The organism is Streptomyces clavifer (assembly GCF_036345975.1).
Lineage (GTDB): Bacteria > Actinomycetota > Actinomycetes > Streptomycetales > Streptomycetaceae > Streptomyces > Streptomyces clavifer.
Genome location: NZ_CP107793.1, coordinates 2,575,820 through 2,806,505 on the forward strand (window position 1 = coordinate 2,575,820; position 230,686 = coordinate 2,806,505).

The 230,686-nt window shown below is 71.9% G+C and carries 184 protein-coding genes, 5 tRNA genes and 3 pseudogenes (2 of these 192 cut by a window edge); 116 read left to right on the forward strand and 76 right to left on the reverse strand.

All coding sequences use genetic code 11. The features are described 5' to 3' along the window. The 15 genes from OG927_RS11095 to OG927_RS11165 form a co-directional block, all read left to right on the forward strand. Positions 1-837: the 3' portion of a mechanosensitive ion channel family protein gene (locus OG927_RS11095; protein ID WP_056785682.1), read on the forward strand. It extends 222 nt beyond the left edge of the window; only the last 837 of its 1,059 coding nucleotides appear in the window; its start codon lies beyond the left edge, outside the window; its stop codon occupies positions 835-837. A gap of 186 nt (positions 838-1,023) precedes the next feature. Next, positions 1,024-2,238: an ROK family transcriptional regulator gene (locus tag OG927_RS11100; protein ID WP_330320076.1), complete on the forward strand. Its 1,215-nt coding sequence runs from the start codon at positions 1,024-1,026 to the stop codon at positions 2,236-2,238. 62 nt (positions 2,239-2,300) lie between these two features. Continuing rightward, the gene (locus tag OG927_RS11105) at positions 2,301-3,635 is read left to right on the forward strand and encodes an ABC transporter substrate-binding protein (RefSeq protein WP_056785686.1); all 1,335 of its coding nucleotides are present in this window, start codon (positions 2,301-2,303) and stop codon (positions 3,633-3,635) included. A gap of 6 nt (positions 3,636-3,641) precedes the next feature. Further along, positions 3,642-4,583: a carbohydrate ABC transporter permease gene (locus tag OG927_RS11110; RefSeq protein WP_056785688.1), complete on the forward strand. Its 942-nt coding sequence runs from the start codon at positions 3,642-3,644 to the stop codon at positions 4,581-4,583. 3 nt (positions 4,584-4,586) lie between these two features. Beyond that, the gene (locus OG927_RS11115; protein ID WP_056785690.1) at positions 4,587-5,486 is read left to right on the forward strand and encodes a carbohydrate ABC transporter permease; all 900 of its coding nucleotides are present in this window, start codon (positions 4,587-4,589) and stop codon (positions 5,484-5,486) included. A gap of 1 nt (position 5,487) precedes the next feature. Continuing rightward, positions 5,488-6,753 (forward strand): 6-phospho-beta-glucosidase, encoded by a 1,266-nt coding sequence (locus OG927_RS11120; protein ID WP_330320077.1) that lies wholly within the window; start codon positions 5,488-5,490, stop codon positions 6,751-6,753. Further along, positions 6,744-7,718: an N-acetylglucosamine kinase gene (locus OG927_RS11125; RefSeq protein WP_330320078.1), complete on the forward strand. Its 975-nt coding sequence runs from the start codon at positions 6,744-6,746 to the stop codon at positions 7,716-7,718. Before OG927_RS11120 ends, OG927_RS11125 begins: the two co-directional genes overlap by 10 nt. A 307-nt stretch (positions 7,719-8,025) precedes the next feature. Then, positions 8,026-9,411 carry a hypothetical protein gene (locus OG927_RS11130; protein ID WP_124282369.1) on the forward strand — a complete coding sequence of 462 codons (1,386 nt, stop codon included), beginning with the start codon at positions 8,026-8,028 and terminating at the stop codon, positions 9,409-9,411. An 11-nt stretch (positions 9,412-9,422) separates the two neighbouring features. Further along, a complete protein-coding gene (locus OG927_RS11135) occupies positions 9,423-10,457 on the forward strand; it encodes a glutamate ABC transporter substrate-binding protein (RefSeq protein ID WP_056785698.1) in 1,035 nt (344 codons plus the stop codon). A gap of 47 nt (positions 10,458-10,504) precedes the next feature. Next, entirely contained in the window at positions 10,505-11,839 is a 1,335-nt protein-coding gene (locus tag OG927_RS11140; RefSeq protein WP_056785701.1) for a coiled-coil domain-containing protein, read from the forward strand. Beyond that, entirely contained in the window at positions 11,836-14,595 is a 2,760-nt protein-coding gene (locus OG927_RS11145; protein WP_330320079.1) for a serine/threonine-protein kinase, read from the forward strand. The genes OG927_RS11140 and OG927_RS11145 overlap by 4 nt, the downstream gene beginning before the upstream one ends. 2 nt (positions 14,596-14,597) lie before the next feature. Continuing rightward, positions 14,598-15,992: a PP2C family protein-serine/threonine phosphatase gene (locus OG927_RS11150; protein ID WP_330320080.1), complete on the forward strand. Its 1,395-nt coding sequence runs from the start codon at positions 14,598-14,600 to the stop codon at positions 15,990-15,992. Positions 15,993-16,115: 123 nt separating this feature from the next. Next, positions 16,116-17,480 carry a vWA domain-containing protein gene (locus OG927_RS11155; protein ID WP_209470519.1) on the forward strand — a complete coding sequence of 455 codons (1,365 nt, stop codon included), beginning with the start codon at positions 16,116-16,118 and terminating at the stop codon, positions 17,478-17,480. A 127-nt stretch (positions 17,481-17,607) separates the two neighbouring features. Then, positions 17,608-19,002, forward strand: a complete 1,395-nt coding sequence (locus OG927_RS11160) for an FHA domain-containing protein (protein WP_330320081.1) — start codon at positions 17,608-17,610, stop codon at positions 19,000-19,002. 74 nt (positions 19,003-19,076) lie between these two features. Next, positions 19,077-19,481, forward strand: coding sequence for a globin (locus OG927_RS11165; RefSeq protein WP_056785711.1), 405 nt, complete (start codon positions 19,077-19,079; stop codon positions 19,479-19,481). A 97-nt stretch (positions 19,482-19,578) separates the two neighbouring features. Here the strand turns inward: OG927_RS11165 and OG927_RS11170 are convergent, their stop codons facing one another. The 7 genes from OG927_RS11170 to OG927_RS11200 form a co-directional block, all read right to left on the reverse strand. After that, the gene (locus OG927_RS11170; protein WP_056785713.1) at positions 19,579-20,265 is read right to left on the reverse strand and encodes a hypothetical protein; all 687 of its coding nucleotides are present in this window, start codon (positions 20,263-20,265) and stop codon (positions 19,579-19,581) included. Continuing rightward, the gene (locus tag OG927_RS11175; protein ID WP_157862951.1) at positions 20,262-20,684 is read right to left on the reverse strand and encodes an acyl-CoA thioesterase; all 423 of its coding nucleotides are present in this window, start codon (positions 20,682-20,684) and stop codon (positions 20,262-20,264) included. Before OG927_RS11175 ends, OG927_RS11170 begins: the two co-directional genes overlap by 4 nt. A gap of 2 nt (positions 20,685-20,686) precedes the next feature. After that, positions 20,687-22,351 (reverse strand): energy-dependent translational throttle protein EttA, encoded by a 1,665-nt coding sequence (gene ettA / locus OG927_RS11180; protein ID WP_079099519.1) that lies wholly within the window; start codon positions 22,349-22,351, stop codon positions 20,687-20,689. A 196-nt stretch (positions 22,352-22,547) separates the two neighbouring features. Continuing rightward, a complete protein-coding gene (locus OG927_RS11185; RefSeq protein WP_056786030.1) occupies positions 22,548-24,020 on the reverse strand; it encodes a Cys-Gln thioester bond-forming surface protein in 1,473 nt (490 codons plus the stop codon). A 243-nt stretch (positions 24,021-24,263) separates the two neighbouring features. Continuing rightward, positions 24,264-24,689: a single-stranded DNA-binding protein gene (locus OG927_RS11190; RefSeq protein WP_056785716.1), complete on the reverse strand. Its 426-nt coding sequence runs from the start codon at positions 24,687-24,689 to the stop codon at positions 24,264-24,266. 224 nt (positions 24,690-24,913) lie between these two features. Next, a complete protein-coding gene (locus OG927_RS11195) occupies positions 24,914-26,818 on the reverse strand; it encodes a YfjP family GTPase (protein ID WP_330320082.1) in 1,905 nt (634 codons plus the stop codon). Next, entirely contained in the window at positions 26,815-28,458 is a 1,644-nt protein-coding gene (locus OG927_RS11200; RefSeq protein ID WP_124282361.1) for a dynamin family protein, read from the reverse strand. Before OG927_RS11200 ends, OG927_RS11195 begins: the two co-directional genes overlap by 4 nt. Before the next feature lie 318 nt (positions 28,459-28,776). Here OG927_RS11200 and OG927_RS11205 point away from each other — a divergent pair. Continuing rightward, positions 28,777-28,849, forward strand: a tRNA-Arg gene (locus OG927_RS11205). A gap of 308 nt (positions 28,850-29,157) precedes the next feature. On the opposite strand, the gene OG927_RS11210 is transcribed toward OG927_RS11205, so the two are convergent. Continuing rightward, complete coding sequence (locus tag OG927_RS11210) at positions 29,158-29,832, reverse strand: DUF4232 domain-containing protein (RefSeq protein ID WP_330320083.1); 675 nt, start codon at positions 29,830-29,832, stop codon at positions 29,158-29,160. A 303-nt stretch (positions 29,833-30,135) separates the two neighbouring features. On the opposite strand from OG927_RS11210, the gene OG927_RS11215 reads away from it, so the two are divergent. Then, on the forward strand, positions 30,136-32,088 hold the full coding sequence (locus OG927_RS11215) for a TerD family protein (RefSeq protein ID WP_330320084.1): 1,953 nt from the start codon (positions 30,136-30,138) through the stop codon (positions 32,086-32,088). Between the two features lie 456 nt (positions 32,089-32,544). Here the strand turns inward: OG927_RS11215 and OG927_RS11220 are convergent, their stop codons facing one another. Continuing rightward, positions 32,545-33,345: an HAD-IIA family hydrolase gene (locus OG927_RS11220; protein ID WP_124282297.1), complete on the reverse strand. Its 801-nt coding sequence runs from the start codon at positions 33,343-33,345 to the stop codon at positions 32,545-32,547. Positions 33,346-33,480: 135 nt separating this feature from the next. Between OG927_RS11220 and OG927_RS11225 the strand changes: the two genes are divergently transcribed. From OG927_RS11225 to OG927_RS11255, 7 genes are all read left to right on the forward strand, one after another. Next, the gene (locus OG927_RS11225; RefSeq protein WP_056785730.1) at positions 33,481-34,779 is read left to right on the forward strand and encodes a phosphoribosyltransferase; all 1,299 of its coding nucleotides are present in this window, start codon (positions 33,481-33,483) and stop codon (positions 34,777-34,779) included. 291 nt (positions 34,780-35,070) lie between these two features. After that, positions 35,071-35,634: a GNAT family N-acetyltransferase gene (locus OG927_RS11230; protein ID WP_330320085.1), complete on the forward strand. Its 564-nt coding sequence runs from the start codon at positions 35,071-35,073 to the stop codon at positions 35,632-35,634. Positions 35,635-35,989: 355 nt separating this feature from the next. Then, positions 35,990-37,513 (forward strand): sugar ABC transporter ATP-binding protein, encoded by a 1,524-nt coding sequence (locus OG927_RS11235; RefSeq protein WP_330320086.1) that lies wholly within the window; start codon positions 35,990-35,992, stop codon positions 37,511-37,513. Beyond that, positions 37,510-38,562 carry an ABC transporter permease gene (locus tag OG927_RS11240; protein WP_124282294.1) on the forward strand — a complete coding sequence of 351 codons (1,053 nt, stop codon included), beginning with the start codon at positions 37,510-37,512 and terminating at the stop codon, positions 38,560-38,562. The genes OG927_RS11235 and OG927_RS11240 overlap by 4 nt, the downstream gene beginning before the upstream one ends. After that, entirely contained in the window at positions 38,546-39,589 is a 1,044-nt protein-coding gene (locus OG927_RS11245) for an ABC transporter permease (RefSeq protein ID WP_124282293.1), read from the forward strand. The genes OG927_RS11240 and OG927_RS11245 overlap by 17 nt, the downstream gene beginning before the upstream one ends. Positions 39,590-39,632: 43 nt before the next feature. After that, positions 39,633-40,721 carry a rhamnose ABC transporter substrate-binding protein gene (gene rhaS / locus OG927_RS11250; RefSeq protein ID WP_330320087.1) on the forward strand — a complete coding sequence of 363 codons (1,089 nt, stop codon included), beginning with the start codon at positions 39,633-39,635 and terminating at the stop codon, positions 40,719-40,721. A 20-nt stretch (positions 40,722-40,741) separates the two neighbouring features. Beyond that, the gene (locus OG927_RS11255; RefSeq protein WP_056785748.1) at positions 40,742-41,056 is read left to right on the forward strand and encodes an L-rhamnose mutarotase; all 315 of its coding nucleotides are present in this window, start codon (positions 40,742-40,744) and stop codon (positions 41,054-41,056) included. Positions 41,057-41,203: 147 nt separating this feature from the next. On the opposite strand, the gene OG927_RS11260 is transcribed toward OG927_RS11255, so the two are convergent. The 10 genes from OG927_RS11260 to iolC all read right to left on the reverse strand — a co-directional run bounded on the left by OG927_RS11260 (position 41,204) and on the right by iolC (position 54,688). Beyond that, a complete protein-coding gene (locus tag OG927_RS11260) occupies positions 41,204-41,647 on the reverse strand; it encodes an anthrone oxygenase family protein (protein ID WP_056785751.1) in 444 nt (147 codons plus the stop codon). 217 nt (positions 41,648-41,864) lie between these two features. Further along, on the reverse strand, positions 41,865-43,457 hold the full coding sequence (locus tag OG927_RS11265) for a vWA domain-containing protein (RefSeq protein ID WP_330321312.1): 1,593 nt from the start codon (positions 43,455-43,457) through the stop codon (positions 41,865-41,867). Positions 43,458-43,583: 126 nt separating this feature from the next. Next, positions 43,584-44,468, reverse strand: a complete 885-nt coding sequence (locus OG927_RS11270; RefSeq protein ID WP_124282291.1) for an ABC transporter permease — start codon at positions 44,466-44,468, stop codon at positions 43,584-43,586. Next, positions 44,465-47,119 carry an alpha/beta fold hydrolase gene (locus OG927_RS11275; RefSeq protein ID WP_330320088.1) on the reverse strand — a complete coding sequence of 885 codons (2,655 nt, stop codon included), beginning with the start codon at positions 47,117-47,119 and terminating at the stop codon, positions 44,465-44,467. The genes OG927_RS11270 and OG927_RS11275 overlap by 4 nt, the downstream gene beginning before the upstream one ends. A 180-nt stretch (positions 47,120-47,299) precedes the next feature. Then, on the reverse strand, positions 47,300-47,989 hold the full coding sequence (locus OG927_RS11280; protein WP_330320089.1) for a DUF4291 domain-containing protein: 690 nt from the start codon (positions 47,987-47,989) through the stop codon (positions 47,300-47,302). A 123-nt stretch (positions 47,990-48,112) separates the two neighbouring features. Continuing rightward, positions 48,113-49,612, reverse strand: coding sequence for a CoA-acylating methylmalonate-semialdehyde dehydrogenase (locus tag OG927_RS11285; RefSeq protein ID WP_056785765.1), 1,500 nt, complete (start codon positions 49,610-49,612; stop codon positions 48,113-48,115). Positions 49,613-49,625: 13 nt separating this feature from the next. After that, a complete protein-coding gene (gene iolD, locus OG927_RS11290) occupies positions 49,626-51,530 on the reverse strand; it encodes a 3D-(3,5/4)-trihydroxycyclohexane-1,2-dione acylhydrolase (decyclizing) (protein ID WP_319102211.1) in 1,905 nt (634 codons plus the stop codon). A gap of 53 nt (positions 51,531-51,583) precedes the next feature. After that, positions 51,584-52,468 (reverse strand): 5-deoxy-glucuronate isomerase, encoded by an 885-nt coding sequence (gene iolB / locus OG927_RS11295; RefSeq protein WP_124282287.1) that lies wholly within the window; start codon positions 52,466-52,468, stop codon positions 51,584-51,586. A 37-nt stretch (positions 52,469-52,505) separates the two neighbouring features. Further along, positions 52,506-53,396, reverse strand: a complete 891-nt coding sequence (locus OG927_RS11300; protein ID WP_330320090.1) for a Cgl0159 family (beta/alpha)8-fold protein — start codon at positions 53,394-53,396, stop codon at positions 52,506-52,508. Next, entirely contained in the window at positions 53,393-54,688 is a 1,296-nt protein-coding gene (gene iolC / locus OG927_RS11305; protein ID WP_330320091.1) for a 5-dehydro-2-deoxygluconokinase, read from the reverse strand. Before iolC ends, OG927_RS11300 begins: the two co-directional genes overlap by 4 nt. 116 nt (positions 54,689-54,804) lie before the next feature. On the opposite strand from iolC, the gene OG927_RS11310 reads away from it, so the two are divergent. Both OG927_RS11310 and OG927_RS11315 read left to right on the forward strand, forming a co-directional pair. Further along, positions 54,805-55,731 (forward strand): sugar phosphate isomerase/epimerase family protein, encoded by a 927-nt coding sequence (locus tag OG927_RS11310; protein WP_056785784.1) that lies wholly within the window; start codon positions 54,805-54,807, stop codon positions 55,729-55,731. Positions 55,732-55,929: 198 nt separating this feature from the next. Further along, positions 55,930-56,151 (forward strand): helix-turn-helix transcriptional regulator, encoded by a 222-nt coding sequence (locus OG927_RS11315; protein WP_330320092.1) that lies wholly within the window; start codon positions 55,930-55,932, stop codon positions 56,149-56,151. On the opposite strand, the gene OG927_RS11320 is transcribed toward OG927_RS11315, so the two are convergent. Then, positions 56,126-57,178, reverse strand: a complete 1,053-nt coding sequence (locus OG927_RS11320) for a zinc-dependent alcohol dehydrogenase family protein (RefSeq protein WP_330320093.1) — start codon at positions 57,176-57,178, stop codon at positions 56,126-56,128. The genes OG927_RS11315 and OG927_RS11320 overlap by 26 nt on opposite strands. Before the next feature lie 40 nt (positions 57,179-57,218). Further along, the gene (locus tag OG927_RS11325) at positions 57,219-59,468 is read right to left on the reverse strand and encodes an MMPL family transporter (RefSeq protein WP_330320094.1); all 2,250 of its coding nucleotides are present in this window, start codon (positions 59,466-59,468) and stop codon (positions 57,219-57,221) included. 413 nt (positions 59,469-59,881) lie between these two features. On the opposite strand from OG927_RS11325, the pseudogene OG927_RS11330 reads away from it, so the two are divergent. The 3 genes and pseudogenes from OG927_RS11330 to OG927_RS11340 form a co-directional block, all read left to right on the forward strand. Continuing rightward, a pseudogene (locus OG927_RS11330) lies at positions 59,882-60,574 on the forward strand (TetR family transcriptional regulator); the annotation flags it as partial. A 90-nt stretch (positions 60,575-60,664) separates the two neighbouring features. Continuing rightward, entirely contained in the window at positions 60,665-60,970 is a 306-nt protein-coding gene (locus OG927_RS11335) for a heavy-metal-associated domain-containing protein (RefSeq protein ID WP_056785800.1), read from the forward strand. Between the two features lie 136 nt (positions 60,971-61,106). Beyond that, positions 61,107-63,671 carry a heavy metal translocating P-type ATPase gene (locus tag OG927_RS11340; RefSeq protein WP_330320095.1) on the forward strand — a complete coding sequence of 855 codons (2,565 nt, stop codon included), beginning with the start codon at positions 61,107-61,109 and terminating at the stop codon, positions 63,669-63,671. Positions 63,672-64,335: 664 nt separating this feature from the next. Here OG927_RS11340 and OG927_RS11345 read toward each other — a convergent pair. Then, entirely contained in the window at positions 64,336-65,625 is a 1,290-nt protein-coding gene (locus OG927_RS11345) for a citrate synthase (protein WP_124282282.1), read from the reverse strand. Positions 65,626-65,823: 198 nt separating this feature from the next. Beyond that, a complete protein-coding gene (gene recD2, locus OG927_RS11350; RefSeq protein ID WP_124282281.1) occupies positions 65,824-68,055 on the reverse strand; it encodes an SF1B family DNA helicase RecD2 in 2,232 nt (743 codons plus the stop codon). Positions 68,056-68,237: 182 nt separating this feature from the next. On the opposite strand from recD2, the gene OG927_RS11355 reads away from it, so the two are divergent. Both OG927_RS11355 and OG927_RS11360 read left to right on the forward strand, forming a co-directional pair. Further along, positions 68,238-68,738: a DUF6584 family protein gene (locus OG927_RS11355; protein ID WP_330320096.1), complete on the forward strand. Its 501-nt coding sequence runs from the start codon at positions 68,238-68,240 to the stop codon at positions 68,736-68,738. Between the two features lie 408 nt (positions 68,739-69,146). Then, the gene (locus OG927_RS11360) at positions 69,147-70,133 is read left to right on the forward strand and encodes a MarR family transcriptional regulator (protein ID WP_330320097.1); all 987 of its coding nucleotides are present in this window, start codon (positions 69,147-69,149) and stop codon (positions 70,131-70,133) included. A gap of 34 nt (positions 70,134-70,167) precedes the next feature. Here the strand turns inward: OG927_RS11360 and OG927_RS11365 are convergent, their stop codons facing one another. Next, entirely contained in the window at positions 70,168-70,521 is a 354-nt protein-coding gene (locus OG927_RS11365; RefSeq protein WP_330320098.1) for a hypothetical protein, read from the reverse strand. Further along, positions 70,518-70,859, reverse strand: coding sequence for a hypothetical protein (locus OG927_RS11370; protein ID WP_063887970.1), 342 nt, complete (start codon positions 70,857-70,859; stop codon positions 70,518-70,520). Before OG927_RS11370 ends, OG927_RS11365 begins: the two co-directional genes overlap by 4 nt. 184 nt (positions 70,860-71,043) lie before the next feature. Here OG927_RS11370 and OG927_RS11375 point away from each other — a divergent pair, with 184 nt between their 5' ends. The 3 genes from OG927_RS11375 (at position 71,044) to OG927_RS11385 (ending at position 72,997) form a co-directional block, all read left to right on the forward strand. Further along, positions 71,044-71,868, forward strand: coding sequence for a helix-turn-helix domain-containing protein (locus OG927_RS11375; RefSeq protein WP_319106216.1), 825 nt, complete (start codon positions 71,044-71,046; stop codon positions 71,866-71,868). Further along, positions 71,855-72,076 (forward strand): DUF397 domain-containing protein, encoded by a 222-nt coding sequence (locus OG927_RS11380; protein WP_056797914.1) that lies wholly within the window; start codon positions 71,855-71,857, stop codon positions 72,074-72,076. The genes OG927_RS11375 and OG927_RS11380 overlap by 14 nt, the downstream gene beginning before the upstream one ends. Before the next feature lie 285 nt (positions 72,077-72,361). After that, positions 72,362-72,997, forward strand: a complete 636-nt coding sequence (locus OG927_RS11385) for an SMI1/KNR4 family protein (protein WP_330320099.1) — start codon at positions 72,362-72,364, stop codon at positions 72,995-72,997. A 313-nt stretch (positions 72,998-73,310) separates the two neighbouring features. Here OG927_RS11385 and OG927_RS11390 read toward each other — a convergent pair whose 3' ends face one another. Together OG927_RS11390 and OG927_RS11395 are read right to left on the reverse strand one after the other, a co-directional pair. Continuing rightward, positions 73,311-74,633: a hydrogenase expression protein HypA gene (locus OG927_RS11390; RefSeq protein ID WP_330320100.1), complete on the reverse strand. Its 1,323-nt coding sequence runs from the start codon at positions 74,631-74,633 to the stop codon at positions 73,311-73,313. A 504-nt stretch (positions 74,634-75,137) separates the two neighbouring features. After that, positions 75,138-75,545, reverse strand: coding sequence for a RidA family protein (locus tag OG927_RS11395; RefSeq protein ID WP_056797922.1), 408 nt, complete (start codon positions 75,543-75,545; stop codon positions 75,138-75,140). A 126-nt stretch (positions 75,546-75,671) separates the two neighbouring features. Here OG927_RS11395 and OG927_RS11400 point away from each other — a divergent pair, with 126 nt between their 5' ends. Continuing rightward, a complete protein-coding gene (locus tag OG927_RS11400; protein WP_056797925.1) occupies positions 75,672-76,055 on the forward strand; it encodes a winged helix-turn-helix transcriptional regulator in 384 nt (127 codons plus the stop codon). Between the two features lie 65 nt (positions 76,056-76,120). Here OG927_RS11400 and OG927_RS11405 read toward each other — a convergent pair whose 3' ends face one another. The 4 genes from OG927_RS11405 to OG927_RS11420 all read right to left on the reverse strand — a co-directional run bounded on the left by OG927_RS11405 (position 76,121) and on the right by OG927_RS11420 (position 80,094). Then, on the reverse strand, positions 76,121-76,687 hold the full coding sequence (locus OG927_RS11405; RefSeq protein WP_209470500.1) for a hypothetical protein: 567 nt from the start codon (positions 76,685-76,687) through the stop codon (positions 76,121-76,123). Between the two features lie 286 nt (positions 76,688-76,973). After that, positions 76,974-77,807 (reverse strand): sugar phosphate isomerase/epimerase family protein, encoded by an 834-nt coding sequence (locus OG927_RS11410; protein WP_209470499.1) that lies wholly within the window; start codon positions 77,805-77,807, stop codon positions 76,974-76,976. Then, positions 77,804-78,946: a dihydrodipicolinate synthase family protein gene (locus OG927_RS11415; protein ID WP_124282272.1), complete on the reverse strand. Its 1,143-nt coding sequence runs from the start codon at positions 78,944-78,946 to the stop codon at positions 77,804-77,806. Before OG927_RS11415 ends, OG927_RS11410 begins: the two co-directional genes overlap by 4 nt. Beyond that, complete coding sequence (locus OG927_RS11420) at positions 78,943-80,094, reverse strand: Gfo/Idh/MocA family protein (protein WP_056797935.1); 1,152 nt, start codon at positions 80,092-80,094, stop codon at positions 78,943-78,945. The genes OG927_RS11415 and OG927_RS11420 overlap by 4 nt, the downstream gene beginning before the upstream one ends. Positions 80,095-80,205: 111 nt before the next feature. Here OG927_RS11420 and OG927_RS11425 point away from each other — a divergent pair, with 111 nt between their 5' ends. From OG927_RS11425 to OG927_RS11445, 5 genes are all read left to right on the forward strand, one after another. Beyond that, complete coding sequence (locus OG927_RS11425) at positions 80,206-81,270, forward strand: LacI family DNA-binding transcriptional regulator (protein WP_056797937.1); 1,065 nt, start codon at positions 80,206-80,208, stop codon at positions 81,268-81,270. A gap of 210 nt (positions 81,271-81,480) precedes the next feature. Next, the gene (locus OG927_RS11430; protein WP_330320101.1) at positions 81,481-84,717 is read left to right on the forward strand and encodes a type 2 lanthipeptide synthetase LanM family protein; all 3,237 of its coding nucleotides are present in this window, start codon (positions 81,481-81,483) and stop codon (positions 84,715-84,717) included. Then, the gene (locus OG927_RS11435) at positions 84,717-84,914 is read left to right on the forward strand and encodes a hypothetical protein (RefSeq protein WP_056798749.1); all 198 of its coding nucleotides are present in this window, start codon (positions 84,717-84,719) and stop codon (positions 84,912-84,914) included. Before OG927_RS11430 ends, OG927_RS11435 begins: the two co-directional genes overlap by 1 nt. Before the next feature lie 80 nt (positions 84,915-84,994). Then, entirely contained in the window at positions 84,995-87,922 is a 2,928-nt protein-coding gene (locus tag OG927_RS11440) for a helix-turn-helix transcriptional regulator (RefSeq protein ID WP_330320102.1), read from the forward strand. 224 nt (positions 87,923-88,146) lie between these two features. Next, positions 88,147-89,970 (forward strand): AfsR/SARP family transcriptional regulator, encoded by a 1,824-nt coding sequence (locus tag OG927_RS11445; RefSeq protein WP_330320103.1) that lies wholly within the window; start codon positions 88,147-88,149, stop codon positions 89,968-89,970. 69 nt (positions 89,971-90,039) lie between these two features. Here the strand turns inward: OG927_RS11445 and lanKC are convergent, their stop codons facing one another. From lanKC to OG927_RS11460, 3 genes are all read right to left on the reverse strand, one after another. Further along, a complete protein-coding gene (lanKC, locus tag OG927_RS11450) occupies positions 90,040-92,631 on the reverse strand; it encodes a class III lanthionine synthetase LanKC (RefSeq protein WP_209470494.1) in 2,592 nt (863 codons plus the stop codon). 73 nt (positions 92,632-92,704) lie between these two features. Then, positions 92,705-93,985: an MFS transporter gene (locus tag OG927_RS11455; RefSeq protein ID WP_408058059.1), complete on the reverse strand. Its 1,281-nt coding sequence runs from the start codon at positions 93,983-93,985 to the stop codon at positions 92,705-92,707. A gap of 181 nt (positions 93,986-94,166) precedes the next feature. Beyond that, the gene (locus tag OG927_RS11460) at positions 94,167-94,313 is read right to left on the reverse strand and encodes a hypothetical protein (protein WP_164494178.1); all 147 of its coding nucleotides are present in this window, start codon (positions 94,311-94,313) and stop codon (positions 94,167-94,169) included. Positions 94,314-94,623: 310 nt separating this feature from the next. Between OG927_RS11460 and OG927_RS11465 the strand changes: the two genes are divergently transcribed. From OG927_RS11465 to OG927_RS11505, 9 genes are all read left to right on the forward strand, one after another. After that, positions 94,624-95,697: a radical SAM protein gene (locus tag OG927_RS11465; RefSeq protein WP_330320104.1), complete on the forward strand. Its 1,074-nt coding sequence runs from the start codon at positions 94,624-94,626 to the stop codon at positions 95,695-95,697. Beyond that, on the forward strand, positions 95,694-96,428 hold the full coding sequence (locus OG927_RS11470) for an iron-containing redox enzyme family protein (RefSeq protein ID WP_056797960.1): 735 nt from the start codon (positions 95,694-95,696) through the stop codon (positions 96,426-96,428). The genes OG927_RS11465 and OG927_RS11470 overlap by 4 nt, the downstream gene beginning before the upstream one ends. Further along, complete coding sequence (locus OG927_RS11475; protein ID WP_124282267.1) at positions 96,425-96,667, forward strand: aroma-sacti cluster domain-containing protein; 243 nt, start codon at positions 96,425-96,427, stop codon at positions 96,665-96,667. Before OG927_RS11470 ends, OG927_RS11475 begins: the two co-directional genes overlap by 4 nt. 107 nt (positions 96,668-96,774) lie before the next feature. Next, a complete protein-coding gene (locus OG927_RS11480; protein ID WP_330320105.1) occupies positions 96,775-99,975 on the forward strand; it encodes an adenylate/guanylate cyclase domain-containing protein in 3,201 nt (1,066 codons plus the stop codon). A gap of 3 nt (positions 99,976-99,978) precedes the next feature. Continuing rightward, positions 99,979-100,857: a S8 family peptidase gene (locus OG927_RS11485; RefSeq protein WP_056797966.1), complete on the forward strand. Its 879-nt coding sequence runs from the start codon at positions 99,979-99,981 to the stop codon at positions 100,855-100,857. Next, the gene (locus tag OG927_RS11490; protein WP_056797970.1) at positions 100,838-101,443 is read left to right on the forward strand and encodes a GAF domain-containing protein; all 606 of its coding nucleotides are present in this window, start codon (positions 100,838-100,840) and stop codon (positions 101,441-101,443) included. Before OG927_RS11485 ends, OG927_RS11490 begins: the two co-directional genes overlap by 20 nt. A gap of 108 nt (positions 101,444-101,551) precedes the next feature. Next, positions 101,552-102,340 carry a sugar phosphate isomerase/epimerase family protein gene (locus tag OG927_RS11495; protein ID WP_124282266.1) on the forward strand — a complete coding sequence of 263 codons (789 nt, stop codon included), beginning with the start codon at positions 101,552-101,554 and terminating at the stop codon, positions 102,338-102,340. A gap of 200 nt (positions 102,341-102,540) precedes the next feature. Then, positions 102,541-104,379, forward strand: coding sequence for a glycoside hydrolase family 3 protein (locus OG927_RS11500; protein WP_056797978.1), 1,839 nt, complete (start codon positions 102,541-102,543; stop codon positions 104,377-104,379). Between the two features lie 111 nt (positions 104,380-104,490). Further along, positions 104,491-105,105, forward strand: coding sequence for a hypothetical protein (locus tag OG927_RS11505; protein WP_330320106.1), 615 nt, complete (start codon positions 104,491-104,493; stop codon positions 105,103-105,105). 110 nt (positions 105,106-105,215) lie between these two features. On the opposite strand, the gene OG927_RS11510 is transcribed toward OG927_RS11505, so the two are convergent. The 6 genes from OG927_RS11510 to OG927_RS11535 all read right to left on the reverse strand — a co-directional run bounded on the left by OG927_RS11510 (position 105,216) and on the right by OG927_RS11535 (position 115,814). Then, a complete protein-coding gene (locus OG927_RS11510) occupies positions 105,216-106,700 on the reverse strand; it encodes a S28 family serine protease (protein ID WP_330320107.1) in 1,485 nt (494 codons plus the stop codon). 77 nt (positions 106,701-106,777) lie between these two features. Beyond that, the gene (locus OG927_RS11515) at positions 106,778-107,203 is read right to left on the reverse strand and encodes a hypothetical protein (RefSeq protein WP_245376797.1); all 426 of its coding nucleotides are present in this window, start codon (positions 107,201-107,203) and stop codon (positions 106,778-106,780) included. Positions 107,204-107,318: 115 nt separating this feature from the next. Continuing rightward, entirely contained in the window at positions 107,319-111,101 is a 3,783-nt protein-coding gene (locus OG927_RS11520) for an ABC transporter ATP-binding protein (protein WP_319100344.1), read from the reverse strand. A gap of 447 nt (positions 111,102-111,548) precedes the next feature. After that, on the reverse strand, positions 111,549-113,231 hold the full coding sequence (locus OG927_RS11525; protein WP_330320108.1) for a thiamine pyrophosphate-binding protein: 1,683 nt from the start codon (positions 113,229-113,231) through the stop codon (positions 111,549-111,551). Then, positions 113,228-114,208 carry an agmatinase gene (gene speB, locus OG927_RS11530; RefSeq protein WP_124282261.1) on the reverse strand — a complete coding sequence of 327 codons (981 nt, stop codon included), beginning with the start codon at positions 114,206-114,208 and terminating at the stop codon, positions 113,228-113,230. Before speB ends, OG927_RS11525 begins: the two co-directional genes overlap by 4 nt. A 115-nt stretch (positions 114,209-114,323) precedes the next feature. After that, positions 114,324-115,814: a sodium:solute symporter gene (locus OG927_RS11535; protein WP_330320109.1), complete on the reverse strand. Its 1,491-nt coding sequence runs from the start codon at positions 115,812-115,814 to the stop codon at positions 114,324-114,326. A 120-nt stretch (positions 115,815-115,934) separates the two neighbouring features. Here OG927_RS11535 and OG927_RS11540 point away from each other — a divergent pair, with 120 nt between their 5' ends. From OG927_RS11540 to OG927_RS11625, 18 genes and pseudogenes are all read left to right on the forward strand, one after another. Then, positions 115,935-117,386 (forward strand): PucR family transcriptional regulator, encoded by a 1,452-nt coding sequence (locus OG927_RS11540; RefSeq protein ID WP_330320110.1) that lies wholly within the window; start codon positions 115,935-115,937, stop codon positions 117,384-117,386. 119 nt (positions 117,387-117,505) lie between these two features. Next, entirely contained in the window at positions 117,506-117,784 is a 279-nt protein-coding gene (locus OG927_RS11545; protein WP_056798000.1) for a hypothetical protein, read from the forward strand. A 196-nt stretch (positions 117,785-117,980) separates the two neighbouring features. After that, positions 117,981-119,321: a type VII secretion integral membrane protein EccD gene (gene eccD, locus OG927_RS11550; RefSeq protein ID WP_330321313.1), complete on the forward strand. Its 1,341-nt coding sequence runs from the start codon at positions 117,981-117,983 to the stop codon at positions 119,319-119,321. 111 nt (positions 119,322-119,432) lie between these two features. After that, positions 119,433-120,608 (forward strand): MinD/ParA family ATP-binding protein, encoded by a 1,176-nt coding sequence (locus OG927_RS11555; RefSeq protein ID WP_330320111.1) that lies wholly within the window; start codon positions 119,433-119,435, stop codon positions 120,606-120,608. A gap of 36 nt (positions 120,609-120,644) precedes the next feature. Beyond that, positions 120,645-124,619, forward strand: coding sequence for a type VII secretion protein EccCa (eccCa, locus tag OG927_RS11560; RefSeq protein ID WP_330320112.1), 3,975 nt, complete (start codon positions 120,645-120,647; stop codon positions 124,617-124,619). A 39-nt stretch (positions 124,620-124,658) separates the two neighbouring features. Continuing rightward, complete coding sequence (locus tag OG927_RS11565; RefSeq protein WP_330320113.1) at positions 124,659-126,077, forward strand: DUF6177 family protein; 1,419 nt, start codon at positions 124,659-124,661, stop codon at positions 126,075-126,077. 120 nt (positions 126,078-126,197) lie between these two features. Further along, a complete protein-coding gene (locus tag OG927_RS11570; protein ID WP_056798011.1) occupies positions 126,198-126,533 on the forward strand; it encodes a hypothetical protein in 336 nt (111 codons plus the stop codon). A gap of 75 nt (positions 126,534-126,608) precedes the next feature. Further along, complete coding sequence (locus tag OG927_RS11575; protein ID WP_330320114.1) at positions 126,609-126,920, forward strand: pore-forming ESAT-6 family protein; 312 nt, start codon at positions 126,609-126,611, stop codon at positions 126,918-126,920. Between the two features lie 106 nt (positions 126,921-127,026). Continuing rightward, positions 127,027-127,458 carry a DUF6507 family protein gene (locus OG927_RS11580; protein WP_124282256.1) on the forward strand — a complete coding sequence of 144 codons (432 nt, stop codon included), beginning with the start codon at positions 127,027-127,029 and terminating at the stop codon, positions 127,456-127,458. Further along, positions 127,455-129,677 carry a hypothetical protein gene (locus OG927_RS11585; protein WP_274922854.1) on the forward strand — a complete coding sequence of 741 codons (2,223 nt, stop codon included), beginning with the start codon at positions 127,455-127,457 and terminating at the stop codon, positions 129,675-129,677. The genes OG927_RS11580 and OG927_RS11585 overlap by 4 nt, the downstream gene beginning before the upstream one ends. A 15-nt stretch (positions 129,678-129,692) precedes the next feature. Beyond that, positions 129,693-130,076, forward strand: coding sequence for a hypothetical protein (locus OG927_RS11590; RefSeq protein WP_330320115.1), 384 nt, complete (start codon positions 129,693-129,695; stop codon positions 130,074-130,076). A 424-nt stretch (positions 130,077-130,500) separates the two neighbouring features. Beyond that, on the forward strand, positions 130,501-131,121 hold the full coding sequence (locus OG927_RS11595) for a pentapeptide repeat-containing protein (RefSeq protein WP_330320116.1): 621 nt from the start codon (positions 130,501-130,503) through the stop codon (positions 131,119-131,121). 70 nt (positions 131,122-131,191) lie between these two features. Then, positions 131,192-131,530, forward strand: a complete 339-nt coding sequence (locus OG927_RS11600; protein ID WP_330321314.1) for an Imm49 family immunity protein — start codon at positions 131,192-131,194, stop codon at positions 131,528-131,530. A 313-nt stretch (positions 131,531-131,843) separates the two neighbouring features. Beyond that, positions 131,844-132,023 carry a hypothetical protein gene (locus OG927_RS11605; RefSeq protein WP_330321377.1) on the forward strand — a complete coding sequence of 60 codons (180 nt, stop codon included), beginning with the start codon at positions 131,844-131,846 and terminating at the stop codon, positions 132,021-132,023. Between the two features lie 480 nt (positions 132,024-132,503). Beyond that, positions 132,504-132,911 (forward strand): annotated as a pseudogene (locus OG927_RS35990) (type VII secretion integral membrane protein EccD); the annotation flags it as partial. Positions 132,912-133,261: 350 nt separating this feature from the next. Next, positions 133,262-133,399 carry a hypothetical protein gene (locus OG927_RS11615; RefSeq protein ID WP_330320117.1) on the forward strand — a complete coding sequence of 46 codons (138 nt, stop codon included), beginning with the start codon at positions 133,262-133,264 and terminating at the stop codon, positions 133,397-133,399. 36 nt (positions 133,400-133,435) lie between these two features. Then, positions 133,436-137,413, forward strand: a complete 3,978-nt coding sequence (eccCb, locus tag OG927_RS11620) for a type VII secretion protein EccCb (protein WP_330320118.1) — start codon at positions 133,436-133,438, stop codon at positions 137,411-137,413. Positions 137,414-137,760: 347 nt separating this feature from the next. Beyond that, positions 137,761-137,910: pseudogene (locus OG927_RS11625) on the forward strand (RidA family protein); the annotation flags it as partial. Positions 137,911-137,959: 49 nt separating this feature from the next. Here the strand turns inward: OG927_RS11625 and OG927_RS11630 are convergent. After that, the gene (locus OG927_RS11630) at positions 137,960-138,301 is read right to left on the reverse strand and encodes a DUF5713 family protein (RefSeq protein WP_056798029.1); all 342 of its coding nucleotides are present in this window, start codon (positions 138,299-138,301) and stop codon (positions 137,960-137,962) included. Between the two features lie 286 nt (positions 138,302-138,587). On the opposite strand from OG927_RS11630, the gene OG927_RS11635 reads away from it, so the two are divergent. Further along, on the forward strand, positions 138,588-138,953 hold the full coding sequence (locus OG927_RS11635) for a peptidase inhibitor family I36 protein (protein WP_056798766.1): 366 nt from the start codon (positions 138,588-138,590) through the stop codon (positions 138,951-138,953). A gap of 161 nt (positions 138,954-139,114) precedes the next feature. Here OG927_RS11635 and OG927_RS11640 read toward each other — a convergent pair whose 3' ends face one another. Further along, positions 139,115-139,579, reverse strand: coding sequence for an Asp23/Gls24 family envelope stress response protein (locus OG927_RS11640; protein ID WP_056798032.1), 465 nt, complete (start codon positions 139,577-139,579; stop codon positions 139,115-139,117). Between the two features lie 470 nt (positions 139,580-140,049). On the opposite strand from OG927_RS11640, the gene OG927_RS11645 reads away from it, so the two are divergent. From OG927_RS11645 to OG927_RS11655, 3 genes are read left to right on the forward strand one after another with little or no spacing between them, the layout of a single operon-like run. Beyond that, positions 140,050-141,207, forward strand: coding sequence for an acyl-CoA dehydrogenase family protein (locus OG927_RS11645; protein ID WP_056798035.1), 1,158 nt, complete (start codon positions 140,050-140,052; stop codon positions 141,205-141,207). Between the two features lie 20 nt (positions 141,208-141,227). Further along, positions 141,228-142,133, forward strand: coding sequence for an acyl-CoA thioesterase (locus OG927_RS11650; protein WP_124282252.1), 906 nt, complete (start codon positions 141,228-141,230; stop codon positions 142,131-142,133). 28 nt (positions 142,134-142,161) lie between these two features. Next, positions 142,162-143,118 carry a cation diffusion facilitator family transporter gene (locus OG927_RS11655; protein WP_330320119.1) on the forward strand — a complete coding sequence of 319 codons (957 nt, stop codon included), beginning with the start codon at positions 142,162-142,164 and terminating at the stop codon, positions 143,116-143,118. Here OG927_RS11655 and OG927_RS11660 read toward each other — a convergent pair. Continuing rightward, positions 143,115-144,263, reverse strand: coding sequence for an epoxide hydrolase family protein (locus OG927_RS11660; protein ID WP_330320120.1), 1,149 nt, complete (start codon positions 144,261-144,263; stop codon positions 143,115-143,117). The two genes, OG927_RS11655 and OG927_RS11660, sit on opposite strands and share 4 nt — an antisense overlap. 63 nt (positions 144,264-144,326) lie before the next feature. Between OG927_RS11660 and OG927_RS11665 the strand changes: the two genes are divergently transcribed. After that, positions 144,327-145,313 (forward strand): helix-turn-helix transcriptional regulator, encoded by a 987-nt coding sequence (locus OG927_RS11665; protein WP_056798051.1) that lies wholly within the window; start codon positions 144,327-144,329, stop codon positions 145,311-145,313. Here the strand turns inward: OG927_RS11665 and OG927_RS11670 are convergent. Both OG927_RS11670 and OG927_RS11675 read right to left on the reverse strand, forming a co-directional pair. Continuing rightward, positions 145,283-146,062 carry a phosphatase gene (locus OG927_RS11670; protein ID WP_056798054.1) on the reverse strand — a complete coding sequence of 260 codons (780 nt, stop codon included), beginning with the start codon at positions 146,060-146,062 and terminating at the stop codon, positions 145,283-145,285. The two genes, OG927_RS11665 and OG927_RS11670, sit on opposite strands and share 31 nt — an antisense overlap. Positions 146,063-146,246: 184 nt before the next feature. After that, positions 146,247-146,885: an SACE_7040 family transcriptional regulator gene (locus OG927_RS11675; RefSeq protein ID WP_056798057.1), complete on the reverse strand. Its 639-nt coding sequence runs from the start codon at positions 146,883-146,885 to the stop codon at positions 146,247-146,249. A 172-nt stretch (positions 146,886-147,057) separates the two neighbouring features. Between OG927_RS11675 and OG927_RS11680 the strand changes: the two genes are divergently transcribed. The 12 genes from OG927_RS11680 (at position 147,058) to glmS (ending at position 163,455) form a co-directional block, all read left to right on the forward strand. Further along, on the forward strand, positions 147,058-148,689 hold the full coding sequence (locus OG927_RS11680; RefSeq protein WP_319100373.1) for a carboxyl transferase domain-containing protein: 1,632 nt from the start codon (positions 147,058-147,060) through the stop codon (positions 148,687-148,689). 13 nt (positions 148,690-148,702) lie between these two features. Next, the gene (locus OG927_RS11685) at positions 148,703-150,751 is read left to right on the forward strand and encodes an acetyl-CoA carboxylase biotin carboxylase subunit (RefSeq protein WP_319100375.1); all 2,049 of its coding nucleotides are present in this window, start codon (positions 148,703-148,705) and stop codon (positions 150,749-150,751) included. 17 nt (positions 150,752-150,768) lie between these two features. Further along, positions 150,769-151,698 carry a hydroxymethylglutaryl-CoA lyase gene (locus tag OG927_RS11690; RefSeq protein WP_056798769.1) on the forward strand — a complete coding sequence of 310 codons (930 nt, stop codon included), beginning with the start codon at positions 150,769-150,771 and terminating at the stop codon, positions 151,696-151,698. A 7-nt stretch (positions 151,699-151,705) separates the two neighbouring features. After that, a complete protein-coding gene (locus OG927_RS11695; protein ID WP_056798066.1) occupies positions 151,706-152,872 on the forward strand; it encodes an acyl-CoA dehydrogenase family protein in 1,167 nt (388 codons plus the stop codon). Positions 152,873-153,078: 206 nt separating this feature from the next. Further along, positions 153,079-154,107: an ABC transporter substrate-binding protein gene (locus OG927_RS11700; RefSeq protein WP_124282247.1), complete on the forward strand. Its 1,029-nt coding sequence runs from the start codon at positions 153,079-153,081 to the stop codon at positions 154,105-154,107. Between the two features lie 1,079 nt (positions 154,108-155,186). Further along, entirely contained in the window at positions 155,187-156,635 is a 1,449-nt protein-coding gene (locus OG927_RS11705) for a pyridoxal phosphate-dependent decarboxylase family protein (RefSeq protein WP_330320121.1), read from the forward strand. After that, the gene (locus OG927_RS11710; RefSeq protein ID WP_330320122.1) at positions 156,619-157,893 is read left to right on the forward strand and encodes a lysine N(6)-hydroxylase/L-ornithine N(5)-oxygenase family protein; all 1,275 of its coding nucleotides are present in this window, start codon (positions 156,619-156,621) and stop codon (positions 157,891-157,893) included. The genes OG927_RS11705 and OG927_RS11710 overlap by 17 nt, the downstream gene beginning before the upstream one ends. Further along, on the forward strand, positions 157,890-158,438 hold the full coding sequence (locus OG927_RS11715) for a GNAT family N-acetyltransferase (RefSeq protein WP_330320123.1): 549 nt from the start codon (positions 157,890-157,892) through the stop codon (positions 158,436-158,438). Before OG927_RS11710 ends, OG927_RS11715 begins: the two co-directional genes overlap by 4 nt. Then, complete coding sequence (locus OG927_RS11720; RefSeq protein ID WP_056798078.1) at positions 158,435-160,216, forward strand: IucA/IucC family protein; 1,782 nt, start codon at positions 158,435-158,437, stop codon at positions 160,214-160,216. The genes OG927_RS11715 and OG927_RS11720 overlap by 4 nt, the downstream gene beginning before the upstream one ends. Positions 160,217-160,313: 97 nt before the next feature. Further along, the gene (locus tag OG927_RS11725) at positions 160,314-161,207 is read left to right on the forward strand and encodes a DUF4429 domain-containing protein (RefSeq protein ID WP_330320124.1); all 894 of its coding nucleotides are present in this window, start codon (positions 160,314-160,316) and stop codon (positions 161,205-161,207) included. Between the two features lie 86 nt (positions 161,208-161,293). Then, positions 161,294-161,569: a hypothetical protein gene (locus tag OG927_RS11730; RefSeq protein ID WP_056798084.1), complete on the forward strand. Its 276-nt coding sequence runs from the start codon at positions 161,294-161,296 to the stop codon at positions 161,567-161,569. Between the two features lie 56 nt (positions 161,570-161,625). Next, positions 161,626-163,455 (forward strand): glutamine--fructose-6-phosphate transaminase (isomerizing), encoded by a 1,830-nt coding sequence (gene glmS / locus OG927_RS11735; RefSeq protein WP_209470471.1) that lies wholly within the window; start codon positions 161,626-161,628, stop codon positions 163,453-163,455. Between the two features lie 366 nt (positions 163,456-163,821). Here the strand turns inward: glmS and OG927_RS11740 are convergent, their stop codons facing one another. Beyond that, on the reverse strand, positions 163,822-164,343 hold the full coding sequence (locus tag OG927_RS11740; protein WP_056798089.1) for a universal stress protein: 522 nt from the start codon (positions 164,341-164,343) through the stop codon (positions 163,822-163,824). Positions 164,344-165,169: 826 nt separating this feature from the next. On the opposite strand from OG927_RS11740, the gene OG927_RS11745 reads away from it, so the two are divergent. The 3 genes from OG927_RS11745 to OG927_RS11755 all read left to right on the forward strand — a co-directional run bounded on the left by OG927_RS11745 (position 165,170) and on the right by OG927_RS11755 (position 167,214). Further along, positions 165,170-166,402 carry a helix-turn-helix domain-containing protein gene (locus OG927_RS11745; RefSeq protein WP_330320125.1) on the forward strand — a complete coding sequence of 411 codons (1,233 nt, stop codon included), beginning with the start codon at positions 165,170-165,172 and terminating at the stop codon, positions 166,400-166,402. A 10-nt stretch (positions 166,403-166,412) separates the two neighbouring features. Continuing rightward, on the forward strand, positions 166,413-167,018 hold the full coding sequence (orn, locus tag OG927_RS11750) for an oligoribonuclease (RefSeq protein WP_056798771.1): 606 nt from the start codon (positions 166,413-166,415) through the stop codon (positions 167,016-167,018). A gap of 123 nt (positions 167,019-167,141) precedes the next feature. Next, positions 167,142-167,214, forward strand: a tRNA-His gene (locus OG927_RS11755). A gap of 456 nt (positions 167,215-167,670) precedes the next feature. On the opposite strand, the gene OG927_RS11760 is transcribed toward OG927_RS11755, so the two are convergent. Further along, positions 167,671-168,714: a LacI family DNA-binding transcriptional regulator gene (locus OG927_RS11760; RefSeq protein ID WP_056798095.1), complete on the reverse strand. Its 1,044-nt coding sequence runs from the start codon at positions 168,712-168,714 to the stop codon at positions 167,671-167,673. 367 nt (positions 168,715-169,081) lie between these two features. On the opposite strand from OG927_RS11760, the gene OG927_RS11765 reads away from it, so the two are divergent. After that, entirely contained in the window at positions 169,082-169,615 is a 534-nt protein-coding gene (locus tag OG927_RS11765) for a GNAT family N-acetyltransferase (RefSeq protein WP_330320126.1), read from the forward strand. An 88-nt stretch (positions 169,616-169,703) separates the two neighbouring features. On the opposite strand, the gene OG927_RS11770 is transcribed toward OG927_RS11765, so the two are convergent. From OG927_RS11770 to OG927_RS11800, 7 genes are all read right to left on the reverse strand, one after another. Continuing rightward, complete coding sequence (locus OG927_RS11770; protein ID WP_319106210.1) at positions 169,704-171,167, reverse strand: GH1 family beta-glucosidase; 1,464 nt, start codon at positions 171,165-171,167, stop codon at positions 169,704-169,706. Between the two features lie 147 nt (positions 171,168-171,314). Further along, positions 171,315-172,235 (reverse strand): carbohydrate ABC transporter permease, encoded by a 921-nt coding sequence (locus OG927_RS11775; RefSeq protein ID WP_330320127.1) that lies wholly within the window; start codon positions 172,233-172,235, stop codon positions 171,315-171,317. A 15-nt stretch (positions 172,236-172,250) separates the two neighbouring features. After that, positions 172,251-173,249, reverse strand: coding sequence for a carbohydrate ABC transporter permease (locus OG927_RS11780; RefSeq protein ID WP_056798108.1), 999 nt, complete (start codon positions 173,247-173,249; stop codon positions 172,251-172,253). A 170-nt stretch (positions 173,250-173,419) separates the two neighbouring features. Then, a complete protein-coding gene (locus OG927_RS11785) occupies positions 173,420-174,742 on the reverse strand; it encodes an ABC transporter substrate-binding protein (RefSeq protein WP_056798113.1) in 1,323 nt (440 codons plus the stop codon). 744 nt (positions 174,743-175,486) lie between these two features. Further along, positions 175,487-176,962: a glycoside hydrolase family 18 protein gene (locus tag OG927_RS11790; RefSeq protein ID WP_330320128.1), complete on the reverse strand. Its 1,476-nt coding sequence runs from the start codon at positions 176,960-176,962 to the stop codon at positions 175,487-175,489. Positions 176,963-177,191: 229 nt separating this feature from the next. After that, complete coding sequence (locus tag OG927_RS11795) at positions 177,192-178,628, reverse strand: sensor histidine kinase (protein ID WP_056798120.1); 1,437 nt, start codon at positions 178,626-178,628, stop codon at positions 177,192-177,194. Next, positions 178,625-179,347: a response regulator transcription factor gene (locus OG927_RS11800; protein WP_124282239.1), complete on the reverse strand. Its 723-nt coding sequence runs from the start codon at positions 179,345-179,347 to the stop codon at positions 178,625-178,627. Before OG927_RS11800 ends, OG927_RS11795 begins: the two co-directional genes overlap by 4 nt. A 78-nt stretch (positions 179,348-179,425) precedes the next feature. Here OG927_RS11800 and OG927_RS11805 point away from each other — a divergent pair, with 78 nt between their 5' ends. After that, a complete protein-coding gene (locus tag OG927_RS11805; RefSeq protein WP_319102916.1) occupies positions 179,426-179,980 on the forward strand; it encodes a hypothetical protein in 555 nt (184 codons plus the stop codon). 54 nt (positions 179,981-180,034) lie between these two features. On the opposite strand, the gene OG927_RS11810 is transcribed toward OG927_RS11805, so the two are convergent. Further along, positions 180,035-180,946 carry a spermidine synthase gene (locus tag OG927_RS11810; protein WP_392926497.1) on the reverse strand — a complete coding sequence of 304 codons (912 nt, stop codon included), beginning with the start codon at positions 180,944-180,946 and terminating at the stop codon, positions 180,035-180,037. Positions 180,947-181,033: 87 nt separating this feature from the next. Beyond that, complete coding sequence (locus OG927_RS11815) at positions 181,034-181,405, reverse strand: hypothetical protein (protein ID WP_056798136.1); 372 nt, start codon at positions 181,403-181,405, stop codon at positions 181,034-181,036. Between the two features lie 240 nt (positions 181,406-181,645). Between OG927_RS11815 and OG927_RS11820 the strand changes: the two genes are divergently transcribed. Beyond that, complete coding sequence (locus tag OG927_RS11820) at positions 181,646-183,004, forward strand: hypothetical protein (protein ID WP_056798140.1); 1,359 nt, start codon at positions 181,646-181,648, stop codon at positions 183,002-183,004. Between the two features lie 127 nt (positions 183,005-183,131). Here OG927_RS11820 and OG927_RS11825 read toward each other — a convergent pair whose 3' ends face one another. Next, complete coding sequence (locus OG927_RS11825; RefSeq protein WP_330320129.1) at positions 183,132-183,728, reverse strand: histidine phosphatase family protein; 597 nt, start codon at positions 183,726-183,728, stop codon at positions 183,132-183,134. Positions 183,729-184,036: 308 nt separating this feature from the next. Here OG927_RS11825 and OG927_RS11830 point away from each other — a divergent pair, with 308 nt between their 5' ends. The 7 genes from OG927_RS11830 to OG927_RS11860 all read left to right on the forward strand — a co-directional run bounded on the left by OG927_RS11830 (position 184,037) and on the right by OG927_RS11860 (position 190,449). Beyond that, positions 184,037-184,987 carry a phosphatase PAP2 family protein gene (locus OG927_RS11830; RefSeq protein ID WP_056798148.1) on the forward strand — a complete coding sequence of 317 codons (951 nt, stop codon included), beginning with the start codon at positions 184,037-184,039 and terminating at the stop codon, positions 184,985-184,987. Next, positions 184,881-186,077 (forward strand): hypothetical protein, encoded by a 1,197-nt coding sequence (locus OG927_RS11835; RefSeq protein ID WP_056798152.1) that lies wholly within the window; start codon positions 184,881-184,883, stop codon positions 186,075-186,077. The genes OG927_RS11830 and OG927_RS11835 overlap by 107 nt, the downstream gene beginning before the upstream one ends. Continuing rightward, the gene (locus OG927_RS11840; RefSeq protein ID WP_056798156.1) at positions 186,068-187,708 is read left to right on the forward strand and encodes a hypothetical protein; all 1,641 of its coding nucleotides are present in this window, start codon (positions 186,068-186,070) and stop codon (positions 187,706-187,708) included. The genes OG927_RS11835 and OG927_RS11840 overlap by 10 nt, the downstream gene beginning before the upstream one ends. Next, positions 187,705-189,039, forward strand: coding sequence for an AAA domain-containing protein (locus tag OG927_RS11845; RefSeq protein ID WP_056798160.1), 1,335 nt, complete (start codon positions 187,705-187,707; stop codon positions 189,037-189,039). Before OG927_RS11840 ends, OG927_RS11845 begins: the two co-directional genes overlap by 4 nt. Before the next feature lie 107 nt (positions 189,040-189,146). After that, a complete protein-coding gene (locus OG927_RS11850; protein WP_056798165.1) occupies positions 189,147-189,488 on the forward strand; it encodes a hypothetical protein in 342 nt (113 codons plus the stop codon). 195 nt (positions 189,489-189,683) lie between these two features. Further along, the gene (locus OG927_RS11855; RefSeq protein WP_063887971.1) at positions 189,684-190,385 is read left to right on the forward strand and encodes a bifunctional DNA primase/polymerase; all 702 of its coding nucleotides are present in this window, start codon (positions 189,684-189,686) and stop codon (positions 190,383-190,385) included. Further along, positions 190,376-190,449, forward strand: a tRNA-Lys gene (locus OG927_RS11860). The genes OG927_RS11855 and OG927_RS11860 overlap by 10 nt, the downstream gene beginning before the upstream one ends. Before the next feature lie 83 nt (positions 190,450-190,532). On the opposite strand, the gene OG927_RS11865 is transcribed toward OG927_RS11860, so the two are convergent. Further along, positions 190,533-191,774 carry a M6 family metalloprotease domain-containing protein gene (locus tag OG927_RS11865; protein WP_056798171.1) on the reverse strand — a complete coding sequence of 414 codons (1,242 nt, stop codon included), beginning with the start codon at positions 191,772-191,774 and terminating at the stop codon, positions 190,533-190,535. Between the two features lie 392 nt (positions 191,775-192,166). Between OG927_RS11865 and OG927_RS11870 the strand changes: the two genes are divergently transcribed. Then, positions 192,167-194,020, forward strand: coding sequence for a putative bifunctional diguanylate cyclase/phosphodiesterase (locus OG927_RS11870; protein WP_330320130.1), 1,854 nt, complete (start codon positions 192,167-192,169; stop codon positions 194,018-194,020). 5 nt (positions 194,021-194,025) lie between these two features. Here the strand turns inward: OG927_RS11870 and OG927_RS11875 are convergent, their stop codons facing one another. After that, positions 194,026-195,123 (reverse strand): LLM class flavin-dependent oxidoreductase, encoded by a 1,098-nt coding sequence (locus OG927_RS11875; RefSeq protein ID WP_056798177.1) that lies wholly within the window; start codon positions 195,121-195,123, stop codon positions 194,026-194,028. Positions 195,124-195,211: 88 nt separating this feature from the next. Next, a complete protein-coding gene (locus tag OG927_RS11880; protein ID WP_056798774.1) occupies positions 195,212-195,976 on the reverse strand; it encodes a maleate cis-trans isomerase family protein in 765 nt (254 codons plus the stop codon). A gap of 186 nt (positions 195,977-196,162) precedes the next feature. On the opposite strand from OG927_RS11880, the gene OG927_RS11885 reads away from it, so the two are divergent. The 7 genes from OG927_RS11885 (at position 196,163) to OG927_RS11915 (ending at position 201,610) form a co-directional block, all read left to right on the forward strand. Continuing rightward, the gene (locus OG927_RS11885; RefSeq protein ID WP_056798180.1) at positions 196,163-197,125 is read left to right on the forward strand and encodes a D-2-hydroxyacid dehydrogenase; all 963 of its coding nucleotides are present in this window, start codon (positions 196,163-196,165) and stop codon (positions 197,123-197,125) included. Between the two features lie 210 nt (positions 197,126-197,335). Beyond that, positions 197,336-198,238, forward strand: coding sequence for an ectoine/hydroxyectoine ABC transporter substrate-binding protein EhuB (gene ehuB, locus OG927_RS11890; RefSeq protein ID WP_124282234.1), 903 nt, complete (start codon positions 197,336-197,338; stop codon positions 198,236-198,238). Positions 198,239-198,257: 19 nt separating this feature from the next. Then, complete coding sequence (ehuC, locus tag OG927_RS11895) at positions 198,258-198,992, forward strand: ectoine/hydroxyectoine ABC transporter permease subunit EhuC (protein ID WP_124282233.1); 735 nt, start codon at positions 198,258-198,260, stop codon at positions 198,990-198,992. Beyond that, a complete protein-coding gene (gene ehuD / locus OG927_RS11900; RefSeq protein WP_056798191.1) occupies positions 198,989-199,630 on the forward strand; it encodes an ectoine/hydroxyectoine ABC transporter permease subunit EhuD in 642 nt (213 codons plus the stop codon). The genes ehuC and ehuD overlap by 4 nt, the downstream gene beginning before the upstream one ends. Continuing rightward, entirely contained in the window at positions 199,620-200,453 is an 834-nt protein-coding gene (ehuA, locus tag OG927_RS11905) for an ectoine/hydroxyectoine ABC transporter ATP-binding protein EhuA (RefSeq protein ID WP_056798195.1), read from the forward strand. Before ehuD ends, ehuA begins: the two co-directional genes overlap by 11 nt. A 167-nt stretch (positions 200,454-200,620) precedes the next feature. Continuing rightward, positions 200,621-201,379 (forward strand): IclR family transcriptional regulator, encoded by a 759-nt coding sequence (locus tag OG927_RS11910; protein ID WP_124282231.1) that lies wholly within the window; start codon positions 200,621-200,623, stop codon positions 201,377-201,379. Between the two features lie 157 nt (positions 201,380-201,536). Beyond that, positions 201,537-201,610: transfer RNA gene (locus OG927_RS11915), tRNA-Lys, on the forward strand. A gap of 76 nt (positions 201,611-201,686) precedes the next feature. On the opposite strand, the gene OG927_RS11920 is transcribed toward OG927_RS11915, so the two are convergent. The 3 genes from OG927_RS11920 to OG927_RS11930 all read right to left on the reverse strand — a co-directional run bounded on the left by OG927_RS11920 (position 201,687) and on the right by OG927_RS11930 (position 205,450). Further along, positions 201,687-202,277 (reverse strand): lytic polysaccharide monooxygenase auxiliary activity family 9 protein, encoded by a 591-nt coding sequence (locus OG927_RS11920; RefSeq protein ID WP_056798202.1) that lies wholly within the window; start codon positions 202,275-202,277, stop codon positions 201,687-201,689. 159 nt (positions 202,278-202,436) lie between these two features. Continuing rightward, positions 202,437-204,128 (reverse strand): SPFH domain-containing protein, encoded by a 1,692-nt coding sequence (locus tag OG927_RS11925; protein WP_330320131.1) that lies wholly within the window; start codon positions 204,126-204,128, stop codon positions 202,437-202,439. Positions 204,129-204,166: 38 nt separating this feature from the next. Then, the gene (locus OG927_RS11930) at positions 204,167-205,450 is read right to left on the reverse strand and encodes a peptidoglycan-binding protein (RefSeq protein ID WP_330320132.1); all 1,284 of its coding nucleotides are present in this window, start codon (positions 205,448-205,450) and stop codon (positions 204,167-204,169) included. A 169-nt stretch (positions 205,451-205,619) separates the two neighbouring features. On the opposite strand from OG927_RS11930, the gene OG927_RS11935 reads away from it, so the two are divergent. The 3 genes from OG927_RS11935 (at position 205,620) to glxA (ending at position 209,947) form a co-directional block, all read left to right on the forward strand. Continuing rightward, positions 205,620-205,693 (forward strand) — tRNA-Lys (locus tag OG927_RS11935). A gap of 388 nt (positions 205,694-206,081) precedes the next feature. Next, positions 206,082-208,016, forward strand: coding sequence for a glycosyltransferase family 2 protein (locus OG927_RS11940; protein ID WP_330320133.1), 1,935 nt, complete (start codon positions 206,082-206,084; stop codon positions 208,014-208,016). Next, positions 208,013-209,947, forward strand: coding sequence for a radical copper oxidase GlxA (gene glxA / locus OG927_RS11945; protein ID WP_209470458.1), 1,935 nt, complete (start codon positions 208,013-208,015; stop codon positions 209,945-209,947). The genes OG927_RS11940 and glxA overlap by 4 nt, the downstream gene beginning before the upstream one ends. An 88-nt stretch (positions 209,948-210,035) precedes the next feature. On the opposite strand, the gene OG927_RS11950 is transcribed toward glxA, so the two are convergent. The 6 genes from OG927_RS11950 to OG927_RS11975 form a co-directional block, all read right to left on the reverse strand. After that, positions 210,036-211,055: a glycoside hydrolase family 6 protein gene (locus OG927_RS11950; RefSeq protein ID WP_056798221.1), complete on the reverse strand. Its 1,020-nt coding sequence runs from the start codon at positions 211,053-211,055 to the stop codon at positions 210,036-210,038. Between the two features lie 268 nt (positions 211,056-211,323). Beyond that, positions 211,324-211,998, reverse strand: coding sequence for a class F sortase (locus OG927_RS11955; RefSeq protein WP_209470457.1), 675 nt, complete (start codon positions 211,996-211,998; stop codon positions 211,324-211,326). 1 nt (position 211,999) lies between these two features. Continuing rightward, complete coding sequence (locus OG927_RS11960) at positions 212,000-212,569, reverse strand: hypothetical protein (protein ID WP_209470456.1); 570 nt, start codon at positions 212,567-212,569, stop codon at positions 212,000-212,002. Positions 212,570-212,698: 129 nt separating this feature from the next. Next, on the reverse strand, positions 212,699-213,493 hold the full coding sequence (locus OG927_RS11965; RefSeq protein ID WP_056798231.1) for an HAD-IIA family hydrolase: 795 nt from the start codon (positions 213,491-213,493) through the stop codon (positions 212,699-212,701). A 182-nt stretch (positions 213,494-213,675) separates the two neighbouring features. After that, a complete protein-coding gene (locus tag OG927_RS11970) occupies positions 213,676-214,638 on the reverse strand; it encodes a hypothetical protein (protein WP_209470455.1) in 963 nt (320 codons plus the stop codon). A gap of 162 nt (positions 214,639-214,800) precedes the next feature. Then, on the reverse strand, positions 214,801-215,931 hold the full coding sequence (locus tag OG927_RS11975; protein ID WP_199862831.1) for an ROK family transcriptional regulator: 1,131 nt from the start codon (positions 215,929-215,931) through the stop codon (positions 214,801-214,803). Positions 215,932-215,987: 56 nt separating this feature from the next. On the opposite strand from OG927_RS11975, the gene OG927_RS11980 reads away from it, so the two are divergent. Together OG927_RS11980 and OG927_RS11985 are read left to right on the forward strand one after the other, a co-directional pair. After that, positions 215,988-217,094 carry a Gfo/Idh/MocA family oxidoreductase gene (locus tag OG927_RS11980; RefSeq protein WP_056798240.1) on the forward strand — a complete coding sequence of 369 codons (1,107 nt, stop codon included), beginning with the start codon at positions 215,988-215,990 and terminating at the stop codon, positions 217,092-217,094. Continuing rightward, the gene (locus OG927_RS11985) at positions 217,091-217,570 is read left to right on the forward strand and encodes a heme-degrading domain-containing protein (protein ID WP_056798243.1); all 480 of its coding nucleotides are present in this window, start codon (positions 217,091-217,093) and stop codon (positions 217,568-217,570) included. Before OG927_RS11980 ends, OG927_RS11985 begins: the two co-directional genes overlap by 4 nt. 84 nt (positions 217,571-217,654) lie before the next feature. On the opposite strand, the gene OG927_RS11990 is transcribed toward OG927_RS11985, so the two are convergent. The 3 genes from OG927_RS11990 to OG927_RS12000 all read right to left on the reverse strand — a co-directional run bounded on the left by OG927_RS11990 (position 217,655) and on the right by OG927_RS12000 (position 220,841). Continuing rightward, complete coding sequence (locus OG927_RS11990) at positions 217,655-218,812, reverse strand: wHTH domain-containing protein (protein WP_209470453.1); 1,158 nt, start codon at positions 218,810-218,812, stop codon at positions 217,655-217,657. A gap of 56 nt (positions 218,813-218,868) precedes the next feature. After that, a complete protein-coding gene (locus OG927_RS11995) occupies positions 218,869-219,831 on the reverse strand; it encodes an STM4015 family protein (RefSeq protein WP_241191956.1) in 963 nt (320 codons plus the stop codon). 149 nt (positions 219,832-219,980) lie between these two features. Next, the gene (locus tag OG927_RS12000; RefSeq protein WP_056798251.1) at positions 219,981-220,841 is read right to left on the reverse strand and encodes a fumarylacetoacetate hydrolase family protein; all 861 of its coding nucleotides are present in this window, start codon (positions 220,839-220,841) and stop codon (positions 219,981-219,983) included. 346 nt (positions 220,842-221,187) lie between these two features. On the opposite strand from OG927_RS12000, the gene OG927_RS12005 reads away from it, so the two are divergent. Continuing rightward, on the forward strand, positions 221,188-221,532 hold the full coding sequence (locus OG927_RS12005) for a hypothetical protein (protein WP_056798254.1): 345 nt from the start codon (positions 221,188-221,190) through the stop codon (positions 221,530-221,532). A gap of 278 nt (positions 221,533-221,810) precedes the next feature. On the opposite strand, the gene OG927_RS12010 is transcribed toward OG927_RS12005, so the two are convergent. The 3 genes from OG927_RS12010 to OG927_RS12020 all read right to left on the reverse strand — a co-directional run bounded on the left by OG927_RS12010 (position 221,811) and on the right by OG927_RS12020 (position 223,600). After that, a complete protein-coding gene (locus OG927_RS12010; RefSeq protein ID WP_124282221.1) occupies positions 221,811-222,581 on the reverse strand; it encodes a YidC/Oxa1 family membrane protein insertase in 771 nt (256 codons plus the stop codon). Between the two features lie 88 nt (positions 222,582-222,669). Further along, positions 222,670-223,011, reverse strand: coding sequence for a DUF6412 domain-containing protein (locus tag OG927_RS12015; protein ID WP_330320134.1), 342 nt, complete (start codon positions 223,009-223,011; stop codon positions 222,670-222,672). Positions 223,012-223,069: 58 nt separating this feature from the next. Next, positions 223,070-223,600 (reverse strand): winged helix-turn-helix transcriptional regulator, encoded by a 531-nt coding sequence (locus OG927_RS12020; RefSeq protein ID WP_056798263.1) that lies wholly within the window; start codon positions 223,598-223,600, stop codon positions 223,070-223,072. Between the two features lie 115 nt (positions 223,601-223,715). Here OG927_RS12020 and OG927_RS12025 point away from each other — a divergent pair, with 115 nt between their 5' ends. Continuing rightward, positions 223,716-225,128 carry an MFS transporter gene (locus OG927_RS12025; RefSeq protein WP_330320135.1) on the forward strand — a complete coding sequence of 471 codons (1,413 nt, stop codon included), beginning with the start codon at positions 223,716-223,718 and terminating at the stop codon, positions 225,126-225,128. A 230-nt stretch (positions 225,129-225,358) separates the two neighbouring features. Next, complete coding sequence (locus OG927_RS12030; RefSeq protein ID WP_056798269.1) at positions 225,359-226,366, forward strand: SEC-C metal-binding domain-containing protein; 1,008 nt, start codon at positions 225,359-225,361, stop codon at positions 226,364-226,366. A gap of 49 nt (positions 226,367-226,415) precedes the next feature. Here the strand turns inward: OG927_RS12030 and OG927_RS12035 are convergent, their stop codons facing one another. After that, positions 226,416-228,752 carry an ATP-binding SpoIIE family protein phosphatase gene (locus OG927_RS12035; RefSeq protein WP_330320136.1) on the reverse strand — a complete coding sequence of 779 codons (2,337 nt, stop codon included), beginning with the start codon at positions 228,750-228,752 and terminating at the stop codon, positions 226,416-226,418. A 367-nt stretch (positions 228,753-229,119) separates the two neighbouring features. On the opposite strand from OG927_RS12035, the gene OG927_RS12040 reads away from it, so the two are divergent. The 3 genes from OG927_RS12040 to OG927_RS12050 form a co-directional block, all read left to right on the forward strand. Then, positions 229,120-229,332, forward strand: coding sequence for a DUF4287 domain-containing protein (locus OG927_RS12040; RefSeq protein WP_056798274.1), 213 nt, complete (start codon positions 229,120-229,122; stop codon positions 229,330-229,332). Positions 229,333-229,424: 92 nt separating this feature from the next. Then, entirely contained in the window at positions 229,425-230,321 is an 897-nt protein-coding gene (locus tag OG927_RS12045; RefSeq protein WP_330320137.1) for a hypothetical protein, read from the forward strand. A 9-nt stretch (positions 230,322-230,330) separates the two neighbouring features. Then, positions 230,331-230,686 carry the 5' portion of an SMI1/KNR4 family protein gene (locus OG927_RS12050; RefSeq protein ID WP_319103610.1) on the forward strand. The gene runs 178 nt beyond the window's last position, so only the first 356 of its 534 coding nucleotides appear in the window; the start codon lies at positions 230,331-230,333; the stop codon falls past the right edge of the window.

Consider the following 230,686-nt stretch of genomic DNA (forward strand, 5'->3'; position numbering starts at 1 on the left):
AGCGCGCAGGCCGTGGAGGGCACCGCGCTCGGCGGGCTGCTGGTCAACGCGGAACGCCGCCGCCAGCGCTCGGAGGCCATCGGTTCCGTACTCCGCTCGGTCACGTCGTTCATGATCCTGGGCACGGCCGCGCTGATGATCCTGGGGGCGTTCCAGATCAACCTGGCGCCCCTGCTGGCCTCCGCGGGGGTCGCCGGGGTGGCCCTGGGCTTCGGTGCCCGCAACCTCGTCACCGACTTCCTCTCCGGGGTCTTCATGATCCTCGAGGACCAGTACGGCGTGGGCGACCAGATCGACGCGGGCGTCGCCTCCGGCGAGGTCATCGAGGTCGGTCTGCGGGTGACCAAGCTGCGCGGCGACAACGGCGAGATCTGGTACGTCCGCAACGGCGAGGTGAAGCGGATCGGCAACCTCAGCCAGGGCTGGTCCACGGCCGGTGTCGACGTCACCGTCCGCCCGACCGAGGACCTGGAGCAGGTCCGCAAGGCGATCACCGAGGCCTCGGAGACCATGGCCAAGGAAGAGCCCTGGTCGGAGCGTCTGTGGGGCCCGGTGGAGGTCCTCGGCCTGGACGCGGTCCTGCTCGACTCGATGACCGTCCGCGTCACGGCGAAGACGATGCCGGGCAAGTCGCTGGGCGTCGAACGCGAGCTGCGCTGGCGGATCAAACAGGCCCTCGACTCGGCCGGCATCAGGATGATCGGTGCCGCGCCCCTCCAGGCGGAGGCTGCCGCCGACCCGACGGCGGGCATGGCCGCCCCCTCGGCCTACGCGTCGGCCACGTCGCCGCAGTCGCTGGCGACCACTCCGATACCGCCGCCGACCATGACGAAGTAGCACCCGCCCGGTCACCGGCGAAGGGGCGCCCCGCGGATCCGCGGGGCGCCCCTTCGACATCCCGGCCCGCCCCGGATAACGCTTTGGCAGCCACAGGGGTGGAGACCATTGACGTTCCGATGATGTGCGCCATACGTTCCTCCCACCGAACAGGAAACTTTCCTAACAGAGGGCAGGTCATCCGTCATGGCGGCAACCACTCCGGGCACGCCGGGCACACCGCGCGTCCTGCGCGCCATGAACGACCGGGCCGCGCTGGACCTCCTTCTGGAGCACGGCCCCCTGTCCCGTACACGGATCGGGAAGCTGACGGGTCTGTCCAAGCCCACCGCCTCACAGCTCCTCGCCCGGCTGGAAGCCGCCGGGCTGGTCGTCGCCACCGGCACCAGCGAGGGGCGGCCGGGGCCCAACGCCCAGCTCTACACGGTCAACGCCGGGGCCGCCCACGTGGCGGGGCTCGATGTGACCGCCCGGCGGATCGTCGCCGCCGTCGCCGACGTGACGGGTGAGACCGTCGGCGAGTTCGAACTGCCCACCCCCGGGCGGCGGGCCGAGAGCGTGGCCCGGCAGGTGGCGGGCGCCCTGGACGGTGCGGTCAAGGAGGCCGGGCTCGCCCGCTCGGACGTGCACCGGGTCGTCATCGGCACCCCCGGCGCCTTCGACCCCGGCACGGGACGCCTGCGCTACGCCTCGCACCTGCCCGGCTGGCACTCCCCCACCCTGCTGGACGAGCTGGCCGCGTCCCTGCCGATGCCGGTGGAGTACGAGAACGACGTGAACCTGGTCGCGGTGGCCGAACAGCGCCTCGGCGCGGCCCGGGAGCACGAGGACTTCGTCCTCCTGTGGAACGAGGAGGGCCTCGGCGCCGCCCTCGTCATCAACGGCCGGCTGCACCGCGGTTTCACCGGCGGTGCGGGCGAGGTCGGTTTCCTGCCGGTGCCGGGCACACCCCTCGTACGCCAGGTGGTCAAGGCGAACAGCGGCGGCTTCCAGGAGCTTGCGGGCGCCCAGGCGCTGCCCCGGCTCGCCACCTCGCTCGGCATCGGGACCCCGCACCAGCCGTACGCCGAGGTCGCGGCCGGGCTGCTGGCCCGTGCGGTCGAGGGCTACGAGCGGGACCCCGCGCTCACCGAGCTGCTGCGGCAGTACGCCCAGCGGCTCGCCACCGGTCTCGCCTCCGTCACCGCCGTGCTCGACCCCGGCCTGATCGTGCTCTCCGGCGCGCTGACGGCCGCGGGCGGCGAGCTGCTGCGGTCCCTGATCCAGTCCGAACTCGCCGAGCTCGCCGCGTCCCGGCCCCGTCTCGTACTCGGCCTGATCGACCGGCACCCGGTCCTGCGGGGGGCCCTGGAGCGGGCCCTCGCGGACACCCGCGACGAGGTGTTCGACACCTCCCGCTGACCGCCCCACCCCACTTCTTCCTCCCACTCCTTCTTCTTCCACCTGTCCCTGGGAGCTTTGCCATGCGCAGAAGCCGACTGACCACCACCGCCGCGGTCGCCGTAGCCGCGATCTCGGTCCTCGCCACCGCCTGTACGGGCCAGGCCGAGTCCGGCGCGAACGACGACCCGGACGCGCGGACCACCATCAACTTCTGGCACGGCTGGAGCGCGCCCTCCGAGGTCAAGGCCGTCCAGGACAACGTCGACCGGTTCGAGAGGACCCACCCGAACATCACGGTGAAGGTCGTCGGCAACATCAACGACGACAAGCTCAACCAGGCCCTGCGCGCCGGGGGTTCGAACGGTCCGGACGTGGTGTCGTCCTTCACCACCTCCAACGTGGGCAAGTTCTGCTCGTCCGGAGCCTTCGCCGATCTCGGGCCGTTCATCGAGAAGTCGAAGCTGGACCTGGAGAAGACCTTCCCGAAGGTGCTGCTCGACTACACGCAGTTCGAGGGCAAGCGCTGCGCACTGCCGCTGCTCGCCGACGCGTACGGGCTCTACTACAACAAGGACGCCTTCGAGAAGGCCGGCGTCACCGCTCCGCCGAAGACGATGTCCGAGCTGGCCTCGGTCGCGAAGAAGCTGACGGTGAGCAAGGGCGACAGCTACCGGCAGCTCGGTTTCATGCCGACCTTCCACGGCTACGAGACGGTCGCCGACCACTACCTGTCCTCGTGGGACCACACGTACTTCGACGCGGACGGCAAGTCGAACATCGCCAAGGACCCGGCCTTCGCCGAGATGTTCACGTACCAGAAGAAGCTGGTCGAGGACCTCGGCGGTTACGAGAAGCTGGAGAGGTACCGCGGCACGTTCGGTGACGAGTGGGGCGGCAAGCACCCGTTCCACACCGGCCAGGTCGCGATGCAGCTGGACGGCGAGTGGCGGCTGGGCATGGCCACCGACGCCGACGTGCCGTTCGAGATCGGTGTGGCGCCGATGCCGGTGGCCGACGACGAGGCCGACAGCTACGGCAAGGGCTTCCTGTCCGGCACCATCATGGGGATCGCCCCGGCCAGCAGGAAGCAGAACGCCGCGTGGGAGCTCGTGCGGTTCATGACGAGCGACACACAGGCCGTGGTCGACTTCGCGAACGGCATCCGCAACGTGCCCTCCACCTTCGCCGCGCTGAAGTCGCCGGAGCTGAAGCTCGACCCGCGCTTCAAGACCTTCCTGGACATCGCCCAGCACCCGCGGTCCAGCACCCCCGACGGCGCGGTCAACGGGTCGGCGTACCAGCAGACCATCCAGGACTTCGGCTTCCAGTACGAGAAGGGCGCCGTCAAGGACCTGAAGGCCGGCCTGGAGAAGACCGCGGCGCAGATCGACACCGACATCGCCAAGGCGAAGTAGACCCCGATGACCACGCACACACTCCGCTCCAAGCGCCGCAGGTCGGCGCTGCGGACGGCGGCCTTCATGTCGCCGTGGCTGATCGGGTTCACCGTCTTCTTCGCGTACCCGATGGTGTCGACCGTGTACTTCTCGTTCATGAAGTACGACGGTTTCGGCGCCCCGTCGTTCAACGGGCTGTCGAACTGGACGTATGTCTTCGCCGACTACCCCATGTTCTGGCCGTCGCTGCGCAACACGCTGTGGCTGGTGCTCGTCATGGTCACCTGCCGGGTCGTGTTCGGACTCGGGATCGGCATGCTGATCACGAAGATCAGGACGGGAACGGGCCTCTTCCGCACCTTCTTCTATCTGCCCTACCTGGCCCCGCCGGTCGCCGCGACGCTGGCGTTCGTCTTCCTGCTCAACCCTGGGACGGGACCGGTCAACGCGATCCTCGGCGATCTGGGCCTGCCCACCCCGGGCTGGTTCAACGACGCCTCCTGGTCGAAGCCGGCGCTCACCATGCTCGCCGTGTGGGGCATCGGCGACCTGATGGTCATCTTCATGGCCGCACTCCTCGACGTGCCCAAGGAGCAGTACGAGGCGGCCGAGCTGGACGGCGCGTCCGGCTGGCAGAGGTTCCGCTTCGTGACGCTGCCGAACATCTCGCCGATCGTGCTGTTCGCCGTGGTCACGGGTGTGATCCAGGCGATGCAGTACTACACCCAGCCGCTGGTGGCGGGAAAGGTCGCCTCGGGCGTGATCGGTGGTTCCGGGCAGCAGTTCGAACCCGGCTATCCCGACAAGTCGACACTCACGCTGCCCCAGCTCGTCTACAACCTCGGTTTCCAGCGCTTCGACTACGGCTCCGCCTGCGTCGTCGCCCTCGTCCTGTTCGCCCTGGCCATGGCCTTCACCGCACTGCTGATGCGGGGCCGCAACAACCTGATCCAGGCCGGCGACTGAGCCATGACCCGACTCCTCGACACCCCCCGGCCCGTCGCCGCGGCAGACGGGCCCACGCCCGCCGAACGCACCGCCCGCCGCAAGGCCCTGCTGCACTGGATCGCCGTCCACTCGCTGGGCATCGCGGCCGCGCTCTTCTTCGTCCTGCCGTTCGTCTTCGTCGTCCTGACGTCGCTGATGAGCGACCAGCAGGCGCTGACCCGGGACCTCACCCCCAACACCTGGGAGTGGGGCAACTACCGCCGGGTCTTCGAGACCCCGGGCTTCCTGACCTGGTGGCGCAACACGCTGCTGTACGCGGGACTGGGCACGGTCCTGACCGTCGTGTCGTCGGTCCCGGTGGCGTACGCGCTGGCGAAGTTCCGCTTCCGGGGCCGCAAGCTGTCGCTGATGCTGGTCATCTCGATGATGATGCTGCCGCCGCAGGTCGTCATCATCCCGATGTACCTGTTCTGGGCGAAGCAGTTGGACCTGTCCGGGACCCTCTGGCCGCTGATCATTCCGATGGCCTTCGGCGACGCGTTCTCCATCTTCCTGCTGCGGCAGTTCCTCCTGACCATCCCGAACGAGTACCTGGACGCGGCGAAGGTCGACGGCTGCGGCGAGTTCCGCACCCTGATCAAGGTCGTCCTGCCGATGGCGAAGCCCGGCATCGCGGCGATCGCCCTGTTCCAGTTCTTCGCCGCCTGGAACGACTACTTCGGACCGCAGATCTACGCCTCGGAGAACCCGGCCGCCTGGACGCTCAGTTACGGCCTGGAATCCTTCAAGGGCGCACACCACACCGACTGGAACCTGACCATGGCCGCGACCGTCCTGGTCATGGCCCCTGTGATCGCCGTCTTCTTCTTCGCCCAGAAGGCGTTCGTCGAGGGCGTCACACTGACCGGAGTAAAGGGCTGAGATGAAGCTCGCAGTAGTGGGTGGCGGGTCCACCTACACACCTGAACTGATCGATGGATTCGCACGGCTGAGGGACACCCTGCCGGTCGAGGAGCTGGTGCTCGTCGACCCGGCGGCCGACCGGCTGAAGCTCGTCGGCGGCCTGGCCCGGCGGATCTTCGCCAAGCAGGGCCACCCGGGGCGGATCACCACGACCGCCGATCTCGACGCGGGGGTGGAGGGCGCCGACGCGGTCCTGCTCCAGCTGCGCGTCGGCGGGCAGGCGGCCCGCGACCAGGACGAGACCTGGCCGCTGGAGTGCGGCTGCGTCGGCCAGGAGACCACCGGGGCCGGCGGCCTCGCCAAGGCCCTGCGCACGGTGCCGGTCGTACTCGACATCGCCGAGCGGGTCCGCCGCACCAATCCCGACGCCTGGATCATCGACTTCACCAACCCGGTCGGCATCGTGACCAGGGCGCTCCTGCAGGCCGGTCACAAGGCCGTCGGCCTGTGCAACGTGGCGATCGGCTTCCAGCGGAAGTTCGCCGCGCTCCTCGACGTCACCCCCGCCGAGGTGCACCTCGACCACGTCGGGCTCAACCACCTGTCCTGGGAGCTCGGAGTGCGGCTCGGCGGTCCGGACGGTGAGAACGTCCTGCCGAGGCTGCTCGCCGAGCACGGCGACACGATCGCCGGCGACCTGCGCATGCCCCGGCAGATCATCGACCGGCTCGGCGTCGTCCCCTCGTACTACCTGCGGTACTTCTACGCGCACGACGACGTCGTCCGGGAGCTCGGCACGAAGCCGTCGCGGGCCGCCGAGGTCGCCGCGATGGAGAAGGAACTCCTGGCCATGTACGGGGATCCGGCGCTGGACGAGAAGCCGGCGCTGCTCGGCAAGCGCGGCGGAGCCTTCTACTCGGAGGCGGCCGTCGACCTGGCGGCCGCGCTCCTCGGCGGGGGCGGCCCGTCGGTGCAGGTCGTCAACACGTACAACAACGGCACGCTGCCGTTCCTGCCGGACGACGCGGTGATCGAGGTGCAGGCCCGGGTGGACGGCACGGGTGCAGCCCCGCTCACGGCCCCGGTGCTCGACCCCCTCTACGCGGGGCTGATCGCCAACGTGACGGCGTACGAGGACCTGGCGCTGGAGGCCGCGCTCCGGGGCGGCCGGGACCGGGTGTTCAAGGCACTGCTCTCGCACCCGCTGATCGGCCAGTACGAGTACGCCGAAGGGCTCACCGACCGGCTGATCGCGCACAACCGGGAGCACCTGCCGTGGGCGTGAACGCTTCGGTCCTCGCCATCGACGCGGGCAACAGCAAGACCGACGTGGCACTGGTCGGCGAGGACGGCTCGGTGCTGGCCACGGCCCGCGGGGGCGGCTTCCAGCCGCCGGTGGTCGGGGTGGAGGCGGCCGTCGACGTGCTGGCCGCCGCGCTGGGGAAGGCGCTGGCGGCGTCCGGTGTGCGCCCGGGGGCCGTCGGACACGTGTCGGCGTGCCTCGCCAACGCCGATCTCCCGGTGGAGGAGGCCGAGCTGACCGAAGCCCTGCTCCGCCGGGGGTGGGGCGGCACGGTGGAGGTGCGCAACGACACCTTCGCGATCCTGCGGGCCGGGGTGGACGAGCCGCGCGGGGTGGCCGTCGTCTGCGGCGCCGGGATCAACTGTGTGGGGATGGTGCCGGACGGGCGCACCGCCCGCTTCCCCGCGATCGGCCGGATCTCCGGTGACTGGGGCGGCGGTTCGGGTCTCGCCGAGGAGGCCCTGTGGTTCGCGGCACGGGCCGAGGACGGCAGGGGCGAGCCGACGGAGCTGATGCACACGCTGCCGGGGCACTTCGGTCTCGGATCGATGTACGAGCTGATAGAGGCCCTGCACCGGGGGCGGATCACGTACGAGGCGCGGCACGAGCTGACCCCGGTGCTGTTCGCGACGAGTGCGGCCGGGGACACGGTGGCGACGGGCCTGGTCGACCGGCTGGCGGACGAGGTCGTCGCCCTGGCGTCCGTCGCGCTCGGCCGTCTCGGGCTGCTGGACGAGGAGGTTCCGGTGGTGCTGGGCGGCAGTGTGCTCGCCGCCCGGCACCCGCGGCTGGACGACCGGATCACGCGGCTCCTCGCGGAGCGCGCTCCGAAGGCGGTGATCCGGGTGGTCGCACAGCCCCCGGTGCTGGGTGCCGCTCTGCTGGGTCTGGACCGTACGGGAGCGCCGCCCGGGGTGCGCAACAGGCTGCGCGCGCACTACTCCTGACCCACTGTGGCAGCGGTGGGTGCGGCCGTCGGCTCCGGCGCCTCGGAACGCCCCTTCCGCACGGGAACCGATCAGATGTCCCGAACGTGTTCATGGTGGGGAGATCGATCCGCTTCGGGGGATGTCTCAGGGCTTGCCCGGGTGATCGTCTTGATCGTCCGGGCAAGCCCTGATCGAATACGGGGTCGATGCAGGATCGAGGCGTTCCTGGTGAATGCCGGTCCCTGCGGCCATACTTCTGGCCGGGCACCAGTCCCCCGATCGGCCGGGGGTCCGGGCCACCGTCAGTGACCGAGGGGGAGGTCAAGTGACATACCCGCCGAATGGGGGCTCGCCGCCGGAACACGCGCCGGGAGGGCCGGCCGCGCCGGTGACCGTACCCGCGCAGCGCGGTGTCGTCGCCGTGGCCGCCGAGCGGCTGCGTACAGCGGCGACGACCGAGCCGGGCAGGCTGCAGATCATCGGGGCCGTACTGGCCCTGCTGGTCGTGGCGTTCGGCGCGGTCACGGCCCTGGAGGTCTCCGGGCGGGCATCGGCCGCGGACGACGTGGTGTCCCGCAGCCAGCCGCTGAGCGCGGACGCGGCGAGCATCTACCGCTCGCTGGCCGACGCGGACACGATGGCGGCGAGCGGCTTCCTGGCGGGCGCGCAGGAGCCCGCCGACGTGCACGAGCAGTACGAGGAGGACATCAGGGAAGCCTCCGGGCTCCTGGTGAAGGCCGCGGCGCACACCGACGCGTCGTCCCCGTCGTGGGACGAGATCACCACGCTCAACAAGCTGCTTCCCGAGTACACGGGACTGATCGAGCGGGCCCGCGCCAACAACCGGCAGGGCCTGCCCCTCGGCGGTGCCTACCTCCGCTACGCCAACCAGAAGATGACGAACGAACTCCTGCCGGCCGCCGAGCGGTTGTACGCGGCGGAGACCGGCAGGCTCGGCAACGACTCGACCGAGGCCCGGCAGTGGCCGTTCCTCTCCCTGGCCGCCGGCATCGTCGCGCTGGCAGCGCTGGTGTGGATGCAGCGGCGCAACTACCGCCGGACGAACCGCGTCTTCAACCACGGGCTGCTCGCCGCGACGGCCGCGGCCACGGTGGTGCTGCTGTGGCTGGCCGTGGGGCACACGGTGGCCCGCGCCGAACTGCGTGCCGCGATGACTCAGGGGCAGGAGTCCCTCGACGTCCTCAACAAGGCGCGGATCAACTCGCTGAAGGCACGCGCGAACGAGAACCTCACCCTGGTCGCCCGCGGCGCGGTGCTGACCGCGGACGGCACGCAGGACAAGTACGAGACCGACTACAGCACGGGCATGAAGTCCCTCGGCGCCCAGCTCGAGAGTGCCGGGAGGCTCGCCGACGGCACCCCGGGGAGCGAGCCGGTGGCGAAGGCGGTCAGCGGAGTGTCCGAGTGGCAGGACCGGCACAAGAAGGCCCGGACGACGGACGACCAGGGCGACTACGAGGGTGCCCTGGAGCAGATCATCGGCCCGAAGGGCTCCACGGGGGAGTCCTTCGAGCAGGTGGACAGCGCGCTGCGGCAGGCGCTCGCCCACGAACAGGGCGAGTTCACCGCGGCGGCGAGCGACGGGCGCGGTGCGCTCGGCGGGTTGCCGATCGGGGCGGCCGTCCTCGCCGTGCTGGGAGCGGTCGCCGCGATCGTCGGGGTCAACCGCAGGCTCTCGGAGTACCGGTGAGAGGGGGAGCGATGACCAGGGCGAAGGTCTGGGCCGCGCGCCGCGGGCTGCGCGGCTGGGGCGGTGTGACGGGTATGGCGGTCGCCTGTGCCGTGACGGCGTCGCTCACCCTGCTGCCGCTGGCACACGGTGACGGCACCTTCGGCGGGCAGACCACCGGCCAGGGGGTGACCTCCGCGGTGCCGGCCAAGGCCGAGGCGTGCACGGATCCGGAGGCGAGCCTGCTGCCGTCGACCGCCGACGGCCCGGCCATCGAGAAGATCCGGGCGCGCGGGAAGCTGATCGCCGGGGTCGACCAGAACAGCTTCCGGTGGGGGTACCGCGATCCGGAGAGCGACACCCTCGAAGGTTTCGACATCGACCTGGTGCGGGCCATCGCGAAGGACATCCTCGGCGATCCGGACGCCGTGATCTTCCGGGCCATCCCCACCAACCAGCGCATCACCGCGCTGGAACACGACAAGGTCGATGTCGTCGTGCGGACGATGACGATCAACTGCAAGCGCCTGGAGCAGGTCTCGTTCTCCACGGCCTACTTCCAGGCCGGTCAGCAGGTCCTGGCGCCGAAGGAATCGAGGATAACGGGGTACGACAAGTCCCTGGCCGGCAAGCGGGTCTGCACGGCGGAGGGCTCAACGGCCTTCGAGGCCCTGGAGAAGCAGTCGTACGGGGCCGTCTTCGAGGACGAGCACGACGGCACCGAGCGGGACCGGGACCAGCTGACCGTCCCCAACCAGCTGGACTGCCTGGTACGGCTGCAGCTCGGCGAGGTCGACGCGGTCGTCACGGACAACGCGCTGGCCGCGGGCCAGGCGGCCCAGGATCCTGCGGTGGAGCTCAAGGGCGACAAGCCGTTCACCACGGAGTACTACGGCGTCGCGGCGAAACTGGGCGCCGACGATCTGGTGGCCAGGGTCAACCAGGTACTGGTCGACTACCGCAGGGGCGGTGCCGACAGCCCCTGGATGAGGTCGTACCAGAACTGGCTGGCGGCGGGGCTGCCCGGGATCAAGGGCCCCCCGGCACCGAAGTACCGGAGCAACTGAACCTGTCCGGACCTCAGGGTCCGGCGGAACGAGCGGAGAGGTGATCGATGGGCGTCGCGGGATCCTTCCCCGGCTTCGCGGGGAGGCCCCCCGGCCCGGTCATGGACCGGGACGAGGCGGACCGTGCGCTGGCCCGGCTCGGTGCGGAGCACGAGGCCATCGAGACCTCGCTCCTCGCCCTGCAGGACCATGCCGGCCGCCGGCTCCTGGAGGGCGCCGATCTGACCGGTGTCACCAAGGAACGCTGGGCTTCCGCCGAGCAGTCGATCGCGCTGCTCTGGGGGTACTTCGACGCCTACGCCGGGGCGCTGGCCTCGGCCCGTGAGATCCGGGCCAGGCGCCGCTACCCCGGCAGGGACGACCTGGCGGCCCTGACCGAGCTGCTGCGCGGCGACGCCGTGACCGTGGCGAACACGGGAGCGGCCGGACCGGCCCCCGCCCTCGCGCCGGTGCGGCTCTCCGAGCGGTTCACCCTCGAGGAGCTGGTCGCCCGGATGAACGACCTGTACGCCCACTCGCTGGACATGGTCGTCGCCTCGGACTCGGTGTGGTCGGCGCTGCCCGCCCGGATAGACCTGCTGGCCGCCGAGCTGCGCCGCACCCGCTCGCTGGCGCACTCCGTCGGTGTACGGCCCGGGGAGCACCCGGCCGGCGACGACCTGGAGTCGATCACCCAGGAGCTGACCACGCTGCGGGTGCAGGTGATCTCCGATCCGCTGGCGTTCTGGATGCCGGGCCCCGGCAGTGCCGCGCCCGGCGGAGGACGCCCCGACACCACGCGCTACGACCGGGCGGCCCGCGCCCTGGAGGACGTGCGCCGGGAGATCGAGGCGGTGCTGGCGGTCCGGCAGGACGCCGAACAGCGGCTGGTCCAGCTGCGTGACCTGCTGTCGCGTGCGGACCGTACGCTCGCCGAGGCCCGTTCGGCGCGCGGCGAGGTGCTGGCGAAGATCGCCGCCTCGGAGGTGCCCGCGGTCAGCGGACCGGCGACCGCGTTGCAGGAGCGGCTGGCGACGGCGTCGGAGTACCGCAGGCACGCCCAGTGGAACCGGCTCTCACCGCTGCTGGACTCCCTGGAGCGGGAGGCCGAGGACGAACTTCTGCGCGCCCGGGAGTCGCTGACGTCCGTCACGGCGCCGCTCGCGGTCCGTGCGGAGCTGCGCGGCAGGCTCGACGCGTACAGGGCGAAGGTGGCCCGGCACGGTCTGGCGGAGGAACCGCTGCTGATCGAGCGGTACGACGCGGCCCGCCGGATGCTGTGGAGCGCGCCGTGCGACCTGCGCGTCGCCGGACAGGCGGTGCTGCGCTACCAGCAGGCCGCCGCGGAACTGCTGACACCGCGCGACCGGGGCGAGTACGGCGAACAGGGGGAGACGTCATGAGTGCGCAGTGCCAGCGCCCCGCGTGCGAGGGCAGCTACGAGGACATGGGCGGCGGTGAGCTGTACTGCGACACCTGCGGGCTCGCGCCGGTGGTGTCCTCGACCGGCATGCTGAGCTCGCCGCCGACCGGGATCGCGGGCGGCGGCAGGACCGGCGGCCGGGGAAGCGACAGCACGTCGCGGAGCACGGGTTCGCGGGCCTCGTCGAGGTCCTCGTCCCGCTCCTCGACGTCCAGGCGCTCGGTCTCCGGACGGCTCTCCCGCTCGCTGTTCGGCGCCTCCACCTCCCGTTCGGTGTCGGTGGTCTCGGGGGGCACCTCGACGAGCTCCACCTCCGGGCGGGGCAGGCTGGGCGCGGGCCTGGTACTCGTCCCGGACGTGCCGCGGCCGGATCCGCAGACCGCGGTGATGGCGAACCCGGAGGTCCCCGAGCGGAAGCGGTTCTGCTCGCGTTCCGACTGCGGCGCCCCGGTGGGCCGGGCCCGCGGCTCACGGGCCGGCCGCACCGAGGGGTTCTGCACCAAGTGCGGTCACCCCTACTCCTTCGTGCCCAAGCTGCACGGCGGTGACATCGTGCACGGGCAGTACGAGGTGGCGGGCTGCCTGGCGCACGGCGGTCTCGGCTGGGTCTACCTCGCGGTGGACCGCGCGGTCTCCGACCGCTGGGTGGTCCTGAAGGGACTGCTGGACACCGGGGACCAGGACGCCATGGCGGCTGCCATCTCCGAGCGGCGCTTCCTCGCCGAGATCGAGCACTCCAACATCGTCCGCATCTACAACTTCGTGGAGCACCTGGACCAGCGGACCGGGTCGCTCGACGGCTACATCGTGATGGAGTACGTCGGCGGCAAGGCGCTCAAGGAGATAGCCAACGAGCGCCGGACACCGGCCGGGAAGCGGGATCCGCTGCCGGTCGAGCAGGCGTGCGCGTACGGGATCGAGGCGCTGGAGGCGCTCGGCCACCTGCACAGCCGCAACCTGCTGTACTGCGACTTCAAGGTCGACAACGCGATCCAGACCGAGGACCAGCTCAAGCTGATCGACATGGGCGCGGTGCGCAGGATGGACGACGGCGAGTCGGCCATCTACGGCACCGTCGGCTACCAGGCGCCGGAGGTGGCCGAGGTCGGCCCGTCCGTCGCCTCCGACCTGTACACGGTCGCCCGGACCCTCGCGGTGCTCACCTTCGACTTCCAGGGGTACACGAACGTCTTCGTGGACTCGCTGCCGGACCCGGACAACATCGACGTCTTCCGGAGGTACGAGTCGTTCTACCGGCTGCTCGTCAGGGCCACGGACCCCGATCCGGCACGGCGGTTCGCCTCGGCCGCCGAGATGTCCGAGCAGCTGACGGGTGTGCTGCGGGAGGTGGTGGCGCTGCAGACGGGGCGCCCGCGTCCGGCGCTGTCGACCCTGTTCGGTACGGAACTGCGGGTGACGGACACGCTGCTGTTCGCGGAGCTGTCCGGCGAGGTGTCGCAGCTCGGCGCCCGCAGCGCTCCGGCCGGCCGCTTCGGACGCCGGAGGAACCGTGCGGCACCGGGCGCGGCGCCCCTGCCGCCGAGCCCGGTGGCGACGGCGCACGCTGCACCGTCGGCCCCCGCGTCGTACGCCCCGGCCCCCGCGTACAGCGCTCCGGGCGCCGGTCCGCTGAGTACCCCGGACACCCATGTCCGGGGTGGCACAGGCGGCGGTGCGCTCGGCGCGACCGGGTACGCGCCGCCCCGGGCGGCCGTGCCGGCCCCGCGTTCGGAGGTCCCCGCCCAGGGACCGCCGCCCGTCGCGCACACCGGTGACGTCCCCCGGCTCGCGGCCTTCGACGCGCGGGCGACCTCGCTGGCCCTGCCGGTCCCCCGGGTCGACGCCAACGACCCCAACGCCGGGTTCCTCGCCGGGGTGATGACGTCGGCGCCCGCCGAGTTGGTCTCCGCGCTGCAGGCCGTGCCCACGCCCTCGCTGGAGACCTGGCTGCGCGAGCTGCGCGCCCGGCTCGAGATGGGGGAACTCGACGCGGGGGTACGGGCCTTGACGACGGTGGAGACACAGCATCCGGAGGACTGGCGGGTCGTCTGGTACCGCGGGGTCACCTCGCTGGTGACCGGCGACAAGGAGAACGCGGCGCTGTCCTTCGACGCGGTGTACGACGCCTTTCCCGGCGAACCCGCGCCCAAGCTGGCACTGGGCATCTGCGCGGAGGTGCTGGGCCAGCTGGACAACGCCGCCGAGTACTACCGTCTGGTGTGGGCGACCGACCCGGGCTTCGTCAGTGCCGCGTTCGGCCTGGCGCGGGTGCAGATCGCCGCCGGTGACCGGGCCGGGGCGGTACGGACGCTGGAGTCGGTACCGGAGTCGTCGATCCACTACACGGCGGCACGGGTGGCCGCGGTGCGGGCACGGCTGCGGGCGCGTGCCCCGCACGAGCCGCTGATCGACGACCTGACCGCCTCGGCGGACCAGGTGACGGCACTGCGGGACTACGGCCTGGACGCGGTGCGCCGTGAACGGTTGTCGACCGAGGTGCTGGGTACGGCACTTGACTGGGTACTCTCCGGTAGTCCCACTGCTCAGCCGCCGGGCCCGGCCTCCCCCGCAGCCGCGGGGCCGAGGGCGCTGCTCGGCAGCGAACTGGACGAGCAGGGCCTCAGGTTCGGCCTCGAACGCTCGTACCGGATGCTCGCCCGGCTCGCGCAGCGGGGCGACGAGAGGATCGAACTGGTGGAGCGGGCCAACCGTTTCCGCCCCCGGACCTGGGTGTGAAGATGTCACAGATCCATGAGCAGGCCTCCTTGCCGGGATGCCCCGGCTGCGAGGAACCCCTGGAGTCGGGCGACCTGTTCTGCGGTGCGTGCGGGTACGACCTCTCGGCCGTGCCCGCGCCCCCCGGCGACCGCCCCACGGTCGCCATCACGGTCCCGGCACCGAGCGCGGCGGGCAGGGCTCCGGCCGCACCCGTGGAGTGGCCGTCCGCCTCCGAGACCGACAGCTCCGACCTCCCGGCGCCCACGCACCGCCCGGCCGATCTGCCCGGCACGGATTCGGGTGGCAGGCCCCTGCCGACGGCGGATCCGGCGCAGGGCCCCGCGGCTGTCCGGCCGGCGGCTCCGGACTCGGTCCGGTCAGACAGGCCGGACGACGGCCCGGAGGGTGCCTCGGGCGACTTCGAACTGGCCGCGCCCGATCCGCGCACGGCGGAGCACGCCGCGGCGGCCGGGGCGACGGGCGGCAAGGTCTGTGTGGCCTGTCGCTCCGGCCGCGTGGACACCGACGGCTACTGCGAGAACTGCGGCCACGCCCAGCCCCGTGAGCGCGACCACCTGGAGCGGGAGCTCGACTCCGTGGCCGCGGTCAGCGACCGGGGTCTGCGCCACCACCGCAACGAGGACGCCTTCGCGGTGTCCTCCACGGCCCTGCCGGACGGCTCCCCGGCCGTCGTCGCGATCGTGTGCGACGGCGTCTCGTCGGCGACCCGCCCGGACGAGGCGTCGGCCGCGGCTGCCACCGCGGCCAACGAGGCACTGCTGGAGTCGCTGCCGCGCGGCACGCATCCGCAGCAGGCCATGCACGAGGCGATCCTCGCCGCATCGGAGGCCGTCAACGCCCTGGCGCAGGAGCCGGGACACGCGGGGGAGCACGATCCGCACCGACACCAGAACGCCCCGGCCTGCACCCTGGTCGGCGCCGTCATGGCGGGCGGGCTGCTGGTCGTCGGCTGGGTCGGCGACAGCCGCGTCTACTGGGTGCCCGCGGACCGCACCGGCCCGCCCGCCCGGCTCACGGAGGACGACTCCTGGGCCGCGCAGATGGTGGCGACGGGTCTGATGAACGAGGCGGAGGCGTACGCCGACGAGCGTGCCCACGCCATCACGGGCTGGCTCGGCGCCGACGCGTACGAGCTCGAACCGCACACCGCGTCCTTCAAGCCGGACCGTCCGGGACTGGTCGTGGTGTGCACGGACGGTCTGTGGAACTACGCGGAGGCCGCGACGGAGATGGCCGCGGCGGTGCCGTCCGACGCCTACGAACGGCCGCTGCACGGCGCCCAGGTACTGGTCGGCCACGCGCTCGACGGCGGGGGCCACGACAACGTAACAGTGGCCCTGCTGCCGTTCGCCGTGCCGTCCCCAGGGGCAGGATCGGCCTGCGGCACCACCTGAGCCGCGTCCGCCCCCCTCTTCTTCACCACTACGTCCTCTTCACAACTACGTCCTCTTCCGACGCGGCCCTGTCCGCACATCTGTCTTCACCTGACACACGTGGAGCCTCAAGGAGCCGATCAGATGGCCAACTTCTCCAAGTCGAACGTGCCGCGCTTCTCCGTCGACGTGTACCAGAACGCCTATCTGCCGGAGGGCGGCCGTGAGGTGAACGCGATCGTCACCGTCACCTCGACGGGTGGGGGGACCACCGGTGGTGTCCCGCTGGCCGACGCCGCCCCGGTGTCCACGCGGACGCCCGGGCGGGCGGGACCGAGCGCGGCCGTGGTGCTCATGGTCGACTGCTCCGGCTCGATGGACTACCCGCCGACGAAGATGCGCAACGCACGCGACGCGACGGCGGCGGCCATCGACACCCTGCGCGACGGCACGCAGTTCGCCGTGGTCGCGGGGACGCACGTGGCCGAGGACGTGTATCCGGGCGACGGACGCCTCGCGACCGCCGACGCGTCGACCAGGGCCCGGGCGAAGGAAGCCCTGCGCCGGCTGAGCGCGGGCGGCGGCACGGCGATCGGTACGTGGCTGCGGCTGGCCGACCGGCTGCTCGGGGCGGCCGAGGTGGACATCCGTCACGGCATCCTCCTCACCGACGGGCGCAACGAGCACGAGGCCCCGGAGGATCTGCGGGCCGCTCTGGAGTCCTGCGCGGGCCGATTCACCTGCGACGCCCGTGGTGTCGGCACCGACTGGGAGGTGAAAGAGGTCACAGCGATCGCCTCCGCCCTGCTCGGCACGGCCGACATCGTCGCCGATCCGACGGGTCTCGCCGCGGACTTCACGCGGATGATGGAGAACGCGATGGGCAAGGAGGTGGCGGACGTGGCCCTGCGGCTCTGGACACCCGTCGGTGTCGAGATCGTGTTCGTCAAGCAGGTGGCACCCACGGTCGCCGATCTCACCGGCCGCCGCACCGGGGCCGGACCGCGGGCCGGTGACTACCCGACCGGATCCTGGGGCGACGAATCCCGGGACTACCACGTGTGCGTGCGGGTTCCGGAGGCCGGGATAGGCCAGGAGATGCTGGCGGCCCGCGTCTCGCTGATCCTGCCCGCCACGTCGGGGGACGCCGCCCCGCAGACCCTTTCCCAGGGACTCGTCCGGGCCGTGTGGACGGACGACATGGTGGCGTCCACGTCGATCAACCCGCAGGTGGCCCACTACACGGGCCAGGCGGAATTGGCACAAGTCATCCAGCAGGGCCTGGATGCGCGTAAATCGGGAGACTTCGACGGCGCGACAGCGAAACTGGGCCGTGCCGTGCAGCTCGCCTCGGCCTCCGGGAACGCGGATACTGCGAAACTCCTTTCGAAGGTGGTCGACGTCGTCGACGCGGCGACCGGTACTGTGCGACTGAAAGCGAGGGTGGCGGACGCGGACGAGATGACACTCGAAACGCGCTCGACCAAGACCGTTCGCGTCAAGAAGTAGCGGCAGAAACGACAGCTGTACACACGACAGCGACACAGCCGTGCGATGGGCCACCCGGTCCGCCCGCACGGCGCGCCTACGAGCATGACGGCCTGCGGGCCGGACGAGGAGAGGGGGAAGCGCCGACATGCCGACCTGCCCGAACGGACACCAGTCGGGTTCCGAGGACTGGTGCGAGGTCTGCGGACATCGCATGGCTGGGGCGGGTGCGCCCACGGGTGCGGTTCCCCCGCCGCCTCCCCCGCCGCCCGCGCCCGGTTACGGCTACCCGCAGGGCTCCGGTGAGCCGACCGCCCAGGCCGAGCTCTGCCCGCAGTGCCGCACCCCGCGGGAGGCGATGGCGCCCTTCTGCGAGGAGTGCCGCTGGAACTTCCTCACGAGCACGGCCACGTCGTACACCCCTCTGGCGCCGCAGGGCGGCGTGGGCGGACCGGTGCCCGGCCTGAGTCTGCCGCCGGGCTTCCAGGCGCAGCAGGGCCCGCCGGCGCCTCCGCAGCAGCGGGACTCCTTCGAGTACCAGGGCTCGCGGCCGTCGCAGGTAAACCGGCCTGCCGAGCCTCTCGCGCCCGAGGAGGCGGGCCGGCCGGGTCCGCCGCCTTCGTTCCAGCAGGGCCCGCCGCCCCCGCCCGCCTTCCAGCAGCAGTCGTCGTCCCCCTTCGAGCGGCAGGGGCAGCAGGGCCCGCCCGGGACGCCGTCGCCCTTCGAGCCGCAGGGCCCGGGGCCGCAAGGTCCGCTTTCGCCCTTCGAGCCGCAGGGGCCCGGACAGCAAGGTCCTGGACAGCAGGGGCCGCCTTCGCCGTTCGAGCAGCAGGACCCCGGACAGCAAGGCCCTGGACAGCAGAGGCCGCCTTCGCCGTTCGAGCCGCAGCGGCAAGGCCCGCCGTCGGCGTTCCAGCAGCAGTCCGCGCCTCCCGCGCCGCCGCAGCCGCAGGCTCCGCGAACCGGCGGGGACGACGACTGGATGCTGCCGCCCCCCTCCCAGCAGCAGCCTCCGCAGTCCTTCCAGCAGGGATCTCGGACGCCCCAGGCCGCACAGCCCCCGCAGGGGCCGCAGGGACCGCAGCAGCCGTTCCCGGGCCAGGGGCCCGCCCAGAACCAGCACCAGAACCAGTCGCCCGGCAGCTGGTCGGCCGTCATCGCCCCGGACCGTGCGTACTTCTTGGCGATGATGCAGCGCAGCGGCCCCGAGGCGACCGGGCTGAACCTGCCCGCTTACTCCCCCGAGCAGCACCTCCCGCTCACCGGCAACCAGATCACCATCGGCCGCCGTCGGCACAGCACCGGGGAGTCCCCCGACATCGATCTGGCCGTGCCTCCGGAGGATCCGGGTGTCTCGCACCAGCACGCCGTGCTGGTGCAGCAGCCGGACGGCACCTGGGCCGTCGTCGACCAGAACTCCACCAACGGCACCACGCTCAACGGCGCCGAGGACCCGATCCAGCCCTATGTCCCCGTCCCGCTCCAGGACGGCGACCAGGTGCACGTCGGAGCCTGGACGACGATCACGGTCCGCCGCGGCTGAGCCCAGGACCCGGTGCCGGGTACCGGGGTCCTAGGACCTCGGTACTCGGCCGCTGCGTCTGCGACGATGGACGGGTGACAGAGATTCCGCGCGACACGCTTCAGGAGCAGACCTTCTACGAGCAGGTCGGCGGCGAGGAGACCTTCCGGCGCCTGGTCCACCGGTTCTACCAGGGTGTCGCGGACGACCCGCTGCTGCGGCCGATGTACCCGGAGGCGGATCTGGGGCCGGCCGAGGAACGCTTCGCGCTGTTCCTGATGCAGTACTGGGGCGGCCCCCGCACATACAGCGATCACCGGGGCCACCCCCGGCTGCGGATGCGGCACGCCCCGTTCCAGGTGGACCGCGCGGCACACGACGCCTGGCTGGCCCACATGCGGGTGGCCCTCGACGAGCTCGGCCTGTCCGCCGCTCACGAGCGGCAGCTGTGGGACTACCTCACGTACGCCGCCGCCTCCATGGTCAACACCGAGGGCTGACCCCTCCTCCAGGACGCGGCATCCTCCGGAGCTCGGAGGATGCCGCGAGCGCGTCGGAGGGATGCGCCGGGCCCGTGCGGCGGAGTGAGGCGCGGGCTCAGGCCGTCCCGACCGTCACGGCGAGGGTGCCCAGCCCGCCGCCCGCGCCGCGGAGGGCGATCGAGCCGAACGGCGTGCGCAGCCGCAGCCATGAACCGGCGGCGAGCAGCGCGACGGGGAAGCCGGGCGACGGCCGCAGGAAGCCGAGGGACTGGGCGGCGTGCACCGCGCGCAGCGGGAGTTCGGTGTCGCCGACCGTGCGGGACCAGATGTCGCGACCGATCAGGTCGCGTTCCGCCCGCGTACGCCGGTCCTCGGGCAGGGCCGCGTCGCGGGCCCGGAATTCGGCCACGGCACCGGTGAGCGCGGTGCGCAGGGATTCCGGCCCCGGGAGCCCGGGGCGTTCCTGCCAGCCCCCGCGCGGGGGCAGTACCCCGGTCCACGGCGGACCGGTGACGGGCTGGGGCAGGGCGCCGGGCCCGGCCGCTTCGTCCGGGTCCAGCGCTTCGAGGAGTTCACCGGCCGACACGGTGGTGTCGAAGTCGTGCGTGCCGGACAGCCGCGCCGTACGGATCGCGAGGACCTCGAACGACGGCGGCCGGCCGAACACCGCCAGTGCGCTGCCGCCCGCCTGGAGGCGGACGGCAGCGGCCCGGTCGTAGTGGAGCAGCCGGCCGAGGAAGGCGGCGAGGTCCGCCGCCTCCCTCGCGTCGGCGAACTGCAGCGACCGCACGGGCACCGTCATGCCGCAGCCGGCTCCTGGTCGAGGTACTCCTGGAGGAAGTGCTTCTCCTCGGCGGTGATCCGCCGGGGCCGCTCCTCCACCAGGTTGTAGGGCACGACGATCGTCGACGCCCTGACGTAGACCTGCTCGGGGTCCTTGACCTCGTACGCGATGGTCAGCGACGCGGCGCCGATCTTCGTGACCCAGGACTCGACGGTCACCGGCGCGTGCCGGTGGACCAGCGGGCGCACGTAGTCGATCTCGTGCCGGGCCACGACGGACCCGCCGGCGAAGGACGGCGAACCGTCCCCCGGCGCCAGCCGGAACATGAAGTCGATGCGCGCCTCCTCCAGGTAGCGGAGGAAGACCACGTTGTTCACGTGGCCGAAGGCATCCATGTCCGACCAGCGCAGCGGGCAGCTGTAGATATGACGGGCCACGATCAGCCTCGCGTGAGCTTCTTGTACGTGGCACGGTGCGGGCGGGCCGCGTCCGCACCGAGGCGCTCGATCTTGTTCTTCTCGTACGACTCGAAGTTGCCCTCGAACCAGTACCACTTGGAGTCGCCCTCGTACGCCAGGATGTGCGTGGCGACGCGGTCCAGGAACCAGCGGTCGTGGGAGATGACCACGGCCGCACCGGGGAACTCCAGCAGCGCGTTCTCGAGCGAGGACAGGGTCTCGACGTCGAGGTCGTTGGTGGGCTCGTCGAGGAGCAGCAGGTTGCCGCCCTCCTTGAGCGTCAGCGCCAGGTTGAGGCGGTTGCGCTCACCACCGGACAGGACACCGGCCGGCTTCTGCTGGTCCGGGCCCTTGAAGCCGAAGGCGGAGACGTACGCCCGCGAGGGCATCTCGACCTGGCCGACGTTGATGTAGTCCAGCTCGTCCGACACGACGGCCCAGAGGGTCTTCTTGGGGTCGATGTTGGCGCGGGACTGGTCGACGTAGGAGATCTTGACCGTGTCGCCGACCTTGATGGCGCCGGAGTCCGGCGTCTCCAGGCCCTGGATCATCTTGAACAGCGTGGTCTTGCCCGCGCCGTTCGGACCGATGATGCCGACGATGCCGTTGCGCGGCAGCGTGAACGACAGGTCGTCGATGAGGACCTTGTCACCGAAGGCCTTCGAGAGGTTCTCGACCTCGACGACGATGGAACCGAGCCGCGGACCCGGCGGGATCTGGATCTCCTCGAAGTCCAGCTTCCGCATCTTGTCCGCCTCGGCCGCCATCTCCTCGTACCGGGCGAGACGTGCCTTGGACTTGGTCTGCCGGCCCTTGGCGTTGGAGCGGACCCACTCCAGCTCCTCCTTGAGCCGCTTCTGACGCTTCTCGTCCTTGCGGCCCTCGACCTTGAGGCGCGTGGCCTTGCGCTCCAGGTACGTGGAGTAGTTGCCCTCGTAGGGGATCGCGCGGCCGCGGTCGAGCTCGAGGATCCACTCGGCGACGTTGTTCAGGAAGTACCGGTCGTGGGTGACGGCCACCACGGCGCCCGGGTACTTCGAGAGGTGCTGCTCCAGCCAGTTCACCGACTCGGCGTCGAGGTGGTTGGTGGGCTCGTCGAGGAGGAGGAGGTCCGGGGCCTCGATCAGCAGCTTGCAGAGCGCCACACGGCGCTTCTCGCCGCCGGAGAGGTTGTTGACGGGCCAGTCGCCGGGCGGGCAGCCCAGGGCGTCCATGGCCTGCTCCAGCTGCGCGTCCAGGTCCCACGCGTTGGCGTGGTCCAGGTCCTCCTGGAGCTTGCCCATCTCGTCCATGAGCGCGTCGGAGTAGTCGGTCGCCATGAGCTCGGCGACCTCGTTGAAGCGCTTGAGCTTGCCCATGATCTCGGCGGCGCCGTCCTGGACGTTCTCCAGTACGGTCTTGCTCTCGTCGAGCTTCGGCTCCTGCATGAGGATGCCGACGCTGAACCCGGGGGCCAGGAACGCGTCGCCGTTGGACGGCTGCTCCAGGCCCGCCATGATCTTCAGCACCGTGGACTTACCGGCGCCGTTGGGGCCCACCACACCGATCTTCGCGCCGGGCAGGAAGTTCAGGGTGACGTCGTCGAGGATCACCTTGTCGCCATGCGCCTTGCGCGTCTTGCGCATGGTGTAGATGTACTCAGCCAAGAGAAACCGTCCGGCAGCAATAGAGGTGTGGGCAGATACACCCATCTTGCCTGACGTCCGCACCCGGATGGAAACCAGTCCGGTCCCCGGTACACGTCTTCCGGCCGCCGGGAACACGACGGGGCCCGGTACGGATGTCCGTACCGGGCCCCTCACCGGCGCGTTCTCACGAAGCGCCCGTGGTCACATCACGTACTTACTGACCGCTGGTCTGCGGCTTCTTCCGGCGGAGCAGGAAGACCGCGCCGCCACCGAGGACGACGAGGGCGATGGCGACACCCGCGATCACGGGGGTGGCGCTGGAGCCGCCGGTCGCGGCGAGGTCGCCCTCGGCGCCGGTGGAGCTGGTGCCGGTCTGAGCGGGAACGGGCTCGGAACCGGTCTGGGTCTCGGTGTCGTCACCCTCGGCCGGGGCGGGGGTGCCTGCGGTCTCGCAGTCCAGGACACCCTTGAAGTTCTCGCTGAAGCCGCCGGGGCCGGTGATCGTGAAGTCGTACGCCTGGTCCTCGGCGACCGGGATCGTCACCGTCCGGGTCTCACCCGCGGGGATGGTGTGCTTCGTGCCGGCGAGCTCGAAGGTGAAGGGCTCGTCACCCTTGTTGCCCGCGGTGATGTCCACGCCGCCCTTGGCGCAGTTCTTCTCGGCGGTGAGCGCGGGGACAGCGCCCTTCTCGGCCCAGGCGGCGGTCGCCGTCGCGGTGACCGTGGACTCGCTGGAGCCCGCCAGGATCATGGTCTGGCTCTTGGTCACCCCGGCGAAGACGCGGCCGACGGGCACCGAGGTGGTGGCCTGGACGGTCAGCGCGGCGGAGCCGTCTGCGGCGTCCTCCGGAATGTCGAAGTAGAGGCCGGTGCCGTCGGTGGCCTGGGTGACGGGCTTGCCGTCCTTGTCGGTGACCGTGACCCCGCTGGCGGCGGCGTCGGCGGGCGGCGCCACGGAGACCTGGTCCGCGTTGGTGTGGACGGTGATCGGGCCGAGCCGCTCACCGGCCTTGCCGGACACCGCGGCCGGGTCCAGGGCCACGGAGGCCTTGGGCTCCGCCACGTTCTCGGCCTTGCCCTCCAGCCAGTCGGCGAGCTTCTCCGCCTGCTCGTCGGACGCCGTCACATCGGCGTCGTCCGAGAAGCGCCAGATGGCGACCTGGGTACCCGCCGCAGCGGTCTTCTCGGTGAGCGGACCGGTGCCGGCCTCCTTGGCGAGCGCCGCGAGGTCGTCGATCTTCGGGTAGGAGTGCTCCAGGATCCAGCGGATCTTGCCGGCGTCGTTGTTGGCGCCGAGCGAGGTCTGGTCCCAGGGGGTCTCCAGGTACTTCGCCAGAGGCTGGGTGGGGTTGTGGATGTCGATGCAGTACGTCTTGAGCGTGCCGCCGCCGTCGACGTTCATCTCGAACAGACCGGCGGGGAGCTTCTGGGTCTTGGGCTCCTTGCCGTCCTTGCCCTCGATGCGGAGCACGGCGTGGTCGTAGGTCTTCAGCCCGTCCAGGACGGCGGTCGCGCCGCCCTGGTGCTGGCCGGTCTCGTCCGCTGCCGCCGCAGTGGCGCCGACGAGGGTCCCTGCCGCGACGAGGCCCGAGGCCAGGACCGCGACGGCCACCCGGGCGAGGCCGCGGCCCCGCCCGGCACGGCCCGGCTCCTGATCGTTTCGGCGACCCCCGCTCAGGCTCCGTATGGACTGCTCAGTCGTCACCTTGGACGACGAAGCGGTTACTGAAGACACAGAAAACACAGAATTCCCCTCCGGGCGAGGCCTTCACGCATGGTTCACGTGTGGGAGGTGCCTCGCCAGCAAACTCAAGTGCCGCATGAGTACTGGGGAATCGTAAAGAGCAAGTGAAGAACAGTCCCCCTTCATACCGTCAGATAACCATTCCGAATCGCAATCGTTATCGGCGGCTTCGGCGCGCCCCGGTGTTCAGGACACGGAAACCATGTCCGTGGCCGGTTTCTGACGATGTGCCGGGGCCGTCAGTGCCGGTTCGCCTCTGACCACCCTCCGGAACGCGGACGTGCCCCTCGTCAGATCATGTCCCACGGCCACGGCTTCGACGTCCACGGAGGTCTTCCACACTCCGTCCCGCTCCTCCTCGCGCACCTTCAAACGGCCGTGCACGACCAGGGGTTCTCCGACGGCGACCGATCCGGACAGATTCGATGCCAGCGTCCGCCGGGTCCACACCGTGTAGAAGCTGGTGCGGCCGTCCGCCCAGATCTGCTTCTCGCGGTCCCACCGCCGGGGCGTCACCGCCATGCGGAAACGCGCCACGGGCCCCGTCGCCGCCTCCCGGAAGTCCACCGGGGTTGCGGCATTTCCCACCAGCGTCACCCATGTGTCGTTCATTTCCCGTCCCCCGTTTCGTCTGTCCTGTCCGACGCCCGGCCAGATGTCCGGCCGGCCGGCTGCCCTGCTCCGGCCGATGTCCCGTCCGGCACCGGACGGCCGCACCCGGTGGCAAAGGAGCCCGGCGGGCGTGGGCCCGCCGGGCCCGCCACCCCCCGCGGTCCCGAGCGGGCCGCCGACCTCCATGCTGGACGGAATGCGGGAATGCCGCTGACGCCTGTGGATTACCGGCCGGTTGTGGAAAACTCCGTCACCGTCACGTACCTCTCACGCACCTCGCGATAGCGCGCCAGTTCCGCGGCGACCGGGTCGAGGACCCTGGCCCGCCCGCACCCCGCAGCCGCCTCGCGCAGCCGCCGCTCGGCCTCCTGCCCGTACCGGCGTGCGGGACCGCGGGCCGCGGCCGCGCACGCCCATTCCACGAGCGGTCCGCCGACCACTCCGGCCGTCATGAGGAGCGCGGGGGTGACCAGCCCCGGTTCGATCACCCCGACGATCTGACCCATGAGCCACAGCCCGCCGAAGATCTGGAGCAGCGTCATCGAGGCCTGCGCCAGCACCGCGGCGGGCCACCACGCGGGGCGCGGCGGCCTGGCCCCACGACCGCCGGGGGCCCCGGGGACGGGCCGGTCCGCGGACCGGGATCCGGCTACCGCGGACCCCTTCGTCTCCGGATCCGCCGTGCCGGACGTCGCGGTCGACGCCGCCGTACGACCCCGGCCGTTGACCGCCCGGGCCTGTGCGGTCCGCGCCAGCTCGTCCAGCGCCTCCGGCAGTCCCTTCGCCCCGTTGACCGCCGCCTCCCGCACGGCCTGCGCCCACGGCGTGGGCAGCCCGTCGACGGCGTCGTCGGACAGCTTCCGCACGGCCTGCTCGACCCGCTGCCTGGCGGTGAGTTCCTCCTCCGGCGGGGCGAGCGCCTGCGCCATGAGGTCCAGGCCGCCGCCACCGAGCTGCCGGGTGGACTGGTACCAGCGCCACAGCCTCAGCCACGGCGTCCCGCAGGCCCGCCCCGCGTTCCTGCGCCACTCGCGTTCCGCGGCCTGCCCGGCGGCGGACGCGCCCACGGCTTCGGCCAGCCGGTCGGTGAACTGCTCACGGGTCCGCTCCCCGAGTCCCGGCCGCCCATCGGCGACGTACACGGGCCGGAGCCTCGAGGCCGCCGCGTCCACATCGGCGGAGAGCCGCCGCATGGCCGCCGTACGGTCCTGGACGAACCGGCCGAGCAGCTCGCGGAGGTCACCCACCCCGCGGCCGGTGAGTGCGGACAGGGGCATGACGGTGGCACCGGGCTCACCGTGCTCCCCCACCGCCATCCCGTCCTCGTCCAGCAGCCGGCGCAGGTCGTCGAGGACGATGTCGGCTGCCTCGCCGGGCAGCCGGTCGATCTGGTTGAGGACGACGAAGGTGATCTCCGCGTGCCCTGAGAGCGGTCGCAGATAGCGTTCGTGCAGGGCCGCGTCGGCGTACTTCTCCGGGTCGACGACCCAGATCACCGCGTCGACCAGTGCCAGCACCCGGTCCACCTGGTCCCGGTGGCCGGTCGCCGCGGAGTCGTGGTCGGGCAGATCCACCAGCACCAGACCCTGCAGCGCCTCGTCGACGTCCGTGCCTCCCTGGACCGGCCTGCGCCGCAGCCTGCCGGGAATGGCCAGCCGGTCCAGCAGCCCTGCGGCACCGTCGGTCCAGCTGCAGGCGATCGGCGCGGACGTCGTAGGCCTGCGCAGTCCGGTCTCGGAGATCTGGACGCCCGCGAGTGCGTTGAAGAGGGTCGACTTCCCGCTGCCGGTGGCGCCGGCGATGGCGACGACCGTGTGCCGGGAGGAGAGCCGCTGCCGCGCCGACGCCTCGTCGAGCACCCGCCCCGCTTCGGCGAGCACGGCGCCGTCGAGCCGGGCCCTGGACAGCCCCACGAGCTCGCGCAGGGCGTCGAGCCGGGGACGCAGAGGGCTGTCGGGCAGCCCGTACGCCTCGGCCTGGGGCCGTACGCCGTCGTCGGAGGGACGTTGCGGCCGTGCCCCCTCCTGTACGGCGTCGGCGGCGCGCCGCGCGATGAGCCCGTCGTCCCAGGTCCGCCCCTGCGGCTCCTCGGCGCCCTCGGCCCGGTCGTGGCCAGTGACAGCGGTCATCGCCTCCACCTCTCCTTCTGCAGTACGGACAGCGCGGCGATCAGTTCGGCCTGCGGTTCCGGGGCGACTTCGAGCGCGTCCAGCGGGGTGAGCCGCCGGTCACGTTCGCCGTGCAGCACCTGGTCCAGGCAGCCGGCGAGGAGGACCCCGCCCTTGTCCCGCAGGCGCAGCGCACCCTGCGCGCCGATCCGTTCGGCGAGCTGTTCCCCCGCGCCCCGGGCCCGCCGCCCGCCGAGCAGAGCGGCGGCCAGCAGCGCCGCCACGGTTTCGGCGTCGGGTGCGGCGCCGCGTTCCAGCAGCCGCGCCTCCTCCTCGGCCAGTTCCTCCAGGACCCGCCGCCAGCGCCGTACGGCCATGGCGATCCGGCCCTGAATGTCCTCCGCCGGCCCCCATCCGCCCAGTTCCCGGCCGGCGTCCTCGTACCGGAAGTCCCCTGCCGCGGGCTCCCGCTGCCAGCTGGCGCGGATCTGTTCGTCGGCGGCGGCCACCGCGCACTGGAGCAGGGCGGCCAGGCTCTCCACGAGCGCGTCGAGCAGCTCCTCGGCGGTGCTGTAGAGCGGGTATCCGCGCCACCGGGTGCGCGCGGCGCCCGCGAGCACGGCGCCGTTCTGGAGCCGCCTGCGGACGCGTGACGACTCCTTGCCGTACGCCTCCTCGACCATCCCCGTCAGCCGGACCGCCGCCGCGTACTGCGCGGCGACGGCCCCGGCCAGTTCGGGCATCCGGACGTTGAGCGAGTCGATGACCCCGGACGCCGTGCGCCCCACCGCCTGCTGACGGGCCGCCGGATCCTGCGCGCGGTGGGTGAGCCAGGCGCGCAGCGGCGCGACGGCGGTGGTGGGCAGCAGGCCCCTGCCGCCGCCCGCGGACTCGGGCAGCTCGGGGATGGTGAAGCGGGGGACCTCGCCGAGCCCGGCCCGGGTGAGGAGGGCCGCGTACTGCCGTGAGACTTCGCCGATCACCTGGTGCGGCACCCGGTCCAGGACGGTGACGAGGGAGGCGTCGTACTCCTTGGCGGTACGCAGCAGGTGCCAGGGGACGGCGTCGGCGTACCGGGACGCCGTGGTCACCATGACCCAGACGTCGGCGGCGCAGATGAGTTCGGCGGCCAGGACCCTGTTCCGTACGACGAGCGAGTCGATGTCCGGGGCGTCCAGCAGTGCCAGACCCCGGGGCAGGGTGGCAGCGGTCTCCACGCGCAGCACGGTGTCGTCCTGGTCGCCGTCCGCCCCGAGGTGGTCGAGGCCGTCCGGGTCCTGGCTCCGCCCCGGGGGCAGCCACACCCTGGTCAGTTCGGGCAGTACCCGCACCCCGGCGAACCAGTGGTGGTCGTCCGGGTGGCAGACGAGCACCGGGGTCCGCGTGGTCGGGCGCAGCACACCGGCCTCACTGACCCTGCACCCCACCAGCGAGTTGACGAGCGTCGACTTCCCCGCGCCGGTGGAGCCCCCGATCACCGCGAGCAGCGGCGCCCCGGGATCCTTGAGCCGTGGCACCAGGTAGTCGTCGAGCTGGGCGAGCAGTTCGGTCCTCGTCTGCCGGGCGCGCGCGGCCCCTGGCAGAGGGAGTGGAAGACGCACGGCAGCGACACGGTCGCGCAGGGCGGAAAGTGCGTCGATGAGCTGGGGCCGTACATCCATGGTTACCACATGCGAAGAATGCCCAATTTTGAAGCCTTTTTGAAGCGTATAGGCCCCTCTGCGCGGCGGATCCACCCCAGGGGACAGAGGGGACGAGTGGGGCGCAGGCATAACGAGTGCACAACACCCGGGGCGCGAGGCGCTAAAAGCGGTGCATGAATCGTACCCACCTGCGATTATCGGTTCGCTTCACCGAACCTCCACATCGTGCCACGCAGGTGAAGCAACCGGGGCAGGGCGATCGGAGCCCTATCCTTGTCCCGGCAAGGTCACGGATGGCTTGTTCCAGCGCCCTCCGGGCCACCGAGGCCTACACCGGCCCCCGTAGCTCAGTGGATAGAGCAGGCGCCTTCTAAGCGCTTGGCCGCAGGTTCGAGTCCTGCCGGGGGCGCACAGCGTGCACCACTGCGAGGCCCTCCGACCCGGAGGGCCTTTTCGCTGGTCAGGCGCATAATAATGGGCCCCGCGTAGCAGGAACGTAAGCGTCTGACCGGCCTGGTGCGATCACGCGCGCGGTCCACCTCCCACGCGTTGCCGCGGGGGCCCACGGAGAGCCCGCTGAGAGGTCCTCCGCACCTTCCGTCAACGTGCGTCGGGCAGCTCCGGGGAAGCCGGCGGCGGCGCCCGATCCCGAAACGGCCCGGCCGTGTGCGCGCCGGGCCGTGCATGCGTGTGTGTGAACCCCGGGCCGGGGTCCGTTCAGTTGAAGGGGACGGCGTCCGTCGGGGAGGTGTGCCAGTTGGTGACGATCGGGTCCTGGACGGTGATGGTGCCGACCGACAGCGAAACCGGGTCGGGGTCGGAGTCACCGACGGCGACGATGATGCTGTCCAGTTCCTTGCCACCGTTCCCGCCGGTGCTCTTCGGGTTCACCCCGGCGTACGCGGTGGTACCCCCACTCAGCGTGATCGGCTGGCCGACGGACTGCTCCGCGGGCCCCGCCTCGGTCCCGTCGGAACCGAACGCCACGGTCGGAAGCGCGGCCGGCAGGATGCAGCTGATGCCCGACTTCGCCTTCGCGATGACCAGGATGTATCCGCCGGCCTGCGTCTCGGACCGGGTGCTCCAGTTGATGTCGTTGGCGCCGCAGCTCTGCCCGACAGGCTTCCTCGTACCGTCGCCGGTGTCGGCTCCGGAGCCCGCCCCGTCCTCGGTCCCCTTGCCGCCTGAAGCGGAGCCCTTGTCGGCGCTCCCACCGCTGTCCGGGGTGGACGAGCCGGACGGGGTGGCCGCAGCGCTCTCGTCCGACGCGGCGGGCGAGGAGCTCTGCGCGGCGCCGGCGTCCGTGGCCGAGTCCTGACACGCCGTCATGAGCAGGGCGCCGCCCACGAGAACTGCGGTTACGAGAAGGGCGCTGCGACGATTGCCGGACATGAAATCCCCTTGTGGATCAGCGATCGGGACCGAATCGGTTCGGGCCCTCGTTGCTTGCATGATCACTATGAGGGGGCTCCGGGCCCGGGGGATCCCGGCGCCTTCGTTCCGGGACAACGCCGTCACAGACCGGTGACATGACGCCTCCGGCCGCTGCACCGGGGCTGGGAAGTTGCGGACACGAATCCAATCGATACGCCCGTTTTGGACGTCCGTGCCTTCCCAATGGCCACCCCTGGGACATATCCGGATGAATGGCTGTCCGGGTTGAAGCACCGGCCTATATCCGGCCATCCTTCCGCTATGTCTCTCGCGTCCCCCGCCCTCGATGTGTCCAGCCTGCGTGACTACGCCTACGAGTGGGCGGTGGTGGACGTGGAGACCTCCGGGCTGGTGGCGCGCCGGGACCGGGTGCTCTCCGTCGCCGTGGTGACCCTCGGACCGGACGGTGTGCAGACCGGTGAGTTCTCGGCGCTGCTCAACCCCGGCTGCGACCCCGGGCCGGTCCATGTGCACGGGCTCACCTCCGAACGGCTGCGGGGTGCGCCGGTCTTCGGGGACATCGCCGGAGAGATCGCCGCGATGCTCCAGAACCGGGTGCTGGTCGCGCACAACGCCCAGTTCGACTACGACTTCCTCGCTCACGAATTCGCCCGGGCGGGGCTGCGGCTGCCCGTCGCCCAGCGTCTGTGCACCCTGGCGCTGAACCGGCGGGTGGATCCGCCGACCGATGATCTCCGGCTGGGCACGCTGGCCGCCCACTACGGGGTCACGCAGCTGGCGGCCCACGACGCCCTCGACAACAGCCGCGTGCTGGCCGGGGTGCTGCGCGGCACGCTGCGGGATGCGGCGCAGCTCGGTCTGCCGCTGCCTCTGGTGGCCTGCCCGCCCCGTCAGGACCCGAAGTTCACGCCCCGGTCGCCCAAGGCCTCGTGCGACTTCCGCAATCCGGGGCGGCTCACCGCCGACGGCCCGTTGGTCCAGGGCATGAAGGTCGCCGTGACCGGGGAGACGGCCACTCCCAGGCCGGAGTTGATCGATCGTATCGCCGCCGCCGGGCTGAATCCGATGTCCTCCGTCAGCCGCCACACCAGCGTCCTGGTCACCAACGACGACGCCTCGGGCTCCGCGAAGGCGCGGCGCGCCCACGCGGAAGGCGTCCCCGTCATCGACGAGCTCACCTTCCTGCGCCTGCTCGGTGACGTACGCCCCGGCAACCGGCACGGGGGGACGACCGGCGCTCCGGCCCTGATCCCTGCCCCTGTCCTTGCCCCGGCCGCTGCTCCTACCCCTGTTTCTGTCCCGGCCGCTGCTCCGGCCTCCGTGACCGCTCCCGTGACCGCTCCTCCGCTGACGGGTGAGGTGGCGCCGCCGCCCGCGTCTCCCGTTCCGCCCCCGGTGGCGATCCCTCCGGCGCGCGAACCGCGGAAGGCGGCTGTGCCGTCCGGGGTGCCCGGCAAGCCGCTGGCCGGGCGGCGGGTGCTCGTCCTCGGCGGCACACACCCCGAGGCCGTGGCTGCCCGCACCCGCGTCGTCGAGCTCGGCGGGTCCGCCGCGATCAACCTCTCCGCGAGCGTCACCGACGTCGTGCTCCTCGCCGGGGGAGCGGCCGACCGGCGCATGCGCCGGATCACCTCGCTCGAGTTCCCCACCCATGAGGCCGCCTGGATCGAGGCGCCGACCACCGAGCCGCACCGTGACCGGAGCGGACGGGGGCAGGCCGAACACGTACTGCCCCGAGGAGGGGTAGTGGACCTTCCCCACGGTCAGGCCTCAGCGGTCCCGTGGACCGTCACGGCCACCTGGGGCCAGCAGACGGACTGCGAGATCGACATCGTCGCGTTCGTCGTCGACGAGGACGAACAGGTGTCCTTCGACGAGGACTTCGTGTTCTACGGTGCCCCGGAGAACCCGGCCGGCACCGTACGCATCCTCGGCGACGGCCCCACCGAACAGACCGTCAGTGTCAGTCTCGGCTCGCTTCCGCCCTCGGTCGGCAGGGTCGTCGTCGCGGCGGCCATCGACGGCGAACCGACCTTCGGCGACGTCGGAGCGATCCAGATCACCGCGGGCCCCGGGACCAGCGCGGCGCCCCTCGCCCAGTCCACACTCGACGCCGCCACCACGGAGCGCACCATGCTGCTCGTCGAGCTCTACCGCCGCGGACCGCTGTGGCGGCTGCGTACCGTCGGGCAGGGGTACGACCACGGCCTCGGCGCCCTCGCCCGTGGCTACGGAGTCGATGTCGCGGACTGACGGGCGGCGTGGAGGCGGCGGGCGCCGCTGATCCGGTCGCGTGTCGGTCCGCGGCCCACAGCGTCCGGGAGGACGGCCTCCGGCTCCCAGGGCCCCGGGGCGCCACAAGGGTCCGCAAGGAGCCGGGGCGGCGGCCGGAAGCCGGGTCCGGGATCAGTCAGCGGCCGGCCACGCCCGTCCGTACGGGAGCGGGGCGAGGGCGAGGCGCAAGGGGCAAGGGGCGAGGGGCGATGCCCGCTCGTCGTTTCCTTGCCCCGTCGCCCGTCGTCTTCGCCCGTCGCCCGTCGTCACCGTCCTTCGCGCGAGATCACACGAGGTGCCGGGGCCGCCCCCACCGGGGCACGGGCCTTCGTATCGAGGAGGGGGTCCTCATGGCGGTCGTCGACCTCAGCGCCGGGCTCGGGCCCGTCGGCGACGGCCCTGGGCACCGGGGCGGCCCGGTACCGGGTCGCGGGGTCAGCCGCCGAGCCGCTCCACCAGGTCGGGCACGTCCGCGAAGGAGTCCAGGACGTGGTCCGGGGCGGTGTCGGCCGCCGCGTGCGTCTCGGGCAGGTACTTGCCGGTCTTCACCAGAACGCCGGTGATGCCATGGCGCTGGGCGGCCAGCACGTCCGACTCGATGTCGTCGCCCACCATCAGCGTCTCGGAGGGGGAGGCGCCCAGATGGGCCAGGGCCGCGGCGAAGAACGCCCCGGCCGGCTTGCCGGTGACGGCGGCCTCGGTACCGGCCGCACGTTCCAGGCCCTCGAGGAAGGCACCCGTGTCGAGGGTGAGGCCTCCGGAGGTGCGCCAGTACAGGTTCCGGTGCATGGCGACGAGCCCGGCGCCCTGCTGTAGATGACGGAACGCGCGGTTGAGTGCGGTGTACGTGAACGCGGCACCCGCTCCGCCCAGGACGACGACGTCCGGTACCGCGCCCTCGTCGTCCTCCTCCTCGACCAGCGTCACCCCCGAGAGGTCGTTCCGGACGTCGCCGCTGTTGATCAGCAGGCAGCGCGCCTCCGGGTGGTGCTCGCGCAGATACGCGGCGGTGACGGCGGGCGCGGTGAGGATGTCGTCGGGCCCGACGGGGAAACCCGCCCCGACGAGCCGCTCGGCGATCCCGGCGCGGGTCCGTGACGTGGTGTTGGTGACCAGCACCAGCGGAATGTCGGCGGCGCGCAGCCGTCGCACGGCCTCCACCGCACCGGGCAGCGGCTCCCAGGACACCGTGAGCACGCCGTCGATGTCGATCAGGACCGCTCCGATTCGTTCCATGCTCCTGACCGTCCCCGACTTGCCGAAAAGGCGCAAATGGGATTGTTTCGAAGGTGGGGGCGGTGTGTCCGCCGCAGGGCGGCGGAGTTCTTCGTTCCGCCCGCCCCTCGCCTCAGACGTTGGAGGTGAACCACCGTGCTGTTCACCGACCGCACGGACGCCGGGCGGCAACTCGCCGGAGCTCTCGGACACCTGCTGCCGCGCGACCCCGTCGTCCTGGGACTTCCCCGCGGCGGAGTACCGGTGGCATTCGAGGTGGCGCATGCGCTCCGCGCCCCGCTCGACGTGATCGTGGTCCGCAAGCTGGGCGTTCCGTACCACCCGGAACTGGGCTTCGGCGCGATCGGCGAGGGCGGGGTGCGCGTCATCAGCGACGAGATCGTCCGGCATGCCGGGGTGCGGGAGGAGGACCTCGAGTCCGTCGAGCGCGCCGAGTCCGCGGAGCTCCTCCGACGGGCCGGGGCGTACCGGGAGGGCCGGCCGCGTCTCCCCCTCACCGGCCGGACGGTGGTCGTGGTCGACGACGGGATCGCCACCGGGGCGACCGCCAGAGCCGCGTGCCGGGTCGTACGGGCGCAGGGCGCCGCCCATGTCGTCCTGGCGGTGCCGGTGGCATCGCCGGACGCCGTCGCCCGGCTGCGCGACGACGTGGACGAGGTCGTGTGCCTCTCCACACCGAGCCTCTTCTCCGCCGTGGGCGAGTGGTACCGGGACTTCTCCCAGACCTCCGACGAAGAGGTCGTCACCCTCCTGGCGCGGTCGCCGGCGGGAAGGGCGCAGACGGGAGGGGCGCCTGCGGCCGAGGAGGTCGAGGTGGACGCGGGCGGGGTGGTACTCGCCGGGGATCTGGTGCTCCCCGCGGGCACCGGGGCGGTCGTGGTGTTCGCCCATGGTTCGGGCAGCAGTCGCCACAGCCCCCGCAACCGCTCCGTGGCGACCGCGCTGAACGGGGCCGGTCTGGGCACCCTGCTCCTCGACCTCCTCACCCCCGGGGAGGAGGTCGACCGGGCCAATGTCTTCGACATCGGGCTGCTGGCCGGAAGGCTGGCGGACGCCACACACTGGCTGCGGCGCCGCGCGGCCGTCCCGGTCGGCTCCTTCGGTGCGAGCACCGGGGCCGCGGCAGCGCTGCGGGCCGCCGCCGCGACCGATTCGGGGGTCGGCGCCGTGGTCTCCCGCGGAGGGCGCCCCGACCTGGCCGGGGCGGATCTGTCCGGGGTGCGGGCGCCGACACTGCTCATCGTGGGCGGCGACGACACGACGGTGATCGACCTCAACCGGCAGGCGCAGACGGCGCTCCACTGCGAGAACCGGCTCGACATCATCCCGGGCGCCACGCACCTGTTCGAGGAACCGGGCGCACTGGACCGGGTCGCGGAACTGGCCCAGGAGTGGTTCACCAGGCATCTGATGCCGGGCGACGGCCGGGGCTGAGGAGAAGCGGCCGGGAGGGGGGCCGAGGGCCACGACGAGCGGCCGCGTCCGGAGACCGTCCGGGGTGACGACGGCCGGAGGCGCCGGAGGCGTTCCGCGGACCGGCCGGGGGCGAAGACTACGGACTGCCGAATGGGCGCCGGGATCCGACCGAGGCTGACCGCGAAGGCCGAGAGTGCACCGGGGTCCGGCCGGGATCTCCCGTCGAGCCACCGGATACGCCTCGGGTGCCCCCACGCGCCCTGCCCTGCATCCTGCCCCCCGGGCAGGCGGCGCCACGAGGAGCGGGACATGCGGGTGGGGCACGTGGACGGCGCTGGCATCGGGCCGTATGCCGACGGGATACAGCGCGTGTACACGGACGTGTTCTCGGCGCCCCCGTGGAACGAGGACCCCGGGACGGCCGCCCTGTACGCAGGCCGGCTCGCCTCCGACGCGGCGCGAACCGGGTTCGCCGCCGCGCTCGCCCTCGACGACGCGGACGCCGCGACCGGCTTCGCCACCGCCTGGACCACGCCCGACGTCTTCCCCGCCGAACGCAGCTACGGGCAGGTCGCCGCCGCCCTCGGGCCCGACCGGGTCGCGGCATGGCTGTGCGGGGCCGTACAGGTGGACGAGCCGGCGGTCGCCCCCACCGCACGCGGCACCGGACTCGGCGCGCGGCTGCCGGCGGCAGTCACCGACGCGGCCCCGGACGGGCGGCGCCGGCTGCTCACCTCGGTACACGCGGAGGCCACGCCGGGCTTCTACGCGCAGGTCGGCCGGCACCGGCTCCCCGATACCGTCCCGGGCCGGGCGGGACTCGCCGTACTCCTCGGGCCCCGGCATCCGGCCCGGGCCCGCAGCGCCCCCTGACGCGCACCCGCAGCGCCTCCGGGGCGCTGAGACGGTGCACCCGACAACGATGCCGGGCGCGTGCCGCCGTCTCCGGCGGCGCGAAGTCGGCACTCCCTGTACGCACGTGTACGAGGAGCGATGCCCGACCGTGATGTGAATCGATTCAAGCGCGGGGAAGATAGTCGGCCACCCCAAAGACTGTCAAGAGCGCCCATCCATTCCCCCCATTCAGGTCGCACATCGCCCTCCTTGCGTGAACTTCTCGCCATCAACCCATTGACTGTGCCCGCAATCCCCGTTTAGCTTCCGAGCAACCTCATTGAAACCTTTCACGGCGCGTGGAGCGACACAGTCCCACCGCTGAGGAGCTCCCATGAACCAGTCCGCCCCGGACCCGGCCCCGGTCCTGGCCCTCAAGGGCGTGAGCAAGTCCTTCGGTGCCGTACGGGCCTTGCAGGACGTGTCCCTGCAGTTGTTCCCCGGCGAGGCCCACGCACTCGCCGGAGAGAACGGCGCGGGCAAGTCCACGCTGATCAAGGCCCTTGCCGGGGTGCACCGTCCGGACAGCGGCGAGGTGCTCCTCGACGGCGAGCCCGTCGTCTTCCACGGGCCGGCCGATGCCCGTGACGCCGGGATCGCGGTCATCTACCAGGAGCCCACGCTCTTCCCCGACCTGTCGATCGCCGAGAACATCTTCATGGGCCGCCAGCCCCGGCGCGCGCTGGGCCGCATCGACCGCAAGGCCGTGCACGCCACCACCGCCGGACTGATGCGCCGGTTGGGCGTCGATCTGTCCCCCGACCGGCCCGCCCGCGGGCTGTCGATCGCCGACCAGCAGATCGTCGAGATCGCCAAGGCGCTCTCCTTCGACGCCCGGGTCCTGATCATGGACGAGCCGACCGCCGCCCTGACCGGCAGTGAGACGGCCCGGCTCTTCTCCGTCGTCCAGACCCTGCGCGCCGAGGGCGCGGCCGTGCTGTTCATCTCGCACCGCCTCGACGAGATCTTCGAGCTGTGCCAGCGCGTCACGACCCTGCGCGACGGCCGGTGGATCTCCTCCGAACCCTTGGAGGAGCTCACCGAGGACGACCTGGTGCGCAGGATGGTCGGCCGTGACCTCGACGACCTCTACCCGAAGCAGGAGGCCGAGGTCGGCGAGATCGCCCTCTCGGTGCACCGGCTGACCCGCGAGGGCGTCTTCCGCGACGTGTCCTTCGACGTCCGCCGCGGCGAGATCGTCGCGCTGGCCGGGCTCGTCGGCGCCGGGCGGACCGAGGTAGCGCAGGCGGTCTTCGGTGTCGACCGGGCCGACGCGGGCGAGGTGAAGGTGGGCGGCACGGTGCTGCGGCCCGGCTCACCGACGGCGGCGATGGCCGCCGGGCTCGCTCTCGTACCCGAGGACCGGCGCCAGCGCGGGCTGGTCATGGATCTGTCGATCGAGCGCAACATCGGTCTCACCGGTCTGGACGAGGTCCGCAAGCGCGGGCTCGTCAGCCGGGCCCTGGAGCACGACCGGGCCGCCGACTGGGCCGTGCGCCTCCAGCTCAAGTACAACCGGCTGGCCGACTCCGTCGGTGTGCTGTCCGGCGGCAACCAGCAGAAGGTCGTGCTTGCCAAGTGGCTGGCGACCGGGCCTGCCGTACTGATCGTCGACGAGCCCACCCGCGGCATCGACGTCGGCACCAAGGCCGAGGTCCACCGGCTGCTCTCCTCGCTCGCGGCGGACGGCCTCGCCGTCCTGATGATCTCCTCCGACCTGCCGGAGGTCATCGGCATGGCCGACCGGGTGCTCGTGATGCACGAGGGCCGGCTCGTCGCCGAGATCCCGCGCGCGAGCGCCACCGAGGAATCGGTCATGGCGGCGGCCACCGGACGCAATGAAAGGGCAGCGGCATGACCACCACCATCGAGAGTCCGCCGGACACCGCGAAGGCGCCGCAGCGGAGTGCCTCCTCGCTCGTGGACGCGGTCTTCCGGGCCCGCGAGATATCCATCGCCGGGGCGCTGGTCCTGCTGATCCTCGGCACCTATCTCGCCAACCCGCTCTTCCTGTCCGACCAGGGCGTCAAGGACCTGCTGCTCAACGCGTCGATCCTGGTGCTCCTCGCGGTCGGTCAGTCCGCCGTGGTGATCACCCGCAACATCGACCTCTCGGTCGGTTCGGTCGTCGGCCTCTCCGCGTTCGCCTGCGGCAAGTTCGTCGCGGGGACCGACCACGGGGTACTGACGGTAATGCTCCTCGGCATCGCCATCGGCGTCGTCTGCGGACTGGTCTCCGGCGCCCTCGTCAGCTTCGGCAGGGTCCCGGCGCTCGTCGTGACCCTGGGCATGCTGTACATCATCCAGGGCATCGACTACTGGTGGGCGCAGGGCGAGCAGATCAGCGCCTCGGACGTGCCGGACGCGGTCCTGGGCCTGGGCAGCGGCAGCCTCCTCGGAGTCCCGTACCTGCCCCTGATCTCCCTCGTCCTGCTCGCGGCGACCGCGTACTTCCTCCGGAGCTACCGCTCGGGGCGTGAGCTCTACGCGATCGGTTCGAGCCCGGAGGCCGCCCGGCTCGCCGGCATCCCGATCCGCCGCCGGGTGCTCGCCGCGTACGCCTTCTCCGGAGCCGTCGCCGGCTTCGCCGGGGCCCTGTGGCTGGCCCGCTTCGGCACCGTCGTCGCGGACAACGCCCACGGCTGGGAACTGACCGTCGTCAGCGCCGTGGTCGTCGGCGGTGTCGCCATCACCGGCGGAACCGGCACCGTGTGGGGCGCCGCCCTGGGCGCCCTGCTGCTCACCACCATCGGCAGCGTCCTGGTCGTCCTGAAGGTGGACTCCTTCTGGCAGGGCGCCATCACCGGTGCGCTCCTCCTGCTGGCCATCAGCGTCGACCGGATCGTGAACCTGCGGATGACCGCCGCACTGAGGAAGAGGAGCGCCCGTCATGACCACGGCGCCTGACACAAAGACGGCTCCCGCGTCGCGGGCCTCTCTCGTACGCAGCCTGGCGCTGCGCTGGGACACCGCGGTCGGTGTCCTCCTGGTGGCGGTCCTCGTCGTCGGCCTCGGCAGCACGGAGGGATTCGGTTCGAGCGAGAACCTCGCGTTCGCCTTCAACGACATCGCCGAAGTCGCCATCATCGCCCTCCCGATGACCCTCCTGGTGGTCGCCGGGCAGGTCGACCTGTCGGTCGCCTCCATGCTGGGTCTGGGCAGCGCGCTGACCGGTGCGCTGTGGGAGGCGGGCTGGGCCTTCGAGACGATCGTGCCGGTGGTGCTCCTGGTGGGCGTCGCCGGAGGGCTCCTCAACGGCTGGCTGGTCACCAGGGTGGGCCTGCCGTCCCTGGCCGTCACCATCGGCACCCTGGCCCTCTACCGGGGTCTGGCCTCGGTGGCGCTCGGCAGCGACGCGGTGACGGACTTCCCGCAGACGTACGCGGACTGGGCCGTCGACACCACGACCGTCCCCGGCACCTTCCTCACGTACCCGGTCCTGTTGTTCATCGTGCTGGCCGCCGTCACCGCGGTGGTGCTGCACGCCACCGGTCTGGGCCGCTCGCTCTTCGCGATCGGCGCCCAGGAGGAGGCCGCGTACTTCGCCGGCATCCGGGTCAAGCGGATCAAGCTGCTGCTCTTCGTCGTGACCGGGCTGTTCTCCGCCTTCGCGGGTGTCATCTTCACCCTCCGGTACGGAAGTGCCCGCGCGGACAACGGACTCGGCTTCGAGATGCTCGTCATCGCGTCGGTCCTGCTCGGCGGCATCGACTTCGACGGCGGGAAGGGCACGCTGTTCGGCGCGGTCGCCGGTGTCCTGCTGATCGGCGTCCTGAAGAACCTGCTCACCCTCAACGACATCGCCAACGAGGTCCAGGTCATCGTGACCGGCCTGCTGCTCGTGGCGTCGGTCCTCACTCCACGCGTCATCGCCACGGTCGTCGAACGACGGCACAGGCGGGCCGCGAACACCCCCGCGCCCCAGTCGACCTGACGCTCTCCTTCCGCCGTACCTCTCCGAAAGGCACCACGCCGCCATGATGCTCCGCAATGCCGCTGGGCGCCGCGCCGTCGCGACCGCAGCCACCGCCGTCTCCCTCGCACTCGCCCTGACCGCCTGTTCCGGCACCACGAAGGACAGCAAGGACACGGGCGGCGGCGAGAAGGCCGCCGGCTCCGCGACGGCCGACCCGAACGCGCCGTTGAAGAAGGGCCTGAAGATCGCCTTCCTGCCCAAGCAGATCAACAACCCGTACGAGAAGATCGTCGACGAGGCGGGCATCGCCGCGGCGAAGGAGTACGGCGGCACGGGCAAGGAGGTCGGCCCGTCCGACGCCAACGCCTCCTCGCAGGTCAGCTACATCAACACGCTGATCCAGCAGCGTCAGGACGCCATCCTGGTCGCGGCGAACGACCCGAACGCGGTGTGCGGCCCGCTCAAGCAGGCGATGAAGAAGGACATCAAGGTCGTCGCGTACGACTCCGACACGGCGAAGGACTGCCGGCAGCTCTTCATCAACCAGGCCAGCTCCGAGGAGATCGGCCGGAGCCTGGTCCAGCACCTCGGCGAGCAGATCGGCTACAAGGGCAAGGTCGCGATCCTGTCGGCCACGCAGAACGCGACGAACCAGAACACCTGGATCGAGTTCATGAAGGAGGAGCTGAAGCTCCCCGAGTACAAGGGCATGGAGCTGGTCAAGGTCGCGTACGGCGACGACGCGGACCAGAAGTCCTTCCAGCAGACGCAGGGCCTCATGCAGGCCTACCCCGACCTCAAGGGCATCATCTCGCCCACCACGGTCGGCATGGCCGCGGCGGCCCGCTACCTGAGCGACTCCTCGTACAAGGGCAAGGTCGTGCTCAACGGGCTCGGTACGCCGAACCAGATGCGCAAGTACGTCAAGGACGGCACCGTCGAGCAGTTCTCGCTGTGGAACCCGGAGGAGCTCGGCTACCTCGGTTCGTACGCGGCCGCCGCGCTGGCGTCGGGGCAGATCACGGGTGCCGAGGGCGAGAAGTTCAAGGCGGGCAAGCTCGGCGAGTACACGATCGGCAAGGACGGTGAGGTCATCCTCGGCGAGCCGACGGTCTTCGACGCCAAGAACATTGACCAGTTCAACTTCTGAGCCCGGGAGCCGGCGTCACCATGCAGCGTGTCTGCTTTCTGCTGAAGGTCCGTGAGGACCGCAAGGACGAGTACCGCGAGCGGCATGCCGCCGTATGGCCGGAGATGCTGGCCGCCCTGTCCGGGGCAGGGTGGCACAACTACTCGCTCTTCCTGCGCGAGGACGGGCTGCTCGTCGGCTATCTGGAGACGGAGGACTTCGACGCGGCCCGTGAGGCGATGGCCGCGACCGAGGTGAACGACCGCTGGCAGCGGGAGATGGCGGAGTTCTTCGAGCAACCGGAGGCGCCGGACGAGGCGATGGTCCCGCTGACCGAGGTCTTCCACCTCGCCTAGTGCGGGTCGTGCCGGGCGCACGGGCTGCGGCTCCCGCTCCGGCCTGATCCGAACGACGGTCTCCGTGCATGCTTGAAGGGCCGCGCCCCCGTTGCGGGGGCCCGGCCCTTCACATGTCCGCGCCGGTCCGCGGGTGGGCGGAACCGGTCAGAGAGCGGCGACGGTCAGCAGGACGAAGGCGGCCAGGGAGAGCACGGTGCGGATCCGGTGGAGGTTGTTCCAGCGGGTTTCGAACGCGGTACGGGCGGCGCTGTCGTCGCCGCCCTCCGCTGCGGCGAGGGCGTTGTTCAGCGGAATGTTCCCCGCGACCGTGAGGACGTGGCCGGCGACGGCGCACAGGAGCGCGCCGAGGATCGCCGGCCGGTCGGACGCCTCCATGACGAGTGCGGCGGCGGGGAACCCGATCACCCCGGCGAAGAGGACGAGGAACGCCGGTCCGGGCACCTTCTCGTTGAAGCGGCGCATCGCGGAGGCGAACTGCTCGTCCGGCAGGGCCGCGAGGCCGGGCATGATCGCGATCATGAACGTCAGCATGAAGCCCGCGTAGAGGCCGGAGGTGAGCACGGCGGCCGGCAGGAGCGCAGAGGACATGGGGCACATGATGGCGCGGGGCCACCCCACTCGCACAGTGCTTTACGCACGGCCTCCGCGCAGCGCATCCCCTCCGGGCCCGCGCCTTCCGCACACCGGGTCCGCGCGGCTCGTGCGTCACGCCGGGCCCGTGCGTCACGCCGGGCCCGTGCGTCACGCCGGGCCCGTGCGTCACGCCGGGCCCGTGCGTCACGCCGTGCGGGCCCCCGGGCGGCGGTCAGCCGATCTCGCCCTCGCTCCCGCCGCCCGGCGGCTCGTCCCCGTCGCCGCCCTTGATCCGGTCGGCCTGCTCGATCGCCGTAGCGAGCTTCTCCACCGAGCTGTCCTCGGTGGTGGCGGCCAGCTTGCGTGCGTGCCGGGAGAGTTCGCCGAGCGCCGGGGTGCCCGGCAGGTCGCCGCCGCGCAGGATGTCCGCGAAGTAGGCGGCCACCGCCGTCACCTGCAGCCGGGAGTTCTTGCCGCCCCAGAGCTTTCCGTCGACCGCCCCGCTCTCCACGGACCCGGTCTCCTCGTGCGCCTTGCGGGTCTTGGGGTCCAGCCAGCGCACCGTGGCCGTCGCGACGCGCCCGGAGGCGCCGTCGCGGAGGCGCACGGCGTAGAGGGCGGTCACCGTGTGGCCGGGGCCGACCTCGCCGCCGTCGACGCCGTCGTCTCGGAAGTCCTCGTCGGCGACCTTGCGGTTCTCGTAGCCGATGAGCCTGAACTGCTTGACCGTTTCGCGGTCGAAGGCCACCTGGGCCTTGGCGTCACGGGCTCGCAGCTCGACATGGGCGGGCAGCTGGTCGACGAAGACCTTCCTGGCCTGGGTCTCGTCGCCGATGTAGGTGGTGTTGCCGTCCCCCTTGTTGGTGAGGCGCTCCATCAGTGCGTCGCCGTAGTCGCTGCCGACCCCGACGCCGAAGAGGGTGATGCCGTATTCCTCGCGTGCGTCGCCGATCCGTTCCAGGATCGCGTCGGCGTCGGTCTCCCCGGTGTTGGCGAGCGCGTCGGAGAGCAGGACGACGCGGTTGTTGGCCCCTTTGCGGTGGCCCTCGACCGCTTCGTCGTAGCCCCGCTCCACACCGGCTGCCACATTCGTGGAGTCCGCGGGCTCCAGCTCGTCGACGGCGTCCCGGATCTCGGTGCGGTTGCCCCCGAGCCGGGTCATCCTCAGCCGGGTCTCGGCCTCCCCGCTGAACGTGACGAGGGAGACGGAGTCGTCGTCGCGCAGTTCGTCGGTGAGGATGCCCAGCGACTTCTTCGCGAGGTCGAGGCGGCCGGGCTCCCCCATCGATCCCGAGATGTCGACGACGAACGTGAGCGCGGCGGGCGGGCGTTCACCGGTGTCATCGGCGGTCCCGGTGGCCAGACCGACCCGTACGAGCGACCAGTCCCCCGCCCCGGCCCTCGTGCCGTCGACGGTCACCGAGAAGCCGTTGCCCTCCGGCCTCTCGTAGCCCTGCCGGAAGCTGTTGACGAACTCCTCGGGCCGTACGGTCTCCGGTGCGGGAAGCCGCCCGTCGCCGAGCAGCCGGCGGGCGTATCCGTAGCTCGCGGTGTCCACGTCCAGGGCGAAGGTCGACAGGTAGTCGGGCGGCGCGGCCTCACGGTCGTCGCCGTTGTCCTTCCGCTGCGCGCCGTCCTCCTGCTGTTCCGGTGCCGCGGACGGCGGCCCGCTCGGCGCGGGCTGCCCGCCGCGCGGTCCTCCGCTGCTGGAGCGATCGGCCTTCGACTCGTCGCTCGTACCTCCCGCACCGCAGCCGGTGACCAGCATGCCGCCCGCGAGCAGCAGGACCAGTGCACTTCGATGCGTCCTTGTCCGGCGTTCCATCCGTACCCCCCACGTCGTCGACATCTGTGAATGTGACGTACGGGGCGCCCGCCAGGACGGGACGAACGTGTTGCGGATCCGTCTCGATGCTGCAACAGCGCCCGGGAACGGGCCGGAACATCAAGGTCAGGACACGATGTCCTTTCGGCTGAAGCCGCGGAAGGCGAAGGCGAACAGAATCAGGGCATACGTCACCGAGACGGCTGCGCCCTTCACCATCCCGCCCCATTCGAGCTCGGGCTGGAGCGCGTCCGCCCAGGCGAACTGCCAGTGCGCGGGCAGGAACTCCCGCCAGCTGCCGAGGGCCGTCACCGCGTCCAGGACGTTGCCGACGATGGTCAGTCCGACCGCGCCGCCGACCGCGCCCAGGGGTGCGTCGGTCCTGGTCGACAACCAGAACGCCAGCCCCGCCGTGACGAGTTGCGAGACGAAGATGAACGCGACGACGAGCGCGAGGCGCGGCACCGTGTCCCCGGTGGCGAGTGCGCCGCCGGTGGGCAGCTTGAGCGGCCCCCAGCCGTACGCGGCGGTTCCCGCGGCCAGTGCGACCACCGGCAGCAGCACCATCGCGGCCAGGCTGAAGCCCAGAGCGACGACGAGCTTGCTCCACAGCAGCCGGGCGCGGGGCACGGGCGCCGCCAGCAGGTAGCGCAGCGAGGACCAGCCGGCCTCGGAGGCGACGGTGTCCCCGCAGAACAGGGCGACCGGGACCACCAGCAGGAAGCCGGCGGAGACGAAAAGGCAGGTCGCGGCGAAGTTCGCCGCGGACTCCGTCGCGACGTCCATCAGGTTGATCCGGGAGCCGCCCCCGCCGCCCTCTTCGCCGCCCGGAGTGCCGCCGATGGCGAAGGCGATGATCAGGATGAACGGCAGGGCGGCCAGCACCCCGCCCATCAGCAGGGTGCGGCGTCGGCGCAGCTGCCGCATCGCTTCGACGCGCAGGGGCAGGGTGCGGCGCGCGTGGTAGCCGGGGGCTTCGGCGGGGCCCCGGACGTCGGTGGCGGAGCTCATGCGGATCCTCCGGAGATGAGGGTGAGGAAGGCGTCCTCCAGGCGGCGGTGCGGCCCGACACCCGTCACCGGCACGTCGAGACGGACCAGGTCGACGACCAGCTGGGACGCGGTGGCGCCGTCGAGGCGGACCAGCAGCCCGTGGCCGTCGTCCACGCGGACGGCGGAGCCGATGCCGGGCAGCGCCGCCACCTTGTCCACGAGGGGTTCGGAGAGCTCGGCCGCGGTGGTGACCAGCAGCATGTCGCCCGACCCGGTGATCTCGGCGACCGGGCCCGCCTGGACGAGCCGGCCGCGGTCCATGACGACGAGGTGGGTGCAGGACTGCTCGACCTCGGAGAGGAGGTGGCTGGAGACGATCACGGTCCGGCCGCCGGCCGCGTAGCGGATCATCACGTCCCGCATCTCGCGGATCTGGGGCGGGTCCAGGCCGTTGGTCGGTTCGTCGAGGATGAGCAGGTCCGGCATGCCGAGCATGGCCTGGGCGATGGCGAGCCGCTGCCGCATGCCCTGCGAGTAGGTCCGCACGGCGCGGGCCAGGGCGTCGCCGAGTCCGGCGATCTCCAGGGCCTCGTCCATGTGGGAGTCCTCGGCGGGCCGTCCGGTGGCCTGCCAGTACAGCTCCAGGTTGGCGCGGCCCGACAGGTGCGGCAGGAAGCCCGCCCCTTCGACGAAGGAGCCGACCCGGGACAGCACGGGGGCGCCGGGCCGGATGGCGTGCCCGAAGACCCGGATCTCACCGGCGTCCGGCGTGATGAGGCCCATCAGCATGCGCAGCGTGGTGGTCTTGCCGGCGCCGTTCGGTCCGAGGAGGCCGAGGACCTGCCCCTTCTCGACCCGGAAGCCGAGGTCGCGCACCGCGTACCGGTCGGCGGACTTGCTGTACTTCTTGGACAGGTCCGTGATCTGCAGCGGTACGCCGTCGAGTGCCGGGTCGGGTGCGGGGGTAGCGGTGCGCCGGCGTGCGGTGAGCAGGAGCAGCGCGGCGATGACCACTGCGGCGGCCGGCAGCCCCCAGGTCCACCACGGAAGCGTGGCAGCCGCGGCCTTCACGCCGGGTGCGGTGGGGACGGTCAGCGGCCCGTCGAGGGAGACGGTGTACGTCGACGGCTCGGAGGGGGAGGCGTAGCCGAGGTCGGTCGTGGAGAGGACGAGGCGGAGACGGTGCCCGGAGTCGACCTCGTGGTCGATGGCGGGCAGGGTCAGCTCGACCGGCTTGCCCTGCTGGGCGGGTGCGATCCGGTACGGGGTGACGAGCTGGGAGGGCAGTACCTGCTGCGTGCCGTCCGGGGAGACGTCGTACACCTTGCCGAACAGGACCGCGTCGCCCTGGCTCGCCTTGACGTTCACACGGACGGTGGGCGATCCGGTCACGTGCAGGGTGGTGTTCAGCGGGGCGGAGTCGAAGCGCGCGTACTGCCCGGGGAAGTCGAGGGAGAGGCCGACGCCGAAGGAGGACAGCTGAGAGAGTCCGCCGCCGATGCCGGGCACGGCCGAGATGGAGGGCGGGCTCGCCCCGGCCGGGTTGCTGAAGGTCTGTGTGCGGCTGCTCAGCCGGACCTTCTCGCCGCCGCCGGTCAGTCCCGGGTACGTGTCGCCGCTCGCGCCGCGCTTGAGGGCGGCGCCGTCGGTGGAGTCGATGCCTCCGGTCCGGGTGACGCGGAAGGCGGGCCCGGTGTCGGCGCCCTTGTCGTCCTTCAGGTAGCGGTCGAACCAGTCGCCGATCCGGCCTTGGACCCGGTCGCCCTCGTCGTCCCCGCCGTCGTGTCCGCCGGCGATCCAGTCGACGGACACGGGTGCGCCGTTGCCACTGATGGCCTTGGCCATGGCGTCGGCCTGGCCGAGCGGGAAGAGGGAGTCGCTCTGTCCCTGCACGATGAGCGCGGGGACGTCGATGCGGTCGGCCACGGCGACGGGGGAACGTTCCGTCAGCAGCTCACGCGCGGCCGTGTCCGGCTTCCCGCTGACCGCGACCCGCTCGTACATCTCGCACAGCTGCTTCTCGAACTTGGCGCAGCCACCGCCGGAGGTGACGAAGATCCCGGCCCAGAGCTTCTTGAACACTCCGTCGGGGAACAGCGCGTCGGCGAGGTTCCAGTAGCTGATCACCGGGGCGATCGCGTCGACCCGCTCGTCGTATCCGGCGGCGAGGAGCGACACGGCGCCGCCGTACGAGGCGCCCGTGACGCCGACCCGCGGGTCGCCCTTCGCGTCGAGCTCGACCTCGGGCCTCTCCGCCAGCCAGTCGATGAGCCCCGAGACATCCTTGACCTCGGCGTCGGGGGCGTTGAGGCTGATGTCCCCACTCGACTTCCCGAAGCCGCGGGCGGACCAGGTCATGACGGCGTACCCGTCGGCGGCGAGCTTCTCGGCCTGGGCGCGCACATCGCTCTTGCTGCCGCCGAAGCCGTGCCCGATGAGCACGGCGGGCCTGCGCTGCGAGCCCCCGGCCGTGAAGTACGAGGTGTCGACGGACACCCCGTCCAGCCGCATGATCCGGTCCTCACGGTGGACGGTCGGCGCGCTGTCGTCCGCGACGGCGGTCCATGTGCCGGCGGCCACCAGCACGGCGAGCGCGGCGACGACCGCGGCCCAACGGCCGCGGGTACGGGGCAGCAGCCGGTGCCGCCACCGGGAAGTCGGTTTTTCCATGACTCGACCCTAAACGGAGTGTGTCCTACCCCGGGATGCCGCAAGGGTGACCTCGGTCGCCTCCTTGAGAGGTACAGGCGGCACTCCTCGTACTCCGTACGCGGTACACCGCGGTCACGAAGGTCACGTATGCGGACATCCGCACCGCCGCCACAGCCACCGCTGCCGAACTCCGCGCGGCTATCGCTCGGCGGGGGTGGCGGACAACGGTGTGTTCGCGGTGCCGGCCGGGAGGTCCGGCGGCCCGTCCTGCGCTCGGGCGGGTACGGCGGGCCGGGGGGCGCCGCTCTCCGGGCGCTCGGCGTACGGCTGTTCCGTCGGGAGCAGCGCGGCAGCCCTCTCGTCCTGTCCGGCCCGCACCAGCGCGTGGATCTCGCGGGCCAGCGGTGTGACGTCGCGGATGGAGACCGTCCACTCGTCGGCGTACCGGCGCGACGCCTCGCCGGAGAGGCCCAGTTGCAGGGAGCGGTACGGGAGCGGGTTGAGGTGGAGGTCGCGTTCGGGGTCCCACTGGATGCGGGCGGGAGCGCGGCGCAGATTGCGCTGCCAGGTGGCGCGATCGGGGTGAACGCCCCTCACGTAGTGGGAGAGTTCGGCGTTCGCCACGCTGTGGTCGAAGCCCTCGCGGGTGATCTCGACGGCCAGGACGGTCTCCTGGCCCTCCTTCGTCGCCCAGCCGCAGCGGTACATCATCCACAGGAAGCTGGGCTTGATCCAGGTCATGCGGTCGCGTTTCCACACGGCGGGGAAGCGCCCGTCACGGGCCGCGGGGAGCCCGATGGCCGGCCGATAGGCCTGGTAGACGGTGACCGTGGTGGCGGTGTGCAGGGCCCGGATCTGGTACCGGGGCGGGTGACTCGTCTCGCTCATAACCCCCAGAATGCGCCGCCCCGATGCGGTCCGGGGACTCGCCGGGAAGCTACGGACAGATCGCGGCCCCAATTGCCGGATATGAGCGTCCGTAGCTTCCCAACGACGGGACAACGACGGGAGTCAGTGGTTGCGGGGGAAGCCGAGGTCCACGCCGGACGGGGCGTCGGACGGGTCGGGCCAGCGGGTGGTGACGACCTTGCCGCGGGTGTAGAAGTGCACGCCGTCGTTGCCGTAGATGTGGTGGTCGCCGAACAGGGAGTCCTTCCAGCCGCCGAAGGAGTGGTACCCCACCGGCACCGGGATCGGGACGTTCACGCCGACCATGCCTGCTTCGATCTCCAGCTGGAAGCGGCGGGCCGCGCCACCGTCACGGGTGAAGATCGCGGTGCCGTTGCCGAACGGCGAGGCGTTCATGAGGGCGACGCCCTCCTCGTACGTGTCCACGCGCAGCACGCACAGGACGGGGCCGAAGATCTCGTCCCGGTAGGCGTCGGAGTCCGTGGAGACGTGGTCGAGCAGGGACAGGCCGATCCAGTGGCCGTCCTCGAAGCCCTCCACCGTGTGACCGGTGCCGTCGAGGACGACGTCGGCTCCCTGGGCGGCGGCGCCGGTGACGTAGGAGGCGACCTTGTCGCGGTGGGCGGCCGTGATCAGCGGGCCCATCTCGGACGCCGGGTCGGTGCCCGGGCCGATCTTGATCTTCTGGGCACGGTCCTTGATGCGGGCGACCAGGTCGTCGGCGACGGAACCGACGGCGACGACGGCGGAGATCGCCATGCAGCGCTCGCCGGCGGAGCCGTACGCGGCCGAGACGGCGGCGTCGGCCGCCGCGTCCAGGTCGGCGTCCGGGAGGACCAGCATGTGGTTCTTCGCACCGCCGAGCGCCTGGACGCGCTTGCCGTTCGCCGAGGCCGTGGCGTGGATGTACCGGGCGATCGGGGTCGAGCCCACGAAGGAGACGGCGGCGACGTCGGGGTGGGCCAGGAGGCCGTCCACGGCGACCTTGTCCCCGTGCAGGACGTTCAGCACGCCGTCGGGCAGGCCCGCCTCGGCGGCCAGTTCGGCCAGCAGGTTGGCGGCCGACGGGTCCTTCTCACTGGGCTTCAGGACGAACGTGTTTCCGCAGGCGATGGCCAGCGGGAACATCCACATCGGCACCATGGCGGGGAAGTTGAACGGGGTGATGCCCGCGACGACGCCGATCGACTGGCGGATCGAGGAGACGTCGACCCGGCTGGACACCTGGGTGGACAGCTCGCCCTTGAGCTGGGTCGTGATGCCACAGGCCAGCTCGACGATCTCCAGGCCGCGGGCGACCTCGCCGAGGGCGTCGGAGTGCACCTTGCCGTGCTCGGCGGTGATCAGCGCGGCGATCTCGTCGCGGTGGGCGTCCAGCAGGGCGCGGTAGCGGAAGAGGACGGCGGTGCGGGCGGAGAGCGAAGAGGTGCCCCACGCCTCGTACGCGCTCTTCGCGGCGGCGACCGCCGCGTCGACCTCCTCGGCCGAGGCGAGTGCGACCTGTGTGGTCACGGCGCCGGTCGCCGGGTCGGTGACCGGGCCGTAGTTGCCCGACGTGCCCTCGACGGTCTTGCCACCGATCCAGTGGTTGACGGTCTTCATGACGGGGACTCCTTCAGAGCTGGGGGCGTCGGGCGGCGGTCTGCCGGTCGTACTCCTCGCGTGCCGCGACCGCCGAAGGGCGGGTCGCGGTCTCGGCCACGGGAACATCCCACCACGCCTGTGCCGGAGGGGGCCCCGACACTGTGTCTGGCGTTCGGGTCTCGACATAGACACAAGTGGGACGGTCCGCTCCGCGCGCCTCGGCGAGTGCCCCGCGCAGGTCCCGTACCGACTCGGCACGCAGTACCCGCATGCCGAGCGAGGCCGCGTTGGCGGCGAGGTCGACGGGGAGCGGCGGGCCGGTGAAGCTCCCGTCTGCGGCGCGGTGCCGGTAGGCCGTGCCGAAGCGCTCGGCGCCGACCGACTCGGAGAGGCCGCCGATGGACGCGTACCCGTGGTTCTGCAGGATGACGAGCTTGATGGGCAGGCCCTCCTGCACGGCGGTGACGATCTCGGTGGGGTTCATCAGGTACGTACCGTCGCCGACGAGCGCCCAGACGGGACGGCCGGGTGCGGCGAGCTGGACTCCGAGAGCGGCCGGGATCTCGTATCCCATGCAGGAGTAGCCGTACTCGACGTGGTACTGCCGCGGGGAGCGGGCCCGCCACAGCTTGTGCAGGTCGCCGGGGAGGGAGCCCGCCGCGTTGATCAGGATGTCGTCCTCGGTGACCAGCTCGTCCAGCAGCCCGAGGACCTGGGCCTGGGTGGGGCGGGCGTCCGGGTCGGGGACGGCGAAGGCCGCGTCGACGCGCTGCTCCCAGCGGTCCTTGGCGTCGGTGTACGCGGTCTCGTAGGCGGGGTCGACGTGGTGACCGCGTGCGGTGAGGGCGGCGCCGAGCGCTTCGAGGGAGGTGCGGGCGTCCGCGACGAGGGGGAGGGCGGCGAGCTTGTGGGCGTCGAAGCCGGTGATGTTGAGGTTGAGGAAGCGGACCGCCGGGTCGGCGAAGAGGGTGCCGGACGCGGTCGTGAAGTCCGTGTAGCGGGTGCCGATCCCGATCACCAGGTCCGCCTCGCGGGCCAGGTCGTCGGCGGTCGCGGTGCCGGTGTGGCCGATGCCGCCCACGTCGGCGGGGTGGTCGTGGCGCAGCGAGCCCTTGCCGGCCTGGGTGGAGGCGACGGGGATACGGGTGTCGGCGGCGAAGGCGGCGAGCGTCTCCTCGGCGGCACTGTGGTGGACGCCGCCGCCCGCGACGATCAGGGGGCGGCGGGCGGCGCGGACGGCCCGGACGGCCTCTTCGAGTTCGTAGGGGTCCGGGGCGGGCCTGCGTACGTGCCAGACGCGCGCCGCGAAGAACTCCGCCGGCCAGTCGTACGCCTCGGCCTGCACGTCCTGCGGCAGCGCGAGCGTGACGGCGCCGGTCGCCTCCGGATCGGCGAGGGTCCGCATGGCCTGCAGGGCGGCGGGGATCAGCGCCTCGGGGCGGGTGATCCGGTCGAAGTACCGGGAGACGGGGCGCAGGCAGTCGTTGACCGACACATCGCCGGCGTGCGGCACTTCGAGCTGTTGGAGCACGGGATCGGCGGGGCGGGTCGCGAAGGTGTCGCCGGGCAGGAGCAGCACCGGGAGGTGGTTGACGGTGGCGAGGGCGGCACCGGTCACGAGGTTGGTGGCGCCGGGGCCGATGGAGGTGGTCACGGCGTGTGCGGAGAGCCGGCCCGACTGGCGGGCGTAGCCGACGGCGGCGTGCACCATGGCCTGTTCACTGCGGCCCTGGAGGTAGGGCATGGCGGGCCCGGACTCGACGAGTGCCTGGCCGATGCCCGCGACGTTGCCGTGGCCGAAGATGCCCCAGGTGGCGTTGATCAGCCGCCGGCGGCGGCCGTCGCGCTCGGTGTACTGGCGGGACAGGAAGGCGATCAGCGCCTGAGCGGTGGTGAGCCTGCGGGTGGTGCGCGTGGTGGCCGATCGTGTGGTCAACGGCTTCCCTCCGGGCCGGGGGTGCGTGGCGTGGTCACGGGCGGGCCTCCCGGTCACCGGCTTGCCTGCGGGCCGTGGAGCGGGAGGCGGGGGTCGACGGGCTGCGACGGCCAGGTGTCGCGGATCCACCGGTGGCCGGGGTGGTCACTGATCAGCCACTCGCGCTTCTCCCCCGGGCCCGCCATCACGTTGAGGTAGTACAGAGTGCGGTCGGGCGGGGCGATGGACGGGCCGTGCCAGCCGTCGGGGATGAGGACGGCGTCACCGGTGGCGACTTCGGCGAGGACGTCCGTGCCCCCCTCGCGGGACGGCGAGACCCGGTGGTAGCCGAGGCCGTCGCCCTCGACCTCGAAGTAGTAGATCTCCTCCAGCTCGCACTCGACGCCGGGCCGGTGCTCGTCGTGCTTGTGCGGAGGGTACGAGGACCAGTTGCCGCCCGGGGTGAGGACCTCGACGGCGATGAGGCGGTCGCACGCGAAGGTGTCGGCTGCCGCGAAGTTGTTGACCTGGCGCGAGCAGGTGCCCGCGCCGCGGAGCTCGACCGGTACCTCCGGCGCGGGGCCGTAGCGAGCGGGGAGTCGTCGCTCGCACTTCGCTCCTGCCAGGGCGAAGCGGCCTCCTGCGCCGGAGGCGATCTGTGCGCGGGCGTCGCGTGGCAGATAGACGAAATCTGTCACCGCGCCGAACACGCTGTCCCTGCCCAGCAGTTGGAAGGTCTCGTCTGCTGACTGCACCGTACAGGCACCGGACAACGGGAGAACGATCCATTCGCTCTCACCGGTTACCAAGGTATGAACACCACCGGGCTCGAGCTCCAGTACGCGCAGGCTCGACCGGTCCCAGCCGGCTCGCTCCGGGTCGATGTCGAGGGTGTAGGGGCCGCTCGCGGCACGGTCGGACCTGAGGTGGTACCGCTGGTGCTCGTCGGGTGTCGTCATGGCTGCATCCCTACCCGTCTCTCCCGCCCGCAGGTCCTCACAACAGTCCGACGGCCGTGTCGACCGCGCCCGCCACGTCCCCGTCCGGCGGGTGGAGCAGCGACCGTCCGACGACCAGCCCCCGGACGGTCGGCAGGCGCAGGGCGCCGCGCCACTTCTCGTACGCGCCGTCCAGGTCTCCCTTGACCTCGCCCCCGAGCAGGACGGCGGGGAGGGTCGAGGCACGCATCACCCGGGCCATGTCGTCGGGGTCCTCGGTGACGGGGACCTTGAGCCAGGTGTACGCGGAGGTGCCGCCCAGCCCCGAGGCCACGGCGATGGAGGTGGTGACGGCGGCGGCCCGCAGGTCGGTGCGGAGCCTGCCATCGGCGCGGTGGCAGAGGAACGGCTCGATGAAGACGGGCAACCGGTGGGCGGCCATCGCGTCGACGGTGCGGGCGGCGGTGTGGAGCGTGTCCAGGGAGCCGGGGTCCTCGTAGTCGATCCTCAGCAGCAGCTTGCCCGCGTCGAAGCCCTGCCGGGACAGATCGACGGGGCGGTGGCCGGTGAAGCGGTCGTCGAGCTCGTAGGCGGCTCCCGCGAGTCCGCCGCGGTTCATGGAGCCGATGACGACCTTGTCCTCCAGGGCTCCGAGGAGCAGGAGGTCCTCCAGGACGTCGGCTGCGGCGAGGACCCCGTCGACGCCGGGGCGGGAGAGGGCGAGACACAGCCGTTCCAGGAGGTCGAAGCGGTCGGCCAGGGCGAACTCGTCGTCGCCGACGGCCAGGGATCCGCGCGCCGGATGGTCCGCGGCGATGATCATCAGGCGTTCGGTGGGGCCGACGAGAGGCCGCCTGCGGCGCGCGGCCGCGGCCTCGGCGACGGCCTCGGGGTGATGCGCCCGGATGCGGACGAGATCGGCGAGGGAGGCGGCGGCGGGCGGGGTCATGGGGTGGCTCCGGGGGTTCCGGACGACCCGGGGGCTCTGGGGGCTTCTGCCGGTCCGGGCGGTGCGGGGGTTCCGGGCGGTGCGGGGGTTCCGGGCGGTGCGGGGGTTCCGGGCGGTGCGGGGGTGTTGTTCGGCCCGGCTGTTCCGGCGGCCTCTGACAGTCCGTGCGGTGCGGGGGCTCTGGAGGCTTCTGCCGGCGGTCCGGGGGCTTTCGGGGTTGCGGCGGTTTCCGCCGGCCCGGGGGCCTTCCTGGTTCCGGTCGCCTCGACCGCTCCGTCGGCGAGGGCCTGTTCGACCTCGTGCGGGTACGGCATCGCGGACGAACAGGCGAGGCGCGAGGCGACGATGGCCCCGGCCGCGTTCGCGTAGCGCATGATCCGCGCGGTCTCCCAGCCGGCGAGCAGCCCGTGGCAGAGGGCACCGCCGAACGCGTCCCCGGCGCCCAGTCCGTTGACGACCTCCACGGGAAGGGGCGGGATCTCCGCGGTGGTGCCGTCGCGGTGGACCGCGAGCACGCCGGCCGGGCCCTGTTTGACGACGGCGAGCTCGACCCCGGCGGCGAGCAGGGCGCGAGCGGCGGCGTACGGTTCGCGTTCGCCGGTGGCGATCTCGCATTCGTCCAGATTGCCGACGGCGACCGTGGCATGGGCGAGGGCCTCGCGGTAACGGGCGGTGGGGGGCGGCTCCCCGCTACCGCTGCCTTCGCCGCCTCCCGCGCCCGAACCTTGCGCGCCCCCGTCCCAGAACATGGGGCGCCAGTCCAGGTCGAAGACCGTGGCGCGCGGGCCCTGCGCCTCCCCCGGGGCCTGTGCCGCGCTACGGGCGCGGAGTGCGGCGAGCGTCGCGCTGCGGCTGGGCTCCGCACAGAGTCCGGTGCCGGTCATCCAGAAGACCCGCGCCGCCCGCACGGCGTCCAGGTCGAGCTCGTCCCTGTGGATCTCCAGGTCGGGTGCCTTCGGCTGCCGGTAGAAGTAGAGGGGGAAGTGGTCCGGCGGAAAGATCTCGCAGAAGGTGACCGGGGTCGGGTACCGGGCCACGGCCGTCACCCACCGGTCGTCCACCCCGAATCCGGCGAGCGCCTGATGGAGGTAGTCACCGAAGGCGTCCTGTCCGGTCCGGGTGATGACGGCGGTCCGCCGGCCCAGCCGGGCGGCGGCCACCGCCACGTTGGACGGCGAGCCGCCGAGGAACTTCCCGAAGGTCTCGACCTTGGCCAGCGGTACGCCGGTCTGCAGCGGGTAGATGTCCACCCCGATCCGCCCCATGGTGATCACGTCGTACGGCTCAGGCATGCGCATCCCTTCGGCTGACCCCAGGTCTAGTGCTCTGCCGGAACCCTGTCAACACTTTGTCCGGACATTCGGACGAACTCTTGACACTCCCCTCCGGGGGCTGGAGGGTGGGCGATATGACCTCCTCCGTACCCTCTCCGGCCCGCATCCGCATCGGCTCGGCACCCGACTCGTGGGGGGTCTGGTTTCCCGACGATCCGCGGCAGGTGCCCTGGGACCGGTTCCTCGACGAGGTCTCCGAGGCGGGCTACGAGTGGATCGAGCTCGGCCCGTACGGCTATCTGCCGACCGACGCCGCCCGGCTCAAGGACGAGACCGCGCGCCGCGGCCTCACCGTCTCCGCCGGCACCGTCTTCACGGGATTGCACCACGGTCCGGACGTCTGGGACCGGACCTGGGAGCATGTCGCCGGCATCGCGGCGCTCACCCGGGCCATGGGAGCCGAACACCTGGTGGTCATCCCGTCGTTCTGGCGGGACGACAAGACCGGTGAGGTGCTGGAGGACCGCACGCTCACGGCCACGCAGTGGCGCGAGCTGACCACCCAGACGGAACGGCTGGGCCACGAGGTGCGGGAGCGCTACGGGCTGCGGATCGTGGTGCACCCGCACGCGGACACACATGTCGACACCGAGGAGAACGTCAACCGCTTCCTCGACGCCACCGACCCCGAGCTGGTCTCGCTCTGTCTCGACACCGGCCACTACGCCTACTGCGGCGGGGACAGCGTGAAGCTCATCGAGACCTACGCGGAACGGATCGGCTATCTGCACCTCAAGCAGGTCGATCCCGAGATCCTCGCCGATGTCGTGGCGAACGAGGTGCCGTTCGGCCCGGCGGTGGCACGCGGGGTGATGTGCGAGCCGCCCGGCGGGGTCCCCGCGCTGGAGCCCGTACTGGAGGCCGCGCGCGCTCTGCACCGGGACCTGTTCGCCATCGTCGAGCAGGACATGTATCCCTGCCCGCCGGACAAGCCGCTGCCCATCGCCCGCCGCACCCGCGAGTTCCTCCGCGCCTGCGGTCCTGCCCGGTCCTCCACCTGACCCCCCTGACCCACCTGACTGCTCTGCCGACCCACCCGTCACAGCAGTCACCTCTCCGTCACGTATGTACGCGTTCCGCAGGGTTTGCGTCACAGGATCGCGACGGCCCCTGCCCTACCCGCAACCCCGTCGTTCAACGGGCAGAGATGGGCAGAGAACGCGGCGCGCAGAGTGCGGAGGTACGGAGAGGTGTCATTCATGACGGACAGAAGGCTCTGGTCGTACCAGGACATTGCCGCGCACATCCGGGTCCGGCCCGACACCGTCCGCTCGTACCGCAAACACGGGCTCCTTCCCCCTCCGGACGCCGTCCAGCACGGGAAGCCCTACTGGTACGCGGACACCGTCCACACGTGGATCGCGTCCCGGCCCAGCAACCGGGGCCGTGGAGAGCTCAGGTCCTCCTGGCCGGTTCGATGATCGTCACGCCCGCCCCGGGGGCGCCGCCCATGGCGGCGAGGGCCGCCGGGGCGGCGTCCAGGGTGATGGAAGACGTCACCAGCAGGTCGGGCCGCAGGGTGCCGGCCCGCACCATGTCCATCATCGGCGGGTAGTCGTGTGCGGCCATGCCGTGGCTGCCGAGGATCTCCAGCTCCAGGCCGATCACCCGCGCCATGGGCACGACCGGGTCACCGGCAGCCGGCGGCAGCAGCCCGACCTGGACGTGGCGGCCCTGCCTGCGCAGGCTCCGCACGGACGCGGCGCAGGTGACCGGGGAGCCCAGCGCGTCGAGCGACAGGTGCGCTCCGCCGCCGGTGAGCTCGCGTACTGCCTCGTCGGCACCGGCGGGATACGCGGAGGCGTCCACGCACACGGCGGCTCCGAACGCCCGGGCCAGCTCCAGGGCGTGCGGCGAGACGTCGACCGCGACGACCCTGGCGCCGGACGCCACCGCGATCATCACGGCCGACAACCCGACCCCGCCGCAGCCGTGCACGGCGACCCACTCCCCCGGTGCGACGCGCCCCTGGCCGACCACGGCCCGGAACGCCGTGGCGAACCGGCACCCGAGCCCGGCCGCCGTACCGAACGACAGCCCGTCGGGCACGGCGACCAGATTGACATCGGCCTCCTCCAGCGCCACGTACTCGGCGAACGATCCCCAGTGGGTGAAGCCGGGCTGGGTCTGCCGCTCGCAGACCTGTTGGGCGCCCGAGGCGCAGGCGGCGCACCGGCCGCAGGCACAGACGAAGGGCACGGTGACCCGGTCCCCGGGGCGCCAGTTGCGCACTGCGGATCCCACTGCCTCGACCACTCCCGCCAGTTCGTGGCCGGGCACGTGCGGGAGGACGATGTCCGGGTCGTGGCCCATCCAGCCGTGCCAGTCGCTCCGGCACAGCCCGGTCGCCCCTACCCGGACCACGACTCCTCCGGCGGAGGGTGAGGGGTCCGGGAGGTCCTGGACGTGGGCCTCCCGCCCGAACTCCTCGAACACCACTGCCCGCATCGGCCCCTCCTCCGTGGATCGGCTGTCGGATCCGGCGAATCTACGCCCCGGCCGTGATCTTGTCCCGCTCCTGAACTCGCTGCTCCGACATCTCCTCGGCGTCCCGGTCCTCGGGCGGGGCCGGCTCCCCCTCGCTCAGCCCGAACCGCTGGTGGAAGGCGCGCAGCGGCTTGGGTGCCCACCAGGTGACCCGGCCCATCAGCTTCATCACGGAGGGCACCAGCAGGCTGCGCACGACCATGGCGTCCATGAGCACGGCGAGCGCGATCCCCAGCCCCAGCATCTTCGTGTTGGTCACCCTGGAGGTGCCGATGGCGACCATCACCACCGCGAGGATCACGGCCGCGGCGGTGATCAGCCCGCCGGTGTGCCGCAGCCCGAAGGTCACCGAGTGCTCGTGGTCGCCGGTGCGGTCGTACTCCTCCTTGATCCGGGAGATCAGGAACACCCCGTAGTCCATGGAGAGGCCGAAGGCCACACAGAACATCAGGACGGGCAGGGTCGTCTCTATGTCGCCGGTGCTGGTGAAGGAGAGGAGCCCGGACAGGTGCCCGTCCTGGAATACCCAGACCACCGCTCCGAACATCGCGGTCAGGCTGAGGGCGTTGAGCACGACGGCCTGGACGGGGATCAGCACGCTGCCGGTCAGCAGGAAGACCAGCAGCAGGGTCACGACGACGATGATCCCCACCGCCCACGGCAGCCGGTCTGCTATCGCGTCCTTGGAGTCGACCAGGACCGCCGCCGCGCCGGTCACCGAGGTGTCGAACGGGGCCGGCTCGGCCCGGAGCTCCCGGACCAGCTGCTGGGCCTCCTGCCCTACGGCCTCGCCTTCGGACAGCACGTTGAAGTACGCGGACCCGTCACCGGTGACCGGGCCGTCGACCCGCTGCACGCCGGGAAGCGCGGAAATCCTGGCGCGGAAGTCGCTGTACTGGGCGGGCGTCGCCGCACCTTCGGCGAGCACTTCGAGGCCACCGCCCGGACTGCCGGGGAACGCGTCCCGGATGTGTTCCTGGACCACGCGGGACTCGGCGGTCGAGGGCAGCTGGCGGTCGTCCGCCGTGCCGAACTTCACCCCGAGGAAGGGCAGCCCCAGCAGGATCAGGCCGACCGTGGTGACGACGGCGAAGACCGGCGCCCTGCGCATCACGAGCACCGCGAACCGGGCCCATCCCCTGCCCGAGCCCTCGGCCGGCTCCCCGGCGGGCGCCTTCCGGTCCGTGCGGCGGCGCAGCAGCCGGCGCAGGTCCAGGGAGTTGACCCGCGGTCCGAGCAGCATCAGCGCGGCCGGCAGCAGGATCAGTGCGGCGGCGGCCGCCAGGAGCACCACGGCGATGCCCGCATAGGCGAACGAGCGGAGGAAGTACTGCGGGAAGACCATCATCGCCGCCAGGGACACGGCCACCGTCAGCGCGGAGAAGAGCACGGTGCGCCCCGCCGTGCGCAGGGTGGTGCCGATCGCCGCCCGGGTGTCCGCCCCGGAGGCCAGCTCCTCGCGGAATCTGCGCACGATGAACAGGGCGTAGTCGATGGCGAGCCCGAGGCCGAGTGCGGTGGTGAGGTTCTGGGCGAAGACCGACACGTCCGTGAGCTCGGTGATGCCGCGCAGCACCGCGTTGGTCCCGAGTATCGCGACGATGCCGACACCCAGGGGCAGCAGCGCGGCGATCGCACTGCCGAAGACCATGACCAGCAGCACCAGCGTCACCGGCAGGGCGATGAGCTCGGCCCGCAGCAGATCCTCCTGGATGATCGTCTGCATCTCGTGCCGCACGGCGACGGGTCCGCCGACGGAGACCTCGACGGGGCCGTGGACCCCCCGGTAGGCGGGCGCTATCCGGTCGAGGGTGTCCCCGGCCGTCTTCTCGTCGCCCTCGATCCGGGCGGCGACGATCGCTTCGTGTCCGTCCTCGGAACGCAGGGCGGGGGAGGTGGTCTGCCAGTACGAGCCGACGCCGGTGATCCCCCTCTCCCCGGCCAGCCGCTCCGTGAGGCGGGCGGCCTCGGCTGCCACGGCCGGATCGTCGACGGAGGCGCCGCCGCTGTCGACCAACAGCAGCAGATTGGGCTGTGAGGCGGGGAACTCACGCTCCAGCACCCGGGTCGTGTACGTCGACTCGGCGTCCGGGGCCTCCCATCCGCCGCTGCCCATCCGGTCGGCCACCCCGCTCCCCGCGAACACCGCGAGCGCCGTGATCACCAGAGCGGCCAGCAGGGACAGCCGTGGTCGTGCGGTGACGAGGCGGGTCCAGCCCCCGACGCGCTCCGGGCTGTTGACTTCGGACATGGTGCGGTGTCCCCTTCACCCAGACCCGGGCGGCGCAAGGCAGCATGGGTCAGTCGTTGCCACTTACACTGGCAAACACGAGACATCGCTCGCGTTTCTTCAGAATGCGAGTGACCACTCGTGTTTGTCAACCGCGTCTTGAAAGCTGGGGATGGACCGTGCCGGAGGCCAGGACAGGAAAGGCCGCTGCGCCCGCACAGAGCGGCGAGCAGGGCGTGCGGAGCCCACGCGGCGGAAGCACCGCGGAGGCCCCCGCGGCCGAGCCAGGCGCGAGCGCCGCGGCGACCGCCGGAGCGAACGCCGGAGCAACCGCCGGGGCGAGAACTGGGGCGAACACCGGCGCAACCAACGGGGCGACCGGCGGAGCCGCGGCCGGACCGGACACCGCGGAGGACCCCGCGGCCGAGCCGCGCACGACCGCAGGAGCGGACGGCGGGGCCGCGAACGGGCCGGGCACCGGAGCCGCCAGGCCGCGCCGGCGCCAGGCGCGCGGCGAGGCCCGTATCGCCCAGCTCCTCGAGGCCGCCGCCAACGTCTTCTGCGTCAGCGGCTACAACGGGGCCAGCACCAACGCCATCGCCCGCGAGGCGGGCGTCTCACCCGGCACGCTCTACCAGTTCTTCCCCAACAAGGAAGCCATCGCCATCGAGCTCGGCGACCAGCTGATGCACCGCTGGCAGGAGACGTACGGCGCCGCGTTCTCCCCCAGCGACGTCGACCTCCCCCTCGAACGGATGCTGGACGCGGTCCTCGACCCGCTCATCGCCTTCAACTGCGAGAACCCCGCCTTCGCCGTCCTGACCCACGGCTCCGAGATCCCGGGAGTGATCACCCAGGAACACGACGTCCTGCACGCCGCGATGCTCACGAGGACCGAACAACTGCTCAGCACCGTCCTCCCGGACCTGCCCGCGGAGCAGGCCCATCGCATCGCCGGCATGTCCTTCGTCCTCTTCAAGGCCGGCCTCGACCTGGTCATGTCCCACGAAGGATCCGAACGGGAGGCGTACATCAGGGAGTTGAAAACAGTGATGTACCGCTACCTGGAGCCACTGGCCTGTGACCCGCCCGCCGGGGAGGCAGCACGGAGGATTGATACCCCCTAGGGGTATAGTCTTGTGGTGTGGGCGGACACACCGGGCTTTCCGGTGCCCCCTCACGCCACGTCCATGTGTGCCCGCGAAGAGGAGAACGACATGACCGCCGAAACCGACACGCCCCGGGCCGCCGGCTCCTGCTGCTCATCCACCGGCTCCTGCCACGACGGTCCGGCCGAGGCCCGGGTGGGCGGTGTCACCACCGTGTACGAGGTGAAGGGCATGACCTGCGGCCACTGCGAAGGAGCCGTCGCGGAGGAGATCTCCGGGATCGAGGGGGTCACCGCGGTGGAGGCCGACGCCTCAACCGGCCGGGTGTCCGTGACGTCCGCGACCCCGCCGGCCGAGGACGCGGTACGCGCCGCCGTCGACGAGGCGGGCTACGAGCTCGTCGGCCAGGCCTGAGCCCTCCTCCCCCACCGTGCGGCACAGGTCCGGCCGCCGGACCCGTGCCCTCACCCTCCACCGGGCCGCTCCCGTCACCAGGACAGGCAGATACTGGTGGGGAACGGCCCGACCTGCTTCACCCAGGAGTCCGGACATGGTCAGCACCACGGCAGCCGAGGTCCCGGCGGCGGAGACCTCCCAGGCCGAGCTCACGATCGGCGGGATGACCTGCGCGTCGTGCGCGGCCCGCGTGGAGAAGAAACTCAACCGCATGGACGGGGTCACCGCCACCGTCAACTACGCCACCGAGAAGGCCCGCGTCTCCTTCACGGACGGCACCACGCTCGACGACCTCGTCGCCACCGTCGAGAAGACCGGCTACACCGCGCAGCCCGTCCCCCGGGCCGCCGACGCGTCCCGCGCGTCCGGCTCCTCGCTCCGCACCGGCGGGACCCGTGGGACCGATGGAACCAGCGGGGCCCATGTGACCGGTGATGCCCATCAGGCCGCCCCAGCCACCGCCCCAGCCCCAGGGACACAGGCAAGCGCCGCCACCGGCGGAGCCACCAGCACCGCCGACGCCACGGACCCGTCAGCAACCGCAGCGACGAAGGCAGCGTCCACGGGCACGGCAAGACCCCCGGAGCCGGCCGCCGCGCCCCCCTCGGGCACTGGCGGAACCAACGGAACCGACAGCGCGGACCAACCGGACACCCCCGAGGAGGACGCGGCGGACCGCGCGGCAGCCGGCGCCCTCGCCGTACTGCGTCAGCGCCTGCTCGTGTCGGCGGTGCTGTCCGTGCCGGTCGTCCTGATGGCCATGGTCCCGGCCCTGCAGTTCGACAACTGGCAGTGGCTCTCCCTCACGCTCGCCGCCCCCGTCGTCATCTGGGGCGGGCTGCCTTTCCACCGCGCCACCTGGGCCAACCTGCGCCACGGCGCCGCGACGATGGACACCCTGGTGTCGGTCGGCACCCTCGCCGCGTTCGGCTGGTCGCTGTGGGCCCTGTTCCTCGGCGACGCGGGCATGCCGGGGATGCGGCACGGGTTCGACGCCGCCGTCTCCCGCTCCGACCCCTCCTCCACCATCTACCTGGAGGTGGCGGCCGGAGTCGTGAGCTTCATCCTGCTGGGCCGCTTCCTGGAGGCACGGGCCAAGCGGAAGGCGGGTGCCGCCCTGCGCGCACTGATGCACCTGGGCGCCAAGGACGTCACCGTCCTGCGCGGGGGCACAGAGGTACGCGTCCCGGTCGGCCGGCTCGTCGTCGGCGACCGCTTCGTCGTCCGTCCGGGCGAGAAGATCGCCACGGACGGCACCGTCGTCGAGGGCTCGTCGGCCGTCGACGCCTCGATGCTCACCGGCGAGTCCGTGCCGTTGGACACCACCACGGGCGACTCCGTCGCCGGGGCCACGCTCAACGTGTCCGGACGGCTGGTCGTCGAGGCCTCCCGCGTCGGAGGCGACACCCAGCTGGCCCGGATGGCCCGGCTCGTCGAGGACGCCCAGAACGGCAAGGCCGCCGCCCAGCGCCTCGCGGACCGGATCTCCGCGGTCTTCGTCCCCGTGGTGCTGCTGATCGCCCTGGGAACACTGGTCGCCTGGCTGCTCGCCACCGACGACATCACGGCCTCGTTCACCGCCGCCGTGGCCGTCCTGATCATCGCCTGCCCCTGCGCCCTCGGACTGGCCACACCCACCGCCCTCATGGTCGGCACCGGACGCGGGGCACAGCTCGGCATCCTCATCAAGGGCCCCGAGGTCCTGGAGACCACCCGCCGCGTCGACACGGTCGTCCTCGACAAGACGGGCACGATCACCACCGGTCGCATGACCCTGGGCGCCGTCCACGCGGCGGCCGGGACCTCCGAGGCCGACCTGCTGCGCCTGGCGGGCGCCCTCGAACACGCCTCCGAGCACCCTCTCGCTCGGGCCGTCGCCACCGGGGCGGCCGGACGCACCCCCGCGGGCCTCCCCTCCGTCGAGTCCTTCGAGAACGTCCCCGGCCTCGGGGTACGCGGCACCGTCGAGGGGCGCCAGGTCATGGCCGGCCGGCCGAAGCTGCTCGCCGATGCGGGCATCACGCTCCCGCCGCCCCTGGCCGACGCCGTGGCGGGCGCCGCGGAGCAGGGCCGTACGGCGGTCGCCGTCGCCTGGGACGGCGAGGCCCGGGGAGTGCTGGAGGTCGCCGACGCGGTCAAGGACAGCAGTGCGGCCGCCGTCGCGGAGCTGCGCGCGCTGGGCCTCAGGCCTATCCTGCTGACCGGTGACAACCGGCCCGTGGCGGACGCCGTGGCCCGTGCGGTCGGGATCGACGAGGTCTACGCGGAGGTCATGCCGGAGGAGAAGGCGGACGTCGTCCGGCGCCTCCAGGCCGAGGGCAGGTCCGTGGCGATGGTGGGCGACGGTGTCAACGACGCCGCGGCACTCGCCGTGGCCGATCTGGGCCTGTCGATGGGTACGGGGACCGACGCGGCGATCGAGGCGGGCGATCTCACGCTGGTTCGTGGAGATATCAAGGTGGCCGCTGACGCCATCCGGCTGTCACGGCGTACGCTGTCCACCATCAGAAGCAACCTCTTCTGGGCCTTCGGCTACAACGTGGCCGCACTGCCTTTGGCTGCGTTCGGGCTGCTCAGCCCCATGATCGCAGGTGCGGCTATGGCGTTCTCGTCGGTCTTCGTCGTGATGAACAGCCTACGGTTGCGCTCCTTCACCTAATTTCCACAAAGAGACTTAGATCACACCGATTCGAGGGTAACCATCCGCTGGGTTGGTGAGTCTAAGAGTGCGATTGCCAAGGATGTCTTGGGGGACGTCCGATGGAGTGTCTTGGGGGACGCTCCTGGCAAGCGTTGGCCGGGGCACGTGCACCGGGGAGCTTTGAGCGGCCCTCCCGTACGTACCCCGGCAGATCGCACTGCAGTACCGAAGTGAATGCGCACCACCGGAGGAACAACGGGAGCTTCGGCTCCCCGCAGACGCCCGGCCGGATCCCGTGGGGGGAATCCGCTCCGGGATATGGGAAGCGCCCTGTCCGTCGACCCGTGGGGGGATCGGCGGCGGGGCGTTTCTCGCACCAGCGGCCGGGAGCGCACCGGCCGGCCCGCCGGAGCCGCGCGGAAGCCCGGCAGCGGCCCGCAGGCCCGCACCAGCCCGACCGAGCAGCCCCGCCCGCACCGGTCGTCCGCACCGGAAGCACCGCGCGCGCCGGGACCGTCGGGCCGCGCCGCACGCCCGGGAAACAGCCCCTGAACGCCGAATCGCCCCGGACACCGCGCTCCGGTGGAGCGAGCGCGGTACGCGGGGCGAAGGCAGTCGGCCGAAGAGGCCGGGATCGTGCAGAAGTACTTCAGGTGGTGCGGTGGCTCCGGGGAAGCCTGGTTCAGCGACCCTCGACCGGGACGAAGTCGCGCAGGACCTCGCCCGTGTAGATCTGGCGCGGGCGGCCGATGCGGGATCCCGGCTCCTTGATCATCTCGTGCCACTGGGCGATCCAGCCGGGCAGCCGGCCGATCGCGAAGAGCACGGTGAACATCTCGCTGGGGAAGCCCATGGCCCGGTAGATCAGACCCGTGTAGAAGTCCACGTTGGGGTAGAGGTTGCGCGAGACGAAGTACTCGTCGCTGAGCGCGTGCTCTTCCAGCTTGAGCGCGATGTCGAGCAGCTCGTCCGACTTGCCGAGCGACGACAGCACGTCGTGGGCCGCTGCCTTGATGATCTTGGCGCGCGGGTCGAAGGACTTGTACACCCGGTGGCCGAAGCCCATCAGGCGGACGCCGTCCTCCTTGTTCTTCACCTTCTGGATGAAGGAGTCGACGTCGCCGCCGTTGGCCTGGATGCCCTCGAGCATCTCCAGCACCGACTGGTTGGCGCCACCGTGCAGCGGGCCCCACAGCGCGGAGATGCCGGCGGAGATCGAGGCGAACATGTTCGCCTGCGAGGAGCCGACCAGGCGCACGGTGGAGGTCGAACAGTTCTGCTCGTGGTCCGCGTGCAGGATGAGCAGCTTCTCGAGCGCCGAGACGACGACCGGGTCCGGCACGTACTCCTGGGCCGGGACCGAGAAGGTCATGCGCAGGAAGTTCTCGACGTAGCCGAGGTCGTTGCGCGGGTAGACGAACGGGTGACCGATCGACTTCTTGTACGCGTACGCCGCGATCGTCGGGAGCTTGGCCAGCAGCCGGATCGTGGAGAGGTGGCGCTGCTCCTCGTCGAACGGGTTGTGGCTGTCCTGGTAGAACGTGGACAGCGCGCTGACGACCGAGGACAGCATGGCCATCGGGTGGGCGTCGCGCGGGAAGCCGTCGAAGAACCGCTTGACGTCCTCGTGCAGCAGCGTGTGCTGGGTGATCTCGTTCTTGAAGGCCGACAGCTCGTCGACCTTGGGAAGGTCACCGTTGATCAGCGTGTAGGCGACCTCGAGGAACGTCGAGCTCTCAGCGAGCTGCTCGATCGGGTATCCGCGGTACCGCAGGATGCCCTGCTCGCCGTCGAGGTAGGTGATGGCGGATTTATACGCGGCCGTATTGCCGTATCCGCTGTCCAGCGTGACCAGGCCCGTATTGGCCCGGAGCTTCCCGATGTCGAAGCCCTTGTCGCCGACGGTGCTGTCGATCACCGGGTAGGTGTACTCGTCATCGCCGTACCGCAGTACTACAGAGTTGTCGCTCACGTCATCCCTCACCGACGTAGTGCCTCTTCTTCGAGGTGCCCTGACTGTTCTCCACCCTCCCCCATTCGGCTCAGGAGAGTGCACTCGGGGTCGTCCATTGGACCTACCGACGGCACTGAGTGCCGCCAACTTACTCATCCTGCCCGCTGGAATCCGGTTCCGGAAGGTCTCAGTGATGTTTCCCACCGTTTTGATCGATCATTTTTCCGCGAACTCTTCGCCCGAACCGCCGCGGAGCCGGAAATCCAGTCCCGTACAGCGTCTGCCTGCGGAAACCGTGCGCACCGCCTGACCGATGGCCTTCCGTGAACCCACCAGTACGACAAGCTTCTTGGCCCTGGTCACAGCCGTGTACAGGAGGTTCCGCTGCAGCATCATCCACGCGCTGGTGGTGACGGGGATGACGACGGCCGGGTATTCGCTGCCCTGGGAGCGGTGGATGGTCATCGCGTAGGCGTGGGCGAGCTCGTCGAGCTCGTCGAAGTCGTACACGATCTCCTCGTCCTCGTCCGTGAGGACCGTCAGCTTCTGCTCGTCCGTGTCGAGGGCGGTGACGACGCCGACCGTGCCGTTGAAGACGCCGTTCTCCCCCTTGTCGTAGTTGTTGCGGATCTGGGTGACCTTGTCGCCCACCCGGAAGACCCGGCCGCCGAAGCGCTTCTCGGGAAGGTCGGGGCGGCCGGGGGTGATGGCCTGCTGGAGAAGGCCGTTGAGATGACCGGCGCCCGCCGGACCTCGGTGCATCGGGGCGAGAACCTGCACGTCGCGGCGGGGGTTCAGGCCGAACTTGGCGGGGATGCGGCGGGCCGCGACGTCCACGGCGAGCACCCCGGCGTCCTCCGTCTCGTCCTCGACAAAGAGGAAGAAGTCGCTCAGCCCCTGGGTGAGCGGCGGGACCCCCGAGTTGATCCGGTGGGCGTTGGTGACGACGCCGGACTGCTGGGCCTGGCGGAAGATCGTGGTCAGCCTGACGGCGGGCACCGGGCCGCCCTCGGCGAGCAGATCCCGCAGTACCTCCCCCGCACCGACCGACGGCAGCTGGTCGACGTCGCCCACCAGCAGGAGGTGGGCACCGGGTGCCACCGCCTTGACCAGTTTGTTGGCGAGCAGCAGGTCCAGCATCGACGCCTCGTCGACGACGACCAGGTCGGCGTCCAGCGGCCGGTCCCGGTCGTAGGCGGCGTCCCCGCCCGGCTTCAGCTCCAGCAGCCGGTGCACGGTGGACGCCTCGGCACCGGTCAGCTCCGAGAGCCGTTTCGCCGCCCGCCCGGTGGGGGCGGCCAGCACCACCTTCGCGTTCTTGGCCCGGGCCAGCTCGACGACGGACCGCACGGTGAACGACTTGCCGCAGCCGGGGCCTCCCGTGAGGACGGCCACCTTCCGGCTGAGCGCGAGCCGCACGGCCGCCTCCTGCCCGGGGGCCAGGGTCGCCCCCGTGCGCTGCGCGAGCCAGGCCAGCGCCTTGTCCCAGTCGACGTCCTGGAAGGCCGGCATCCGGTCCTCCGGAGTGCGCAGCAGGCGCTGCACCTGGGCGGCCAGGGAGATCTCGGCCCGGTGGAAGGGCACCAGGTACACAGCGGTGACGGGCTGCCCGTCCTCGGGGCCCGGCACCTTCTCCCGCACGACGCCCTCCGGGTCCTCGGCGAGCTCGGCCAGGCAGTCGATGACGAGCCCGGTGTCCACCTGGAGGAGCTTCACCCCGTCGGCGATCAGCCGCTCCTCGGGCAGGAAGCAGTGGCCCTGGTCGGTGGACTGCGACAGCGCGTACTGCAGCCCGGCCTTGACCCGCTCCGGGCTGTCGTGCGGGATGCCGACGGCCTGGGCGATGCGGTCGGCGGTCAGGAAACCGATGCCCCAGACGTCGGCGGCCAGCCGGTAGGGCTGGTTCTTCACGACGGAGATCGAGGCGTCCTCGTACTTCTTGTAGATACGGACGGCGATGGAGGTGGAGACGCCCACGGTCTGCAGGAAGACCATGACCTCCTTGATGGCCTTCTGCTCCTCCCAGGCCGCGGCGATCATCTTCGTCCGCTTCGGCCCGAGGCCGGGCACCTCGACAAGCCGCTTGGGCTGCTGCTCGATGATGTCCAGGGTGTCGACGCCGAAGTGGGTGGTGATGCGGTCGGCCATGACGGGGCCGATGCCCTTGATCAGACCCGAGCCGAGGTAGCGGCGGATGCCCTGGATGGTGGCGGGGAGGATCGTCGTGTAGTTCTCGACGGTGAACTGCTTCCCGAACTGCGGGTGGGAGCCCCAACGCCCCTCCATCCGAAGGGACTCGCCGGGCTGCGCGCCGAGCAGCGAGCCGACGACGGTGAGGAGATCGTTCATCCCGCGCCCGGTGTCGACACGGGCGACGGTGTAACCGTTCTCCTCGTTGGCGTACGTGATCCGCTCGAGGACCCCTTCGAGCACGGCCGTGTTGGACATGTCCCGACGGTACCGGGCAGGGCTGACACTGCAGGGCTCCAGTCCGGAGACGGCCGCCCGGACACCGTCAGCGGGCGCGGACCGGCGGTCCCGGTGGCGGGAGCGCCCGCCCGCACGCGGCGCGTGCGCACAGGACCGATAAGCGCTGGTCCGGCACACCCCCTGAGACCGATGATGCGCACATGGCTCTGACCGACACCCTGCGGCGCGTGGACGCCGACCTCGCCGCCGGACGCATACCCATGGCCCGCATGCGCCTTCGCGGGCTGGTGACCGCCTACCCCGCGAGTCGGGAGGTGCGACGCCGCCTGGGGGAGGTCTACCGCCTCTTCGGCGAGCCGGAGCAGGCCGGCCGGTGGATGTACCTGGAGGAGGACCGCGACCCGGCCGAGACGGCCGCCTTCGAGCAGCGCTACCACCTGCCCGCCCCGCGCATGAAGGCCGTGGCCTGGCGCGGACCGGAGTCCCTGGCCGGATCCTCCTTCGCCGAGGAGCAGTTGGCCGCGCTCCGCGCAGCGTGCTCGAAGGCGGCGGGCCGCCCGGTCGACTGGGACACGGTCACCGGCGAGGAGCAGCCGGAGCGGGGAGCCGTACTCCGCTTCGCAGGGTGCACGGGGGCGTTCCTGCTGGTCGCGGCATTCCTGGCGATCTGGGTGAACGGGCTGGTCGACCTCTTCGACTGACTCCGTCAGGCGCACTCCCACGAAGCCCGGGTCCCGAAGCCCGGGTCCCGAGGCTTGAGGCTCGAGGCTCGAGCTCCGAGAGCCGGGGCGGAGCGGTCACTCCTCCGACAGAGCGGTCACTCTTTCGTGGGTACGTGAAGGGAGCGTGGGCCCGAGGCTTGAGCTTCGGGATCCGAGGGTCGGGATGCGGGCTCCGGGATCCGAGCGCTCTCCATGTCCGGTAGGAAAAGAGGGGGTGGGGAAACCTCCCCACCCTCCCTGACCTGCCACGGCCAGCAAGTATGACTAATCGTGATCGACTTGCAGCACGCTGTCACACCCACTTACGGTGCCCCCAATGAGTCGACCCCGACGCGGTGTAACCAGCACCGGCCGGGGTCTCACCCCAAGATCGAAAAGAGCGATCTCGTGGCTACCCAGAACATTAGCCCCGCCCCGCCCGCACCCACAGCCTCACTCCCGTACGCCCGGGCCCACCCCGGCTACGGCAAGCGCACCGCACCCGAGCAACACCCGCCCCGAGCCGATGCCTTCGCACTGCTGCCGGAGCGGGAGCGGTACGTCGCCGGGTATGTGGACCGGCTGCCCGAGGGCGGGGCCATGGACGTCAAGTCGCTCGCCAAGTCGCTCCCCCTGTACGGGCAGATGGCCGTCGGCAGCGCGCTGCGGGCCCTGGGCGTGGCCGGTCACCTGCGGCGCGTGCGGTGCCAGGTCGTCGCCGAGGACGGTCAGAGCCGCTGGGTCACCCGCACCTTCTGGTCCCGCACCGCCCACGACAGCGAGTGGTGGGACGCCTTCACCCGCACCGTGCCCGGCGACGGCCACATCGCCGCTGCGGCCCGGCCGGACACAGCCGAGCCCTCGCCGCCCTCCCCCGCGCCACAGGCAGCTCTCGTGCCCGAGCAGCCGACCACCGCCGGGAAGAGCCCGGCCGGCCCTTCGGCCGCGTACCTCGCTCTCGCCCGACTCGGGCGCACCGAACCGCGCCTGACCCTGTCCGCCGCCGACTGCTCGGCCCTCGAAGGGCTTGCCTCGGCGTGGCTGGACCGGGGCGTGAACACGGACTACCTCGCCGGGGCGCTCACCGCCGGCCTTCCCGCGCACGTCGACTCACCCGTCGGCTTCGTGCGCCGTCGGCTCACCGACAAGATCCCGCCCAGCCTGCCCGGCGCGGCGGCAGGGGGCGGCTCCGGCAGGCCTGTGCGCCGCGTCATGGTGGAGTGCACCGGATGCGGTGCCCCCGGGCCGTCCGAAGCCCTGCCCGACGGTCTCTGCCGCTCCTGCCGCACCACGGCCCCGGGTGCGGCTCCAGCCACCGCACCCGTAGAGGTACCGGCCCGACGAGACATCCACGCGCTCGTCGGCAGTCTCCGCAACCTGATGAGTGCCCCCTGAGCAACGGGCGACGGAATTTCCACACTTGGCCGCGTCACCGGCTGCCGACGCCCGGTTCTCCATGCTGCGGCCGGAGCCTGTCCGGATCGTGCTCAGCCGCACCCAGCCGCGAGCCCCTGCTCTCGGCGACGCGTCTGACCTCCCGCAACGACTCGCTCAACCTGCTGGCGAGGAAGTGGAGTTCCACCCAAGTGACCTTTCGGTCCGCCAGGAGTGCGGCGGCGTGGCCGAGCAGGTCCCCCGACATGCCGAGCTGGACGCTCTCGATACCGTCCGCCATCCGCGACACGTAGCCGCTTCCGTCCCCGAGGACGTAACACGGCTTGCCGTCCTGCCCCGCCCACGGCAGCAGCCTGACCGCATGGGCCTCCTGCTCCTCGCTGTTCACGCGGCGACCTCTGCCCCGTGGATGGACCGCGGCCTGACGTCCACTCCGTGCGCGGCGAACCGCAGCGTGCGCAGTCGGCGCCGCTCCTCGGCTGCCGTCCGAGCCGCCTCCTCCGCCACCTGCCGCTCGTACGCGACGAGGTACGGGCGGACGAGGGGACTGTCCTCGCCGCGCGGCGGCCGTTCGCCGGTGCAGTATGCCGTCGGTCCGCCTGCGTGGTCGCGGGAGTACGGATACGTGTACGGGGTGTCCCACTCCGGCCGGTGTCGCTGCTGCCGGGCTCCGGTGGTCAGGATCCGCAGCAGCGGCACGAGGAGTCGGGCGATGGCGGGCTTCATGTCGACCTGCTTTCTCAGGATGGACGGCCAGGCCCCCGAGCTGTTCACACCGGTCGCGGGGGCACTGCGGCACGACTGGCCGCTTTCTGTAGCGAACCCATCACAGAGTGGCGCCATCAGTGGCTACGCTTCCAGGGGGCGGAGCTTGACAGCGCTCCTGTCAGAACGGGGAGTCGGTGGTCGCATGGAGTTGAACCGCACGCCACGCACGGCACGGGCGAAGTACGGAGACGAGCTGAGGCTGAAGCGCATAGCCGCGAAGCTGACCCAGGAGGCCCTGGGCGAGCAGGTCGTCTGCTCTCCGACGTTGATCAGTCACTTCGAGGCCGGGCGTCGGCTGCCGAGCCCGGATGACGCACAACGCATCGACCGCGCCCTGTCGACGGACGGTTTCTTCGCCCGCTGGCTGGAGGACCTGGACACGAAGTACGCCGACCACTTCGCCGCCGTGGCGGAGTTGGAGCGGCAGGCAACGCTGATCCAGCAGTTCGCGCTCTCCCTCGTGCCCGGCCTCCTCCAGACGGACGGCTACGCACGCGCACTGTTTCGCGCGTACCGGCCGAACCACCGGGCGGAGGACCTTGACCGGGACGTTGTCATTCGAACGGAACGTGCCCGGATCCTTGACGGGCCGTTGAATCCGGTGGTGTGGACACTTCTGGACGAGGCCGTGCTGCGTCGCAGGGTCGGCGGAGCTCACGTCATGGCCGAGCAGTTGGGCAGGATCGCGGACATGGCCGAAGCGGGGAGGCTGCGGCTCCATGTTCTGCCGTTCGGGTTGGGTGCCCACGCGCTTCAAGAGAGCCTGCTGTCGCTACTGGGCTTCGAGGATGCCGCTCCTGTGGCCTATGTCGAAGGGCTGCTGACAGGGCACCTGATGGACGATCCGGCTCTGGTGAAGGCAAGCAGGACGGCCTACGATCTGGCAGCGAGCGATGCGATGTCGCACCAGGAATCAGTGGCCCTTGTGCGGGCGGCAGCGGAGGAACATGAACATGGACAACAGTAAGCAGACCGTTTCCGACTCCTCCACACTCACCGGCTGGTTCAAGTCGAGCTACAGCGGCGGCGGTCAGGGCGAGTGCCTTGAGGTGTCGGACAGTTACGTCGGCGTGCCCGTCCGCGACAGCAAGGCGCCGACCGGTCCGGCGGTCGTGTTCTCCGCAGGCGGCTGGGCCTCGTTCGTCTCTGCGGTCAAGGGCGGCTTCACGGTCTGACCGCGCACGGAGCCTCGCAGCCCGCCCGCAGGGCCGACGGACTGCAAGGCTCCGTCACGCCCGCGCGAGGAAGGCGTCGCGCAGCACCTGGCCACGAAGTGGGATCGAGTCCACGAGGCAGGAACTGACCGGCCCTTGGGCTCGCCAGGACCACCACGGCGCGAAGCAGGCGTACCACTGCCCTGCGCCGCCGGGCCCGGCACAGGGACTCACAGCGCTGCACGCCCGGCTGCGCACCGAGGACAGGGTGTCGGGCATGTCAGTGCCGGCGTCTACCTTCGGCACATGACACAGGTGGACATCGCCGCGTTCGATCACGAGTGGGCTCGCTTCGAGTCATGGCTTTCGGCGCATTCGCCCGCCGATCGAGCGGCCTTGAGAGGGCCGGCGGACCCCGAGGGGATCGACCGGCTGGAGTCGCGGCTGGGTTTCGCCCTGCACCCGGAGCTGAGGAGGCTTCTGGAGCTGCACGACGGCGCAGCCCTGTCTTTCGCCGAACCGGGCCCTCACCCGTTGCGCACCGGGGCGTTCCTGCCGTTGGGGCACTGCCTGAGCGGTCTGGACGACATCGCGATGATGCACGAGATACTCGTGCACGTCAGGGCGGACATCATCGAACCCGAAGCGTGGGACGGCGAGGCGCTGGCTGCGAATCTGCACCTGTGCGTGCCGATCGCCCTGCCCAACGACGGGGGCGTCGCCTTCGTCGATCACCGCCCGGGGCCTTCGTACGGGCACGTGTACGAAATGGGCATCGGGTCGGGAGACCTCGACGGCACGCTCTGGGCAACCGGTCCGGCAGAACTCTTCCGGCTCCTGACCGACTCCCTGGAGACGGGTTCCCCCTTCCTGTACTACCGGCCGTCGACGTACGTACACGAGTCGGGCCACCACCGAGTCACGTGGGAGATCGAAGTCTGACCACCGACGCCCCCGGCACCCCGTTGACCGGGAGGCCGCTTCTCCCCTCAGCGCCCTTCGCCTGCGGAGTGGTCGAGAAACACCGCCCCACCGTCGCGATGGGTTCACACCTGCCTGACGCGGACTTCTTCTGTGGGAGGTGGGCGCTGTGTCCGGGTGTTCAGCACGCGCATCGACAGCAGTGTGAGCGACGGCGCGCTCCTGGCGGTCGCTCCGGCCCGGTCCGCGTCCTCCGGAGCCGGACACCGCGGAGCCCCCTGGTGACGGCGGCGAATTCCAGGGGGCTCCGTCTCGCGGGCCGAAGCCCGGTGGGTCACACCGTGAGCTTCACGGCCTCGAACCAGCCCTTGTTGTCGGTGGTGCCGACGAACATGTACTCGGGTCGGCTGTTCTTGCAGTACTGCGCGCCCCAGCCGCCGTTGCCCATTTTGGCCGTGTGGCAGACGCCGCCCTTACCGACGTTCATCGCGAAGCCCGTCATGTACGGGGCGCCCTGCTTCGAACTGCCTATGTAGTTGTTCTTGCCGTCTGCGGCGAGGGCCGTCCAGCTCGGGGCCCACTTGGCGTTGCCGCTCGTCGAACCCTGGTCGTGCAGCAGGGCGTTGGCGGAGGACCCGCCGACGTTCCACACCGCGATGTTGAGGGCCGTGATCTGCTTTCCCTGGCCCGCCGTCCCGGCCATCGTCCCGTCGCACACCGGTGCCTGCCAGCCGCTCCCGGCCACAAAGGCCCGGTAACAGATGTGCCGCCCCTCGGGGTCGGCCTCGGCGAGGCTGCTCAACGCGCCGGCGGCCGTGTACGACGGCGCCTTCGCCGTCACCGTGGCCGTGGGCTTGCGCTCAGGCTTGGCCGGTGGCGGTGCCTTCACCGGCTTGGCGGCAGGTACCTCGGACGGCTTCTCCTGCACCTGCACCGTGGCCTTCTCCTTCTCCTTCTCCTTGCTCGGAGTCGCAGAAGGACTCGGCGACTTGCTGGTGTAGGTCGCCGGGGGCTCGGAGCGTTCGTCGCCCAGGATCGTGCCTACCGCGTTCTGCGTGCGGTCCCTCTCGGGCTTGCGGTCGTCCTGGCCCGCCAGGAGGAGCGGTACGGAGACCAGGATCGCGCCGATGATCGCCGCCGCGGCCAGCATCGGCTTCTTCGGTCGGCTGACCAGCGGTTCGACGGCCGTGCGCGTACCCGCGCCCGCGCCGCCGCCGTCCGCCGCCGCTGCCGCGACTGCGACTGCGGGTCTCGGGGACCCGCTGCCCGTACCGGTGGCCGCCTGCGCCGCGGCCGGGTCGGAGGCGGGCGCCGCCGAAGCCGAGGCCGCGGTGGTCTCGTCGGGGTCGGCCGACGCCCGTCCGGGCGTCTCCTGCGTCGACGGCTCCGGGACGCCGGTGGCCCGCGCGGCACCGGTGCCGGAGGCGGTGGTGGCGGCTGCTGCCGTACCCGCTCGCTTCGCGGTCCGTGTCCCGTCCGCACCCTCGAGAGCTTCGCTCTCGGAGCCCTTGCTCTCCTGGCCCCCACGCGCCGGGCTCCCACTTGCCGGGCCCTGCGCACGGGCATCCGGGTCGGCCGCCGTGGACGACGTTTCCTTGCCCCCGCGCAGGCCGCCCCGACTCAGGCCGTCATCCGGGTCCCCGGCCGCACCCGGCATCGGCTCCGCCCGGGGGGCCGGCGCCGGCGAACTCCCGGACGCGCCGGGGGCGCCGGGGGACGTGCCCGAAGTCGGCGGTATGCGTCTGGAAGGATCATGCTCACGTGCCACGCAATTCCCTTACTCATATTCGGGGTCGGCGTCGCGTCGCGCTCCGCACCCGCGCACGACCGGACCGCACCCTCCTCGGTCCTCGGATGAGCGAAGTCCCGGTCCGCGCAGTCGTGTCGGCGGGTGGTGAGAGCTGCTGACACGCCTGAACGGTTCGGGCCCGGGACGACGGTACAGGAACTCCCTCGACCATGGTCGGCCGACGGAGCCTGCCACCGGCGGCCCGCTCCCTCAAGGGCTCCCGGGTGGCCGAAGCCACCCGCCGGCTCCGGATGCGCCCGATGCGCGACTCGGGCTGCTTCCACCATCTTCCGCCCCACCGGTCCGGCAATCGGGCGGAGTTGGCGGAGCGGCCTCTCGTCCCCGGCGGGTGGGGGCGGACTCCCCGCCGCCTCAGTCGATGACCGCCGTGACCTCGATCTCGACCAGGTGCTCGGGGATGTCCAGTGCCGCCACCCCCAGCATCGTGGCCGGCGGTACCGGGGTGGTGCCCAACCGGGCGGACGCCCGGGAGATGCCCTCCAGGAGCAGGGGCATCTTGTCGGGGGTCCAGTCGACGACGTGGACGTTCAGCTTCGCCACGTCGTCGAAGGAGGCGCCGACGCCCGCCAGCGCGGTGGCGACGTTGACGTAGCACTGCTCGACCTGGGCAGCCAGGTCGCCCACGCCGACCGTGACGCCGTCGGCGCCCCAGGCGACCTGCCCGGCGACGAAGACCAGCTTCGAACCGGTCGCGACCGACACCTGCCGGTAGACGTCGATCTCCGGGAGTCCCGCGGGGTTCGTCAGGGTGATGGCCATGCTGTCCGCTCCTTACGACGCGGCCCGGACGGGCCGACACGTGCTCTCTTGTGGTTACTGGGTAACCGTAGGAGAGTGAGCCCTGACGTGGAAGAACGCACTTCTTAGTGAGAAGGGAACCAGAAGGTGAGCAAGCAGTTCAGCGGCTCTCCCGAGGAGCAGGCCGACCTGAGGCGCGCGGATTCGCTGGCGCGGGAGATCTTCTCGGACGTCGCCAACAAGTGGGCGCTCCTGATCATCGAGGCCCTGGGCGACCGCACCCTGCGCTTCAGCGAGGTGCGGAGCGAGGTCGAGGGCATCAGCCACAAGATGCTCACCCAGAACCTGAGGATGCTGGAGCGCAACGGCCTCGTCGAGCGGACCGTGTATCCCACGGTCCCGCCGAAGGTCGAGTACACCCTCACCGCACCCGGGCAGGGCCTGCGGAAGACGGTCGACGTGATGTGCGAGTGGACCCACCGGAACATCGGCCACATCGAGGCGGCCCGGAGCGGCTTCGACGGCGGGTGACGTCACGGCCGGGGCACAGCCGGGGCCCGGCTGCGGTCCGGCCCCGGAATCCGGTCACCCGTCGCTCAGGAGAACGTCAGGCCCAGGTGCCGCGTGAGCGCTTCCCTCTGCTCGGGAGTGGCGAGGACCATGATGCTGTCGTAGCCGGCACCCGGCTCCCGCGCGAAGTCGGCGTTGCGCCAGGAGCGCGGGTCGTCGCCGTGGGCGGTTTGGGCGATGGCCCGGCAGGCGGCCTCGTGGTCGTAGTAGTCCACCGCGAAGTGCTCGGCCGGGAGGGACACGGGCTCGGCGTTCCGCCGGAACTCCAGAAGGTCGCAACGACCGCTCTCGAGGCCGCCTTCGCCCTCGACGATCCGGACGTCGGAGATGGTGACCCTGCCGCCGGCGACCTCGGCGGCGTCCGCCAGCAGGCCCGCGTAACCGCTGTGAATGGAGTCGATGTCGTCGGCGTGGACCGAGACCGCCACGCCGAAGCTCTCCAGGGCGCGGGCCGCGGCGTACGGGGCCAGCTCCGCGTCCGCGTAGGCGGCCGCGGCTTCGAGGGTACTGAGCATCTTCCCCTCGGACACCATGCCGGTCTCATGGAGGAGGGCGCCGATGCGCCTGTACGTCGTCGGGGGATTCTTCGGCATCCTGGAGATCCTGCCAGATCGGCTGCCGGGCCTCTCGGGGCGGCTCCACGCGCGCACTCGACGGGGGTTCACGCGGGTTCCGGGCGGTGAGCCCACCGCGAACGGCCCCGGAACGCGGAATGGGGCCCGGCCATGAGGCCGGACCCCCCTCGCTTTCCCCCTCCGTCGGGCTTCCCGATCCCCCCGGACCCCTCCCCGGAAGTCCCGACGCTGAGTGAGACCGGGCAAGGTCCAGGATGGTTGTACGCCTTGACCTTCTCTTTACCCGCGTCCGCAAGAAGGGCTCTCAGCAGGCGTGTTCCAGGTAGCGGGACGCGACTTCGGCCAGCACCTCGGCACCGTCGCGCGCCCACAGGCCCTCGTTGAAGATCTCGACCTCGATCGGTCCGTCGAACCCCGTGGCCTCGACCTGACGGCGCATCGTGCGGAAGTCCACGCTTCCGTCGCCCAGTTGGCCCCGGCCCAGCAGGACGCCCGCCGGAAGCGGGGTGATCCAGTCGGCCAGCTGGAAGGAGTGGATCCGGCCGCCCGCACCGGCCCGGGCGATCTGCGCGGGCGCCTGGTCGTCCCACCAGACGTGGTACGCGTCGACGACCACGCCGACCTGCTCCGCCGGGAAGCGCTCCGCGAGGTCGAGCGCCTGGGACAGGGTGGAGACGACGCAGCGGTCCGAGGCGAACATCGGGTGCAGCGGCTCGATCGCCAGGCGCACGCCCCGCTCCTGCGCGTACGGGCCCAGCTCGGCCAGCGCGTCGGCGATCCGCTCACGGGCGGCGTACAAGTCCTTGTCACCGGAGGGGAGTCCGCCGGAGACCAGGACCAGGGTGTCGGTGGAGAGGGCCGCGGCCTCGTCGACCGCCGCCCGGTTGTCTTCCAGGGCGCGTGCCCGCTCACCGGGATCGACCGCGGTGAGGAAGCCGCCCCGGCAGAGGCTGGTGACGGTGAGCCCCGCGTCCTTCACCAGCTGTGCGGCGCGCTCGACCCCGTACTCCTGCACCGGGGCCCGCCACAGGCCGACCTGCCCGATGCCGGCCTTGACGCAGCCCTCGGTGAGCTCGGGCAGGGACCACTGCTTGATGGTCTCCTGGTTGAGGGAGAGACGGGACAGATCGGTGCTCATCGTGCTCCTCCGTGGACGGACAGCAGGGCGCGCATCCGGCTCTCGGCCAGCTCGGGGTCCGGGAACAGCCCCAGCCGGTCGGCCAGTTCGTACGCCTTCGCCAGGTGCGGCAGCGAGCGTGCGGACTGCAGCCCGCCGACCATCGTGAAGTGCTCCTGGTGGCCCGCGAGCCACGCCAGGAAGACCACGCCCGTCTTGTAGTAGCGCGTCGGCGCAGAGAAGAGGTGGCGGGACAGCTCGACCGTGGGGTCCAGGAGGGCGCGGAAGCCGTCCACGTCACCGGTGTCCAGGACCCGCACCGCGTGCGCGGCCAGCGGGCCGAGCGGATCGAAGATGCCGAGCAGGGCGTGGCTGAAGCCCCGGTCGTCGCCCGCGATCAGCTCGGGGTAGTTGAAGTCGTCGCCGGTGTAGCAGCGCACCCCGCTGGGCAGGCGGCGGCGGACGTCGATCTCGCGTTCGGCGTCCAGGAGCGACATCTTGATGCCGTCGATCTTGTCCGGGTGTTCCGCGATGACCTTGAGGAAGGTGTCCGTGGCGGCGTCGAGGTCCGACGAACCCCAGTAGCCCTCCAGCGCGGGGTCGAACATCGGTCCGAGCCAGTGCAGGACGACGGGCTCGGTGGCCTGGCGCAGGAGGTGCGCGTACGTCTCCAGGTAGTCCTCCGGGCCGCTCGCCGCGGCGGCGAGGGCGCGGGAGGCCATCAGGATGGCCTGGGCGCCGCTCTCCTCGACGACCGCCAGCTGCTCCTCGTACGCCGCGCGCACCTCGGGGAGCGTCGCGGGGCCGGTGAGCTGGTCGGTGCCGACGCCGCAGGCGATCCGTCCGCCGACCGCCTTCGCCTCGGCGGACGACCGCCGGATCAGCTCCGCTGCGCCCGCCCAGTCGAGGCCCATGCCGCGCTGCGCGGTGTCCATCGCCTCGGCGACGCCCAGGCCGTGCGACCAGAGGTGGCGGCGGAAGGCGAGGGTGGAGTCCCAGTCGACGACGGCCGGAGCGTCGGGGCTGACGTCGGCGTACGGATCGGCGACCACGTGGGCGGCGGAGAAGACCGTACGGGAGGCGAGCGCCGCGCCGCCCGGTGCGAGGTCGAGCGGGGTGGCGCGGGGCTCGTAGGGGCCCTGGGGGAGATGGATGGTCACAGGCTCAGCTCCGGTACGTCGAAGCGGCGGCCCTCGGCCGAGGACTTGAGGCCGAGCTCGGCGAGCTGGACGCCGCGGGCGCCGGCCATCAGGTCCCAGCTGTAGGGCTCGTCGAGGGCGATGTGGCGCAGGAAGAGCTCCCACTGGGCCTTGAAGCCGTTGTCGAAGACGGCGTTGTCGGGGACTTCCTGCCACTGGTCGCGGAACGGCTCGGTGACCGGGAGGTCGGGGTTCCAGACCGGCTTGGGGGTGGCCGAGCGGTGCTGGACGCGGCAGTTGCGCAGTCCGGCGACCGCGGAGCCGTGGGTGCCGTCGACCTGGAACTCGACGAGCTCGTCGCGGTTGACGCGGACCGCCCAGGAGGAGTTGATCTGGGCGACGGCGCCGCCCGCCAGCTGGAAGGTGCCGTACGCGGCGTCGTCGGCGGTGGCGTCGTAGGGCTTGCCCTGCTCGTCCCAGCGCTGCGGGATGTGCGTCTGCACGTGCGCGGACACGCTCGTGACCTGGCCGAACAGCTCGTGCAGGACGTACTCCCAGTGCGGGAACATGTCGACGACGATGCCGCCGCCGTCCTCCGCGCGGTAGTTCCAGGACGGACGCTGGGCGTCCTGCCAGTCGCCCTCGAAGACCCAGTAGCCGAACTCGCCGCGCACGGAGAGGATCTCGCCGAAGAAGCCGCCGTCGATGAGGCGCTTCAGCTTCAGCAGGCCCGGCAGGAAGATCTTGTCCTGGACGACGCCGTGCTTGATCCCGGCGTCGCGGGCGAGGCGGGCCAGCTCGAGCGCGCCCTCGACGTCCGTGGCGGTGGGCTTCTCGGTGTAGATGTGCTTGCCCGCGGCGATCGCCTTCTTGATCGCGTCGACGCGGGCGGAGGTGACCTGGGCGTCGAAGTAGATGTCGATCGATTCGTCGGCGAGCACCGCGTCCAGGTCGGTCGACCACTCGGTCAGGCCGTGCTGGGCGGCGAGCGCCTCCAGCGCGTGGGCGCGGCGGCCGACGAGGACGGGCTCGGGCCACAGCACCTCGCCGTCGCCGAGGTCGAGGCCGCCCTGCTCACGGATCGCGAGGATCGAGCGCACCAGGTGCTGCCGGTATCCCATGCGTCCCGTGACGCCGTTCATGGCGATGCGCACTGTCCTGCGTGTCACGAAAGTTCCCTCCATACAGCCGTAGCAAGCGCTTTCTATGCGGTATGACGCTAGCCTGCCGACAGCGGCCCGGACAAGGGGGGCCGCGCCACAACTCCTCGAAGGAGAACGATGACAGTCACCCTGGCGGACGTGGCGGCCCGCGCCCGGGTGTCCCCGGCCACCGTCTCCCGCGTGCTGAACGGCAACTATCCGGTGGCCGCGTCCACCCGGGACCGGGTCCTGCGTGCGGTGGACGATCTGGACTACGTGCTGAACGGGCCGGCCAGCTCCCTCGCCGCCGCCACGTCCGACCTCGTCGGGATCCTCGTGAACGACATCGCCGACCCGTTCTTCGGGATCATGGCGGGGGCCGCGCAGAGCGAGATCGGCGGTCCCGGGGACGGGTCGGGCCGTGCGGGCGGCGAGAAGCTCGCCGTCGTGTGCAACACGGGGGGCTCCCCCGAGCGCGAGCTCACCTATCTCACCCTGCTCCAGCGCCAGCGCGCCGCGGCCGTCGTCCTCACCGGCGGCGCCCTCGAGGACCCGGCTCACCAGGCCGTCATGGCCGCGAAGCTGGCGAAGCTCGCGGACGCGGGCACCCGGATCGTCTTCTGCGGGCGCCCCCCGCTGCCGGACTCGGACGCGGTCGTGGCCGCGCTGGCCTTCGACAACCGGGGCGGCGGCCGGCGGCTCACCGAGCACCTGCTGGAGCTCGGCCACCGGCGGATCGGCTATGTCGCGGGGCCGCTGGAACGCACCACGACCCGGCACCGCCTGGAGGGCCACCGCGAGGCGATGAAGGCGGCGGGCCTGTACGCGGACGAGGAGAGCCTCACCGTGCACGGCCCGTACGACCGGCGGTCGGGATACGACGCGACGCTCGAACTCCTGCGCCGCGCACCGGAGGTGACGGCGGTCGTCGCCGCGAACGACACCGTCGCCCTGGGGGCCGGCGCGGCGATCAGGGAGCACGGGCTCCGCATCCCGGAGGACGTCTCGGTGGCGGGCTTCGACGACCTGCCGTTCTCGGTGGACGCGGTGCCGGCCCTGACGACCGTACGGCTGCCGCTGTTCGAGGCGGGGGCGCGGGCGGGGCGGCTGGCCATGGGCAAGGAGACGCCGCCGCCGGGGGGCATCGCGACGATCGAGGCGGAACTGATGGTGCGGGGGTCGACGGCGCCGCCACGGGGGTGAGCCGGGCGCCCCGGGAACGTCACCTCCGGCGCCCCGGACCGTCTTCACCATCGCTCCGGAACCCTCATCTCCGTCCCCCGCACCCACGCGGCCTCGTGCGCCGGTACCCGAAAGATGGGGGCGACTCCCCCATGCGCCCGGCCCCTCCCGCCCACCAGGATGGGGTGCGGGAGGACCGGTAGGCCTCCCCGGGCCAGGGAGGTGTGCGCGGTGGCGGAGAAGGATCCGAACGGCAGAGCGAACCCGAGCGCCTCCACCCGCGGTGTCCCGGGGGCCTTGCCCCGCGAGATCCCGGCCTCCGCCGCCTCCGCCGCCCCCGACACGCGCCGCGGCGTTCCCGACGCGCCCCTCCGGGACGTACCCGCCGACCGTGCGGGCACCGCCGGTCCGGAGCACGCCCACGCACCGAACACCGCCCTCTTGGGCACCTGGGGCCAGGGCGATCCGTGGTGGCTCCCCGGTGTCGTCGGACAGCGGCCCGCCGCCGAGCCGGACTGGGCGGTCTTCGTCCGGGACGTCGTGGCGGGCGCACCGCGCGACGCGGTGGCCGCCGACCGGGAGTACCCGGGACTGTCGGGCTTCGCGCTGATCATGGCACCGTTCGCGGAGCGGGCCGTCGACCGGGCGGTGGAGCAGGCCGCGGACCAGGCATGGGACCGGGCCGCCGACCGCCCGTCCGCCCCGGACGGCGTCCCGGGAGCCGGGCCCGTCGCCTGTCCCGCCGCCGTGCTGGACGACTTCCGGAGCCATCTGACAGGCCGTCTGGCCCGTCTCGCGGCCCGGACGCTGGTGCTGGAACTGCACGAAGCGCGGCAGGGGGGACGGCTCGGCGGGGACGGGACGCGGGAGCGGTTCCGGGACTTCCTCCGGCTGACCGCACGCCGGTCCGGTCTCGCCTCGCTCGTCACCGGCTATCCCGTGCTGGCCCGGATCGTGGCACGGACGAGCATGAACGCGGCCGACGCCTTCGCGGAGATGCTCGGGAGGCTCGCGGCCGACCGGGAGCTGCTGCAGGCCTCCGGGCTGCTCGGTGACCGGGGCGCCGGGGTCCTCGGCGACCGGGGGCCCGGAGGGCTGACCGGGGTCGAGGCCGGTGCGGGTGACAGTCACCGCGGGGGCCGGTCGGTGATGCTGCTGCGGTTCGCCGACGGCACCCGGCTGGTGTACAAGCCGCGTCCGCTCGCCGCCCACCAGCACTTCAACACCCTGGTCGAATGGTTCAACTCGCTGCCCGCGACGCCCGATCTGCGCACACCGCGTGTCCTGGACCGGGGTGCGTACGGCTGGGTCGAGTTCGTCGAGGAGCGGCCCTGCGACTCGGCGGCGGAGACCACCCGCTTCTACCGGCGCCAGGGTGCGCTGCTGGCGCTGCTGCACGTGCTGGACGGGACCGATCTGCACCACGAGAACCTGATCGCCTGCGGCCCGCACCCCGTCCTCGTCGACGTGGAGACGCTGTTCCATCCGCCGCTGGTACCGGCCCGCTCCGCGGATCCGGCGGCGCGGGCCCTGCACGCCTCGGTCCACCGCGTGGGGCTGCTGCCCCAGCTGCTCGTCGGGGACACGACGGCGCTCGACATGTCGGCCATCGGCGGCGGCGGGGCGGGTTCCTCCCCCATCGAGACGGCGGGCTGGGATGCGGCGGGGACGGACCGGATGCGCCTGGTCCGGACGGCGGGCCGGTTCACCGAGTCGGCCAACCGGCCCCGGCTGGGCGGGATCCCGGCCGACCCCTCCTCCTACACGGACGCCCTGTGCGACGGATTCCGCGCGGGCTACACGGCAGTCGGCGACGCCCGGGACGAACTCCTGGGACCGAAGGGGCTGTTGCGCCTCTTCGCCCAGGACGAGATCCGCGTCGTACCCCGGCCGACGTGGACGTACACCACCCTGCTGGACGAGTCCACCCACCCCGACCTGATGCGGGACGCCACCGAACGGCACCGGATCTTCGCACTGCTGCGGACCCCGTCCCTGGGCACCACCGCACTGCCCGGCCTGGAGGACGAGGAGATCACGGAGCTGTGGAACGGGGACGTACCGGTGTTCGCCGGCCGGCCCGACTCCACGGACCTGTGGAGCGGCACCGGTCGCCGGGTCCCGGGTCCCGAGGGGGTGACCGGGCTGGCGCGGGTCGAGGCCAAGGTGCGCGCCCTGGACACGGTGGGCCGGCTGGACCAGGAACACATCATCCGCGCCGCCATGGTCAGCACCTCCCCCGAGCCCGCGCACCGGGCGGGCGCGGGACACCGGCCGCCGGCCGTGGACACCGCACCGGAACCGGAGCACCTGCTCTCCGTCGCGCGGTCGGTCGGCGACCAGCTCGTCTCGCTCGCCTTCCGCCACGAGGGCCGCACCAACTGGATCGGCCTGGAGCTGCTCGGCGAGCGCTACTGGCGGCTCACGCCCATGGCGGCGGACCTCGCGGGCGGCTACACGGGGCCGGCGCTCTTCCTGGCCCAGCTGGCCTCCCTGACCGGGGCCGCCCGGTACGCCGATGCGGCCCGCGAGGCGCTGGCTCCCGTCCCCGGGCTGCTGGACGCCCTCCACGAACGGGTGGACGACCTCGGACTGCTCGGCTCAGGCGCCTTCGCCGGTCTCGGCGGCATCGCGTACACGCTGACCGAGGTGGGTGTCCTGCTGGACGATCACCAGGTGCTGGACTGGGCGGGCCCGGCCACCCGGCTGAGCTCCGCGGCGGGTTCGGCGGAGGACGGCTTCGGGGTGCGCGGCGGCGCGGCGGGCGGGCTGGTGTCGCTGCTCGCGGTGCACCGGGCCACCGGCAGGCCGGAGGCCTGGCGGGGCGCCGAGCGGTGCGCGGAGCGGATCGCCGCGGCGCCCCTCCCGGAGGCCGGCGGTTTCGCCGACGGGGCCGCGGGCATCGGCTGGGCGCTGTTGCGCTTCGCCGCAGCCGGGGGCGGGCCCCGCTACCGCGCCGCCGGGCTGCGGGCGTTGCGCCGGGCGGTCTCCGGCGCGGGCGCCGGGCAGGCCTGGTGCGACGGCGCGACGGGGGTCGCGCTCGCGGTCGCCGACAGCCCCGACGCGCTGGCCGATCCGGAGCTGTCCGGCTGGCTGTCCGGCCGGGCCGGCGCACTGGCGGAGGCCGTCCCGCCCGCCAACGACAGCCTCTGCCACGGCGAGCTGGGTGTGCTGGAACTCCTCGGTCACGTTGCCCTGCCGGGCCTCCGCGCCCCCTGGGTGCGCCGGACCGGAACACTCCTGGCCGCCGCCGACCGGGCGGGTCCGCAGTGCGGAACGCCCGGCAACGTACCTCACCCCGGGCTGCTCACCGGCCTTTCAGGAATAGGACACGGGTTGTTGCGGGCGGGTTTTCCCGACCGGATCGGCTCGGCACTGCTCGTACAGCCCTCCACGGGGGGCACCACGGGGACGAACCGGTCCTCTTTTCCAGCTCCGTTGTCGACCAGTCAGATGAGGCAGAGATGATGACGCAGATCAGCGAATCGGCCATGCAGGCAGCCGTCACGGCGCACGAGGGCGCCCCCGAGCACCCGGCGGGCCGGATATCCCTTGGTTCCTCCGGTGGCGCACTGGGCCTGCGCAGCCGGCTCCTGAGTGTTTCGGAGGGCGACATCGGCTACAGCCATGACCTGCCGTTCACGACCATGACGAACCCGTTGTGACCACATCGCCCGATATCGCACCGTAATCGACCGAATGCGGCCTACTGCCGTATGCGTCGTGGCTCAAGTAGCCTGCGGCCATGCGAGCCACTTCGCCGGTCACCGTCGGACGAGACGGTGAGATCGGACTGCTGAGCAGCGCCCTGGACGCCGTGCAACGGCGTTCGGGGCGCGCGCTGTTCCTCCTCGGTGAAGCGGGGATCGGCAAGTCACGGCTGGTGGGCGAATGCGCCTACCGGGCCTACGAGCTGGGCATGCCGGTGCTGCGCGGCCGGGCCAGCTCGACCGGCCTCGTCGTGCCGTACCGCCCGCTGGTGGAGGCGCTCTCGTCCCACTTCCGGGCGGCCGGGACACCGACCGATCCGGAGCTGGTCCCGTACCATCCGGCGCTGGCCAGACTGGTGCCGGAGTGGCGGCGCGGAGCATCACCGGGCTACCCGGAGACGGTGGTCGAGCTGGCGGAGGCGCTGCTGCGGCTGCTGTCCGTCCTGGGCAGGGACACGGGCTGCGTGATCCTGCTGGAGGACCTGCACGACTCCGACACGGAGACCGTCGCGGTCGTCGAGTACGTCATCGACAATCTGGCCGGCCTGCCCATCCTGCTGCTGGGCACCCTGCGGCCGGAGGCGGGGGCCGCACTGGACCTCGTACGCTCCGCCGAGCGGCGTCAGACGGCGGCGGTGCGGGAGCTGCGGGCACTCGGCGACGACGAGGTGCGGCTGCTGACCGGTGCCTGTCTGGAGACCCCGCCCGAGCGCATACCGCCCGTGGTCCAGCACCGGCTGGCCGAACGCGCCGCGGGCAACCCCTACCTCGTGGAGCTGCTGCTGGCCGACCTGCTCGACACCGGTCAGTTACGCAGGACGGACGCCGGCTGGGATGCGGCGGAGCAGCCGGACTGCGCCCTCCCGTCGGGGATACTCCGCAGCTGGGCCCGCAGGCTCGACCGGCTGGACGAACCGGTGCGGGACCTGCTCCTGACGGCGGCCACCCTGGGCAGCCAGTTCTCGGTGACCGTGCTCCAGACCGTCACCGGTTTCGAGGACCGCGCCTTGTTCACGCACCTGAGGTCCGCCGTCGAAGCGGGTGTGATCGCCCCGGACGGGGCGGCCCCCGACCGCTACACCTTCCGGCACGCGCTCACCGCGGAGGCCCTGGTCTCCTCACTCGCTCCCGCCGAACGCGCCGCGCTCGCCCGCCGCGCCGCCGCGACCGTCGAACACTCCGGTCAGCCGCTGGACGAGGACCGACGGCAGCTCGTCGCGACCCTGGAACTGGCGGCGGGCAACCGCTCGGGAGCGGCCCTCCAGTTCGCCGAGGCCGGGAGACGGTTGCTCGCTTCGGGAACCCACGGCTCGGCCGTGGTGCTGCTGGAGCGGGCGCACTCCCTGGCCGCCGAGTCCGACCGGGCCGCCATCGCCGAGGACCTCGCGGTGGCCCGTGCGGAGAGCGGGGATCTGGACGGCGCCCTGGCGCTGACGGACACCCTGCCCCCCGTACCGGCGCGTTCCGAGGCCGCCGCCCGGCGGGGCGACGCACACATCAAGATCGCCTGGGTGGCGGTCATGGCGGAGCGGGTCTCCGACGCGGCGCGCCAGATCAGCGCGGCGCACGGTCTGCTGGGCCCCTCGCCGTCCCCGGCCCGGCGCGCGGCCCTCGTCGTCGTCGACGGCCATCTGTCGCTGCTCCCCGGTGAGGACCGCGGGGAGCCCGGGGAGACCGAGCGGGCCGCGCTCCTGGCGGCGGAGACCGCCGAGGCGGAGGGTCTGCCCGTGGTCGCCTGCCAGGCCTGGCAGTTGCTGGCGCTGCTCTCCCGCGAGAAGGGGTTCGACGCGGCCGACGCGTGCCTGGAGCGGATGCTCACCCTGTCCACCGAGCACTCCCTGCCCCTGTGGCGGGTGGAGGCGATGGTGCGGCTGGGTGCGAACGGCTTCATGCGGACCGGTGACGCGGCCCGGTTGCACTCCGCGCGGGCGGCGGCCACGGAGCTGGGCGCACTGCTGCTGACCCGGACGGTCGACGGACTCCTCGCGATGAACGCGGTGATGTGCGCCCGGTGGGACGAGGCTCAGGAGATCATCGACCGCTCGGCGGAGGCGAGCGCCCGGGTCGGCAATCTGTCCGCGCACCGCTATCTGCTGCTGGCCGGGGCGACGATGGCCGCGCACCGCGGCCGCCGGCGCGAGATGGACCGCTCCCTCGCCGCGTTCCGCCGGGCCGGCGGCGAGCAGTCCCTGCTCGTACCGCTGGGGCTGGGGCTCTGCCGTGCGATCGGCGCGCTGCTCGACGAGGACCGGGGCCGCGCCCTGTCCGACCTGGACGCCGCCCTGGGGTGGGAGCGCGACCATCCCAGCTACTTCTACCTGAGCGGCCGCTACGGGCTGCGGCCGCTGCTGCGGATCCTGGCGGGAGAGGCGGACCGGCGGGAGTACGACGCCGTGACGGCCTCGCCCGGTGCCGGCCTGGCCTGGAACAGGCAGTTCATGGACCTGGCGGAGGCGGTGCTGCTGGGCCGGGACGGCGACCGTGCGGGTGCCGCCCGGCTGATGGCCGCCTTCGAGGCCAGGTCGGCGGCGTTCCCGGTGGCCCGCCACCTCGGCCTGCGGCTGGTCGCGGACGCCGCCCGCGCCGACGGGTGGGGCGAACCGGTGGCCTGGCTGCGCACCGCCGAGGAGTTCTTCTACGGGGCGGGGGTGCAGCCGGTGGCCGCCGCGTGCCGGGCCGCCCTGCGGCAGGCGGGGGCGAGCGTCACCCAGCACCGCGGCGGCCGGGACCGGATCCCTTCGTCGCTGCGCACCACCGGGGTGACACCGCGCGAGTACGAGGTGTTCGTGCTGCTGGCCGAGCGGCCGGGCAACCAGCAGATCGCCCGGCGGCTGTCCATCTCGCCCCGCACGGTGGAGAAGCACATGGCCAGTCTGCTCAGCAAGACCGGACGGGAGAACCGGGCCGCCCTGTGCGAGTACGCCGCCGAGTACGCCGCCGAGCACACCGTCGAGCACGCCTGAGGGCACCTCGCCTGCGGGGTGCCGTCCGCCCGGATGGGGGCGGCACCGCTCAACATCCGCCCGGATGGGGGCAGCACCGCTCAACATGGGGGCACGGGCCGTTTTGGGTCGGGTGCGGCTCCGGAAGATGCGGGCGGAGCACCGATGTGTCCCGGCCGGCGGGACGGAAGGATCGGCGGGTGTACGGCAGCCTGTCGCCCGTCCCCGCCCCAGGAGGCCCGCTGATGACCCGCTCCCCCGCCCGCCCCGGTCCCACCGGTGCCGTGTACTTCTCCCTCCTCGGTCCGCTCACCGCCGTGGTGGACGGCAGGCCGCTGCCGCTCGGCCCGCGCAAGCAGCGCCTCGTCCTCGCCACACTGCTGTCCCGCCCCAACACCCCCGTGCCGGTGGACGTGCTGACCGACGTGGTGTGGCCGGACGCACCGCCCCGGACCGCGCGCAAGAATCTGCAGGTCTACATCAGCGCGGCCCGGACCCTGTTCGGCGCCGCGGGCGACCGGGACCGGGTGGTGCACGGCTGCGGCGGCTACCGGCTGCGGATCGGCGAGGCCGAGCTGGACACCCTGCGCTTCGGTGCCCTGGCCCGCTCGGGCCGGGCCGCGGGCGAGCGGGGGGACCTGCGCACGGCCGCACGGCTGCTGCGGGAGGCACTCGACCTGTGGGGGGAGCGGCAGCCGCTGCACGACCTCCGGGACTCCGCCGGGGTGGCGGAGGAGGCCGAGCGCCTGGAGTCACGCTGTCTGACGGTCTACGAGGACTGGGCCGAGGCCGAGATCGAGACCGGCCGTGCGGCCGTCGCGGTGGACGGCCTGCGGGACCTGGTGGAGCGCCACCCGCTGCGCGAGCGGCTCCGGGCGGCCTGGATGAACTCCCTGCACCAGTCGGGGCGGCAGGCGGAGGCGCTGGCGGTGTACGACGACTACCGGCAGCTGCTCGCCAGGGAGCTGGGGCTGGAGCCCAGCCCGGCGATGGCGGCCCTCTACGCGGACATGCTCGGCCGGGGCCGCGCGGCGCGCACCACCGCCCCCCGGGACAGCGCCGGCGGGGTGTCGCTGCCCGCCGCGGCCCGGGACTTCACCGGGCGCCGAGACGAACTGCGCGAGGTGCTGGACGAGTCGGGGGCCGCGGAGGGCGGGGTGCTGATCGTCTCCGGTCCCGCCGGGTCCGGGAAGTCGGCGCTGGCCGTGCGGGCGGCCCATCTCCTCGCGGACGGATTCCCCGACGGGCGGGTCCACGTCCGGGTACGGCGGGAGGACGGCACCGCCCGCACCCGGGCCGAGGTGCTGGGCGAGCTGGGGCGGCTGTGCGGGGCGCGGGTCCCGCCGGGCGGTCCGGAGGCCGAGGACGCCTGGCAGGACTGGCTGTCACGGCACCGCGCCCTGATCGTCCTGGACGACGTGCCCGACGAGGCCTCGGTGCGCGGGCTGCTGCCCCGGTCGGGGCGGTGCTCGGTTCTCCTCACCGCGCGCGGTCAACTGGCCGGACTGGCCCCGGCGCACCGGGTGGCGCTGACCGCGCTCGCCGACGGTGAGGCGCTGGAGCTGCTGGGCAGGCTGATCGGCGCGGGCCGGGTCCGGACGGACCCCGCGGCGGCCCTGCGCATCGTGCGGGCCTGTGGGGCGCTGCCGCTGGCGGTGACGGTCAGCGGCATGCGGCTGGCGGTGCTGCGGCACCTTCCGCTGGCGGAGTACGCGTCCCGGCTGGACGACCCGTCGGCGGCGCTGGACGAGCTCGTCGCCGGAGACGTGTCCGTACGGTCGCGGATCGCCTCGGGCTGGCAGGACCTCACGGAGCAGAACCGGGAGGCGCTGGCCCGGCTCGCCGGATTCGCGCACGACGGCGGCTTCACGCTGGACCGGGCGATGGACGTGCTGGGCTGCGGGGAGCGGGCGGCGATCCGCACCGTCGAGTCGCTCCTCGACACCGGTGCGGTGACCTCCCCGGCCGGGGAGGTCACCGCACACGCCGCGCTGTACGAGGTGCCGCGCCTGCTCTGTCTGTACGCCCGGGAGCGAACCGGATCGGATCTGTCGCTCGTCCGGGGGTGAGCGGCGGCGGACCGGCCGGGGTGGAGCGGCGCCCGACCGGACGGGGTCGAGCGGCGCCGGACCCACTGCTCACCCGAGGGTGAGCAGCTCCAACAGGCCCGCTGACGGGCTCCGTTCACCGGGCCCGTCCGTCCCGGCGCCCGACAGGAAGTGCAGGGCCAGCAGCAGGCCCGCCGCGCCGGTGGCCAGGTCGGCGGAGCAGCGCCGCAGCCGTGCCCCGGGGACCAGCAGCCGGTCCCCGTCGGCGAGCAGGTGCCAGGACAGGTTGCGCACGGAGGCCAGCACCGAGGCGTCCGTGCGGTCCTGCCCGCCCAGCTGGCCGGCGGTGGCGACGAGTCCGGCGCGTCCGGTGAACAGGCCCGGTTCGCGGACGAATTCGAGGACGCAGCCCTGGCGCACCCCGGGGAGCAGGGCGGCCAGGCCGGGGGCTTCGTGCCGGGCCAGGTACGCCTGCGCCACGAGGGCGAATCCTCCACTGCCCTGGTCGAGGTAGAGCAGGTGGCGGCGTCCGTCCTTCACCTGGACGGTTCCGTCGGGCATCGTGACGCAGTGCCCGGCCTCCCGCTCCAGGGCCGTGCGGGCCGCCTTCAGGAGCCAGTCCTCCCCGGTCAGGGCGTGCAGCTCCAGATGCAGCAGCGCGGCTCCGCTCAGCCCGCGCAGCAGTCCGGCGGAGTCCGGGGCGCGCAGACCGCCGGCCGGTTCGCCCCGGACCAGGCAGTCGAGGCTCCACGCGGTGCGTACGGCCGATTCGAGGAGCTCGGGGTCGGGTGCGGAGCCGCCCGTGCGGGCCAACCGCAGTGCGGCGAGCGCGACGCCCGCGCGGCCGGTGAACAGATCGGCCGAGGTGTTCGGTGGTGCGGCGGCCAGGGCCCGTTCGAGGATCTCCCTGCCGTCGGCCGGGCGGCCCAGACCCGCCAGCACCACGGCCGTGCCGGGCAGTCCGTCGAAGAGCCCTCCGGGAGCCGCGGGGTCACGGCGGCGGGCGGCGGCGGCGAGCCAGTCCGTCCAGGCGTCCGGGACGGGGGCGCCGACCCGGTGCAGGGCGTACAGCACCCCGGCCGCGCCGTGCGCGAGGTCGGTCCCGCCGGTGGCGAACGCCTGCGGGTCCCCGGGGAAGAGGCGGTCACGGCGCTCGGGCGTCGCCCCCGCGTGGATGCCCGCCAGCAGGCGGGCGCGGAGTTCCCGCCAGTCGGGTGCGGGGCCGTCGAGGAGGGCGGCGATCTCGTGCTCCCGGCTGTGCGGGCCGGACACGGCCCGTACGGCGGCGGGGCGGTGCGGGCCGGCGTCCGGCGTCAGGCCGTAGCGCGTGCGGGCCCACCGCTCGAGCGTCACGGCCTTGGCCCGGTCGTGCCCGGCCATCTCCATGAGGGGCATCAGCATGGTGAGCCAGGTCGCCCACAGTGCGTAGGCGTCGGCCTCGGCACCGGGGGTGCCGGGCGGTGCCTGGAGACCCGGTGCGCCCGCCGGCGGCGTGTCCTGGTCGTCGAGGGCGGTGGCGTACTCGAAGTCGATGAGCACCACACCGCCGTCGGGCCGGACGATGACGTTGGACGGGTGCAGGTCGCCGAAGCGCAGCCCCCGCGCGTGCACCGCGGCCAGCGCGCGGGTGAGTCCGGCGGTCACGGAGTCCACCCAGGCGACGTAGGGGGCGAGTTCGGCGGGCGAACCGGCCCCGCGGACCAGGGCGAACCGGGTGATGATCTCCTCGATGAGGGTGTTCCCCTCGATGTGTTCCTCGATCAGGAAGTGGTGCTCCCACACGGTCCGGACCCCGTACACCTCGGGCACGCAGTCCAGTCCGGCCAGCGCGGTCAGCGCCCGGTGCTCGCGGTGCAGTCGCAGCACCGCGTCGTCCCCCACCGCGTCGAGGCCGCAGTGCGGGCGGGCCTCGCGCAGCACCACCTGCCGGCCGGTGTCCCGGTGCCGGGCCAGGTAGATCCCGCCGGCGTTGGAGAACTGGAGGGCCTCGGTCACGGTGTAGGGGAAGGTGGCGTCCCCCGCAGCGGCACGGGCGGCGAGGTGCGGGCGCAGCGCCTCGGGGACGGTGACCCATTCGGGCACCCGGAACACCACACCGCGTACGTCGGGCACCAGTTCGCCCGACGGGTGCCGCAGGGCGGGGACGCGTTCGCCCTCCTCGTCGCGGCACCAGCGTGCGACGAACGCCCCGTACCGGACGTAGACCGGGGCGTCGCCGATGCGCAGGTCGCTGAGGATGTACGGGCCCCGGCGGCCGTCCAGGGCCCGGGACAGCTCGTCGACCAGCGTCAGGAAGACGGTCTCGTCCTGCGGGTAGAGCGTGAGGAACTTCCCGGCGCCGCTGCGGGCCATGTACTTGCCGGACATCAGCAGGAGGGCCTGCTCGCTGCGCAGGAACTTGAACGGCACCCCGTGCCGGAGGCAGATCCGGGCGGTGTCGCGCAGGGTCGCCGCGGCCTCGTCCGGCACGGTGGAGACGTGGATCTTCCAGCCCTGCTCGGCCGGTTCACGGTCCTCGGGCAGGAGCGAGGTCCACAGGCCCGCGGCGGCGCGCCGCCAGCCGGCCGGTGGCGGTGCGGCGTCGAGCGGATAGCGGGTCGCCTCGTCCGGCAGCCGTGCCGGGGTCTCGTAGTACCTGCGGTCTGCGAGGCAGTAGAGCTGGGTCTCCTGGATGCCGGGCACGGCTTTCCTCCTCGGAGCGCGCCGGGGCCGGCGGCGTCGTGGGTCGGTCGGACTGGACGACGGCCGTTCCGGGTCAGTCCCCCGGGCAGGCGCGGGCCGCTCCGGCGGGTTCGGAGCCGGGGCCCGGTGCCCCCGTCCCCTCGCCGGCCGGCGGTGCCGCCCCGGAGCGGACCGAGGGGGCGAAGGTCACCACGAGCGCCGACACGGCCAGCACGCAGCCGATCACGCCGAAGGCGGAGCGGCTGCCCAGGGCGGTCAGCAGGGCGCCGCCCGCGAGCGGTCCGAAGGGCTGGACGACCGAGGACAGGAAGCTCGCCGCGCTCTGCACCCTGCCGACACGGTCCTCCGGAGTGACGATCAGCAGGGTCGACAGGAATCCGATGCTGGCGATCGTCGCCAGGCACATGCAGAGCGCGCACAGCAGTCCGGCCGCCAGCGGGCTGCTGAGCCAGGCCAGCGCACCGGCGGTCAGCACACAGGCCCAGCAGGTGGCGACGATGAGGGCCCGGGCGTGCCGGTCGGGGCCGAGCCGGGGCGCGAGCAACGCGCCGGCGAGTGCGCCCGCGGACACGCAGGTGATGACGAAGCCGCCGCCGAGACCGGACCTGCCGTGCTCGGAGAAGACGCTGAGCGCCGTGAACGTGAGGGCGCCGAACGCGAAGTTCATGCCGAGGCCGAAGACGAGCAGCACCGTGCGCAGGTACGGGAGCTGCCACAGGAAGGTGAGCCCGGCGGTGAGTTCCCGGCGGCTGAACACCGAGCCCGCCCGGTTCCTGGCCTTCGAGCGGGTGCGTACGAGCGCCACGCAGACGGTCGACAGGAGCAGTCCGACGGCCTGGGCCGCGAAGGGCAGCGCGGGGTGGACGCCGAACAGCGCACCGCCGACGAGGGGGCCGACCAGCCGGACCGTGGAGGTGCGCGCCTGGAGCCGCGCGGTGGCCGTGCCCATCTGGTCGGGTGGCACGACCGCGCGCATCAGGCCGAAGGCGGCGGGGGCGTACACGCTGTTGAGCACGGCTCCCGCGGTCGCGGCCAGCAGGACGAGTGCCATAGGGGCGTGCCCGTACCAGACGGCGACGGTGAGGGCGGTGACCGCGGCGAGACTTCCCGCGTCGCACAGCCGCATCAGCCGGCGGCGTTCGACCCGGTCGGACATGACTCCGCCGGGCAGCATCGTGATCAGCACGGCGCCGACGGACACGGTCCCCACGGCGCCGGCCTGCACCGCCGAGCCGGTCTCCTTGAGGACCAGCAGGGGCAGGGCGAGGGCACCCGTCTGGGCACCCAGGACGGCGAAGAAGCCGCTCATCCAGAGCAGCCGGAAATCCCTGTTGGAGCGGAGCGGTGCGGCCATCGGGAGCTCCCGTTCGTCGGGACGGCTGGAGCGCGGCGGCGGCGGCCCGAGGGCCGACGGGGCCGGACAGCGGGGCGGGGCGGCCTCCGTGCGTCACGGAGGCCGCCCCGTCTCCGGCCGGGCGCCACGGCGGCGGGGCAGTGCCCCCGGTCGCACGTGGCACACGGCCCGGCTCGTCGGATCAGCCCTCGACGACGCTCAGCACGCTGATGCAGCTGCCCGGAGGCTGGTCGCGGTCGATGACCGCGGACTCCTGGAGGTCCAGGACGGTGTGTGCCTCGACCTCGGGGGTCTCGTTCTCGTCGGCGGGCTTCGTGTTCTCGGACATGGTGGTCTCCGTCCACTCGTCGCTGTGCCGGCCCGGAGTCCTCGGCTGTCCGCCGCGGCCCGCTGCCTGCCGTTGCCGAGAAAGTTAGGAGCGGTGGCCTGGCGAACGCTTCGGCAGCGGTATGGCGACGGTATGGGGCCCGTTCACCACGGCCGGACGGCCCGTCCCCCGGGCCCGCGGCGGGCTCGGGCCCCCGGCCGACCTGCGCCCATACCGCTCCCGAAGCGCGGGCGGACCGTCGCCGAACCGGCGCGGCGCAGCCTGGGTACGCGCCCGACGCGCCTCATCCCTCTGAAGGAGGCGGCCCCGCATGGAACTCGGCGAACTCGTCGGACAGCGGCCCTTCCCCGCCGCCGGTCTGCTGCTCGGCCTCACCCGGGCCTGCCCCCTGCGGTGCGCCCACTGCTCCACCGGATCGACCATGACCGTGCGGGAGGAGCCGGACCCGGGCCACCTGCTGGACTTCGTGGGCTCCTTCACCGAGGAGGACCGTCCCGAGGTCGTGATGCTGACCGGCGGGGAGCCACTGCTCCTGCCCGCGCTCGCCGGGGAGCTGAGCACCCTCGCCCGTGGTGCCGGCTCGCGCACCGCGCTGCTCAGCGGCATGTTCTTCGCCCGCTCCCGGGAGATCCCGCCGGCGATCCTGGGTGCGATCGGGCAGGTCGACCACTTCTCCGCCAGCCTCGACGTGCACCACGAGCGGGAGATCCCGCGGGCCGACGTCTTCCGTGCCATGCACAGGATCCGGGAGACGGGCGTGGCCGTGAGCTTCCACCTCACCGGGACGGGCGCCGACGACCCCTATCTCGCGGACATCACCCGGGCCATCGCCGAGGAGTTCGACGGGCGGGTGCCGTCCCTGGTCAACGAGGTGCGGCCGTTCGGGCGGGCCTCGTCCTGGGCGCGGCCCGCCCGCACCGCGCCGGACGGGGGCACGGCGTCCCCCTGCGCGATGGCCGCCTGGCCCGTGGTCGCCTTCGACGGCAGGGTGCTGGCCTGCTGCAACCAGGACACCGTGGACCTGCGGCCCGTCCCCGCCCATCTGGACCTCGGGCACATCGCGGTCGACGACTGGGCGACCGTGCGCCGGCGCGCCCAGGAGTCCCCGGTGCTGCGCATGATCCGTACGGTCGGTCCCACCCATCTGTCCGCCCGGTCCTCCGTGTCCCGGCCCGGTTCCTACTGCGACGGCTGCCGGGCACTGGGCGCCGACGAGACGGTGGCCGCCGGGGCCGCGGCGGGCGGGGCGGCGGGGGCTCTGCTGGACCTGGCCGCCGCGCACCGGGGGGCGGCGGGAGGCCCGGAGGGGGTCGTCCGGCGGCACGGCTGCGCGGCGTACGCACCACTCGTCGTCGCGGGCGCCGCCGGACGGAGCTCCCGGTGAGCGCCGCCGCGCCGAGCCCGTCGTCGCGACTGCGCGTCACCCTGGGGCTGGGGGACAGCGGGCTGCGGCGCGCGCTGGACCACATGTGGCGGGCCGACGGCCTGTCGCCGCGCTACCTGGCGTACCTCTGCGCCATGCACTCCGTGGTGCGGGCCTCCGTTCCGCTGATGCTCCGGGCCGGGGAGCGTGCCCGGCTGCTGGACGCCTGCGGCGACCCGCTGGGCGCCCCGCTGGCGGCCTACCTGGCGGAACACGTCCAGGAGGAGGAGGGGCACGACGCCTGGCTGCTGGAGGACCTCGCATCGGCGGGCCGGGCGCCCGCCGAGGCGCTCGGTCCGATGCCGTCACCGGACGTCGCCGGACTCGCCGGCGCCCAGTACTACTGGATCGAGCACCACCACCCGGTGACGCTGCTCGGCTACATCGCCGTGCTGGAGGGCTACGCGCCCTCGCCCGGCCTGACTCCCCGCATCGCCCGTCTGACCGGCCTGCCCGACGCCGCCCTGCGGACCGTACGGGAGCACGCCGCGCTCGACACGGGCCACCTCGACGAGTTGTACGCACTGCTGGACAGGCTGCCGCTGACGCGGGACCAGGAGGCGGCCGTGACGGTCAGCGCGCTGCACTCCCTCGACGCCCTCACCCAGCTCTTCGTCCGGCTCGGGCGCTCAGCGGCGGCGCCGTCGCCGCGGGGGGCCGGACCTTCCTCACCGATGGGAGTCACACCATGACCGGACCACCGAGCAGCGGGGTTCCCCACCCGTCCGACGGCGGGGAACGGCCCCCGCTGCCCGCCGCACTGTACGAGGCGGGGCTGCCCGTGGACCTGCTCACCGACGAACAGCGCCTCGTACTCAGCGAGCTGACTCCCGAGGAACTCGCCGTGCTCCTCGACATCAAGAGCAGGCTCGACGCCGTGGAGCCCGAGGTCCAGGCACACGGCGAGATAGCCGGCGGCGCCCTGTTCTAGAGGCCCTCGGAGAGGCCGGCCGGGGCCGGTGCGGCCGGTACGCCACGGCTGCGCCGGCCGACGCCCCGCCGGGCAGCGCTGTCCGGTCCCGAAGTGAAGGACTCGTCATGACCTGCCCCTCGTGTCGTCAGGAGCTGCCGCCGGACGCCCGGTTCTGCTTCTCCTGCGGAACGCCGTGCGCCGTCGCCGTCGCGCCGGCCGACGACGAACGCAAGCCGGTGACGGTGCTCTTCTGCGACCTCGTCGGCTCCACGGCGCTGTCCGGCGTACTGGACCCGGAGACCCTGCGCACGGTGACACTGCGGTACTTCGAGGCGATGAGCGCGGAGATCGTGGCGCGGGGCGGCACCCCGGAGAAGTTCATCGGGGACGCCGTGATGGCGGTCTTCGGCGTTCCGGTGGTCCGGGAGGACGACGCCCGCCGCGCCCTGGCCGCGGCCCTGGGGATGCGGAACGCCCTGGCCCGTCTCAACGAGGAGCTGCACTCCACGCTCGGCATCCGGCTGGCCACCCGGATCGGTGTCAACACCGGCCAGGTGGTGGCCGGCGGTGACGCGACGGCCCGCCAGGCCCTGGTGTCCGGGGAGACCGTCAACATCGCCGCCCGCCTGGAGCAGAACGCGGGATCCGGCGAGATCCTCATCGGCCCGGACACCCTGTTCGCCGCGGGCCCGACGGTGTCGGCGGAGCCCACCGGGCCGCTCCGGCTGAAGGGCAAGCAGGACAGCGTGGACGCCTACCGGCTGCTCGCGCTGGGCACGGACGACCCGGAACAACTGCGCCGTTTCGACGTCCCGTTCGTCGGACGCCGTGCCGAACAGAACGCCTTGGACGCGGCCCTGGAGGACACCGTGACGAACGGAGGCGCGGGCCTTCTGCGGCTCACCGGGGAAGCGGGGGTCGGCAAGACCCGGCTGGTCAGGGAGTGGCTGCTGCGGCGCTCGGCCGAGGGCGTCCTCGCCTACGGTGCCGGACGGTGCCGCACCTACGGGGACCACGGCACGCTCACCCCCCTCGCCGACGCCCTCCGCTCCCTGCCCGCGTCCGGCGGGGCGCACCGGGACGAGGACGGGTCCGAGGGGGACGCGAGGGCCCTGCTCTCGGGGGGCCTGCTGCACGACGGCACACCGAACGCGCCCTTCGAGGACATGTGCGCCGCGCTGGCCACGGAGCTGCACCGGGCGGCCCGGAGCCGCCCGGTCCTCCTGGTCCTGGACGACTGGCACGCGGCGGCGCCCCTCCTCGTACGCACGGTGGAGCGTCTGACGAGCCGGGCGGGGCCCGCGGGGGTGCTGGTGGTGTGCGTGGGCCGTCCGGACGCGGCGGACGGCGGTCCCGGCCGGCCGGGCCGCGAGACGGGGCACCTCCAGCTCACCGGTCTGCCACCGGAGGACGCGGCCCTGCTCGCCGCCGGGCTGGCCGGCATCGACGGCCGGACGGGCCCGGTGGACGAGCGGCTCCTGGCCCGTGCCGAAGGCAATCCCCTCTACCTGGAACAGCTGTTGGTCGGTGACCGTACGGACGGGGCGGCGGCAGCCGGACAGCCGGACACCGATCTGCCGCCCACGCTCCAGGCCCTGCTCGGTGCCCGGATCGGGTCGCTGGCCAGGGCGGAGCGGAACATGGTCGACCTGGCGGCCGTGATCGGCCGGGAGTTCACCGCCGCGGAGCTGGTGCTGCTGGAGCTGTCCGCACGGGCCGCCGAGCAGCACGCGTCCGGCCCGGTGGCCGTCGGCCACCGCGCGCAGGACCTGCGGCGCGTCGAGGAGGCGCTGAGGGTGCTGGGCCGGCGGCGCCTGGTGGAGTCCGCCCCGCCGGCGGCGGACCTGGCCGCGTACCGGTTCAGCAGCGGGCTGGTGCACGAGGTGACGTACGCCTCGCTGTCCAAACGCTCCAAGGCGGACCGTCACGCCTGGGCGGCCGAGCTGCCCAGTGTGCTGCGGGCCGGGGACGGCGCCGTCGGGGGCCATCTGGAGCGCGCCCACCGCTACCGCGCCGACCTGGGACTGCTCGACGACCGCACCCGGCAGCTGCGGGACCGCGCCGCCACCGCACTGGGCCGGGCCGGGGCACAGGCCGCGGCCCGGGCCGACCTGCCCTGGGCACACAGCCTGCTGGAGCGGGCGGTGGACCTGGACCCCGCCGGTGCCTCATCGGTGCGGCGGCTCGGCGAGGTCCGGGTGGCGCTCGGGCACACCGAGGAAGGGGCCGAACTGCTGCGCCGGGTACGGGACCTGGAGTCCGCTCCGGTGGAGGCCGCGCACGCCCGGCTGGCCCTCGCGGTGCTGGACCCCCGGGGGGCCGGGCCGGGCCCCGCGGCCACGGCGCGGGCGGTGCTGCCGGTCTTCGAGGCGGCCGGGGACTCGGTCGGCCGGGCGCGGGCGCACCTCCGGCTCGCCCAGCAGCTCCAGCGGTCCGGCCGTCACGAGGAGGCGGAACGCGACCAGGCACGGGCCCTGGAGCACGCGGTGCTCGCCGGGGCGGAACCGGAGCGGGCCGCGGCCCTCGGGGCCATCGGGATCTCCTTGTGGCGCGGCCCGGTCCCCGCCGCCTCGGCGGTGACCCGCTGCCGGGCCCTGCTGGCGGCACACGGCGGGGGCAGGCCCACGGTCCGGCTCACTCTCAACTGCCCGCTGGCGGTGCTGTACGCGCTCCAGGACCGGCCCGCCGAGGCGCACGGCTGCCTGGCCGAGGCGGAGGCGCTGGCCCGGAAGCTCGGGTTCGCCGAGGCGGACGTCTTCCTGCCGGTGTTCCGGGCGGCGGTCGAGGCGCTGCTCGGCGACGGCTCCGCCGCGCTCGGCCTGCTGGCCCGGGCGGACGAGGCCGCCCGCCGCACCGGTGCGGCGGGGATGCGGACCGCCGTCGCGCTGGACGCGGCCCGGCTGGAGCTGGACGACGGCCGACCGCAGCGGGCGGCGTCCTGGATCGCCTCCGTCGGCGAGGCGTCGGACCTGAGCCACGCCGACGCGGTCGACCTGGAGGGCCTGCGGGGCCGGCTCGCGGCGGACCAGGGGCGTCCGGCCGAGGCCGCCGCCCACGCGGACCGGGCGGTCCGGGCCTCGCTGCTCACCGACTCCCCGCTGGTCCAGGCGACGGCCGAGCTGGACCGGGCCAGGACGCTGTTCGCACTCGGCAGGGGTGAGGACGCCCTGGTCTCCGCCCGGGCCGCCCGGGACCACTTCGCGAGCAAGGGGCACCTGCCGGGGGCCCGCCGGGCCGCCGGCCTCTCCCGGGACGGAACCCGGGACGTGACCGACGAGACCGGGGGCACGGCCGGGCCCATGGCCACGACGACGGAGAGGAGCTGACCGATGGGAACCACGGGAACGGCGACAGGGCTGGGACTGACCTGGAGCCTGCGGGGGCGCGGCCCCGAGGACGTGCCCGTACTGGCGGACGCGGGACCGCCGGGCGGTCTGCCCGCGGAACCCGCCACGGGGCGGGGCGTACGCGTGTGCGTGGTGGATTCGGGGGTGGAGCGCGACCATCCGCAGGTCGGGCCGCTCGCCGGGTCCTGGGTGGTGGTCAAGGACGGGGACACCGGCGAGATCACGGTCGAGCCGACGACCACCGGGGACACCTGCGGACACGGGACGGCGTGTGCGGGAATCATCCGCAGGACCGCCCCCGACTGCGAGATCCACAGCGTCCGGGTGCTCGGCGAGCGCTTCTCCGGGACGGGCGACGTCCTGATGGCCGGGCTGCGCTGGGCCGTGGAGCAACGCTTCGACGTGGTGAACCTGAGCCTGTCGACCACCCGCACCCGGTTCGCGCAGGAACTGCACAGCCTGGCCGACAGCGCCTACTTCGCCCGTACGGTCATCGTGGCCTCGGCCCACAACACCCCGGTGGAGAGCTTCCCCTGGCGGTTCGCCTCGGTGATCTCCGTCGGCAGCCACCAGGAGGACGACCCCGGGCTCCACCTGTACAACCCGGACCCCCCGGTGGAGTTCTTCGGACCCGGCCAGAACGTGTCCGTGCCGTGGCTGGGCGGCAGAACGATCCGCACCACCGGCAACAGCTTCGCCACGCCGTACGTCGCCGGGCTCTGCGCCCGCATCCTCTCCGCGCACCCCAAGGTGACGGTCTTCCAGCTCAAGAACGCCCTCTATCTGTCCGCGGCCAACGTGCACCAGGGCCCGCGTCCTTCCACAGCGGCAGGAGACACCCGTGACGACTCCGAGAACTGATTCCCCCCTCGCGTCCGCGGCCGCCCCGGCCGACGGCCCCCGGCGCGAGCTGCTCCAGTCCGTCGTCGACGTGGCACGCGCGATCTTCGGCGCCGCGGCCAGCTCGGTCTTCCTGCTCGACGAGGAGGCGGACGAGCTGGTCTTCCAGGCCGTCTCCGGGGAGGGCGAGGAGTTCCTCGTGGGCCGCCGCTTCCCCGCCGGGCGCGGCATCGCCGGCTGGGTGGTCACCTCGGGCGAGCCGATGGTGGTGGACGATCTGACCACCGACACGTCCTTCGACCGTTCGCTGGCCGAGTCCACCTCCTACGTGCCGAACGCGCTGATGGCGGCCCCGCTGATCAGCGAATCCCGGATCCTCGGGGTGCTGGAGGTGCTCGACCCGTCGCCCCAGGCCCGGTCGAGCGTGCGCGAGCTGGACCTGCTGGCGATGTTCGCCCGGCAGGCCGCCGCGGCCCTGCGGGTGATCACCCCGGAGCGTGCCCCGGACGGCCCGGCGGCCGGCGGCCGGGCTCTGGACGGAGCGCAGCGCGAGGACGCGCTGAGGCTGCTCGTTAGTCTTGAGCAGGTGCTGCGGGGCACCGGCTGAGCGCCCGCCCCGGCAGCCGCGCACAGGCGTGCCGGCCGGACCGGCGGGCAGGAGTCGGTGAGGGCGCCGTACCGGGCACCCGCAGCTGACCAGGGGAAGGACATATTCGTGAAGCTCGCTTTCTCGACCCTCGGAGTGCCGGGCCTGCCCGTGGCCGACGTGGTGCGGCTCGCCGCCGAACACGGGTACCAGGGCGTGGAGCTGCGCACCCACCCCGAGGAGCCCGTGCACCCGGGGCTCACCCCGGCCGAGCGGGCCGTGGTTGTCGAGGAGTTCAAGGGGGGCGGGGTCGAGATCCTGACCCTCGCCGGGTACGTGCGGGTCGCCGCCGAGGGTGACGACGCGCCCGTGCTGGCCGAGCTCGCCGAGCTGGTGGAGCTGGCCCGCGACCTGGGAGCGGCGCACGTCCGGGTGTTCCCGGGCGGCGGCGGCCAGGACCCGGCCGAGGCCGACGCGACGGCTGCCCGGCGGCTCGGCGCCGCGGCTCCGCACGCCGCCGACATGGGCGTACGGATCCTCCTGGAGACCCACGACTCGCACCGCGCCGGGGCCGACGTGGCCCGGGTGGTGGGCACGGTCGGGCACGGCCGGATCGGTGCGCTCTGGGACGTCATGCACACCTGGCTCGCGGACGAGGAGCCCGCGGCCAGCCACGCGGTGCTCGCCCCGCACCTGGGATACGTACAGGTGAAGGACATCGCGTCGGCCGAGGACACCGCGCCGCTGGCCCTCGGTGACGGGGTGCTGCCGCTGAAGGCGTGCCTGGACGTGCTGGACGCCGACACCTGGGTGTGCTGGGAGTACGAGAAGCGCTGGCACCCCGGCGCTCCGGAGCTGCCGGGGCTGCTGGCGGCGGGGCGGGAGCACCTGCTGCGTCTGGGCGCGCCGAAGCAGTAGTCCTCGGACCCGGGCCGCCGCGGGCGGGGTGCGGCGGCTGCGGCTCCCGCCGTCGCGCGGCGGGGGCGTGGACCATGTCCGGGCATGTCCACCCGCCCTCCCGCGTGTCAGTCTTTCTCGGACGGCCCCCTTGACTGGTAGTTACTTTCCATATATCCGTACCTTCTTGGAAGTTTCTTTCAGTACCGGAAGGGGCTCACGTGCACCACCGCACCTCCAGACGCACCCTCCTCACCGCCACCGCGGTCACCGCCGCCGCGGCGGCGACCGGCGTCGTCGCCGTTCCCGGCGCCGCCCGGGCGGCCGGCACCTCCACGGACAGCCGCCTCAAGCGGCTCATCGCCCGGATGAGCCTGGAGGAGAAGGTCGGCCAGCTCTTCGTGATGCGGGTGTACGGGCACTCCGCCACCGCGCCCGACCAGGCGGACATCGACGCCAACCTCGACGAGATCGGGGTCCGCACGGCGGCCGAGCTGATCGCCAGGTACCACGTCGGCGGGATCATCTACTTCGCCTGGGCGCACAACACCCGTGACCCGCAGCAGATCGCCGGCCTCTCCAACGGCATCCAGCGCGCCGGGCTCGCCGGGCCGACCCCCGTCCCGCTGCTGATCTCCACGGACCAGGAACACGGCATCGTCTGCCGCGTCGGCGAGCCCGCCACGCTCCTGCCGGGCGCGATGGCCCTCGGCGCCGGCGGCTCGCGCTCCGCGGCGCGCGCGGCGGGCCGCATCGCGGGGGCGGAGCTGGCCGCCGTCGGGATCAGGCAGAACTACGCCCCGGTCGCCGACGTCAACGTCAACCCGGCCAACCCGGTCATCGGCGTACGCTCCTTCGGCTCCGACCCCGACGCGGTGGCCGGCATGGTCGCCGCCCAGGTGAAGGGCTATCAGGGCGCCGGTATCGCCGCCACGGCCAAGCACTTCCCCGGCCACGGCGACACCAGCACCGACAGCCACACCGGCCTGCCCTACATCCACCACACCCGCGAGCAGTGGGCCGAGCTGGACGCCCCGCCCTTCCGCGCCGCCGTCGCCGCGGGCATCGACTCGATCATGACGGCGCACATCGTGGTCCCGGCCCTGGACCCCTCGGAGGACCCGGCCACCCTGTCCCACCCGATCCTCACCGGCATCCTGCGCGAGGAGCTCGGCTACGACGGTGTCGTGGTCACCGACGCCCTCGGCATGGAGGGCGTCCGCACGAAGTACGGCGACGAGCGCGTCCCCGTGCTCGCGCTGCTGGCCGGCGTGGACCAGCTGCTCAACCCTCCGGACCTGTCGGTGGCGTGGAACGCCGTCCTGCAGGCGGTGAAGAGCGGCGAGATCAGTGTGGCCCGCATCGAGGAATCGATCCTGCGCATCCTGCGGCTGAAGACGAAGCTGGGGCTCTTCCGCGACCCCTACGTCACGGCCCGGGGCGTCGACCGCACCGTCGGCGTCCGCGCCCACCTGGCCGCCGCCGACCGGATCGCCGAGCACACGACCACCCTGCTCGCCAACAACGGCGCGCTGCTGCCGCTGTCCCGCAGGTCGCACCGGAACCTGCTCGTGGTCGGCGCCGACCCGGCCTCCCCGTCCGGCACGACGGGGCCGCCCACCACCACGCTCGCCGAGGCCTTCGGCGAGCTGGGGTTCACGGCGACCGCCCTGTCCACCGGCACGGCCCCCTCCCCGGCGAAGATCGCCGAGGCGGTGGCCGCCGCCCGGGACAAGGACGCCGTGGTCGTGGGCACGTACAACGTCTCGGCGACCAGCTCCCAGCGCACCCTGGTCGGCGCGCTCGCGGCGACGGGGGTGCCGGTGGTCACCGTGGCGATCCGCAATCCGTACGACATCGCCCACCTGGCCGGCACCGGTTACACCGCGAGTCTCGCCGCGTACTCCTGGACGGACGTCGAACTACGGGCCGCCGCCCGCGTGATCGCCGGGCGGGCCGACCCGGAGGGCAGGCTGCCGGTACCGGTCCAGCGCGCGGACACACCCACGCAGACGCTGTACCCGGTCGGCTACGGACTGTCGTACCGGACGTACGCCTGACAGTAGGCGGACAGGCGTCAAGAGGCGCAAAGCCCCCTGCGCACCTGGCGTGTACCCGCTCCGGCGGGTCACGCCGGGTGTACGTCTATACGGACGTATGGGGGGTCATTCATGGACGAGCGCCACGTATCGGCGGTGTGGCGCGCCCTGCTGTCCGCAGTGGCCGTACTGTTCCTGACCGCCTGCCAGCAGCCCGCGGACGGCGCGTCGGGCCCGGCCGCCGGCGGACCGCCGGAGAGCTCGGCGTCCACGGGCTACGGGGTGGTGTTCCTGGGGCCTGCCGACTGCAGTTCGCGCGGGGGCGTGGTCCGCGAGGTCTCGTGCGGCAGCGAGAAGGCCGCGGCCCGGGTGCTGGCGCGGCACACCGGTGCCCCCTCGGACGGGCCTGCTTGCCCGCCCCTGACTGACTTCGTCCTGCACATCTCGGGGAGCGGGCCTCCCGGCCGGGAGGCCGTGCCCAGCGGGTACGCGTGCATGCGCGCCCTGGAGTCCCCGCACCCGGGCGATCCCGGGCAGGGCGGCGGCCCTCGGACGATCGTCGGGGACTGCGTCTACGGCTCGCGCGAGGGCGAGGTCAGGGAGACGGCCTGCGACGGGTCGGGGAAGCGGCCACCCGCATTCGAGGTCCGCTCGGCGGTGCCGCGGCGCGCCCTGTGCCCGGAGACGACGGATCTCTTCGTCCATCTGGGCGGCGACCGGCCGGTGGGCTGCGCGCACCGGGTGTGAGGCACCCGGTGCGCGGTGGGGCGGGGCCTTCCGCCCGGATCCGGACGGAAGGCCCCGGGGTCCGGGCCGGGCGCACCGCGCACCCCGCCCGGACGCCAGGCACTGAGGCACTACGGCCTCAGCGTGCCCCCGTCGCGCTCCAGCTCCGCGTCCCGCTTGTCGAGGCGCGCGTCGAACTTCGCGAGCGGCTTCGCCTTGGCCGGGTCGGCCTCGACGGCCGCCGGGGCCACACCGGCCCAGCGCAGGATGGCCGCGGTGGCCTTCGCCTTCTCGTCGGCGACGAGCCCGGAGACCTTGGACCCGTGGTTGCCGCCCGGCACCGTGTAGACGTAGCTGTCACGGGCGCCCTTGCCGAGGCGGAAGGGCTCGGCACCCCACGGGTCGTTCTGCCCGTAGACGTACATCATGTTCCGGGCGTTGTTCCGCACCCAGCTGTCCACGTCCCGCATCGCCGAGGGCTGGAACTTCATCGGGATCGAGCGCGGGACGAAGGAGCGCGGCGCCTGGTAGCCGTAGCGGCTCAGGTCGCCCAGCCAGGGCTGGGCGATGTCGGGCGAACCGAGCTGGGTGCCCGCCTGGTAGTAGTACGGCGTGTACGCCTCCAGGCCCTGGTCGACGTAGGCGGAGAAGCCGGAGATGGCGTCGACCGAGTCCCAGATCTCCTCGTCGGTGGCGGACGGGGCGTCGGCCGGGAGCGCCTCGCAGTCGGCGACCAGGCTGTACTGCCAGAACGCCCAGACGTAGTCCATGACGACGGCCTCGTAGGCCTTGTCGAGCGAGCCGATGGTGTCGAAGGTGTAGCCGTTCTCGGCGGCGTACTCCTCGTACTTCCTCTCCAGCGGCTCGCGGCGGATCAGGGCCTCGCGCTGGACGCCGGCCAGCCGGTCGCGGCACTCCTCGGTGCCGACCCGCGCGAAGAACCGGTCGTACGCCGAGTCCTCCTTGTCGACCACGTCGTTGGGCGCGACGTAGGCGACGACGCCGTCCATGTCCTTCGGGTAGAAGCGCTCGAAGTAGGTGGCGGTCATGCCGCCCTTGGAGCCGCCGGTGGTCAGCCAGTTCTCCGAGTAGATCTTCTTCAGCGCGGTGAAGACCCGGTGCTGGTCGCTGGCCGCCTGCCAGATGTCGAGCTTCGACCAGTCTGCGGGCGACGGGCGCGACGGGGTGAAGAAACGGTACTCCAGGGAGACCTGGTTACCGTCGATGATCTGCGTCGGCTCGCTGCGGCTGGGATTGGTCGAGACGTGGTAGCCGCTGGTGAAGAAGACCGTCGGGCGGGTCGTGTCCTTGTGCAGCAGGGTGATCCGCTGCTGGAAGGTCCCCTTGGACGGCCTCTTGTGGTCGACCGGCTGGGTGTACTCGAGGACGAAGAAGCGGTAACCGGGGTACGGCTTCTCCTGGATCAGACTCATTCCCGGGATGGCCAGGATGCGGTCCTTGATGTCCTCGCTGCTGCTCTCACTGCTGCTGATGGAGCCGCTGCTCTGCTTCGCGACCGGTACTGCGGCGGTGGCCGCACCGGCCGAGGCTCCCGTCGCACTGACCGTGCCTATGAGCACCGCGAGCGACAGAACCCCTCTGAGCGCCTTGCGCATGCACCCTCCCCTTGATTCACGACAGACGCCGTGAACCTAGCGGGGGCAACACCTGCCACGCCAGACCCGGTTGGATCTCAGCACAGGATCCACCCGGTGGAGGCCGACACTCCGGCGACGGAACCGGACGCGCGGACGCAGCGGTTCAGGGCGTGGACCGTGACCGGTCCGGCCAGCTTGGTGAAGTTGCCGCTGTCGACGGCCGCCCCGCCGCCGCGCGGCTGCAACGACACCCGCATCGCGCGGCGCGCCCCCGGCTTCTTGGCGACGGTGACGGCGCACGCGTAGGCGCGGCTCTCGTAGATCCGCAGCGACCCGGTGGAGAACGTCACCTTCTTGACCAGCCGTCCGGAACAGGCCGATGCGGCGTGCGCCGGAGCCGCCCCGGAGGTGCCCAGGACCAGGCCGACCGCCCCGAGCAGCGACAGGACGAGCAGCCCGGAGCCCAGCCGTCCGGCGACGGACCCTCGCGGCGCTCCGGACGACCTCAGCGGTCTCACCATCCCGGCCACCCCGCCTGTTCGCTCGGACCTTCGGTCGTCGTACACACATACGCACGCATGTGCGTACGACGCGCGGGGCGGTCAGAAAGGTTCCCTCCGGCGGGGACCGCGGGCGTCACACGCCCGCCGGGGTGCCCTCCCCTATGTCCTCGCCTATGAAGGTGCGCCACAGCCGGGCGTACGTGCCGTCCCGGGCGAGCAGTTCGTCGTGCGTGCCGTCCTCGGCGACCCTGCCGTGGTCCATCACCACCACCCGGTCGGCACGGGCGGCCGTCGTCAGCCGGTGGGCGACGACGAGGGTGGTGCGGCGGCCGGTGAGCCGGTCGGTCGCCTGGTTGACCAGGGCCTCGCTGGCGAGGTCCAGCGAGGCGGTCGCCTCGTCGAGCAGCAGGATGTCCGGGTCGACCAGCTCGGCGCGGGCGAGGGCGATCAGCTGGCGCTGGCCGGCCGAGAGGTTGCGTCCGCGCTCGGCGACCTCGTGCAGGTAGCCCTCCTCCAGGGTGGCGATCATGTCGTGCGCCCCGACCGCCCGGGCCGCCGCCTCCACCTGCGCGTCGGTGGCTTCCGGCCGCCCGTAGGCGATGGCGTCGCGGACCGTCCCGGCGAAGAGGTAGGCCTCCTGCGGTACGACACCGAGCCGGTGCCGGTACGCGGTCATGTCGAGGGCGCGCAGATCCGTGCCGTCCACCGTGACCCGCCCGTCCGTCGGGTCGTAGAACCGGGCGACGAGCTTGACCAGGGTGGACTTGCCCGCACCCGTCTCGCCGACGAAGGCGACCGTCTGGCCGGCCGGGATCCGCAGATCGATGCCGGTGAGGGCCTCCTCCTTCACGGTCGCGTCGTCGAGCGATCCGTACGCGAACGACACGTCCTCGAACGCAATGTCGCCGTGCAGCGACGTCACGTCCCGGGGCCGGTCGTGGTCGGCCGTGGACGTCGGCTCGCGGAGCAGCTCCTGGATCCGGCCGAGCGAGACGGTGGCCTGCTGGTAGCCGTCGAAGACCTGGGACAGCTGCTGCACGGGGGCGAAGAACAGGTCGATGTAGAGCAGGTAGGCGACCAGGGCGCCCGTCGTCAGCGTGCCGTTGTCGACGCGGCCCGCACCGACGATCAGCACGGCGGCCGCCGCGACCGAGGCCAGCAGCTGGACGAACGGGAAGTAGACGGAGATCAGCCACTGCCCGCGCACACGGGCCTGGCGGTAGTGGTCGCTGCGCGCCGCGAACCGCTCGGCGCCGTCGTGCTCGCGGCGGAACGCCTGCACGATCCGCAGCCCGGAGACGGACTCCTGGAGGTCGGCGTTGACGACGCTGATGCGTTCCCGGGCGAGCTCGTACGCCGCGACGCTCCTGCGCCGGAAGAAGAACGTGCCCACGACCAGCACCGGAAGGGTCGCGAAGACGACCAGGGCCAGCTGGACGTCGAGGACGAGGAGCACGACCGTGATGCCGAAGAAGGTGACGACCGAGACGAAGGCGGTGACCAGGCCCGTCTGCAGGAAGGTGGACAGCGCGTCGACGTCCGTCGTCATCCGGGTCATGATCCGGCCGGACAGCTCACGCTCGTAGTAGTCGAGGCCGAGCCGCTGGAGCTGCGCGAAGATCTTGAGGCGCAGCGAGTAGAGGACGCGCTCGCCGGTGCGGCCCGTCATCCGGATCTCCCCGATCTGGGCCGCCCACTGGACGAGGACGGCCAGCAGACCGAGCCCCGCCGCCGCCCAGACGGCGCCGAGCGCCATCTGCGTGACGCCGTCGTCGATGCCGTGCCGGATCAGCACGGGCAGGAGCAGGCCCATGCCCGCGTCCACGGCGACCAGACCGAGGCTCGCCAGCAGCGGCAGCCCGAAGCCGCGCAGCAGCCTGCGCAGGCCGTACGACTCCTCCGGCCGGACGGCGCTCGCCTCGTCGACGGCGGGCGTGTCGGTGGCGGGCGGCAGCGCGTCGACCTGGGCGAGGAGCTCGGGGGTGGCGGGCATCCCGGCCGCCGCCGCGTCACGCGTCTCCTCCTTGCGGATCCACAGGCCGGGGGTGATGCCGCGTTCGGCGTCGAATTCGGCGTCCAGCTCCTCCTGGAGCACACGGTCGTCGTCCTCGGACACCTGGACCGTGACGGGCCGGTGGCCCGGCGAGGTGCCGCCGAGCTCGTCAGGGTCGGTGAGGAGCCGCCGGTAGAGCGCGGAGCGCTCCTCCAGCTCGGCGTGCGTGCCGATGTCCGCGAGCCGCCCCTTGTCGAGGACGGCGATGCGGTCGGCGAGGCCGAGGGTGGAGCGGCGGTGCGCTATCAGCAGGGTGGTGCGGCCGGCCATCACCTGGGCCAGTGCCTCGTGGATCTCGTGCTCCACCCGGGCGTCGACGGCGGAGGTGGCGTCGTCGAGGAGGAGGAGCCGGGGGTCGGTGAGGATGGCGCGGGCGAGCGCGACGCGCTGGCGCTGGCCGCCGGAGAGGGTCAGCCCGTGTTCGCCGACCTTGGTGTCGTACCCCTCGGGCAGCGCGGAGATGAAGCCGTGGGCCTGGGCGGCGCGTGCGGCCTTCTCGATCTGTTCCCGGGTGGCACCGGGGGCCCCGTACGCGATGTTGGCGCCGACCGACTCGGAGAAGAGGAAGCTGTCCTCCGGGACGAGTCCGATGGCGGCCCGGAGCGAGCCCTGGGTCAGCTCGCGGACGTCGTGCCCGCCGACCAGGACGGCGCCGTGCGTCACGTCGTAGAAGCGGGGCAGCAGGAGCGAGACGGTGGACTTGCCGCTGCCGGACGCGCCGACGACGGCGACGGTCTCGCCGGGCTCGATGGTGAGGGAGAAACCGTCCAGGACGGGGCGGTCCGCGTCGTAGCCGAAGCGGACGTCGTCGAACTCCACGCTCGCCGGGGCGTCGGCGGGGAGCTCCTTCGCGCCGTCCCGCATGGACGGCTCGGTGTCGATCAGCTCCAGGACGCGCTCCACTCCGGCGCGCGCCTGCTGTCCGACGGTGAGGACCATGGCGAGCATCCGGACGGGTCCGACGAGCTGGGCGAGATAGGTGGAGAAGGCGACGAACGTACCGAGGGTGATCTCACCGCGGGTGGCGAGCCAGCCGCCCAGCGCCAGCATGGCGACCTGGCCGAGGGCCGGGACGGACTGGAGGGCGGGGGTGTAGCGGGAGTTCAGCCGGACGGTGCGCAGCCGGCCCGCGAAGAGCTTGCGGCCGACCTCGCGGAGCTTGCCGGTCTCCTGCTCCTCCTGGCCGAAGCCCTTGACGACCCGCACCCCGGAGACGGCGCCGTCGACCACTCCGGCGACTGCGGCGGCCTGGCTCTGGGCGTACCAGGTGGCCGGGAAGAGGCGGGTGCGGGAGCGGCGGGCGATGAACCAGAGGGCGGGGGCGACGGCGAGGGCGACGAGGGTCAGGGGCAGCGACAGCCACGCCATGATCACCAGGGAGATGAGGAAGAGCAGGATGTTCCCGATGGTCATCGGGAGCATGAAGAGGAGCCCCTGGATCAGCTGCAGGTCGCTGGTGGCGCGCCCGACGACCTGCCCGGTGGACAGCTCGTCCTGCCGCTTCCCGTCCAGCCGGGTGAGCGTCGTGTAGATGTCGGTCCGCAGATCGTGCTGGACGTCGAGGGCGAGCCGGCCGCCGTAGTAGCGGCGGATGTACGTGGCGATGTAGACGAGGACGGCCGCCCCGATGAGCAGTCCGGTCCAGACGCCGAGGGAGCGGGTGTGGTCGACGACGACGTCGTCGATGATCACCTTGGTGATGAGCGGCACGAGGGCCATCACGGCCATGCCGGCGAGCGACGAGCCCAGGGCCAGCAGGACATTGCTCCGGTAGCGCCAGGCGTACCCGGTCAGCCTCCGGCCCCAGCCCGGGGGCTCCGTGTCCTCTCGCTCCGCGCCCTGTTCCGCGCCTCGCTCCTTCACGACCGCCACCCCGTGCCTCCCGTCCGCCCGCCTGACCTACCGCACGTCACCAACGCGCTCAGCTGCGGATTTCATCCCGCCGCAACAATTCTCGGTCCATGGTCGGAGACGAGGGGGTCGGTGGTCCCAGGACCGGACGGCAGCCGGCCGGGCTCCCCTCACTCGTGTACGGCCGCCGCACGGCGCCGGGGATCGCACAGACCGAGCGCGCGCGACGGGCGAAGACGACCCGGCCCCGGGTTTCCGCCCCGGCCGGCCTCGGCGGCTCTGCCGGCCGGGGCGGCGGATCGCTCCTCCGGCCCGGAGCTGGACGGCGACGACGTCCGGTGGCGTTCACCACCGGGGAGGCCGCGGACCCGGCTCGTTCCTCCCCGGGGCCCGGACCGGAGGCCGTGGGTGAGGCGCGCGCGGCGGCCGGGGGCCCGGCCCGGCCGCCGGCGGGGCCGGCTAGAGGTGCGTCGGCTCGAACATCTTCAGCAGCGCGGGAAGCACCACCACCGACGGCCCCGGAGCGGCCAGGGCCGTGCCCAGGTCGGCGGTCAGGGATTCCGGTGTCGTGCGGACCGCGGGGACACCGAAGGACTCGGCCAGGGCCACGAAGTCCGGCCGGGAGAGTTCCGTCGCCGTGGCCTCGCCGAAGGCGCCCGTCATGTATTCGCGCAGGATGCCGTAGCCGCCGTCGTCGACGATCAGCCAGGTGACGGGCAGGTCGTACTGCCGGGCGGTGGCGAGCTCGGCGATCGAGTACATTGCGCCGCCGTCCCCGGAGACCGCGAGGACCGGCTTCGTGGGGTCGGCCACCGCCGCGCCGAGCGCGGCCGGGAAGGCGTAGCCGAGGCCGCCCGCGCCCTGTGCCGAGTGCATCGTGTTCGGGTGGCGGGCGTCGAAGGCGGACCAGGCCCAGTAGGCCAGGATCGTCATGTCCCAGAAGCTGGGCGCGGCGTCGGGCAGTGCTTCACGGACGGATGCGAGCACCTGCTGTTCCAGGGTGAGGTCCTGGGCGGCGATCCGGTCGTGGACCGCTTCCAGCACCGCCCGGACGCGCTCGGCCGCGGTGCCGTCCGTGCGGGCCTCCACGGTGTCCAGGAGGTCGGAGAGGGCCTCGCGGGCATCGGAGTGGATACCGAGTGCGGGGTGGTTGGACTCCAGCTTCCCGGCTTCGGCCTCGATCTGGACGACCCGGCCGCGCGGGGCGAACGTGTGATAGTTCGAGGAGAGTTCGCCGAGCCCGGAGCCGACGACCAGTAGGACGTCCGCGTCCTCCAGGAAGTCCGTGGTGTGCCGGTCCTCCAGCCAGGACCGGAGCGAGAGCGGGTGCTCCCAGGGGAAGGCGCCCTTGCCGCCGAAGGTGGTGACGACGGGGGCGTCGATCTTCTCGGCGAGGGCGCGCAGCTTGCCGGCCGCGTCGGACCGTACGACGCCGCCGCCCGCGATGATCACGGGCCGTTCGGCGTGCGACAGCAGGTGGGCCGCGACGAGGGTGAGTTCCGGGCGCGGGTACACCTCGCGCGGGGTGGCGTCGAGGGCGCTGACGACCGGCAGCGCCGTCCCCGCGAGCAGGACGTCCTGCGGGATCTCCACCCAGACCGGCCCGTGCGGGGCGGTGAGCGCGGACTCCCAGGCGGCGGCGATCGCAGACGGGATCTGCGAGGGCGTGCGCACGGTGTGCACGGACTTCACGATGTCGCGGACCGACGCCTGCTGGTCGCGGAGCTCGTGCAGATAGCCGTGGCGTCCCCCTCCGAGTCCCGCGGTCGGGATCTGGCTGGACACCGCGAGCACGGGTGCGGACGCCGCCGCGGCCTCCTGGAGCGCGGCGAGCGAGGTCAGCGCGCCGGGCCCGGTGGAGAGGAGGAGCGGGGCGACCTCGCCGGTGATCCGGCCGTAGGCGTCGGCGGCGAAGCCCGCGTTGTTCTCGACGCGCAGGCCGACGTACGTGAGGGAGGAGCGGCGCAGTGCGTCGAACATGCCGAGCGCGTGCTGGCCGGGCAGCCCGAAGACGGTGGTGGCGCCGAGTCCCTGGAGGGTCTCGATCACGAGGTCGCCGCCGTTGCGCCCGGGCGGCGGCTTCAGTGCGGCCTCCGCCTGTGCGGCGGTGAGCTGCGGCCGGTCGTCGTGGTCGTGGCTCACTTGCCCCGTGCTCCCTTCGCCGCCGCGATCTGGCGGGCCATGATCGTCGTCAGCTCGTACGCCGTGTGGGAGGCGGCGACGGAGGTGATCTCCGCGTGATCGTACGCGGGGGCCACCTCGACCAGGTCGGCCGAGACCAGGTGGCAGGAGGAGAGGCCGCGCAGGATCTCCAGGAGCTCGCGCGAGGTGAGCCCGCCGGCCTCGGGGGTGCCGGTGCCGGGGGCGTGCGCCGGGTCCAGGACGTCGATGTCGATGGAGATGTAGAGCGGCCGGTCGCCGATGCGCTGCCGCAGCTGGTCGGCGATCTCGTCGACGCCGCGCCGCATGACGTCGGCGGAGGTGACGATGCCGAAGCCCATTCTGGCGTCGTCGGTGAGGTCCTGCTTGCCGTACAGCGGGCCCCGGGTGCCGACGTGGGAGAGGGCCTCGGTGTCGAGGATGCCCTCCTCGACGGCCCGGCGGAACGGGGTGCCGTGGGTGTACTCGGCGCCGAAGTAGGTGTCCCAGGTGTCCAGGTGGGCGTCGAAGTGGAGCAGGGCGACGGGGCCGTGCTTCTTGGCGACGGAGCGCAGCAGGGGCAGCGCGATGGTGTGGTCGCCGCCGAGCGTCATCAGACGGGCGCCGGTCGAGAGCAGGTCGTCCGCGGCGGCCTCGACCGTGTCGACGGCCTCGTTGATGTCGAACGGGTTCGCGGCGATGTCCCCCGCGTCGGCGACCTGGGCCAGGGCGAAGGGGTAGGCGTCCTGAGCCGGGTTGTAGGGGCGCAGGAGCCGGGATGCCTCACGGATGGCGTTGCCGCCGAAGCGGGCGCCGGGGCGGTAGGAGACGCCGCTGTCGAAGGGCACGCCGACGACGGCGACATCGGCGGAGCCGACCTCGTCGAGCCGGGGCAGCCGGGCGAACGTCGCGGGACCGGCGTACCGCGGGATGCGGGAGGAGTCGACGGGGCCGCGCGGCGATTCGTTGCTGCTGCTCATGGGTGCGGGTGCCTTTCGTTCGGGCTCTACGGGATGGTGCGCGCCTTGTGGGCGTTTGTACGTTAATCGAGGACCGCGGGGCGGGGGCCGGGGCCGACCGGCGCTGAGGGCGGGATCACGCCGGCCCGGCGCCCGAGGGCACCGGCGGGGCGGTGGCCGGGTCCGCGGCTCCGGACTCGTCCGCGCCGCGCCCCGCGAGCCGTTCGCGCCAGGCGGCCAGCACCGCGGCGTCCGTCGGCTTCGTGGCCAGCGAGACGATCACGTACACCGCGAGCGAGGACAGCAGCCCGTAGGTGACCGGCTCGTTGGCGAGGATCCCGTACGTCGCCATCAGCCCGATCACGGCGATCCCGCCGACGGAGACGGCGGCCAGTGCGCCCGCCGCCGTGCCCCGGCGCCAGAGGAGGCCGCCCAGGATCGGCACCAGCAGCCCGCCGACCAGCAGGTTGTACGCCACGGTCAGCGCCTCGACGACGTTGTTGAGCGCGATGGCGATGCCGATGACGGCGAGGCCCATGACGAGGATGAAGGCGCGGTTCCCCCGCACTTCGTCCCGTTCCCCGCCGCCCCCGGCGGCCACGCCCCGCAGCCGCGACCAGATGTCGTTGTTGGCGACGGTCGCGCAGGCGATCAGGGCTCCGGAGGAGGTGGACATCACCGCGGCGAGCGCGGCGGCCAGGACCAGTCCCCTGACGCCCACCGGCAGCTCGTCCTTGACGATGGTCGCGAAGGCCGCGTCGGCGCTGGGCAGCTTCGGGTACATGACCTTGGCCGCCGTGCCGATGACGGCCCCGGCGACCGCGTAGACCAGGCAGTACGTTCCGGCGACGGTGCCGCCCCAGCGTGCCGTCCGGTCGCTGCGGGCGGTGAACACCCGCTGCCAGATGTCCTGGCCGATCAGCATGCCGAAGGTGTAGATCAGGACGTAGGTGAAGATCGTCTCGCCGCCGATGCCCAGCGGGTCGAAGTACTCCGTGGGCAGTTTCGCCTTCATCTCGGCGAAGCCGCCGGCCTTGACGACCGCGATGGGCAGGAGCAGCAGCAGGACGCCGATCGTCTTGACGACGAACTGCACCATGTCCGTGAGCGTGATCGACCACATGCCGCCGAGCGTCGAGTACGCGACGACGATGGAGCCGCCCAGGACGATCGCGACGGTCCGGTTCATGTCGAACAGGACGTCGAAGATGGTCGCGTACGCGATCGTCGAGGTGACCGCCAGCATCAGCGTGTACGCCCACATGACGAGGCCGGAGATGATCCCGGCCCGGCCGCCGTAGCGCAGGTCGAGCATCTCGGAGACGGTGTAGACCTTCAGCCGGGCGATACGCGCCGAGAAGAAGACGGACAGCGCGAGCAGTCCGAGGCCGATCGTGAAGACCATCCAGGCGCCGGAGAGCCCGTACTGGTAGCCGAGGCCGACGCCGCCGATCGTGGAGGCCCCGCCGAGGACGATCGCGGCCATGGTGCCGGAGTACATCCAGGGGCCGAGGCGCCGGCCGGCGACCAGGAACTCGCTCTTGGACTTGGCGCGGCGCATGCCCCACCAGCCCATGGCCAGCATGCCGGCCAGATAGACGACGATCACCGCGTAGTCGACAGCCATGGGCTTCCTCCGTCTCGTCCCCCGCACAGCTCGTGCGTGGTGAAGACGGTAGGTGGCCGGAAGCCGACGCTGAAGTGTACGTTTCCTCCATTTCCGAAGCAGAAAATGGAGGAAACATCCATGACGGACTCCCCCGCCGGACCTCCGACCCCGCCGATCCCGCTGACCGAGCTGCTGGCCCGGGAGGAGCTGGGGCTGCGCAGGATCGCCGGACCGGACCGGGCGGACCTGCTGTGGGTGCACACCTCCGAGATGGCCGACCCGTATCCGTACCTGCTCGGGGGCGAGCTGCTGCTGAGCGCCGGGGTGCTGCTCACGGACGCGGAGACGGACGCGGACACGTATGTGGCCCGGCTGGTGGAGGCAGGGGCGGCGGCACTCGGATTCGGGGTGGCCCCGGTGCACGACACGGTGCCGGAGGCGCTGGTGGAGGCGTGCGACCGGCACGGGCTGCCGCTGCTGGAGGTCCCGCCGGGGACGCCCTTCACCGCGATCGCGCGCGCGGTCTGGCGCCTGATGGCGGAGGCCCGCCACCGCGAGCTGCGCCGGGTGACCCGCGCCCAGCAGGCCCTGGCGGCCGCCGCGGCCCGCCCCGACCCGGTGCCCGCGGTGCTGCACCAGCTCGCCGTGCAGCTGGAGGGCCGGGTGGTGCTGCTCACGGCGGAGGGCGGGGAGCTGCACGCGGCGGGCGGTCCGCCGCCCCGGGAGGAGCGGGCGGCCCTGGTCCAGCTGTCCCGGGTGGTGTCGACGGGCCGGCGGCCCTCCCCCGCCTCCGCGACCGACACCCTGGACGGCACCCAGCTCGCCGCCTACGCGCTGGACGGCGGCCAGGGCCTGGCGCTGGCCCTGGCGACCCCTCGGCGTGATCCCGGCGTCCACACCGTCGCAGGGATCGCCGTCGTCCTGCTCGCCCTGCTGACCGCCCCGCACCAGGGCGCGGACGCGGCGGGGCGCTCGGCGGCGCTCGTACGGGTGCTGCTGGGGGCGTCCCCGCAGGAGGTGGCCCCGCTCCTGGCCGACGACGGGGCCCTCTGGACGGTGGTCCATGCCCGCCGCGCGGACGGCAGGGCCCCGGACCGGCTCACCGCCGGAGCCCTCGGCGCCTCACTGGGCTCCCCCCTGGTCGACGCGGGCCCCGACACGGTGCGGGTCCTGCTCGCCGGCCCCGGCGGGGCTACGGCGCAGACGGGTTGGGTCCTCGGCGCCTCCGCCCCGTGCCCCGCCACGGCCCTGCCCGCCGCCGACACCGAGGCGGCCCGCGCCCTGGGCCGCGCGGAGGCGACTGACACCCCGCTGGCCACGCACCGCACGGGCACCGGCGGCCTGGCCGCGCTGATCCCCGCCGACCTGGCCGAGGCCCACGCCCGCGTGCTGCTGGCCCCGCTCACCGAGCCGCTGGCCGAGACGCTGCGCTGCTGGCTGAGCCTGCACGGCAGCTGGGACCGGACAGCCGTGGCCCTCAGGGTCCACCGCAACACGGTCCGCCAGCGCATCGCCCGGTGCGCGACGCTGCTGGAGAGGGACCTGGACGACATGGACGTGCGCACGGAGCTGTGGGTCGCGCTGCGTTGACGTCGCGCCGGGACCACAGGTGACGACCCATCATGTGCCGTGCACGGCACGCCCTGAGGTGTACCGCACCGAGCCGATGCCTTATGTTGCAGAGGCAAAGCAAGGGGGGCGGAGGCGCAATGGCACGGGACTACGACAGCCAACTGCTGGAATCGGTGGGAGTACGCCGCCGGCGCATGCGGGACGCACTCCTGTTCGGCGCGCAGCGGGCCCGGCGCACGGCGGACGAACGGCTCGGGAAGGCGTTCGCGGGGATCGCCGTCGCGGCCGTCCTGTGCGCGGGATGCGTGGGGTGGTCCTTCCTCCAGCACACGCTGGAGAAGCAGCAGGCGGAGCAGGGAAAGCAACAGCGCCAGGCCCAGGAGCACGGGCAGCCCGCACCGGAACCGACGGGATGACCCCCACCGAGGACGCTTCCGCACCTGGGGCGGAAAGCGGCACCCGCACCTGAGGCGGAAAGCGGCACCCGGTCTCCGACGACCGTGGCGGGCCCTCTCGCCGGAATGGCTGAAGGCCGACCGTACGACTAGGCACAGTTGGCCCGGAATCTCCCGACATCGCGATGATAGGTTGCCGTAAGTGGCGAGTACAGCAATGACGTCCCGGACGGAACTGAGCCGGGTGACCCTGGTCGGCGAGCGGCGTCGGGCCGACATCGTCCTGCCCTCCGACACACCCATCGGGCAATTGCTTCCGGACATCCTCCAGTTGCTCGACGACCGGGTGGCGTCGCGCCCGCTGACACGGCAGTTGCTGACGTCCGACGGGTCGGCGCTGCCGCACGACAGCACTCTCGCGTCGGCCGGGATATCCGACGGCGCCGTGCTCCGGCTCGTCAGAACCCATGCCGCACCGCCCGCCCCCGTGGTGCACGACGTCACCGACCAGGTGGCCGACGACCTCGATCTGCGGGCCTGGCGCTGGCGTCCTGCCGCGCGCCGGGCCAGTGCGGGTGCGGCGACCACCGTGTTCGCGGTGGTCGCGGCCGTGCTCGCCCGCCGGGAGTTCTCGCTCGGCGCCCTCGCCGGCACCCTCGCCCTGGTCACGTGCGTCCTCCTGGCGGCCGGTGCCCTCGCCGCCAGGACCGAGCAGGGCAACCGCGGGCTCGCGACCGCGCTGCTGTCCGTCTCCGGCGGCCTCGGCGTCCTCACCGCATGGACCGCGGCCGATGCGTACGACTGGGCGGGATCCGTGCGTCTGGCCGCCGTCGCGGGCGCGCTGGTGCTGACCCTGGTGCTGCTCGGATACTTCTCGCCGCTCGGCCGCGGCGGGCTGATCGGCGCTGCGGCGACCGCCTCGGTCACGGTGGTGTGGGAGTGCGTGGCCGCCGTCCAGCAGGACCCGGCCCGGCTCGGAGCCGCCATGGCGGTCCTCTCGGTGGTGCTGCTCGGTCTTCTGCCGAGGATCGCCCTGATGGCGTCCGGACTCACCGCACTCGACGACCGCCGCTCCGGAGGCGTCTCCGTCAGCCGTCACGAGGTGGGTAACGCCCTCGCCGCCACACACCGGGGGCTGGCCCTCGCGACCCTGGTCGTGGCGGGCTCGGCGGCTGCGGCGGGCTGGTTGCTGGTTTCGGCCGAGCAGCCGACCGTGTGGACGGTGGCGCTGGCTTCCGTCGTCGCCGTGGTGCTCCTGTCGAGGGCACGCGCGTTCCCGCTGGTCGTCGAGGTGGTGGCGCTCGTGGCCGCCGCCGGGGTCCTCCTGGTGCGCCTGATGATGCTGTGGATGCAGCATGCCGGGGGCGCGGGGGCGATCGCGGTACTCGGCGCGGCAGCGCTCGTGCCGCTGCTGGTGCTGGCGGTGGAACCGCCGGAGCACGTGCGGGTCCGGCTGCGGCGCACCGCGGATCTGGTCGAATCCATCGGCATGGTGGCGCTCTTCCCGCTCGCCGTAGGTGTGTTCGGCGTCTTCGGACAGCTGCTCAACAAGTTCTGAGTCCCGGACAGCTGCTCAACAAGTTCTGGTTCCCGGACAGCTGCTCAACAAGTTCCGGGTCAACGTGCGGGCGCTCCGCCGAGGGCGGCGCGGTGGAGGGGGAAGGCAGACATGCCGAACACGGACGACTGGCAGGGCGACGTGCTGCGCGACCTGAGGGGCGCTGCCGCGCCGGCCGGGCCGGGCGGCACCGGCCCGGCGCAGGGCGGCACGGGCGCGCCCGCGTCGGGGCCCGGCCAGCCTCCGCCCGGTGCCCGGCTGCCGGACGCCGCCCCTACGGTCCCCGCGCCCGGGCCTGCCGCCCAGCGGGACCGGGGACAGCCCTCGGCCGCACCCCACACCCCCGGCAGCAGGCCACCGCGTACCGCCCCCGACTCCCGGCCCGTGATGGATGAAGGCCTGGCCGGAGCGGTACGCAAGCCGCGGCACGGTGAGCCCCTCGCGTCACGGGCCGTGCGCGGTTTGCGCCGGATCGTTTCCTCGTCGGCGGCGCGCGAGGTCGCCGAGATCACCCGCACGGCCGAGCTGCTCCAGCAGCCCGTGACGACCGGCCGTCAGATCGCCGTCACCTCGATCAGGGGCGGCGCCGGCAAGTCGACCGTCGCCGCGCTGCTCGGCACCACGTACGCCCACTACCGGCAGGACCCGGTCCTGCTCGTCGAGGCGGACCCGGCGCTCGGCTCGCTGCCGCTGCGGCTCGGCGTCCGGTCGCTGCGCTGGACCACCGCTGACATGGCGGGCATCGTCGCACCCCAGATGTCCCTGCTCGACGTCACCGGCTATCTCGTCCAGCTCCCCGGCAACGCCTGGCTGCTGCCCGGCAGTCAGGGCCGGATCGGCGCGATGCTGGACGCCAGGGCGTACGAGCAGGTGATGGTCTCCCTGCGCCGCTACTTCGGTGTGACGGTCGTCGACTGCGAGACCCTGCCCGCCGAGGTGGCCCGGGTCGCGCTCTCCGCGTCGCAGGCCCGTGTACTGACCGCACCGGCCACGCTGGAAGGCATCGCGAGCACCCACAACGTGCTCGAGTGGATCCAGGCGCTGCCGCGCCACGTGATCGACGGCACCGTGGTCGTGCTCACCGAACAGACGCCCCACGCGGGGATCGACCTCGACAGGGCCACGCAGAAGCTCGCGTCCACCGGAGCGAGCGTCCAGGTCCTCCCGTTCGACCGTCACCTGGCCGCCGGCGGAGCGATCCGCACGGAACTGCTCGCTCACGCGACACGGCAGGCCGTCACCCGCCTCGCCGCGGACGTCTTCCAACTGTCGCAGAAGCGTCGCTGACCCCCTGCCGAGCCCGACCGTGAGTGACGGACGCCCATGAGCACCCGACTGATCCACCGCCCGGCCAGGACCGTCCGGCCCCCGGCCGCCACCCCGGCGCGCACCATCGAGGCCCCGCCCAACCTGCCGGAAGGGAAGGCGGGCAACATCGCGATGTCGCTGCTTCCCGTCGCCGGCGTGATGTCGTCGGTCGTCATGATGACCGTCGTGCGCAACAGTCAGTTCGCCGCACTGGGCGCGCTCATCCTGGTGGTGACCGTCATCGGCTCCGTCGCGCTCCTCTTCTCCCAGCGCGGCAAGGCCCAGCGCACCCGACGCACCCAGCGGGAGGCCTACCTCGCCTACGTCGAGGACCTGCGTGAGGAGCTCGCGTCGGAGGAACGCGCGCGTCGGGAGCGCGCCGACGTGCTCGATCCACCGCCGCACGCCCTGTACGACATCGTGCAGAATCCCGCCCGCCTGTGGGAACGCCGACGGGGCGACGCGGACTTCCTGCGCGTGCGGGTGGGTACCGGTGAAATGCCCGTACGTGACCTGAACATCGCCGATCAGGGCACCTCCGTCCTCACTCCGCCGGACCTCTTCATGCTCAACGAGGCGTCGGCGCTGATGAACCGCTTCCGCACCGGGACCGAACTGCCCCTCACCGTGCCGCTGGACCGGGTCGGCAACATCAGCGTCATCGGCCCCCGCGAGGACTGCCTGCGGGTGGCACGCGCCCTGCTCGTCCAGACCGCCGCGACACACGCCCCCGACGACGTGGCCCTGGCACTCGCCGTACCCGGCCACCGGATCACCGACTGGGAATGGGCGAAATGGCTGCCCCACCTCCTGGACGCCGAACAACTCGACGGCCCCGTCGCCGCCCGGCGCATCGCCCCCTCGGCCCCCCAGCTCGCCCAGCAGCTCGGCCCCGACCTGCGCCGCCGCGCCTCCTACGCGACCGAGCTGCGCCGGGGCCTGGCCGGCCGCGATGCCCTGGCCATGACCTCCCGACTGCTCGTCGTCACCGACGGGCACGGCGAGGATGCCGTCGACCTGCCGCGCCCCGACGACGCGGTGGGCCTGTCCGACATGGGCGTCACCGTCCTCCACCTGCTCGAACAGCGCGTTCAGGAACCGGGACACGTCGGCGTCCGGATCACCGTCGAGGATGCCCGGGTGATCATCGAGGATCTGCGCGAGCCCGAACCCGTCAGTGCCCACGGCACCGTCGACGAGGTCGGCAGCCCCTACGCCGAGGGCCTGGCCCGGATGCTGGCGCCCCTGCGACTGTCCGCCGAGTCGCTGGTGGACACCCCGCTGTCGGGCCCCGTCGACTTCGCGGGCCTGCTGGGGATCGACGACGTGGCACGCCTCGACCTCTCACGGCTGTGGGCATCGCGCGGCGAACGCGCCTTCCTGCGCGTGCCCATCGGCATCAGCGACACGCACGAACCGGTGCTGCTCGACCTGAAGGAGTCCTCGGAACTGGGCATGGGCCCCCACGGCCTGTGCGTCGGCGCCACCGGTTCGGGGAAGTCCGAGCTGCTGCGCTCCCTCGTCCTCGCCCTGGTGGCCACGCACCCGCCCGAGGACCTCGCGCTGGTACTCGTCGACTACAAGGGCGGTGCGACCTTCGCCCCGTTCGCGAAGCTGCCCCATGTCGCCGGGGTCATCACCAACCTGGAGAACCAGGCGGGCCTCGTCGAGCGCGTCCACGCCTCCCTCGCCGGTGAGGTGAAGCGCCGCCAACAGGCCCTCAAGGACGCGGGCGACGTCGCGGACATCGGTGACTACGCCGCGTTGCGCGCCGAGAGGCGGCCCGATCTCGACCCGCTTCCGCACCTGTTCGTCGTCATCGACGAGTTCGGCGAACTCCTCACCGCCAAGCCCGACTTCATCGACCTCTTCCTGTCCATCGGCCGCATCGGCCGCTCCATCGGAGTGCATCTGCTGCTGTCCAGCCAACGCATCGAGGGCGGCAGGCTCAAGGGCCTGGACACCTATCTGTCGTACCGGCTCGGTCTGCGTACCTTCTCCGCGGACGAGTCGCGCACGGTCCTCGACACCACGGACGCGTTCCACCTGCCGCCGCTGCCCGGCTTCGGCTACCTCAAGGTCGACACCAGTCATTACGAGCGCTTCAAGGCCGGCTACGTCTCCGGCGGCTACCGGGGCCCCGTACAGCGCGCGGACGAGGCGGAGACCGGTCCCCTCGCCCTGGAGTACGAGGCCTTCAACTCCCTCACCGGACCGGACGAGTCGGGCCCGAAGGAACCGGCGTCCCGGCGCCGCGAGACCGGGCCGACCGAGCTGGGTGTCCTGGTCGCACAGCTGGAGGGCGCTGCCGAGCCCGTACGCAGCATCTGGCTGCCGCCGCTGCCCACCGCCCTCACCCTGGACGGCGCCGCCGGGCAGCTGGAAGCCGGCCCGCGCGGGATGCAGCTCGCGAAGCGACGGGGGCCGCTCCAGGTGCCGCTCGGTCTGCTCGACGACCCGACGAAGCAGTGGCAGGGCCAGTGGTTCCTGGACCTCACCGTGGCGGGCGGCCACGCCGCCTTCATCGGCGGCCCGCAGTCCGGCAAGACGACCCTCCTGCGCACGCTGGTCCTGGCCCTCGCGCTCACCCACACCCCGCAGGAGGTCGGCGTCTACGGCCTCGACCTGGTCGGCGGCGGGCTCCAGGCACTGTCCGGCCTGCCCCACGTCGGCGGCATCGCCGGCCGTGCGGACCGCGAGCGCGCGGGCCGCACGGTCGAGGAGGTGCGGAACATGCTCGTCACCCGCGAGGACCTCTTCCGCGAGTACGGCATCGACTCCGTCGAGCAGCTGCGCACCCTGCACGCGTCAGGCAGGCTGCCCCGGCTCGCATCGGCCGAGATCGTGCTCGTCATCGACGGGTTCGGAGCGCTGCGCGACGACTTCGACGACCTGGACGACGCGGTCACCGACATCCTCAAGCGCGGTGGCGGCTACGGAATCCATGTCGTCGCGGGCATGCTCCGCTGGAACGACGTACGCATCGCCACCCAGTCGACCTTCGGCACCCGCCTCGAACTGCGGCTGAACGACGCCGGCGATTCCAGCATCGACCGCAAGCTCTCCGAGACCCTGTCCCCCGACGAGCCCGGCCGGGTCCTCACCGACGGCAAGCTCTTCGCCCAGGCGGCCCTGCCCCGTACGGACGGGTTCGCCGACACCACCGACCTGGGAGCGGTCCTCGAGCGCACGGCCCGCACGGTCCGCGCCACGTGGAGCGGAGAGGTCGCCCAGCCGGTACGGGTCCTGCCGCACGTCCTGGAACCACACCTGCTGCCGGGGCCGGCCGCCGAACCCCGGCGGGTGCCGATCGGCGTCGACCAGACGGCGCTGGAGCCCGTTCTCCTGGACCTGTTCGAGCACGATCAGCACCTGCTGGTCATGGGTGACAGCGAGTGCGGGAAGACGAATCTGCTCAGGACCGTCGCCGCCGGCCTCATCGACCGTTACGGCGAGGACGAGTTGGTCTTCGCGGTCATGGACCCGCGACGCAGTCTGCGCGGCGCGATCCCCGAGGAGTTCAGGGGCGGCTACGCGTACAACGCCAAGCTCTGCTCCGGCCTCTCCGCGGGAATCGCCACCGAGCTGGAGAAGCGGCTCCCCGACGACAGCGCCGGCGTCGAGGACCTGGAGCCCGGCAACTGGGGCGGCGGCCCCCGGATCGTGGTCCTCGTCGACGACTACGACGTGCTGACGACGGCCGGCCAGTCGCCGCTCGCGCCGTTCCTTCCGTACATCCCGTCCGCGGTGGACATCGGCCTCCACTTCGTCCTGACGCGCCGGGTCGCGGGCGCGTCGCGCGGGATGTACGAGCCGCTGGTGCAGGGTCTGCGCGAGTCGGGGGCCTCGGCCGTCCTCATGGCGGGCGACCGCAGCGAGGGCCAGCTGTTCCCGGGCGTGTACGCCACCCAGCAGCCCGCGGGACGCGGTGTGCTGATCCGCAGGGGCTACGCGAACCGCCTGATACAGACCGTGTACACGCCGGGATAGCACTCCGGCACCCACGCAACGAAGGACCGGACGCACCACATGACCAAGGACGTCATCGCCCTCACGACCCGCATGCCCGACCCGTGGACCGTACTCGTCGGACTGCTCTCCGGAGGTCCCGACAAACTGGTGGGCACCCACGGCGAAGGCGCCGTCGTGCAGCTCTGCGACCCGGAGGGCCGTCCCCTGGTCTCCGTCGAGGCACCGCTGCTCGTCCAGGTGACCGGCGAGGCGGAACGACTGCTCGGAGCCACTGCGCCGCCGGTCCCCTTCTGGTGGACGGAGGCCCGTGCCACCACCGGTGTCGCGGAGGCCGAGCGGCTCGCGGGCACGTTCGCCGCCCGGCTCGCCCACCTGGCCGGTGGCTCCGCCTGGCCACCGGAGGCCGCCCGGTCGCTGGCCGTGGTGCCCTCCGACGGTGTGAGCGTCGCCCCCACCCCGGCCGCCGCGGTCCCCGCCGTCGACGTACTCACCGAGAAGGTCGCCGTCGTCATCCAGGACCGTCCGGTCGTCGCCCTGACGGCCTGGCTCGCGGATGCCTACCGGGCCGCCACGGAGGCCGGGCTCGGACTCCAGGTCGTCGCACCGCCCGGGACGACGCTCTCCCCCGCCGTACGCCACCTCCTGGGGACGTGGCCGTCCCGCTGGATCGTCCAGGACGAACGGGACGGCTACTACGACGGGCTGTCCGGAGCCGTGCTGCGCTGGCAGGACGGCATCTTCGCTCCGGTCGCGGGACCCGGAGCGACCGCCGCCGAGCCACACAACCTGGTCGCCGCCTCGTACGGGGAGGTGTCGGACACCGGCGAGCGGCAGTTGGCGCTGACGTTCCGCTCGGTCCACCCCGCCGACGACCGCCTGGTACTCGGCGGCGGCCTGGAGTCGGTGTGGCGCGAGCTCACCGGTACGCCCCCGGCGGGCTGGGGGACGGCGGAACCCGCCAACCTCCCCTGGTCACCACAGCGCCTGACGGACCTCGCCCACGAGCGGGCCCCCCGCCCCACCTGGGCCGTGGTCGTCGGCAGTCCGGAACGGCCCGGGCTCGCCACCGTGCGTGTCACCCGCACGACGGCAGGGGTGGAGGAGGAGGTGACGCTGGCGTTCGGCTACGGAGCCGGCGAGGAGTTGCCGCTGGACGCCCTGCCCCGGGCCGCCGAGGCGCTCGCCACCCGCCACCGGCTCCAGTCGATGCTCGTACAACTCCGCAAAGCCCGGCGCGATCTCGCGGTGCCGCCCCGCTTCGAAGGGCCGGGCGTCCCGCTGGCCTTCGTGCTGGGCGCGGACGAGGTCCGGGCGCTGCCCGGTGACCGCGCCAGGCGTACTCCCCTGTCCGAAGCTCCTGTTCAGCTCGGTGCCAAGACCCGTCCCGCGCTGTACTACCCCCTTCCTGGGGATCCGTCGAACCTCTCGGGCTGGCAGGACTTCGAGCGGCTGATGCGGCATCTGAAAGGCGCGTGACGGCGTCTTCCGGAGTGTCCTGGGATGGTCACAGTGACCTGATTGCTGATTGCACCAGCGATGTCCGGGTTGATAGACATGGCCATTCGTACGGTTGTTCAGTCTGGTGGGGGGAACCTGATGAAGTTCGACATGGGGGCATCGGTTCTGTCGAACCTGATGTCGCGTTCCACGGAGTCGAGCACGGACCTGGGCACGCTGATCAATCAGCTGATCCAGGCGGCGCAGCCGCTGGAGGGCAAGTTCAACGGTGCCGGCAAGGTGGCCTTCGACTCGTTCAAGTCGCGTTCGGACGAGATCACCGCGGCCCTGAACGGATCGCTGTCCGCACTGCTCGGTGGCCAGTCGGGGATGGACGCGGCGTTCGGCGAGGGCGACCAGGAGCAGGGCGAGAACGCGAAGTCGCAGATGGCGTCGGCGAACTTCGACGCGGCCCGCTTCTCCGGGCGCGGCTGAGCGTCCGGCTGTCCCTCTTCAGACCACGGGCCTCCCACGAAGGGCCTGATCTCATTCCACGGGGAGTAATCGACTATGGCCACGGACAGTGACCGGCGTTCGTACGACACGGGCGCTTCCACGGAGGCGCAGGGCAACATCCAGGCGGTCATCGCCCGCCTGGAGCAGGTGATCCAGGCGCGGGACGCCCAGGTGAAGGCGGCGATGGCCGACTTCGCCGCCGATGGTGTGGCGGACGAGTACCACGGCAAGGAACTGCGCTGGAACAGCACCTCGAACGAGGTCAGGAACATCATCCAGCTGCTGCGGACGACGCTGGAGAAGAACGACGGCACGGCGCAGCAGACCTTCGCGCGCGCGAAGGCAGCAGTCGACAACATCGGCTGATCCACTGCGCGTTCGGGCCGGAGGAACGGGAGGAACGTTCTTCCTGGGGGTCGGGGCGATGACGCAGATGCAAGCAGTACATCGGTACGCGGGGTGGGGGGCGTTCATGACGGCGTGGGACATCAAGCCGCAGGGGGTGCAGGGCCAGTTGAAGGTCACCGGCACGCATGCGGGTGACCTGGAGAAGGCTCTGACGGCTCTGGTCACGACGATGTCGGAGGCGGCGACGGCTGCGGGGACGGCCGTACCGGGCACGGACGCCTCGACGCCGGTGCAGGGCCCGGTGCCGGTGGGGGCGGCCCCGTTGGCTCAGAAGGCCACGCTCGGTCCGGTGGCTTCGGCGCTGAGCCAGTACCTGGAGCAGCGCGAGAGCTTCCTGAAGTCGACGGCGGAGCGCATCCAGGCCGCGGTGCTGGGGGCGGCGAAGGCCACCAACGAGTACGTGGTGGGCGACCTGGACGCCGCCAAGCACGCGCAGGACGCGGCCAGGGCCGTACGGCTGGACCTGCTGCAGGACGCTCCCGGGGGGCGCGGGTGAGCGACGACCAGCCGATCCGCCTGGAAGGCATCCCGGTCTTCACCGGCAACCTGGCGACTCTGGACGTGAAGGTCACCGAGCTGACCTCGGCCGCGGAGACCGTCGCGACGACCACCGGTGACATCCACAGCAGCTTCGGCGGCCTCCAGGCCTTCTACCAGGCCCCCGAGGCGGATCAGCTGTTCGCGACGACGAAGCCGGTCGCGGACAACGGGCAGACGCTGAAGTCCGACCTCACGGCCATCGCCGGTGCGCTGAGCACGTACTCGGACGAGGTCCACCCGCTGGTCGAGAAGCTCAGGCAGATCAAGCGGGACGCCGGCGCGTTCCTCGTGAAGGTCAACGCCGACGACAAGTGGCGCGAGGACGGCGACCTCGTCGAGGAGAACAACCACCGCCGCGACGAGATCGCCGAAACCCTTTCCGCGTTCCAGGACGCGGAGATCACCTGCTACAACAAGATCACCGCGCTGGTCTGTCTCCTGCCCCTGAAGAAGAGCGACGGCTCCGACAGCTCGCACCAGTACGGCTACGACGCCGAATCCCTGAAACAGGCCGAAGGTCTCCCCTGGGGCGACCCGCTCGTCGAGTCCACCCCGGGCTGGCAGGTGTGGGAGCACGCGTGGGACTTCACCAAGGGCTTCTTCGTGGACGGGGTCCTGGGCACGATCAAGGGCCTGGGCACCCTGGTGGGCTACGACGGCTTCGAGGCGGCCGGCCAGGCCTGGAAGGGCCTGGCCCAGCTCAGTACCGGCCTGCTGGTCACCGTGGTGGCAGGACCGGCCTACTGGACGGCGAAGGACGACGAACTCCCCTCCTGGCTGCGTGACTCCCGCACGGCGATGAAGGAGACCGGCAAGGCGCTGGTGGCCTGGGACCAGTGGGGGGAGAACCCCTCCCGGGCAGCGGGCGCGGTCACCTTCAACGTCGTCACCACCGTCTTCACCGGCGGCACCGGCGGCGTGGTCGCCGGCGGCGGCAAGGCGGCCCTCGCCGCCAAGGCCCTGTCCACGGCGGGCAAGGTCGGCCGGCTCGTCGACCCGATGACGTACATCTTCAAGGGCGCGGGCTTCGGCATGACGAAGATCGGCGACGCCATGACCGGCCTCAAGGGCCTGGGCACCGTCGAGATACCACCCCTGCCCGACAACGTCTTCACCCTCCCCGAAGGCGCCGTACGCCTGACCGACGGCACCATCGACCTCCCCGCGGGCGCAGCCCTCCCGGAGGGAGCGGTCCGGCTCGCCGACGGCACGGTCAGACTCCCGGAGGGAGTGATCGCCCTCCCGGAGGGCACGGTCAAGAACCCCTTCGACGAGGGCGCCGCCTACGCCGACCACAAGGGCAACCTCTACGACGAGAGCGGCAACCTCGTCCAGCGGGGTTCGGACGCCCACAAGGAAACCGGCAAGACCGCCGACGGCGCGGAGAATCCCCGCGTGGATAACCCGGCCAGGGTCCCGGAGATGGCCGGAGTGGGAGCCCGAGCGGGCGACGATGCGGGACCGACGTCCACCACGGGTCATGCCTCTGACAGCTCACAGTCACTTGGCTCGAGCGGTCACGGCCCCGGCTCCGATGGAGGGCCTGGAGGTGGTGACCGCACCGAGACGCCGGATGGCCAAGTTGGATCGTCCGCCCCAGATCCTGATGGCGTTTCCATTCAAGAGGCCGCCGACATGGCGACCCGTCGCGACTTCGAGGCACGCGTCTCACCTGAGTCCACGATTCCGGCACCGCCCAAGGAGCCTGGCGATTTCGTGCTGGAAACTGGCGACCCCGTCTACTTCAGCGAGGGCAGAACCGCCATTGGCTATGACAGAAGCACCAGAGTCAACTTTGACAACGTACGGCCACTCAACGGATACCACGACGTGGTAGTTCACGGAAACAATCAAGGCTTCTTCGAGCCTGGCCGTATCAATGAAGCTGGCTCAGGATTCTCGGCGGGGGACACCCATCCTACGCACATCGCTAACGCGATCCGAGCTAACCCTGGCTACGGCGGAGGCCCCGTACGGCTGGTTTCGTGCCACACAGGCACAGTCGCAGAGGGCGCCTTGGATGTTCCCGCAGCCCAGTCCATCGCCAATGAACTGGGGGTGCCCGTGATGGCTCCCACAAACAAGGTCGGCGTGAGTATAAGGCTTGGCCCTGGTCAGACCCCGACCATCTTCGATGGGGGATACTGGCGAACGTTCCTGCCCCTGGCACGCTAGTAGAGGATGATACGCATGCAAATCGCTGGTTTCTTTCAGGAACTATGGGCGCCGTCATTCGGAAAGGCCACAGGAAGCCTGCGGGACTTCATTATGCCGACCTCCTACGAGGACGCTAAGCAGATCACGGAATACCTACTGGCTGGACACGACATCTTTAGCGTGATGGGTTCGTCCGAGGACGTACTGGGCTCCGGGAAGACTGTACTTGGCGGTGACTCGATCCTCAGCGACGGTGAGTGGATCTGGCGGGGCGACCTCTGGTTTTACGTCTGGAACCATCGCGTGCAACTTCCGGAAGAATTCCTTACACGCTTGCGGGGCAACAACTACTTGATGCCCGCTGAGAACGAACCTCAGCTTGTGGAAATCGCTAAGTACGTTCAGGTGAGACTGTGAGAGTTGTTATAGGGGCTGGATGAAGTGGAGGCCGCGAACCTCATCGCGAGAACGGTGGTCACAAGCGGCTCGTGAGCGAGTCACTCGCTGCGGAGTACGCCCAACCACATCGACGGCCCCTGACATGTCTACGGTTCGACGAGTACCAACACGCCTGAATGTCGGATATGAGTGTCCACGGTCAGGGAGTGATCGCCCATGCGGAAGGCACGGTCAAGCTCCCCGAGAAACTGACATCCCTGCCCGACGGCCGGTCGACCTCCCCGCGGGCGCAGTCCTGAGGATCAAATCGTAGTCAAGGGCCGCATCGTCATCCTCGACACATGCAATGCCAATCAGGCTGCGATCAACGACCTTGAGGCAATAGTGACGCAGAACGGCTGGAGTGATCGTGTTGTCTGGTATCCGTGACGGTAGACGCAGCGTGAAGACGCCTCCAGCCGACGCGCAAGCCAGTGCTGCACTGAATGAGTGGGCTGTCGAAAGCGATTCCCTGCTGGACGTGGCTGGGCTCGATCTGAGCGGAGCCGACATCTCGGATGCCGATCTCGCTAACGGACTGTTCACGGAGTCCGTCCTTCGCGACGTCAACTTGGCCGGTGCTGATCTGTACAGATCTCACCTGGAGGGGGCCGATCTCAATGGGGCAAACCTTTCTGGAGCCATCCTCGTGAAGGCAGTACTGGATAAATCTTCGCTGGGCTGCTCGAAATTGGACCGAGCCGACCTCGGAAGCGCGGAAATGTGGGCAGTTGATGCTCGAGGAGCATCTTTCAGGGACGCGAAACTCGATGGGGCCGGATTACTCGACGTCAAACTTCAAGGCGCCGACCTATCGAACGCAAGCGTGCAACAAACTTCATTCCAAGTCGTCATGGATGAGCAGACAGTAGCACTAGGACTCATGGGGACAGTGTTCGGTCCGGCCTCGGTCGCCGAAGGAAATGAATTGCGGGAGATCACCGGAGTCGATCTCGAAGTCTGGCTGAACAGCCGAGGCGCATGCGTTCAGGTCCTGCCTCCTCGACGGCCGCAGGGGCGGTGACTTCCGCCCTGCGCACGTGCCAGAGATGTGCGCCAGGGGCGAACTTCCCAGGGTGTTGGACATCGACATGATGGGCGCGCTGCACCCCGGCACCGGTGGACAAGCTGCAGCATTCGGTGACACAACGCCCACTAACCTTGCACTTGGTGCACCAGTTCGACGAAGAAGACCAAGGGCAGACAGATCACTAACGCGTCTTCTCGACCCCGAGAAGGGCTTCAGCCCTGCCTTGGCCGACGTGCTGAGGCTACACAAGGCGTACCGGGCAATGGATGAGGAACGAGCGGCGGACATCGACGGAAGTCTCGCCCTGAGGCCACTCGTGGTCGCCTATCTCGCCTATGACGGCGGGTTCGCGATCGACGTCGAGTCCGAGTACCTGACCAAGCAACTCCTCCAGCTCGGATGACTGGGCAAGTTCCCCACCTGAGACACAAGGCTCATGATGAGGACGGTCGGCAGCGCGCAGACTTTCTTGACCCTGCGAACCTGAAAGAATTCAAGCGGGCGAATTCTGCAGGCGGAACCAATCACCAGCCACCAACGGGCAATACCGCCTGCATGCCGCGTTCACCAAACCGACTCCCGGCCGACACCAGGAAGAAAGGGTTGCAATGGAAGCGCGTTTTGCAAATTTCTTCAAAATATACCTGGATCTTGAGCGGGGATATGAGACTAGTGGTGACCTTAGGTCAACTTTGCTGAGCTTCAACGATTCTTACGTGGAAATGATTCGCACGGGATTCGAGCAGCTCATTTCAGACGAATCATTCGGGCCGTCCGAATATGAAAGGCTGACCGATATTGAATTCCCTGACCGGAAATCCTTGCGCATCTATCTTCAAGCCATGCATGACCACCTTTTCAATCACGCGCCGGAGCAGCCGATTCCGCCGAGCTGACCGGGGCGTTCTTCGATGTCGCCGAGCACATCGACGCCGAGGTCACGACCCCACCCGGCATCGCCGATGAAGTGGTGGAACTGACTTCCTCCCAGTCCGGGTCACCGAGGCCAGCGTCTCCTGCAACACCGAAAGCATCCACCTGCTCTCGGGCATTTCACATCGTGACCTCCTGGATCACTCTGCGCCGGCCCGCAGCGCACCGGGAAATGGACCGGAGCGTGATCCAGGCCCGTCGGCGACCCCTTGCGCATCGCCGTCCTGCAACCAGGCAACCGCAGTTGCCACGGCTGCCTCACCCCCTGCACGCCGTCGTCGGTCCTCGTCCAGCTCGGTCGCGTCCGGGTATACGGCGTACGCAGGGCGCCGACGGCCGGGGGCGCCGGGCGAGAACCCCGAGAGTTTCCGAGCAATATGCGCAGTTGGCCCGAAATCTGCCCGCATCGCGATGATAGGTTTCCGTAAGTGGCGAGTACAGCGATGGCATCCCGGACGGAACTGAACCGGGTGACCCTGGCCGACAAACACCATCGGGCCGACATCGTCCTGCCCTCCCATACACCGATCGGGCATTTACTGCCGGATTCGCGCCAGTTGCTCGACGATCGAGTCGCCTCGCGCACGTCGGCCCGGCAGTTGCTGGCGTCCGACGGTGCCGTACTCCTCCGGCTCGTCAGGCCCCGTTCCACGCCTCTCGCCCCCGTCGTGCACGACGTCGCGAACCAGGTGGCCGACGACCGCGACCTGCGGACCTCGCGCCGGTGCCCCGTCGCGCGCCGGGCCACTGCGGGCGTGGCGACCACCGTTGTCACGTTGATCACCGCGCTGCTCGCCCGCCGGGAACGATGGCGGGGCGGGCCCTTCGCGTCGCGGACCGTGCGCGGACTGCGCCGGATCGTTTCCTCGTCAGCGGCGTGGGAGGTCGCCGAGGTCGTCCGCGCCGCCGAGCGCCTCCAGCAGACCGTGACGACCGGCCGGCAGGCCGCCACCACCTCGATCAGAGGTGCCGCAGGCAAGGCGACCGGCCACGCGCCTCTCGGCACCGCGTGCGCCCACTACCGGCAGGACCCGGTCCTGTTCGTTGAGTCGGACCCGGCACTCGGCTCACTGCCTCTGCGACTCGGCACCCAGCCCCTGCGTCCGTCGGCTCCCCACGATGTTCTCGGGAGGGCCCAGTCGCTGCAGCGCCACGTGACCGAGGGCAGGATCGTCGCACGCACCGAACGAGCGTCCCGTGCGTGATCGACCTCGGCAGGGCCACGTGGAAGCACGCGTCAGCCGGAGCGATCCGCACGGAACTGCTCGCTCACGCGACGCGGCAGGCCGTCACCCGACTCGCCGCGGACGTCTTCCAACTGTCGCAGAAGCGTCGCTGACCCCCTGCCGAGCCCGACCGTGAGTGACGGACGCCCATGAGCACCCGACTGATCCACCGCCCGGCCAGGACGATCCGGCCCCCGGCCGCCACCCCGATGCGCACCATCGAGGCCCCGCCCAACCTGCCCGAGGGGGTGATGGGCACCCTCGCGATGTCGCTGCTTCCCGTCGCCGGGGTCCTGTCGTCCGTCGTGCTGATGACCGTCGCACGAGGCAGCCAGTTCGCCGCACTGGGCGCGCTCATCCTCGCCGTCACTGCCATCGGCACCGTCGGGCTCCTCCTCTCCCCGTACGGCAGGGCCCATCGCACCCGAAGCACCCGGCGGAAGGCCTACCTCGCCTACGTCGATGACCTGCGTGAGGAGCTCGCATCGGAGGAGCGCGCGCGTCGGGAGCTCGCGGACGTGCTCGATCCGCCGCCGTACGCCCTGTACGACATCGTGCAGAACCCCGCCCGCCTGTGGGAACGCCGCCGGGGCGACGCGGACTTCCTGCGCGTGCGGGTGGGTATCGGGGAGGTGGCCGTGTGCGACCTGCAGATCGCCCGCAGGAGGCCCTCCGCCCTCACGCCGCAGGATCCCTTCATGCTCAACGAGGCGTCGGCGCTGATGAACCGCTTCCGCACCGGGACCGAACTGCCCCTCACCGTGCCACTGGACCGGGTCGGCAACATCAGCGTCATCGGCCCCCGCGAGGACTGCCTGCGCGTGGCCCGCGCCCTGCTCGTCCAGACCGCCGCGACCCACGCCCCCGACGACGTCGCCCTGGCACTCGCCGTACCCGGCCACCGGATCACCGACTGGGAATGGGCGAAATGGCTGCCCCACCTCCTGGACGCCGAACAACTCGACGGCCCCGTCGCCGCCCGGCGCATCGCCCCCTCGGCCCCCCACCTCGCCCGGCAGCTCGGCCCCGACCTGCGCCGCCGCGCCTCCTACGCGACCGAGCTGCGCCGGGACCCGGCCGGGCAGGACATCCCGGCCACGGCTCCCCCGCTCCTCGTCGTCATCGACGGACACGGCGAGGATGCCGTCGATCTGCCCCGCCCCGACAACGCTGTCGGCCTGTCGGACATGGGCGTCACCGTCCTGCACCTGCTCGAACAGCGCGTTCAGGAACCGGGACACGTCGGCGTCCGGATCACTGTCGAAGGCTCCATGCTGCTCGTCGAGGACCTGCGCGAAGCCGAACCCATCAGCGCCCAGGGCACCGTCGACGAGGCCAGCTACCTCTTCGCCGGAGGCCTGGCCCGGATGCTGGCGCCCCTGCGACTGTCCACCGAAGCACTGATGGACACCCCTCCGTCGGACACCGTCGGCCTGGCCGGACTGCTCGGGATCGACGACGTGGCGCGCCTCGACCTGCCACGGCTGTGGGCCCCACGCGACGAACACGCGTTCCTGCGGGTGCCCATCGGCATCAGCGACACGTACGAACCAGTGCTGCTCGACCTCAAGGACTCCTCGGAGCTCGGCATGGGCCCGCACGGCCTGTGTGTCGGCGCCGCCGGTTCGGGAAGGTCCGAGCTGCTGCGCTCCCTGATCCTCGCCCTGGTGGCCACCCACCCGCCCGAGGACCTCGCCCTGCTCCTCATCGACCACGAGGACGGTGAGACCTTCGCCCCGTTCTCGATGCTTCCCCATGTCGCCGGAGTCATCACCGACCTGGAGAACGAGACAGGCCTCATCGAGCGCGTCGATGCCGCCCTCGTCGGTGAGGTGAACCGCCGCCGGCAGGCCCTCGAGGACGCGGGTGACATCACCGACATCGCGGAGTACGCCGCACTGCGCGCAGGTGCACGGCCCGAACTGGAGCCGCTGCCGCACCTGTTCGTCGTCATCGACGCGTTCGACGAGGTGCTTGCCGCCAGGCCCGACTTCATCGACCTGCTCCTGTCCATCGGTCGCACCGGCGGCTCCCTGGGTGTGCATCTGCTCCTGTCCGGCCAACGGGTCGACGGCGTCGGCCTCAAGGGCCTGGACGCCTTCCTCTCGTACCGGATCGGTATGCGTACCCTCTCCGCCGACGAGTCGCGGACGGTCCTGGACACCACGGACGCGTTCCACCTTCCGGCGGTGCCGGGCCACGGCTACCTCAAGGTGGTCGACACCGGTCAATACGAGCGCTTCAATGCCTGCCGCGTCTCCGGCGACCACCAGGTGCCCACGCAGCGGGCGGTCGAGCCGAGGAGCGGGCCTCTCGCGCTGGAATACGCGGCCTTCAACACCTCCGCACCCGACGCCTCGGCCCCGGGAGATCGGGCGTCCAGGCGCCACGAGACCGGGCCGACCGAGCTGGAAGTCGTGGTCGAACAGCTGGAGGACGCCGCCGCCACGGCTGTACCCGGTATCTGGCTTCCTCCGCTGCCCGCAGCGCTCGCCCTCGACAAGGCCGCCGGTCCGCTGACGACCGGCCCGCGCGGACTGCAGCTGGCCGGGCGGCGGAGCCCGCTCCGGGTTCCGCTCGGCCTGCTCGACGATCCGACCGCACAGTGGCAGGGACACTGGTACCTGGACCTCACGGTGGCCGGTGGCCACGCCGCCGTCATCGGTGGTCCGGAGTCCGGGAAGACGACCCTCCTGCGCACGCTGGTCCTGTCCCTCGCGCTCACCCACACCCCGCGGGAGGTCGGTGTCTACGGCCTCGACCTGGTCGGCGACGAGCTCCAGGCCCTCGCGGGACTGCCGCACGTCGGCGGCATCGCGGGCCGCGCCGAACCCGAACGCGCGGTGCGGACGGTCGAGATGGTGCGGAGCATGCTCGAAGCGCGCGAGGACCTCTTCCGCGAGCACGCCGTCGACTCCGTCGAGCACCTGCGCACCCTGCACCGGGCGGGCCGACTGCCCCAGCTGGCGTCTGCCGAGATCGTGCTGGTCGTCGACGGTTTCGACGCACTGCGCGAGGACTTCGACGAGCTGTACGACACGGTCGCCGACCTGCTGGAGCGGGGCGGTGACTACGGCATCCACGTCGTCGCCGGAATGCTCCACTGGAACGACGTGGGCATGGCCACCCAGGATTCGTTCGGCACCCGGGTCGAGCTGTGCCTGGGCGACCCCGGCGAATCGAGCATCGATCGCAGGCTCGCCGAGACGCTGTCACCCGACGAACCCGGCCGCGTCCTGACCGACGGCGGGCTGTTCGCCCACACCGCGCTCCCCCGAACGGACGGGATCGCGGACGACACCGACCTGGACGCGGCCCTCCACCGCACGGCTCGTACGGTCCGCGCCGCCTGGAGCGGTGCGGTCGCCGCGCCCGTCCTGGTGCTGCCCGACGTCCTGGCACGGGACCTGCTCCCCGGCCCGGACGCCGAGCCCGGGCGGGTGCCGATCGGTGTGGACCAGAACGCGCTCGCTCCCGTTCTGCTCGATCTCTTCGACGAGGACCAGCACCTTCTGATCCTCGGTGACGGCGGATGCGGCAAGACGAATCTCCTCAGGACCGTCGCCCAGGGCCTCATCGAGCGCTACGGCGAGGGCGAACTGATCTTCGCGGTCGTCGACCCGCGACAGGGTCTGCGCGGCGTGATCCCGGAGGAGTACGACGGCGGCCACGCCCACACCGCCAAGCTGTGCGAGCGGCTCGCCGCCGGACTCGCCACCGAGCTGGAGAAGCGGCTGCCCGACGACGACACGGACACCGAGGACCCGGAGTCCGGCGGCTGGGGTACCGGCCCACGGATCGTGGTGCTCGTCGACGACTACGACGTGCTGATGGCGGACGGCCATTCACCGCTCGCCCCGTTCCTGCCGTACATCCAGTCGGCGGTGGACATCGGCCTCCACTTCGTCCTGACGCGCCAGGTGGCGGGCGCCTCGTGGGGCATGTACGAGCCGCTGGTCCACGGTCTGCGCGAGTCGGGGGCGACCGCCGTCCTCATGGCCGGGGACCGCGGCGAAGGCCAGCTGTTCCCCGGGGTGTACGCGAGCCGGCAACCGGCGGGCCGGGGACTGCTCATCCGCGAGGGCCGGCCGCACGGCCTGATCCAGACGGTGCACACGCCCGGCTGACACTCCGTACGCGGCCGGGAACAACCGGGAACGAGGAAGGGCCGGACGGCCTCGCGCACGGAGGACGTCATCTCCTGCCTGTGAGCGGTCCCGTCACCGATGGCGCCGCCCGCGCACGAGGGGTCCGTCCGGGAGTGGGCAAGGGTGCGGCACGGCCACGGGGGAAGTCCGAGGGCCGGTGCCCTTCCGCTCCCATCGACCTGCCGTGAGCCTAACGCTCACCGGCCGGAACATGTCAGGAAAACTCGTTTCCGCAGCTCAGGGGCGCGCGGTGCGGGGCCGACCGCAATGATGAGGCGGCAGCGGTGAACTGTTGTGAGGGTACGGACACTTACCCCCGACAGGGCCTGAACACCAAGCCGCGTACGGTCGCCCTGATCCGCTCCGCCCACCTGTCCGACGTCGCCGAGTACGCCTCCGCGGCCACAGCACCCGCCGGGGCACGGCTGGTCCTCCTCGCCGGGGCGCGCCCGCTGGACGACGACGGCTCGACGGCGACGGCGACGGCGACGGCGACGGTCGGAACTACGCGGGCCGGGCGGGCCGTCACCAGTCCCGGGTGGCGATCAGCTCCTCCACATCGGCTTCCTCGAATCCGTACGCCGTCGCGATGAACCAGAAGTCCTCGGCTATCTCCTCGCGTGCGACGGTCTCGATCTCGCTTCCCGCCGCCTCGAACTCGGCTTCCAGCGCGTTGAACTCCTCCGTCGCCGCTTGCGTGAGCACGTACAGCGCAGCCAGGTCCGCGGGGCGTTGGGCCTCTATCCGTTCGCTCAGCCGCACCAGGACCGCCCTGCCCTTGTCCACGACGTGGTCGGGGAAGTAGCCGTCCGCGTACAGCCCTCGCAGGAACGCGTACTCCGCGATGCGCTGGTTCGTGATCGCCACGGCGATCCCCCTCCACTCGGTGATCCGTCAGCCCGATGCTGCACCACGCCACTGACAACCACGTGGGAACGCACCGCCGAAGACTCGGTGCCCGCCACCTTCACGCCGGGGCACACAGGCGCGCCCGGACCTGTCCCGCAGGCCTCGGGCGCCCCCCTTCCGGTCCTGCCTGCACAGGTCACAGCAGTGCCACGCTGCTGTCGACCAGGGGAAACACCCGGTCACCGCACAGCGAAAGGGCTCCACCGTGAACCGCTTCACCGCACTCGCCGCCGCCACACTTCTCCTGGCCTTCGGACTGGGCACCGGGCCCGTGTCGGCCACCGACGCGAACAGGCCCACGGTCACGGCAGCGGCCACCGCGCCGAGTGCCGCGTTCACCCGGTGCACGCACGGGTACTTCTGCGCGTTCGACGGGTGGAACGGCGAGGGAACCCGTTGTCAGTGGACGGCCGCCGAGATGCGGAACACCGCCGACAACTGCTCGTTCATCCGGGAGGGGAGGAACGTCCTCTCCGTGTGGAACAAGACCGAGCACCGCGTGCAGTACTACACGCAGACCAACTTCAACTCACGGGTCGGCTCCACGCGGGCCGGCCAAGGGGGCAACCTCCAGGGGAACTACCAGATCCGCTCGTTCAAGCCCCAGTAGGACCGGCGCGGGGCAGGACACCACGGGTCACGGGTCCGGCACCACCTCCTGGTCGGATACGCCCACGCCCCCGGTCAGGCACGGACCGCGGTCACGCACCGGGAGGGGCCACGGCTACGCGCCCTTCCCGGTGCACGCCCGTGCGGGCGGCCGGCGCCGGTTCACTGCACGCGCGCGGGCGGGCGGCCACGGTCGTCGTCGCTCTCGTCCTCGTCGTCGTCCTCCCCGGGCACGTGGACGTCGAAGACGTTGATGTTGATCTCGACGACCTCCAGACCGGTCATCGTCTCGACCGCGTCCGTCACATGGGTCCTGATCCGGTCGGCGAGCTCGTGGATCGGGATGCCGTAGTCCACCTTGATGTCGACGTCGATCGCCGTCTGCTTGGAACCCACTTCCACCTTGATGGCGTGCCCCGCTCCGGAGGACCCGGACATCCGCCCCTTGACGGCGCCGAGGGCCTTGGACGCCCCTCGGCCTATCGCGTGCACGCCGTCCGTCTCGCGGATGGCGATTCCGGCGATGGCGGACACCACGTTGTCGGCGATCGTGGTCGTGCCCCGCCCGCCTCCTCCCCGGCTCCTGCCTGTCGTTGCGCTGCCGTCCAGCGACTCGTCATCAGCCATGGCTGCCTCACAGAGAGTTGTTGCGGCGAGGCGGCTCTCCTCCTCGCCGGCTCCTCATTTCACTGTGCGCCTGCCCTCGGCCGACCGCCATCGGGGTATACGCAGCGCTCGGCACCGCCACTCTCCGCCACGAAGCCGGCTGATCGACCCCGGGCCGAACCCGTCGCAACCCGTCGCCTTCTTCGGCAATCCGGAGCCGGATCGGCTCCGAATAGGAGGTGAGGGCCCTGAACCAGCCCTCACCTCCACTGCCCGGGGGCCGCGGCCTGCGCACCGCGCCCCCGGGCAGCACCGTCTGCCCCCCTGCCCCCGCGCCGTCGGCGCCGGAGAGCGCTTCGCGGGCATGAAGGGCGGGCGTGCTCAGCATCACCCTGGACAGCCACCGTGACCCCCGGGTAACTTTTGACCAGGACTGAGCAAGCGCTTAGCCAGAGCCCGCCCGATGCTGAAGCCCACTGAGGAGGCACCCCGTGCGCCGTACGGTTTACAACGAGGACCACGAGGCGTTCCGGGAGACCATCCGCGCCTTCATCGAGGCCGAGGTCGTCCCCGTCTACGACGAGTGGTTCGCGGCGGGCCAGGCACCCCGTGACTTCTACTACAAGCTCGCCGAGCTGGGCATCTTCGGCATCGAGGTGCCGGAGGAGTACGGCGGCGCGGGCGAGGAGTCCTTCAAGTTCGAGGCCGTCCTCTACGAGGAGACCGCGCGCGCGGGCATCTCCTTCGGCGGCTCCGGGGTCCACGTCCTGCTCTGCCTTCCCTACCTCAAGGCGTACGCCACCGAGGAGCAGAAGAAGCGCTGGCTGCCGGACTTCGTCTCCGGCAAGTCCATGTACGCGATAGCCATGACCGAGCCGGGCACCGGTTCGGACCTGGCCGGCATGAAGACGACCGCCAAGCTCTCCGAGGACGGCACGCACTACGTCCTCAACGGCGCCAAGACCTTCATCACCGGTGGCGTCCACGCCGACAAGGTCATCGTCTGTGCCCGCACGGACGCCCCCAAGGCCGACGACCGCCGCCACGGCATCTCGCTCCTGGTGGTCGACACCAAGTCCGAGGGCTACTCGGTCGGCCGCAAGCTCGACAAGCTGGGACTGAAGGTCTCCGACACCGCCGAGCTGGCCTTCGTGGACGTCAAGGTGCCCGTCGACGACCTGCTGGGCGAGGAGAACAAGGGCTTCTCCTACCTCGGCCAGAACCTCCCGCAGGAACGCCTGGGCATCGCCGTCGGCGCGTACGCGCAGGCCGCCGCGGCCGTGCGGTTCGCCCAGCAGTACACGCAGGACCGCACCGTCTTCGGCAAGACCGTCGCGTCCTTCCAGAACACCAAGTTCGAGCTGGCCGCCTGCAAGGCCGAGGTCGACGCGGCCGAGGCCGTCTGCGACCGCGCGATCGAGGCCCTGGACGCAGGTGAGCTCACCGCCGCCGAGGCAGCGTCCGCGAAGCTGTTCTGCACCGAGGTCGCGCACCGCGTGATCGACCGCTGCCTCCAGCTGCACGGCGGCTACGGCTTCATGAACGAGTACCCGATCGCCCGTCTCTACACGGACAACCGGGTCAACCGCATCTACGGCGGCACCAGCGAGGTCATGAAGTCGATCATCGCCAAGTCCATGGGCCTGTAGAAGCGGCTACGTTCTCCTCCATGAGCGCAGCACTTGAATCCCTGCTCGATCTGCTCGACCTGGAGCAGATCGAGCAGGACATCTTCCGGGGCACGAGCCGCAGCGCGGTCGTGCCCCGGGTCTTCGGCGGCCAGGTCGCGGCACAGGCCCTGGTCGCCGCCGGGCGCACGGTCCCCTCCGGGCCCCCCGTCCCGGCCGGGACGGGGCAGACGCCGTCGGCCCACTCCCTGCACGCGTACTTCCTGCGCCCCGGCGACCCGGGCGCGCCGATCGTCTACACCGTGGACCGCATCCGCGACGGGCGGTCCTTCACCACCCGCCGCGTGGTCGCGGTCCAGCACGGCAAGCCGATCTTCCACCTCTCGGCGTCTTTCCAGGTGCACGAGGAGGGCATGGACCACCAGGCGCCCATGCCCTACGCCCCGGACCCCGAGACGCTGCCCACGGCCGCGGAGATGCTGCCCCGGTACGCGGACCGCTTCACCGATCCGCTCATGGTGGACCGGCTGCTCGAAGCGCGGGCGGCGGTCGACCTGCGGTACGTGGACGCACCGCCGTTCGCCACCGCCGGCGAGCCGAGGGAGCCGCGTTCCCAGGTCTGGTTCCGCACCCGCGGCAAGCTGGCGGACGATCCGCTGCTGCACGTGTGCATGGCGACGTACGTCTCCGACATGACCCTGCTCGACTCGGTGCTGCTCGCCCACGGACGCGGCGGATGGGCCGTCGGGGACGTGGTGGGGGCCAGCCTGGACCACGCGATGTGGTTCCACCGCCCCTTCCGGGCCGACGAATGGCTCCTGTACGACCAGGAGTCGCCCTCGGCCTCCGGCGGGCGCGGTCTCGGCCAGGCCCGGATCTACACGGCGGACGGGCAGCTGGCCATCACGGTCATCCAGGAGGGCGTGGTCCGCGTCCCACGGGGCTGAAGCCGCACATTCGGACATACTGCCCCTCATGGGTGACGAGCAGACCGAGGGCGGCGAGTCCACCTTCACCGTCGTCGTGGCGGCGGCCGCCAATCTCGGTATCGCGGTGGCGAAGCTGGTGGCAGGGCTGATCAGCGGTTCGAGCGCGATGCTGTCGGAGGCCGCGCACTCGGTCGCCGACACCGTCACCGAGCTCATGCTGCTCACGGCGCTCAAGCGCAGCGAGAAGCCGCCCGACGAGGACCACCCGCTGGGTTACGGCCCCGAGCGGTACATCTGGGCGATGCTCGCGGCCGTCGCGACGTTCGTCGGGGGCGCGGTGTTCTCGCTGTACGACGGCATCCACACCCTGCTGCGGGGCGAGGAGCTGGGTGACCCGCTCGTCTCGTACATCGTGCTCGCGGTCGCCTTCCTGCTGGAGGGCTTCTCGCTGCGCACCGGTGTCCGGCAGGTGCGCTGGGAGGCCGCCCGGCTGCGGGTACCCGCACCGCGCTATCTGCGCCGGACCCCCGACACGGCGGTCAAGGCCGTGGTGATGGAGGACTCGGCGGCCCTGGTGGGGCTGCTGCTGGCGGCCGGCGGTCTGCTCGGCGGGCAGCTGTCGGGCTCCGGGGTCTGGGACGGCGTCGCGTCGATCCTCATCGGCGTACTGCTGGTGTACGTGGCGTGGGTGCTCTGCCGCTCCAACGCGCAGCTGCTGATCGGCCGGCCGCTCCCGGCGGAGATGCGGGCCGGGGTGCGCGAGGAGCTGCTGTCCGTACCGCACGTCGTCGAGGTGCTGGAACTGACGACGCTGATCCAGGGCCCCTCGGAGCTGCTGGTCGCCGCGAAGGTCGACTTCCGGGACGCGTCGACGGCGGCGCAGATCGAGTGGGCGTGCGAGGAGGCCGAACAGCAGCTGCGGGAGCGGTACCCGTCGATCCAGCGGGTCTACCTGGACCCGACGCCGGGCCTCGGCCAACGGCGCCGGGCCGCGGCGGGCTAGCGCAGGCCCGCGAAGAACTCCCGTACGTCACCGATCAGGAGCTCCGGCTGTTCCAGGGAGAGGAAGTTGCCGCCGCGCTCGAACTCCGTCCAGCGCACGACGTGGTGGTCGCGTTCGGCGAAGCGGCGGATCGCGACGTCGGACGGCAGGGCGACGGCCACCGCGGTGGGGACGGTACCGCGCTCCTTGGGCGCCCAGGCGCCCGGGTCGTGCGCCATCTCGTAGTACAGGTGGGCCGAGGATCCCGCCGTGCCGGTGAACCAGTACACGCTGACGTTGGTCAGCAGGGTGTCGCGGTCCACCGCGTCCTCGGGGAGTTCGCTGGCGGTGTCGGTCCACTCCTTGAACTTCTCCACGATCCAGGCGAGCTGCCCGGCCGGGGAGTCGTTCAGCCCGTACGCCACCGTGTCGGGCCGGGTGGACTGGATGGCGTTGAAGCCCATCCTGTCGTCGCGGAACCGCTGCAGCCGCTCCAGACGGGTCTGCTCGCCCTCGGTGAGCCCGGCGAAGTCCGCGGGGTCCTCGGAAGGGAAGGTGACCAGGCCGTTGACATGGATGCCCACGACGCTCCCGGGCGCGGTCCGGCCCATCTCGGCGGCGATCCAGGCTCCGCCGCCGTTGCCCTGGACGCCGTAGCGGTCGTAGCCCAGGCGGTCCATGAGGGTGGTGAACGCCCCGGCGATACGGCCGGTGTTCCAGCCGGCCGAGGAGAGCGGACCGGAGAAGGCGACCCCGGGCGTGGAGGTGACCACGACGTGGAAGTCGCGCGACAGCGGCTCGATGACATCGATGAACTGGACGAACGACCCCGGCCAGTCGTGGATCAGCAGCAGCGGGGTCGCCTCGGCCCTGTCCGACCGGACGTGCACGAAGTGGATGTCCTGGCCGTCGATCTCGGTGACGTACTGCGGGAACCCGTTCAGCCGCGCCTCGGCGCCACGCCAGTCGAAGCCCTCGGCCCAGTACGCGGCGAGCTCCTTCAGATAGTCGGCGGGCACACCGCGCGACCAGCCGTCCAGACCCCGCACACCGGTGTTCCAGCGGGTGCGGTCGAGGCGGTGGCGGAGGTCGTCGACGTCGGCCTGCGGGATCTCGACCCGGAAGGGGCGGACGGACGTGTCTGCGGTGTTGCTGCTGTTCTCCATGAATGGAATCCTAGGATCGATATAGGCACGGTTCATTCCTAAAATGACGGCAGGCTGCGGACCATGCTGGAAACCTCCGCACGGCTGCTGCGACTGCTGTCCCTGCTCCAGTCCCCCCGCGCATGGCCCGGATCGGAACTGGCCGAGCGACTCGGCGTCAGCGGCCGGACCGTGCGCAACGACATCGAGCGGCTGCGTACGCTCGGCTATCCGGTGGACGCCACACGCGGATCGGACGGCGGCTACCGGCTGGCGGCCGGAAGCGCCATGCCGCCGCTGCTCCTGGAGGACGACGAGGCGGTCGCGGTCACGATCGCCGTGCGCAATGTGGCACGGAGCTCCATGGCCGGCATGGAGGAGACCTCGCTCCAGGCTCTCGCCAAGCTGGAGCAGGTGCTGCCGGCCCGGCTTCGCCGACGCGTGCGGACACTGCAGCAGTACGCCGTGCCGGTGCCCGCCGACCGGCCCGCCCCCGCCGTGGACACCGGGCTGCTGATGACCCTGACGGCGGCGTGCCGCGATCACGAGCGGCTGCGTCTCGACTACACCGACCACGCGGGGGCGGTCACGCGGCGGCTGGTGGAGCCCCAGCGCGTCGTCAACTGGGGGCGCCGCTGGTATCTGGTCGCCTGGGACGTCGACCGGGACGACTGGCGGACCTTCCGGACGGACCGGATCACCCCGCGCACCCCGGCGGGCCCACGCTTCGCCCCGCGCGAGGACCCGGAGGGCGACGCGGCGGCGTACGTCGCCGGCAAGGCGTCGGCCGCGGCCTGGCGGCACCGCGCCCGGGTGACGGTGCACGCCCCCGCGGACGCGGTGCTGGAGCGCGTCAATCCCGCGGTGGGCGCGGTGGAGGCCGTCGACGAGGGGACGTGCGTCCTGGTCACCGGGGCCGACTCACTGGACGGCCTCGCCGTGCATCTGGGCATGCTCGGCTTCGACTTCACCGTGACCGAGCCGCCCGAACTCGTCGCGCACCTGCGGGAGCTGGCGGCCCGGTACGCCCGCGCGACGGATCAGAGCAGTCCGGCCGCGTCCAGCAGGTAGTCCGTCATCGGGTCGTAGAAGCGCGGGTCGGTGACGTGGTCGTCCAGCGGCACGGTGACCTGGAGGGTGCCCTCCGCCTCGGCCAGGAACAGCGCCGGGTCGTTGCAGTCCGCGTAGCCGATGGAGTCGAGCCCGCGCTGCCCGGCGCACCCGGCCCACCCGTGGTCGGCCACGACGAGGTCGGGCTGCGGCCTGCCCTCGCGCTCCAGGCCGTCCAGGACGGCGGCCATCGGCACCGGGGAGTGCGTGTGCCACAGGGTGGCCCCCCGCTCCAGCACGGCCACGTCGGCGAACTGGAAGACCATGCCCTCGTCCGCCATGAGGCCCCCGGGGATCCGGACGATCTCGCATCCGGCCCTCCGCAGCGCGTCGGCCGTCTGCCGGTGCACGTCGAGCAGCCCGCCCGGGTGCCCGGTCGCGAACAGCACCCGTTCCCCGTCCGCCGCGGCCTTCCTGAGCCGGGCCGCCATCCGGTCCAGGGCGTCGACCGTCAGCTCCGGATCGATGGTGTCCTGCCCCTGCCGGTGCTCCGGGTCGTCGTTCACCCCGCACCTCTCGGCCATCACGGCGAGCACGTCCTGCTCGTCGCGCCACCGGTCGCCGAGCTCCAGCCCCAGCCAGTAGTGGCGGTCGCCGTTGGCGAGCTTGCGGTAGTGGGAGAGGTTGTTGTCGCGGGGAGTGGCGACGTCGCCCGCGATACGGGTGCGGACGAGGTGCTCGACGAGGGCGGCGCGGCTGGGTATCGGCATGCACCCATTGTGCCGTGAGGGACGCGCAGTGTGCCGGTGGTCCGCCCGCCGGACAGCGCCGGGCCGCACCGGATCCCGCGCACCCCCGGTCGGCTCGACGAGAGCGGGGGGCGACACGGCAGGGGGCGACACCCCCGACGGCGGCGCCGGACGACCGGCCTCCGCGCCCGGACCCGCTCCCCGGCTACGACACCGCAGCGTCGAACGCCCCTCGGGCGAGCCGGTGCAGCAGGGCCGCCGTGGCCTCGCGGCCCGGGAGCGCTTCGGGGCGGGCGAGGTGCGGGGTGGAGTTGAGCAGGCCGAACACGGCGTGGACGGTGACCCTGGCCTCGTCCTCCGCCAGGGCCGGGTAACGGGCGCGGACGACCTCGACCCAGACCTCGACGTACTGCCGCTGGAGCTGGCGGACCCGCTTGCGGTCGGTGTCGCGCAGACGGTCCAGCTCGCGGTCGTGGAGGGTGATCAGGGGGCGGTCGTCCAGCGCGAAGTCGATGTGCCCCTCGATGAGGGCGTCCAGCAGGGCCTGGGGGGAGCTGCTCGGGGAATCGGCGTCCTCGGTGACGCGGAGCCGGCCGCCCGCGAGGAGCCGCTCACTGATGCCGACGAGCAGCTCGGCGAGCATCGCGTCCTTGCCGGGGAAGTGGCGGTAGAGACCGGGGCCGCTGATGCCGACCGCCGCCCCTATCTCGTCGACGCCCACCCCGTGGAAGCCGCGCTCGGCGAAGAGGCGGGCGGCCTCCCGGAGGATCTGCTCGCGGCGGGTGGGAGCCGCGACACGGGAGACGGCACGGGCGGCGCTGCGGTCGGCGGCATGGGTGCTCATGAAGATTCATTCTAGACAGGCGCGTTAGCGCTCGTTAACCTGGACGCAATGTGTTAACGCTCATTAACGGCGTCTCCCGCGACGATGCCACAAGCGGAGCAGCGGGACGAAGCCCGCGCTCCGTCGCGGGGACACCGTGACTCATGCGGTACGGGCAAGGGGGCTCGACAGGATGCAGCAGGCACCGGTCCTGGCGAGCGCGGCCGATCCCGCCTCGGAGGCCTGGCAGGCCAATGAGGCGGCGCATCACGCGCTCGCCGAGGAGCTGCGCACGCGGCTCGCCACGGCACGGCTCGGCGGGGGTGAGAAGGCCCGCGCCCGGCATGTGGCGCGCGGCAAGCTGCTGCCCCGGGAGCGGGTGGACACGCTGCTGGACCCGGGTTCGCCCTTCCTGGAGCTGGCGCCACTGGCCGCCGAGGGGCTGTACGGGGGCGCCGCCCCGGCTGCGGGGGTGATCGCCGGAATCGGGCGGGTCAGCGGCCGCGAGTGCGTGATCGTCGCCAATGACGCGACCGTCAAGGGCGGCACGTACTACCCGATGACGGTGAAGAAGCACCTGCGCGCCCAGGAGGTAGCGCTGGAGAATAGGCTGCCCTGCCTGTACCTGGTGGACTCCGGCGGCGCGTTCCTCCCGATGCAGGACGAGGTGTTCCCCGACCGGGACCACTTCGGGCGCATCTTCTACAACCAGGCCCGGATGTCCGGGGCCGGCGTCCCGCAGATCGCCGCGGTGCTGGGTTCCTGCACGGCGGGCGGGGCGTACGTCCCCGCGATGAGCGACGAGGCGGTCATCGTCCGGAACCAGGGCACGATCTTCCTGGGCGGCCCGCCGCTGGTGAAGGCCGCCACCGGCGAGGTCGTCACCGCGGAGGAGCTCGGCGGCGGCGAGGTCCACTCCCGCACCTCCGGGGTCACGGACCACCTCGCCGAGGACGACGCGCACGCGCTGCGGATCGTCCGGAACATCGTGGCCACCCTCCCGCGGCGCGGGTCGCTCCCCTGGTCCGTGGAGCCGGCCGACGAGCCCGCGGTCGATCCCGCCGGGCTGTACGGGGCGGTGCCCGTCGATTCGCGGACGCCGTACGACGTGCGCGAGGTCATCGCCCGGGTGGTGGACGGCTCGCGGTTCGCCGAGTTCAAGGCGGAGTACGGCCAGACGCTCATCACGGGCTTCGCCCGGATCCACGGGCACCCGGTCGGCATCGTCGCCAACAACGGGATCCTGTTCTCCGAGTCCGCCCAGAAGGGCGCCCACTTCATCGAGCTGTGCGACCAGCGCGGCATCCCGCTGGTGTTCCTGCAGAACATCTCCGGCTTCATGGTCGGCCGGGACTACGAGGCGGGCGGGATCGCCAAGCACGGCGCCAAGATGGTGACGGCCGTGGCGTGCACCAGGGTGCCGAAGCTGACCGTCGTCGTCGGCGGCTCGTACGGCGCGGGCAACTACTCCATGTGCGGCCGGGCGTATTCGCCGCGCTTCCTGTGGATGTGGCCCAACGCCAAGATCTCCGTCATGGGCGGCGAGCAGGCCGCCTCCGTGCTGGCCACGGTGAAGCGGGACCAGATCGAGGGGCGCGGCGAGCAGTGGCCCGCCGAGGACGAGGAGGCCTTCAAGGATCCCGTCCGTGCGCAGTACGAGCAGCAGGGCAACGCCTACTACGCCACCGCGCGGCTCTGGGACGACGGCGTGATCGACCCGATGGAGACCCGGAAGGTGCTGGGACTCGCCCTGACGGCCTGTGCCAACGCCCCGCTGCCCCAGAAGGATCCCAACGGCCCGGGCTTCGGCGTCTTCCGGATGTGATGTGAGGACTTCCATGTTCAGCACTGTTCTGGTCGCCAACCGAGGCGAGATCGCGGTCCGGGTCATCCGGACCCTGCGTGAGCTCGGCGTGCGGTCGGTCGCCGTCTTCAGCGACGCGGACGCGGACGCCCGGCATGTCCGGGAGGCCGACACCGCGGTACGGATCGGACCCGCGCCCGCCGCATCGAGTTATCTGTCCGTGGAGCGGCTCCTGGACGCGGCCCGCCGCACCGGGGCCGAGGCCGTCCATCCTGGATACGGCTTCCTCGCGGAGAACGCCCACTTCGCGCGGGCCTGCACGGACGCCGGGCTGACGTTCATCGGCCCGCCCGCCCCGGCGATCTCGCTGATGGGCGACAAGATCCGCGCCAAGGAGACGGTCGCGGCGGCCGGGGTCCCGGTCGTGCCCGGCTCCTCCGGCAGCGGGCTCACGGACGAGCAGCTGGCCGAGGCCGCCCGGGAGATCGGGATGCCGGTGCTGCTGAAGCCGTCGGCGGGCGGCGGCGGCAAGGGCATGCGGCTGGTCCGTGAGGCGGCGCTGCTCACGGACGAGATCGCGGCGGCCCGGCGCGAGGCGCGCGCCTCGTTCGGCGACGACACGCTCCTGGTGGAGCGGTGGATCGACCGGCCGCGCCACATCGAGATCCAGGTCCTGGCCGACGGACACGGCCGGGTGGTGCACCTCGGCGAGCGCGAGTGCTCGCTCCAGCGCCGCCACCAGAAGATCATCGAGGAGGCGCCCTCGGTCCTGCTCGACGAGAGCACCAGGGCGGCGATGGGTGAGGCGGCCGTCCAGGCGGCCCGGTCCTGCGGGTACGTGGGGGCGGGCACGGTGGAGTTCATCGTCCCGGGCAGCGACCCCGCCTCGTACTACTTCATGGAGATGAACACCCGCCTCCAGGTCGAGCACCCGGTGACCGAGCTGGTCACCGGTCTCGATCTGGTGGAGTGGCAGCTGCGCGTCGCCGCCGGTGAGCGGCTCGCGCACACCCAGGCCGACATCACGCTCACCGGCCACGCGATCGAGGCCCGCATCTGCGCGGAGGACCCGGCGCGCGGCTTCCTGCCGTCCGGTGGCACCGTGCTGGCGCTGCACGAACCGCAGGGCGGCGGGGTGCGGACCGACTCGGGGCTCAGCGAGGGCGTTCCGGTCGGCAGCACGTACGACCCGATGCTGTCCAAGGTGATCGCGTACGGTCCGGACCGGGCCACGGCGCTGCGCCGGCTGCGGGCGGCGCTGGCCGGCACGGAGGTGCTGGGCGTCCCGACGAACGCCGGGTTCCTGCGACGGCTGCTGGCCCATCCCGCGGTGGTCGCGGGTGATCTGGACACCGGGCTGGTGGAGCGGGAGGCGGACGGCCTGGTGCCGGACGGGGTGCCGGAGGAGGTGTACGCGGCGGCGGCGCTGCTGCGGGGGGCACCCGCGGGCGGGGCCCCGGGCTGGGCCGACCCGTTCGCCGCGGCCGACGGCTGGCGGCTGGGCGGCACACCCGCCGAGACCTTCCACCACTTCCGCGTCCCGGGGCACGACCCGGTGCGGGTCGGCCTGCGCGCGGGTGCGCGGGACACGGCGGAGCTGACGTTCGGGCACGCCGGGGACCGGGACGAGCAGGCGGACACCTGCGGTCCCGTGCCTCCGCTGCCCGGCGCGCAGGCGTCCCGGCTGGTCGGGGTGCCCGCGCGTCGCGTCACCGTCGAGCTGGACGGCCTCACGCACACGTTCAGCCGTGCGGTCTCCCCGGAGGGGGTCTGGCTCGGCCGGGACGGGGACACCTGGCACGTCCAGGACCACGACCCGGTGGCGGCCTCGCTCGGCAGCGCGGGCCGGGCCGGGGCCGACACCCTGGCCGCGCCCATGCCGGGGACGGTCACGGTGGTGAAGGTGGCCGTCGGGGACGAGGTCGCGGCCGGGCAGAGCCTGCTGGTGGTGGAGGCGATGAAGATGGAGCACGTCATCTCCGCCCCGCACGCCGGCACGGTCACCGAGCTGGACGTCACCGCCGGCAGCACGGTCGCCATGGACCAGGTCCTGGCCGTGGTGGTCCCGAGGGAGGAAGCGTGACCGGCACCGGACTGCCCATGACCGTGCCCGTGGCGGGGCTGCCCGCCCGGGTCCGCGTCCATGAGGTCGGGGCACGCGACGGACTGCAGAACGAGAAGTCCGTCGTACCGACGGAGGTGAAGGCGGAGTTCATCCGCCGGCTGGCCGTCGCCGGGCTCTCCACGATCGAGGCGACCAGCTTCGTCCACCCGAAGTGGGTGCCCCAGCTCGCCGACGCGGAGCAGCTGTTCCCGCTGCTGGGGGAGATCGCGGACATCGGGGACGTGGCGCTTCCCGTCCTCGTGCCGAACGAACGCGGTCTGGACCGGGCGCTGGCGCTCGGCGCCCGGTCGATCGCGGTGTTCGGGTCGGCGACCGAGACATTCGCGGCCCGCAATCTCAACCGGACGGTGGACGAGTCGCTCGCCATGTTCGAGCCGGTCGTGGCCCGGGCCAGGGCGGCGGGCGTGCAGGTGCGCGGCTATCTGTCGATGTGCTTCGGCGACCCCTGGGAGGGCGGCGTACCGCTAGCCCAGGTCGTCCGGGTCGCGAGGGCCCTGAGGGACCTCGGCTGTGACGAGCTGTCCCTCGGGGACACGATCGGCGTCGCCACCCCGGGCCATGTGGTGGCGCTGCTCGCCGCGCTGAACGGGGCGGGGGTGCCCACCGACGCGATCGGGGTGCACTTCCACGACACGTACGGCCAGGCGCTCTCCAACACCCTGGCCGCGCTCCAGCAGGGGGTGACGACGGTGGACGCCTCGGCGGGCGGCCTCGGCGGCTGCCCGTACGCGAAGAGCGCGACCGGGAATCTCGCCACCGAGGACCTCGTGTGGATGCTCGACGGCCTCGGTGTCGAAACCGGGGTCGATCTCGGCGCACTCACCGCCACAAGCGTGTGGATGGCCGAACAACTGGGCCGACCGAGCCCGTCCCGTACCGTCCGTGCGCTGTCCCACAAGGAGTGAAAGCACCATGTCCCTTGACCACCGGCTGACCACCGAGCACGAGGAACTACGCCGTACCGTCGAGGAGTTCGCCCACGATGTGGTCGCCCCGAAGATCGGCGACTTCTACGAGCGGCACGAGTTCCCGTACGAGATCGTGCGGGAGATGGGCCGGATGGGCCTCTTCGGCCTGCCGTTCCCGGAGGAGTACGGCGGCATGGGCGGCGACTACCTCGCCCTCGGGATCGCCCTGGAGGAGCTGGCCCGGGTCGACTCCTCGGTGGCGATCACCCTGGAGGCCGGGGTCTCGCTGGGTGCCATGCCCGTCTACCGCTTCGGCACGGAGGAGCAGAAGCGGCGGTGGCTGCCGAAGCTCTGCGCGGGCGAGGCGCTCGGCGCGTTCGGACTGACGGAGCCGGACGGCGGCTCGGACGCGGGCGGCACCCGGACGACGGCCGTGCTGGACGAGGCCACGGACGAATGGGTGATCAACGGTTCCAAGTGCTTCATCACCAACTCCGGTACGGACATCACCGAGCTGGTCACGGTCACGGCGGTCACCGGCCGCAAGGAGAACGGCGCCCCGCGCATCTCCTCGATCATCGTCCCGTCGGGCACCCCGGGCTTCACGGTCGCCGCCCCGTACTCCAAGGTCGGCTGGAACGCCTCGGACACCCGTGAGCTGGCCTTCTCCGACGTACGCGTCCCGGCGGAGAACCTCCTGGGCGAGGAGGGCCGCGGGTACGCACAGTTCCTGCGGATCCTGGACGAGGGCCGGATCGCTATCTCGGCGCTGTCGACGGGTCTGGCGCAGGGCTGTGTGGACGAGTCGGTGAAGTACGCGAACGAGCGGCACGCCTTCGGGAAGCCGATCGGGTCCAACCAGGCGATCCAGTTCAAGATCGCCGACATGGAGATGCGGGCGCACATGGCCCGGATCGGCTGGCGGGACGCGGCCTCGCGGCTGCTGGCGGGCGAGCCGTTCAAGAAGGAGGCGGCGATCGCGAAGCTGTACTCCTCGACGGTCGCGGTCGACAACGCCCGGGAGGCGACGCAGATCCACGGCGGCTACGGCTTCATGAACGAGTATCCGGTGGCCCGGATGTGGCGCGACTCCAAGATCCTGGAGATCGGTGAGGGCACGAGCGAGGTCCAGCGGATGCTGATCGCGCGGGAGCTGGGGATGCGGGCCTGAGCGTCCGCGGCGGGCCGCCGCAACCTCCGCGCCGCGTCCCGGAATCGGCAGTCCGGGCCGCTTCGGGGCCGCTCCGAGGCCGCTCTCCCTCCGGTGAGGGAGGGCGGCCTTCGGCACCCCCGGGAACCGACTGTTATGAGGTTAGGCTAACCTACCTTTCGAATCGTCGGCGGCCAGCCATGACCCCGCAGGAAAGCAGACAGCCCATGCCCAACGTCCGGACCACCTCCCTCTCCCGCCGCGGCCTGCTGGCCGCGGGCGGAGCTGTCGGCCTCGGCGCGGTGCTCGCCGCCTGCGGCGACGGCGACAGCGATGCGACGAAGGAGTCGTCCGGCTCCGCGAAGTCCGGTCCGTGGACCTTCAAGGACGACCGCGGACTGACCGCGAAGGCCGGCTCCACCCCGAAGAACATCGTCGCGTTCATCGGTGTCGCCGCCGCGCTCCACGACTACGGCATCGAGTGCAAGGGCGTCTTCGGCCCGACGAAGACCGCCGACGGCAAGGCCGATGTGCAGGCCGGTGACCTGGACATCAGCAAGGTCGAGGTGCTCGGCAACGTCTGGGGCGAGTTCAACGTCGAGAAGTACACCGGCCTCGCGCCGGAGCTGCTCGTCACCGCCATGTGGGAGAAGGACGCCCTCTGGTACGTCCCGGACGAGTCCAAGGACAAGATCCTCAAGCTGGCCCCCAGCGTGGCCCTGTGGGCGGCCCAGACCACCGTCCCGAAGGCGATCCAGCGCCACGAGGACCTCGCCGCCTCCCTCGGTGCCGACATCAAGGCCACGAAGATCACCGAGGCCAAGACCCGCTTCGAGGCCGCTGCCGCACGGCTCCGCGCCGCCGCCAAGTCCCAGCCGAACATCAAGGTCATGGTCGGCTCGGCAAGCCAGGACCTCTTCTACGTCTCGCTCGCCAAGACCTCCGCCGACACCCTGTACTTCCAGGAGCTCGGCGTGCAGTTCGTCGAGCCCAAGGTCAACGCGGCCGGCTTCTTCGAGGAGCTGAGCTGGGAGAACGTCGACAAGTACGAGGCCGACATCATCATGATGGACAACCGGTCCTCGGCCCTGCAGCCCGACGCCCTGACCTCCAAGCCGACGTGGGCCCAGCTGCCCGCCGTCAAGGCCGGCCAGGTCGTCCCGCGCACGACGGAGCCCATCTACTCGTACGACAAGTGCGCGCCGATCCTCAAGGACCTCGCCGAGGCCATCGAGAAGGCCAAGAAGGTCAGCTGACCCACCGGCCCGGCCCGGTGCGACTCCGGGCCGGGCCGCAGCCGTCGTCCGCGGTGCCCGCCAGCGGCCCTCGCACGACGGCTGCCGTCACACCCGCCGGACCGCCCTGCCGGTTCTTCGGCCCTCAGATCGAAGTGCCGTCAACCCTGCGGCCCGCCCGAGCCCGTCCTTCCGCCGGATCCCACCCCTCACCGGATCGCCTTCGGCCGGCCCGGACCCGCCTGCGTCGCATCCCGGGGCCGAGCCTCTCGCGCCGCCCCTTCCGGTATCCGGGCAGGACCGGAGACCCCCGTCCCGCCCGCCGGGAGCGGCGAGCGGTTCGCCGCTCCCGGCGGGGCGCTCCCCGAAGACACGTGGGCCACCCCTTCCGCGGGCGCACCGGGCGCACCCGTCGCCGCGCGGTGGGACACGACCGAGCCCGACATCGGCTTCGCCCCGCACACGTACGGCTGCCCGACTGGCTGACGGCCGGGCTGGGCCGCTGGGCGCACGCCGCCCAGCCCGGCCGACAGCTCACGGCACCCGGCTCGGCCGTCGAGGACGACAGCGGGTCAGCCGCAGGCCACCGCCGGGGCCTGATCCGGCCGACGAGGAAACCCAGCCCCGCCGCCTGGAGCGGCTGACCGTCGGACGAGGCCCAGGGTCCCGCCGGACGTCCCGCACACCCGGGCCCGCCTTGCAGTTCCGTGCGGCAGGCGACGCACGGATCAGCCCGGCTACAAGGCGCGCCGTGGGCGGCGGGAAGCAGTGCACACCACGGAGAGCACACCGTGCGTCCGGATCGCGCGAGTCGCCCCGTGCGCGGTGGCCCCCTCGTGCGGGAACGGCGGACGGTCCGCAGGTGGCACGATCGCTCGGCAATTACGACAACAACCGCTCAGTCAGAGGAAGTTGAAGGGGAGGGCCGCACCCCCACCGCCGGGCGGAAAAGAGCCGCCGCCGCTTCCTCCGGGGGCGTGGATCACCACAACAAACCTTAGGTTAGGCTAACCTAAGTTAACCGCCGGCGCCCTCGTCCCCCCTGTCTCTCTGCCCGGAGGGCTCCGACGTCATCGCCCTCACCCGGGAGGCCCCTTCTCATGCGTGCGCACCTGCTCAACAACACGACTGCGGAGCATTACCGACGTTCCGTCACCGCAGGCGTCGAACGGGTCGCGGCCGCCCTCGCAGCCACCGAGCGCCCGTTCAGCGGCATCGGTGTCGACGAGCTCTCCCCCGCCATCGACGCCATCGACCTGGACCGGCCGCTCGGCGACACCGCGGCAGCCCTGGACGAGCTCGGCGAGGTCTACCTCCGGGACGCCGTCTACTTCCACCACCCCCGCTACCTGGGCCACCTCAACTGTCCGGTGGTGATACCCGCCGTGGTCGGCGAGGCCGTGCTCTCGGCCGTCAACTCCTCCCTGGACACCTGGGACCAGAGTGCGGGCGGCACGCTCATCGAGCGCCGGCTGATCGACTGGACGACCAACCGCGTCGGGCTCGGCCCGGCGGCCGACGGCGTCTTCACCAGCGGTGGCACACAGTCCAACCTGCATGCCCTGCTGCTCGCCCGGGAGGAGGCCGAGTCCCGGCCCGAGCAGCTCACCCGGCTGCGGATCTTCACCTCCGAGTGCAGCCACTTCAGCGTCCAGAAGTCGGCGAAGCTCCTCGGCCTGGGGCCCGACGCGGTCGTCTCCGTCCCCGTCGACCGCGAGAAGCGCATGCAGACCGTCGCACTGGCCGCGGCGCTGGAGCGCTGCGTGGCCGAGGGCGCGGTCCCGATGGCGGTCGTCGCCACCGCGGGCACCACGGACTTCGGGTCCATCGACCCGCTGCCCGAGATCGCCGCCCTCTGCGAGCAGTACGCCACCTGGATGCACGTCGACGCCGCGTACGGCTGCGGGCTGCTCGCCTCCCGCACCCGCCGGGCGCTCCTCGACGGCATCGAGCACGCCGACTCGGTCACCGTGGACTACCACAAGTCCTTCTTCCAGCCGGTGAGTTCGTCCGCCCTGCTGGTGCGTGACGGGGCCACGCTGCGGCATGCCACGTACCACGCGGAGTACCTCAATCCGCAGCGGATGGCGGAGGAACGCATCCCCAACCAGGTGGACAAGTCCCTCCAGACCACACGCCGGTTCGACGCGCTGAAGCTCTGGATGACGCTCCGCACCATGGGCTCGGACGGCATCGGCGAGCTGTTCGACGATGTCTGCGACCTGGCCGGGGACGGCTGGCGGCTGCTGGCCGCCGACCCGCGCTACGACGTCGTCGTGCGGCCGCGGCTGTCCACGCTGGTGTTCCGCTACGTCCCGGCCCGGGTCACGGCACCCGCGACCATCGACCGCGTCAACCTCTATGCCCGCAAGGCGCTCTTCGCCTCGGGTGAGGCCGTCGTCGCCGGTACGAAGGTCGGTGGACGCCAGTACCTGAAATTCACCCTGCTCAACCCCGAAACGACCGCGCAGGACATCCGCGCGGTCCTCGATCTGATCGCCGGCCACGCCGAGCAGTACCTGGGAGAATCCCTTGACCGCGCTTCCTGACCCCCACGACTTCATCGGGATCGGGCTCGGCCCGTTCAACCTCGGCCTCGCCTGCCTGACCGAGCCGATCGACGAGCTGGACGGCGTGTTCCTGGAGTCCAAGCCGGACTTCGAGTGGCACGCGGGAATGTTCCTCGAAGGGGCCCACCTCCAGACCCCGTTCATGTCGGACCTGGTGACGATGGCCGACCCGACCTCGCCGTACTCCTTCCTGAACTACCTGAAGGAGCGGGGCAGGCTCTACTCGTTCTACATCCGGGAGAACTTCTACCCGCTGCGCACCGAGTACAACGACTACTGCCGCTGGGCCGCCGCCCAGCTGGACAGCATCAGGTTCGACCAGACCGTCCAGTCGGTTACGTACGACGAGGCCGACGGCCTCTACACGGTCCGCACCGCCGACAGCGCCTTCCGGGCCCGCCACCTCGTGCTGGGCACGGGCACCCCCGCGTACGTCCCGGAGGCCTGCCGGGACCTGGGCGGCGACGTCCTGCACAACTCCCGCTACCTGGAGAACCGGGCGGCGCTGCAGGCGAAGCGGTCCATCACGCTGGTGGGCAGCGGGCAGAGCGCGGCGGAGATCTACTACGACCTGCTCTCCGGGATCGACGTGCACGGCTACCGGCTGAACTGGGTGACGCGCTCACCCCGGTTCTTCCCGCTGGAGTACACCAAGCTCACCCTGGAGATGACCTCGCCGGAATACGTGGACTACTTCCACGCCCTGCCCGAGGACACCCGCTACCGGCTGGAGTCCGGCCAGAAGGGCCTCTTCAAGGGCATCGACGGCGAGCTGATCGACGCGATCTTCGATCTGCTCTACCAGAAGAACCTGCCCGGCCCGGTCCCCACCCGCCTGCTCACCAACTCGACGCTGCACAGTGCCCGTTACGAGCCCACGACCGGGACGTACACGCTGGGGCTGCGCCAGGAGGAGCAGGGCAGGGACTACGAGCTCGACACCGAGGGACTGATCCTCGCCACCGGCTACCGCTACACCGCGCCCGCGTTCCTGGAGCCCGTCACGGACCGGATCCGGCACGACGGCCGGGGCAGGTTCGACGTGGCCCGCAACTACAGCATCGACACCACCGGGCGCGGGATCTTCCTGCAGAACGCCGCGGTGCACACCCACTCGGTCACCTCGCCCGACCTGGGCATGGGCGCCTACCGCAACGCGTACATCATCGGTGAGATGCTCGGCCGTGCGTACTACCCGGTGGAGAAGTCCATCGCCTTCCAGGAGTTCGCCGTATGACCCGCGCACCCGGAACCTTCACGGTCCGCCCCATGGACCCGGTCACCGACGCCGCACTGGTGTACGGCTGGGTCACCCACCCCAAGGCGGCGTTCTGGATGATGGGCGACGCCCGGCCCGAGGACGTCGAGCGCGCGTACTGGGCGATAGCCGCCCATCCCCACCATGACGCCTTCATCGGGCTGCACGATGGTGAGCCCGCCTTCCTCATGGAGCGGTACGACCCGGCCGAGGTCGAGCTCAAGGGGCTGTACGAGGCCGAGCCCGGCGACATCGGGATGCACTTCCTGGTCGCCCCGTCCGACACCCCCGTGCACGGCTTCACCCTCGCCGTGATCACCACCGTGATGGAGACGCTCTTCGCCGATCCGGACGTACGCAGAGTCGTCGTGGAACCCGATGTCACCAACGCCGCGGTGCAGTCACTGAACAGGGCCGTCGGCTTCGAGGTGATCCGGAGGATCACCACGCCGGAGAAGGACGCGCTGCTCTGCGCCTGCACCCGTGAGCAGTTCGAGGACGCGACCACAGGAGCACACCGATGACCCCCCGCAACCCCGCCGACAGCGTCGCCCACCTCACGCCGGAGCACTGGGCCGCAGCCGGCCGGCTGCTGATCCGCAAGGCCCTGGCCGAGTTCTCCCACGAGCGCCTGCTGACCCCCGCCCCGCTCGGTGGCGACCGCTACTCCGTGCACAGCGACGACGGGGCGACCGAGTACCGCTTCACCGCCCGCCGCTTCGCCCTCGACCACTGGCAGGTCGACGCGGAGTCCGTCACCCGCCACCGGCACGGCTCGGACGTCCCGCTGGACGCACTGGAGTTCTTCGTCGAGCTGCGCGCGGCGCTCGGCCTGTCGGCGGAGATCCTCCCCGTCTATCTGGAGGAGATCTCGTCGACGCTGGCCGGAACCGCGTACAAACTGACCAAGAAACCGACCACGGCGGCAGAACTGGTGGCGGCCGGATTCCAGTCCATCGAGACGGGTGTGACCGAGGGTCACCCCTGCTTCGTCGCCAACAACGGGCGGCTGGGTTTCGGCGTGGACGAATTCCGTGCGTACGCCCCCGAGGCCGCGGCCGGGATCCGGCTGGTCTGGCTGGCCGCCCGGCGCGATCGAGCCACCTTCACCGCGGGCGCCGGTCTCGACTACGACAGCCTGATCGCGGGCGAGCTGAGCGAGGCGGCCCTCGGCCGGTTCGCGGCCCGGATGGCGGACCTCGGGCTCGACCCGGACGACTACCTGCTGATCCCGGTCCACCCCTGGCAGTGGTGGAACAAGCTCTCCGTGACCTTCGCCGGGGAACTGGCCCAGCGGCACCTGGTCTGCCTGGGCGAGGGGGAGGACGCCTACCTCGCCCAGCAATCGATCCGCACGTTCTTCAACACCGATCACCCGGAGAAGCACTATGTGAAGACGGCCCTGTCCGTCCTCAACATGGGCTTCATGCGGGGGCTCTCCGCCGCGTACATGGAGGTCACGCCGGCGATCAACGACTGGCTGGCCGGTCTGATCGGGAGCGACGCCGTGCTCCGCGGGGCCCGGTTCTCGATCATCCGGGAGCGGGCGGCGATCGGCTACCACCACCGGGCGTACGAGGCGGCCACCGCCAAGGGGTCCCCGTACCTGAAGATGCTCGCCGCACTGTGGCGGGAGAGTCCCGTCCCGGCACTGGCACCGGGCGAGCGGCTCGCCACGATGGCCTCGCTGATCCACACCGACCACGAGGGCCGCTCGGTGGCGGCTGCGCTGATCGCCGAGTCGGGGCTCGACCCGGCCGACTGGCTGCGGCACTACCTGGACGCCTACCTGGTGCCGGTGCTGCACTGCTTCTACGCCTACGACCTGGTGTTCATGCCGCACGGCGAGAACGTGATCCTGGTCGTCGAGGACGGAGTCGTCCGGCGCACGGTCTTCAAGGACATCGCCGAGGAGATCGCGGTCATGGACCCGGACGCGGTGCTGCCGCCCCAGGTCGAGCGGATCCGCGCCGACGTCCCCGACGACATGAAGCTGCTGTCGGTCCTCACCGACGTCTTCGACTGCTTCTTCCGCTTCCTGGGCGCGGGCCTGGACACGGAGGGCGTCCTCGACGAGGAGACGTTCTGGCGGACGGTCCGCGCGTGCGTCGCGGGCTACCAGGAGTCGGCGCCGTACCTCGCGGACAGGTTCGCGCAGTACGACATGTTCACGGAGGAGTTCGCCCTGTCCTGCCTCAACCGGCTTCAACTGCGCGACAACCAGCAGATGGTCGACCTCACCGACCCGTCCGGCGCACTGCAGTTGATCGGCACCCTGCGGAACCCGATCGCCGGCCCCTGAACCGCCCCCGCCGGTCCCGTCCGCCCCCATGGGACGGGACCGGCGGGTGCGGGAGGACCCATGGGCCGCCGGCGGCACGGCTGGCAGAATCCGCTGCATGGCGGACATCATCACGCGCGACGGGTCGTGGAGCTTCGACGGGGACGCGGTACGCATCGTGCCGGGCAGCAAGGTCCACCCCGTGCGGCAGGACCTGGGCGAGTTCGCCGTCCCGCTGCGGGCCCTGGCGGGGATCTCCTTCGAGCCGGACCGCAAGGGCGGCCGTCTGCGGCTGCGCCTGCGCACCGGTGCGTGCCCGGTGCTGCGCGCCGCGGACGGCAGGCTCAAGGACGCCTCCGACCCCTACCAGCTCACCGTGGAGAAGGACCGCAGGGGCGTGGCCGAGTACCTCGTCGACGAGGTGCGCAACACCCTGCTGATCGAACAGGTGCCCGACGGGCCGGTGGACCGCTTCCTGCTGGCGGGACCCTCACTGCCGGTCTCCGGCGGCGGCGGGGACGGTACGGCGTCCTTCGACGGGGAGACCGTGCGGCTCACCTGGAACTGGAAGGCCGAGCAGTCGAAGGTCTCCGGCGGCGCCGTCGCGCTCCCGGTGTCAGAGGTGACGGGCGTGCACTGGCTGCCCGCCCTCGGGCTGGAGAACGGCTGGCTGCGCTTCGAGACGGGGAGCGGCAGCGCGTCGGCACTCGCCAAGTTCGACCCGCACGCGCTGGACCTGTGGGGGCTGTCCAGGAAGGAGTACTCGGCCGTCCTGGTCGCAGCGGCCGTCCTGGTCCGGCTTCCGGACACGAGGGCCGCGGTGGGGCCGGCGCCCTCCGGGCCCGCCGCGCTGCCCCCGCCTCCCGCATCGAGCGCACCGCCCGTGCCGCCCGCCGACGATCACGACGTGCTGCTGCGCAGACTGCGTGAGCTCGGCGAACTGCATCAGGCGGGGATCCTCACCGACGACGAGTTCAGCACCGCGAAGCAGGCGGTACTCAAGCGCCTCTGAGCGGATCGATGGCGTATTTCTGTGACGCCTGCCCGATATCGGGCAGATTTCTTGCACTATGCCTCCGGGCCACGCAATATCGACGAGTGCTCGAACGCCGCCCGCCGCATGACGACCTCATCGACCACCTCGTACGCTCCACCGCGCTCCAGCGCGGCGAGGCCGCCAGGGTGATCCTCGATGTGCTGGCGTACTTCGACGAGACGACCGAGGACTTCGTCCGCCGCCGCCACCGCGAACTGCAGTCCGGCGGCCTGGTGAACTCGGAGATCTTCGAGCGGATCGCGGCCGAGCTGCCGCACCGCGCGGTGGCGCCGCAGGAGCTCTCGCTCCGCCAGCTGCGCCGCATCGTCTACGGCTGAGCCGCGCCGGGCGGGCAGAGCACTCATGTGTACGTCGATGGAGGGGCAGAGAATCTATGTGCGGGATCGTCGGTTACATCGGAAAGCGTGACGTGGCTCCACTGCTGCTGGAAGGCCTGCAGCGGCTGGAGTACCGGGGGTACGACTCGGCGGGCATCGTCATCACGGGCAAGGCCGCGGCAGGCAAGCCGGGCGCCCTGAAGATGGTCAAGGCCAAGGGCCGGGTCCGTGAGCTCGAGGCCCGCGTACCGAAGCGGTTCGCCGGCACCACCGGGATCGCCCACACCCGCTGGGCCACCCACGGCGCCCCGAGCGACGAGAACGCGCACCCGCACCTGGACGCCGAGAACAAGGTCGCCGTCGTCCACAACGGCATCATCGACAACGCCTCCGAGCTCCGCGCGAAGCTCGTCGCCGACGGGATCGTCTTCCTCTCCGAGACCGACACCGAGGTGCTGGTCCACCTCATCTCCCGGTCGCAGGCCGTCACCCTGGAGGAGAAGGTCCGCGAGGCGCTGAAGTCCGTCGAGGGCACCTACGGCATCGCCGTCCTGCACGCCGACTTCAACGACCGCATCGTCGTCGCCCGCAACGGCTCCCCGGTCGTGCTCGGCATCGGCGAGAAGGAGATGTTCGTCGCCTCGGACGTCGCCGCCCTGGTCACGCACACCCGCCAGATCGTCACCCTGGACGACGGCGAGATGGCCACTCTCAAGGCCGACGACTTCCGTACGTACACCACCGAGGGCTCGACCACGACGGCCACGCCCACCACCGTGGAGTGGGAGGCCGAGTCGTACGACATGGGCGGCCACGACACGTACATGCACAAGGAGATCTCCGAGCAGGCCGACGCCGTGGACCGCGTGCTGCGCGGCCGCATCGACGACCGCTTCTCCACCGTGCACCTGGGCGGTCTGAATCTGGACGCCCGCGAGGCCCGCGGGGTCCGCCGGATCAAGATCCTGGGCTGCGGCACCTCGTACCACGCGGGCATGATCGGCGCCGGCCTCATCGAGGAGCTCGCCCGCATCCCCGCGGACGCCGAGCCCGCGTCCGAGTTCCGCTACCGCAACCCGGTCGTGGACCCCGACACCCTGTACGTCGCCGTCTCCCAGTCCGGTGAGACCTATGACGTGCTGGCAGCGGTCCAGGAGCTCAAGCGCAAGGGCGCCCGCGTCCTCGGCGTCGTGAACGTCGTCGGCTCGGCGATCGCCCGGGAGGCCGACGGCGGCATGTACGTCCACGCGGGCCCCGAGGTCTGCGTCGTCTCCACCAAGTGCTTCACCAACACCGTGGTCGCCTTCGCGCTGCTCGCCCTGCACCTGGGCCGCATCCGCGACCTGTCGGTCTCCGACGGCAAGCGGATCATCGAAGGGCTGCGCAAGCTGCCCGAGCAGATCGGCCAGATCCTCGAGTCGGAGGACGAGATCAAGAAGCTGGCGGAGGAGTACGCGGGCGCGCAGTCGATGATGTTCATCGGCCGCGTACGGGGCTACCCCGTCGCCCTGGAGGCCTCCCTGAAGCTCAAGGAGATCTCGTACATCCACGCCGAGGCCTACCCCGCCTCCGAGCTGAAGCACGGCCCGCTCGCGCTCATCGAGCCGGCGCTCCCCACGGTCGCGATCGTCCCGGACGACGACCTGCTGGAGAAGAACCGTGCCGCGCTGGAGGAGATCAAGGCGCGCAGCGGCCGCATCCTCGCCGTGGCCCACCGCGAGCAGGAGAAGGCCGACCACACGATCCTCGTGCCGAAGAACGAGAACGAGCTGGACCCGATCCTGATGGGCATCCCGCTGCAGCTGTTCGCCTACCACACGGCGCTGGCCATGGGCCGTGACATCGACAAGCCGCGCAACCTGGCGAAGTCGGTCACCGTCGAGTAGACCCGCGGTCCGTCCCCGGGAGCGGCCCTCGCATCACGCACGCGCGGATGCGGGGGCCGCTCTCGTCGTGCCGGACCGCGTGCAGCGCCGCGGCCCCCTCGGATCCGGCGCCTGCACGGCTGCTGACGGCGCCTCAGGGGCCTCGCGGTGCCTCGGGGGGGAATGGGGGAGCCGGCCCGGGGTGCGGCGTCCACTGAGGGGCATGGACAGGTTCGGGGGCCTGTCCCGACCCCGGGGCGCGAAGCCGGGTCGGGGTTCGGGTGGGGCGACCGCGGCCTCGGGGGCGCGGAGCCGCTTCGGGGACGCCGGGACCCGCCCGGGGGCGAGCCCGCTCAGGGGCGGATCCTGCTCAGGGACGGATCCCGCTCAGGGAATGACGATCACGGGGCGCTGGGCGCGACGGGCGAGACGGCCCGCCACCGAGCCGAAGATCCGGCCCACGATGCCGTGCGTGGAGCCGACCACGATCGCGTCGGCCGAGTACTCCCGGCCGACCTCCTCCAGCTCGTGGCAGATGTCCCCGCCGCGCTCGACGAGCACCCACGGCACCTCGGAGAGGTAGTCCGCGCAGGCCAGCTCCAGGCCGAGGACCTCGGTACGGTGATCGGGCACGTCCACGAAGACGGGCGGCTCGCAGCCGGCCCAGACCGTGGTCGGCAGCCGGTTGGCGACGTGGACGATGATCAGCCCGGAGCTCAGCCTGTTCGCCATGCCGATGGCGTACGCGAGGGCGCGCTCACTGGACATGGAGCCGTCGAAACCGACCACGACTCCATGCCGGAAGGCGGGATCGCAGGAAGGGCGCGACTCTGTGACCGGCTGCGGGTCCGACCGCGGGTCGGCTACCTGCTTGCGGTCTGCGGGTTCAGGGATTTCGTGACCGGCCATCGATGTCTCGGCGAAGAGAGTCCTCGTGAGGAGCGAGCAGTGTGGAGGTGTGTCTGCGAGCGATGAAGCTGTGTCCGGGAACCATCTTCCCAACCCCCTACCCCCAAGGGTACGGCGCCACTCCTTCACCGCCCAGCCCTCGCAAAGCGCATGCGGCAATGGAGGGAGCATGCCGGACACGGCCCCGTATGGCAATGCCGGGTGTGTCGTACATCCAGGTCGCCGGGACCGGGGCGACGCACCGTGGACACTCTCCCTCGACACCCACGACCGGACCCGGCCCGCGCGGCCGAAAGCATCGCCGACTCCCCGGCCCCGATCGTCACACGGCGCCATCGGCCGGCTCCGCTTCGCACCCGACCCGGGAGAGGGGGCGGTCAGCGGAGGCCAAAGGGCGCATAGAAGCAGTCCACCACCAGGGTGGTGCGCCGGTTGCATGACCGGAATACGCGCACACAACCGCTGCTTTTCAGCCAACTTCGCACAGCCCCCCGTTTCCTGGCGTTTCGGCCGACCAACCCACGTGCCAGCAGGCAGGAATAGACCGCGCGGTACGCTTTGAACCAACACGGACGGGCCATGATCGTCAGGCGCACTTCCCTGAGCGGCTCGCGAGTGGAACGCTTCGTGATCGAATGCTTCGCGCCAAGTTGCCTTGTCGACATAGTGCCGGTGGGGGAACGTGTCACGTCGGCACCACGGAACGCAGTAGATTCGATCATGAGTATCGAGGACTGGGGACGCGTGCGAGACCGAGGGGAAACGTGCAGGAGCGACAGGCCCGTAGGGACCAGGGAGACGCGAACACCGAGGGGGGCTTAGCGTCATGAGCCAGGACTCCGCCACCGCAACGGAGGCCGCACGGAAACTGACCGGGCGGCGACGCCGGGAAGTCGTAGCCGTACTGCTGTTCAGTGGCGGCCCTATCTTCGAGAGCTCCATCCCGCTCTCCGTATTCGGAATCGACCGGCAGGACGCGGGAGTTCCGCGCTACCGCCTGCTGGTCTGCGGCGGCGAGGATGGGCCGCTGCGCACTACCGGGGGGCTCGAACTCAGCACGCCGTACGGCCTGGAGGCCATCAGCAGGGCGGGCACCGTGGTGGTACCCGCTTGGCGGTCCATCACATCACCGCCGCCCGCCGAGGCGCTGGAGGCGCTGCGCCGCGCCCACGAGGAGGGCGCACGCATCGTCGGCCTGTGCACGGGGGCCTTCGTGCTCGCGGCGGCCGGCCTGCTGGACGGCCGCCCGGCCACCACGCACTGGATGTACGCACCGACGCTGGCCAAGCGCTACCCGTCGGTGCACGTCGACCCGCGTGAGCTCTTCGTCGACGACGGCGATGTGCTCACCTCGGCCGGGACCGCGGCCGGAATCGACCTCTGCCTCCACATAGTCCGTACCGACCACGGCACGGAGGCGGCAGGCGCGCTGGCTCGCCGGCTCGTCGTGCCACCGCGTCGCAGTGGCGGTCAGGAACGCTACCTGGACAGGTCTTTACCTGAAGAGATCGGCTCCGACCCGCTCGCCGAGGTCGTGGCCTGGGCGCTGGAGCATCTCCACGAGCAGTTCGACGTGGAGACGCTGGCCGCGCGTGCCTACATGAGCAGACGGACCTTCGACCGCAGGTTCCGTTCGCTCACGGGCAGCGCACCGCTCCAGTGGCTCATCACCCAGCGCGTGCTGCAGGCGCAGCGTCTGCTCGAGACCTCCGACTACTCGGTCGACGAGGTGGCGGGCCGCTGCGGCTTCCGTTCGCCGGTCGCGCTGCGCGGGCACTTCCGCCGCCAGCTGGGCTCCTCCCCCGCCGCGTACCGGGCCGCCTACCGGGCCCGTCGTCCGCAGGGCGGGGCGCTGGAGAGTGTCACCACGGTGATCGAGACGTCCGCGCCCGTCCAGGGCACGGCATCGAGCCGGCGGGCCGCTGCGGCTGCCTCCCCCGGTCCGACCCCGGTCATCGCCGCGGCGGCCTCCGGTGGTGCCGCGGAGCATCTCAGGCCGGGACCCGAGGCGTACGTTCCCGGGCGCCCGACCCTGCCGGGGCAGCGGAGCGCCCCGTAGGGTGGGTTCCATGAACGACCGCATGGTGTGGATCGACTGCGAGATGACCGGGCTCTCGCTGACGGACGACGCACTCATCGAGGTGGCCGCACTGGTCACCGACTCGGAACTGAACGTGCTCGGTGAAGGGGTGGACATCGTGATCCGCCCGCCGGACGCGGCCCTGGAGACCATGCCCGAGGTGGTGCGGCAGATGCACACCGCCTCGGGCCTCCTCGACGAGCTGGCCGGGGGCACGACCCTGGCCGACGCGGAGGAGCGGGTCCTGGCCTACGTGCGCGAACACGTGAAGGAGCCGGGCAAGGCCCCGCTGTGCGGGAATTCGGTCGGCACCGACCGCGGCTTCCTGTCGCGGGACATGCCGTCGCTGGAGGGCTACCTCCACTACCGGATCGTCGATGTGTCCTCGGTCAAGGAACTGTCGCGCCGCTGGTACCCGAGGGCGTACTTCAACAGTCCGGACAAGAACGGCAACCACCGGGCACTGGCGGACATCCGTGACTCCATCACGGAGCTGCGCTACTACCGGGACGCGGTCTTCGTGCCGCAGCCCGGCCCGGACTCGGCCCGCGCCAAGGAGATCGCGGCGCGGCACGCCAAGCCTGCCGGACAGTAGGACGACACGCCTGGTCACGGGCCCGGAAGGGCCCGTGGACGGGCCGTAGGGAACTCGGGCGCGAGCACCCTCTCGGACCCTGTACACTTTTTCTCGGCCGGTCGGAAACGACCGGACGACATGGTGGGTATAGCTCAGCTGGCAGAGCACCTGGTTGTGGTCCAGGATGTCGCGGGTTCAAGTCCCGTTACTCACCCTGATTGATCAAGGGCCGGTCTGTGAAAACAGACCGGCCCTTCGTCATGCCCCGTATGAGGCCCACCACAGACGTCCGTCCATGCGGCATGGACCGCCGTGTCCCGGGAACCCGCCCTACGGGCCCTGCCGCGCTCTCCCCCGACGCGGCAGGGCCCGTCGGTGGTCGCGTCGGGGCGGCTCGCCCCCTCCCCCCGCGCCGGCCCCGTGCGCGACGTTCCACGCCGGACGTACGCCCGTGACGAGCCGGTCCGGGCCGTGACGGACGACGGCTTCCTGGTCCTGCGCGAACGCGTGCGGGGCGTCCGCCGCCGCGCCGACGACGGGGGGTGCCGGTCCCCGCCCGGCGCCCTCCCGCGCGCACGGGTCCAGGACCCCGCCCGGGCGGTCGGCCGGAGGCCGCGCGGGCTCCGCGTTCCCGTGGCCACCCTCGTGCCCGGGGCCGGTACGCGCCCCCTCAGGAGGACTCGCGCACCACCAGCTCCGTGGGCAGCACGATCCTCGGACGCTCCACCGCGCGGTCCTCGGAGCGGTTCGCGATCTCCTGGAGCAGGACCCGGGTCATCGTGCGGCCCATCTCCTCGATCGGCTGGCGGACGCTCGTCAGCGGCGGGTCCATGTGGCGGGCCACCGCGGAGTCGTCGAAGCCGATCAGGGCCACGTCGTCCGGGATGCGGCGGCCGGACTCGCGCAGGACCTGCCGCGCACCCGCGGCCATCACGTCGGAAGCGGCGAAGACCGCGTCCACGTCGGGGCGGCGGACCAAGAGCTCCCGCATGGCCCGGGCGCCGCCCTCCTCGCTGAAGTCGGCAGGAGCGATCAGCCGTTCGTCCGGGTCGAGCCCGGCCGAGGCGATGGCCTTGCGGTAGCCGTCGAGCCGGCGCTGGGCGCCGTACACGTCGAGGCGTCCGGTGATCGTGGCAATGGAGCGGCGGCCCCGCGATATGAAGTGGTCGACCGCGGCACGGGCACCTTCGAAGTTGTCGGAGTCGACCGAGGGGAGCGTCTCCGCCGCGTGCCTGCGGCCGCTGATCACCGAGGGCATGCCCAGCTGTTCGAGCAGGTCGGGCAGCGGGTCGTCGGCGTGGACGGAGACCAGCAGCACGCCGTCGACCCGGTGGGCGGTCAGGTACGAGGCCAGCCGGCGGCGCTCACGGTCGTTGCCCGCCAGGGTCAGGAGCAGCTGCATCTCGGTGTCGGCGAGGGCGGCGCCCACCCCTCGCACGATGTCGGAGAAGTACGGCTCGGCGAAGAACCTGGTCTCGGACTCCGGCACGACGAGGGCGATGGCGTCGGTCCGGTTCCCGGCGAGCGCCCGGGCCGCCCGGTTGGGGACGTAACCCAGCTCGGCGACGGCCGCCTCGACGGCTTCCCTGGTCTGCGCGCTGACCCGCGGCGAGCCGTTGATGACGCGTGAGGCCGTGCCCCGCCCCACTCCGGCGCGTGCCGCTACTTCTTCGAGCGTGGGCCGCCCGCCACTCCGTACTCGCGCTGCCGCCATGGCTGCCTCCCGTTCGCGGTCAATTTCTCACAGCCGGATAGCCAAACCAAGTCCCGCTGTCCGATCTCTTGACACTCGCTCGGACCGACCGGCTCGAGCGTGGCGCCACTCCCCTTGGGAGCGCTCCCAAGCCTACGGGTTCGCTGCGGTGAACAGGTAAGACCCGCCCCGTCCAGCCCGTCAGCCGTGCCGTGCGGCCGCCCGCCCACACGCACGGCACCGGACGCGGACGCCCGGCGCCGGGACGGTCTCGGCGCGCGACGTCGGGGGGCGGCGGTGTCGCCTCAGAGTCGATGCGCACGCCCGGCTCACGGACCGGCGCATAACCTCGGCGCCGGTGGGCCGAGCGGCTATAGGGTCGGCGCTTATGAGTTGGCTGCCTGACGACTTCGTCCATCCCGTCCACGTACCCGTGCCCGGCACCACGCTTCACCTGCGGCCGATCCGGGAGGCGGACACCGCGATCGACTATCCCGCCGTGATGGGCTCCCGAGAGCGCCTGTGGGAGATCTTCGGTCCGGCCTGGGCCTGGCCCCCGGCGACGATGACCTATGAAGAGGACCGCATCGACCTGCGTCGGCACGAGGAGGAGATAGCCGCGCACCAGTCGTTCAACTACGCGTTGCTGGACGAGGAGGAGACGGCCGTCCTCGGTTGCGTCTACATCGACCCGCCCGAGCGCACCGGCTCCGACGGAGAGGTCTCGTGGTGGGTGGTGGACGACCTCGTCGGCAGTGAGGCCGAGCGTGCGCTCGACGCGCTGGTGCCGCGGTGGATCGCCGCCGACTGGCCCCTCCAGCAGCCCCGTTACGTGGGCCGCGACCTCACCTGGCAGGACTGGCTGGCACTGCCGCCCGCCTCGGATCGAGCGACGCCGGGAGAGGGCGGGCCGAACGGTTGACGTGCCCCTCGCCGGTGCGGGACGGGGCACACAAGGAGCGAGACCCGGCGCACGGCCGGGTCTCGCTCTCCGTTCTACGGGACGCGGGTCAGACGGCGCCGTCGACCGGAGGAAGGGCGTGGCGGCGGATCACGTCGGAGTACCAGTAGGCACTCGACTTGGGGATACGGCGCTGGGACGCGTAGTCGACGTACACCGCACCGAAGCGCTTCGAATAGCCGTACGCCCACTCGAAGTTGTCCATCAGGGACCACAGGAAGTAGCCGCGGACATCCGCGCCGTCGGCGATCGCGCGCTGTACGGCGTCGAGGTGCCCGTGCAGGTACGCGACGCGCTCGGGGTCCTCCACCTTGCCCTCGGGCGAGACGTAGTCGTCGAACGCCGCACCGTTCTCGGTGACCATCAGGGTCAGGTCCGGGTACTCCCGGTGGGTGTCCATGAGGAGGTCGTAGAGCCCGTTGGGGTCGATCGACCAGTCCATCGCGGTCCGCGCCTTCCCCTCGGGGAGGTGGAAGGCGACGTGCTCGGAGCCGGGCCACGGGGAGTGGTCGCTGCTGCCGTGGGCGTCGCTCCGCGCGTAGTCGGCCCCGGCCACCGGGTCGCTGACCAGCGTCGGCGTGTAGTAGTTGACGCCGAGCGCGTCGAACGGGCGCGAGATGGTGGCGAGGTCGCCGTCCTGGACCAGCTTGGACCAGTCCACCAGGTGCGAGGTGTCCGCGATCAGGTCCTCGGGGTACTCGCCGCGCAGCATCGGACCGGTGAAGACACGGTTGCCGACGGCGTCGATCCGGCGGGCGGCGTCCGCGTCGGCCGCACTGTCGGTCAGCGGGCGGACCTGGTGGAGGTTGAGGGTGACCGAGGTCTGCGCAGCAGCGGGGAGTTGGGCGCGCAGAACCTCGATCGCCCGGCCATGGGCGAGATTGAGGTGATGGGCCGCCTGCAGCGCCGCTGCGGGCTCGGTGCGACCGGGGGCGTGCACACCGGATCCGTAACCGAGGAAGGCCGAGCACCACGGCTCGTTGAGGGTGGTCCACATGCCGACGCGGTCGCCGAGGGCGCCGGAGACGATGGCGGCGTAGTCGGCGAACCGTTCGGCGGTCGCGCGCTCGGGCCAGCCGCCGGCGTCCTCGAGCTCCTGGGGGAGGTCCCAGTGGTAGAGGGTGGCGACGGGCATGATGCCGGCGTCGAGCAGCTCGTCGACGAGCTTGCGGTAGAAGTCGAGGCCGCGCTCGACGGCGGGGCCCCGCCCGGTGGGCTGGACCCGGGACCAGGAGACGGAGAAGCGGTAGGCCTTGAGGCCGAGCTGCTTCATCAGTGCGACGTCGTCGCGGTAGCGGTGGTAGTGGTCGGCGGCGATGTCACCGGTGTCGCCGTTGCGGACCTTGCCGGGGGTGCGGCTGAAGGTGTCCCAGATGGACGGCGTGCGGCCGTCCTCCGCGGCGGCACCCTCCACCTGGTACGAGGCGGTGGCCGCGCCCCAGAGGAAGCCCGTGGGGAAGTTCGTTGCCTCGGGCGCCTGCTTCGGGGTGATGTCGGGTCGGACTGCAGTCATGCGGGAGCGCTCCCAAGAATGGACGAACAAGGACAGGGAAGAGCGGGGACCCCGGGACCCGCACGGCCTGTGGTCAGGTACAGGCCGTGCGGGAGGACCGGGGTCGGACCGGGGGGTGGGGCGGCGGGTGGAGCGGCGGGCCCTGGGTCAGCCCTTGACGGCACCGGACATGATTCCTCCGACGATCTGCTTGCCGAAGATCACGAAGACGATGAGCAGCGGCAGCGTGCTGATCAGCGCGCCCGCCATGACGATGCTCTGGTCGGGCACGTAGGAGGCGCTCAGCTGGCCGAGGGCCACCTGGAGCGTGGGGTTCTGCTGGTTGAGCGCGAGGTACGGCCAGAAGAAGTCGTTCCAGGCCTGCACGAAGGTGAGCATGCCCAGCACCATCATGGCCGGGCGGGCCACCGGGAGCACGATGCTCCACACGATGCGGAGGTTGTTCGCCCCGTCCACCCGGCCCGCTTCGATCAGCTCGTACGGGAGTGCCTCGATCAGGTACTGCCGCATGAAGAACACGCCGAACGCGCTCACCAGGGTCGGGAAGATCACCGACTCCAGCTGACCGCCCCAGCCGATGTCCGACATCATCATGAACAGCGGTACGACGCTGAGCTGCGGCGGGATGGTCAGCGTGGCGATGACCACCGTCATCAGCGCGCCGCGGCCCTTGAAGCGCATCTTGGCGAACGCGTAGCCGGCCAGGGTGCAGAAGAACAGCGTCGCGAGGGTGATGCTGCTGGACACGATGACCGTGTTCAGGATGGCCTTGCCGAGGTTGGCCTGCTCCCACGCGGCCTGGAGGTTGTTGAACAGGTTCCCGCCGGGGATCAGCGGCGGGGTGGTGTCCAGCACCTCCTCCTGGGTGCGGGACGCCGCGACGAGCGTCCAGTACAGCGGGAAGATCGAGCCGAGGCCGACGACGGCGAGGGCGATGTAGGCGAAGGGGCCGGCGTGGTGCTGACGGCCCGCGCCGGGCTTGAAGCGGCTGCGGCGCGGGGGCTCACTGCGGGGCGCGGACTTGTCCACGCGGTGGTCCGGAGCGGTGGTGGGGCTGATCGTGGTCATGGATATCGCTCCCCGTCAGGCCGCGGTCTTGCGCATGAGGCGCCCGACGAGCCAGTTGATCGCGGCAATGAGCAGCAGCAGGACGAGCATCGCCCAGGCGACCGCGGCGGCCGGACCGAGGTGCCCGAGGTTCCAGCCGTAGTTGTAGAGGTAGATGCTGAGCGTCTCGTACTGGTTCTCGGTGCCGCCCTGCGCTCCGATGGGGCCGCCTTCCAGGAGCAGGGGCTCACCGAACAGCTGCATGGAACCGATGGTCGAGATGACGATCGTGAAGAGGATCGTCGGCCGCAGCGAGGGGATCGTCACGTTGCGGAACTGCTGCCAGCGCGAGGCCCCGTCGAGCGAGGCCGCCTCGTACAGGTCGGACGGGATGGCCTGCATCGCGGCCAGGTAGATCAGCGTGTTGTAGCCCGTCCAGCGCCAGATCACGATGACCGCGATGGCGATGTTGGACGTCCAGTGACCGTTGACCCAGTTCGTCTCACCGGCGCCGAAGAATCCGAGCACCCAGTTCAGCAGGCCGCCGTCCGCCCGGAACACCAGGGCGAAGACCAGGGCCGCGGAGGCCACCGAGGTGGCGTACGGGGTGAGGATCACGGTGCGCCAGAAGGTGCTGGCACGCAGCTTGTAGTTCAGCAGGTGGGCCAAGCCCAGCGCGATCATCAGCTGCGGGACGGTCGAGATGACGCCGATGACGAAGGTGTTGGTGACCGCGGTCCAGAACTCGGAGTCCTGGAGGATGTTGCTGAAGTTCTCGAATCCGACCCATTCCATCTGGTCGAGACCGGTCATCTCCACCCGGTGCAGGGCGATCCAGCCGGTGTAGATGAGCGGGTAGAGCCCGAAGGCCCCGAAGACGAGGAAGAAGGGGGCGATGTAGGCGTACGGCGATGCCTTGTCGTCGAATCGCCACAGCCGGCTGCGCCACGCCTGGCGGCCGGGAGTCATGGGCTTCGGAGCGCGGCGGCCGGGCCGTGATCCTTGAGCGCCCCGGGTGGGGGTCGTGGTTGCCACAGGCGGGAGTCCTTCCCTGAGGTGTGCCGACACCGCAGGGGCAGGCCGGACCTCTGGTCAGGTCCGGCGGAGGTGTCGGAGACGGTGCACGGGCCGGCAGGAGAACCGGCACCGGTGCGGGCCGGCCGGGACGCGTCGTACGGCGTCCCGGCGGCCCGCACCGGAGTGGATCAGCCGATCACCTTGTCGATGGACTTGGTGGCGGCCTCCCATGCCTTGTCCGGGCTGGTGCCCCGCTGCTCCATGTTGTTGATCTGCGTGGAGATGGAGTCCTTGATGACGCCGTCCTTCGGGCCGAGCACGGCCGCGGGGATGACCTGCGCCTCTTCGGCGTAGATCTCACCGATCGGCGCGTTGTTGAAGTACTCCAGCTTGGCGGTCTTCACCTCGGGGAGCTCGTAGGCGCCCTTGTTCGAGGGGAAGAGACCGGCGGCCTTGAACACGGCGGCCTGCTGCTCGGGCGCGGTCAGCCACTTGACGAGCTCACCGGCCTCCTTGACGTGCTTGCCCTTCGCGGGCACGGAGAGGAACGAACCGCCCCAGTTGGCAGCGGTCTCACCCGGGGTGCGGGTGATGTCCCACTTGCCCTTGAACTCGTCACCGGAGTACGTGGAGATCTGCGCGGCCATCCACGCCGGGCAGGCCACGGTGGCGACGCTGCCCTTGCGCAGGGCGTTCTGCCACGGCACACCGAACTGGGCCAGGCCCTGGGTCAGGCCCTTGTCGACGGCCTGGGCCGCGAGGTCCCAGCCCTTCTTGACACCGGCGCTGTCCTTGTAGATCGCCTTGCCGTCCTTGGAGTAGTACTGCTCCGAGTCGGAGCTCACCACGCCGTTGTACATGGCACTGGCGGAGTCCATGAAGAAGGTGCCCTTGGGGGCCTTCTTCTTGAACTCCTCACCGAGCTTGAGGTAGTCCTCCCACCCGCCGGCGAGCTTCGCGGCGACCTCGGTGCGGTCGGCCGGCAGACCGGCCTGCTCGAACAGGTCCCGGCGGTAGCAGATCGACATCGGACCGATGTCGGTACCCGCACCGATGACCTTGCCGTCGTCGGTGCTCGCCTGCAGCGCCTTCCAGTTCACCCACTGGTCGGGGTCGACCACCTTGGAGAGGTCCGCGAACGCGTCCGCCTTGGTGTCGACGAGCTCCTTGACGCGGCCGACCTCGATGCCCTGGACGTCGGCCAGCCCGCTGCCCGTGTTGAGCTGCTGGAGGAACTTGGGGTAGTAGACCTTCTCCTCGGCCGTGACGTTTTCCTTGACCGTGATGTTCGGGTGGAGCTCGTGGTACTTCTCGAAGAGCCCCGCCTCCTTGTAGCCGAACTGGCCGAAGTCGGCGACGGTCAGGGTGATGTTCCCGTTCGCGTCGGCCTCGTCGGAATCCGAACCGGAATCGCTGCAGCCGGTCAGCAGCAGGGCGGTGGCCGTGAGGCCCGTGGTGGCCATGACGGCGGTTCTGCGGCTTCGACCTGCGACGGTGCGGGTGATGCGCATTCCACTACTCCTTGTTCCAGGGTGGGACTGGCGTTCAATCTGCTCGGCATACGCGCTGGTGGTGCGGTGCCAGTGGTACGGAGAGGACATGGGCTGTGTCGTCCCCGTACGAGCGAAAAACCTCGTTCGATATGGGAGCGCTCCCATGCGCTGATGCCGGAACATTGCTGCCTCAAGGGGGTGGGTGTCAAGAGTTGAAGACGCTTCCGTTGCCCGAGTGTGTCCTGCAAGTCACGCGACCGTGTCCGACCGAGGGCTTGCGTTAACGTGCGCGTGCTGCATGCGGAACACGCCGGACCGTGAATTCCCCCTGGTCAGGGCGGTGTTGGGCCACGGAGCCGCCCTTCGAGCCCGCTTCCGGGCCCGTCCGCGGCGGATTGCGCCTGGCACTTCGGACGAGTACCCGGTGCGTCGGCTGCCCGGAAAGCGCCCGCCGGAAAATGAACGGGGTGCGGCGCTGTGAGGGCGCTCAGGGGGGCCCGAGGGCGTTCCCGCGTTCTTTCCCCGAACTCCGGGGCTCGGCGGGCAGGTTCCGCTTGAGCGGGTTTGCGTGCCCCGACGGGTCCGGGGGACGTGGCCCGTGCGGGAGGAAAAAGGGGGCGCACCCCGGCCGGGTGTGGGGGTGTGGGGCCGGCCGGGATGCGCGCGGGGGGTGGCGGTTCTGGGGGGTGTGGAGGGAGTACGGGGGGCTGCCGCCGGGGTGGCGGTTCCGGGGGGCGTGGAGGGAGTACGGGGGGTGCGTGGCTACTTGTGGGCGCTGAACGCCTTCGTGAAGGCCAGCGGCTCCTGGAGGATCGAGCTGCAGGTCGCGTCGGCCGCGGGCTTCGTGCCGCCCGCGCACTGCTTGTCCCGCGTGCCCGACCACATCGAGAGCCGGCCGATCTTCTTCTCTTGCGCGAACTTCACCAGCTGCGTGGCGTCCTCGACCGTGAAGATCTCGGTGACGACGTCGTTCACGCCGATCATCGGGGTGACCGCGACCGCTGCCCAGGCGGCCGTGTCGGAGAGCCCCAGCACGCCCTTGATCTGGGCCTGTGTGGCCGTGGCCGCCTGGGTGGCGTAGTCGCCCATGTCACCGCTGTACGAGGCCCCGTAGTCCATCGCCATGATGTTGACCGCGTCGACCCTGACGCCGTTCTTCTTCGCGTCTGCGATCAGGTCCACGCCGGGCTGGGTCAGCCCCTCGGGCATCACCGGCAGGGTGAAGGAGACGTCCAGGCCGGGGTGGGACTTCTGGAGCTGGGCGATGGCCTGCGAGCGGCGCGAGTTGGCCGCCGTGTCCGGCAGTGCGCCGCCCTCGACGTCGAAGTCGACCTTCGTCAGCCCGTACGTGTCGATGACCTTCCCGTACGCCGTGGCGAGCTCCGCGGGGGTGGAGCAGTGCAGGGCCAGCTCAGCGCCCGCCGCGCCGCCGAAGGAGACCCGGACGTCACCGCCCCCGGCCCGCAGGGCACCGATCTGCGCGGCCACCTTGTCGTCGCCGAGCCCGGTCACTCCGCCCCACAGAGGGGTACAGCTGCCGCCCGACGTGATGAACGCGAGGGTGAACTCCTTGACGCCCGTCTTCCCGGCGGTGTCGAGCAGGTCGTACGCCGGGTAGAGGGACGTGTCGATGTACGGCGCGAAGCCGGCACCGGTGGCCGTACCGCCACCGCCCTCACCGCCGCCGGGCGTCTCCGACGGCGTCGGTGTCGGTTCGGGCGTCCCCGGCTTCGTGGGGGTGGGCGACGGCTCGGTGGTGGGGGTCCCGGTGGGGCGGCCGCTGGGCTCCGGTGTCGCCCCGGTGTCCGCGGAGCACGTCGCGTCGTTGATCAGGCAGCCGGCCGGATCGGCGGCGGTACCGGACGAGGCGGTGACGAAGCCGACGGTGACGGACGCGCCGGGGGCCAGGTCCTTGTTCCAGCTCGCGGGCTTCACGGTGACGTGGTTGCCGCTGACGGTGTGCTCACCGTTCCAGAGGGAGTCGATCCTCGTCCCGGCGGGCAGGTCGAATTCGAGCGTCCAGCCCGACTGCGCCTTCTCGGTGTCGTTCGTGACGACGTACTGCCCGGTGTATCCACTGGTCCAGCCGCTGGTCCTGGTGTACGTGGCACCGACCGCCGCCGCCTGCGCGGTGCCGGTGAGTGCGAAGACCGTGCCGCCGATGACCGCGGCGGCGACCACGGCGCCGACCGCCTTGGTGCGGGTGCTCGTCGTGCGGCGGTGCGTGCTGGTGCCCATCGCGTTCCTGCCTCTGTCCTACGGGGGGTGGTGATTGCGTCTGCACGCTAGCCGCCCCGAAACCGACAAAAGGAGCTCTTGGGACCTGGGTCGATGTTCTTAGGGTTGGCTTAAGGAGCGCATCGGTGCTGGTTAAAGGTTCGGCCCGGCTCCGGGGGATCCAGGAGCTCTGCGTGCCGGGCCGTCACTCCGCGTCGCGGGGCCGTGGTGATCCGTACGAGCGCCCCGGCTATCCCTTGGCGATCCGCTGTCCCGGCCGCCGGCCGAACCGCTTCCCGCCGCGCCTGCCCACCCGGTGCCCCCGGCGCGCCCGCTCGGAGGGGCCGCCGTCGAGCCCGATCCAGATGCGCACTTCCGTGCCTCCGAGCACGGAACGCCCGATCCGCAGGTCGCCGCCGGTGGACTCGGCGACCCGGCGGACGATGTCCAGGCCGAGGCCGGTCGAACCCACGGCGCCCGGCCCGTCGCTCCGCCCGCTGGCTCCCCGGGCCAGGGCGGCCTTCGGGTCGGCTATGCCGGGCCCGGCGTCCGAGACGAGGACGAGCACCGCGTCACCGCTGTGGTGCACGTCGACCGCGAAGGCGGTGCCTTCCGGGGTGTGCCGGAAGACATTGCCGAGCAACGCGTCGAGCGCCGCCGCCAGTTCGGGCCTGGCCACCGGTATACGCACCGTGCGGTCCACCCCTGCGAGCCGGACCGTGCGGCCCTCGTCCTCGGCCAGGGCGGACCAGAACCCCATGCGTTCGCGGATCACCTCGGACGCGTCGCACCCGGCGCCCGCGCCCGTCTGCACGCCCTGGGTCTGTGGGCGCTGCTCGCGGGCGGTGCGGATGATCGTGTCGACCTCGCGCTCCAGCTGCTCCACGGCCGCCCGGGTCTGGTCGGCGGCGGGGCCCTCGCCCAGGGAGGCGGCGTTGAGGCGGAGCACCGTCAGCGGGGTGCGCAGCCGGTGCGAGAGGTCCGCGGCCAGTTCGCGTTCGTTGGCGAGCAGCTGGACCACCTGGTCGGCCATGGAGTTGAACGCCACGGCGGCGGAGCGCAGTTCGGTCGGCCCCTCCTCGGGGACCCTGGTCCCCAGCCGGCCCTCCCCCAGGTCCTGGGCGGCGCCGGCGAGGCGCTGGGCGGGCTCCACCATCCGCACGCCGAGCCGGTCGGCGACCGCCACCGAGCCCACGATCAGCGCGATCCCGACGCCCGCCAGCACCAGCCACGCGGTGTCGACGCCGTTGGAGATCTCGGCCTCGGGCACGAACACCTCGACGACGGCGATGTCCCCGGAGCCGAGCGCGGTCGGCTGGAGCAGCGCGTGGCCGTCGGGGACCTCGGCGATGGAGGCGCGCCCCGACTCCCGTACGGTCTCCAGGTCCTGGCGGCTGGCGCGCCGGGTGCCGATCTCCAGGCGCCTGCTGTCCGGCTCGCCGGTGGCGGGCACGTGGACCGCGAGCCGTCCCCTGCCCCCGGGCTCGGTGGACAGGACCGCGCGGGTCAGCTCCTCGCGGTCGGTGGTGATGGTGAGGGTCGGGCCGATGGTGGCGGCCTGCCGTTCGGCGTCGGAGAAGGCGCGGTCGCGGGCCATCTCCTTGATGACGAGCCCCAGGGGCACGGCGAAGGCGATCACGACCATGGCGGTGACGGCCAGGCAGACCTTGACCAGGGCCCATCTCATGCGGGCGGCTCCGGTGCCGCCGCCGGTGCGGACTCCGGGGGTTCGAGCTTCACGCCGACGCCGCGCAGGGTGTGCAGATAGCGCGGCCGGGCCGCGGTCTCACCCAGTTTGCGGCGCAGCCAGGAGAGGTGGACGTCGATGGTCTGGTCGTCGCCGTAGGACTGCTGCCAGACCTCGGCCAGCAGTTCCCTGCGCGGGACGACGACCCCTGGGCGTCCGGCGAGGAAGGCCAGGAGGTCGAACTCCCTGCGGGTCAGGTCCAGGGCCGTGCCGTCGAGTTCGGCCTGTCGGCGCAACGGGTCGATGGAGAGCCCGCCGACCTGGATGACGCGCGGGGGCGGTGCCTGACCGCCGACGCCCCGGGTGCGGCGCAGCACGGCGGCCATGCGGGCGGAGAGGTGCTCCACGGAGAACGGTTTGGTCAGGTAGTCGTCGGCACCGTCGTTGAGCAGCCTGACTATCTCGGCCTCGTCGTCCCGCGCGGTCGCGATGATCACGGGTACGTCGGTGATGGACCGCAGCATCTTCAGCGCCTCGGCGCCGTCGAGGTCGGGCAGGCCGAGGTCGAGTATGACGACGTCGAAGCGGAAGTGCGCGACCTCGCGCAGCGCTTCGAGCGCGGTACCGACACTCCGTACCGTGTGAGAGGCCTCGGTCAGGTGCCGGATGAGGGCGGAACGTACGAACTGGTCGTCCTCGACCACGAGCACACTTGGCATGGGCGGCACCGTAACCCATGCGGAGGGACCCGGTCCCCTCCGGGACAGCAACGGGGCGGGTGGGGCAGGATGTGCCCGATGCAACGAGGATTCGTACACGCGATCGCGTGGTCGCTCGCCACCGGGGCCGCGGTCACCCTGTCGTGGTGGGGTGTGCACACGGTGATGTCGGGGACGGTGTACGAGCCTCCGCGCGCCGTGCCGATCGCGGTGGGCGCGCGGGACGGCGGGACCACGGACGCACCGGTGTCGTCGTCGACGCGCCGCGCCCTGCCGTCGCCCTCGCCGAGCGCGAGCCCTTCCCGCAGCAAGGCGCCGTCCTCGCCCCGGCCCCCCAAAAAGCCCTCCGCCGTTCCCTCGTCGAGCAGTCAGGCCCCGCCCGAGTCCTCGGCCCCCGCGGCGGCTTCGGGCGAGGTGCAGAGCTATCCGACGCGCGGCGGCCGCGTCGTCCTGGAGCTGACGGGCGACGCGGCGACACTGGTCTCGGCGACACCGGAGCAGGACTGGTCGATGCAGGTGTGGACGAACGCGGAGTGGATCCGGGTGGACTTCAGCGACGGGGCCGGGGCGACCGTCTCCGTGTTCTGCACCTGGAACGGCCATCCGCCGACGGTGCAGGTCGTCGACCAGTAGGCCGCTCACGGGCGCGGGCCGTCCCGGCCCACTCTCCGCGGGGCGCCCGGTCCGTCAGGAGAAGGCGCCGGGCGGCGGGGCGGGTGACGGGCGGGCACCCTCGTCGGTGACGACGGCGGCGCCACCGGTGAAGTCGGCGAGGACCCGGCCGTGTTCGACGCGGCCGGGGTGCGGATCGCTCGCGACCCGCCGGGTCAGCTCGGCGACGGCGATCGGCCGGTCCGAGGCGACCAGGACCGCGTTGCCGAAGCGCCGGCCCCGCCAGACGGTCGGATCGGCGGCCAGGGCCAGTTCGGGGAAGAGCGAGGCGGCCGTGGCGACCTGGCCGCGGAGATGGGCGAGCGGCGGACCGTCGGCCAGGTTGGCGGCGTACTGACCGCCCGGCTTCAGCACCCGTCGCACGTCGGCGAGGAATTCGGCGGAGGTGAGGTGCGCGGGGGTACGGGCGCCGCTGAAGACGTCGGCGACGACGAGGTCCGCCCAGCCGTCCTGGATCTTCCCGAGTCCGGCGCGGGCGTCCACGGACCGCACCCGTATCCGGGCTTGGGGGTCCAACGGGAGCTCGCGGCGCACCAGTTGGACGAGCGCCGCGTCGATCTCGATGATCTGCTGGGTGGAGCGGGGGCGGGTCGCCGCGATGTACCGGGCCAGCGTGAACGCCCCGCCGCCCAGGTGCAGGACCTGCAGCGGCTGGTTCGGGGGCGCGGCGAGGTCGATGACGTGGCCGAGCCTGCGCTGGTACTCGAACGAGAGGTACGAGGGTTCGTCCAGGTCCACATGGGACTGCGGGGCGCCGTCCAGCAGCAGGGTCCAGGCGTGCGGGCGTTCACGGTCGGGGACGAGCTCGGCGAGGCCGCCGTCCACCGTCACGGCGACGGGCTCCTGGTGGCGCTCGGACCGCTTCCGGGTGCTCGCGCCCCTGCCCGGGGCGCTCACGCCCTTGCCCGGCGCTCCTCGACGTGCCACGCGCCCTCGTCCTCACTCACCCGTGCGGGCCGGGTCCTGGGACGGACCGGCGACGGCGGGAGATCCGCCCACCCGGCCATTATGGACTCAGCGGCAGTTGTCGGCCGCTTCGATGAGCCGGGCCGCCTGGTCGAGGGCGGCGCGGAGCGCGACCGGGTCGGTGACCTGGGAGTCGTCGGCGGGCGGCAGGAGCCAGCCGCCCCCGGTGACGGGCGGCTCGGCGGGGATGCGCAGCCCCCGGCCGTCCGTCCGCGTGCAGGCGCTGCCGGGCACGTCCCAGGCGTCCGCCGTACCGGGCGGCACGAGGAAGCCGAGGGTGGCGCAGGCCCCGTCGTGCAGGACCGGGCCGACGGCCTCGTGATCGGCGCCCCGGCGCAGGATGTCCACGGCCTCCAGGCCCTGACGTGCCGGGACGGTCACCAGGTCGCACGGTGCGGATTCCGGGCCGGTGTGCAGCATGGGAACCCCTCCTCTCGTCGCCGAACGGAGCTACGCCCCGTTTCGCATGGACCAACGCGCCGACGGCGTCAAGGGCTACGGCGGCACGCCGCCGCAAAGGGTGGCAGTTCATGGCAGATCAGGGGCGAGATGTCCGCTTTATAGCAAAACACCGCATGCGCGTCCCGCCACAGCGGGTACGTTCTTGCTCCGCCGGGACACCGGAAGCAGGCGCCCGGCTGCACCAGAGAGGGCCCCGCCATGGTGACACGGGCAGTTCCCAACCTCGCCTTCCGTCGGCTGCGCGGACAGCGCTCCGCCGGTGAGTTCGCGGCGGCGGTCCGTAGAGCCGGCCGCGAGATCGGTGAACAGGTCGCGTGCGACGCCCGGTACATCGGACGTGTGGAGTCCGGTGAGATCCGCTGCCCCAACTATGCGTACGAACGGGTGTTCCTGCACATGTTCCCCGGGGTGACCCTGGCGGACCTGGGCTTCTCGGCCCGCGAGAGCGTGCGCGGCCGGGGGGCACGCCCGGCACCCCGTTCTTCCCCTTCCCCCCTTCCCCCCACGCTCGACAGTGACATCGACGAGGAGAGCGACGTGCTGCGTCGCGTGTTCATGACGAGCGGCACCGCCACGGTGGCTGCCGCGTCCCTGGGCCTGGGCGGCGGAGCGTCCGCCGCGGGCCCGATCACCGTGCCCACGCAACGCCGGGTCGGCGAGGCCGAGGTGAGCGCCGTCGAGGAGGCGGTGCGGAAGATCCGGCTGCTCGACGACCGGCACGGTGCGGACGGGCTCTACCAGCGGGCCGCCGCACCCCTCCGGGCCGCGTACGCCCTGCTCGACGCGGGGACCGCCACCCGCCGCAGTACCGCGGACCGGCTGCACGCGGGCGCCGGGGAGCTGGCCATCTCCGTGGGCTGGCTGGCGCACGACTCGGGCCGCTTCGAGGACGCGCGCTCGCACTACGCGGAAGCGCTCGCGACGGCGCGGCTGGCCGGCGACTCCGCGCTGGAGGCGCACGCCTTCTGCAACGCGTCGTTCCTGGCCAGGGACATGGGGCGGGCCCGAGAGGCGGTCCGCGCGGCGGAGGCGGGCGGACGGGCCGCCGGGCCGCTCGGCTCCCCCCGCCTGACCGCCCTCCTGGCGCTGCGGGAGGCCGGCGGGCGGGCCTGGCTCGGGGACCGTACGGGATGCGAGCAGGCGATCGGGCGGGCGCGTACGGCGTTCGAACGGGGGTCGTGCGCGGCCGACCCCGAGTGGATGAGCTTCTTCCGGGAGGCGGAGCTGGAAATACTGGAGGCGCAGTGCTGGTCGGCCCTCGGCGACTGGCCGAGGGCGGCCCGGCACGCACGCCGGGCCACACGGCTCCAGGACCCGCACTTCACCCGGAACCTCGCGCTGTACCGGGCGCAGCTGGCCGGTGACCTGGCTCGGGCGGGCACGGCCGACGAGGCGTCCGCGGCGGGCCACCAGGTGCTCGACCTCCTGGACCGGGTCCAGTCCTCCCGCATCCGGGGGATGCTGGCGAGCGCGGTACGGGTGCTGAGGCCGCGGGGCGGCCCGGAGGTGGCGGCGCTCCTGGACCGCTACGAGGAGCTGCCACCTTCCACGGGGTGACCGGAGCGTCCACGGCGTGACCGGAGTGCGACGGCGACGGCGGGGCGCCTCCGGCCCGGGCGGTGGCGGTCCGCCCGGTAGCGGGTCCACCGGCCCGGGCGGCGGCGTCCGGCCCCACGGCACCGCGCTACCGGTCCAGGTGCCCCGTGTCGTTCCATCGCTCCAGGGCCGGCATCCCGTACGCCCACCCCAGCACCGACAGCGACGTCGGCTCCAGCCGGATGCGGGCGCCGAAGGAGATGTCCTCGCCGAGCCACCGCGCCCCCAGCGTCCGCAGGATGTGCCCGTGGGCGAAGACCAGCACGTCACGGTCGGAGGAGCGCGCCCAGTCCACGACCTCGTCCGCGCGGGCCGAGACGTCGGCCGGGCTCTCGCCCCCGGGGACTCCGTCCCGCCAGATCAGCCAGTCCGGGCGGTCCGCCTTGATCTGCGCCGGGGTCAGCCCCTCGTAGTCCCCGTAGTCCCACTCCATCAGCGCGTCCCACGGCTCGGCCCGCTCGCCGAATCCGGCGATGGCGCACGTCTCGGCCGCCCGGACGAGCGGGCTGGTGCGGACCTCCACCCCGGGCAGCCCGCCCCAGGGTTCCCGGTGCAGGCGTTCGCCGAGCAGCTTGGCGCCCTCGCGGCCGGTGTCGAGGAGGGGGATGTCGGTCCTGCCGGTGTGATTGCCCTGGACCGACCACTGGGTCTGGCCGTGCCGGGCGAGCAGGATTCGCGGTGCCATGACGGCTCTCCCTGAAAATACTGAGATCCGATGATCCGGGGACCCTAGGATCTGATGGGTCCGGGACAGCGGTGTCCGGGACGGCGACGGGGCAGCGACGTCGACACTCCGGGGGACGGTGTGGACGAGGGCCCCACTCCATCATCTCTCACCCGCTCCGGGGGCAACCTGCGGGGCGGTATCCGCGTCCCTCCCACCGCACGACGAGGGGCAGTCGTAGGTGACGCCCCCGGGGGAACACGTATCGGATGACCGCCGTACGGTTGAACGCCCGTCGTCGACCGCATGAACATGGGGAGAGCCATCGGATGCCGCACGCCACCGCCGGGACACCCTCCTCCGGTCATCGGCCACGCTGGTGGAAGGAGCTGCCGCTGATAGCGGTGGTGTACGGGCTGTATTCGGTGGGCCGGCTGCTGGTCCGGGAGGACATACCCGCGGCCGTGGACAACGGCCTCGCCATACTCCGCCTGGAAAAGGCCCTGTTCCTCAACGCCGAGCACCCCCTCAACCGGCTGCTGACCGCCCACCCCTCCCTGGGCATACCCGCCGACTTCGCTTACGCGTCCCTGCACTACCTGGTCACCCCGGCCGTCCTCATATGGATGTTCCGGCGCCGGTCCACCGTCTACCGGGCGGCCCGCACCTGGCTGATGACCTCCACGCTCATGGGGCTGATCGGCTTCACGCTGATGCCCACCTGCCCGCCCCGGCTCCTCGACGCCCACCACGGATTCGTGGACACGATGGCCCAGTACAGCGCGTTCGGCTGGTGGGGCGCGGGGGCCAGCGCGCCGCGCGGGCTCAGCGGGATGACGAACCAGTACGCCGCGATGCCGAGCCTCCACGTCGGCTGGGCGGTGTGGTGCGGGGTCCTGCTGTGGCGGCACGGCCGCCACCCGGTCCTCCGGGCGGCGGGCGTCGTGTACCCCCTGGTCACCGTGCTCGTGGTGATGGGCACGGCGAACCACTACTTCCTCGACGCCGTCGCGGGCGCGGCCGTGATGGGCGTCGGAGCGCTGCTGACCAGGCCCGTCATACGGATCGCCGACCGGGTCACGGTCCGCGCGAGGGCCGTGTTCGCACCGGATCCGGCTCCCGTACCGGCCGCGGGGTCCACGATTGTCAGTGACGGATGCAAGACTTCCGCGGGTGAGCGAATCCCCGGTCAGCGGACCCCCTCCGCAGATTCCAGCGGCGCGGCCACCGGCTCCGCAGCCGAAGCCGCCAGCGACGACGCTCCGGCAGCGGCTCGCTGAGCTGCGCGGCCCGTCCGTCGCGCCGCACCCGCTCGACGCGCGCGCGCTGGCCGCCCTCGCCGCGAATCCCGGCTGCAAGCGGCGCGCCCTGCTCGACGGCGCGGGGGTCGACAAGGGTGTGCTGGCCACCTCGCTGGGCTCCCCCGCCCCGTTCGGCCAGTCGCAGTTCGCTCTCGTCCGGGGCAACGCGTTCGAGAAGAAGGTCAAGGCCGACGGCGGTACGGAGCTGCTGCGCCTGCTGTTCGAGCGGCTCGGCAGCGGGGCGGACGCACCGGGCGAGGCCACGGTGCCGGATCTGACGGCTGCCGGGCCCGCGGGCCGCGCCGCACGCACCGCACTGGCACTGCGCGAGGCCACGGCGGCGGGGGGCTGGGCCCTGCTCGACCATCCGATGCTGGCCCTGGAGGTGGCGGGCTCCCCCGCCTACCTGGAGCCGGACGCCGTGGTGGTCCACCCCGACGGCACCTGGACGGTCGTCGAGATCAAGTCCTTCCCCATGGTCGACAGCTCGGCGGACGCCGCGAAGGTCGGCGCCGCGGCCCGCCAGTCCGCGGTGTACGTCCTGGCGCTGGAGCGTATCGCCGAGGTCACCGAGGGCGCCGAGGTCGGGCACCGGGTCCTGCTGGTCTGCCCGAAGGACTTCTCCAACCTGCCGACCGCGTCGGTCGTGGACGTCCGCAAGCAGCGTGCCGTCACCCGTCGCCAGCTGACCAGACTGACCCGTGTCGAGGACATCGCGGCGGCCCTGCCCGAGGGCACGACGTTCGACCCGGGGTGCTCCCCGGAAGAGCTGGGCAGCGCCGTCGACGCCGTCCCGGCCGCATACGCCCCCGAGTGCCTGGCCGCCTGCGAGCTGGCCTTCCACTGCCGGGCCAAGGCCCGCGCGGAGGGCGCGGTGGAGACGCTCGGCCGGAGCGTGCGGGGCGAGCTCGGCGGCCTGACGACGGTCGCCGGAGTGCTGGCCGCCGCGGCCGGCAAGGAGGGCGACCCCGCGGATCCGACGGTGGCGGCCCTGCGGCGCGCCGCGGCGCTGCGCGCGGAGGCGCTGGAGTCGCCGGGGTCACGGGGCGGCGGTGCGGCATGTCACTGATCACCACGCTGGCCCGGCTGGAGGCGGTGGACAGCGGGCGCGCCCAGCCGCTGGCCACGGTGCGCCACCGCCATCTGACCGACCGGCCGCTCGTGCTGGTGCCGCTGACCACCGCGGGCGAGGCGGGCGCCCCGCTCGGCGCGCTCGTCGGGACCGACCGTGCGGCGCCGCGGCTGATCACGGTGGCGCAGCCCCGCGACCGCGATCTGCGGTTCGCGTTCCTCGCCGAGCTGGCGGAGGCGGTGCTGCCGCACATCGAGTCGTACGCCGACGCCGTAGAGCCCGCCGAACGCAACGAGACCGACCCCGGGACCGGCAAGAAGGTCAAGGTCGAGGTCGAGCTCTGCACGGACGCGGCCCAGTTGATCGTGCCGAGCCGGGCAGGCATCGACTTCGTACGGCTGCTGGGGCGTTCCATGCGGTTCCGGCGCACCGTGGAGGACGATCCGGACACCCCGTATCCGGCCCCCGCCCGCGTCCCGCTGCTGGGGCGCTGGCTGACGCACTACGGGGAGCGGGCCAGGGTGCCGGGCTCCTCGCTGCTGCTCGCCGCGACGGACCTGCTGAACCGGCACTGGGCGACGGGTCAGAGCAGTCTGGAGGACCAGCACCTCGGTGCGCTGCTCGCCTGGATCGACCCGCCGGAGGGCGAGCCGGGGTCCGCCGCGGCGCTCCGCGCGGAGGCGGGGCGCGACCGTGCCGGACAGCTGTTCTGTCCGCCGGCGGGTCCGGCGACGGACCCCGCGTTCGACAACAGGCTGCTGGCGCCCGCGATCGAACGGTACGACCGGGCGCGCACGGCGCTGGCCACCGCGGAGGACGGTCTCGCCGCCGATGCCCGGCTCGGCGAGCTGAGCGGGGCCGAGCGGGAGATCCGGTCGCTGCTCGCGGGGGTGCTGCGGCCCACCTGGGACGCCGTGTGGCGCGGGCTGGACCTGCTGGCGGAGCTGCCGGAGGGGGCCAGGGCGGAGGACCGCTGGACACGGGACCGCTGGTCGTTCACCGGGCACCGGGACCGGGTACGGGCCGGCGAGCCCCCGCAGCCGCGCCGGGACGACGCGGTGACGGCGGCACAGAAGCTGGCCTCGCGGGAGACCGCGCAGGCCCAGCTGGAGGCCCAGGAGGCGCTGGACGATCCGCTGGTGCTGGCCGGCCGGCGGCTGGCGGGCGAGGCGTTCGTCGGGGTGGTGGCGGACGTGGAAATGGCGTACAGCGAGTCGAAGCGCCCCTCCCCCCGCCCGCTGGTCACGGTGCGGACGGACGAGCGACCGCACCTCGGCGAGCGGACGAAGGTGTACCGCTCGCTGGACGGCAAGCCGCAGACGGCCGAATTCGTGGCATACGTCCCCGAGGAGTCCGAGGGAGTCCTGGACGGGGAGAGCGCGGACGAGGAGATCCTCCTGGTCCTGCGGATCACGGACCGGATGGGGCGCGGCAAGGAGCCCGCACCCGGTTCGGTGCCCGAGCCCGGCGACCGGTTCGCCTGGACGCTGTTCGAGCACGACCAGCGAGGCGGTCCGAAGCTGCCCGACCCGGAGGACACCCCGTGGACCCACGGCGGCCCGCCGGGTGCCGCGGCCGACGGTCCCGCCGAGAAGCCCGATCCCGTGACCGCGGAGGACCTCCTGTGACAGCCGTTCTCGACCCGGGCGCCGCGGCGGCGCGGGCGACCGACGCGATCCTCGGCGACACCTTGCGCGGTACGGCGCGCGGCATCGTGGTGGACTCGCCTCCGGGCGCGGGCAAGTCGACGCTCGTCGTGCGCGCCGCGCTCGAACTGGCGGCAGCGGGACGCCCGTTGATGGTGGTCGCGCAGACCAACTCCCAGGTGGACGACCTGGTGGTGCGACTGGCCGAGAAGGCGCCCGACTTGCCGGTCGGCCGGCTGCACAGCAGTGACTCCGATCCGTACGACAAGGTCCTGGACGGCCTGGACAACGTGCGGAAGTCGGCGAAGGCCGCGGATCTGGCCGGCCTCGACATCGTCATCTCCACGGCCGCCAAGTGGGCGCACGTGAAGAACGTGGAGCCGTGGGGCCACGCGATCGTCGACGAGGCGTACCAGATGAGGTCGGACGCGCTGCTGGCCGTGGCCGGGCTGTTCGAGCGGGCCCTCTTCGTGGGGGATCCGGGGCAGCTGGACCCGTTCTCGATCGTGGGCGCGGACCAGTGGGCGGGGCTGTCGTACGACCCGTCGGCGAGCGCGGTCTCGACCCTGCTCGCGCACAATCCGGAGCTGCCGCAGCACCGGCTGCCGGTGTCCTGGCGGCTGCCCGCGTCCGCGGCGCCGCTCGTCTCGGACGCGTTCTACCCGTTCACACCGTTCCGCAGCGGCACGGACCACGGCGACCGGCGGATGTCGTTCGGCGTCCCCTCGGACGGTTCGGGTCCCGACCGGGTGCTGGACGAGGCGGCGGAGTCCGGCTGGGGTCTGCTGGAGCTCCCGGCCCGCCACACCCCGCGCACCGATCCGGAGGCGGTGCGGGCGGTGGCCCTGGTGGTCCGCCGGCTGCTCGACCGGGGCGGCGCCGCGACGAGCGAGCGTTCCCCGGCCCCGGTCCCGGTGACGGCGGACCGGGTCGCGGTCGGTACGGCCCACCGCGACCAGGCCGCGGCGGTGCGGGCGGCCCTCACGGAGCTGGGGGTGACGGGCGTCGCGGTGGACACGGCGAACCGGCTCCAGGGCCGCGAATTCGATGTGACGGTGATCCTGCACCCGCTGTCGGGCCGTCCGGACGCCACGGCCTTCCACCTGGAGACGGGCCGCCTGTGCGTGCTGGCCTCACGGCACCGCCACGCCTGCGTCGTGGTGTGCCGGGAAGGGGTCGCGGACCTGCTGGACGAGCACCCGTCGACGGAACCCGTCCAGCTGGGCGTCACGGTGAAGTTCCCCGACGGCTGGGAGGCGAACCACGCGGTCCTGGCCCACCTCCGGGAACACCGGGTGCCCTGGCGGCCCTGAATCCGGAAGGCTCCGCACGCATTGCGGGGCCCGTTCGTGGGAAGCGCTCTTGCGCCGGGTCGGACAATGGAAGGTGGCCGTCCGGCCGTACGAGGAAGGAACACCACATGGCACACCCCGAGCGGAACGAGCGGCAGAGGCTGCGCCCCGCACCGCTGCTCTTCGAGCCGTCGGAGGCGGCGTCCGATCCTGAGCACTTCTTCGACCTGGAGTCGATGGACGACCCGAAGGAGCTGCTGGCCCGCGCGACGGAGCTGACGCTCGCCTTCCGGGCCGCGACCGACCGGGCCGTGGAGTTCCAGGCGGTGGCCGCCGCGCAGCTCGCCGATCCGCGCCGGTTCGACCGGCTCACGGCCGCGGACATAGCGGAGCGCGCGGAGTGGACCGAGGACTACGCCAAGAAGATGATCGAGTTCGGCCGGTCCCTGCTCAACGCCCCCCAGCCCTGACACCCGGTTCCGCCCGCGGCGGGCGGATCGGTCTCCGCGGCATCCGTCGGCACCGGCTCCGCCGACCCGGGCCCGGTCACTCCGGGTACAGCCTCTGGCATATGCCGTCGGGCAAGATACTCCGTCGGAGTCCGCCGCGTCCGGTTTTCGGCAACTCTCGGAAACAGGAGCGTCACTCCGGGTAGACCTGTCGTCATGAGTGCCTGGCTGAAAGACGAAACGACCCTGCACCCCGGTGCCACCCCGCACCACGGCGTCGACATCTTCACCCTGCTGCGGGACCGCACCGAGAACCGGGCGACCGACGACCGGGCCGCCCAGGTCACCGCCTCCGGAGCCGCCTGGCTGGCCGGAGCCACTCCGTACCCCCGCAGCACGCTCTCGCAGTGGGAGTCCCGCCCCGGCTCGCCGGGCGTCCTCCCGTGCGGCTCCTCCTTCGACGTGGTGAACGTCCCCGCCCTGTTCGGCCGGCAGCTGCTGGAGCAGCTGTGGGCCGAGGGCCCGGGTTCCGGCCCGGTCGCCACGCACCGCGGCCGGATGCTGCTGTTCGCCTCTCCCGGCACCGCCCAGCGGCTGCCCTCCCTGCTGGCCTGGGAGGAGTGGGGCACGGGATCCGCCGAACGCCCCCGGACACCTCAGACCTCCATGCCCCCACTGCTCTGCCACGGCGCGGGCGACGCGGTCACCGTCCCTCCGCTGGTCGGCGGATCACACACCGGCGGGCCCCGCTGGGTGGTCGCCCCCGACACGCGCAACCCGTGGCTGCCGGGCCCGGACGTGCTGCTCTGGGCCTGTGTGCGGGTGGGCAGGTCGGCGGCCCCTTCGACCACCGGAGATTCGATTTTTCCTCCGGCGGATCCGGGTGCTAGTGTCTACGACGTCACCAGGCGCCGTTAGCTCAGTTGGTTAGAGCAGCTGACTCTTAATCAGCGGGTCCGGGGTTCGAGTCCCTGACGGCGCACAGACGGAAGAAGCCCCCTCGCGAGAGCGAGGGGGCTTCTTCGTGTGCGTCCGCCGCTCGGGCGCCTGGACCGTCCGGACGGATCAGACGCCGGTGGTGATCCGGACGGTCCAGGCGCCCGACCGCGTCCGGTCGGCGACCTCGATCCGGACGCGTTCACCCGGCACGGAGTAACGCTCGCCCTCCCGGAGCGGGGCGTCCGCGAGCGGCGGGTAGACCGACCGGTCCCAGCAGGCGTCGGACTCGGGGTGGGTGTCCAGCACCTCCACCGGTCCGCCGCCGGACGGCGTCGCGTTGCGGACGCGGTAGACCAGGACGCCCTCGGTACAGGTCGACCGGTCGTTGCCGGTGGCGCTGCGGGCCTCGATGGCCAGGGCGCTGTCCTCGCCGGTGCGGACGACCGCGAGGCGGGTGCCGAGGGACGCGCCGCTCACCGGCACCTCGGCCATGGGTTCGAGGGTGAGGTCGGCGCCGCCCTGCACACAGACCACCTGCTCCCGGTCCAGCCAGCCGAGCTTCCACTTGTGCCAGCCGAACAGGTCCGGCGCAAGTCCGAACTGGCTGCCCATCACGTCCCAGTCCCCGACGAAGGTGTCCCAGTCGCCCTTGCCGTCGACCGGCCGGTGGTAGAGGTCGGCCAGGTCGAAGACGTGCCCGGTCTCGTGCGCGAGGACGTTCCGGTCCGGCGGGTGTTCCTCGAACAGGGTGACCACCCGCTTGATGTCCGTGCCGTCCGCCCGGAGCGGCCGGTCGAAGTTGACGACCTTCGTGGCGTCGGAGTCGACTCCGGGCGCGTCCGGGTCGGCGACGAGGTAGACGATGTCGTACGCGGAGAAGTCGGTCCGGCCGTCGGCGGCCCGGATCGCGTCGCGAAGGTAGTCGCTGCGCCGCTCGGCGTCCCAGTCACGCCGTATCCCGTACCGGGTGGAGGGGTGCGGCATCCGGGTCCACCGCCGCTGCGGGTGGGCGCGCAGGACGAACTTCCCGTACGAGGCCCGCTGGAAGAACCGGGTGGTGGAGGGGAAGTAGTCCGCGGCGAGCATCTCGGGCGACACGACGGGATCGGAGTCCGGGAACGAGAGGAAGACCATCACCGCGTCGAGGCCGCGGTCGGGGCGCGGATAGGTGTCGTTCCAGGTGTCCAGGCCGAGCGAGTGGTGGGCTCCGGTCCGGGGCAGGGCGCACGGGCCCGCGTCCCGTGATGCTCCCACGGCGGGCCCGGCGACGAGACCGATGGCAGCGAGCGCCAGGAGAGAGGTGAGGGCGGCCGCCGCACTGCGCAGGCTCGACCTCTCCACTCCCCCGGGTCCGTGCTGACGCGGCACATCGACCTCCGGGTGGCGAACGCGGGACATCCCCCTCACCCTCTGCCGGTCCGGTGCCGTACGCCCTGTTGTGCTGCCCCACACGGGTCAGCGAGTCGCGCAGATGGCCGCCACCTCACGCACAGACAGTCACAATCGATCACCCGGCCCGCGCAACAGAACAGATCAGCACAGAAGCGATCAGCCCTGGGCAAAGAGGGGGCGCCTTCCTCGGTGTGGGCCATGCGCGTGCCGCAGACCGGAATCGGCGGTCGCGCTGGAACGGCCGACACGCCACCCTCTATGCTTCAGCTCGCTTTCCCGCGTGGTTTCCGCCTCTGGCACGGCACTCCACCCGATGACCCCTGCCCGGCCAACCTGTTCACGACAATCTGCACCAGCGGGAGCGAGCGGTGAGCGGAACCTCCGAAGGGCCGATGCCCCCGACAGGCAGGGCCCCGGACACCGGGCGATCGGTCTTCACGCAGAGTGATCACCAGGACTCCGCCCTCGCCGCGCTGCGCGACTACCGTTCCGCGTTCCAGGTGGCCGCCCTCCCCATGGCCGTCGTCGACCACCGGGGCGAAGTCGTCCGGGCCAACGACGCGCTGGGCGGACTGCTCGGCACCGACCCCGGTTCACTGGCCCGCCGGCCCGCCGCCGACCTCGTCGGCCTGACGTCGGACCACCGCACCCGGCACGCGTACGACGAGGTCCTGCTCGGCACGCGGTCCCGGCTCCGCTGCACCCGGCGGCTCAAGCACTCCGACGGCCGGACCCTGTGGGCCGAGGTCACCGTCGTACCGGTGGGAAGCCCCTCCACGGGCCAGGACCCCGGACCGGGCACCGTGCTCCTGTCCGTCGCGGACATCAGCGACCGGCACGAACTGCAGCAGCGGCTGCGCCATCTCCGGATGCACGATCCGGTGACCCGGCTGGCCAACCGGACCCTGTTCTTCGAACGGCTCTCCACCGCCCTGGAGACTCCGCCGTTCCAGGACGACTCACTGCCCGGGCACGGCCGGATCGGCCTCTGCTACCTGGATCTCGACGGCTTCAAGGCCGTCAACAACACGCTGGGGCACAGCACCGGCGACCGGCTGCTCGCCGCCGTCGCCACCCGGCTCACCGACTGCGCGGAGGCCGACGGCCACCGGCGCGCCGGCGGGCACCTGGTGGCGCGTCTGGGCGGTGACGAGTTCGCGATCCTGGTGGAGGACTCGGCGGGCACGCACCAGCTCACCGAGCTCGCCCGCGCGGTGCTCACCGCGCTCCAGCGGCCCTTCGACCTGGCCGGGCAACGGCTCTCGGTGTCCGCCTCGATCGGGGTGGTGGAGCGGGCGTCCGCGGGCACCTCGCCCACCGGCCTGATGCAGGCCGCGGACACCACGCTGTACTGGGCGAAGGCGGACGGCCGGGCCCGCTGGACGCTCTTCGACCCCGAGCGCAACGCGCACCGGATGACCCGGCAGGCGCTCTCGGCCACGCTCGGGCCGGCCGTCGAACGGGGTGAGTTCACGCTGGAGTACCAGCCGCTGGTCGGCATGGCCGACGAGGTCGTACGGGGCGTGGAGGCCCTGGTCCGGTGGGCTCACCCGCAGTTCGGGACGCTCCCGCCGAGCCGGTTCGTCCCGATCGCGGAGGAGGACGGCACGATCGTCCAGCTCGGCCGGTGGGTGCTGCGTACCGCCTGTCGTCAGGCACGCCGCTGGCAGCTCGACCACCCGGACGGGCAGCCGCTGTTCATCAGCGTCAACGTCGCGGTCCGCCAGGTCCGGGACTCCGACCTGACCGCCGACGTGGCGGAGATCCTCGCCGAGACCGGCCTCGAACCGAGCCTGCTGCAGCTGGAGTTGACGGAGTCCGCCGTGATGGGTTCGTCGGGCCGGCCGCTGCGGGTGCTCCAGTCGCTCAGCGACATGGGCGTCCGCATCGCGATCGACGACTTCGGCACCGGCTACTCGAACCTCGCCTATCTGAGCCGGCTTCCGGTCTCCGTGCTGAAGCTGGACGGCTCCTTCGTGCGCGGTTTCCGTTACGAGGACGGCGCGCACCCCAGCCCGGCCGACGAGACGATCGTCGAGGCCATGGTGCAGCTGGCACACCGCCTGGGCCTGACGGTCACCGCGGAGTGCGTGGAGACGTCGGGCCAGGCGGAGCGGCTGCGGCGGATCGGCTGCGACACCGGGCAGGGCTGGCTGTACTCCCGTGCGGTGGCCCCGGAGCGCATCGCGGAACTGATCGGCGCCAGGCCGCCGGGGAGCTGACGCGATCAGGCCCCGGGCAGCCCGTACGCGTCGGCGATCAGCTCGTACGAGCGCAGCCGGGCCTCGCCCCCGTGCGCGTTGGCCGTGATCATCAGCTCGTCCGCGCCGGTGCGCTTGGCCAGGTCGTCCAGGCCGCTGCGGACCTCGTCCGCCGTGCCGTGGACGATGTTGGTCAGCCAGCCGTCGACGAATTCGCGCTCCATGGGGCTGAAGTCGTGGGCCTCGGCCTCCTCGGGGCTCGGCACGAGTCCCGGGCGCCCGGTGCGGAGCCGGACCATCGAAAGGGCGCCGGTCAGCACCTGACGGCGCGCCTCGCGCTCCTCGTCGGCGGCCAGCGCCGCGACGCCGATCAGGGCGTACGGGGCGTCGAGGACCGCGGACGGCTTGAAGGACTCCCGGTACAGGTCGAGGGCGGGCACGGTGTTCTGGGCCGAGAAGTGGTGGGCGAAGGCGAAGGGCAGCCCGAGGACGCCGGCCAGTCGGGCACTGAAGCCGGAGGAACCCAGCAGCCAGATGGGCGGCCGGCCCGCCGACTGGACGCCGCCGGGCGAGGTGGCCTGAACCGGGCCGGGAACGGCGTGGATCCGGGCGTAGGGGTGGCCGTCCGGGAAGTCGTCGTCGAGGAAGCGGGTCAGCTCGGCGAGCTGCTGGGGGAAGTCGTCGGCACCCTCGTTGAGCCGGTCGGTACGGCGCAGGGCCGCCGCCGTCGCGCCGTCGGTGCCGGGGGCCCGGCCGAGACCGAGGTCGACCCGGCCCGGCGCCATCGCCTCCAGCGTGCCGAACTGCTCGGCGATCACCAGCGGGGCGTGGTTGGGCAGCATCACACCGCCGGAGCCGAGCCGGATGCGCTCGGTGTGCGCGGCCAGGTGGGCCAGGATCACGGCGGGGGACGACGAGGCCACACCGGGCATGGAGTGGTGCTCGGCGACCCAGAAGCGGTGGAAGCCGCGGCTCTCGGCGAGCTTCGCGATGTCCACGCTGGTGCGCAGGGCCTGGGTCGCGGTGCGGCCCTGCCCCACGGTCACCAGATCGAGCACGGACAGGGGCACGGGGGCCGTCCCGCTTGCGGTGCCGCGAATCTCGTCGCCTCGGTTCTCGTCCACGTGTCCGGCCTCTCCATGCAGCGTCTGTGTATCGGAGAGTACGAACAGGAGGATGGCTCCGCTTATTCCCGGCCGCTGTTCCGCACCGCTACTCCCGGACCTCGATGCCCCGTCGCTCGGCCGCGCCGATCGGGGGCTCGCGGGTGGCGAAGAGCGTGCCGAGCGTGGGCGCCCAGATCCGCCGGTCGGTGAGCCGGAGCCCTTCCCAGACCGCCACCTGGTTCGCGGTGAGCACCGGCTTGCCGAGCAGCTCCTCCAGCTCGGGGACGTACGCCGCGGTGTGCAGGGCGTTGTCCGGGAGCAGCACCACTTCCGCGTCCGGGTGGTCGCCCGCCACCGCCAGTTCCTTCACCCGCTCCGGTCCGCAGCCGGCGGCCTCCGCGGCGGTGATCATGCCACTGCCCCGGACGCCCGTCACCTCGATGCCCGAGGCCTCCAGGAAGTCGGCGAAGAGCGCGGCGATGTCCTGTGGGTACGTGGCGGCGACCGCCACCCGGGTGGCGCCCAGTTCGCGTACCGCGTGCGTGAAGGCGAAGGACGTACTGGAGGCGGGCAGTCCCGCGGCCCGGGCCAGGGCCGCGTTCTGCTCCTGGGCCCCTTCCCGGCCCCGGACGAAGCCGGCGCCGCTGCTGGCCCAGACGAGCGACTCGGCGCCCGCCATCCGCAGCTCCTCGACGCCCGCGGCGAGGCGCTCCGGGGTGCCGGCCCCGCGCAGGGCCTCGACACTGCGGGAGTCCTCGTCGACGTCGGTGTGGAACAGCGGCAGTCTGATGTCGCTGTCGAGCATGACCTCCATCCGCGGGAAGTCGTCCTCCGCGGCGTGGCCCGGGTAGAGAAGTCCTACGGTCGTCATGTCCATCCTTCCTGCGCGTCCGGATGTCCCGCCCGTCGCTTGCCGTGCGACGTGTGTCACCGCTGCCCCTGCTGAGGTCAAGTATTCCTCCCATGGCCGCATATCGTCGCCCGCAACAGGTGTGACCTGCGGTTTCCCATGCCGTGTTGACGGCGGCACGACCTGGTGCGAGCGTGGTGAATCCTGATGGCCGCTCCCGTGATCCTCGTCCTGGACGCCGCCCCGTCACCGCGCCTCGGCCGGCTGACCGGGCAGGCCCGCATCGTGTACACCGACGAGCGGAGCCTCGCCGAGCGGCTGCCCGAAGCGGACGTGCTGCTGGTCTGGGACTTCACCTCCGACGCGGTCCGCGCGGCCTGGCCGGACGACGGGCCGCGGCCCCGATGGGTGCACACGGCGAGTGCGGGGGTGGACCGGCTGCTCTGCCCCGGGCTCGCCGCCTCGCACGGCACCGTGGTCACCAACGCCCGGGGCGTCTTCGAGCTGCCGGTCGCCGAATACGTGGCGGGACTGGTGCTCGCCTTCGCCAAGGACCTTCCGCTGACGCTGGAGCTCCAGCGTCAGCGGCTCTGGCGCCACCGGGAGACCCGGCAGCTCGCCGGCAGTCGCGCGGTCGTCGTCGGCGCGGGGCCGATCGGCCGGGAGATCATGCGGCTGCTGCACGGCCTCGGCGTCCAGGTGGCACTCGTGGGGCGCACGGCACGCCGCACGATCCACGGCCCCGAGGACCTGGACCGGCTGGCGGCCGGTGCCGACTGGGTGATCTGCGCGGCCCCGCTGACGGAGTCGACGCGCGCGATGTTCGACGCGCGCTTCTTCGGCCTGCTCCAGCCGTACGCCCGGTTCATCAACGTGGGCCGCGGGCCGGTGGTGGTCGAGGACGATCTGGCAGAGGCCCTGCGCAGGCGCTGGATCGCGGGCGCCGCGCTCGACGTGTTCCAGGAGGAACCGCTGAGTCCGGACAGCCCTCTGTGGACCACCCCCGGCCTGCTGGTGTCCCCGCACATGAGCGGGGACACGGCCGGCTGGCGGGACCGGCTGGGCGAGCAGTTCGTTTCGATGTACGAGCAGTGGGCATCCGGACTGACGCTCCCCAACGTGGTGGACATACAGCGTGGTTACGTACCTTCACCGGACATTCCCCTCTGACGTTCCTGCATAACGGCCAGTCATGGACCAAACGGACGGCGGCCATACGCCCCGCACCCGTCTGGTCGCCCTCCGCTCGCGACGAGACACGGGAAGGTCACCCTCCGGCCACCGTTCGATTACATGGCAGCGCTTCCTGCATAGACGTACGGGATCGGGCAGGCACTCACCCTGTCCGGACTGCCCCACGCCTCCAGGAGATTGCGAACCATGGCTGACTTCCCGAACCTGTCCCGCCGGGGTTTCCTCAACCGATCGGCAGCCGTGGGCGGACTGCTCGTCGTTCCCGGTCTGCTCACCGCCTGCAGCAAGACCGACGCCGGTGCGGCGAACGGCGAGGGCGCCCTCGACAAGCTCCGCAAACAGGGATTCGTCCGGGTCGCGTACGCCAACGAGGCCCCTTACGGCTACCTGGAGGGCAAGGAGCTGAAGGGCGAGGCCCCCACCCTGCACCGGGAGATCTTCAAGGCGCTCGGCGTCGACGAGCTGAAGCCCACCCTCTCCGAGTGGGACGGCCTGATCCCCGGCCTGCAGGCCGGGAAGTACGACGTCGTCAGCGCGGGCATGGCCATCACCCCGGAGCGCTGCGCCAACGCCCTCTTCTCCGAGCCGGAGTTCATCTCCCCCACCGCGCTGATGGTCAGGAAGGGCAACCCGGAGAAGCTCACCGACCTGGCGTCCGCGAAGGCCGCCGGCGTCACCGTCGGCGTGATGTCCGGCGCGGTCGAGGGCTCGTACGCCGAGGGTGCGGGCATCCCCGAGGGGAAGATCAAGACGCTGCAGAAGCCGCAGGACGGCGCCGACGCGGTCAAGGGCGGCCGGATCGACGCGTTCCTGCTCACCGGCATCTCACTGCGCTGGCTGGCGAAGACCAACCCGGACACCGAGGTCACCGAGGCCTTCGTGCCGGAGCTGGACGGGAAGCAGCAGTTCTCCCCGGGCGGAGCGGTCTTCCGCACGGGCAACGAGGACCTGCGGGACTCCTTCAACCGCGAGCTGAAGAAGATCGTCTCGGACAGGTCGCGCTATGTGGGCCTGCTGGAGGAGTACGGCTTCGGCGCGACGGAGATCCCGCCGGCCACCCTGAAGACCGCCGATCTGTGCAAGGGCTGACGGGGACGGACCACACCGTATGAGTGACTTCCTCTCCACACTCGTCGACGAGTTCCCGCAGGTGAGAGCGGGGTTGTGGGTGACGCTCCAGGCCACCGTCCTGGGCTCCCTGCTCGCCCTGCTGCTGTCGTTCACCCTCGGCCTGATGGCGGGCAGCAAACTGCTCCTGGTGCGCGGGGTCTCCCGGACCGTCGTGGAGTTCTTCCGCGGCACCTCGCTCTACATCCAGTTGTTCTGGCTCTACTACGCGATGCCCCAGCTCACCGGGTACGAACTGACGCCGGTGGTCTGCGGGGTCGTCGCCTTCGGCCTCAACTACGGTGCGTACGGCTCGGAGATCGTGCGCGGCGCGATCAACTCCGTGCCCCGCGCGCAGTACGAGGCGGCCGTGGCGCTGAACATGAGCCCCTTCCACCGGATGCGGAAGGTGATCCTGCCGCAGGCCTGGGTGCAGATGATCCCCTCCTTCACCAACCTGCTGATCCAGCTGCTGAAGTGCACGCCCCTGCTGTGGCTGATCTCCGCGGCCGACCTGATGACGGTGGTCCAGCAGATCCGCGACCGCACCGGTGAGACCCTCACCGCCTACCTCACCCTGCTGGCCGCCTACTTCGTCCTCGCCTACGCCCTGACCCTGCTGATGAACCTGCTGGAGCGGAGCGCCAAGCGGCGGCTCGGGCTGCACACCGGTACCAGGAGCCTGCTCAGGACCCGCAGCGCGGAAGCCGCCACGACCGCCGGAGGTGCCCGGTGAACGCATTCGACTGGGATGCCGTCGGGGAAGCCCTTCCCCTGCTGCTCGAAGGATTCCGGGTCACCCTCCTCGCGACCGTGCTCGGCACGCTCGTCGCGGCGGTGCTCGGGCTGGCCATCGCGGTGGCCGGGCGGGCGCCGTCACGCCTCGTCACGGTGCCCGTGAAGGCGGTGATGGAGTTCATCCGCTCCACCCCGCTGCTGGTCCAGCTCGTCGGCGCGGCGGCCCTCTTCACCTCCGTGGAGCCGCTGACCGTCGGCATCGTGGTGCTGGGCGTCCACTACGCCACGTACACCTCCGAGGTGTACCGGGCCGGGATCGACGGTGTGCCCAAGGGCCAGTGGGAGGCCTGCCGGGCGCTCTCGCTGTCGCCCCGGCGGACCTGGCAGGCCGTGATCCTCCCGCAGGCGGTGCGCAACGTACTGCCCGCCCTCGGCAACTACGCGATCTCGATGTTCAAGGAGACGCCCTTCCTCGCCGTGATCACGGTGCAGGAGATGGTCTTCGAGGCCCGGAAGTACGGCGCCGACCACTTCGCGTACACCGAGGCGTTCACGCTCGCGGGACTGGTCTTCCTGGTCGCGAGCTACCCCACCTCGCTGCTGATGAGAAAGCTGGAGAAGCGCCTTGGCCACTGACTCTGCACCCCTGAAGGAACCCGCGGACGCGACCCCGGCCACCGGGACGGCCGCCGTCGAGCCGCTGGTCCGCTTCGACAAGGTCGTCAAGCGGTACGGCGACCACGTCGTCCTGGACGAGCTGGACTTCACCGTGCGGCGCGGCGAGCACGTCACGCTGATCGGACCGAGCGGCTCCGGCAAGACGACCATCCTGCGGCTGCTGATGACGCTGGAGAAGGTCAGCGACGGCGTGATCTGGGTGGACGGCTCACCGCTGTCGCACGTGCGGACTGCCGACGGCTCGCTGAAGCCGGCGGGCGAGAAGCAGCTGCGGGAGTCCCGGAAGAAGATCGGGATGGTCTTCCAGCAGTTCAATCTCTTCCCGAACATGAAGGTGCTCCAGAACATCACCGAGGCCCCGGTGAACGTGCTGGGCATGGCCCGCGAGGAGGCGGAGGCCCGCGCCGTCGACCTGCTCGACCTGGTCGGGCTCTCCGGGAAGGTCGACGCGCACCCCTCCCAGCTCTCCGGGGGCCAGCAGCAGCGCGTCGCCATCGCCCGCGCGCTGGCGATGCGGCCGGAGATCCTGCTGCTCGACGAGGTGACGTCCGCGCTGGACCCGGAGCTCGTGGCGGGTGTGCTGGACCTGCTCGGTGACATCGCACGGAGCACCGACATCACGATGCTCTGCGTGACCCACGAGATGAACTTCGCCCGGGACGTCTCGAAGAAGGTACTGATGTTCGACGCGGGCCGGGTGGTGGAGTCCGGTTCGCCGGAGAAGATCTTCTCCGATCCGGAGCACGAACGTACGCGCGAGTTCCTCAACGCGGTGCTGTGACCTCGCCCTCACCCACCGGACCGTGACTCTGGAATATGCCAAACGGATGCGCCCCAGCTGATGGAGCCGGGGCGCATTCTTGAACTCGTCAACAGCCTCTTCTTGTGGGCCTCTTGGCGGCTATCGTGGTTCAGAAGCTTGCGGTCACAACCTGGTAGGGGGAAACCGTGGCGTTGAAGCCCGAGCCGAAGGCCTCGTTCCACTCGGTGCAGTACGCCCTGCGCGTCCTCGAGTCCGTGAGCACGCACGGTGACGGTGTGACCGAGGCGCAGCTCTCCCGCGAGACGGCCCTGCCGCCCGGGCACCTCTCCTCCCTGCTGCTGACCCTGCGCCGCGAGGGCTACGTCGAGCAGGTGAGCGACGGCGCGTACGTCGTCGGGGCGTCGCTCCTGGATCTCGGCTCCGGCGCGGCCCGCCGGCAGGCCCTGGAGGCGAAGCTCCAGGAGACGCTGGCGCAGCTGCGGGACTCGGTCGGCGCGGCGGTCTACGTCAGCCGGTACGTCGACGGGGAGATCCGGGTCACGCAGATGGCCGACGGACCCCGCACACCCGCGGTCAACGAGTGGGTGGACTTCCGGTCGGCGGCGCACGCCAGCGCGATCGGCAAGTGCCTGCTGACGCAGCTCGACCAGAACGGGCGGCGCGACCACCTCTCCCGGCACCGGACGGCCCGGCTCACCTCCCGGACGATCACCAGCGAGAAGGTGCTGTTCTCGAAGCTGGACAGCCAGCCGGCGACGGTCCCGATGCTCGACCTCCAGGAGTACGCGGTGGGCACGGTGTGCGCCGCGGTCCCCCTGACGGCGGGCTCGTCCGCGGGCTGCCTGGCCCTGTCCCTGCCGATCGAGGACGCGCACCGGCTGCGGGCAGCCGCTGCGACGCTGAACCGCGGGGCGGCGCCCGTGCTCCTGTCGCTGGCGCTCTGAGTCCCGGCCGGACGCGGGGCCCGGGGATCGCCGCCGACCCATATCCGCCTTCGCCGTCCGAGCCCGCACGGGAGGCATCCCGGCGGGCCTCGGGGGGGCCGGGTGGGCACGTGTCATCAGCACCCCTGAGGACCAGGTATTATTTTCGAGTCAGCAGGCGCCGTTAGCTCAGTTGGTTAGAGCAGCTGACTCTTAATCAGCGGGTCCGGGGTTCGAGTCCCTGACGGCGCACGACAACGCAGTGGGCGGTTTCCGGGTTACGGAGACCGCCCACTGCGCTATGTGCTGCCGGTCACCCTGCTACGTCTCAGAACTGGACGTCGGAGCACGCGTAGAACGCGTTGGTGGTGTCCGCGACGTTCCACACGGCCAGGATGATGTGCTTGCCGGTCTTCTGGGTGGGGATGGTGCCCTGGTGGGTCAGCGTCGCCGGGGGCTGCTGGTTTCCGTACGGCACCGTCATGAAGGGCTGCGACTCCAGCGCGGCCCTGGTGAGCGGCTGGCTGGAGTTCCAGCCGTTCTTGGTGATGTAGTACCGGAAGTCGGACGTGGAGTGGCGTGCGGTGAACTGCCAGCGGAAGCTGTAGCCCTGCCCGCCGGTGACCTTGGTGGCGGGCCAGTTGCCGCCTCGGGGATCGTCGAGTTGGGCGAACTGACCGTTCCCGCCGGAACAGATCTTGCCGTCCGCCGGCCCTGCCGCCGGGAAGCCCTTGGGCCCCTCGACGCTCTGCGGCTCCCACTGGATGTTGCCGCAGCCCGTGACGGTGCCGTTGGCACAGAGCTTCTGCCGGCTGATGGGGGAATCCGTGTAGCCGTGGCTGCTGGCACTGCCGGTCGCGAACATGGAGACGCCCGCTATCGCTAGGCCGAGGACGGCCGCGCTTGCCCTTTTCCGCATGCTGTGTGCTCCTTGGAAACGTGGGGGATGTTCCGGGGGCTCTGCTGCGCGCAGGTTGTTGCGGTCTAGACCAAGTCCCAGATTATTGACGCGTCATGAACATGTCCAGACCAATGGGGGACCGGTTTCGCACCGCGGGCGCCGCTCGCCGTACGCCCGTCAGGCCCCGTCCCCCTTGCCGCGGCCGGTGTAGAAGGCCACGGTCAGGTCTCTGACCAGGGCTTTGTGCTCGTAGTCGTCGAGCTCGACGATGCCGCGCGCGGTCAGCCGGCCGACGGTGTCGTCCACCGCGTCGACCACGGACGTCAGCACACCGTCCCGGTGCTCGGCGTCGATGGCCGCCACGCGGCACCGCTGCATCGCGGCCGCGACCTCCGGGGCGTACTCGATCCCGGTCGGCTGCGCGGAGTAGATCTCTACACCCGCCGGCGCACACTCCGCCTTCAGCATCCGGGTCAGCGCGTCCCCGACGGCCTCGGCGTCGCGCAGCGTGCGGGTCTCTTCGAGGAAGGCGTCGGCCGGCAGCTGTGAGAGCACCCGCGCGAGCGCCGCCTCCACCTGGTCGCGCAGATACTGCTCGTGGTCCGCGATGCCGAGCGTGGCACGGACGGTGTCCGTGACCCGCCACACGACGAGGACGACCACGCGCAGCGCGGTGCCGCTCGCGTCCACGGCGGGCAGCGGCTCACTGCGCCAGTGCCGCAGCCGCACGTCCACGCGCCGGCGCAGCAGGAGCGGGGAGACCCAGAGCAGGCCGGTGCGCCGGACACTGCCCCGGTAGTCGCCGAAGAGCGTCAGCACCGAGGCGTACCCGACCCGCCCGCGTCCGAGGCCGCCGAGCGCGAAGAGCACCACGACCGCGAGGAGCGCGAGCGGTGCCCAGACGTCGATGCCGAGGCCGTCGTACGGGCGGCCGCCCAGCCCGAGCCGCGCGGTCACCGTGGCGGGCAGGACCCCGTGCCATCCCAGCAGGCCGAGCCCGGAGGCGATCGCGATCGCCGCGGCGAGCAGGGCGGACCAGCCGGGCAGGACGGGCCCGGGCCGTTCGGTGAGCCGGGGATCGGGCGGGGGCGCGGGCCGCATGGGCCTCTCTGCCCGGGGCGACCGGGGCATCGGAGGCCGCCGGGCCGCGGGCCGCCACTCCGGCACGCCCGGGCCGGTGCGTCTGTCGCCGACGGTCCCGTTGCCGGCGTCGTGACCGCCGTCGTCGCGGAAGAGCAGGTGTACGGGAATGGGGGCGGTGGTCTCGTTGGCGATGACGGGGTACCTGCGCCCCGCCCTCCGCGGGGCGGCCTCACCCGCCCCCACGGAGACGGCTGCCGAGGCGCGCGCGCCACCGTCCGGCAGCCCGGCACCCAGGTCCAGCGGGGCCACCGCGGCACCCAGGTCCAGCGGGCCCACCGCGGTACCCGTCCCCCGGCCCACGGCGGCGACCGCGTCCACCACGTCGAGGTCCAGGTCGAGGAGCAGGTCCATCCCGGCGTCCGCCCGGGCATCAGCCTGGCCGTCCCCGCCGGTCACCGTGGACTGCCCCGCCGGATCGCACACGTCGGCCTCGGTATCCGTGTCCGCCCGCGGCTCCGGCGCGCGTACCTTCACGAGGTCGACCCGGCCGACGACAGCGGGTCCGGACGTCGTGCCCGGTTCCGCGCCCGGCTCCCGCTCCGACGAGAGCGGGGGCGGGGGCGGCGAGGGCGGGGGCACGGTCTCACCGGACACCTCCACCGGCACCGCCTCGGCCGGGACCGGCGCACCGGCCACGCCGCGTCCGGGCCGGGCACCCCACTCGTCCTGTGCATCCCGCCCGCCCCACTTGCCCCACTCGTCCCGCTGATTCTTCGTGGATCCCATTCCCGCCTCCGTCATGTCCGTTCCGTCACCACACGCCGTCACACGAAGAGCCGGCGCCACGTCTCCGGCCCCGGATATCCGTCGGCCTCGCCTCCGCTCCAGCCCTGGGCCCGCTGGAAGGCTTCGACGTTGCGGCGGTCCGCCTCCGTCCAGCGCGGGCCGGCGCCCGCCGCGTAGTGCCTGCCGAATCCCTTCTTCACCAACTGGGCGCCCAGCCTCTGGACATGGCTGCTGGACTGCCCCGGCCGGAAGGCGCTCTTCCCCGGATAGGCCGGGGCGTGGCTCGCACCGCCGGCCGCCCCGGCGGTGGGGATCCTCCGCCCGGCGCCCCTGACCAGCAGATTCCAGGTGTCGGGTCCCGCAATGCCGTCCGCTTCCGGTCCCCTCCACCCCTGCGCCAGCTGGAACGCCCGCGTCGCGCGCCTGTCCGCGTCGGTCCAGCGCGGCCCCGCGGCGGTCGTGTAGTAGCTCTTGCCGCCCTGGGCCACGAGCAGCTTCCCGAGCTGGGTCACGTACGCGCTGTTCGCGCCGGGACCGAACTTCCCGGCACCCGGGAACGCCGTGTCCGCGCCGCTGCCGCCCGTCGCGCCGACGAGGCCGTTGTAGCGGTACGCCACGTATGAGGAGGAGTTGGTCCAGTACGCCATGGGCGTCGTCGCGGCGACGGTGTGCGGGCGGGTCTGCTCGTAGGCGAGGTAGTGACTGTGCGTGTCGTCGGCCCAGCCGCCGAAGATCGTGACGTGCGAACCCGCCGACGGGTCGGCCGGGTTGTGGAAGAGCAGCATGTCCCCGGGCTGCAGATCCGCCCGGGCGATCTTCGTCCCGTGAGCGGCCAGGCTGCCGGTCCACTCGTTGGTGCCGAGGTTCCAGGCCATCGACACATAACCGGAGCAGTCCTGCCGGTACCCGTCCGACCAGTACGCCGACATGCTGTAGGGGACCTTCGCGGACACCCATTTCCGGGCACGGTCGATGATCTCGGCCCGGGTCGTCGTGCGGGGCGCCGTGCCCGGGACGGCGGGCGGCCCAGGGGCTCCGCCGCCGCCCAGGGGCCCGACCGCGCCCTGCGGGTGGACCGGCTGCGGGTCGGTCGGCGTGTCCGCCCGGGCCCCCCGGCCGGCCGCACCGGCGGCGGCGTCGGCCGCTCCGCAGGACAGGACCACCCCCGCCGCCGCGACCAGCACCAGGGCCCGCCGCGCCCCGTGCGCGACAGGGTGGCCTCCGTACCGGACGGGCAGCGCGGCGGCTGTGCGCCGCTGGTGGGCGCACCCCGCGCAGACACAGTCGGCGGCGGGCTCGTACTCCTCGAAGCACACGGTCATAGGGCTCCTCTTCCCCTCGGCAGTCGTCAAGATCTTCCGTATCTCAACTTTCCCGGCATATCCCATGGTGACGGACTAAAGGGAAAAAACGACCATCCGACAGGCCGGGCCCGGAGGGAATTGGTGGGGAGCACCCCCGCCCATCGGGTAAAGTTCTCCAGGTCAGCAGGCGCCGTTAGCTCAGTTGGTTAGAGCAGCTGACTCTTAATCAGCGGGTCCGGGGTTCGAGTCCCTGACGGCGCACGCAACAGCAAGGCCCCCTCACCGAGCGTGAGGGGGCCTTGTTCGTGTGCGCGCCACGCGCCCGGCGCCGCGTACCGGCACACCACCCCGCGGGGCCGCACCCACCCCGGCGCCGAGGCGCCCCGGGGCGCCTCCGGTCACTCCCGTGCGCCCCCTTCGCGCGAGCCTCCCAAATCGGGTTCATCTCTCGTCAAGCAGCCCTTTTCACCCTTGCGATCACGCCACAGATCGGACAATCTGACCTGGTGCTCCACCCCGGGAGGCCCATGGACCCTGGGGTCGGAGGGGGTGGAACACCTGTCCCGATCCCCTCCCCGCGGGGCGGGGGCCCCGCACACGAGCGCATACGCAGAGGTCACGCAGACATCCTGCGTGCGGGGGGACAACCATGACGTCGACGCCGTCGGGCGACCGGCAGCACAACGACCCTGCCCGGACGGTGCAGTTGCGGATACCGCGGCAGCCGCTTCCGGGGGGACCGCGACGGCGCACGGCGAAGACGCTGCCGCGCTACGACTACGAGCACTACAGCAGGCTTGCCGGGCCGCTGACCCAGCCCGACCCGGACCGGCCGTACCGGGTCCGCTACCGCTCGCTCCTCTCGCAGGAGCCGCACCGGATCCGCGCGGCCCTGCTGCTCGGCGCGGCGCCGCTGGTCTCGCTCGGACTGTTCGCCTGGCTGATGCAGCCCGGGCACTGGACGGAGCGCGACCCGAACCTCGGCAACGACACGCTGCTCGTCCTCGACGTCGTGATGCTGGTGTCCATCGGTCTGATCGAGCTGTTCCGCACGATGAACGTCCTGTCGAACGCGCACGCGACGCTGGTGGCCCGCGACCCGGTCCCCGTCGTGCCGGAGAGCGGCACGCGCGTCGCCTTCCTCACGTCCTTCGTGCCGGGCAAGGAGCCCCTGGCGATGGTGACGAGGACGCTGGAGGCGGCCGTCCGGATCCGGCACCGCGGGCCGATGCACGTCTGGCTGCTGGACGAGGGCGACGACCCCGCGGTGAAGGAGGTCTGCGCCCGGCTCGGGGTGCACCACTTCTCCCGCAAGGGCGTCGCCCGCTGGAACAGGGCCACGGGCCCGCACCGCGCGAGGACCAAGCACGGCAACTACAACGCCTGGCTCGACGCGCACGGCGGGGCCTACGACTTCTTCGCCTCGGTCGACACCGACCACGTCCCGCTGCCCAACTACCTGGAGCGGATGCTCGGCTACTTCCGCGACCCGGACATCGGCTTCGTCATCGGCCCGCAGGTCTACGGCAACTACGACACGTTCGTCACGAAGGCCGCGGAGTCCCAGCAGTTCCTCTTCCACGCGCTGATCCAGCGCGCCGGCAACCGCTACGGCGCCCCGATGTTCGTCGGCACGAGCAACGCCGTCCGGATCACGGCCCTCCGGCAGATCGGCGGCCTGTACGACTCGATCACCGAGGACATGGCCACCGGCTTCGAGATCCACCGCCACCGCAACCCGCTGACCGGCCGGAAGTGGCGCTCCGTCTACACCCCGGACGTCCTGGCCGTCGGCGAGGGCCCGACCGCGTGGACGGACTTCTTCACCCAGCAGCTCCGCTGGTCGCGCGGGACCTACGAGACGATTCTCAAGCAGTACTGGAAGGGCTGGTTCTCACTCCCGGCGGGCACGCTCTTCAACTACACGATGATGATCATCTTCTATCCGATGTCCGCCCTGAACTGGATCCTCGCGGCCCTGAGCTGCGCCCTGTTCCTGGGCATGGGCGCCTCCGGCGTGCAGATCGACCCGGTGATCTGGATGATGCTGTACGGCAACGCCTCGGCGCTCCAGATCGGCCTCTACGTATGGAACCGCCGCCACAACGTCTCGCCGCACGAACCGGAGGGGTCCGGCGGGCTCGCCGGCATGGTGATGTCCGCGCTCTCCGCGCCGATCTACGCACGCTCCCTCATGGACGCCGTGCTGCGCCGCAGGAGCTCGTTCGTGGTGACGCCCAAGGGCGACTCGTCCAGCCCGGACACGCTCTTCGGCACCTTCCGCATCCATCTGTTCTTCCTCGTGGTCTTCGGCGGATCGATCGCCGCGTCCTTCGTCCTCGGACACAGCCACCCGGCCATGCTGACCTGGGCCTGCCTGGCCCTGCTGATCACGGCGGCGCCGGTCCTCGGCTGGCGGTACGGCGTCCGCGCCGAGAAGCGGGGGCGCCGCGACGGTCCACCGGCGGGCGCCCCGCCGCAGGAGCCGCAGGAGCCGCAGGAGCCGCAGGAGCCGCAGGAGCCGCAGGAGCCGCAGGACAACGCACAGACCGCGCAGACCGCGCCAGGGGGACGTGACCGATGACCTACCGTCCGAGCAGCCGCACCCGTCGACTGGCGATCGGTACGGCGGTGGTCCTGGCACTCGCGGGGGCCAACGGGCCGTGGCTGTACCGCTTCGGCACCGAGCACTACCACGCGTACCGGATCGACAGACCCGCGTACAAGGCGGCGAACGGCCACTGGGACCTCCTGGACGTCCCCTCCGCCTACCGGATCAACACGATCCACGCGGCGCTGCTGCACACCGGCAAGGTGCTGCTCGTCGCGGGCTCCGGCAACAACCAGGAGAACTTCGACGCGAAGAGCTTCCGTTCGGTGCTGTGGGACCCGGCGAGCGACACGTACGAGAACATCCCCACGCCCGAGGACATGTTCTGCGCGGGCCATACGCAGCTGCCCGACGGGAAGCTCCTCATAGCCGGCGGCACGAAGCGGTACGAGAAGCTCGAGGGCGACGTGACCAGGGCGGGCGGCCTGATGATCGTCCACAACGAGGACCCGGACAAGCCGGTGACGCTGCCCGCGGGCACCCGGTTCACCGGCAAGGAGAACGGCAGGACGTTCGTCTCCAAGGACCCCGTGCTGGTGGAGAAGGCCACCAAGGTCTTCGACCGGAGGACCGGTGCCCACCTGCGCAACGAGCCCGGGCGGGGACGGATCTACGTCGAGGCACAGCGGTCCGGCACGAAGTACGAGACGGGTACGGAGGACAACTACCGGATCGCGGGCCTGTCGGGCTCCGACACCCGCAACGTGTACGGGATCGCGCAGAAGCTGGCCCTCGACAAGAAGGACTTCCAGGGGATCAAGGAGGCCTACGAGTTCGACCCGGTGGCGGAGAAGTACATCTCCGTCGACCCGATGAACGAGGCCCGCTGGTATCCGACCCTCACCACGCTGGAGGACGGCAGGGTCCTCTCCCTGTCCGGGCTGGACGAGATCGGGCAGATCGTGCCCGGCAAGGACGAGATCTACGACCCCCGGACGAAGGAGTGGGAGTACACCGGCATCGTCCGGAGGTTCCCCACGTACCCGGCGGTCTTCCTGCTGAATGACGGCACGCTCTTCTACTCCGGTTCCAACGCCGGCTACGGTCCCGCGGACGTCGGACGGGACCCCGGTGTCTGGGACCTGAGGACGAACACCTTCACGAAGATCCCCGGCATCGGCGACCCGGACAGGCTGGAGACGTCGGCGACCGTGCGGCTGCCGCCCGCCCAGGACGAGAGGTTCATGGTGATCGGCGGTGGCGGGGTCGGCGAGTCCAGGAGGTCCAGCGGGAAGTCCCGCCTGGTCGATCTGCGCGAGCCGCACCCGGAGTTCCGGGACGGCGCGTCCCTCTCCGAGGGCACCCGCTACCCGAGCGCCTCCCTCCTGCCGGACGACTCCGTGCTGGTCACGGGCGGTTCCGGGGACTACCGGGGGCGCGGCGGTTCGGACGTGCTGCAGGCCCGGCTGTACGACGCGGAGTCGGACACCTACGAGCGGGTCGCGGACCCCGCGGTCGGCCGCAACTACCACTCGGGGTCGGTGCTGCTGCCGGACGGCCGGGTCATGATCTTCGGCTCGGACTCGCTGTACGCGGACCGGGCGAACACCCGGCCGGGCACGTTCGAACAGCGCATCGAGATCTACACTCCGCCGTATCTGTACCGCGACGCCCGGCCGGAACTGACGGCGGGGCCGAAGCGGCTCCTGCGGGGCGGTTCGGGACTGTTCACCACGCTGCACGCCTCGTCCATCGCGTCGGCGAAGCTGATCAGGCCCAGTGCGGTCACGCATGTGACGGACACGGATCAGCGGTCGGTCGCGCTGGACCTGGAGAAGTCCGCGGACAGCATCACGGTGACGGTCCCGAAGAGCCGGGCCGTGGTGCCGTCCGGCTGGTACATGCTCTTCGTCACGGATGACGAGGGAACCCCCTCCGAGGGCACCTGGGTGGAGATCCCCTAGCGCCTGCGGCGGGACACCCGGTGCGGGCCCGTCCCGTCCGGAACGTACCCGGTGCGGGCCGGGGTGGGGCGGGCCCGCGTCGGGCGCCCTACTTCGTGGCGCGGGCCAGGTCCAGTGCGTACTCCGGGTACCAGTCCCCCGCCTTCGGCCCGCCCTTGCAGTCGCCGTCCGACTCCCCCGGCCGCTTGACCCACAGGTACGCGTCCACCAGCTCGTCGCCCGTGTCCGTCGTCGGCGGTTCGCCCAGTGCCCGCCCCGGTGGGTTGCACCAGGTCTCCGCGGGGTCGCCCCCCTCGTACGGGCCGTTGCCGTTGCGGCTCGTGTCGATCACGAAGGGCTTGCCGCCCACCTTCGCCGACAGGCGCTTGCCGAAGTCCGTACTGTCCTCCGTCGTGCGGAAGTTGGACACGTTGACCGCGAAGCCGTCCGCCCCGGCGATGCCCGCCCGCCGCAACGGCTCGTCCAGCGCGTCGGGCGTCTGCCATCCGGCGTTGCCCGCGTCCACGTACACCGTGGCGTTCGGCTGCTGCTTGAGCCGCTGGACCGCGCCCCTCAGCAGGTCGTAGCGTTCCTCGTGGAACTCCCGCGGCGTGCATCCGTCCACCAGGTGCAGCAGCGCGTCCGGTTCGAGGATCACGGTCGCCCGGCGGTCGCCGATGCCCTGGGCGACGCTCTCCAGCCAGGTCCGGTACGCGTCTCCGTCCGCCGCCCCGCCCCTGGAGAACTGGCCGCAGTCGCGGTGCGGGATGTTGTACAGGACCAGCAGCGCGTCCCGGTCGGCGTTCTCCGCCGCCTCGGTGAAGTCCTGCGTGGCGCCCCGCGGATCGTCCGGTCCGATCCACTCGCCCACCGGCTGCTCGGCGATCCTCCGGATCAGCGCGGCGTTCGCCTCGTCGCCGTCGCGCACGTAGGCGGCGACCTGCCGGGCGGCGTTCCCGTCGGGGTTGACCCAGTACGGGTCGCCGCGCTCGGGCTGCTGGTCGACCGCGGCGGGTCCGTCCTTCCCCCCGCCTCCGTCACCGTCGGACGAGGAGCACCCGGCGAGGAGCAGAGCCGCCCCGATCCCGGTCGCCGCACGCGTCATCGGCCCGGAGTGACTGCCGTACATCCATTCCCCCTCGTACCGATGCACTACCGGTCGAAATCCATCCTGGCACAGCGAGCGGGCCGAGGGACTGTTCCGCCCGGATCCGGACATCCTGTCAAAAACCCTCTGCGCCGCACCGGTGGTCCGTCCTAGAGTGTCCCTTCGTGTCAGGACGAACCACTCGACCTCCCGTGCCGTGCCGGGCTACTCCCGCAGCCCGTACACCGCGGTCGAGGACCGGCCCGGCCGGCGGCTCCGAGGGGGAGCGGACCTCCGGCCGGGCCAGGTGTCAGACGGGGTTCCTCCCGCCGCTCCTCTCGCCCGTCAGGTAGGCGGAGACGACCACGTTCGCCGTGTACGCCCGGGACGTGTGGTCGTACGTACCGCCGCAGGTGATGAGGCGGAGCTCCGCACGCCCGTCCTTCCGGGGCCCGTACGCCTTCTGCGCGTCGAAGCGTTCCCGGGTGAAGACCTGGACGTCGTCGACGGTGAATTCGGCGACCGTCCCGTCGGACCTGCTCACCCGGACCTTCGCGCCGGGCTGTGCCGCGCTGAGCCCGTAGAACACGGCCGGCTTGGTCTCCGTGTCGACGTGGCCGACGAACAGGGCGGCGCCCTCCGTACCGGGTTCGGTGCCGCTGCCGTACCAGCCGACGGTGCCCGGCTTCGCGTACGGCGGTGGCTCGATCGCCCCCTCGGAGTCCAGCTCACGCGGGGCGACGGGCGCGTCGATGCTGAGCGAGGGGATCTCCACGCGCTCCGGCGTGGCCCCGTCGAGCGGCTCGTGCGCCGGTGGCAGTGGTACACCCAGGGGACGCCCGACCGCCGCGACGTCGCCGGTCGTCGGAGCCGAGTATCCGCCGGTGGCCTCGCGGCCCCACAGCCAGAGTCCCAGCAGGAGTACGGCCCAGGCGACGCCGGTCAGCAACCGCCCGGTTCCGGCCGTACGGTTCGTGGCCGACACGTCAGTCCAGTGCCGAGCGGCGGCGGCGCGCACTGCGGAGCGCGACGGCGACGGCCGCTACGGCCCCCAGGGACAGTCCGATCAGCGCGTGCTCGGTGCCGGGGCCGTTCCGCTCCCCGGAAGCCGTGGCGGCCCGGTCGGCGGCGAGGGTGGCCGTGCCTCCGCCACCGGCCCGGACGGGGGCGACGGGCGAGGGGTGGCTGTGGCGGAGGACGGTGACCGTGCCGGTGGCACGGCCGTGGCCGTCCTTGCAGGTCACCCAGATCTCGTAGTCGTCGGGGGCGGCGTCGGAGCGGATCCTGGCCTCGGCGACGAGCCCCCTGCCGTCGGCGGGGGCGAAGTGCGCCTCGGACACGAAGGCTTCGGAATTCCCCCTGGCCGACCTGCCCTTGCCGCAGACGTCGACCCGGAGTTCCACCTCCCCGCCCGGGGAGACACGGGACGGGGTGACCGAGACCGAACCCGGGGCCTTCCGGCTGTCGGATTCGGGATCGGCCGGTGCGGCGGACGCGGGAAGGACCATGGCCGCGGCCGCCGCGGTGACACAGAACGTGAGGGTCAGTGAACGCATCGTAAACCTCCTGAGGGAAGGTTCACGCGCCCGTGGACGGGCCGCACGCGCTGACGGCCGTTCGGGTGAGGGCCGCGCGTGCGGACCGGACCGGTCCTCGCGCGCCCGGCCCGATCCTCACGGGAGGGCCTACTCCCCGGGCAGGTCCACGAGCTCGACCAGGTCGGCGATCGACTCGACGACCGTGGAGGGCCGGAAGGGATAACGGTCCATGTCGGCGGTCGTGGTCAGGCCGGTGAGGACCAGGAACGTCTGCATACCGGCCTCCAGGCCGGCGAGCACGTCCGTGTCCATCCGGTCGCCGATCATGGCGGAGGTCTCGGAGTGGGCCCCGATCGCGTTCAGCCCGGTCCGCATCATCAGCGGGTTGGGCTTGCCCGCGAAGTACGGGGACTTCCCGGTGGCCTTGGTGATCAGCGCGGCGACGGAACCGGTGGCGGGCAGCGGGCCCTCGGCGGACGGTCCGGTCTCGTCGGGGTTGGTGCAGATGAAGCGGGCGCCGCCGTTGATCAGCCGGATGGCCTTGGTGAGTGCCTCGAAGCTGTACGTACGCGTCTCGCCGAGGACCACGTAGTCGGGCTCGTGGTCGGTGAGGACGTAGCCGATGTCGTGCAGCGCGGTGGTGAGCCCGGCCTCTCCGATGACGTACGCCGTGCCGCGCGGCCGCTGGTCGTCCAGGAACTGGGCGGTTGCCAGGGCGGAGGTCCAGATGTTCTCCACGGGCACGTCCAGGCCCATGCGCTTCAGACGCGCGTGCAGGTCCCTGGCGGTGTAGATGGAGTTGTTGGTGAGGACCAGGAACGGCAGTCCGGAGTCCCGCAGCCGCTTGATGAAGGCGTCGGCCCCGGGGATCGGGGTGCCTTCGTGGATGAGGACCCCGTCCATGTCGGTCAGCCAGGATTCGATCGGCTTGCGCTCTGCCATGGGACGGGCTCCTGCCGTACGCGCTGTGCACTCGGGGTGCCGGACGCCGGCGGCACCGCGTTGTGCAGCGCCGACGCCCCGATTTTAGGCTGCCCGCCCGGCCGGGCGGAACCGCCGGGTCACCGGCAGCCGATCTTCACCGGCCGGCGACGGAGCGCGGCACCTTCCTGTCCCGGAGCAGGTCAGCGCACCCGGCGGATTCTCCGCGCCCCGGCCAGGGCGGCCGCGCCGCCGAGGAGGAGCGCGCCGGCCGTGAGACCGGTACCGGTCGCCGTCCCCTCCCGTCCGGTGCGGGCCAGTTCGGGGAGCGGGTTGCCGGCGGCGTCGAGGCGGGGAGCGTCCCGGCCCGTGCCGGCCTCCCCGTCGCCGCCCGTACCGGTCTCCCCGTCCCCGTCCGTGCCGGTCTCCGCGTCGCCGCCCGTACCGGTCTCCCCGTCCCCGTCCGTGCCCGTCTCCACCTCGGTTCCGTCGTCCAGGGCCCCCTCGACGACGGTGAAGCGGTAGTCGGCCGACTCCCCGACCCAGTCCCCGTCGCCGCCGCGCTGCTCCGGCCCCGACATCCGCTGGACGATCGCCGCGTTGGCGGTGACGGGTCCGGGCGGGGTGTCCGAGGTGAAGGCCATCCGGATCCGGACGGTGACCGTGTGCTCCGCCGGCACGGTGAAGCCGGGGAAGTCGTCGCCCTCTCCGCTGCCGAACACACCGATCTGCTCGTGGCGTTCGGTGGTCTCCCAGGTCACGCGGTGTCGGGTGTCCGGGTCGGACCGCTCGGAGAACTCCAGCTGGATCCGAGAGGGGCCGAGTGTGCGGTCCCGGTCGGTGAGCACCAGTACGGGGTGGATGGCGCGGCAGGTCTCCGCCGTCGTGTTGGTCAGGTCGAGGTACCAGGTGCCGTAGCCGCCGCCGGAGGCGTAGGTGTCCGGGCCGCCGTGGATACGGGTCTCGATCGGGAAGGACTCGGCCTCGGGCTCGCCGCAGACGGACTGCCGGCCTGCGACGGCGGGAGCGGGGGCCTCCGGTGCCGCGCCCGCCTGGGTGCTGCCGAGCAGGACGGCGGGTACGGCGAATCCGGCCGCCAGCCCGAACGTCCCGAGGGTGGAGAAGACCCGGCCGTCACGCAGTCGGTCAGTGGATCTGGGGGGCATGGAGGGACACCCTTCGCTGCTCGCGAACGACCGGCACGGGGTGCCGGATGCCGCGCACGACGCTGCCACGCACGCACGGGGGGTGCCACCGCCGGGGCGCGAATCCGCCCGACCGGACGGCCAAGTCCGCCCGAACGGCCCCACCGTCCCCTGTCCCGGCCCTCAGTCCTCCACGCCGCCCTCGCCCGCCCGGCCGAAGACGGGGGCCAGCACCAGTTGGGCGGCCCCTTCGGCGACCGGCCGGTCTCCGCCGCCCGCGACGGTGACCGGCACAGGGGCGCCGGTGCCGTCCCGCAGGGCGCGTTCCTCGATGACGGCGCGCACCCCGCCGACGTACGCGTCCTCGTCGGCGGCGACCGTACGGCCGCCGAGGACCACCCGGTCGATGTCCAGCAGCCCGACGAGGTTGGCCGCGCCCGCTCCGAGCACCCGTGCCGCCTCCGCGATGTCGCCGCGGGCGGCGGCGGCCAGGCACAGCGCCTCGATGCAGCCGCGCCCGCCGCAGCCGCACGGGGGGCCGTCCAGCTGAAGGGTCTGGTGGCCGAATTCCCCCGCGCCGGTCCGGGCTCCGCGGTGCAGGGTCCCGCCGAGGACGAGTCCGGCACCGAGGCCGGTACCCAGGTGCAGATAGGCGAAGTCGGCCTCGCCGCGCTCCCGCAGGGCGAGGCCGAGCGCGGCGGCGTTGGTGTCCTTGTCGACGACGACGGGCAGGCCGGTGGCCTCGGCGAGGACGTCCCGGAGCGGATAGCCGTCCCACTGCGGGAAGCCGGTGACCCGGTGGAGCACCCCGCTGCGGTGGTCCAGGGGGCCGGGAAGGGCGGCGCCCACGCCGAACACCCGGTGGTCCTCGGTCCGCGGGGCGGCTGCCCGTACCGTCTGGACCGCGTGGGCCGCCGTGGCGACGACCTCGGCGGCCGGCGCCCCGAGGTCGAGCGGGGCGGTCCGGGTCGCGACCGGGGCGCCGGCGAGGTCGACGAGGACGGCGGTCAGCTCGTCGCGGTCCAGGTGGAGCCCCACCGCGTGTCCGGCTTCCGGGACGAGGCGCAGCACCGTGCGGGGCTTGCCTCCCGTGGAGGCGAGCCGGCCGGCCTCGGTGGCGAGGCCCTCGGAGCGGAGCCGGGCGGTGATCTTGCTGACGGCCTGCGGGGTGAGTCCGGTGCGCTCCGCGAGCTCCAGCCGGCTGATCCCGTGCTCACCGGCCGCGCGGAGCAGGTCGAGCACGAGGGAGGCGTTGTGGTGGCGCAGGGCAGGCAGGTTCGCCCCGCCGCCGCTCCTGCTGTTGCTCCTGTTCACCACACCATTGTCCTCATCGCTTGCACTTTGGCAACAGCGTTGCTTAAGTGGTTCGCATGACTGCCAACGCTCCTCTTCGCGTCGGGCTCGTCGGCTACGGCCTGGCGGGCTCCGTCTTTCACGCCCCGCTGATCTCGGCCACCGAGGGCCTCGTCCTCGACACCGTCGTCACGTCGAACGAGGAGCGGCGGGCGCAGGCCCGCGCCGAGTTCCCCGACGTACGCTTCGCGGACTCGCCCGACGACCTCCTCGCGCGCGCGGACGAGCTGGACCTGGTCGTGATCGCCTCGCCGAACAGGACCCACGTCCCGATCGCGAAGGCCGCGCTGGAGGCCGGACTGCCGGTGGTCGTGGACAAGCCCCTCGCCGGTACGGCCGCCGGGGCACGTGAGCTGGCCGCGCTGGCCGACGAGCGCGGGCTGCTGCTGTCGGTCTTCCAGAACCGCCGGTGGGACAACGACTTCCTGACGCTGGCCCGTCTCGTCGAGGACGGTGAGCTCGGTGACGTGCAGCGCTTCGAGTCCCGTTTCGAGCGGTGGCGTCCGGAGCTCAAGGGCGGCTGGCGCGAGTCGGGCGACCCGGAGGAGATCGGCGGCCTGCTGTACGACCTGGGCAGCCATGTCGTCGACCAGGCGCTCACCCTGTTCGGCCCCGCGGTCCAGGTGTACGCGGAGTCCGACGTGCGCCGCCCGGGTGCGGCGGCCGACGACGACACCTTCATCGCGATCACGCACGCGAACGGGGTCCGTTCGCATCTGTACGTCAGCGCCACCACGGCCCAGCTCGGCCCGCGCTTCCGGGTGCTCGGCTCGAAGGCGGGCTATGTGAAGCACGGCCTGGACCCGCAGGAGGCAGCTCTGCGCGAGGGCGTCCGCCCCGCGGCCGGCACCCCCTGGGGCGAGGAGCCGGAGGAGCTGTGGGGCCGCGTCGGCGCCGGCGAGTCACCGCTGACCGGCGGCGGGGACCCGGTCCGTACGCTGCCGGGCGACTACCCCGCGTACTACGCGGCCGTGGCCGCAGCCCTGCGCGGCACCGGCGAGAACCCGGTGACGGCTCTGCAGGCCGCCGCCGCGCTGGACGTCCTGGAGGCCGCGCGCCGTTCGGCCCGCGAGGGCGTGTCCGTCACCCTTCTTCCGCACCACGACGAGGAGAAGCACGCATGAGCTCCATCGCTCCGACCATCTCCGAGCTGATCGCACAGGAGCGGCGCCTGACGCTGCCGCGCTTCGGCTACGACGACGCGTACGCGCTGGGCGGCCTGCTGGTCGCGCTCGCCCGTGACCGGCACGCCCCCGTCGCGATCGACATCCGGCGCGGCGCGCAGCAGCTGTTCCATGCCGCACTGCCGGGGTCGAGCGCGGACAACGACGCCTGGATCGACCGCAAGCGCAAGGTCGTGGAGCGGTACGGCGAGAGCTCCTACCTGGTCGGCACGCGCTTCCGGGCGAAGGGCACCACCTTCGAGGAGTCCTCCCGCCTGGACCCGGACACGTACGCGGCACACGGCGGTTCCTTCCCGATCGCGGTGGAGGGTGCGGGCGTGATCGGCTCGGTCACGGTGTCGGGTCTTCCCCAGGCGGAGGACCACGCGCTGGTGGTCGAGGCCCTTGAGCAGTTCGCGACGCGCCGCGCCTCCTGACCGGGCTGCGGTGAGGAGAAGGCTCCGCCGGTTCCGGCGGAGCCTTCTCCTCGTCCCGGGGCCGAGGCCCGGGGACGAGGAGGGTCAGGCGGTGACCAGGCCCCGCACCTCCGGGTGGTCGACCTCGTCGGGCAGCCGGTGGCCCAGGGCCGTCAGCCGGGCCGCGACGTCGGCCGGGCTGCGTCCCGTCAGGCTCGCGCTGCGCAGGACGTCGCCGAGATGGACGTCGTCCTGGTACGAGCGGTCGATCGTCTCCAGCAGCCGGATGTCCGCCTCGTCGGCGACCGCGGGCAGGTTCGCGTCCTCGTGCAGCCGGTACCCCAGCTCGGCCAGCCTCGCGGCGACCTCCGCGGGGCTCCGCCCGGTGGCGAGGGCGGCGCGCAGGATGTGCCGTACCAGCAGCCCCGCGGCCGTGTACCGGAGCAGCCAGGGCGCTCGGCCGTCGACGTTCGCGCTGAGGAGGACGAGGTCGTCGGGCTGCGGCGGCGCCGGTACCTCCGGCCGTCCGCAGCCCAGTTCGGTGAGCCGGCCGACGATGTCCTCGGGGGTGCGCCCCGTCTCCCGGGCGAGGCCGAGGATGTGCCCGGGCTCGTGGCTGCCGCGGTGGGTGAGGAGCGCCTCGTCGCCGGGCTCCGGGGTGTACGGGAGCCGGAAGCCGAGCGCGACCAGCCGCGTGGCCACGAAGTGCGGGCTGATGCTCAGGTCACGGGCGGTGTCGTGCACGTGGTGCGCCGGCACCTCGTCGCCCCAGTCGCGGCACTCCCGGTAGTTGGTGCGCTGCTCGAGGATCAGCATGACGTCGGCCGGATGGGAGGACTCGGGGAGCGGACGGCCGCCGTCTCCGCCGAGCCGGTAGCCGAGGGCGGTCAGCCGCCGTGCCACGTCGGCGGGGCCGCGTCCGGTGTGGCAGCCCACTTCGAGTACGTGGCGCAGGGGTACGGGCTCGGCGACGTCGAGCCACGGCTTCCCGTAGTCGGGCACACCCACTCTCCTGACCAGCGGGGCGTCGTCGGGCCGGACGGTGTCGGGAAGGGCGGTCCCGGCCTGCTGGATGTCTGCGTACCCCAGGGCCTCCAGCCGTGACACGAGGACGGCGGGGTCCAGTCCCAGCAGGGCCGCGGAGTGCAGCACCCGCCCGTACGGCACCTGTGTGCCGGGGTCCGGCCAGCGCAGTTCGCCCTTCCTGTCGCGACCGGAGAGCAGGAGGTCGTCCGGGTCCGGGGACTCGGGGGTGTGGGACATGGTGCGGGTGCCTTTCGGAGACGGTGGGTGGCGCGGCGGGAGCCCGGTGACGGCGGTCATTCGGAAACGGCGATGTACCGGCCGTGTTCCTGGCCCCACTCGGGGTTCCCCCCGTCGTCGACCTGCCGTGCGGTCAGGTCCACGCGCACTCCCCGCGGCTCCAGCTCCGTCCAGAGCCGCAGCATCATGGCGTGGCTGAGGAAGTGGTGGGAGAGGTCGAGCTCCCGCAGATGGGTGAGCGGCTGTCCGTGCAGCAGTGCCTCCGCGCCCTCGTCGGTGAGCATGCCCAGCGACAGGCTCAGCGAGGTGAGCCGGGGCACGACCGGTGCGGAGGCCAGCGCGGCGGCCAGCTCGTCCTGGATCGGACTGTTCTGCACTCCCAGGTGACGCAGCGCGGGCTTGCCCTTGCCGGAGAGCAGCGGGAGGAGGTCCTCGACCGTGGCGCCACCACCGTAGTGGTCGTCGCCCAGCCACAGCTCCAGGCGCTCCAGCGACGGCAGCTCGGCGGCGGCGATCTGCCGCACCGCCTCCGGGGGGAGTCCGCCGGACTCGACGCGCAGCACGCGCAGCTCGTCGTGGCCCCCCACGGGGAACCGCAGGCCTTCGCCGCCGCGCAGGGCCAGCTCCCGCAGGCCCGGGAACGCCTCCAGAAGGGGGGCGACGTCGCCCAGGTATATGGAGGAGACCATGGCCTCCTCGTCCTCCAGGTCGCCGAGGAAGATCGCTTCGAGCCCGGTCAGCCGGGAGTTGAGGCTGATGAGCGGCTCTTCCGGGAGCCCGGCGTTGTCGTCGCCGTACCAGGGGCAGCCGAACACCAGCGCCTTGACCTTCTCCAGCTCGACCGTCTCGGCGAAGCGCGCCCAGCAGGCTTCGGCACGCTCCAGGGGGTCGGGCTCGTAGGCCATCTCGACGACCTGGAAACGCCAGGCCACGGCACCCGGATCCGGCAGATCCGCAGGATCGGTGTACGGCGAGAAGGTATAGGTGGGCAGTCCGTGGAAATGCGCGAGGTGGTGCACATACAAGGCGGGACTCCTGACACGGCGGACCCGGAGCGGGCGTTCACCGCGTTCTATCAGGTGCCTCCGACAGGACTGCCGTGCGGCGTGATTCCTTGTGCCGCACGGCAGTTGGGGTACGGGCGGGCGGGGCCCGGCGCACAGGCCCCCTACGCGTCCTTGAGCTCCTGCCGCTGCCGTCCCAGCCCTCCGACCTCCAGCTCCACGACGTCCCCGGCGCGCAGGTACGGCTTCGGCTCGGGGCGGCCCATGGCCACCCCGGCCGGCGTGCCCGTGTTGATCACGTCGCCGGGGTAGAGCGTCATGAACCGGCTGAGGTAGCGCACGACCTCCCCCACGGGGAAGATCTGGTCGGCCGTCGTGCCGTCCTGCTTGAGCTCGCCGTTGACCCACAGCCGCAGCGGCAGCGCCTGCGGGTCGGGCACCTCGTCCGCGGTCACGAGCCACGGCCCCAGCGGGTTGAACGTCTCGCAGTTCTTGCCCTTGTCCCAGGTGCCGCCCCGCTCCAGCTGGAACTCCCGCTCGGAGACGTCGTGCGCCGTCGCGTAACCGGCGACGTGTCCGAGCGCCTCCTCGGCGGAGTCCAGGTAGCGGGCGGTGCGGCCGATGACGACGGCGAGCTCGACCTCCCAGTCGGTCTTGCGGCTGCCGCGCGGCACCAGCACGGTGTCCTCGGGGCCCACGACCGTGTCCGGGGCCTTGAAGAACAGGATGGGCTCCTCCGGGATCGCCGCCCCGGTCTCGGCCGCGTGGTCGTGGTAGTTCAGCCCGATGCACACGATCTTGCCGATCCGGGCGACCGGCGGCCCGATGCGCAGACCCTCCGCGTCGATCGGGGGCAGCACGTCGGGTGTCTGCGCCGCTTCCCGTACGCGGGCGAGTGCCGAGGCGTCGGCGAGCAGGTCGCCGTCGATGTCGGTGACCAGGCCCGAGAGGTCACGCAAGGTCCCGTTACGGTCAAGCAGTGCAGGGCGTTCCGCGCCCGCCGTACCGACTCGAAGCAGCTTCAACGGTCCATCTCCCCTTGGTCGAGATCGAGCCCGTCGGTGGGTTGCGGCCAGCGAAAGGCTTGGTCGATCCTCCAAGACATCGGATCACTCTGCAAGACCCTGTTCACTTACTGGACCGGTCTCCCTCTGCGGATTCCGCCGCGCACCGGCCGACCGTCCGCCCAACGGTGCGGGATGCGAGGGACCGGTGTCCCTGCGCCCGGTCCCGGGTACGCGGTGCGACCCTCCACCCGGGTGAGGAGGAACGGTTTCTCCGGAGGCCGTTGGAGTGTTGGTACGTGTGGCGCCGCCGGAAGCCGGGGCAGCGTGGGACCGAACCCCCACCTTCTTCCAGAGGACTTCTCCCATGCGCCTTCGCCACCACGTCGCCGCCGCCCTCGGCGCCCTCACCCTGGTCGTCACCCTGCCCAACGCGGCCTCGGCCGCCACAGGTCAGTTCAGGTACACGTACGAGACCGGCGAGGGTTACGAGGCGGTCGGCTTCCTGAACAACCCGCGGAGCGGGGAGTGCGTCAGCCTGTCCGGCGCCGGCCTCGACGCGCTGCCGCCGGCGTACGCCCCGAAGAACCTCACGAACGCCACGGCCACGGTCTTCCTCGCCGCCGACTGCGAGGGCGACGTCTTCTACACGCTGCGGCCCGGCGGAGGCGCCTCGGAGCGCCTGGAGGTCCGCTCCGTGGTCTTCAGCTGATCGGCCCCGTCCCGGACGGCCGGGCGTGAGCCCTCCCGGATGTCCGCCCCGGGACACCGCGTTCGCCCTCGGGTCGGTCCGGTCGGTCCTCTTTCCGCTTACGGACGGCCTCGGCCCGGTCCGGCGGAGACCCCGCTCGCCTCGGCCCGGTCCGGCATAGACCCCGGGTCCGGGAGTTCCTGTTCGCGGGAGACCCGGGAGCCGCCCGCGAGTGGCTCCCGGGCCCCCGCTTGCGCAGCCCCTGCCGGGCATAAGCCGTGCCCCGTCGGCGGCCCGCCTCAGAGCGCGGGCGCCGGGGCGGCGTCCACGACCGGGGTGTCCCGGTAGAGGTACGCCCGCTCGATCGCGGTCCAGGTGGTGCTGGTGACGATGTAGAGCGCGGCGGCCAGCGGCACGAAGGCCACGGAGAAGAGCGTGAGGAAGGACATCAGCGGCATGACCTTCGTCATCGCCCCCATGCCGGGCATCGGCTGTCCGTCCGGGCCGGCCGCCGGGGTCACCGGATTCGCCGCCATCTGACGCTTCGTGCGGCCGTAGTTGAACGTGGCGACGGCGGTGACGATCACGAAGAGCGCCAGGTAGACGAGCCCCTGCGCACCGAGGGGCCCGCCGTCCGCGAGCGCGTTGTGCCAGCGCTCTCCGAGCGGGGCGGTGAACAGCTCGTGGCCGAGGAGCGAGTTGGGTTCGCCGCCGATCCGCTGGCTGGAGAAGAGGTGGTAGAGCAGGAAGAAGGCCGGCATCTGCAGCAGGCTGGGCAGGCAGCCGGAGAGCGGCGAGACCTTCTCCGCGGCGTGCAGCTCCATGAGCGCCTTCTGCATCCGCTCGGGGTTCTTGGCGTGCTTCTTGCGGAGCGCGGTGATCTGCGGCTGGAGCTTGGTCCGGGCCTTCTGGCCGCGCGCCGCCGCCCGCGACAGGGGGTGCACGGCGAGCCGTACGAGGGCGGTGAACAGGACGATCGCGGCGGCCGTGGACGCGGTCTGGAAGAACGGCTGGAGCAGATCGGCCAGTGAGCCGACCAGGCTCGCGAAGGCGGACATGAAAGCGGACATGGGTGAGCCCTCCGGGGGTCTCGTCGTGCCGGGGTGAGTGGAACTCGGCAGGACGACCCGCGCGGGGAGTACGGAGAGGTGCTGGTCCCTACGCGGCCGTCAGGAGGGCGTGTCCGGGCGCTCGGGGCCTCGTGCGCCCCCTGGCGTCGGGATCGCGTTGAGGCAGGAACGCGGTGCGCTTCTCGCGGTCGCGCATGGCGGTGCGCACCCGGGTGCGGGGCACCGGGGCCGCGCAGCGGGCGCTGATGACGGAGCAGACGAGGAGCGCGGATCCGGCGGCCGCGGTGGCCGCGAGGGCGACGGCGGCGGAGAGGCTGCCACCCTCGGCGAGCAGGACCTCGGTGAGGAACAGGACGAGGAACGCGGCGGGGCGGAGCACGGGCCGGAGCAGCTGGGCGACCCCGCGGCGTACACAGCCGGTGTCGCTCATCGGTGCCTCCCCTCCGTGCCGTGCGGCGCGTGCGCGCCCGTGATGTGTCCTTCAGCCGTTATACACGATCGGTCTCCAGCGGCTGGAGGAGCCGGCGGGGGACGAGCAGGGCCCGGCTGACCGGATCGGCCGGGTCGGGGTCCAGTCCGGGGCCGGGCCGCATCTCCACGTCCTCGGGGTCGACGCCGGTCCAGCAGGCGGGGCACTGGCCGAAGGCGCCCAGCTCGGTGCCGCACGCGGCGTGCACGAAGATCCGCATGGGGAGGGTGCCGGGGAGGTGCTCGCGGCCCCAGAGGCCGAGCGAGCGCACGGTGGGCCAGAGCGCCCTGCCGCTGCCGGTCAGCACGTACTCGTCGCGCGGGGGCGATTCCTGGTAGCGGCGCCTGACCAGCACACCGGCCTCGGTCAGGGCCTGCAGCCGGGTGGCGAGGACGGCGCGCGGGATGCCGAGGTGGGAGAGGAAGTCGCTGTACCGGCGCACGCCGTAGAAGGCGTCGCGCACGACCAGCAGGGTCCAGCGCTCACCGACCACTTCCAGCGCGCGGGCGATCGAGCACTGCTGGGTCGCGTAGTCCTTGCCGAGAGCCATGGGATCACTTTACCTCCACTGGGTTCGATGAATGAACTGACCATGTTAACGTGGCCGCGTCCGGTGAGTTCATTCACCGAACTCACTCGACGGGGTCGAGCCCCGGAAGGACGTCATGACCCAGCAGCCCGTACGGACCGAGCCCGCACCCTCCCCGCACGCACGGCCCGCACCCGTAGCCGCCCGAGCGCACCGGCCCGGTGCGACCCTCGCCGTCACCAGCGCCGCCACCACCGTCGCGCTGATGAACTACACCGCGCCGATGACGACGCTCCCGGACATCTCCGCCTCCCTCGGCACGCCGGCCGCCGTCCAGGCCTGGCTGCTCAACGGCACCCCGCTCGGCCTCGCCGTCCTCCTCCTCGTGGCGGGCAGCCTCGCCGACGACTACGGCCGCCGCAGGCTCTTCCTCCTCGGCACCCTCGGCCTCGGCCTCACCACCGCGCTCGGCGCGCTCGCCACCTCGACGCTCGGCTTCACCCTCGCCCGGGTCGGCCAGGGCGCGGCGAGTGCGGCGATCCTGGCCACCAGCCTGGGCCTGCTGGTCGGCGCCTATCCGGTCGGCCACGCCAGGATCAGGGCGATGGGCGTGTGGGGTGCGTTCGTGAGTGCCGGCATAGCGCTCGGCCCGCTGCTCGCGAGCTCGCTCGGCACCGTCGACTGGCGGCTGACGTACCTCGCCCTGGGTGTCGGCGCCCTCGTCACGGCTGCCCTCGCCTTCCGGGTGCTCACCGAGTCCCGCGCACCCCGGGCCGGCCGCCCCGACCTGGCGGGCGCCGCCGTGCTCGGACTGGCGATGACCGCACTGCTGACCGCGCTGACGCTGGGCCGGGACGGCTGGCTGCGCACGCCCGTGGGCCTGCTGCTGCTGACGGCCCTGGCCCTGACCGCCGTGTTCGCCGCGGTGGAGCGGCGGGCCGCCGCCCCGCTGATCGACCTGGCGCTGTTCCGCAGCCGGGCCTTCCTCGCGTCGGCCGCGGGCGGCCTGTTCACGGGGCTCGCGGTGATCGGCCTCTTCAGCTACCTGCCGACGCTGCTCCAGCACGCGCTCTCCCTCTCGGCGCTCGACTCGGCCTGGCTGTTCCTGCTCTGGTCCGGTACGTCGTTCGTCACGGCGCTCCAGTCGCGCCGGCTGGCGGGCAGGGTGGCGGCCCGCCACCAGCTGGCGGCCGGATTCCTGCTGCACGGCCTGGCGGTGCTGCCGCTGCTGGGCACGCTCACCGGCGGCTCCGGGAGCGCGAGTACGCAGGTGTGGCTGCGCCTGGTGCCGGCCCTGATCGTCGCCGGGATCGGCAGCGGTCTGCTCAACGCGGCGCTGCCGCGGCTGGCGGTCGAGTCCGTGCCGCCGGAGCGCGCCGCCATGGGTTCGGGGGCCAACAACACGGCCCGCTACCTCGGCTCCTCGGCCGGTGTCGCCGTGACGATCGCGGTGGCAACGACGCCGTCGGGTGCGGACGCGGCGGTGCTGGTGTCGGCGGGTACGGCCCTGGCGGCAACGGTGGGCGTCCTGCTCCTGCGGGAACGCTGAGCCGGGACCGCGGGCGGGGTGGGCTCCCGTCCCGCTCGGGTGCCCGGCGGGCCTTCCCCGCCCCGCCCCTCCGCCGGGAGGGAAGGCCCCACGCACGTCCCGCCGGGAGCTCCGGCCCCACGCACCTCGCACGCGGGCGCGGGCCGTTCCCCTCACGGCCTTGTGGCCTCCACCACGGCTCCACCCCGCGCTCTCTCACCTCGCCCCCGTACCGCAGTACGGTGTGGTTCATGCGCCCCGACACGCCTGCCGACCACACCACCGAAGCCGAGCGCCTGCTGCGCACCGCGGCGCAGTACCCCGAGGACCACGAACCGCTGTTCCTCCAGGCCGCGGCCCATCTGGAGCTCGCCGGAGACCGCGCCCGCGCCACCACCCTCTATGACGAACTGCTCGGCTCCCCCGCGACGACCGTCGAGAACCCGCACCTGGTCAAAGCACTCAAAGCGGCCAATCTCTGGGAGTACGGCCACGAGGCGGAGGCCCGCGCGATCATCGACGGCATCCGTGCCTCGGCCCCGCTCGACGCGTCGGCGTGGGAGATCGCCGCTGAGACCCTGGAGGGCCATGACGAGCTGGAGCCGGCCCACGACTTCTTCTCGACCGCGCTGACGCTCCTGCTCACGCCGGGCGAGGAAGTCCCGTACGCCACGCAGTCCTTGCTGATCGGACGCCACCGGGTGCGCAGGCTGCTCGGCGTCGGCCACGACGCGTGGGACGAGCTGGCCGACACCCTGCACACGGCCGCCGTCCCCCTCGACGAGCTGCACGACCCGAAGCGCCTGTGGTCGCTGGGCTCCTCGGACCCGGGCGAGCTGCAGGCGGAGATCACCCGGCTGCGCGCCGAACTGGGCACCTACCGCACGGCGTTGTCCCGCCCGTTCCCGGTGGCCGTGCTGCACTGGCCCGAGGACGAGCTGCGCGAACTCCTCACGGCGTACCCGGAGCTGAATCAGGAATACGCCGGACACCAGGACCATCTGGCCCGCCTGGAGGCGGCGTTGCGGGACCTGCACACCACGGGCACACCGAATCTCGGCATCGTCACGGGCACGGTCCCCTCGTACGAGGCGTTCGCCGCGTCGGAGGCCGCCTCGCCCTCGGACCCGGATCTGCTCCCCCAGTACGCCACCACCCTGGCCGCCCGCGGGCGTGCCGTCCCGTGGCCCCCGGCGCGCAGCGCGGCGTGCTGGTGCGGCTCGGGACGCGCGTACCGGGAGTGCCACGGCGGTGCGTAGAGGGACTCCGGAGGTACGGGAGTACGGGCGGGCGTGAGCACTCCTGGGATCACCCGCTCGTCTGTTCCGGGGGCAGTGACTGTTCGGTCCAGACGGTCTTGCCGCCCGGCGCGTAGCGGGTGCCCCACTGCGTCGCGAGCTGGGACACGATGAAGAGGCCCCGCCCGCCCTCGTCGATCGTCCTGGCATACCGCAGGTTCGGGGAGACGGAGCTGGCGTCGCGGACCTCGCACATCAGCACCCGGTCGAGGACGAGGCGCAACTCCAGCGGCGGCAGCCCGTAGTGCACCGCGTTGGTGACGAGTTCGCTGACGATCAGCTCGGTCGCGTATCCCGTGTCGCCGTCGAGGTTCCAGTCGGCGAGCTGCCGGGTCGCCAGACCGCGGGCGGCGGCCGGGGCCGAGCTGTCGTGCGGGAGGTTCCAGATGCCGAAACGGTCGGCCGGAATGCTGCCGGTGCGTGCCAGGAGCAGGGCGGCTCCCTGGAGGTCGACGGTGGCGGGGAGCGCGTAGGCGGCCTCGTCGCACAGCTCGGGCAGGGAGCGGCCGGGCCGGCCGTCGGGCCGGTGGCGGGGATGGTGGCCGGGAGAGTGCTCCGCCTCGGTGAGCACGCGGCGCAGTGCGCCCATGGACGACTCCACATGGGCTTGGAGCGCACTGCTGCAGAAGGCGAGCAGGCTGCCCTCGCGGAGCGGAAAGGTGCTCGCCGCCACGCTGGGCGCCCGTTCCTGGGAGCCGAGCGGAGGGCCTTCGGCCAGACCGGCCACGGACGCGGCACCGTCCGGGCCGACGACGAGCGGGGCCGGATGGCCGGCCGACGCGACGGTGCACGTGCGGCTGAACGGGTCGTAGACGGCGTACACGCAGGTCGCCGCCGGCATGCTTCTGCGCAGCGGATCGCTCGGCGGCAGCTCGGCCCGCTCCTGCACCAGCCGCGACGCGGTGTCGTACAGGCGGGCGAGCAGCTCGTCCGGCTCCAGGTCGAGCTCGGCGAGGGCGTGGATGACGGTACGGAGCTGGCCCATGGTGATGGCCACGTGGATGCCCTGCCCGGCAACCTCCCCGATGACCAGGGCCGTACGTGCCCCGGGGAGGGCGATCGTGTCGAACCAGCAGCCGCCGCCCGCTCCCGGCAGTACCAGGTGCGCCGTTTCGACAGCGCCGTGGGACGTCGGGCCCCGGGGGAACAGCCGGTGCTGGAGAGTACTGGCGATGGCGCGCTCGTGGACGTACCGGCGGGCGTTGTCGATGCTGAGCGCGGTCCGGGACGCCATGTCCTCCACGACCGGGAGGTCGTCCTCGGTGTACGGATCGGAGTCCTCGCACCGGTAGAGGCTGACCAGGCCGAGGACCGCACCGCGCACGGTCAGCGGCGCCACGACGAGGGTGTGGGCTCCGCTCGTCCGGATCGCAGCGGCGCGGGCGGGGTCGGCGTCGGCCCACGGCACGTCCACGAGGGGAACGAGGCGCGGCCGGGGGTCGGACAGCACGCGCTGGAAGGGGGTGGCGGGGAGGACGGCGCGTACATCACCCACCGGATGGGCCGGATCAGCGCTGCGGGCCCCGAAGGCGGCCCGGCGCAGCGGGACTCCGGGGACGGGCGGACCCGTGGGCAGGTCCTCGCCGCGCAGCACCGAGTCCACGACCTCCACGACGGCGACGTCCGCGTACCCGGGAACGACCGCGTCGACGAGGTCGCGGCAGGTGGTCTCGACGTCCAGGGTCCCTCCCACGACTCCGCGGACCGCGGAGAGCGCCGCCTCCCGGGCGCGGGCTCCGACGCGTTCCGTGGCGTCGGTGACGGACACGACCACTCCCGGGATCCCGTCCGCCCACTCGGGCTCCAGCCGGAACGCCGACAGGGACAGGGTGCGCCTCCCCGGTACCCCGCCGGACGGACGTGCGCGGAACATCCGCTCGCCACCGGTGCCGCCGGTCCGCAGTACCTCACGCACCGAGGCATCCACCGCCTCGGGGTCATCGAAGCCGTACACCTCGGCGAACGGACGCCCGCGCAGGCGCTCGGAGAGCGCCGCTCCCCCGGACGGATCGGTGACGCGTACGACCCGGAGGTCCCTGTCCAGCACATGGACCCGCACCCGGGCCTTCGCGAAGAGCACGTCCAGCACGGCCGGTCCGAGGACGCGCTCGCCCTCCCGGGGGCCGTCGCTCTCACTCCAGACACCCCAGTGGGCCCCGGGATCCGCCGAAGGCAACAGCCGCAGGCCTGCCGTCCCCCGGTCCAGGTGCTCCCCGGCCGCCAGTACGGCCATGACCTGCTGCCCGACGGCCGCGTCGGCCGTGAGCCCGAACCGCCACTCGGCCGCCGCGCTCCACCGGGTGACCATTCCGTCACCGTCCACGGCCATCAGAGGCCCGTCAGCCATGAGCCCAGCTCCTTCGCCCCGCCACGGGACCCTGGGCGAGCCCCCGCGCGGCGCTGCGTCTTCCGAACCAGGATCTGCCCCGCGTCCGCCGCCCGCTACCGGAGCGGCCCCCGCGACCGGTGCTCGGATCCGGTCCCGGGCCTTCCCGGGCCATCAGGACCGGGAAGGCCCGGCGCCGGGACCGGGAAGGTCGGAGGGCGGCCGCCGGGGAAGTCCGGAGGGCGGCCACCGATGAGTCTCGGACGTACGCGCAGTCATCAGCACGACAGAACGTCGATCTGATCAGATGATCACCCGACCATGAACGACGAACGACGCCGAATGCCGAACACCGAAAGCCGAACGCACACGGACAGGACGCAGCGAGATGACCGAACCGGTAAAGGGCCCCGCGAGCTACTTCCCCTCGATCGAGAAGAAGCACGGCCGCCCGATCGCGGAGTGGAAGGACCTCATCCGCACATCCCCCCTGACCAAGCACATGGAGCTCGTCTCCTGGCTCAAGACGGAACACGGCCTGGGTCACGGCCACGCCAACGCCCTGGTCGCCCACACACTCGCCGAGGACAGAGCCGCGTAGCCGGCGCAGGGGCGGGGCGACCGCCGGTCTCGTGTCCGTCACGATTCCGGCACCCGCCCGGGGGCGGGAGCGGTGCACGCCAGGATGAACGCGTGAAGATCGCCGAACTGGTACTGAAGTACGTCGAGGCCCTCGTCTGGCCCCTGGTGACCGTGGCCCTGGTCTGGGGCCTTCGCGGACACATCAGGGAGGCCATCGGACGGCTGACCCGGCTGGAAACACCCGCGGGGAGCATGGAGTTCGCCCAGGAGGCCCGCGAGCTCCTGGACGAGGCGCAGCGCCTGACCGTGCCCCGTCCGCACGTGCCGAGCGAGCAGCCCGCCCCTCCGGAACCGGCACGGGATCCCGTCCCCGCACCGGCCACGGACGAGGACTTCGTCCTGCCACCGCCGTTCCCGCAGGCAGGGGGGTCGGACCCCGGACCGCCGATGCCGCGGTGGGTGTACGGGGGCGAGAGGGTGTACGGGGGCGAGGCCGGGTCCGCGCCCGAGCAGGCTCCGAACGCATCAGCCGACGCCGACGGGAGCGACGAGCGGGGAGCCAGCCTGCGCATGGTCCCCCGGCGCCTCCGGGACCGCATCCTGCTGCGGGAGCTGTTCACGGAGGCCATGGCGCTGGTCCCCGCCACCCCCGTCGGAGCCGTGGTCACCGCGTGGACCACGCTCGAAGGCTTCTGCGCGCACGTTCTGGAACGCCACGAGGTCCCCGTGGACCGGGCCCGGTCCGGCGCCCACGTCAGCCGGCAGCTGATGGCGGGGCTGGGCGGGCTGGGCGTGTCCAGCCAAAGCCGGGAAGTGGTCCGCCGGCTCCGACGACTGCGCGACACCGCCGTGCACCGGCCCGAGGCGGTCACGCCCGAGGCGGCACGCGACTTCGTGGCCGGCTGCCGCTCGGTCGCCTCCGAGCTGCAGCAGTACGACAGGGCCCCCGGGACGGGCCCGGCCGGTGGGACCCGAACACCGCCCGGCGCTGTCAGCGGCCACGCCTAACCTGCGTACATGACCGAGACGACCGGCACCGACGACGACCGCCGCTTCCCTCCGGCCCTGGCCGAGGTGGCCCGGGTGGAGTTCCCCTACGAGGACGACCACAGCGTCGACTTCGAACCGTACGAAGCCTTCGAACCCGCCGAGAAGACGACCGACTGGCTCCGCCACTGGACCGGCGACCACGACCTGGACGGCGACGTCTACCGCGTCTTCGGCCAGGACGGCACGGGCGGCCTCGCCGCCCTCTGGCTCGCCCGCCCCGGCCGCCCTCTGGCCGACCAGCCGGTGGTGTTCATGGGCTCGGAGGGCGAGAACGGCGTGGTGGCCGGGAACCTCTCCGACTTCCTGTGGGTCCTGGCGGACGG

Coding starts and splice junctions, on each gene's coding strand:
- OG927_RS11100 (WP_330320076.1), top strand. CDS start 1,024: ATGGCGGCAACCACTCCGGGCACGCCGGGCACACCGCGCGTCCTGCGC.
- OG927_RS11105 (WP_056785686.1), top strand. CDS start 2,301: ATGCGCAGAAGCCGACTGACCACCACCGCCGCGGTCGCCGTAGCCGCG.
- OG927_RS11110 (WP_056785688.1), top strand. CDS start 3,642: ATGACCACGCACACACTCCGCTCCAAGCGCCGCAGGTCGGCGCTGCGG.
- OG927_RS11115 (WP_056785690.1), top strand. CDS start 4,587: ATGACCCGACTCCTCGACACCCCCCGGCCCGTCGCCGCGGCAGACGGG.
- OG927_RS11120 (WP_330320077.1), top strand. CDS start 5,488: ATGAAGCTCGCAGTAGTGGGTGGCGGGTCCACCTACACACCTGAACTG.
- OG927_RS11135 (WP_056785698.1), top strand. CDS start 9,423: ATGACCAGGGCGAAGGTCTGGGCCGCGCGCCGCGGGCTGCGCGGCTGG.
- OG927_RS11140 (WP_056785701.1), top strand. CDS start 10,505: ATGGGCGTCGCGGGATCCTTCCCCGGCTTCGCGGGGAGGCCCCCCGGC.
- OG927_RS11145 (WP_330320079.1), top strand. CDS start 11,836: ATGAGTGCGCAGTGCCAGCGCCCCGCGTGCGAGGGCAGCTACGAGGAC.
- OG927_RS11150 (WP_330320080.1), top strand. CDS start 14,598: ATGTCACAGATCCATGAGCAGGCCTCCTTGCCGGGATGCCCCGGCTGC.
- OG927_RS11155 (WP_209470519.1), top strand. CDS start 16,116: ATGGCCAACTTCTCCAAGTCGAACGTGCCGCGCTTCTCCGTCGACGTG.
- OG927_RS11160 (WP_330320081.1), top strand. CDS start 17,608: ATGCCGACCTGCCCGAACGGACACCAGTCGGGTTCCGAGGACTGGTGC.
- OG927_RS11170 (WP_056785713.1), bottom strand. CDS start 20,265: ATGACGGTGCCCGTGCGGTCGCTGCAGTTCGCCGACGCGAGGGAGGCG.
- OG927_RS11190 (WP_056785716.1), bottom strand. CDS start 24,689: ATGAACGACACATGGGTGACGCTGGTGGGAAATGCCGCAACCCCGGTG.
- OG927_RS11195 (WP_330320082.1), bottom strand. CDS start 26,818: ATGACCGCTGTCACTGGCCACGACCGGGCCGAGGGCGCCGAGGAGCCG.
- OG927_RS11200 (WP_124282361.1), bottom strand. CDS start 28,458: ATGGATGTACGGCCCCAGCTCATCGACGCACTTTCCGCCCTGCGCGAC.
- OG927_RS11210 (WP_330320083.1), bottom strand. CDS start 29,832: ATGTCCGGCAATCGTCGCAGCGCCCTTCTCGTAACCGCAGTTCTCGTG.
- OG927_RS11215 (WP_330320084.1), top strand. CDS start 30,136: ATGTCTCTCGCGTCCCCCGCCCTCGATGTGTCCAGCCTGCGTGACTAC.
- OG927_RS11220 (WP_124282297.1), bottom strand. CDS start 33,345: ATGGAACGAATCGGAGCGGTCCTGATCGACATCGACGGCGTGCTCACG.
- OG927_RS11230 (WP_330320085.1), top strand. CDS start 35,071: ATGCGGGTGGGGCACGTGGACGGCGCTGGCATCGGGCCGTATGCCGAC.
- OG927_RS11235 (WP_330320086.1), top strand. CDS start 35,990: ATGAACCAGTCCGCCCCGGACCCGGCCCCGGTCCTGGCCCTCAAGGGC.
- OG927_RS11240 (WP_124282294.1), top strand. CDS start 37,510: ATGACCACCACCATCGAGAGTCCGCCGGACACCGCGAAGGCGCCGCAG.
- OG927_RS11245 (WP_124282293.1), top strand. CDS start 38,546: ATGACCACGGCGCCTGACACAAAGACGGCTCCCGCGTCGCGGGCCTCT.
- rhaS (WP_330320087.1), top strand. CDS start 39,633: ATGATGCTCCGCAATGCCGCTGGGCGCCGCGCCGTCGCGACCGCAGCC.
- OG927_RS11255 (WP_056785748.1), top strand. CDS start 40,742: ATGCAGCGTGTCTGCTTTCTGCTGAAGGTCCGTGAGGACCGCAAGGAC.
- OG927_RS11260 (WP_056785751.1), bottom strand. CDS start 41,647: ATGTCCTCTGCGCTCCTGCCGGCCGCCGTGCTCACCTCCGGCCTCTAC.
- OG927_RS11265 (WP_330321312.1), bottom strand. CDS start 43,457: ATGGAACGCCGGACAAGGACGCATCGAAGTGCACTGGTCCTGCTGCTC.
- OG927_RS11270 (WP_124282291.1), bottom strand. CDS start 44,468: ATGAGCTCCGCCACCGACGTCCGGGGCCCCGCCGAAGCCCCCGGCTAC.
- OG927_RS11275 (WP_330320088.1), bottom strand. CDS start 47,119: ATGGAAAAACCGACTTCCCGGTGGCGGCACCGGCTGCTGCCCCGTACC.
- OG927_RS11280 (WP_330320089.1), bottom strand. CDS start 47,989: ATGAGCGAGACGAGTCACCCGCCCCGGTACCAGATCCGGGCCCTGCAC.
- OG927_RS11285 (WP_056785765.1), bottom strand. CDS start 49,612: ATGAAGACCGTCAACCACTGGATCGGTGGCAAGACCGTCGAGGGCACG.
- iolB (WP_124282287.1), bottom strand. CDS start 52,468: ATGACGACACCCGACGAGCACCAGCGGTACCACCTCAGGTCCGACCGT.
- OG927_RS11300 (WP_330320090.1), bottom strand. CDS start 53,396: ATGACCCCGCCCGCCGCCGCCTCCCTCGCCGATCTCGTCCGCATCCGG.
- iolC (WP_330320091.1), bottom strand. CDS start 54,688: ATGCCTGAGCCGTACGACGTGATCACCATGGGGCGGATCGGGGTGGAC.
- OG927_RS11310 (WP_056785784.1), top strand. CDS start 54,805: ATGACCTCCTCCGTACCCTCTCCGGCCCGCATCCGCATCGGCTCGGCA.
- OG927_RS11315 (WP_330320092.1), top strand. CDS start 55,930: ATGACGGACAGAAGGCTCTGGTCGTACCAGGACATTGCCGCGCACATC.
- OG927_RS11320 (WP_330320093.1), bottom strand. CDS start 57,178: ATGCGGGCAGTGGTGTTCGAGGAGTTCGGGCGGGAGGCCCACGTCCAG.
- OG927_RS11325 (WP_330320094.1), bottom strand. CDS start 59,468: ATGTCCGAAGTCAACAGCCCGGAGCGCGTCGGGGGCTGGACCCGCCTC.
- OG927_RS11335 (WP_056785800.1), top strand. CDS start 60,665: ATGACCGCCGAAACCGACACGCCCCGGGCCGCCGGCTCCTGCTGCTCA.
- OG927_RS11340 (WP_330320095.1), top strand. CDS start 61,107: ATGGTCAGCACCACGGCAGCCGAGGTCCCGGCGGCGGAGACCTCCCAG.
- recD2 (WP_124282281.1), bottom strand. CDS start 68,055: ATGTCCAACACGGCCGTGCTCGAAGGGGTCCTCGAGCGGATCACGTAC.
- OG927_RS11355 (WP_330320096.1), top strand. CDS start 68,238: ATGGCTCTGACCGACACCCTGCGGCGCGTGGACGCCGACCTCGCCGCC.
- OG927_RS11370 (WP_063887970.1), bottom strand. CDS start 70,859: ATGAAGCCCGCCATCGCCCGACTCCTCGTGCCGCTGCTGCGGATCCTG.
- OG927_RS11375 (WP_319106216.1), top strand. CDS start 71,044: ATGGAGTTGAACCGCACGCCACGCACGGCACGGGCGAAGTACGGAGAC.
- OG927_RS11380 (WP_056797914.1), top strand. CDS start 71,855: ATGGACAACAGTAAGCAGACCGTTTCCGACTCCTCCACACTCACCGGC.
- OG927_RS11385 (WP_330320099.1), top strand. CDS start 72,362: ATGACACAGGTGGACATCGCCGCGTTCGATCACGAGTGGGCTCGCTTC.
- OG927_RS11390 (WP_330320100.1), bottom strand. CDS start 74,633: ATGCCGGGTGCGGCCGGGGACCCGGATGACGGCCTGAGTCGGGGCGGC.
- OG927_RS11395 (WP_056797922.1), bottom strand. CDS start 75,545: ATGGCCATCACCCTGACGAACCCCGCGGGACTCCCGGAGATCGACGTC.
- OG927_RS11405 (WP_209470500.1), bottom strand. CDS start 76,687: ATGCCGAAGAATCCCCCGACGACGTACAGGCGCATCGGCGCCCTCCTC.
- OG927_RS11410 (WP_209470499.1), bottom strand. CDS start 77,807: ATGAGCACCGATCTGTCCCGTCTCTCCCTCAACCAGGAGACCATCAAG.
- OG927_RS11425 (WP_056797937.1), top strand. CDS start 80,206: ATGACAGTCACCCTGGCGGACGTGGCGGCCCGCGCCCGGGTGTCCCCG.
- OG927_RS11435 (WP_056798749.1), top strand. CDS start 84,717: ATGACGCAGATCAGCGAATCGGCCATGCAGGCAGCCGTCACGGCGCAC.
- OG927_RS11440 (WP_330320102.1), top strand. CDS start 84,995: ATGCGAGCCACTTCGCCGGTCACCGTCGGACGAGACGGTGAGATCGGA.
- OG927_RS11445 (WP_330320103.1), top strand. CDS start 88,147: ATGACCCGCTCCCCCGCCCGCCCCGGTCCCACCGGTGCCGTGTACTTC.
- OG927_RS11455 (WP_408058059.1), bottom strand. CDS start 93,985: ATGGCCGCACCGCTCCGCTCCAACAGGGATTTCCGGCTGCTCTGGATG.
- OG927_RS11460 (WP_164494178.1), bottom strand. CDS start 94,313: ATGTCCGAGAACACGAAGCCCGCCGACGAGAACGAGACCCCCGAGGTC.
- OG927_RS11465 (WP_330320104.1), top strand. CDS start 94,624: ATGGAACTCGGCGAACTCGTCGGACAGCGGCCCTTCCCCGCCGCCGGT.
- OG927_RS11475 (WP_124282267.1), top strand. CDS start 96,425: ATGACCGGACCACCGAGCAGCGGGGTTCCCCACCCGTCCGACGGCGGG.
- OG927_RS11480 (WP_330320105.1), top strand. CDS start 96,775: ATGACCTGCCCCTCGTGTCGTCAGGAGCTGCCGCCGGACGCCCGGTTC.
- OG927_RS11485 (WP_056797966.1), top strand. CDS start 99,979: ATGGGAACCACGGGAACGGCGACAGGGCTGGGACTGACCTGGAGCCTG.
- OG927_RS11505 (WP_330320106.1), top strand. CDS start 104,491: ATGGACGAGCGCCACGTATCGGCGGTGTGGCGCGCCCTGCTGTCCGCA.
- OG927_RS11510 (WP_330320107.1), bottom strand. CDS start 106,700: ATGCGCAAGGCGCTCAGAGGGGTTCTGTCGCTCGCGGTGCTCATAGGC.
- OG927_RS11515 (WP_245376797.1), bottom strand. CDS start 107,203: ATGGTGAGACCGCTGAGGTCGTCCGGAGCGCCGCGAGGGTCCGTCGCC.
- speB (WP_124282261.1), bottom strand. CDS start 114,208: ATGAGCAGCAGCAACGAATCGCCGCGCGGCCCCGTCGACTCCTCCCGC.
- OG927_RS11535 (WP_330320109.1), bottom strand. CDS start 115,814: ATGGCTGTCGACTACGCGGTGATCGTCGTCTATCTGGCCGGCATGCTG.
- OG927_RS11540 (WP_330320110.1), top strand. CDS start 115,935: ATGACGGACTCCCCCGCCGGACCTCCGACCCCGCCGATCCCGCTGACC.
- OG927_RS11545 (WP_056798000.1), top strand. CDS start 117,506: ATGGCACGGGACTACGACAGCCAACTGCTGGAATCGGTGGGAGTACGC.
- eccD (WP_330321313.1), top strand. CDS start 117,981: ATGACGTCCCGGACGGAACTGAGCCGGGTGACCCTGGTCGGCGAGCGG.
- OG927_RS11555 (WP_330320111.1), top strand. CDS start 119,433: ATGCCGAACACGGACGACTGGCAGGGCGACGTGCTGCGCGACCTGAGG.
- eccCa (WP_330320112.1), top strand. CDS start 120,645: ATGAGCACCCGACTGATCCACCGCCCGGCCAGGACCGTCCGGCCCCCG.
- OG927_RS11565 (WP_330320113.1), top strand. CDS start 124,659: ATGACCAAGGACGTCATCGCCCTCACGACCCGCATGCCCGACCCGTGG.
- OG927_RS11570 (WP_056798011.1), top strand. CDS start 126,198: ATGAAGTTCGACATGGGGGCATCGGTTCTGTCGAACCTGATGTCGCGT.
- OG927_RS11575 (WP_330320114.1), top strand. CDS start 126,609: ATGGCCACGGACAGTGACCGGCGTTCGTACGACACGGGCGCTTCCACG.
- OG927_RS11580 (WP_124282256.1), top strand. CDS start 127,027: ATGACGGCGTGGGACATCAAGCCGCAGGGGGTGCAGGGCCAGTTGAAG.
- OG927_RS11590 (WP_330320115.1), top strand. CDS start 129,693: ATGCAAATCGCTGGTTTCTTTCAGGAACTATGGGCGCCGTCATTCGGA.
- OG927_RS11600 (WP_330321314.1), top strand. CDS start 131,192: ATGGGCGCGCTGCACCCCGGCACCGGTGGACAAGCTGCAGCATTCGGT.
- eccCb (WP_330320118.1), top strand. CDS start 133,436: ATGAGCACCCGACTGATCCACCGCCCGGCCAGGACGATCCGGCCCCCG.
- OG927_RS11640 (WP_056798032.1), bottom strand. CDS start 139,579: ATGGCTGATGACGAGTCGCTGGACGGCAGCGCAACGACAGGCAGGAGC.
- OG927_RS11650 (WP_124282252.1), top strand. CDS start 141,228: ATGAGCGCAGCACTTGAATCCCTGCTCGATCTGCTCGACCTGGAGCAG.
- OG927_RS11655 (WP_330320119.1), top strand. CDS start 142,162: ATGGGTGACGAGCAGACCGAGGGCGGCGAGTCCACCTTCACCGTCGTC.
- OG927_RS11660 (WP_330320120.1), bottom strand. CDS start 144,263: ATGGAGAACAGCAGCAACACCGCAGACACGTCCGTCCGCCCCTTCCGG.
- OG927_RS11665 (WP_056798051.1), top strand. CDS start 144,327: ATGCTGGAAACCTCCGCACGGCTGCTGCGACTGCTGTCCCTGCTCCAG.
- OG927_RS11670 (WP_056798054.1), bottom strand. CDS start 146,062: ATGCCGATACCCAGCCGCGCCGCCCTCGTCGAGCACCTCGTCCGCACC.
- OG927_RS11675 (WP_056798057.1), bottom strand. CDS start 146,885: ATGAGCACCCATGCCGCCGACCGCAGCGCCGCCCGTGCCGTCTCCCGT.
- OG927_RS11680 (WP_319100373.1), top strand. CDS start 147,058: ATGCAGCAGGCACCGGTCCTGGCGAGCGCGGCCGATCCCGCCTCGGAG.
- OG927_RS11685 (WP_319100375.1), top strand. CDS start 148,703: ATGTTCAGCACTGTTCTGGTCGCCAACCGAGGCGAGATCGCGGTCCGG.
- OG927_RS11690 (WP_056798769.1), top strand. CDS start 150,769: ATGACCGTGCCCGTGGCGGGGCTGCCCGCCCGGGTCCGCGTCCATGAG.
- OG927_RS11695 (WP_056798066.1), top strand. CDS start 151,706: ATGTCCCTTGACCACCGGCTGACCACCGAGCACGAGGAACTACGCCGT.
- OG927_RS11700 (WP_124282247.1), top strand. CDS start 153,079: ATGCCCAACGTCCGGACCACCTCCCTCTCCCGCCGCGGCCTGCTGGCC.
- OG927_RS11705 (WP_330320121.1), top strand. CDS start 155,187: ATGCGTGCGCACCTGCTCAACAACACGACTGCGGAGCATTACCGACGT.
- OG927_RS11715 (WP_330320123.1), top strand. CDS start 157,890: ATGACCCGCGCACCCGGAACCTTCACGGTCCGCCCCATGGACCCGGTC.
- OG927_RS11720 (WP_056798078.1), top strand. CDS start 158,435: ATGACCCCCCGCAACCCCGCCGACAGCGTCGCCCACCTCACGCCGGAG.
- OG927_RS11725 (WP_330320124.1), top strand. CDS start 160,314: ATGGCGGACATCATCACGCGCGACGGGTCGTGGAGCTTCGACGGGGAC.
- glmS (WP_209470471.1), top strand. CDS start 161,626: ATGTGCGGGATCGTCGGTTACATCGGAAAGCGTGACGTGGCTCCACTG.
- OG927_RS11740 (WP_056798089.1), bottom strand. CDS start 164,343: ATGGCCGGTCACGAAATCCCTGAACCCGCAGACCGCAAGCAGGTAGCC.
- OG927_RS11745 (WP_330320125.1), top strand. CDS start 165,170: ATGAGCCAGGACTCCGCCACCGCAACGGAGGCCGCACGGAAACTGACC.
- orn (WP_056798771.1), top strand. CDS start 166,413: ATGAACGACCGCATGGTGTGGATCGACTGCGAGATGACCGGGCTCTCG.
- OG927_RS11760 (WP_056798095.1), bottom strand. CDS start 168,714: ATGGCGGCAGCGCGAGTACGGAGTGGCGGGCGGCCCACGCTCGAAGAA.
- OG927_RS11765 (WP_330320126.1), top strand. CDS start 169,082: ATGAGTTGGCTGCCTGACGACTTCGTCCATCCCGTCCACGTACCCGTG.
- OG927_RS11770 (WP_319106210.1), bottom strand. CDS start 171,167: ATGACTGCAGTCCGACCCGACATCACCCCGAAGCAGGCGCCCGAGGCA.
- OG927_RS11775 (WP_330320127.1), bottom strand. CDS start 172,235: ATGACCACGATCAGCCCCACCACCGCTCCGGACCACCGCGTGGACAAG.
- OG927_RS11785 (WP_056798113.1), bottom strand. CDS start 174,742: ATGCGCATCACCCGCACCGTCGCAGGTCGAAGCCGCAGAACCGCCGTC.
- OG927_RS11790 (WP_330320128.1), bottom strand. CDS start 176,962: ATGGGCACCAGCACGCACCGCCGCACGACGAGCACCCGCACCAAGGCG.
- OG927_RS11795 (WP_056798120.1), bottom strand. CDS start 178,628: ATGAGATGGGCCCTGGTCAAGGTCTGCCTGGCCGTCACCGCCATGGTC.
- OG927_RS11800 (WP_124282239.1), bottom strand. CDS start 179,347: ATGCCAAGTGTGCTCGTGGTCGAGGACGACCAGTTCGTACGTTCCGCC.
- OG927_RS11805 (WP_319102916.1), top strand. CDS start 179,426: ATGCAACGAGGATTCGTACACGCGATCGCGTGGTCGCTCGCCACCGGG.
- OG927_RS11815 (WP_056798136.1), bottom strand. CDS start 181,405: ATGCTGCACACCGGCCCGGAATCCGCACCGTGCGACCTGGTGACCGTC.
- OG927_RS11820 (WP_056798140.1), top strand. CDS start 181,646: ATGGTGACACGGGCAGTTCCCAACCTCGCCTTCCGTCGGCTGCGCGGA.
- OG927_RS11825 (WP_330320129.1), bottom strand. CDS start 183,728: ATGGCACCGCGAATCCTGCTCGCCCGGCACGGCCAGACCCAGTGGTCG.
- OG927_RS11830 (WP_056798148.1), top strand. CDS start 184,037: ATGCCGCACGCCACCGCCGGGACACCCTCCTCCGGTCATCGGCCACGC.
- OG927_RS11840 (WP_056798156.1), top strand. CDS start 186,068: ATGTCACTGATCACCACGCTGGCCCGGCTGGAGGCGGTGGACAGCGGG.
- OG927_RS11850 (WP_056798165.1), top strand. CDS start 189,147: ATGGCACACCCCGAGCGGAACGAGCGGCAGAGGCTGCGCCCCGCACCG.
- OG927_RS11855 (WP_063887971.1), top strand. CDS start 189,684: ATGAGTGCCTGGCTGAAAGACGAAACGACCCTGCACCCCGGTGCCACC.
- OG927_RS11880 (WP_056798774.1), bottom strand. CDS start 195,976: ATGACGACCGTAGGACTTCTCTACCCGGGCCACGCCGCGGAGGACGAC.
- OG927_RS11885 (WP_056798180.1), top strand. CDS start 196,163: ATGGCCGCTCCCGTGATCCTCGTCCTGGACGCCGCCCCGTCACCGCGC.
- ehuB (WP_124282234.1), top strand. CDS start 197,336: ATGGCTGACTTCCCGAACCTGTCCCGCCGGGGTTTCCTCAACCGATCG.
- ehuC (WP_124282233.1), top strand. CDS start 198,258: ATGAGTGACTTCCTCTCCACACTCGTCGACGAGTTCCCGCAGGTGAGA.
- OG927_RS11920 (WP_056798202.1), bottom strand. CDS start 202,277: ATGCGGAAAAGGGCAAGCGCGGCCGTCCTCGGCCTAGCGATAGCGGGC.
- OG927_RS11925 (WP_330320131.1), bottom strand. CDS start 204,128: ATGGGATCCACGAAGAATCAGCGGGACGAGTGGGGCAAGTGGGGCGGG.
- OG927_RS11930 (WP_330320132.1), bottom strand. CDS start 205,450: ATGACCGTGTGCTTCGAGGAGTACGAGCCCGCCGCCGACTGTGTCTGC.
- OG927_RS11940 (WP_330320133.1), top strand. CDS start 206,082: ATGACGTCGACGCCGTCGGGCGACCGGCAGCACAACGACCCTGCCCGG.
- glxA (WP_209470458.1), top strand. CDS start 208,013: ATGACCTACCGTCCGAGCAGCCGCACCCGTCGACTGGCGATCGGTACG.
- OG927_RS11950 (WP_056798221.1), bottom strand. CDS start 211,055: ATGTACGGCAGTCACTCCGGGCCGATGACGCGTGCGGCGACCGGGATC.
- OG927_RS11960 (WP_209470456.1), bottom strand. CDS start 212,569: ATGCGTTCACTGACCCTCACGTTCTGTGTCACCGCGGCGGCCGCGGCC.
- OG927_RS11965 (WP_056798231.1), bottom strand. CDS start 213,493: ATGGCAGAGCGCAAGCCGATCGAATCCTGGCTGACCGACATGGACGGG.
- OG927_RS11970 (WP_209470455.1), bottom strand. CDS start 214,638: ATGCCCCCCAGATCCACTGACCGACTGCGTGACGGCCGGGTCTTCTCC.
- OG927_RS11980 (WP_056798240.1), top strand. CDS start 215,988: ATGACTGCCAACGCTCCTCTTCGCGTCGGGCTCGTCGGCTACGGCCTG.
- OG927_RS11985 (WP_056798243.1), top strand. CDS start 217,091: ATGAGCTCCATCGCTCCGACCATCTCCGAGCTGATCGCACAGGAGCGG.
- OG927_RS11990 (WP_209470453.1), bottom strand. CDS start 218,812: ATGTCCCACACCCCCGAGTCCCCGGACCCGGACGACCTCCTGCTCTCC.
- OG927_RS12005 (WP_056798254.1), top strand. CDS start 221,188: ATGCGCCTTCGCCACCACGTCGCCGCCGCCCTCGGCGCCCTCACCCTG.
- OG927_RS12010 (WP_124282221.1), bottom strand. CDS start 222,581: ATGTCCGCTTTCATGTCCGCCTTCGCGAGCCTGGTCGGCTCACTGGCC.
- OG927_RS12015 (WP_330320134.1), bottom strand. CDS start 223,011: ATGAGCGACACCGGCTGTGTACGCCGCGGGGTCGCCCAGCTGCTCCGG.
- OG927_RS12020 (WP_056798263.1), bottom strand. CDS start 223,600: ATGGCTCTCGGCAAGGACTACGCGACCCAGCAGTGCTCGATCGCCCGC.
- OG927_RS12025 (WP_330320135.1), top strand. CDS start 223,716: ATGACCCAGCAGCCCGTACGGACCGAGCCCGCACCCTCCCCGCACGCA.
- OG927_RS12030 (WP_056798269.1), top strand. CDS start 225,359: ATGCGCCCCGACACGCCTGCCGACCACACCACCGAAGCCGAGCGCCTG.
- OG927_RS12035 (WP_330320136.1), bottom strand. CDS start 228,752: ATGGCTGACGGGCCTCTGATGGCCGTGGACGGTGACGGAATGGTCACC.
- OG927_RS12040 (WP_056798274.1), top strand. CDS start 229,120: ATGACCGAACCGGTAAAGGGCCCCGCGAGCTACTTCCCCTCGATCGAG.